General features: G+C 66.6%; 205 protein-coding genes and 4 pseudogenes (2 of these 209 cut by a window edge). 98 read left to right on the top strand and 111 right to left on the bottom strand.

Translation table 11 applies throughout. The annotated features are described in order from the left end of the window. Window positions 1–257 carry the 3' portion of a cupin domain-containing protein gene (locus PSEK12I1_RS0111500; protein WP_007160512.1) on the top strand. The gene continues 91 nt to the left of window position 1, outside the view, so the window shows 257 of its 348 coding nt (coding positions 92–348); its start codon lies off the left edge, out of view; it ends in the stop codon at window positions 255–257. Between the two features lie 38 nt (window positions 258–295). Here the strand turns inward: PSEK12I1_RS0111500 and PSEK12I1_RS0111495 are convergent, their stop codons facing one another. The 3 genes from PSEK12I1_RS0111495 to PSEK12I1_RS0111485 are packed head-to-tail and all read right to left on the bottom strand — an operon-like array spanning window position 296 to window position 3,858. Continuing rightward, complete coding sequence (locus PSEK12I1_RS0111495) at window positions 296–1,315, bottom strand: histone deacetylase family protein (protein ID WP_027601609.1); 1,020 nt, start codon at window positions 1,313–1,315, stop codon at window positions 296–298. Window position 1,316: 1 nt separating this feature from the next. Continuing rightward, on the bottom strand, window positions 1,317–2,546 hold the full coding sequence (locus tag PSEK12I1_RS0111490) for a Zn-dependent hydrolase (RefSeq protein ID WP_027601608.1): 1,230 nt from the start codon (window positions 2,544–2,546) through the stop codon (window positions 1,317–1,319). A 16-nt stretch (window positions 2,547–2,562) separates the two neighbouring features. Next, window positions 2,563–3,858, bottom strand: a complete 1,296-nt coding sequence (locus PSEK12I1_RS0111485; protein ID WP_027601607.1) for an MFS transporter — start codon at window positions 3,856–3,858, stop codon at window positions 2,563–2,565. A 239-nt stretch (window positions 3,859–4,097) separates the two neighbouring features. Here PSEK12I1_RS0111485 and PSEK12I1_RS0111480 point away from each other — a divergent pair, with 239 nt between their 5' ends. Then, window positions 4,098–5,084, top strand: coding sequence for a LysR family transcriptional regulator (locus PSEK12I1_RS0111480; RefSeq protein WP_051399096.1), 987 nt, complete (start codon window positions 4,098–4,100; stop codon window positions 5,082–5,084). Between the two features lie 3 nt (window positions 5,085–5,087). On the opposite strand, the gene PSEK12I1_RS0111475 is transcribed toward PSEK12I1_RS0111480, so the two are convergent. After that, window positions 5,088–5,711, bottom strand: coding sequence for a glutathione S-transferase family protein (locus PSEK12I1_RS0111475; protein ID WP_027601605.1), 624 nt, complete (start codon window positions 5,709–5,711; stop codon window positions 5,088–5,090). Next, window positions 5,705–6,337, bottom strand: coding sequence for a DJ-1/PfpI family protein (locus tag PSEK12I1_RS0111470; protein WP_027601604.1), 633 nt, complete (start codon window positions 6,335–6,337; stop codon window positions 5,705–5,707). The genes PSEK12I1_RS0111475 and PSEK12I1_RS0111470 overlap by 7 nt, the downstream gene beginning before the upstream one ends. A 247-nt stretch (window positions 6,338–6,584) precedes the next feature. On the opposite strand from PSEK12I1_RS0111470, the gene PSEK12I1_RS23690 reads away from it, so the two are divergent. Beyond that, on the top strand, window positions 6,585–7,601 hold the full coding sequence (locus PSEK12I1_RS23690; protein ID WP_223855456.1) for a GGDEF domain-containing protein: 1,017 nt from the start codon (window positions 6,585–6,587) through the stop codon (window positions 7,599–7,601). A gap of 6 nt (window positions 7,602–7,607) precedes the next feature. On the opposite strand, the gene PSEK12I1_RS0111460 is transcribed toward PSEK12I1_RS23690, so the two are convergent. The 3 genes from PSEK12I1_RS0111460 to PSEK12I1_RS0111450 form a co-directional block, all read right to left on the bottom strand. Continuing rightward, window positions 7,608–8,006, bottom strand: coding sequence for a septal ring lytic transglycosylase RlpA family protein (locus PSEK12I1_RS0111460; protein WP_027601602.1), 399 nt, complete (start codon window positions 8,004–8,006; stop codon window positions 7,608–7,610). Between the two features lie 144 nt (window positions 8,007–8,150). Further along, entirely contained in the window at window positions 8,151–8,777 is a 627-nt protein-coding gene (locus PSEK12I1_RS0111455) for a hemolysin III family protein (protein WP_007160523.1), read from the bottom strand. Between the two features lie 29 nt (window positions 8,778–8,806). Next, window positions 8,807–10,168: a sodium:proton antiporter gene (locus PSEK12I1_RS0111450; RefSeq protein ID WP_027601601.1), complete on the bottom strand. Its 1,362-nt coding sequence runs from the start codon at window positions 10,166–10,168 to the stop codon at window positions 8,807–8,809. Window positions 10,169–10,347: 179 nt separating this feature from the next. Here PSEK12I1_RS0111450 and PSEK12I1_RS0111445 point away from each other — a divergent pair, with 179 nt between their 5' ends. Beyond that, window positions 10,348–12,741: a DEAD/DEAH box helicase gene (locus PSEK12I1_RS0111445; protein WP_027601600.1), complete on the top strand. Its 2,394-nt coding sequence runs from the start codon at window positions 10,348–10,350 to the stop codon at window positions 12,739–12,741. Between the two features lie 175 nt (window positions 12,742–12,916). Here the strand turns inward: PSEK12I1_RS0111445 and PSEK12I1_RS0111440 are convergent, their stop codons facing one another. Together PSEK12I1_RS0111440 and PSEK12I1_RS0111435 are read right to left on the bottom strand one after the other, a co-directional pair. Then, entirely contained in the window at window positions 12,917–13,384 is a 468-nt protein-coding gene (locus PSEK12I1_RS0111440) for a DUF4442 domain-containing protein (RefSeq protein ID WP_027601599.1), read from the bottom strand. A 157-nt stretch (window positions 13,385–13,541) separates the two neighbouring features. Beyond that, window positions 13,542–14,732: a sugar transporter gene (locus PSEK12I1_RS0111435; RefSeq protein ID WP_007160527.1), complete on the bottom strand. Its 1,191-nt coding sequence runs from the start codon at window positions 14,730–14,732 to the stop codon at window positions 13,542–13,544. A gap of 416 nt (window positions 14,733–15,148) precedes the next feature. On the opposite strand from PSEK12I1_RS0111435, the gene PSEK12I1_RS0111430 reads away from it, so the two are divergent. Together PSEK12I1_RS0111430 and PSEK12I1_RS0111425 are read left to right on the top strand one after the other, a co-directional pair. Next, window positions 15,149–15,484: a DUF305 domain-containing protein gene (locus tag PSEK12I1_RS0111430; RefSeq protein WP_027598986.1), complete on the top strand. Its 336-nt coding sequence runs from the start codon at window positions 15,149–15,151 to the stop codon at window positions 15,482–15,484. Between the two features lie 61 nt (window positions 15,485–15,545). Continuing rightward, a complete protein-coding gene (locus PSEK12I1_RS0111425; RefSeq protein ID WP_027601598.1) occupies window positions 15,546–15,926 on the top strand; it encodes a VOC family protein in 381 nt (126 codons plus the stop codon). 141 nt (window positions 15,927–16,067) lie between these two features. Here PSEK12I1_RS0111425 and PSEK12I1_RS0111420 read toward each other — a convergent pair whose 3' ends face one another. Then, window positions 16,068–16,916, bottom strand: coding sequence for a CAP domain-containing protein (locus tag PSEK12I1_RS0111420; protein WP_027601597.1), 849 nt, complete (start codon window positions 16,914–16,916; stop codon window positions 16,068–16,070). Between the two features lie 153 nt (window positions 16,917–17,069). Between PSEK12I1_RS0111420 and PSEK12I1_RS0111415 the strand changes: the two genes are divergently transcribed. The 6 genes and pseudogenes from PSEK12I1_RS0111415 to PSEK12I1_RS0111395 all read left to right on the top strand — a co-directional run bounded on the left by PSEK12I1_RS0111415 (window position 17,070) and on the right by PSEK12I1_RS0111395 (window position 22,695). Further along, complete coding sequence (locus tag PSEK12I1_RS0111415) at window positions 17,070–17,351, top strand: peptidylprolyl isomerase (RefSeq protein ID WP_007160531.1); 282 nt, start codon at window positions 17,070–17,072, stop codon at window positions 17,349–17,351. 93 nt (window positions 17,352–17,444) lie between these two features. After that, window positions 17,445–17,867, top strand: coding sequence for a GFA family protein (locus PSEK12I1_RS0111410; protein WP_027601596.1), 423 nt, complete (start codon window positions 17,445–17,447; stop codon window positions 17,865–17,867). Window positions 17,868–18,112: 245 nt separating this feature from the next. Then, window positions 18,113–19,222 (top strand): annotated as a pseudogene (locus PSEK12I1_RS25325) (FIST signal transduction protein); the annotation flags it as partial. Between the two features lie 3 nt (window positions 19,223–19,225). Continuing rightward, a complete protein-coding gene (locus PSEK12I1_RS25320; RefSeq protein WP_371099732.1) occupies window positions 19,226–20,146 on the top strand; it encodes a methyl-accepting chemotaxis protein in 921 nt (306 codons plus the stop codon). Window positions 20,147–20,743: 597 nt separating this feature from the next. Next, a complete protein-coding gene (locus tag PSEK12I1_RS0111400) occupies window positions 20,744–22,339 on the top strand; it encodes an isocitrate lyase (protein WP_027601594.1) in 1,596 nt (531 codons plus the stop codon). Between the two features lie 26 nt (window positions 22,340–22,365). After that, window positions 22,366–22,695 (top strand): hypothetical protein, encoded by a 330-nt coding sequence (locus PSEK12I1_RS0111395; RefSeq protein ID WP_027601593.1) that lies wholly within the window; start codon window positions 22,366–22,368, stop codon window positions 22,693–22,695. Window positions 22,696–22,807: 112 nt separating this feature from the next. Here the strand turns inward: PSEK12I1_RS0111395 and prpD are convergent, their stop codons facing one another. The 4 genes from prpD to PSEK12I1_RS0111375 all read right to left on the bottom strand — a co-directional run bounded on the left by prpD (window position 22,808) and on the right by PSEK12I1_RS0111375 (window position 27,209). Further along, window positions 22,808–24,292: a 2-methylcitrate dehydratase gene (prpD, locus tag PSEK12I1_RS0111390; RefSeq protein ID WP_027601592.1), complete on the bottom strand. Its 1,485-nt coding sequence runs from the start codon at window positions 24,290–24,292 to the stop codon at window positions 22,808–22,810. A 140-nt stretch (window positions 24,293–24,432) separates the two neighbouring features. Next, window positions 24,433–25,560 carry a 2-methylcitrate synthase gene (gene prpC, locus PSEK12I1_RS0111385; protein WP_027601591.1) on the bottom strand — a complete coding sequence of 376 codons (1,128 nt, stop codon included), beginning with the start codon at window positions 25,558–25,560 and terminating at the stop codon, window positions 24,433–24,435. 55 nt (window positions 25,561–25,615) lie between these two features. After that, window positions 25,616–26,503 (bottom strand): methylisocitrate lyase, encoded by an 888-nt coding sequence (gene prpB, locus PSEK12I1_RS0111380; RefSeq protein ID WP_027601590.1) that lies wholly within the window; start codon window positions 26,501–26,503, stop codon window positions 25,616–25,618. A gap of 4 nt (window positions 26,504–26,507) precedes the next feature. Then, a complete protein-coding gene (locus PSEK12I1_RS0111375) occupies window positions 26,508–27,209 on the bottom strand; it encodes a GntR family transcriptional regulator (protein ID WP_027601589.1) in 702 nt (233 codons plus the stop codon). A 152-nt stretch (window positions 27,210–27,361) separates the two neighbouring features. Here PSEK12I1_RS0111375 and pabB point away from each other — a divergent pair, with 152 nt between their 5' ends. The 3 genes from pabB to PSEK12I1_RS0111360 are packed head-to-tail and all read left to right on the top strand — an operon-like array spanning window position 27,362 to window position 30,714. Beyond that, window positions 27,362–28,705: an aminodeoxychorismate synthase component I gene (pabB, locus tag PSEK12I1_RS0111370; RefSeq protein WP_027601588.1), complete on the top strand. Its 1,344-nt coding sequence runs from the start codon at window positions 27,362–27,364 to the stop codon at window positions 28,703–28,705. A gap of 48 nt (window positions 28,706–28,753) precedes the next feature. Then, window positions 28,754–29,374 (top strand): phosphoadenosine phosphosulfate reductase family protein, encoded by a 621-nt coding sequence (locus PSEK12I1_RS0111365; protein WP_027601587.1) that lies wholly within the window; start codon window positions 28,754–28,756, stop codon window positions 29,372–29,374. Between the two features lie 59 nt (window positions 29,375–29,433). Next, window positions 29,434–30,714: an MFS transporter gene (locus PSEK12I1_RS0111360; protein WP_027601586.1), complete on the top strand. Its 1,281-nt coding sequence runs from the start codon at window positions 29,434–29,436 to the stop codon at window positions 30,712–30,714. Here PSEK12I1_RS0111360 and PSEK12I1_RS0111355 read toward each other — a convergent pair. Continuing rightward, window positions 30,687–31,997, bottom strand: a complete 1,311-nt coding sequence (locus PSEK12I1_RS0111355) for an MFS transporter (RefSeq protein WP_027601585.1) — start codon at window positions 31,995–31,997, stop codon at window positions 30,687–30,689. The genes PSEK12I1_RS0111360 and PSEK12I1_RS0111355 overlap by 28 nt on opposite strands. Window positions 31,998–32,265: 268 nt before the next feature. Here PSEK12I1_RS0111355 and PSEK12I1_RS0111350 point away from each other — a divergent pair, with 268 nt between their 5' ends. The 8 genes from PSEK12I1_RS0111350 (at window position 32,266) to PSEK12I1_RS0111315 (ending at window position 41,587) form a co-directional block, all read left to right on the top strand. Next, complete coding sequence (locus PSEK12I1_RS0111350) at window positions 32,266–33,021, top strand: FadR/GntR family transcriptional regulator (protein WP_007160544.1); 756 nt, start codon at window positions 32,266–32,268, stop codon at window positions 33,019–33,021. Between the two features lie 29 nt (window positions 33,022–33,050). After that, the gene (locus PSEK12I1_RS0111345) at window positions 33,051–33,737 is read left to right on the top strand and encodes a FadR/GntR family transcriptional regulator (RefSeq protein WP_007160545.1); all 687 of its coding nucleotides are present in this window, start codon (window positions 33,051–33,053) and stop codon (window positions 33,735–33,737) included. An 80-nt stretch (window positions 33,738–33,817) separates the two neighbouring features. Next, window positions 33,818–34,687 carry an SMP-30/gluconolactonase/LRE family protein gene (locus PSEK12I1_RS0111340; protein WP_027601584.1) on the top strand — a complete coding sequence of 290 codons (870 nt, stop codon included), beginning with the start codon at window positions 33,818–33,820 and terminating at the stop codon, window positions 34,685–34,687. Between the two features lie 221 nt (window positions 34,688–34,908). Then, the gene (locus PSEK12I1_RS0111335; RefSeq protein WP_007160547.1) at window positions 34,909–35,913 is read left to right on the top strand and encodes a substrate-binding domain-containing protein; all 1,005 of its coding nucleotides are present in this window, start codon (window positions 34,909–34,911) and stop codon (window positions 35,911–35,913) included. A 59-nt stretch (window positions 35,914–35,972) separates the two neighbouring features. After that, window positions 35,973–37,499, top strand: a complete 1,527-nt coding sequence (gene araG / locus PSEK12I1_RS0111330) for an L-arabinose ABC transporter ATP-binding protein AraG (RefSeq protein WP_027601583.1) — start codon at window positions 35,973–35,975, stop codon at window positions 37,497–37,499. A 26-nt stretch (window positions 37,500–37,525) separates the two neighbouring features. Beyond that, window positions 37,526–38,494, top strand: a complete 969-nt coding sequence (gene araH, locus PSEK12I1_RS0111325; protein WP_027601582.1) for an L-arabinose ABC transporter permease AraH — start codon at window positions 37,526–37,528, stop codon at window positions 38,492–38,494. 82 nt (window positions 38,495–38,576) lie between these two features. Next, window positions 38,577–40,316 carry an IlvD/Edd family dehydratase gene (locus tag PSEK12I1_RS0111320; protein WP_027601581.1) on the top strand — a complete coding sequence of 580 codons (1,740 nt, stop codon included), beginning with the start codon at window positions 38,577–38,579 and terminating at the stop codon, window positions 40,314–40,316. Window positions 40,317–40,438: 122 nt separating this feature from the next. Continuing rightward, window positions 40,439–41,587 (top strand): aldose epimerase family protein, encoded by a 1,149-nt coding sequence (locus tag PSEK12I1_RS0111315; RefSeq protein ID WP_027599000.1) that lies wholly within the window; start codon window positions 40,439–40,441, stop codon window positions 41,585–41,587. 246 nt (window positions 41,588–41,833) lie between these two features. Here PSEK12I1_RS0111315 and PSEK12I1_RS0111310 read toward each other — a convergent pair whose 3' ends face one another. Then, a complete protein-coding gene (locus PSEK12I1_RS0111310) occupies window positions 41,834–43,411 on the bottom strand; it encodes an aldehyde dehydrogenase (NADP(+)) (protein WP_027601580.1) in 1,578 nt (525 codons plus the stop codon). Window positions 43,412–43,563: 152 nt separating this feature from the next. After that, window positions 43,564–44,559 carry an AraD1 family protein gene (gene araD1 / locus PSEK12I1_RS0111305; RefSeq protein WP_027601579.1) on the bottom strand — a complete coding sequence of 332 codons (996 nt, stop codon included), beginning with the start codon at window positions 44,557–44,559 and terminating at the stop codon, window positions 43,564–43,566. A 102-nt stretch (window positions 44,560–44,661) separates the two neighbouring features. On the opposite strand from araD1, the gene PSEK12I1_RS0111300 reads away from it, so the two are divergent. Continuing rightward, window positions 44,662–45,585, top strand: coding sequence for a LysR family transcriptional regulator (locus tag PSEK12I1_RS0111300; RefSeq protein ID WP_007160554.1), 924 nt, complete (start codon window positions 44,662–44,664; stop codon window positions 45,583–45,585). Window positions 45,586–45,827: 242 nt separating this feature from the next. On the opposite strand, the gene cysB is transcribed toward PSEK12I1_RS0111300, so the two are convergent. The 3 genes from cysB to PSEK12I1_RS0111285 all read right to left on the bottom strand — a co-directional run bounded on the left by cysB (window position 45,828) and on the right by PSEK12I1_RS0111285 (window position 47,831). Then, window positions 45,828–46,802, bottom strand: coding sequence for an HTH-type transcriptional regulator CysB (cysB, locus tag PSEK12I1_RS0111295; RefSeq protein WP_007160555.1), 975 nt, complete (start codon window positions 46,800–46,802; stop codon window positions 45,828–45,830). A 111-nt stretch (window positions 46,803–46,913) separates the two neighbouring features. Further along, entirely contained in the window at window positions 46,914–47,396 is a 483-nt protein-coding gene (locus PSEK12I1_RS0111290; RefSeq protein WP_007160556.1) for a universal stress protein, read from the bottom strand. A 108-nt stretch (window positions 47,397–47,504) separates the two neighbouring features. Next, window positions 47,505–47,831 (bottom strand): co-chaperone YbbN, encoded by a 327-nt coding sequence (locus tag PSEK12I1_RS0111285; protein ID WP_007160557.1) that lies wholly within the window; start codon window positions 47,829–47,831, stop codon window positions 47,505–47,507. 165 nt (window positions 47,832–47,996) lie between these two features. Between PSEK12I1_RS0111285 and PSEK12I1_RS0111280 the strand changes: the two genes are divergently transcribed. Then, complete coding sequence (locus PSEK12I1_RS0111280; protein ID WP_007160558.1) at window positions 47,997–49,076, top strand: 3-deoxy-7-phosphoheptulonate synthase; 1,080 nt, start codon at window positions 47,997–47,999, stop codon at window positions 49,074–49,076. A 58-nt stretch (window positions 49,077–49,134) separates the two neighbouring features. Here PSEK12I1_RS0111280 and PSEK12I1_RS0111275 read toward each other — a convergent pair whose 3' ends face one another. Next, window positions 49,135–49,416: a GNAT family N-acetyltransferase gene (locus PSEK12I1_RS0111275; protein WP_007160559.1), complete on the bottom strand. Its 282-nt coding sequence runs from the start codon at window positions 49,414–49,416 to the stop codon at window positions 49,135–49,137. Between the two features lie 446 nt (window positions 49,417–49,862). On the opposite strand from PSEK12I1_RS0111275, the gene PSEK12I1_RS0111270 reads away from it, so the two are divergent. Beyond that, complete coding sequence (locus PSEK12I1_RS0111270) at window positions 49,863–50,114, top strand: Lpp/OprI family alanine-zipper lipoprotein (RefSeq protein WP_007160560.1); 252 nt, start codon at window positions 49,863–49,865, stop codon at window positions 50,112–50,114. A 122-nt stretch (window positions 50,115–50,236) separates the two neighbouring features. On the opposite strand, the gene PSEK12I1_RS0111265 is transcribed toward PSEK12I1_RS0111270, so the two are convergent. From PSEK12I1_RS0111265 to PSEK12I1_RS0111255, 3 genes are all read right to left on the bottom strand, one after another. Further along, window positions 50,237–51,214, bottom strand: a complete 978-nt coding sequence (locus PSEK12I1_RS0111265) for a L,D-transpeptidase family protein (protein ID WP_007160561.1) — start codon at window positions 51,212–51,214, stop codon at window positions 50,237–50,239. 216 nt (window positions 51,215–51,430) lie between these two features. Then, a complete protein-coding gene (locus PSEK12I1_RS0111260) occupies window positions 51,431–51,712 on the bottom strand; it encodes a hypothetical protein (protein ID WP_027601578.1) in 282 nt (93 codons plus the stop codon). 98 nt (window positions 51,713–51,810) lie between these two features. Then, window positions 51,811–52,365, bottom strand: a complete 555-nt coding sequence (locus PSEK12I1_RS0111255; protein WP_219860090.1) for an arylesterase — start codon at window positions 52,363–52,365, stop codon at window positions 51,811–51,813. 148 nt (window positions 52,366–52,513) lie between these two features. Here PSEK12I1_RS0111255 and PSEK12I1_RS0111250 point away from each other — a divergent pair, with 148 nt between their 5' ends. Genes PSEK12I1_RS0111250 through greB form a run of 3 tightly spaced genes read left to right on the top strand, consistent with a single transcriptional unit; the run spans window position 52,514 to window position 56,202 of the window. Continuing rightward, window positions 52,514–53,188 carry an ABC transporter ATP-binding protein gene (locus tag PSEK12I1_RS0111250; RefSeq protein WP_007160564.1) on the top strand — a complete coding sequence of 225 codons (675 nt, stop codon included), beginning with the start codon at window positions 52,514–52,516 and terminating at the stop codon, window positions 53,186–53,188. After that, window positions 53,185–55,695: an ABC transporter permease gene (locus PSEK12I1_RS0111245; protein WP_027601577.1), complete on the top strand. Its 2,511-nt coding sequence runs from the start codon at window positions 53,185–53,187 to the stop codon at window positions 55,693–55,695. Before PSEK12I1_RS0111250 ends, PSEK12I1_RS0111245 begins: the two co-directional genes overlap by 4 nt. 3 nt (window positions 55,696–55,698) lie before the next feature. Beyond that, window positions 55,699–56,202: a transcription elongation factor GreB gene (gene greB / locus PSEK12I1_RS0111240; protein ID WP_027601576.1), complete on the top strand. Its 504-nt coding sequence runs from the start codon at window positions 55,699–55,701 to the stop codon at window positions 56,200–56,202. A 3-nt stretch (window positions 56,203–56,205) separates the two neighbouring features. On the opposite strand, the gene PSEK12I1_RS0111235 is transcribed toward greB, so the two are convergent. Further along, window positions 56,206–56,511 (bottom strand): hypothetical protein, encoded by a 306-nt coding sequence (locus PSEK12I1_RS0111235; RefSeq protein WP_027599007.1) that lies wholly within the window; start codon window positions 56,509–56,511, stop codon window positions 56,206–56,208. Window positions 56,512–56,664: 153 nt separating this feature from the next. Then, on the bottom strand, window positions 56,665–58,095 hold the full coding sequence (locus tag PSEK12I1_RS0111230; RefSeq protein WP_027601575.1) for a transglycosylase SLT domain-containing protein: 1,431 nt from the start codon (window positions 58,093–58,095) through the stop codon (window positions 56,665–56,667). Window positions 58,096–58,183: 88 nt separating this feature from the next. On the opposite strand from PSEK12I1_RS0111230, the gene PSEK12I1_RS0111225 reads away from it, so the two are divergent. The 4 genes and pseudogenes from PSEK12I1_RS0111225 to PSEK12I1_RS0111215 all read left to right on the top strand — a co-directional run bounded on the left by PSEK12I1_RS0111225 (window position 58,184) and on the right by PSEK12I1_RS0111215 (window position 60,703). Next, on the top strand, window positions 58,184–59,014 hold the full coding sequence (locus PSEK12I1_RS0111225; RefSeq protein ID WP_027601574.1) for a TatD family hydrolase: 831 nt from the start codon (window positions 58,184–58,186) through the stop codon (window positions 59,012–59,014). A gap of 150 nt (window positions 59,015–59,164) precedes the next feature. Continuing rightward, window positions 59,165–59,584 (top strand): annotated as a pseudogene (locus PSEK12I1_RS25315) (HAMP domain-containing protein); the annotation flags it as partial. A gap of 333 nt (window positions 59,585–59,917) precedes the next feature. Then, window positions 59,918–60,448: pseudogene (locus tag PSEK12I1_RS25310) on the top strand (methyl-accepting chemotaxis protein); the annotation flags it as partial. 75 nt (window positions 60,449–60,523) lie between these two features. After that, on the top strand, window positions 60,524–60,703 hold the full coding sequence (locus tag PSEK12I1_RS0111215) for a hypothetical protein (protein WP_007160571.1): 180 nt from the start codon (window positions 60,524–60,526) through the stop codon (window positions 60,701–60,703). Here the strand turns inward: PSEK12I1_RS0111215 and PSEK12I1_RS0111210 are convergent. The 5 genes from PSEK12I1_RS0111210 to PSEK12I1_RS0111190 form a co-directional block, all read right to left on the bottom strand. Beyond that, window positions 60,685–62,694: a DUF3488 and transglutaminase-like domain-containing protein gene (locus PSEK12I1_RS0111210; RefSeq protein WP_027599011.1), complete on the bottom strand. Its 2,010-nt coding sequence runs from the start codon at window positions 62,692–62,694 to the stop codon at window positions 60,685–60,687. The two genes, PSEK12I1_RS0111215 and PSEK12I1_RS0111210, sit on opposite strands and share 19 nt — an antisense overlap. After that, complete coding sequence (locus PSEK12I1_RS0111205) at window positions 62,691–63,674, bottom strand: DUF58 domain-containing protein (RefSeq protein ID WP_044341735.1); 984 nt, start codon at window positions 63,672–63,674, stop codon at window positions 62,691–62,693. The genes PSEK12I1_RS0111210 and PSEK12I1_RS0111205 overlap by 4 nt, the downstream gene beginning before the upstream one ends. Beyond that, window positions 63,644–64,561 (bottom strand): MoxR family ATPase, encoded by a 918-nt coding sequence (locus PSEK12I1_RS0111200; protein WP_027601572.1) that lies wholly within the window; start codon window positions 64,559–64,561, stop codon window positions 63,644–63,646. Before PSEK12I1_RS0111200 ends, PSEK12I1_RS0111205 begins: the two co-directional genes overlap by 31 nt. A gap of 103 nt (window positions 64,562–64,664) precedes the next feature. Beyond that, complete coding sequence (pyrF, locus tag PSEK12I1_RS0111195) at window positions 64,665–65,363, bottom strand: orotidine-5'-phosphate decarboxylase (protein ID WP_027599014.1); 699 nt, start codon at window positions 65,361–65,363, stop codon at window positions 64,665–64,667. A 77-nt stretch (window positions 65,364–65,440) separates the two neighbouring features. Continuing rightward, complete coding sequence (locus PSEK12I1_RS0111190) at window positions 65,441–66,316, bottom strand: LysR family transcriptional regulator (RefSeq protein ID WP_027601571.1); 876 nt, start codon at window positions 66,314–66,316, stop codon at window positions 65,441–65,443. Between the two features lie 82 nt (window positions 66,317–66,398). On the opposite strand from PSEK12I1_RS0111190, the gene PSEK12I1_RS0111185 reads away from it, so the two are divergent. Both PSEK12I1_RS0111185 and PSEK12I1_RS24350 read left to right on the top strand, forming a co-directional pair. Beyond that, window positions 66,399–66,854 (top strand): multidrug/biocide efflux PACE transporter, encoded by a 456-nt coding sequence (locus tag PSEK12I1_RS0111185; RefSeq protein ID WP_027601570.1) that lies wholly within the window; start codon window positions 66,399–66,401, stop codon window positions 66,852–66,854. Between the two features lie 48 nt (window positions 66,855–66,902). Then, window positions 66,903–67,070, top strand: coding sequence for a DUF2897 family protein (locus tag PSEK12I1_RS24350; protein ID WP_007160578.1), 168 nt, complete (start codon window positions 66,903–66,905; stop codon window positions 67,068–67,070). 62 nt (window positions 67,071–67,132) lie between these two features. On the opposite strand, the gene PSEK12I1_RS0111175 is transcribed toward PSEK12I1_RS24350, so the two are convergent. The 5 genes from PSEK12I1_RS0111175 to PSEK12I1_RS0111155 all read right to left on the bottom strand — a co-directional run bounded on the left by PSEK12I1_RS0111175 (window position 67,133) and on the right by PSEK12I1_RS0111155 (window position 72,325). Then, complete coding sequence (locus tag PSEK12I1_RS0111175) at window positions 67,133–68,242, bottom strand: Gfo/Idh/MocA family protein (protein ID WP_027601569.1); 1,110 nt, start codon at window positions 68,240–68,242, stop codon at window positions 67,133–67,135. 113 nt (window positions 68,243–68,355) lie between these two features. After that, window positions 68,356–68,886 carry a hypothetical protein gene (locus PSEK12I1_RS0111170; RefSeq protein WP_231500993.1) on the bottom strand — a complete coding sequence of 177 codons (531 nt, stop codon included), beginning with the start codon at window positions 68,884–68,886 and terminating at the stop codon, window positions 68,356–68,358. 106 nt (window positions 68,887–68,992) lie between these two features. Continuing rightward, entirely contained in the window at window positions 68,993–70,426 is a 1,434-nt protein-coding gene (locus PSEK12I1_RS0111165) for a PLP-dependent aminotransferase family protein (protein ID WP_027601567.1), read from the bottom strand. A gap of 217 nt (window positions 70,427–70,643) precedes the next feature. Continuing rightward, entirely contained in the window at window positions 70,644–71,573 is a 930-nt protein-coding gene (locus tag PSEK12I1_RS0111160) for an electron transfer flavoprotein subunit alpha/FixB family protein (protein WP_007160582.1), read from the bottom strand. After that, entirely contained in the window at window positions 71,573–72,325 is a 753-nt protein-coding gene (locus tag PSEK12I1_RS0111155) for an electron transfer flavoprotein subunit beta/FixA family protein (protein ID WP_027599021.1), read from the bottom strand. The genes PSEK12I1_RS0111160 and PSEK12I1_RS0111155 overlap by 1 nt, the downstream gene beginning before the upstream one ends. A 292-nt stretch (window positions 72,326–72,617) precedes the next feature. Between PSEK12I1_RS0111155 and PSEK12I1_RS0111150 the strand changes: the two genes are divergently transcribed. Continuing rightward, window positions 72,618–74,267: an electron transfer flavoprotein-ubiquinone oxidoreductase gene (locus PSEK12I1_RS0111150; RefSeq protein ID WP_027601566.1), complete on the top strand. Its 1,650-nt coding sequence runs from the start codon at window positions 72,618–72,620 to the stop codon at window positions 74,265–74,267. Window positions 74,268–74,298: 31 nt separating this feature from the next. On the opposite strand, the gene PSEK12I1_RS0111145 is transcribed toward PSEK12I1_RS0111150, so the two are convergent. The 4 genes from PSEK12I1_RS0111145 to PSEK12I1_RS0111130 form a co-directional block, all read right to left on the bottom strand. Then, window positions 74,299–74,859 carry a DUF1285 domain-containing protein gene (locus tag PSEK12I1_RS0111145; RefSeq protein ID WP_027601565.1) on the bottom strand — a complete coding sequence of 187 codons (561 nt, stop codon included), beginning with the start codon at window positions 74,857–74,859 and terminating at the stop codon, window positions 74,299–74,301. Window positions 74,860–74,870: 11 nt separating this feature from the next. Then, window positions 74,871–75,485 (bottom strand): DUF4823 domain-containing protein, encoded by a 615-nt coding sequence (locus tag PSEK12I1_RS0111140; RefSeq protein ID WP_115946467.1) that lies wholly within the window; start codon window positions 75,483–75,485, stop codon window positions 74,871–74,873. 87 nt (window positions 75,486–75,572) lie between these two features. Next, entirely contained in the window at window positions 75,573–76,541 is a 969-nt protein-coding gene (locus tag PSEK12I1_RS0111135) for a GTP 3',8-cyclase MoaA (RefSeq protein WP_027599025.1), read from the bottom strand. Between the two features lie 66 nt (window positions 76,542–76,607). Beyond that, window positions 76,608–77,249, bottom strand: coding sequence for a TetR/AcrR family transcriptional regulator (locus PSEK12I1_RS0111130; RefSeq protein WP_007160588.1), 642 nt, complete (start codon window positions 77,247–77,249; stop codon window positions 76,608–76,610). Window positions 77,250–77,420: 171 nt separating this feature from the next. Here PSEK12I1_RS0111130 and PSEK12I1_RS0111125 point away from each other — a divergent pair, with 171 nt between their 5' ends. Continuing rightward, a complete protein-coding gene (locus PSEK12I1_RS0111125; protein ID WP_027601564.1) occupies window positions 77,421–78,551 on the top strand; it encodes an aminotransferase class V-fold PLP-dependent enzyme in 1,131 nt (376 codons plus the stop codon). Window positions 78,552–78,767: 216 nt separating this feature from the next. Here PSEK12I1_RS0111125 and PSEK12I1_RS0111120 read toward each other — a convergent pair whose 3' ends face one another. The 13 genes from PSEK12I1_RS0111120 to PSEK12I1_RS24345 all read right to left on the bottom strand — a co-directional run bounded on the left by PSEK12I1_RS0111120 (window position 78,768) and on the right by PSEK12I1_RS24345 (window position 88,767). After that, window positions 78,768–79,550, bottom strand: coding sequence for a TatD family hydrolase (locus PSEK12I1_RS0111120; protein WP_027601563.1), 783 nt, complete (start codon window positions 79,548–79,550; stop codon window positions 78,768–78,770). 56 nt (window positions 79,551–79,606) lie between these two features. Continuing rightward, window positions 79,607–79,963 (bottom strand): PilZ domain-containing protein, encoded by a 357-nt coding sequence (locus tag PSEK12I1_RS0111115; RefSeq protein ID WP_017641886.1) that lies wholly within the window; start codon window positions 79,961–79,963, stop codon window positions 79,607–79,609. Window positions 79,964–80,002: 39 nt separating this feature from the next. Then, entirely contained in the window at window positions 80,003–80,986 is a 984-nt protein-coding gene (locus tag PSEK12I1_RS0111110) for a DNA polymerase III subunit delta' (RefSeq protein ID WP_027601562.1), read from the bottom strand. Then, window positions 80,979–81,617 (bottom strand): dTMP kinase, encoded by a 639-nt coding sequence (gene tmk / locus PSEK12I1_RS0111105; RefSeq protein WP_027599029.1) that lies wholly within the window; start codon window positions 81,615–81,617, stop codon window positions 80,979–80,981. The genes PSEK12I1_RS0111110 and tmk overlap by 8 nt, the downstream gene beginning before the upstream one ends. Continuing rightward, on the bottom strand, window positions 81,614–82,672 hold the full coding sequence (gene mltG / locus PSEK12I1_RS0111100; protein ID WP_027601561.1) for an endolytic transglycosylase MltG: 1,059 nt from the start codon (window positions 82,670–82,672) through the stop codon (window positions 81,614–81,616). Before mltG ends, tmk begins: the two co-directional genes overlap by 4 nt. A 3-nt stretch (window positions 82,673–82,675) precedes the next feature. Next, window positions 82,676–83,488: an aminodeoxychorismate lyase gene (gene pabC, locus PSEK12I1_RS0111095; protein WP_027601560.1), complete on the bottom strand. Its 813-nt coding sequence runs from the start codon at window positions 83,486–83,488 to the stop codon at window positions 82,676–82,678. Next, complete coding sequence (fabF, locus tag PSEK12I1_RS0111090; protein WP_007160596.1) at window positions 83,488–84,732, bottom strand: beta-ketoacyl-ACP synthase II; 1,245 nt, start codon at window positions 84,730–84,732, stop codon at window positions 83,488–83,490. Before fabF ends, pabC begins: the two co-directional genes overlap by 1 nt. Window positions 84,733–84,869: 137 nt before the next feature. Continuing rightward, complete coding sequence (gene acpP / locus PSEK12I1_RS0111085; RefSeq protein WP_007160597.1) at window positions 84,870–85,106, bottom strand: acyl carrier protein; 237 nt, start codon at window positions 85,104–85,106, stop codon at window positions 84,870–84,872. A 167-nt stretch (window positions 85,107–85,273) separates the two neighbouring features. Next, window positions 85,274–86,017 (bottom strand): 3-oxoacyl-ACP reductase FabG, encoded by a 744-nt coding sequence (fabG, locus tag PSEK12I1_RS0111080; protein WP_007160598.1) that lies wholly within the window; start codon window positions 86,015–86,017, stop codon window positions 85,274–85,276. 15 nt (window positions 86,018–86,032) lie between these two features. After that, a complete protein-coding gene (gene fabD / locus PSEK12I1_RS0111075; protein WP_027601559.1) occupies window positions 86,033–86,968 on the bottom strand; it encodes an ACP S-malonyltransferase in 936 nt (311 codons plus the stop codon). Between the two features lie 82 nt (window positions 86,969–87,050). Beyond that, window positions 87,051–88,040 carry a phosphate acyltransferase PlsX gene (gene plsX / locus PSEK12I1_RS23685; RefSeq protein ID WP_371099731.1) on the bottom strand — a complete coding sequence of 330 codons (990 nt, stop codon included), beginning with the start codon at window positions 88,038–88,040 and terminating at the stop codon, window positions 87,051–87,053. A gap of 6 nt (window positions 88,041–88,046) precedes the next feature. Next, entirely contained in the window at window positions 88,047–88,229 is a 183-nt protein-coding gene (gene rpmF, locus PSEK12I1_RS0111065) for a 50S ribosomal protein L32 (protein ID WP_007160601.1), read from the bottom strand. A gap of 10 nt (window positions 88,230–88,239) precedes the next feature. Then, window positions 88,240–88,767, bottom strand: coding sequence for a YceD family protein (locus PSEK12I1_RS24345; RefSeq protein WP_027599034.1), 528 nt, complete (start codon window positions 88,765–88,767; stop codon window positions 88,240–88,242). Between the two features lie 99 nt (window positions 88,768–88,866). Here PSEK12I1_RS24345 and PSEK12I1_RS0111060 point away from each other — a divergent pair, with 99 nt between their 5' ends. Then, window positions 88,867–89,445: a nucleoside triphosphate pyrophosphatase gene (locus PSEK12I1_RS0111060; protein ID WP_027601557.1), complete on the top strand. Its 579-nt coding sequence runs from the start codon at window positions 88,867–88,869 to the stop codon at window positions 89,443–89,445. An 18-nt stretch (window positions 89,446–89,463) separates the two neighbouring features. Here PSEK12I1_RS0111060 and sppA read toward each other — a convergent pair whose 3' ends face one another. Genes sppA through rluC form a run of 3 tightly spaced genes read right to left on the bottom strand, consistent with a single transcriptional unit; the run spans window position 89,464 to window position 92,081 of the window. Further along, window positions 89,464–90,456 carry a signal peptide peptidase SppA gene (gene sppA / locus PSEK12I1_RS0111055; RefSeq protein ID WP_027601556.1) on the bottom strand — a complete coding sequence of 331 codons (993 nt, stop codon included), beginning with the start codon at window positions 90,454–90,456 and terminating at the stop codon, window positions 89,464–89,466. After that, window positions 90,449–91,135, bottom strand: coding sequence for an HAD-IIIA family hydrolase (locus PSEK12I1_RS0111050; RefSeq protein ID WP_027601555.1), 687 nt, complete (start codon window positions 91,133–91,135; stop codon window positions 90,449–90,451). The genes sppA and PSEK12I1_RS0111050 overlap by 8 nt, the downstream gene beginning before the upstream one ends. After that, window positions 91,128–92,081 (bottom strand): 23S rRNA pseudouridine(955/2504/2580) synthase RluC, encoded by a 954-nt coding sequence (rluC, locus tag PSEK12I1_RS0111045; protein WP_027601554.1) that lies wholly within the window; start codon window positions 92,079–92,081, stop codon window positions 91,128–91,130. Before rluC ends, PSEK12I1_RS0111050 begins: the two co-directional genes overlap by 8 nt. A 705-nt stretch (window positions 92,082–92,786) precedes the next feature. Between rluC and rne the strand changes: the two genes are divergently transcribed. Continuing rightward, entirely contained in the window at window positions 92,787–96,059 is a 3,273-nt protein-coding gene (rne, locus tag PSEK12I1_RS0111040; protein ID WP_177323748.1) for a ribonuclease E, read from the top strand. A gap of 707 nt (window positions 96,060–96,766) precedes the next feature. On the opposite strand, the gene rpsI is transcribed toward rne, so the two are convergent. From rpsI to PSEK12I1_RS0111010, 6 genes are all read right to left on the bottom strand, one after another. After that, entirely contained in the window at window positions 96,767–97,159 is a 393-nt protein-coding gene (gene rpsI, locus PSEK12I1_RS0111035) for a 30S ribosomal protein S9 (protein ID WP_007160608.1), read from the bottom strand. Between the two features lie 15 nt (window positions 97,160–97,174). Continuing rightward, a complete protein-coding gene (gene rplM / locus PSEK12I1_RS0111030) occupies window positions 97,175–97,603 on the bottom strand; it encodes a 50S ribosomal protein L13 (RefSeq protein ID WP_007160609.1) in 429 nt (142 codons plus the stop codon). Between the two features lie 206 nt (window positions 97,604–97,809). Continuing rightward, window positions 97,810–98,511 carry a deoxyribonuclease V gene (nfi, locus tag PSEK12I1_RS0111025; protein ID WP_027601552.1) on the bottom strand — a complete coding sequence of 234 codons (702 nt, stop codon included), beginning with the start codon at window positions 98,509–98,511 and terminating at the stop codon, window positions 97,810–97,812. 54 nt (window positions 98,512–98,565) lie between these two features. Continuing rightward, entirely contained in the window at window positions 98,566–99,660 is a 1,095-nt protein-coding gene (gene zapE, locus PSEK12I1_RS0111020; RefSeq protein WP_007160611.1) for a cell division protein ZapE, read from the bottom strand. Window positions 99,661–99,746: 86 nt separating this feature from the next. Continuing rightward, the gene (locus PSEK12I1_RS0111015; protein ID WP_007160612.1) at window positions 99,747–101,096 is read right to left on the bottom strand and encodes a tryptophan--tRNA ligase; all 1,350 of its coding nucleotides are present in this window, start codon (window positions 101,094–101,096) and stop codon (window positions 99,747–99,749) included. Between the two features lie 33 nt (window positions 101,097–101,129). Further along, the gene (locus PSEK12I1_RS0111010) at window positions 101,130–101,765 is read right to left on the bottom strand and encodes an alpha/beta hydrolase (RefSeq protein WP_027598261.1); all 636 of its coding nucleotides are present in this window, start codon (window positions 101,763–101,765) and stop codon (window positions 101,130–101,132) included. A 185-nt stretch (window positions 101,766–101,950) separates the two neighbouring features. On the opposite strand from PSEK12I1_RS0111010, the gene PSEK12I1_RS0111005 reads away from it, so the two are divergent. The 5 genes from PSEK12I1_RS0111005 (at window position 101,951) to PSEK12I1_RS0110985 (ending at window position 105,647) form a co-directional block, all read left to right on the top strand. Continuing rightward, on the top strand, window positions 101,951–102,391 hold the full coding sequence (locus tag PSEK12I1_RS0111005; protein WP_007160614.1) for a YhcB family protein: 441 nt from the start codon (window positions 101,951–101,953) through the stop codon (window positions 102,389–102,391). Between the two features lie 131 nt (window positions 102,392–102,522). Further along, on the top strand, window positions 102,523–102,885 hold the full coding sequence (locus PSEK12I1_RS0111000) for an ArsC family reductase (protein WP_007160615.1): 363 nt from the start codon (window positions 102,523–102,525) through the stop codon (window positions 102,883–102,885). Between the two features lie 73 nt (window positions 102,886–102,958). Continuing rightward, a complete protein-coding gene (dapD, locus tag PSEK12I1_RS0110995; protein ID WP_007160616.1) occupies window positions 102,959–103,993 on the top strand; it encodes a 2,3,4,5-tetrahydropyridine-2,6-dicarboxylate N-succinyltransferase in 1,035 nt (344 codons plus the stop codon). 50 nt (window positions 103,994–104,043) lie between these two features. Beyond that, window positions 104,044–105,252 (top strand): aminotransferase class V-fold PLP-dependent enzyme, encoded by a 1,209-nt coding sequence (locus tag PSEK12I1_RS0110990; protein ID WP_027601551.1) that lies wholly within the window; start codon window positions 104,044–104,046, stop codon window positions 105,250–105,252. Beyond that, complete coding sequence (locus PSEK12I1_RS0110985; RefSeq protein WP_007160618.1) at window positions 105,249–105,647, top strand: SufE family protein; 399 nt, start codon at window positions 105,249–105,251, stop codon at window positions 105,645–105,647. Before PSEK12I1_RS0110990 ends, PSEK12I1_RS0110985 begins: the two co-directional genes overlap by 4 nt. On the opposite strand, the gene tadA is transcribed toward PSEK12I1_RS0110985, so the two are convergent. Further along, window positions 105,644–106,147, bottom strand: a complete 504-nt coding sequence (gene tadA / locus PSEK12I1_RS0110980) for a tRNA adenosine(34) deaminase TadA (protein ID WP_007160619.1) — start codon at window positions 106,145–106,147, stop codon at window positions 105,644–105,646. The two genes, PSEK12I1_RS0110985 and tadA, sit on opposite strands and share 4 nt — an antisense overlap. 251 nt (window positions 106,148–106,398) lie before the next feature. Between tadA and PSEK12I1_RS0110975 the strand changes: the two genes are divergently transcribed. Further along, window positions 106,399–108,621 (top strand): ATP-binding protein, encoded by a 2,223-nt coding sequence (locus PSEK12I1_RS0110975; protein ID WP_027601550.1) that lies wholly within the window; start codon window positions 106,399–106,401, stop codon window positions 108,619–108,621. 202 nt (window positions 108,622–108,823) lie between these two features. Further along, window positions 108,824–109,411 (top strand): LysE family translocator, encoded by a 588-nt coding sequence (locus tag PSEK12I1_RS0110970; protein WP_027601549.1) that lies wholly within the window; start codon window positions 108,824–108,826, stop codon window positions 109,409–109,411. On the opposite strand, the gene PSEK12I1_RS0110965 is transcribed toward PSEK12I1_RS0110970, so the two are convergent. The 5 genes from PSEK12I1_RS0110965 to PSEK12I1_RS0110945 all read right to left on the bottom strand — a co-directional run bounded on the left by PSEK12I1_RS0110965 (window position 109,397) and on the right by PSEK12I1_RS0110945 (window position 113,520). Next, complete coding sequence (locus PSEK12I1_RS0110965) at window positions 109,397–110,224, bottom strand: AraC family transcriptional regulator (protein WP_027601548.1); 828 nt, start codon at window positions 110,222–110,224, stop codon at window positions 109,397–109,399. The two genes, PSEK12I1_RS0110970 and PSEK12I1_RS0110965, sit on opposite strands and share 15 nt — an antisense overlap. Before the next feature lie 69 nt (window positions 110,225–110,293). Continuing rightward, window positions 110,294–111,175, bottom strand: a complete 882-nt coding sequence (locus PSEK12I1_RS0110960) for an NAD(P)-dependent oxidoreductase (RefSeq protein WP_007160623.1) — start codon at window positions 111,173–111,175, stop codon at window positions 110,294–110,296. Between the two features lie 310 nt (window positions 111,176–111,485). Then, entirely contained in the window at window positions 111,486–112,241 is a 756-nt protein-coding gene (locus PSEK12I1_RS0110955; protein ID WP_027601547.1) for a molybdopterin-dependent oxidoreductase, read from the bottom strand. Further along, the gene (locus tag PSEK12I1_RS0110950; RefSeq protein ID WP_027601546.1) at window positions 112,228–112,854 is read right to left on the bottom strand and encodes a cytochrome b/b6 domain-containing protein; all 627 of its coding nucleotides are present in this window, start codon (window positions 112,852–112,854) and stop codon (window positions 112,228–112,230) included. The genes PSEK12I1_RS0110955 and PSEK12I1_RS0110950 overlap by 14 nt, the downstream gene beginning before the upstream one ends. Before the next feature lie 54 nt (window positions 112,855–112,908). Then, window positions 112,909–113,520 (bottom strand): hypothetical protein, encoded by a 612-nt coding sequence (locus PSEK12I1_RS0110945; RefSeq protein WP_037006928.1) that lies wholly within the window; start codon window positions 113,518–113,520, stop codon window positions 112,909–112,911. 120 nt (window positions 113,521–113,640) lie between these two features. On the opposite strand from PSEK12I1_RS0110945, the gene PSEK12I1_RS0110940 reads away from it, so the two are divergent. The 3 genes from PSEK12I1_RS0110940 (at window position 113,641) to PSEK12I1_RS0110930 (ending at window position 120,964) form a co-directional block, all read left to right on the top strand. Continuing rightward, window positions 113,641–114,312 (top strand): heavy metal response regulator transcription factor, encoded by a 672-nt coding sequence (locus PSEK12I1_RS0110940; RefSeq protein WP_027598269.1) that lies wholly within the window; start codon window positions 113,641–113,643, stop codon window positions 114,310–114,312. After that, window positions 114,309–115,691 (top strand): heavy metal sensor histidine kinase, encoded by a 1,383-nt coding sequence (locus PSEK12I1_RS0110935; protein ID WP_027601544.1) that lies wholly within the window; start codon window positions 114,309–114,311, stop codon window positions 115,689–115,691. Before PSEK12I1_RS0110940 ends, PSEK12I1_RS0110935 begins: the two co-directional genes overlap by 4 nt. A gap of 140 nt (window positions 115,692–115,831) precedes the next feature. Next, window positions 115,832–120,964 (top strand): DUF4011 domain-containing protein, encoded by a 5,133-nt coding sequence (locus PSEK12I1_RS0110930; RefSeq protein ID WP_027601543.1) that lies wholly within the window; start codon window positions 115,832–115,834, stop codon window positions 120,962–120,964. Window positions 120,965–121,694: 730 nt separating this feature from the next. Here the strand turns inward: PSEK12I1_RS0110930 and PSEK12I1_RS0110925 are convergent. Continuing rightward, window positions 121,695–123,050, bottom strand: a complete 1,356-nt coding sequence (locus PSEK12I1_RS0110925; protein ID WP_027601542.1) for an OprD family porin — start codon at window positions 123,048–123,050, stop codon at window positions 121,695–121,697. Between the two features lie 146 nt (window positions 123,051–123,196). On the opposite strand from PSEK12I1_RS0110925, the gene PSEK12I1_RS0110920 reads away from it, so the two are divergent. Beyond that, window positions 123,197–124,135, top strand: coding sequence for a DNA/RNA non-specific endonuclease (locus PSEK12I1_RS0110920; protein ID WP_027601541.1), 939 nt, complete (start codon window positions 123,197–123,199; stop codon window positions 124,133–124,135). On the opposite strand, the gene PSEK12I1_RS0110915 is transcribed toward PSEK12I1_RS0110920, so the two are convergent. Then, window positions 124,132–125,313, bottom strand: a complete 1,182-nt coding sequence (locus PSEK12I1_RS0110915; protein WP_027601540.1) for an MFS transporter — start codon at window positions 125,311–125,313, stop codon at window positions 124,132–124,134. The two genes, PSEK12I1_RS0110920 and PSEK12I1_RS0110915, sit on opposite strands and share 4 nt — an antisense overlap. Window positions 125,314–125,408: 95 nt before the next feature. Between PSEK12I1_RS0110915 and PSEK12I1_RS0110910 the strand changes: the two genes are divergently transcribed. Next, window positions 125,409–125,966: a TetR/AcrR family transcriptional regulator gene (locus PSEK12I1_RS0110910; protein WP_027598275.1), complete on the top strand. Its 558-nt coding sequence runs from the start codon at window positions 125,409–125,411 to the stop codon at window positions 125,964–125,966. 96 nt (window positions 125,967–126,062) lie between these two features. Here PSEK12I1_RS0110910 and PSEK12I1_RS0110905 read toward each other — a convergent pair whose 3' ends face one another. After that, window positions 126,063–127,076, bottom strand: coding sequence for a YrzE family protein (locus PSEK12I1_RS0110905; protein WP_027601539.1), 1,014 nt, complete (start codon window positions 127,074–127,076; stop codon window positions 126,063–126,065). A gap of 125 nt (window positions 127,077–127,201) precedes the next feature. Beyond that, window positions 127,202–128,548, bottom strand: coding sequence for an Nramp family divalent metal transporter (locus PSEK12I1_RS0110900; RefSeq protein ID WP_027598277.1), 1,347 nt, complete (start codon window positions 128,546–128,548; stop codon window positions 127,202–127,204). A 218-nt stretch (window positions 128,549–128,766) separates the two neighbouring features. Here PSEK12I1_RS0110900 and mntR point away from each other — a divergent pair, with 218 nt between their 5' ends. Together mntR and PSEK12I1_RS0110890 are read left to right on the top strand one after the other, a co-directional pair. Continuing rightward, on the top strand, window positions 128,767–129,216 hold the full coding sequence (gene mntR / locus PSEK12I1_RS0110895; protein ID WP_027598278.1) for a manganese-binding transcriptional regulator MntR: 450 nt from the start codon (window positions 128,767–128,769) through the stop codon (window positions 129,214–129,216). Window positions 129,217–129,317: 101 nt separating this feature from the next. Next, window positions 129,318–130,631, top strand: coding sequence for a PAS domain-containing methyl-accepting chemotaxis protein (locus tag PSEK12I1_RS0110890; RefSeq protein WP_027601538.1), 1,314 nt, complete (start codon window positions 129,318–129,320; stop codon window positions 130,629–130,631). A 10-nt stretch (window positions 130,632–130,641) separates the two neighbouring features. Here the strand turns inward: PSEK12I1_RS0110890 and PSEK12I1_RS0110885 are convergent, their stop codons facing one another. Together PSEK12I1_RS0110885 and PSEK12I1_RS0110880 are read right to left on the bottom strand one after the other, a co-directional pair. Beyond that, a complete protein-coding gene (locus PSEK12I1_RS0110885) occupies window positions 130,642–131,802 on the bottom strand; it encodes an MFS transporter (protein ID WP_037006927.1) in 1,161 nt (386 codons plus the stop codon). Beyond that, window positions 131,802–132,335 (bottom strand): GNAT family N-acetyltransferase, encoded by a 534-nt coding sequence (locus PSEK12I1_RS0110880; RefSeq protein ID WP_027601536.1) that lies wholly within the window; start codon window positions 132,333–132,335, stop codon window positions 131,802–131,804. The genes PSEK12I1_RS0110885 and PSEK12I1_RS0110880 overlap by 1 nt, the downstream gene beginning before the upstream one ends. Before the next feature lie 65 nt (window positions 132,336–132,400). On the opposite strand from PSEK12I1_RS0110880, the gene PSEK12I1_RS0110875 reads away from it, so the two are divergent. From PSEK12I1_RS0110875 to PSEK12I1_RS0110840, 8 genes are all read left to right on the top strand, one after another. Next, a complete protein-coding gene (locus tag PSEK12I1_RS0110875) occupies window positions 132,401–133,324 on the top strand; it encodes a LysR family transcriptional regulator (RefSeq protein WP_081737477.1) in 924 nt (307 codons plus the stop codon). Window positions 133,325–133,393: 69 nt separating this feature from the next. Next, window positions 133,394–133,717 carry a helix-turn-helix transcriptional regulator gene (locus tag PSEK12I1_RS0110870; protein WP_027601534.1) on the top strand — a complete coding sequence of 108 codons (324 nt, stop codon included), beginning with the start codon at window positions 133,394–133,396 and terminating at the stop codon, window positions 133,715–133,717. Window positions 133,718–133,796: 79 nt separating this feature from the next. Beyond that, on the top strand, window positions 133,797–134,843 hold the full coding sequence (arsB, locus tag PSEK12I1_RS0110865) for an ACR3 family arsenite efflux transporter (RefSeq protein ID WP_037006925.1): 1,047 nt from the start codon (window positions 133,797–133,799) through the stop codon (window positions 134,841–134,843). After that, the gene (gene arsC / locus PSEK12I1_RS0110860) at window positions 134,840–135,265 is read left to right on the top strand and encodes an arsenate reductase (glutaredoxin) (RefSeq protein ID WP_027601532.1); all 426 of its coding nucleotides are present in this window, start codon (window positions 134,840–134,842) and stop codon (window positions 135,263–135,265) included. The genes arsB and arsC overlap by 4 nt, the downstream gene beginning before the upstream one ends. Window positions 135,266–135,276: 11 nt before the next feature. After that, window positions 135,277–136,452 carry a chromate efflux transporter gene (chrA, locus tag PSEK12I1_RS0110855; protein ID WP_027601531.1) on the top strand — a complete coding sequence of 392 codons (1,176 nt, stop codon included), beginning with the start codon at window positions 135,277–135,279 and terminating at the stop codon, window positions 136,450–136,452. 177 nt (window positions 136,453–136,629) lie between these two features. After that, entirely contained in the window at window positions 136,630–137,874 is a 1,245-nt protein-coding gene (locus PSEK12I1_RS0110850) for a hypothetical protein (protein WP_037006923.1), read from the top strand. A 137-nt stretch (window positions 137,875–138,011) separates the two neighbouring features. Then, window positions 138,012–138,689 carry a type 1 glutamine amidotransferase domain-containing protein gene (locus tag PSEK12I1_RS0110845; protein ID WP_027601529.1) on the top strand — a complete coding sequence of 226 codons (678 nt, stop codon included), beginning with the start codon at window positions 138,012–138,014 and terminating at the stop codon, window positions 138,687–138,689. A 249-nt stretch (window positions 138,690–138,938) separates the two neighbouring features. Beyond that, entirely contained in the window at window positions 138,939–140,885 is a 1,947-nt protein-coding gene (locus PSEK12I1_RS0110840; RefSeq protein ID WP_027601528.1) for a bifunctional diguanylate cyclase/phosphodiesterase, read from the top strand. 329 nt (window positions 140,886–141,214) lie between these two features. Here the strand turns inward: PSEK12I1_RS0110840 and PSEK12I1_RS0110835 are convergent, their stop codons facing one another. From PSEK12I1_RS0110835 to guaB, 7 genes are all read right to left on the bottom strand, one after another. Continuing rightward, window positions 141,215–142,330, bottom strand: coding sequence for an endonuclease NucS domain-containing protein (locus PSEK12I1_RS0110835; RefSeq protein ID WP_027601527.1), 1,116 nt, complete (start codon window positions 142,328–142,330; stop codon window positions 141,215–141,217). A gap of 157 nt (window positions 142,331–142,487) precedes the next feature. Next, window positions 142,488–144,161 carry a restriction endonuclease subunit S gene (locus PSEK12I1_RS24950; protein ID WP_081737476.1) on the bottom strand — a complete coding sequence of 558 codons (1,674 nt, stop codon included), beginning with the start codon at window positions 144,159–144,161 and terminating at the stop codon, window positions 142,488–142,490. Continuing rightward, on the bottom strand, window positions 144,158–145,120 hold the full coding sequence (rhuM, locus tag PSEK12I1_RS0110815; RefSeq protein ID WP_027601525.1) for a RhuM family protein: 963 nt from the start codon (window positions 145,118–145,120) through the stop codon (window positions 144,158–144,160). Before rhuM ends, PSEK12I1_RS24950 begins: the two co-directional genes overlap by 4 nt. A 17-nt stretch (window positions 145,121–145,137) precedes the next feature. Further along, window positions 145,138–146,604: a class I SAM-dependent DNA methyltransferase gene (locus tag PSEK12I1_RS0110810; protein ID WP_027601524.1), complete on the bottom strand. Its 1,467-nt coding sequence runs from the start codon at window positions 146,602–146,604 to the stop codon at window positions 145,138–145,140. 219 nt (window positions 146,605–146,823) lie between these two features. After that, on the bottom strand, window positions 146,824–149,190 hold the full coding sequence (gene hsdR, locus PSEK12I1_RS0110805) for an EcoAI/FtnUII family type I restriction enzme subunit R (RefSeq protein WP_027601523.1): 2,367 nt from the start codon (window positions 149,188–149,190) through the stop codon (window positions 146,824–146,826). Window positions 149,191–149,517: 327 nt separating this feature from the next. Then, a complete protein-coding gene (gene guaA, locus PSEK12I1_RS0110800; RefSeq protein ID WP_027601522.1) occupies window positions 149,518–151,095 on the bottom strand; it encodes a glutamine-hydrolyzing GMP synthase in 1,578 nt (525 codons plus the stop codon). Window positions 151,096–151,178: 83 nt separating this feature from the next. Next, a complete protein-coding gene (gene guaB / locus PSEK12I1_RS0110795) occupies window positions 151,179–152,648 on the bottom strand; it encodes an IMP dehydrogenase (protein WP_027601521.1) in 1,470 nt (489 codons plus the stop codon). Window positions 152,649–152,813: 165 nt separating this feature from the next. Here guaB and PSEK12I1_RS0110790 point away from each other — a divergent pair, with 165 nt between their 5' ends. The 7 genes from PSEK12I1_RS0110790 to PSEK12I1_RS0110760 all read left to right on the top strand — a co-directional run bounded on the left by PSEK12I1_RS0110790 (window position 152,814) and on the right by PSEK12I1_RS0110760 (window position 161,568). Further along, window positions 152,814–154,940 carry a TonB-dependent siderophore receptor gene (locus PSEK12I1_RS0110790; RefSeq protein ID WP_027601520.1) on the top strand — a complete coding sequence of 709 codons (2,127 nt, stop codon included), beginning with the start codon at window positions 152,814–152,816 and terminating at the stop codon, window positions 154,938–154,940. 232 nt (window positions 154,941–155,172) lie between these two features. Continuing rightward, window positions 155,173–156,423 (top strand): hypothetical protein, encoded by a 1,251-nt coding sequence (locus PSEK12I1_RS0110785; protein ID WP_027601519.1) that lies wholly within the window; start codon window positions 155,173–155,175, stop codon window positions 156,421–156,423. Between the two features lie 249 nt (window positions 156,424–156,672). Beyond that, on the top strand, window positions 156,673–157,617 hold the full coding sequence (locus PSEK12I1_RS0110780) for an iron-siderophore ABC transporter substrate-binding protein (protein WP_027601518.1): 945 nt from the start codon (window positions 156,673–156,675) through the stop codon (window positions 157,615–157,617). A gap of 59 nt (window positions 157,618–157,676) precedes the next feature. Continuing rightward, the gene (locus PSEK12I1_RS0110775) at window positions 157,677–158,654 is read left to right on the top strand and encodes an iron chelate uptake ABC transporter family permease subunit (protein WP_027601517.1); all 978 of its coding nucleotides are present in this window, start codon (window positions 157,677–157,679) and stop codon (window positions 158,652–158,654) included. Next, complete coding sequence (locus PSEK12I1_RS0110770) at window positions 158,651–159,664, top strand: iron chelate uptake ABC transporter family permease subunit (protein ID WP_027598299.1); 1,014 nt, start codon at window positions 158,651–158,653, stop codon at window positions 159,662–159,664. Before PSEK12I1_RS0110775 ends, PSEK12I1_RS0110770 begins: the two co-directional genes overlap by 4 nt. After that, window positions 159,646–160,452, top strand: a complete 807-nt coding sequence (locus PSEK12I1_RS0110765; protein WP_027601516.1) for an ABC transporter ATP-binding protein — start codon at window positions 159,646–159,648, stop codon at window positions 160,450–160,452. Before PSEK12I1_RS0110770 ends, PSEK12I1_RS0110765 begins: the two co-directional genes overlap by 19 nt. A 144-nt stretch (window positions 160,453–160,596) precedes the next feature. Further along, complete coding sequence (locus PSEK12I1_RS0110760; protein ID WP_027601515.1) at window positions 160,597–161,568, top strand: D-2-hydroxyacid dehydrogenase family protein; 972 nt, start codon at window positions 160,597–160,599, stop codon at window positions 161,566–161,568. A 368-nt stretch (window positions 161,569–161,936) separates the two neighbouring features. Here the strand turns inward: PSEK12I1_RS0110760 and PSEK12I1_RS0110755 are convergent. The 3 genes and pseudogenes from PSEK12I1_RS0110755 to PSEK12I1_RS0110745 all read right to left on the bottom strand — a co-directional run. Then, a pseudogene (locus tag PSEK12I1_RS0110755) lies at window positions 161,937–162,788 on the bottom strand (alpha/beta fold hydrolase); the annotation flags it as partial. Window positions 162,789–163,035: 247 nt separating this feature from the next. Next, on the bottom strand, window positions 163,036–163,806 hold the full coding sequence (locus PSEK12I1_RS0110750) for a sulfite exporter TauE/SafE family protein (protein WP_027601513.1): 771 nt from the start codon (window positions 163,804–163,806) through the stop codon (window positions 163,036–163,038). A 102-nt stretch (window positions 163,807–163,908) separates the two neighbouring features. Beyond that, complete coding sequence (locus tag PSEK12I1_RS0110745) at window positions 163,909–164,973, bottom strand: SDR family oxidoreductase (RefSeq protein WP_027601512.1); 1,065 nt, start codon at window positions 164,971–164,973, stop codon at window positions 163,909–163,911. Between the two features lie 166 nt (window positions 164,974–165,139). Here PSEK12I1_RS0110745 and PSEK12I1_RS0110740 point away from each other — a divergent pair, with 166 nt between their 5' ends. From PSEK12I1_RS0110740 to PSEK12I1_RS0110725, 4 genes are all read left to right on the top strand, one after another. Then, complete coding sequence (locus PSEK12I1_RS0110740; protein WP_027598304.1) at window positions 165,140–166,072, top strand: LysR family transcriptional regulator; 933 nt, start codon at window positions 165,140–165,142, stop codon at window positions 166,070–166,072. A 249-nt stretch (window positions 166,073–166,321) separates the two neighbouring features. Beyond that, window positions 166,322–167,389 (top strand): NAD(P)-dependent alcohol dehydrogenase, encoded by a 1,068-nt coding sequence (locus PSEK12I1_RS0110735; protein ID WP_027601511.1) that lies wholly within the window; start codon window positions 166,322–166,324, stop codon window positions 167,387–167,389. A 118-nt stretch (window positions 167,390–167,507) separates the two neighbouring features. Further along, entirely contained in the window at window positions 167,508–168,368 is an 861-nt protein-coding gene (locus PSEK12I1_RS0110730; protein WP_027601510.1) for a neutral zinc metallopeptidase, read from the top strand. A gap of 20 nt (window positions 168,369–168,388) precedes the next feature. Next, on the top strand, window positions 168,389–169,426 hold the full coding sequence (locus tag PSEK12I1_RS0110725) for a hypothetical protein (protein ID WP_027601509.1): 1,038 nt from the start codon (window positions 168,389–168,391) through the stop codon (window positions 169,424–169,426). Here PSEK12I1_RS0110725 and PSEK12I1_RS0110720 read toward each other — a convergent pair. Then, window positions 169,394–171,583, bottom strand: coding sequence for an ATP-binding protein (locus tag PSEK12I1_RS0110720; protein ID WP_027601508.1), 2,190 nt, complete (start codon window positions 171,581–171,583; stop codon window positions 169,394–169,396). The genes PSEK12I1_RS0110725 and PSEK12I1_RS0110720 overlap by 33 nt on opposite strands. A gap of 92 nt (window positions 171,584–171,675) precedes the next feature. After that, on the bottom strand, window positions 171,676–172,263 hold the full coding sequence (locus tag PSEK12I1_RS0110715) for an HAD family hydrolase (protein WP_007160669.1): 588 nt from the start codon (window positions 172,261–172,263) through the stop codon (window positions 171,676–171,678). A 100-nt stretch (window positions 172,264–172,363) separates the two neighbouring features. On the opposite strand from PSEK12I1_RS0110715, the gene PSEK12I1_RS0110710 reads away from it, so the two are divergent. The 6 genes from PSEK12I1_RS0110710 (at window position 172,364) to PSEK12I1_RS0110685 (ending at window position 178,923) form a co-directional block, all read left to right on the top strand. Beyond that, a complete protein-coding gene (locus PSEK12I1_RS0110710) occupies window positions 172,364–173,107 on the top strand; it encodes a haloacid dehalogenase type II (protein WP_027598310.1) in 744 nt (247 codons plus the stop codon). 54 nt (window positions 173,108–173,161) lie between these two features. Further along, window positions 173,162–173,788 (top strand): CatB-related O-acetyltransferase, encoded by a 627-nt coding sequence (locus PSEK12I1_RS0110705; RefSeq protein WP_027598311.1) that lies wholly within the window; start codon window positions 173,162–173,164, stop codon window positions 173,786–173,788. A gap of 69 nt (window positions 173,789–173,857) precedes the next feature. Further along, on the top strand, window positions 173,858–174,124 hold the full coding sequence (locus PSEK12I1_RS0110700) for a hypothetical protein (RefSeq protein ID WP_007160672.1): 267 nt from the start codon (window positions 173,858–173,860) through the stop codon (window positions 174,122–174,124). A gap of 30 nt (window positions 174,125–174,154) precedes the next feature. Continuing rightward, window positions 174,155–174,850, top strand: coding sequence for a tRNA (N6-threonylcarbamoyladenosine(37)-N6)-methyltransferase TrmO (gene tsaA / locus PSEK12I1_RS0110695; protein ID WP_027598312.1), 696 nt, complete (start codon window positions 174,155–174,157; stop codon window positions 174,848–174,850). 119 nt (window positions 174,851–174,969) lie between these two features. Beyond that, window positions 174,970–176,346: a nucleotide 5'-monophosphate nucleosidase PpnN gene (gene ppnN / locus PSEK12I1_RS0110690; RefSeq protein WP_027601507.1), complete on the top strand. Its 1,377-nt coding sequence runs from the start codon at window positions 174,970–174,972 to the stop codon at window positions 176,344–176,346. A gap of 351 nt (window positions 176,347–176,697) precedes the next feature. After that, the gene (locus tag PSEK12I1_RS0110685) at window positions 176,698–178,923 is read left to right on the top strand and encodes a bifunctional diguanylate cyclase/phosphodiesterase (RefSeq protein WP_027601506.1); all 2,226 of its coding nucleotides are present in this window, start codon (window positions 176,698–176,700) and stop codon (window positions 178,921–178,923) included. On the opposite strand, the gene PSEK12I1_RS0110680 is transcribed toward PSEK12I1_RS0110685, so the two are convergent. Beyond that, the gene (locus PSEK12I1_RS0110680) at window positions 178,920–179,606 is read right to left on the bottom strand and encodes a dihydrofolate reductase family protein (RefSeq protein WP_027601505.1); all 687 of its coding nucleotides are present in this window, start codon (window positions 179,604–179,606) and stop codon (window positions 178,920–178,922) included. The genes PSEK12I1_RS0110685 and PSEK12I1_RS0110680 overlap by 4 nt on opposite strands. A gap of 137 nt (window positions 179,607–179,743) precedes the next feature. Then, entirely contained in the window at window positions 179,744–180,523 is a 780-nt protein-coding gene (gene fpr / locus PSEK12I1_RS0110675; RefSeq protein ID WP_007160677.1) for a ferredoxin-NADP reductase, read from the bottom strand. A gap of 120 nt (window positions 180,524–180,643) precedes the next feature. On the opposite strand from fpr, the gene PSEK12I1_RS0110670 reads away from it, so the two are divergent. Continuing rightward, window positions 180,644–181,576, top strand: coding sequence for a LysR family transcriptional regulator (locus PSEK12I1_RS0110670; RefSeq protein ID WP_027601504.1), 933 nt, complete (start codon window positions 180,644–180,646; stop codon window positions 181,574–181,576). Here PSEK12I1_RS0110670 and PSEK12I1_RS0110665 read toward each other — a convergent pair whose 3' ends face one another. Then, window positions 181,577–182,014, bottom strand: coding sequence for a DUF4345 family protein (locus tag PSEK12I1_RS0110665; RefSeq protein ID WP_017638634.1), 438 nt, complete (start codon window positions 182,012–182,014; stop codon window positions 181,577–181,579). A 185-nt stretch (window positions 182,015–182,199) separates the two neighbouring features. Between PSEK12I1_RS0110665 and pdxY the strand changes: the two genes are divergently transcribed. Beyond that, window positions 182,200–183,093: a pyridoxal kinase PdxY gene (gene pdxY, locus PSEK12I1_RS0110660; RefSeq protein ID WP_027601503.1), complete on the top strand. Its 894-nt coding sequence runs from the start codon at window positions 182,200–182,202 to the stop codon at window positions 183,091–183,093. Window positions 183,094–183,492: 399 nt separating this feature from the next. Here pdxY and dksA read toward each other — a convergent pair whose 3' ends face one another. After that, window positions 183,493–183,897 carry an RNA polymerase-binding protein DksA gene (gene dksA, locus PSEK12I1_RS0110655; RefSeq protein WP_027601502.1) on the bottom strand — a complete coding sequence of 135 codons (405 nt, stop codon included), beginning with the start codon at window positions 183,895–183,897 and terminating at the stop codon, window positions 183,493–183,495. A gap of 192 nt (window positions 183,898–184,089) precedes the next feature. Between dksA and PSEK12I1_RS0110650 the strand changes: the two genes are divergently transcribed. The 7 genes from PSEK12I1_RS0110650 to PSEK12I1_RS0110620 all read left to right on the top strand — a co-directional run bounded on the left by PSEK12I1_RS0110650 (window position 184,090) and on the right by PSEK12I1_RS0110620 (window position 191,342). Next, window positions 184,090–184,794 carry a FadR/GntR family transcriptional regulator gene (locus tag PSEK12I1_RS0110650; protein WP_007163085.1) on the top strand — a complete coding sequence of 235 codons (705 nt, stop codon included), beginning with the start codon at window positions 184,090–184,092 and terminating at the stop codon, window positions 184,792–184,794. Window positions 184,795–184,815: 21 nt separating this feature from the next. Then, window positions 184,816–185,709 carry an L-threonate dehydrogenase gene (gene ltnD, locus PSEK12I1_RS0110645; RefSeq protein WP_027601501.1) on the top strand — a complete coding sequence of 298 codons (894 nt, stop codon included), beginning with the start codon at window positions 184,816–184,818 and terminating at the stop codon, window positions 185,707–185,709. A 5-nt stretch (window positions 185,710–185,714) separates the two neighbouring features. Continuing rightward, entirely contained in the window at window positions 185,715–187,007 is a 1,293-nt protein-coding gene (gene otnK / locus PSEK12I1_RS0110640; protein ID WP_027601500.1) for a 3-oxo-tetronate kinase, read from the top strand. Next, entirely contained in the window at window positions 187,004–187,642 is a 639-nt protein-coding gene (locus tag PSEK12I1_RS0110635) for an aldolase (RefSeq protein WP_027601499.1), read from the top strand. The genes otnK and PSEK12I1_RS0110635 overlap by 4 nt, the downstream gene beginning before the upstream one ends. Window positions 187,643–187,782: 140 nt before the next feature. Next, a complete protein-coding gene (locus PSEK12I1_RS0110630; RefSeq protein WP_027601498.1) occupies window positions 187,783–189,243 on the top strand; it encodes an SLC13 family permease in 1,461 nt (486 codons plus the stop codon). A gap of 15 nt (window positions 189,244–189,258) precedes the next feature. Further along, on the top strand, window positions 189,259–190,038 hold the full coding sequence (otnI, locus tag PSEK12I1_RS0110625; RefSeq protein ID WP_027601497.1) for a 2-oxo-tetronate isomerase: 780 nt from the start codon (window positions 189,259–189,261) through the stop codon (window positions 190,036–190,038). Window positions 190,039–190,391: 353 nt separating this feature from the next. Further along, window positions 190,392–191,342, top strand: a complete 951-nt coding sequence (locus PSEK12I1_RS0110620; protein WP_037065319.1) for a phosphotransferase family protein — start codon at window positions 190,392–190,394, stop codon at window positions 191,340–191,342. Window positions 191,343–191,385: 43 nt separating this feature from the next. Here the strand turns inward: PSEK12I1_RS0110620 and PSEK12I1_RS0110615 are convergent, their stop codons facing one another. After that, window positions 191,386–191,937, bottom strand: a complete 552-nt coding sequence (locus tag PSEK12I1_RS0110615; RefSeq protein WP_027601495.1) for a hypothetical protein — start codon at window positions 191,935–191,937, stop codon at window positions 191,386–191,388. A 102-nt stretch (window positions 191,938–192,039) separates the two neighbouring features. Between PSEK12I1_RS0110615 and xseA the strand changes: the two genes are divergently transcribed. Both xseA and PSEK12I1_RS0110605 read left to right on the top strand, forming a co-directional pair. Then, window positions 192,040–193,419, top strand: a complete 1,380-nt coding sequence (gene xseA / locus PSEK12I1_RS0110610; RefSeq protein ID WP_027601494.1) for an exodeoxyribonuclease VII large subunit — start codon at window positions 192,040–192,042, stop codon at window positions 193,417–193,419. A 73-nt stretch (window positions 193,420–193,492) separates the two neighbouring features. Further along, window positions 193,493–194,530, top strand: coding sequence for a purine nucleoside permease (locus PSEK12I1_RS0110605; RefSeq protein WP_027601493.1), 1,038 nt, complete (start codon window positions 193,493–193,495; stop codon window positions 194,528–194,530). Window positions 194,531–194,533: 3 nt separating this feature from the next. Here the strand turns inward: PSEK12I1_RS0110605 and PSEK12I1_RS0110600 are convergent, their stop codons facing one another. After that, window positions 194,534–194,713 (bottom strand): hypothetical protein, encoded by a 180-nt coding sequence (locus PSEK12I1_RS0110600; RefSeq protein WP_027598327.1) that lies wholly within the window; start codon window positions 194,711–194,713, stop codon window positions 194,534–194,536. 160 nt (window positions 194,714–194,873) lie between these two features. Here PSEK12I1_RS0110600 and PSEK12I1_RS0110595 point away from each other — a divergent pair, with 160 nt between their 5' ends. The 3 genes from PSEK12I1_RS0110595 to PSEK12I1_RS0110585 all read left to right on the top strand — a co-directional run bounded on the left by PSEK12I1_RS0110595 (window position 194,874) and on the right by PSEK12I1_RS0110585 (window position 197,181). Next, window positions 194,874–195,980, top strand: coding sequence for an L-dopachrome tautomerase-related protein (locus tag PSEK12I1_RS0110595; protein ID WP_027601492.1), 1,107 nt, complete (start codon window positions 194,874–194,876; stop codon window positions 195,978–195,980). Window positions 195,981–196,056: 76 nt separating this feature from the next. Continuing rightward, the gene (locus PSEK12I1_RS0110590; RefSeq protein WP_027601491.1) at window positions 196,057–196,878 is read left to right on the top strand and encodes a M23 family metallopeptidase; all 822 of its coding nucleotides are present in this window, start codon (window positions 196,057–196,059) and stop codon (window positions 196,876–196,878) included. Between the two features lie 108 nt (window positions 196,879–196,986). Beyond that, the gene (locus PSEK12I1_RS0110585; RefSeq protein WP_027601490.1) at window positions 196,987–197,181 is read left to right on the top strand and encodes a hypothetical protein; all 195 of its coding nucleotides are present in this window, start codon (window positions 196,987–196,989) and stop codon (window positions 197,179–197,181) included. Here the strand turns inward: PSEK12I1_RS0110585 and PSEK12I1_RS0110580 are convergent. Then, window positions 197,178–197,741, bottom strand: coding sequence for a DUF488 family protein (locus tag PSEK12I1_RS0110580; RefSeq protein ID WP_027601489.1), 564 nt, complete (start codon window positions 197,739–197,741; stop codon window positions 197,178–197,180). The two genes, PSEK12I1_RS0110585 and PSEK12I1_RS0110580, sit on opposite strands and share 4 nt — an antisense overlap. 6 nt (window positions 197,742–197,747) lie before the next feature. Further along, the gene (locus tag PSEK12I1_RS0110575) at window positions 197,748–198,137 is read right to left on the bottom strand and encodes a DUF6491 family protein (protein WP_027601488.1); all 390 of its coding nucleotides are present in this window, start codon (window positions 198,135–198,137) and stop codon (window positions 197,748–197,750) included. A 112-nt stretch (window positions 198,138–198,249) separates the two neighbouring features. Here PSEK12I1_RS0110575 and PSEK12I1_RS0110570 point away from each other — a divergent pair, with 112 nt between their 5' ends. Together PSEK12I1_RS0110570 and PSEK12I1_RS0110565 are read left to right on the top strand one after the other, a co-directional pair. Then, window positions 198,250–199,530 carry a mechanosensitive ion channel family protein gene (locus PSEK12I1_RS0110570; RefSeq protein ID WP_027598333.1) on the top strand — a complete coding sequence of 427 codons (1,281 nt, stop codon included), beginning with the start codon at window positions 198,250–198,252 and terminating at the stop codon, window positions 199,528–199,530. A 25-nt stretch (window positions 199,531–199,555) separates the two neighbouring features. Next, a complete protein-coding gene (locus PSEK12I1_RS0110565; protein WP_027601487.1) occupies window positions 199,556–200,224 on the top strand; it encodes a glutathione S-transferase family protein in 669 nt (222 codons plus the stop codon). Between the two features lie 590 nt (window positions 200,225–200,814). On the opposite strand, the gene PSEK12I1_RS0110555 is transcribed toward PSEK12I1_RS0110565, so the two are convergent. After that, entirely contained in the window at window positions 200,815–201,246 is a 432-nt protein-coding gene (locus PSEK12I1_RS0110555) for a DUF4174 domain-containing protein (RefSeq protein ID WP_027598335.1), read from the bottom strand. A 363-nt stretch (window positions 201,247–201,609) separates the two neighbouring features. On the opposite strand from PSEK12I1_RS0110555, the gene leuA reads away from it, so the two are divergent. The 3 genes from leuA to PSEK12I1_RS0110535 all read left to right on the top strand — a co-directional run bounded on the left by leuA (window position 201,610) and on the right by PSEK12I1_RS0110535 (window position 207,735). Continuing rightward, window positions 201,610–203,280: a 2-isopropylmalate synthase gene (leuA, locus tag PSEK12I1_RS0110545; protein ID WP_007162440.1), complete on the top strand. Its 1,671-nt coding sequence runs from the start codon at window positions 201,610–201,612 to the stop codon at window positions 203,278–203,280. A 139-nt stretch (window positions 203,281–203,419) separates the two neighbouring features. Beyond that, the gene (locus PSEK12I1_RS23675; protein WP_037006920.1) at window positions 203,420–206,731 is read left to right on the top strand and encodes an EAL domain-containing protein; all 3,312 of its coding nucleotides are present in this window, start codon (window positions 203,420–203,422) and stop codon (window positions 206,729–206,731) included. A 53-nt stretch (window positions 206,732–206,784) separates the two neighbouring features. Further along, entirely contained in the window at window positions 206,785–207,735 is a 951-nt protein-coding gene (locus PSEK12I1_RS0110535; protein ID WP_027601486.1) for an aldo/keto reductase, read from the top strand. 81 nt (window positions 207,736–207,816) lie between these two features. On the opposite strand, the gene PSEK12I1_RS0110530 is transcribed toward PSEK12I1_RS0110535, so the two are convergent. Then, window positions 207,817–208,278: an Lrp/AsnC family transcriptional regulator gene (locus PSEK12I1_RS0110530; RefSeq protein WP_007162437.1), complete on the bottom strand. Its 462-nt coding sequence runs from the start codon at window positions 208,276–208,278 to the stop codon at window positions 207,817–207,819. A 131-nt stretch (window positions 208,279–208,409) separates the two neighbouring features. Between PSEK12I1_RS0110530 and PSEK12I1_RS0110525 the strand changes: the two genes are divergently transcribed. Then, window positions 208,410–209,558, top strand: coding sequence for an aminotransferase class V-fold PLP-dependent enzyme (locus tag PSEK12I1_RS0110525; protein ID WP_027601485.1), 1,149 nt, complete (start codon window positions 208,410–208,412; stop codon window positions 209,556–209,558). Here PSEK12I1_RS0110525 and PSEK12I1_RS0110520 read toward each other — a convergent pair whose 3' ends face one another. The 14 genes from PSEK12I1_RS0110520 to hscA form a co-directional block, all read right to left on the bottom strand. Next, window positions 209,559–210,350 (bottom strand): amidohydrolase, encoded by a 792-nt coding sequence (locus PSEK12I1_RS0110520; RefSeq protein WP_027601484.1) that lies wholly within the window; start codon window positions 210,348–210,350, stop codon window positions 209,559–209,561. Continuing rightward, the gene (locus PSEK12I1_RS0110515) at window positions 210,338–211,486 is read right to left on the bottom strand and encodes a pyridoxal phosphate-dependent aminotransferase (protein ID WP_027601483.1); all 1,149 of its coding nucleotides are present in this window, start codon (window positions 211,484–211,486) and stop codon (window positions 210,338–210,340) included. The genes PSEK12I1_RS0110520 and PSEK12I1_RS0110515 overlap by 13 nt, the downstream gene beginning before the upstream one ends. Window positions 211,487–211,865: 379 nt before the next feature. Then, complete coding sequence (der, locus tag PSEK12I1_RS0110510; RefSeq protein WP_007162433.1) at window positions 211,866–213,353, bottom strand: ribosome biogenesis GTPase Der; 1,488 nt, start codon at window positions 213,351–213,353, stop codon at window positions 211,866–211,868. A 78-nt stretch (window positions 213,354–213,431) separates the two neighbouring features. Then, entirely contained in the window at window positions 213,432–214,574 is a 1,143-nt protein-coding gene (gene bamB, locus PSEK12I1_RS0110505; protein WP_027601482.1) for an outer membrane protein assembly factor BamB, read from the bottom strand. Next, window positions 214,574–215,215, bottom strand: coding sequence for a tetratricopeptide repeat protein (locus PSEK12I1_RS0110500; RefSeq protein ID WP_007162431.1), 642 nt, complete (start codon window positions 215,213–215,215; stop codon window positions 214,574–214,576). Before PSEK12I1_RS0110500 ends, bamB begins: the two co-directional genes overlap by 1 nt. Before the next feature lie 11 nt (window positions 215,216–215,226). Then, on the bottom strand, window positions 215,227–216,534 hold the full coding sequence (gene hisS / locus PSEK12I1_RS0110495) for a histidine--tRNA ligase (RefSeq protein WP_027601481.1): 1,308 nt from the start codon (window positions 216,532–216,534) through the stop codon (window positions 215,227–215,229). A 24-nt stretch (window positions 216,535–216,558) separates the two neighbouring features. After that, window positions 216,559–217,671: a flavodoxin-dependent (E)-4-hydroxy-3-methylbut-2-enyl-diphosphate synthase gene (gene ispG, locus PSEK12I1_RS0110490; protein WP_007162429.1), complete on the bottom strand. Its 1,113-nt coding sequence runs from the start codon at window positions 217,669–217,671 to the stop codon at window positions 216,559–216,561. 27 nt (window positions 217,672–217,698) lie between these two features. Further along, entirely contained in the window at window positions 217,699–218,676 is a 978-nt protein-coding gene (locus tag PSEK12I1_RS0110485; RefSeq protein WP_027601480.1) for a helix-turn-helix domain-containing protein, read from the bottom strand. Beyond that, window positions 218,673–219,443, bottom strand: a complete 771-nt coding sequence (pilW, locus tag PSEK12I1_RS0110480) for a type IV pilus biogenesis/stability protein PilW (protein ID WP_007162427.1) — start codon at window positions 219,441–219,443, stop codon at window positions 218,673–218,675. The genes PSEK12I1_RS0110485 and pilW overlap by 4 nt, the downstream gene beginning before the upstream one ends. A gap of 10 nt (window positions 219,444–219,453) precedes the next feature. Then, window positions 219,454–220,593: a 23S rRNA (adenine(2503)-C(2))-methyltransferase RlmN gene (gene rlmN / locus PSEK12I1_RS0110475; RefSeq protein WP_007162426.1), complete on the bottom strand. Its 1,140-nt coding sequence runs from the start codon at window positions 220,591–220,593 to the stop codon at window positions 219,454–219,456. Window positions 220,594–220,686: 93 nt separating this feature from the next. Continuing rightward, on the bottom strand, window positions 220,687–221,118 hold the full coding sequence (ndk, locus tag PSEK12I1_RS0110470; protein ID WP_007162425.1) for a nucleoside-diphosphate kinase: 432 nt from the start codon (window positions 221,116–221,118) through the stop codon (window positions 220,687–220,689). A 91-nt stretch (window positions 221,119–221,209) separates the two neighbouring features. Beyond that, a complete protein-coding gene (iscX, locus tag PSEK12I1_RS0110465; RefSeq protein ID WP_007162424.1) occupies window positions 221,210–221,410 on the bottom strand; it encodes a Fe-S cluster assembly protein IscX in 201 nt (66 codons plus the stop codon). A gap of 11 nt (window positions 221,411–221,421) precedes the next feature. Further along, window positions 221,422–221,760, bottom strand: coding sequence for an ISC system 2Fe-2S type ferredoxin (fdx, locus tag PSEK12I1_RS0110460; protein WP_007162423.1), 339 nt, complete (start codon window positions 221,758–221,760; stop codon window positions 221,422–221,424). Window positions 221,761–221,767: 7 nt separating this feature from the next. Beyond that, window positions 221,768–222,771: the 3' portion of a Fe-S protein assembly chaperone HscA gene (gene hscA, locus PSEK12I1_RS0110455; RefSeq protein ID WP_027601479.1), read on the bottom strand. It continues 856 nt past the right edge of the window; only the last 1,004 of its 1,860 coding nucleotides appear in the window; its start codon lies beyond the right edge, outside the window; its stop codon occupies window positions 221,768–221,770.

Genomic DNA, 222,771 nt, shown 5'->3' with positions numbered 1-222,771 from the left:
ATACCGTCAACCTCAATGCCTACACCTCCGATGACGGCAGCAAGATCATGGGCACTTGGATCTGCACCCCCGGCAAGTGGCGCGTCGACTACGTGAAGTGGGAGTACTGCCACTTCCAGGAGGGCTACTGCATCATCACCCCCGATGGCCAGGAGCCCATCCACCTGAAAGCCGGCGACATCTTCGTCGTCGAACCCGGCATGAAGGGCACCTGGGAAGTGGTCGAGACGGTGCGCAAGTATTTCGTGTTTGCCTGATCAGGTGAGCCCCCGGCACTGGCGTCGGGGGCCGGCTGTCATCGACCGTCGAAACCGCGGAAGAAGCGCTCGGCGTTGTCGCTCAGGGTTTCCAGGTCGTATCCCCCTTCCTGCACGATCACCGTGGGCAGCCCCAGAGCCTTGATCCTTTCGCCCAGCAGACCGAACCCCGCCTGACTCACCGCCACCTTGGACTGCGGATCGTTTTCGTAGATGTCGAAGCCGAGGGACAGCACCAGCACGTCCGGCGCCCATTCACGCAGTGCCGTCTCGGCCTCATCCAGCCGGGCGAAGAAGTCCGCCTCGGAGGCGCCGTGGGGCATTGGCAGATTGAGGTTGCAGCCCTCGCCCCGCCCGCTGCCGCGTTCATCGGCGAAACCGGCCACCACCGGATAGAAGTTGGTCGGATCGCCATGGATCGACAGGTAGCAGACGTCATCCCGGTCGTAGAAGATTTCCTGGATGCCCTGGCCGTGGTGCATGTCGGTATCGAGGATGGCGACCCGGGCGAAGCGCGCGCGCAACTCCTGGGCCGCGATGGCGGCGCCATTCAGGTAGCAGAAGCCACCGGCCGCCTCGGCACGGGCATGGTGCCCCGGTGGACGACAGAGGGCATAGGCGGCTGGCGCGCCATCTCGTACGCAGCGCGCCGCGGCGACCGCGCTCTGGGCGGAGCCATAGACGGCGGCCCAGGTCTGGGCGCCGATCGGACAACTGCCGTCTGCCAGGTAGCGGGCGGTCTGGCCGAGGATGCCACGCAGCGGGTTGTTCTCGCGGATATAGATGTTCGACATCACCTCGTCACCCCAGTCCTCGGGTACCAGGTGCCAGTCGCGATAGGCATTCTCCAGATAGGTCACATAGGCCTCGCCGTGCACGGCATGCAGCGGCGCGCGACCGTGATCCGCCGGCTGTTCGAGGGGATAGCCCAACCGCTCCACCGCGGCCAGCAAGGCGTCGAGGCGGGCCGGCACCTCCTGGGGGGTGCGCATCTGGCCACGGGACAGGTAGCTGCGCGGATGGTGCAGGCGCTGATCGGGATGGAAAAAGGTCTTCATGTCATCTCTCCTGATGGCCCGCGCGGGCCAGCACGGCATTGAACAGGACGTCGGCGCCGCGACGGACGTCATCGAAGCTGGCCGACTCGGCCTCGTTGTGGCTCAGGCCGCCGGCACAGGGGATGAAGATCATCGCCGTGGGGCAGTGCTTGGCCAGGTGGATGGCGTCGTGACCGGCGCCGCTGATGATGTCGCGGTGGGGATAGCCCAGCGCCTGGACCGCATCGCGCACGGCGGCGACGCAGTCGGCGGCGAAGGGGGTAGCAGGACTCAGCCAGTGCCGCCGGACGTCCAGCGACAAGCCGCGCTTGGCGGCCACGGCGGCCAGGCATTCCCGCGCGGCGGCTTCCAGCGCCGCCAGGGTCTGGTCCTGGGGATGACGGAGGTCTAGGGTGAAGTGCACCTCGCCGGCGATGGTGTTGCGCGAGGAGCGCGCCACGTCCAGTTGACCCACGGTGACCAGTCCATCGCCGAAGCGAGTTGCGAGATCCTCCAGCGCGGCCAGCATCCGGCCGACGCCGAACAGGGCATCCCGGCGCCGGGCCATGGGGGTGGTCCCGGCGTGGGCCGCGGTGCCCCGGACGCACACGTCGAGCCAGCAGATCGCCTGGCCCCCGGTCACCACGCCCACGGCCAGGCCCTCGTCTTCGAGGACCGGACCCTGTTCGATATGAGCCTCGAAATAGGCATCGAAGGTCCGCCCCAGCGGCTGGTCGCCGGCATAGCCGGTGCGCTCCAGGCTAGTGGCCACGGAGATGCCATCCCGGTCGCAGGTCGCCAGGGCCTCGGCCAGCGGCAGTTGCCCGGTGAAAACCGCGGAGCCCAGCATGGCCGGGGTGAAGCGGGCGCCCTCCTCGTTGGTCCAGACGGCGACTTCCACGGGGCGGTCGGTCTGGATGTCCGCATTGTTCAGACTGCGCATCACTTCGAGACCGGCCAGCACGCCATAGACGCCGTCGAAGCGCCCACCCTTGGGTTGGGTGTCCAGATGACTGCCCATGACCACCGGCGCGGCCTGGTCATCACGGCCCGGACGACGGGCGAACAGGTTACCGATGCGGTCCACCGTCAGACTGAGACCGGCGGCCGCGCACCACTGGCTGAACAGTGCCCGTCCCTGGCGATCCTCTTCGCTCAGGGCCAGCCGGCTGCTGCCGCCGGCTTCGCCAGGGCCAATCTCGGCCATGGCGGCCAGGCTCTGCCAGAGACGCTCGCCATCGATTCGATACATGGTGGATTCCTTGTGTTCAGGCGGGAGAGACATGGGCGGTCGCTTCCCGACGGCGCGCCAGAGCGGCCACGCACAGCAGCGACAGACCGGCCAGCAGGGAGTAGAAGACCGCCAGTGGCCACCACTCGCCGGTGAAGCGGTGAGCCAGCAAGGTGCCGATCATGGGTGTGAGGCCACCGGCGATGGCGCCACAGATCTGGTAGGCCATGGAAATGGCGGTGTAGCGCACCCGGGTAGCGAAGACGCCACTGACGAAGCCGGCGATCACCGCATAGAAGGACGCCATGCAGGCCGCCGCCAGGGCGATTCCCAGCACGACCAGCGGCGCCGAGCCGGTCTTGACCAGCACGAACATTGGATAGGGCGAGGCCATGGCAAGGGCCGCGATCAACAGCAGGAAACGGGCGCTGCCCAGGCGCTCGGCGAACAGTGCGGCCAGCGGCTGGACCAGAAACTGGATGAGGGCGACGAACAGCAGGCAATCGAGGATCAGCGAGCGCGACAACTCCAGCACCTGGGTGGTGTAGCTGAGCATGAAGGTGTTGGTGAAATAGACGCCGGCGATGCCCAGGGTATTGGCACCGATGCACAGCAGCAACGGACGCCAGGCGCTGCGCAGCACCTCGGCCGCCGGCGCCTTGACCGTTTCCTGGCGCTCCTTCATCTCGGCGAATTCGGGGGATTCATCCACGCCCAGGCGGATGGCCAGCCCGACCACCAGCAGCAGCGCGCTGGCCAGAAACGGCAGGCGCCAGCCCCAGCTGAGCAGGTCCTCTTCCGGCAGGCTGGTGACGCTACGAAAGGCAATGATCGACAGGATCAGGCCGGCCGGGCTCCCCCACTGGGCGAAGGAAGCGAAAAAGGTACGACGGCCCGCAGGTGCATGCTCGCCGGCCATCAGCACGGCGCCGCCCCATTCACCCCCCACGGCAATGCCCTGCACCACCCGCAACAGGATCAGCAGGATCGGCGCCCAGACGCCAGCCTGGCTATAGGTGGGCAGAATGCCGATGAGCACGGTGACCACGCCCATCATCAGCAAGGTGACGATCAGAGATTTCTTGCGGCCGATGCGGTCGCCGATATGGCCGAAGACCAGGCCACCCAGAGGTCGGGCGAAGAAGCCTACGGCGAAGGTCCCGAAGGCAGCCAGGGTGCTCAGCAAGCGGTCTTCGGAAGGAAAGAACAACTGGCCGAAGACCAGCGCGGCGGCCGTGGCGAAGATGTAGTAGTCGTACCACTCGATGGTGGTGCCCACGAAGGCAGCGGCGGCGGCGCGTCTGGGTTGGCGACGAGGAGAGGTGGACGGCATGCAGGGTGCTCCTATCGACTGCCGGAAAGAGAGGCGGCGCGGCGGATTGGAAGGCCGGACGCACGGAGAGCGATGGGCAGGGGAGATCAGGGCGACATGGACGCAGCACTCCTGGGGGTATCGTTCTTGTTGGGCAGGAGAGGAAGAAGGATCGAGGACGCTCTAGGGCGCCTTGACGTCGTTATCCCTTGGCGGACTAAGATTAGTCAATTTTCTAATTCTTATACTTATCTATAAACATGGCTAATAATCAGGATGAACCGCTCTCCCCCGTGCCCTTGCCCGAGGGCCGGCGTTTTCTCAACGATCGGCTGGACTGGAATCTCCTGCGTACCTATCTGGTGATTGTCCAGGAAGGCAGCGTGAGCCGTGCGGCCGCACGGCTGCACCTGACTCAGCCAGCCGTGAGCCAGGCCCTCAAGCGGCTGGAGGAACAACTCGATCGCGCGCTGATCATTCGCCGTGGGCCGCGCTTCGCCCTCACCGAGGCCGGCGAAGAGGTAGCCCGGATCGCCAGCGACCTCTATGGCAACGTCTCCCGCCTTGGCGCTGCCTTGGAGCGCTCGACGGAAACCGTGGTGGGCAAGGTGCGGATGCTCACCATCAGCCGCATCCAGTCGCGCTGCTACGACGACTTCCTCGCCGACTTCCACCGTCGCTTTCCACGGGTGGAACTGGAGATCGACGTGATGCGCAGCTCGGACATCATCAGCTCCCTGCTGCAGAAGACCGCGACCCTGGGCCTCGCCCTCTGCCGTATTCCTCAGCCCAAGCTGGAGCAGCGCGTGCTGTTGCAGCAGCGCTACGCCTTCTTCTGCGGACGCCGCCACCCCTTGTTCGGGCGCAGTGGCCTGTCGCTGGCCGATCTGCAGGGCGAAAACTTCGTCAGCTTCACCAGCGACCAGATTGGCGGCAGCCTCTCGCCGCTCACCATCTTTCGCGATCAGCAGGGCTTCACCGGACGTATCGTGGCCTCCTCGCCCAGCCTCGAAGAAATCCGCCGCCTGGTCGGCGCCGGTTACGGCATCGGCTGTCTGCCCCAGCATGTGGTGGCCGACGAGGTGGCCGCCGGCGAACTCTGGCGCCTGCCGCCCAGCGAGGGCGTGGCCGATGTCGACGTGCACCTGCTCTGGCACCGCGAACAGCGCATGACCCAGGCGGAAACCGCACTGCTGGAAGGCTTCCAGCATCTGCTGGCGACCACCGAGGTCGCCGCGCGGCTCTAGGCCTCAGGGCGTGGCATCGCTCGCATAGCAGGCCCAGGCCGGGCGGGTGGCCAGGCGTTCGAGATAGGCTTCGATGGCCGGCGCGGCGATGCGCTCCATCGGGGTGCTGCGCCAGCGGTGCAGCGACAGGCCCAGGGCGATGTCGGCCAGGCTGAAGGACTCGCCGGCCACATAGGGACCGTGCTGCGCCAGGTGCGCCTCCAGAATGGCGATGCGCTCGTTCCAGGCGGCGATGCCTTGCGCCAGACGCTGTGGATCGGGCGCAGGTGGCTGCTGCTTCACCAGCGCCAGATAGGCATAGCTCCAGGCCGGATTGAGTTCGCAGGCCTGCCAGTCGAGCCACTGATCGACCCGCGCCCGGGCGCGCGGTGTGGTGGGATACAGCGCCTCGCCGCCATGGGCGTTGGCCAGGTAGCGCAGGATGCTGTTGGACTCCCAGAGCACGAAGTCGCCGTCCAGCAGGACCGGGATCTGGCCATTGGGATTCCACTGCAAATACTCGGCGGATTGCGCCGAGCGAAAGCCGGCGCCCCAGTCCTCGCGCTCATAGCCCAGGCCCAGTTCATCGAGGCACCAGAGCGCCTTGCGTACGTTGATCGAAGAGACGCGACCAAGAATCTTCAGCATGCCGAGGCGATCTCCCGGGATGGATGGCTGAGATAGGGCTCGATATTGCCGAGCGCGCGCTGCACATAGTCCTCCTTCTCGCCCACCGGTGCCACGTAATGCAGCACCTCGGCCGCCGCGTCGCGGCCCAGCAGCCTCGCGATGGCCCAGGCCGCCAGGTAGCTGGAAGCCAGGCAGCCGCCAGCGGTGGCCAGGTTGCCGCGGGCGAAGAAGGGCTGATTCAGCACCTCGATGCCGGCTTCCTGCACCCAGGGCTTGGTGGTGAGATCGGTGCAGCCGGGTACGCCGTCGAGCAGGCCGAGGCGCGCCAGCAGCAGCGTCCCGGAGCACTGGGCACCGATCAGCTGGCGCCCGGGATCGAGCACCGCCAGCTGTTCCAGCAGCGCGGCGTCTCGCGCCAGTTCCCGGGTACGGCTGCCACTGCCCACCAGCACGGCGGTGCAGTCCGTCAGTTCGTCGAAGCCGGCCTGACGTTCCAGGCGAACACCGTTCATGGAGGTCACGAAAGGCGTGGGCGCCATCAGCGAGACCCGCCAGTCCGGTCGCTTGATGCGATTGAGCAGGCCCAGGGCGATGAGGGAGTCCAGTTCGTTGAAGCCTTCGAAGGTGAGGATGGCGAGGTGCATGGGAGCTACCAAGGGCTTGCTGTCGATCCAAGGATTCTTGGCCGCGACCCTGCCGTTCGACCAGATACAGTGCCGCACCGGGCTGGCCATACAGTCATGCCAATCATCGGCAAACCGCTCTAAGCCGGGCAACGACGACGCTGGAGCACTGGAAGACATGGCACTTAGCCATTACAGTGACACACCCTGGCCGAGCCACCGGCCGATTTGTCATCGCCCATCGGCCTTACCCCCTTTCGAGATGTCGATGGACAACGAGATTCGTTATGAACAGCACGTCCGGCGGGTGCTGCGCACGCCCCTGCTGGTGCTGCAGCCGCTGATGCTGGCGATGTGGCCGCTGACCCTGTGGTGCAATCCGCTGATCGGCAGTCCTTATAAGGGACGCTATTTCGCGCTGATGCTGCTGTTGCTGGCGATCAGCGCCCTGCTCAGCGTGGCGCGCAGCGCACGCATGATGAGTCTGACCTTTACCGGCAACATCTGGGCATTCGCCCTCGCCTTCCGCATCCAGATCCAGGATGGCGGCGCCGTGGGTCACTACTGGAACCTGCCCGTCGCCCTCATCATCATCCTGGGCACCTGCGGCCTGACCTACCGCCTCTCCCACTACCTCATCACCCTGGCCGGCGCCGGCTTCATCCTCTTCATCGGTCAGGACCGGTTGATACCCAGCGCGATGCCGGAGCAGTTGGTCGGGCTGCTGGTCAGTGTCGCCCTGGCCATCGGCATCGCCTACAACCACGCCAACAGCCAGTGGATGCGACGGACCTTCAGGCTCAAGGAGCGCTATCGGATTCTCGCGGAAACCGATGAACTCACCCGGATCGCCAACCGCCGCAAGCTCCTGCAACAGCTGGACGCGGCGCGGGGCGAGAGCGGACGGGAAGCCAGGCATTTCGTCATGCTCGACATCGACAACTTCAAGGAGATCAACGACCGGCACGGCCATCAGGTGGGCGATGAGGTGCTGGTCGCCACGGCGCGGGAACTCGATCGACTAGATCCGCGACTGGAGGGCGGCCGCCTGGGCGGCGAGGAATTCGGCCTGCTGATCCGCGGCCTCGATGAGGCAAGGATCAGCCACCTGCTGGAAACCCTGCGCGAGCGCCTGGCCGAGGCCGCCCCCCTGGGCATCCGCTTCAGCGCCGGAGCGCTGCGCCTCGCGCCGGAGCTGTCGCTCAACGAGCTGCTGCGCCAGGCGGACGAAGGTCTCTACCAGGCCAAGCGCCAGGGCAAGGACCAGGTGGTCTGGATCCGCTGAGGACCGCTACTCCAGCTTTTCCACCTTTACCGCGGTGGTGCCTTCGTCGACCATGTCCACCCGCCGGGCAGCGGCGCGGGAAAGATCGATGATGCGGCCGCGGATATAGGGCCCGCGGTCGTTGATCCGCACCACCACGGCGCGATCGTTTTCCAGGTTGGTCACCTTGACCCGGGTGCCGAGCGGCAGGGTCTTGTGGGCGGCGACCAGTTCGTTGTTGTTGAAGGTCTCGCCACTGGCGGTTTCCTTGCCGTGGAACTTGCGCGAGTAGAAGGAGGCCTTGCCGCGCTGTTCGAAGCCGGCTTCCTTCTTGACCGGTGCCGCGACGGTCTTGGCGTCCTTTTCCTGGCAGGCGGTGCAGGCAAGTATCAGAAGCAACAAGAGGGATCTGGGACGGATGAACACGTTTCACCTTCCTCTTTTTCTTGGTTTTCGGGAAAGCAACGCTCGGGGAGTGGATTCAGCTAGCTCTGAACCCGGGCGCCCCCGGGAGGTTCGCCAGGGATGGCCAGCGGCCATCCCATCTGTGACGAGCCCCTCAAGACCGCCCTAGGGCGCCGGCAGCACGTACCTGAGGATGGCCACGAAATGCAGGGCGCTGCCGGCCATGACGAAGCCGTGCCAGATGCCATGCCAGTGGCGAAAGCGATCGTCGAAGACGAAGAAGAGGATGCCGACGGTATAGAGCACCCCGCCGGCCGCCAGCCAGGCGAAGCCCTCGCCGCCCAGGCGATCCAGCAGTGGTCCCACCGCCACCAGCACGATCCAGCCCATGGTGGCGTAGATCACCAGCGACAGGATGCGCGCCTCCGAACGCGGCTTGAGCTCCTGCGCCATGCCGATCAGCGCCAGGCCCCAGACGATGCCGAACAGCGTCCAGCCCCAGGGACCGCGCAGGGTCACCAGGCAGAACGGCGTGTAGCTGCCGGCGATGAGCAGATAGATCGACAGGTGATCGAGCTTTTGCAGCAGGCGTTTCGCCCGCCCCTTCACGCTGTGGTAGAGGGTCGAGACACTGTAGAGGATTACCAGCGCGACCCCATAGATGGCCACGCTGACGATGCGCCAGGGATCGCCCTGCAGGCTGGCCAGTACTACCAGGGCAATGGCGCCGGCCAGGGCCAGCAGGGCACCGACCAGATGGGTCCAGGCATTGAGACGTTCGCCGTAGTACATGCGTCCTCCGGTGTAGGTCGCAAACGGGCTCAGGGTCTCGCTGAGCCCTCGCGACGGGCAGTGAGACGCTCGTAGCGGTCGAGCAGCGGCTGGATGGAAATCCCGTGGACCGCGATGCTCAAGGCCACCACCGACAGGGTCAGGTCGACGATGGTCCCGGCCCAGTCGGCCGTGACCTGATGAGTGAGCGCGTAGCACAGATAATACAGGCTACCGATGCCACGGATGCCGAACCAGCCGATCAGCGCACCCTGGTGGCGATCGATGCGGGTGAAGGGCAGCATGCTGGCCACGCCCAGCGGGCGGATCACCACGAACAGCAAGGCGCCCAGCAGCAGCGCGCGGCTGTCCCAGTGGGTGATCAGCACCACCCCGAGCAGGGTCACCAGCAGCACCTCGAAGGAGCGCTCCACCAGGCTGCCGAAGGCGAGCATGTCGCCCATCATCACCCCGGCGGCCATGCGCGGCTCCTCGATGTCCTCGGCGTTGGCCACCGTGGCACGCTCCGGCGCTCCGGTGAGATGCCCGATCACCGGTTGCGCCAGTTGCTCGGAAGGCGTTTCCGCATTACCGGAGGTCTGTACCTCGGCCTGGCGCAGGCCCAGGCCGGCGGCGAACACCGCGAGAAAGCCGAAGGCGCCGATCTCGTCGGCCAGCACATAGGACAGAGCGATCAGCGCCAGGGCGAGGAAATCGTTGGGCGAGATGGTGCTGTCGCCATGCCGCGTGCGCAGGAAGATCATCAGCCGCCCGACCCCCTTGCCCATGACATAGCCCAGCAGCAGGCCCGCCGGTACGCCCCAGACCACATTCTTGAAAAACCACTCCAGGGTCCAGCCCCACTGGAGTTCGCCATGCTGCAGGAGCAGCAGACCGAGCAGCACGAAGGGAAAGGCGGTGCCGTCGTTGAGGCCCGCCTCGCCGGAGAGACCGAAGCGCACCCGGTCGAAATCCTGAGCGTGGTTGACCTGCACCAGCCCGGCCAGCACCGGGTCGGTGGGCGCGAGGATGGCGCCGATCAGCAGGGCCACGCCCCAGGGCAGACCGAGCAGGTAGTGGGCGACCAGGCAGACCCCGGCGATGCTGAGGATCATCACCGGCCCGGCCAGCAGATAGGCGCCGTGCCAGGAAGAGCGATGAAAGGACAGGCGCAGCTTGAGGCCACTGACAAACAGCGAAAAGAGCACCGCCACCTCGGTGAGGTGGCCGATCCAGGTCGCCGATTGCTGGAAGTCGACCTCGGCCAGGCTCAGGCCGATGGGGCTGATGAGCATGCCGAAGGCCAGGCAGACCACCGAGGTGGTGACCGGTAGCCAGCGCAGATAGGCGGAGGTCAGGGCGAGGATCATCAACAGCGATCCCAATACCCCGACCCAGACGAGAAAAGTCATGTGGGTAGCGTGATCCAGAACAGAGAAGGAAGAGCGGGTAGCAGACGTCACCCTTCTGATGGAGACTGCGCCGACGTAGCCGCGTGCCCCCTATCTGCCGAATGGCGCGCCTCCGGGTGACCCCGTGGCCCTGGCCGGGGTCCCATGCCCTATAGTCCCCAAGGAAAGCCCCTACCCGCATGAGCGATCACCGCCTCCGCAAGCAACGCCGCCTCGAACGCCTGCAGCGCTTCCTCGACTGGGCCGGCCGCACCCATTCCGACTTCGTCGCCAAGCAGCAACACCAGGAACTCTGGTTCAAACCCTACTCGGGCTATCCCCTGCCGCACCTGGGTCGCATCGCCAAGGCCTTCTGGCTGGGGCTGGACGAAGGCGCTGCGGTCGCCGCCGGCAGCGCGCCCGATCCCGACAGCCTGCTGGGCCAGGCGCTGCTCAATGCCGGCAAGACCTTTGGCTATTCGGTGGATGTCTTCGGCAGCGAAAAGCTCTTTACCGGCGGCGCGGCGAGCGAATTGCTCGAACCCCACTGGACGCTGAATCTGGCCGACAGCGATTCGGCCGAGGCCTTTGCCGCCGCGGTCAGCGAGCGTCTGGGCGATGCGGTGCGCGAGCGCCTCGGCATTCTGGCGGCGCCCTTCGCCGAGATGGCCGACGAGGATCGCCAGCGGGTGCTGGAGCGGGTGCCCCAGGCGTTGATCCGCCTGGACGACTTTTTGCCGCGGGCGGTGGAGGTGCTCAACGAAACGCGCCACGAATTGAGATTCAACGTGGTGCTGACCCACGAGGACATTCGCCTGGAGATCCCCCGGCGGCTGGCGGCCAACCAGGGCCGACTGCTGAGTGACGCCGATGTCGCCGCGCTTAGGGCCGAAGCCGAGGCGGACCTGCGCGAGCGTTTCGCCGTGCTGGTGGGCGAAGCCGATGCCCTGGACTTCGATCTGCACCAGTTGGGCACGCCGCGCCTGCAGGAGCTGATGCGCCTGGAAGCCGACAAGCTGCGCCGCGCGCTGCGCCACGCCGTGACCCAGCAGCGCGAGAAGATGGCCTTCGCCGTGCTGCTGGAAAACAATCCGCGCTTCGGCCAGTACCACCAGAATTATCCGGCCCGCCGCCTGACCCGCACCTGGACCGCCCTGCTCGGCCCCACCAACAGCGGCAAGACCCACAGGTCCATCGAGGCCATGGCGGCGGTGACCCATGCCATCTACCTCTCGCCGCTGCGGTTGATGGCCCTGGAAAACCAGGAGCGCCTGGAGTCCCTCGGCGTGCCCTGCTCGCTGGTCACCGGCGAGGAAGAGATCATCCGCCCGGGTGCCACGCATTTCTGCTGCACCGTGGAGGAATTCGCCCGCTTCCGCCGCCAGCAGTGGGAGGTGGTGGTGGTCGACGAGGTGCAGATGCTGGCCGATCCGCAGCGCGGCTGGGCCTGGGTCGATGCCCTGGTCAGCGCCCAGACCAAGCGCCTGCTGATGACCGGCCCGGCGCTGATCGAACCCTCGCTGCGCACCCTCTGCGAGCTGTGCGAGGACCGCCTGGAGATCAAGCCTACCAAGCGCCTGTCGCCAGTCACGGTGGCGCGCCACGCCACCACCCTGGAGCGCCTGGAACCGGGTTCGCTGCTGGTGGCCTTCAGCCGTCGGGTGGTGCTGGAACTCAAGGGCCTGCTGGAGATGGCCGGCCGCCGGGTGTCGGTGGTCTATGGCGCCCTCTCGCCGGAAGTGCGGCGGGAACAGGCGCGGCGCTTCCGCGAAGGCGAGACCGAGATCATGGTCGCCACCGATGCCGTGGGCATGGGCCTCAACCTGCCGGCCCATACCCTGTGCTTCTACACCGACGAGAAATTCGACGGGGTGGAGAACCGGCCGTTGCGGGTGCAGGAGGTCAAGCAGATCGGTGGGCGTGCCGGGCGTTTCGGTCATCATGCCGAAGGGGAAATCACCGCGCTGGAGCCCCATGTACTGCGCAACATCAAGCGGCTGTTCCACAGCCCGGACGATCCGGTGGATTTGCACCAGTTCCAGGTGCGACCGAGCCTGGAACACCTGCGCGCGCTGTCCGAGTTCATGGAGGAGCCCAGCCTGCTGCGCACCTGGCTGACCTTCAATCGCAACATCAACTATGGCGACGCCTTCGTCTCGGTACTGCCCGACGAGCTGGCCGAGTGGATCAAGCTGATCGACCTGCCCGGCATCGACTTCCAGCTGCGCTGGATCTTCGCCTGCACGCCGATCCGTGGCGGCCTGGAAGGCCCGGCCAGCAGCCAGGCCCAGCGCTGGCTGCGCAGCGTCGCCCGCGGCGAGCCGGTGGATCTGCCGCGCATTCCCATGGGCACCGATCTCGCCGGACTGGAAAGCGCCCTGCACGTGGTGGAGACCTATCTGCACCTGTCGCGCAGCCTGCCCGAGCTGTTTCCGGCCCTGGAACGCGGCCAGGATCATCGCGACCTGCTCAACGACGCCATCACCCGGGAGTTGTCCCGCCGACGCCGGCCGCGTGGCCAGGAAAAGGGCCAGGGCAAGGCCGGCCGCCGCCAGGGTCGCGGCGAACGCCGAGGTGGACGGTTCGGGCGCTAGGCGGCGCGGAAAGTCGCCAGCGGTCACGCTACCGATCGCGGCCATGGGCCGCTCCTACAGGGAAATCATGCTCCTGTAGGAGCGGCCCATGGCCGCGATAGTCCAAGCCAGAACGGCTGCATCGGCGGACCGCCATGGCCGTGATCATGGCCGCGATAAAGAAAGACAGTCGCTCCTACCGGGACGTCCCCAGCGGCGCCCGCGCCTTGAAGCTCCAGGTGAAGAAGAATTCCGCCACCTGCTCACCGCTTTCGTCGGTGCCGACGCTGCGCAGCTCGACCTGCTGCGGCTCGCCGGTCTCCCGGGCGCGCACCAGCGCCGCGGCGATGGCCGCGCCCTGGTCGCAGCGAAAGACGATGGTGCCCACGGCCTTCTTGCTGAAGGTTGCGCTCATGGCCACGACCAGCATGGCGTAGCGGCTGCCGGAACGGCGGATGTGCCGGTCGGCGAGGATGCCGGTGGAAAATTCCGCCGCCATGCCCTCCACCGCCCAGAATATGCTCTTGAAGGGATTCTGGTTCAGCCAGCCATGGGTGACCTGCATCTGGCAGCCGGCATCGTCCAGGTGGCGCAGGCGCAGGCCGGCGATCTTGGCGATGGGCACCTTGGTCCAGACGAAGAGATTGAACAGCAGTCGATTCATGGCGAGCGCATCCGGCAGCCTGGCCGGAGCGCCAGGTGCCCGCAGCTTAGCGCTTCGCCCCGGGCCGCTCCATGGCTGGCGGACGCGGCCCGGTAGACAGTTCGCGACCCCCGGGTCGCGCGGCCGGGGCGCCTCGCCGAAGAGGCGCCCGCGGGCCTTATAGCGGATTGGCGTTGAGTTGCTCGGCGTAGCGCCGGGTCATGAACACCGCGAACAGCAGACCGGCCACCGCCAGGCTGCCGCCCACCAGGCCGACGTAGGGCATGCCGACATGGGTCCCCACCACGCTGCCGAGCAGGGCGCCGCCGCCGATGCCGACGTTGTAGATCCCGGAGAACAGCGCCATGGCGACGTCGGTGGCGTCCTTGGCCAGGGCCAGCACCTTGGATTGCAGCGCCAGGCCGAAACTCATGATGGCGATGCCCCAGATGACGCTCAGGCCCTCCAGCATGAAGCTCTTCCAGGCGAACGGCAGCAGCAACAGCAGCGACAGGGCGATGCCAGCGATGGCCGCGATCAGGAAGCCATTGGGGAATCTCAGGCTGTAGCGGCTGAACAGCAGCGAGCCGATGACGCCGGAGCCGCCGAACAGCAGCAGCAAGGCGGTGATCTGCATGCCACCCATGCCGGCCACCTCCACGGCAAAGGGCTCGATGTAGCTGTAGCCGGTGAAGTGGGCGGTCACCACCAGGGTGGTGAGCAGGTAGATGCACAGCAGCGCCGGGCGCTTGAACAGCACCGGCAGGCTGGCCAGGGAACCGGAGTTCTCGCTGGGCAGCAGCGGCAGGTTGCGCGCCAGCCAGAGCACCGTGCCCACCGCCAGCGCCGCGATGGCGACGAAGGTGTAGCGCCAGCCCAGCAATTCACCCAGCACCCGGCCCAGCGGGATGCCCAGCACCATGGCCAGGCAGGTGCCGGTGGCCAGCAGGCCGAGGGCCTGGGTCTGCTTGCCGGCCGGGGCGATACGCACCGCCAGCGAGGCGGTGATCGACCAGAACACCGCATGGGCGAAGGCGATGCCGATGCGGCTGGCCACCAGCACCTCGAAGCTCCAGGCCACCCCGGAGAGGCCGTGGCAGGCGATGAACACGATGAAGACGAACACCAGCAGCCGGCGCCGCTCGATGGAGCGGGTGGCGAGCATCATCGGCAGCGACATCAGGGCCACCACCCAGGCATAGATGGTCAGCATCAAGCCGACCTGCGAGGGGCGCATGTCGAAGCTGCGCCCGATGTCGCTGAGCAGCGCCACCGGAACAAATTCCGTGGTGTTGAAGATGAAGGCGGCCAGGGCCAGGGCGATGACACCGGACCAGCTGGGCTTCCGGGCTTCGGCGGTAGCATCCATGGGGGGTCTTCTACTCCAGAGCGAAAGGGTGGATGGCGACTCTCGGTCAGAAAGCCGACGACAAAAACCCACGAGCAAAGGCCTGGCCCGCCTGCGACGCCGGGTCGCGAGCGAGAAGTCTGCCGTAGGTAGGGATTGGAATTGAATGTAGTAAAAATTCTACGCTGTCGATTCGGACCATCACAACCTCCCGCAGTTGCGCCTGACAGCGGCAATCGCCTGGCCGAAGCGGCCAACCGCCTGATCGGTCGCGCTTTTTTACCCGGGAGCAGCGCACCCATCGCCTGGCGCTGCGACAAAACATCGCGAAACCTTTTGCCTGGACGAAGCTCCGAGCGAAACGCGCCGGACGATTGACCTTACCCTAGGGGCAAGCTCTAGCCTCGGCGTCACCAGCCCAGTCAGGAGCCTCCCCCATGCGTATCGTCCTCTCCTCCACCCTGCTCGCCCTCAGTCTGCTCGCCGGCGGCGTCGCCCAGGCCGCCGAGACCCAGCACCCGGCCCACCAGGACATGCAGAAGAGCATGGAGACCATGCACCAGGGCATGGAAGAAGGCCTCAAGGCCAAGGACCCGGACCTGGCCTTCGCCAAGGGCATGCTGGCCCATCACGAGGGCGCCGTCGACATGGCCCGCTATCAGCTGCAGCACGGCAAGGACCCGGAGATGCGCAAGCTGGCCGAGGACATCATCCAGGCCCAGCAGAAGGAAATCGACCAGCTCAATCGCTGGATCAAGGCCCACGGCAAGTAATGGCGCACCGCATCCGGGACTGGCACAGTGGGACGCCAGGCCCGAAGCGGAGTCCACCATGCTGATCGACCATCTGGATCATCTGGTCCTGACCACCATCGACCTCGCCGCCTGCGAGGATTTCTACACCCGGGTGCTGGGTATGCGCCTGGAGACGTTTGGCGCGGGGCGCAAGGCGCTGCGCTATGGCAACCAGAAGATCAATCTGCACGAGCGGGGGTACGAATTCGAACCCAAGGCGCACCTGCCGGTGCCGGGCGCCCTCGACCTCTGCTTCATCGCCCGGGAGCCGCTGGACCAGGTGATCGCCCATCTGCAGCGCGAGGGCTGGCCGATCATCGAAGGCCCGGTGGCTCGCACCGGCGCCACCGGACCGATTCGCTCGGTCTATGTCCGCGATCCCGACCTCAACCTGATCGAGATCGCCGAGTACCCGGCCTAGGCTCTGCGCGAAAGGTCGCCGAGCGAAGGTCAGGCGAGGCGAAAAGAAGCCTGAGGAAGCGGAGTTTACGAGTGGTAAATGAGCATTCCGAAGGCGTTTTCAACGACGCATCACCGAGTGCAGGCACTTTTCGTACAGAGCCTAGCGCGGCCGACCGAACACCTGGGTCCAGTAGAGGCTGTGGGTGCTCCGCGGATTCAGGGCATAGGCCGCGCCCATTTCGGTGAATTCCGGATTCATCAGATTGGCGCAGTGGCCCGGACTCGCCAGCCAGCCCTGCATGGCCTGGCTGACCGAACCGGCGCCCGCGGCGATGTTTTCACCGATGCGGGTCCAGCCGTAGCCCTGTTTGCCCACCCGCTCGGCCACGGTGCCGCCGCCGGGGGCGGTATGGGAGAAGTAGTCGCGACCGGCCATGTCCTGGCTGTGGGCCAGGGCGGCATTGGCCAGCGCCGGATTCCAGCGCAGCGGGGTGGTCGCGGCAAAACGCCGGGTGCCGCAGGTGCGCGCCTGGGCCCGGGCGCGATTGACCTCGGCGAGGACCGCCTTGCCGGCGCTCTGCCAGTCGCCCAGGCCGGCGCTCACCACCGGACGCGCCAGCACCAGCTGCCAGCGCGGCCCCTGCTGACTCACCCCGATCTGCGCATAGTCGCTGCTGGCCAGCGGCCGGCAATACTGCTGGCGCAGTCCGGCCATGGCCGCCTGGGCGGTGGGGGCGCCCGCCAGCATGATCACCTGCACGGCCGATGCCTGATAACCCGCGGCGCGCAGATCGCCCTGCAGTCGATCGCGACCGGTCAGGCGCACCGCCGCCAGGCGATTGTCGGCGGCGAGCGGCGCCGCGGCGCGGGTGCCCGGGCACCCCTGGGGGGCGGCGCGATAGGCGTTGATCAGACTGACCAGACGCGCCTCCTCGGGCGTCGCGGCGAGGGCAGCCTGGGTCAGCAGGGTCGTGGTCAGCAGCAGGGACAAGGCGGGGAAACGGGACATGCGCGAGCGGATCCGGAAAAGACGGAAGCGCTATGTACCCGGCCTGAATCCAGGGCGCAAGCCAGACCGGTGGCCAGCCGAGGAACGGATGGCAGTTTGCTTGCAAGGGTGATTGGAGTAGGCTCGCCGGCTCATTCAACAGGAGTCTCTCCCATGGCCAAAGCCTCTGCCCGCCACATCCTGGTTTCCAGCGAAGCCAAGTGCAACGAACTCAAAGCCGCCATCGAAGGGGGCGCCGATTTCGCCCAGGTGGCCAAGGACAACTCCAGCTGCCCCTCCAGCCGCCAGGGCGGTGACCTGGGCACCTTCCGCCCGGGCCAGATGGTCAAGGAGTTCGACACCGTGGTGTTCAGCGCGCCGCTGCATCAGGTCCAGGGTCCGGTAAAGACCCAGTTCGGCTATCACCTGGTGGAAGTCACCAGCCGCGAAGATTGATCGCGCCAGTGCTCCCGCTCGCAGCGGGGGCACCTCCCTTCCCTGCGCCCAACCGGCTATCCTGCAGACCTCCTGTCTCACGAGGATAGTGCCATGTCCCTTCCCCTCGAAGGTCACGGTCAGTGCCTGTGCGGCGCCGTCCAGCTGGATTGTCGCCTCGACAGCCTTGCCGTCTCGGCCTGTCATTGCCGGACCTGTCGCCGCTGGAGCGGTGGCCCGCTGCTGGCAGTGGACTGTGCTCAACCACCGGTGATCGGTGGTGGCGATGCCCTGGCCGTCCATGCCTCGTCCGACTGGGCCGAGCGCGGCTTCTGTCGCCACTGCGGCACCCACCTGTTCTACCGCCTCAAGTCCGAGCCGCATTACGCCATTCCGGTGGGCCTGCTCGAAGGCAGCGACTGGTTGCTGGACAGCGAGATCTTCATCGAGGAAAAGCCGGCCTGGTACTGCTTCGCCAACCAGACCCGCCAGCTGACCGGCGCCGAGGCCTTCGCCGAGCACGGCGAACAGGACTAGTCGCCCGCAGTCGCCTTCCGGCGCCAGCCATGACCACCGGTCGCCTCGCTGCGGGCGACCTCGGGGTCCTGCGCACGCTCGTTATCACGCCAAGGCTCATGCCAGAGCCCCGGCCTCTGCCGCACCCCTGATCCGTTGCGCCCGGTCGCCTGCGGCCTGGGCGCACACCCCTATCAAGCCGCCGGCAAACGCGCCGATGCCTGAGTGAGCTCCCTTTCCCAGCCTGCCAGACAAGAGGAACAATCATGGGGTTTCTGCAACGCTTCGGCGCGCGTGCCCGCCAGGGCGGTAGCGGCGTGTTCAGCCTGACCTGCTCCGCTCGCGAATTGAGCGACCGCCTCGGCGGCGTCGCCCTCAAGCCCACCTATATCGCCGGCTTCGTTTCGCCACACCTGGACCTGGACGCCATCGCCCGGCAGCTGGCGGGGCGCTTTCCCGGCGCATCCATCAGCCTGTGCACCACCTCCGGCGAACTCTGCGGCAGCGAGCAGCGCCTGTATTGCGCCGCCGATGGCGCCTGGGACCGGCTGGTGCTGCAATTCTTCGACGCCTCGGTCATCGCCTCGGCCGAGGTGGTGCACGTTCCGCTGGACAGCGAGGACATCCGCCGTGGCGGACCGCGGCGCAGCATGAAGGAGCGCCTCGCCCGCCTGACCGAGTCGCTCAAGCGCCTGCAGGTGCGCACGCCCATCGATCACCGCGATACCCTGGCCTTCGTGCTGTTCGACGGCCTGTCCGCCTCGGAATCCTTCTTCATGGAGGCGCTGTACGAGTCCGGCCGCTTTCCCTGCCTGTTCGTCGGCGGCTCCGCCGGCGGCAAGGGCGACTTCCGCCAGACGCTGCTGCACGATGGCCGCAAGGCCTATGAAAACCATGCCCAGCTGGTCTTCCTGAAGATGGCCCGGAACACCCGCTTTGGGGTCTTCAAGAGCCAGAATTTCAGCGCCACGCCGCTCAGCCTCAGTGTCCTCACCGCCTCCCTGGAAGAGCGCTACATCAGCCAGGTGGTCGACAGCCGCGGCCAGATCAAGAGCATGGTGGCGGCCCTCTGCGAGGCCCTGAGCTGCCGCGCCGAGCAGCTGGAGCAGCGCCTGGCGGACTATTCCTTCGCCATCCGCGTGGGCGAGGAGCTGTTCGTCCGCTCCATCGCCCGCATCGACTACGAGCGCGAGCGCATCCACCTGTTCTGCGACGTGGCGCCCGGCGAAGAGCTGGTGATGGTCAAGCGCACCTCCCTGGTGGACGCCACCCGCGAGGACTTCGTCCGCTTCCTGCAGGGCAAGAGCGGCACCCCGCTGGTAGGCGTGCTCAACGACTGCATCCTGCGCCGCGCCAACAACGGCGCCGAGTTGCCGCGCATGGGCGAGGTATTCGGCCAGACGCCGGTGGTGGGCTTTTCCACCTTTGGCGAGATCCTCGGCCTGAACCTCAACCAGACGCTCACCGCGGTGTTCTTTTTCCGTACCCCGGAGGGTGCGCCCTTCCGCGACGACTACGTCGACAACTTCGCCGCCCACTACGGCGAGTTCAAGGCCTTCTTCCTGCGCCGGCAGATCAAGAAGCTGGCCGGTCTGAGCCAGGTGGTGGTCAACCAGATCAACGAATTCAAGCGGCAGAACTTCACAGGTGTGGTGGATGCCCAAGGCCTCGACGACTCCATCCAGGCGGTGTTCGGCGGCCTCGCCGACCTTGGCCAGGTGCTGCGCCAGGCGCACCAGAGTCGCCAGGAGATCGGCGAGCAGTTGCGGCACTACTCCGGCGAATTGCACAGCAGCATGGACGATCTGGCAGGCAATATCCTGCAGCAGGGCGAGGTCACCCGCCAGGCCGACAGCACCGTGCAGCACCTCACCGAACAGGCCGAGGACGTGGTGCGCAGCGCCAACGAGCTGAGCCAGTCGAGTCTGCGCATCCAGTCCATCGTCCAGGTGATCCAGCAGATCGCCGGCCAGACCAACCTGCTGGCGCTCAACGCGGCCATCGAGGCGGCGCGCGCCGGCGAAAGCGGTCGCGGCTTCGCGGTGGTGGCCGACGAGGTGCGCAACCTGGCGGCCATCACCCACAAGAACGCCGCCGAGATCGGCGCCGACATCGACCAGTTGTCGCGCGCCATCAGCGAGGTCGGTGCCCATATCGCCGGCCAGGCCCAGGACGTAGGTTCGCTGCAGGAGCTGCTCGCCGTCCTGCGCGAGTCCGGTCGCCTCACCGCCCAGACCTCCCACCGCACCAAGGACATCGCCGATACCCTGACCGGTCTCACCGCCGCTACCTCGTCCTAAGGCAGGAGGGAACTTACCGTTCGTCGGCACTGACCGGCAAGTCCCGCCCTCTTCCCGCGCCGCCGCCCCTCACCAGGAGGGGCGACCGGAGGCCGCCGGCTCACCCTTTGAGTGACCGCAGGGTCACGGCCAGCGCCGTGGCTTGCGGCCCTGTTTTGCCCTCATCGGCGACCCATGGGTCAGCAATAGACGCCCCAAACCCGCTCCCAGCCGCGTCTACGACTTTTGTAGTGACTATACGAAAGCACTACAAAACTGAGTTGACGACGCCCTTATCTCCTGCAAATCTCTAGCTGCACCGGACGCGAACCCCCTATCCATGCGGGTCGCGCCTGGGCTCCGGGTGACCCTCGGGCCGTCTTGCGTAGTGATGCTCAAGAGGCACTACAAGAGAAGACGACTGAAATGCCGCGCTGCTCGAGGCAGCGTCGCCAGAGGTGACGTCCGGATCCATGCAGGAACGTACGGCGACATGACTCGACAGCTGGGCTGACCTTTCGCCTTCGCGACCGGCATCCGGGTGGCAACCGCCATCCCGCTGCCGGACGTTGGGAAAAGACTGGTACCCAAGCCAACCTCATCGAGAAGGATCGACTCATGTCCGCTTACGAGAACGACGTTCAGGCCATCGCCGCCCTCAAGAACAGCACCGGCAATCACTGGAGCGCCATCAATCCGGAGTACGCAGCGAGGATGCGCCTGCAGAATCGCTTCAAGACCGGTCTCGACATCGCCCGCCACTGCGCGGCCATCATGCGCCGGGACATGGCCGCCTACGACGCCGACAGCAGCGCCTACACCCAGTCGCTGGGCTGCTGGCACGGCTTCATCGGGCAGCAGAAGCTGATCGCCATCAAGAAGCACCTGGGCAGCACGAAAGGCCGCTACCTCTATCTGTCCGGCTGGATGATCGCCGCGCTGCGTTCGGAATTCGGCCCGCTGCCGGATCAGTCCATGCACGAGAAGACCAGCGTGCCGGCACTGATCGAAGAGCTCTATACCTTCCTGCGCCAGGCCGATGCCCGCGAGCTGGGCATGCTGTTCCGCGAGCTGGACGCCGCCCGCGCCGCCGACGAGAACGCCAAGGCCGCCGCCATCCAGGCCAAGATCGACAACCATGAAACCCATGTGGTGCCGATCATCGCCGACATCGACGCCGGGTTCGGCAACGCCGAGGCCACCTACCTCCTGGCCAAGAAGATGATCGAGGCCGGCGCCTGCTGCATCCAGCTGGAAAACCAGGTCTCCGACGAGAAGCAGTGCGGCCACCAGGACGGCAAGGTCACGGTGCCCCACGAGGACTTCCTGGCCAAGATCAACGCCGTGCGCTACGCCTTCCTCGAACTGGGCGTGGACGAGGGCGTCATCGTCGCCCGCACCGACTCCCTGGGCGCCGGCCTGACCAAGCAGATCGCCGTGAGCAAGCAGCCGGGCGACCTGGGTGACCAGTACAACGGCTTCCTCGACTGCGACGAGGTGGACGCCAGCCAGCTGGGCAACGGCGATGTGCTGATCAGCCGTGGCGGCAAGCTGCTCCGGCCCAAGCGCCTGGCCAGCGGCCTGTTCCAGTTCCGTGCCGGCAGCGGTGTGGATCGCGTGGTGCTGGACTGCATCACCTCGCTGCAGAACGGCGCCGACCTGCTGTGGATCGAGACCGAGAAGCCCCACGTCGGCCAGATCAAGGCCATGGTCGACCGCATCCGCGAGGTCGTGCCCAACGCCAAGCTGGTCTACAACAACAGCCCTTCCTTCAACTGGACCCTGAGCTTCCGCCAGCAGGTGTTCGACGCCCTGCAGGCCGAGGGCAAGGACGTCTCCGCCTACGACCGCGCCAAGCTCATGAGCGTGGACTACGACGACACCGAACTGGGGCGCCTGGCCGATGCGCGGATCCAGAGCTTCCAGCGCGATGCGGCGCGAGAGGCGGGCATCTTCCACCACCTGATCACCCTGCCCACCTACCACACCGCGGCCCTGTCCACCGACAACCTGGCCAAGGGCTACTTCGCCGAGGAAGGCATGCTGGCCTACGTCAAGGGCGTGCAGCGCCAGGAGATCCGCCAGGGCATCGCCTGCGTCAAGCACCAGAACATGGCCGGCTCGGACATGGGCGACGACCACAAGGAATACTTTGCCGGGGAAGCCGCGCTCAAGGCGGCGGGCAAGGACAACACCATGAACCAGTTCCATTGATCACGGCCACTGCGGAGGACACGCTCATGAACCTGAACGACAACCCCAGCCTGGACGATCTCAAGCAACTCTTCGGCCGGCTCAAGGACAAGAACCACAACCACATCCTCTGGGTCTGCGAGAGCGGCGCGGTGCACGTCGACCGCCTGCCCGGCGGCGAGACGCCCGAGCAGTTCGAGGAGCGCCATCCCAGCCTGCGCATCCGCTTCAAGACCTACAACAAGGGCGGCGGCTACGTCGGCAAGTCGGCGGCGGCGGACGACAACTTCATCAGGAGCGTCCACACCGCCCTGCAGGAGCACTGGCGCCTGGCCGGTCGGCAGCAGCAGCCGGCCTATGTGGATCGCTACTACTGAAAGAAAAAGGGCGCGGCGGGTAGCTGATCACCCGGCGCGCCCTGCCCCACCTCTGAGGCGACTCGCCTGATCCTGGATGGCCCTCCGGGATCGAGCGAGTCGCCTCTTCCGTTTACAGCACGAACAGGTCCACGAAGCGATGCACCGGGGTGGCTTCCAGGCCTGCCTGGTCCTTGCACAGCGCGAAGATCTGGGCGCAGCGACCGGCCGGGAAGCGCGTGGCCAGGTTGCTCTGGAATTTGCGCTCCAGCAGCGGAATGCCCTCTTCGCGGCGCCGGCGATGGCCGATGGGATATTCCACGGCGATCTTCTCGGTGCTGCTGCCATCGGTGAAGAACACCTGCAGGGCATTGGCGATGGATCTCTTGTCGGCTTCCAGGTATTCGCGGCTGTAGCGCTCGTCCTCGACGATCTCCATCTTCTCGCGCAACTGGTCGATGCGCGGATGCGCCTGGTGGAAGGCGTCCTCGTAGTGCTCGGCGACCAGATCACCGAACAGCAGCGGCACGGCGATCATGTACTGCAGGCAGTGGTCGCGGTCGGCGGCGTTGGCCATGGGGCCCTGCTTGGAGATGATGCGGATGGCCGATTCGTGGGTGGTCACCACGATCTTCTCGATCTGATCGACACGGTCGCGCACCTGGGGGTGCAGGATCACCGCGGCTTCGGCGGCGGTCTGGGCATGGAATTCCGCCGGGAAGCTGATCTTGAACAGCACGTTTTCCATCACGTAGCTGCCGAAGCCCTGGGGAAAGCTGAACTGACGCTGGTCCGCCGGCTTGGTGGCCAGATCCTTGTTGGTGTGGCTGAACAGCACGTCGTAGAAGCCCCACTGGGGCGCGCTGAGCACGCCCGGGATACCCATCTCGCCACGCAGAGCGATGTCGGCCAGGCGCACGCCGCGGCTCGAGGCATCACCGGCGGCCCAGGACTTGCGGCTGCCGGCATTGGGTGCATGGCGATAGGTGCGCAGCGCCTGGCCATCGACGAAGGCGTGGGACAGCGCCGCCAGCAGTTGCTCGCGGTTGGCGCCCATCAGTTTGGCGCTGACCGCGGTGGAGGCCAGCTTGACCAGGAAGACGTGGTCCAGGCCGACGCGGTTGAAGGAGTTCTCCAGGGCGAAGACGCCCTGGATCTCGTGGGCCATGACCATGGCCTCCAGCACCTCGCGCATGGTCAGGGGCGCTTCGCCCTGGGCCACGCGGCGCTGGGAGAGGTGGTCGGCCACCGCCAGGATGGCACCCAGGTTGTCGGAGGGGTGGCCCCACTCGGCGGCCAGCCAGGTGTCGTTGTAGTCCAGCCAGCGAATGATGCAGCCGATGTCCCAGGCCGCCTTGACCGGGTCCAGGCGATAGCTGGTGCCCGGCACCCGCGCGCCCTGGGGCACCACGGTGCCCTCCACGTGGGGGCCGAGCAGCTTGGTGCACTCGGGGAAACGCAGGGACAGCAGGCCGCAGCCGAGGGTGTCCATCAGACAGTTGCGGGCGGTGTCCAGAGCTTCGCGGGAGGTGACCTGGTAGGTCAGCACGTAATCGGCCAGGTCCTGGATGACCTGGTCGTAATCGGGTCGGTTGTTGAGATCGACGTTGGCGCTCATGGGTTTTGGTTCCTAAATATCGTGGTCATGGCGGTCCGCCGATGCGGCCGCTGTACGGGGTTAGGTTCATCGCGGCCATGGGCCGCTCCTACAGGACGCTCCCGCCCTTGTAGGAGCGGCCCATGGCCGCGATCAAACAATCAACGATTGGCGATGGGCGTGAAGGCCCGCTGCTCGACGCCGATGTAGTCCGCACTGGGGCGGATGATGCGGTTGTCGGCGCGCTGCTCGAAGACGTGGGCGCACCAGCCCGCCGTCCGCGAGCAGACGAAGATCGGGGTGAACAGCGGCGTCGGAATGCCGAGGAAGTGGTAGGCCGAGGCGTGGTAGAAGTCGGCGTTGGGAAACAGCCCCTTCTCTTCCTTCATGGTGCGGTCGATGGCCTCCGAGACCGGGAACAGCACCCGGTCGCCCATTTCCGCCGCCAGTTGCCGGGCGTAGTCCTTGATCACCTCGTTGCGCGGATCGCTGTCGCGGTAGATGGCGTGGCCGAAGCCCATCACCTTTTCCTTGCGTTCGAGCATCTGCTTGAGGCCGCTGACCGCCGCCTCGGGCGAGGCGAAGCGCTCGATCAGCGCCATGGCCGCCTCGTTGGCGCCGCCATGCAGCGGGCCGCGCAGGGAGCCGATGGCGCCGGTGACGCAGGAATAGAGATCCGACAGCGTCGAGGCGCAGACCCGGGCGGTAAAGGTGGAGGCGTTGAATTCGTGCTCGGCATAGAGGATCAGCGAGACGTTCATCACCCGGGCATGCAACTCGCTGGGCGCCTTGCCGTGCAACAGGGTGAGGAAGTGGCTGGCGATGTCCGGGGCGTCGCTCGTGCAGTCGATGCGGGTGCCGCTCTGGCTGAAGTGGTGCCAGTAGAGCAGGATCGCCGGAAAGGCGCCGAGCAGGCGATCGGCCACCTGCTGCTGGTCGGCGAAGCTGTGCTCCGGCTCCAGGGTGCCCAGCAGGGAGGCGCCGCTGCGCATCACGTCCATGGGGTGGGCGCTGGCGGGGATGCGCTCCAGGCCTTCCTTGAGCGGCTGCGGCAGGTCGCGCAGGGCCGCCAGGCGCTGGCGATAGGCGTCCAGTTGCGCTTGCGTCGGCAGCTCGCCATAGAGCAACAGGTGGGCGACTTCCTCGAAGTCGGCCCCGGCGGCCAACTCACGGATGTCGTAGCCCCGGTAGGTGAGGCCGGCGCCGGTCTTGCCGACGGTGCAAAGCGCGGTCCGGCCGGCGACCTGGCCACGCAGGCCGGCGCCGCCGAGGGTTTTACTGTCTGCCATCGTCTCGCTCCTCTTGGAGTTGTTGTGCGAAAAAGCGGGCGTTCAGGGTGGAGCGTCAGTGTTTCTGTTGTTGGAACAGGCGATCCAGCTGGTCCTCGTAGCGGTGATAGTCGATGCGGTCATAGAGTTCGGCGCGGGTCTGCATGGTGTCGACCACCGCCTGCTGGCTGCCGTCGCGGCGGATCGCCGTATAGACGTTTTCGGCGGCGCGATTGGCCGCGCGGAAGGCCGACAATGGATAGAGCACCAGGCCGACATCGGCCCCGGCCAGTTCTTCGGTGGTGAACAGCGGCGTGGCGCCGAATTCGGTGATGTTGGCCAGGATCGGCACCTTCACCGCCTGGGCGAACTGGCGGTACATGGGCAGCTCGGTAATGGCCTCGGGAAAGATCATGTCGGCGCCGGCCTCGACGCAGGCGCAGGCGCGGTCGATGGCGGCCTGCAGGCCTTCCACCGCCAGGGCGTCGGTGCGCGCCATGATGACGAAGTCCGCATCGGTGCGGGCATCCACCGCGGCCTTGATGCGGTCGACCATCTCCTGCTGGCTGACGATCTCCTTGCCCGGCCGATGACCACAGCGCTTGGCGCCCACCTGATCCTCGATATGCATGGCCGCCGCGCCGGCCTTGATCAGCGACCGGACGGTGCGGGCCACGTTGAAGGCCGAGGCGCCGAAGCCGGTGTCGACATCAACCAGTAGCGGTAGGTCGCAGACATCGGTGATCCGGCGCACGTCGATCAGCACATCTTCCAGGCCGCTGATGCCCAGGTCCGGCAGGCCCAGGGAACCAGCCGCGACCCCGCCGCCGGACAGGTAGATGGCCTGGAAGCCGGCGCGCTTGGCCAGCAGCGCGTGGTTGGCATTGAGGGTACCGACCACCTGCAGCGGGCGTTCGGCGGCGACGGCGGCGCGGAATTTCTGGCCGGGACTGACGGCAGGCATGGCGTTACCTCGACTGAGCTTGGACTAGGGGATGGTGCTGCAGATTGCGCTTGGAAGCGGCGATGTGGCGGCGCATCAGCAGCTCGGCCAGTTCGCCATCGCCCTCGGCCAGGGCATCGAGGATGCGATGGTGCTCGGCGAAGGCCTGGCGCGGACGATTGGGGGTGGCGGAGACCTTGAGTCGGTACATGCGCACCAGGTGATAGAGCTCGCCACACAGCAGCCGCACCAGCATGCCGTTGCCGCTGGCCTGGATGATGCGGTAGTGGAAGTCGTGGTCGCCTTCCTGCAGGTAGTAGCCGGTGCCGGCCTGGAACGCCGGATCGCGTTCGTGGGTATCCAGCAGCTGGCGCAATTCCTCGATGCCCTGGGGCGTGAGCCGCTCGGCCGCCAGGCGGCAGGCCATGCCTTCGAGGGATTCGCGGATTTCGTAGAGTTCGACCAGTTCGGCCAGGCTCAGGGCGGCGACCCGGGCGCCGGCATGGGGCACCCGCACCACCAGGCGCTGGCCTTCCAGACGATGGATGGCTTCGCGCAGCGGCCCGCGGCTGATGCCATAGGTGCGCGCCAGCTCGGGCTCGGAAATCTTGCTGCCCGGCGCCACGTCACCGCGGACGATGGCCTCGCGGATCCGGCGGAACACCTGCTCGGAGAGGGTCCCACTGTCGGTCTCGGGCGCTTCGGCCTGGAGGGGGCTATCGATCATTGTCGACACCTTTTGTGTTTATGGGTTGAATAACTACGCCTGAACGCCTTTCCAGTCAATCTTTGTCGACAATCCAGCTGTGACAGCCTGTATCTCGCTCGGCCAGAGGCGGTTCGCTACACTAGCGCGCCGCCCTCCCAGCCGACCTCGCCATGCCCCTCTGCCACCTGCATCCCCTGCCCTACCACGCCGATCCCACGGCGCGTTTCGCCCTGCTGCACGGCGAGCCCGGCGCGGTGCTGCTGGATTCGGGGCGGCCAGTGGCCGAGCGGGGTCGCTACGACCTCATGGCGGCCTGGCCGCTGGCGGTGCTGCAACCGGCAGCCGACGAAGATGGCCGCGCTTTCTTCGCCCGGGCGCGTACCGCCTTGGTCAAACTGGGCCGGGCGGAATTGCCGGACGAGGTGGAGCTGCCTTTCGCCGGTGGCCTGCTGGGCTATCTCGGCTACGACTTCGGCCGGCGCTTGGAACGGCTGCCAGACGGCGCCCACGCCGATCTGCAACTGCCCGATAGCCGCCTGGGCCTCTATGCCTGGGCGCTGATCAGCGATCACCAGGCGCGGACCAGCCAGCTGGTCTGCCATCCGGCGCTGGACGCAGGGGAACGCCAGCGACTGATCGCCCTGTTCGACGCCGGGGCGGCGCCCGAGGCCGAAGGCTTCCGGCTGACCGCCCCCTTCGTCGCCGATATCGACGAGTCCACCTATCGCCAGCGCATCGAGGCCATCCAGGCCTATATCGCCGCCGGCGATTGCTACCAAGTCAACTTCGCCCAGCGCTTTCGCGCGCCCTTCCAGGGTTCGCCCTGGACCGCCTACCAGGCGCTACGCGCGGCCTGCCCGACGCCCTTCTCCGGCTATCTGGCGCTGGACAGGGGCGCCCTGCTCAGCCATTCACCGGAGCGCTTTCTGCGGGTCAGCCGCGGTCAGGTAGAAACGCGACCGATCAAGGGTACCCGTCCGCGCCGCGCCGATCCGGCCGCCGATGCCGCCGAGGCCAACACCCTGCTGGCCAGCCCCAAGGATCGCGCCGAGAATCTGATGATCGTCGACCTGCTGCGCAACGACCTGGGGCGCAGCTGCCGGATCGGCTCGGTACGGGTGCCCGAGTTGTTCGCCCTGGAGAGCTATCCCAACGTCCACCACCTGGTCAGCGCCGTCACCGGCGAACTGGCTACGGGCCTCGACGCCCTGGATCTCCTGGCCGGCAGCTTTCCCGGTGGCTCCATCACCGGGGCGCCGAAGATCCGCGCCATGCAGATCATCGACGAGCTGGAAGAGACCCGCCGCGGTCCCTACTGCGGCTCGCTGCTCTATCTGGACGTGCGCGGCGAGAGCGACAGCTCCATCCTGATCCGCAGCCTGCTCGCCGAAGACGGCGTGCTCAGTTGCTGGGGCGGCGGCGGCATCGTCATGGATTCCCACTGGGCCGACGAATACGCCGAGTCCCTGGCCAAAGTGCGAGTGCTGCTGGAGACGCTGGCAGCCCACAGCTGATCCGGCTTTGCTACCATGGCCTCATCCCTTACCCGGCTGGAGTCCGCCATGTCTCTCGATCTCGCCCGCATCAACACCGATCTCGGCCGCGACCCCGAAAAGCTCGTCGCCTGGGCCCTGGGGCTGGGCAAGAGCGCCATCGTCACCACCAACTTCCGCCCCTTCGAGGCGGTGATCCTGCACCTGGTCAGCCAGGTCAAGCCGGACATCCCGGTGGTCTGGATGGACAGTGGCTACAACACCCCCGCCACCTACCGCTGCGCCGACGAGATCGTGCGCAAGCTGAATCTCAACCTGGTGACCTACCTGCCCAAGCGCTCGCGCGCCCACCGCGAGGCCATCGACGGCCCGGTACCGGGGCTGGACGATCCGCGCCACGCCGCCTTCACCGAAGAGGTCAAGCTGGAACCCTTCGCCCGCGCCCTGCGCGAGACGGCGCCCGAGGTCTGGTTCACCGCCCTGCGCGCCACCGATACCGCGGTGCGCGCCCAGATGGACCCGGTCAGCGTCAACCCGGACGGCCTGATCAAGGTCGCGCCGCTGCTGCACTGGACCTCCAAGGATCTCTACCAGTACCTCACCGCCCACGACCTGCCCAACGAGTTCGACTACTTCGATCCCACCAAGGGTGACGAGAACCGCGAGTGCGGCCTGCACCTCGCCCACTGAGTCCGTGCCTTTCGCGCGCCCGCTCCCGGGCGCGCCCTGCTCCTGCTGATAGCTCGCCCATGACCGCTTCCCGCCCTATCCACTCCCGCAAGGGCGTCTTTGCCGTGGTGCTCGGCAACGCCGTGGAGTTCTTCGACTTCGGCGTCTACGCCACCTTCGCCGTGCTGATCGGCCAGGTGTTCTTTCCCTCGCAGAACGCCTTCGCCAGCCTCATGGCCAGCGTCATCACCTTTGGCGTCGGCTTCGTCGTCCGCCCGCTGGGCGCCATCCTCATCGGCGCCTGGGCCGATCGGGTCGGGCGCAAGCCGGCGATGCTGTTGACCATGGTGCTGATGGCCCTGGGCACCGGCGGCATCGCCGTGCTGCCGGGCTACGAGCAGATCGGCATCGCCGCCCCCATCCTGCTGGTGCTGACCCGGCTGTTGCAGGGCCTGGCCTGGGGTGGCGAAGCCGGCCCGGCCACCACCTACATCCTGGAAGCGGCGCCGCTGCACAAAAGGGGCACCTACGCCTGCTGGCAGGTGGTGGCCCAGGGCCTGGCCGCGGTGGCGGCCGGCCTGATCGGCTATGGCCTGACCCTCTGGCTGACGCCGGAGCAGCTGCTGGCCTGGGGCTGGCGTCTACCCTTCCTGCTCGGCCTGGCGATCCTGCCCATCGGTCTCTACATCCGTCGCGGCCTGGTGGATACCCACGTCGGTGAAACCCGGGGCACCGGCGCGGTGCTGGGCGAGGTGCTGGCCACCCAGCGGCGGCCACTGCTGCTGGGGCTGCTGATCCTCTCCGGCAGCACCATCACCCAGTATTTCCTCAACTACATGACCACCTTCGCCCTGGTGGAGCTCAAGCTGCCGGCCGGGATCGCCATGCTCGCCACCTTGGTGATGGGCGGGGCCATGGCGGTCTGCTCGATCCTGGGCGGGGTGCTCAGCGATCGCTATGGTCGGCGCATCGTGCTAATCCTGCCGCGACTGCTGTTGCTGGTGCTGCTCTATCCGGCGCTGGAGCTCATCACCCAGGCACCCGGCCCGGGCACCTTCCTGCTGACCCTGGCCGTGCTCTCCGGCCTGCACGGCATGAGCGGCGCCGCCCTGATCGTCCTCCTGGTGGAAAGCTTTCCGCAGCGGGTGCGGGCCACCGGCTTCTCGCTGGTCTATGCGCTGGGGGTGGCGGCCTTCGGCGGCACCGCCCAGATCGTGGTGACCTGGCTGATCGGCGCCACCGGGGATCGCATGGCGCCGGCCGGCTATCTGCTAGTGGCCAATCTGGTCTGCCTCGGCGCCGCCTGGTTCGCCGCCGAGACCTGCCCAGGGCGTCAGCCGGTGGAACGCTCCGCGGCGTAATCCTCGTCCCGACGGTTCTTGCGCTCCAGGCGGGAGTAGACGATGCCGGTCAGCAGCAGACCGAACACCAGCACCGCGGCCAGCAGATAGAGACCCGAGGCCAGGGTCCCGGTCGCCGCCTTGAGCGCGCCGATGCCATAGGGGCCGAGATAGCCGCCGAGGTTGCCCACCGAATTGATCAGGGCGATGCCGGCGGCGGCACTGGCCCCGGCGAAGAAGCGTCCGGGCAGGGTCCAGAACAGCGCGGTAAGGGAAAACAGGCAGAAGGCCACGACCGACAGCGCCGCCAGTTGCAGCACGGCGGTGCCGAACCAGGCGCTGCCGGCCATGGCCAGGGCGCCCACGGCATAGAGCACCGCCAGGTGACCGTAGCGATCGCCCAGGCGATCCGAACTGCGCGGCACGATAAGCAGGCCGAGAATGCCGAAGGCATAGGGGATCGCCGAGATGAAGCCGGTGGTGAGATCGCTGCCGCCGAACTGGTGGATCAGCGTCGGCAGCCACAGCCCCAGGCCATAGATGCTCAGGGTCACCGGCAGATAGTAGAGCGCCAGCAGCAGCACCCGGCGGTCCTTGAGCGCCTGCAGGGGGTTGCCATGGCGGGTCTGGTCGAACAAGTGCAGGTCCTTTTCCAGCTCCGTGGCCAGCCAGCGCTTTTCCTCGGCATTCAGCCAGGCGACCTGTTGCGGACCATCCGGCAGCCGGGTCAGGGTCGGCCAGGCCAGCAGCACCGCCGGCGCGCCGATGCAAAGGAACAGCCACTGCCAGCCGTGCAGGCCGAGCGCGCCATCCAGTTGCAGCAGCATGCCCGACAGCGGCCCGGTCACCAGCATGGCGATGGGTTGGGAGAGGATGAACAGCCCCATGATCTTGCCGCGGTGGCGCACCGGGAACCACTGGGTGAGGTAGTAGAGCACCCCGGGAAAGAAGCCGGCCTCGGCCACCCCCAGCAGGAAGCGCATGACATAGAAGCTGGTGGGACCCTGGACGAAGGCCATGCCCATGGTGATGGCGCCCCAGGTGATCAGGATGCGGGCGAACCAGCGCCGGGCACCGAAGCGCTCCAGCAGCAGGTTGCTGGGTACCTCGAAGAGGAAGTAACCGATAAAGAACAGGCCGGCACCGAGGCCGTAGGCGGCGTCGCCGATGCCGACGTCGGCGCCCATGTGCAGCTTGGCGAAGCCCACGGCAGAGCGGTCGATGTAGGCAACCAGATATAGCAGGACGAGAAAGGGAATCAGCTTGTGCGTGATCCGGCGAATGAGGACGGATTCGGGGTGCATGGCGTTCTCCGACTTGTTGTTTTTGTGCGGTTGAAGCGCAGATCGCCCTAAAGTCTAACGTAATATCATTGAGACGTTAAATAGCCATAAGCCGCCATTAATCGGCACTTAAGGTAAATTTGGTACTATTAAAACAATGTTACGAAGTAGGAAATCTTACCTCTTGCTTTCCGCTGATCCCCATTACAGAGCCGCCTGGCCCACGATAAGATCGGTTATCGCGCTGATGGTGTTATAGTGATGGCACGACGACTTCGGATGCCTTTCGATGAATTACAAGACACCGCTGCCGCGCAAAAGCAGACACGCTCGCATCGTTCATGAGCTCGGTACCCAGATCGTGTCTGGACACTTTCTGCCAGACCAGCGCCTGCCCCCCGAGGCGCAGCTGTGCGAAGAGTACCAAGTGAGCCGCCCTGTCCTGCGTGAGGCTACCCGGGTGCTCGTGGCCAAGGGCCTGGTCAGGTCCAAGCCCAAGGTCGGAACCGTGGTCAAACCACGCAACGAGTGGCATCTGCTCGATCCCGACGTCCTGCATTGGCTGCTGGAGAGCGATTCGCGGCACAGCTTCTACGAGACCCTGGTCAAGGTGCGCAACATCATCGAGCCGGAGGTCGCCGCCATGGCGGCTGCCAATGCCCAGCCCGAAGACGTGAAGGCCATCGAAGACGCCTACGAGCGGATGGAGCAGGCCGTGGACATCGCCAACATGGCCGAACCGGACATGGCCTTTCACCTGTCCATCGCCACGGCCACCCACAACGAATTGCTGACTCACCTCTACAGCATCATGTTGCTGCCGGTGCGGGACTACCTGGAACGCTCCTCGGCGCTGTTCGCCGCCGGCGACAGCCTCAACCTGCTGGTCTCCCGGCACAAGGCTATCCTCACCGCCATCCAGCACCGCGACCCGCTGACCGCTCGCCACGCCGCCATCGCCCAGCTGGCCGGTGTCAATGACATGGTCGCCGAGGCCTTCCGGCCGCAGCCCTTGTCTGAAGGTGAAATTTCGTATGATCATTGAGGGCAAGAACCCACTCGCGGTATGCCCTCATGTCCAGCAGCTACCATGCCTCTACCGTAGAACAACTCGGCCAGCGCCTCGCGGCCGGGCAATTTCCACCCGGTAGCGCCCTCAAGGTAGAGGCGGATCTCTGCCAGGAGCTGGGCGTCAGCCGCACCATCCTGCGCGAAGCGATCAAGACCCTGGCGGCCAAGGGCATGCTGGAAGTCGGCCCCAAGGTCGGTACCCGGGTCCTGCCGCTGAGTCGCTGGAATCTGTTCGATACCCAGGTGGTGGGCTGGCTGGCCACGGGCGGTCTGCCTGCCCATTTCGTAAAGGACTTGCTGGATCTGCGCCACGCCATCGAGCCCGCGGCGGTCCGCTGGGCCTGCGAAAGAGCCACCCCTGAGCAGGTGCAGGCGATCCAGGTCGCCTACCAGCATCTGGAAGCCTCCCTCGAGGGCGGCGACTACAACACCGCCGACCAGCGTTTCCACGAGTGCGTCCTGGCGGCCAGCCACAATCAGTTCATCGAGCAGATGGTGCCCGCCCTGGGCGCCCTGCTGGCGGCCTCCTTTACCCTGTCGTCGGCCGATCCCGCCGAATTGCGACGTACCCTCCCCCTGCACAAGACCCTCGCCGACGGCATCGCCTCGCGCGATGCGGCGCGCGCCGTCTGGGCCTGCATGATGCTGATCGACAGCGCGGCGGTGACCCTGGCGCGCTATACGGACTGACGTTTCGGTCGGCAACCTTGGCGTCGCCGCAGGTTCCCATGCCTGGACTTCCCGTACTGCCACAACAAGAGAGGTGAACGATGGATTGGCAGCTGCTGCTTCCCCAGCGCTTCAAACTGGCCGAGGGCCCCTTCTGGGACCAGGAGACCCAGGCGCTCTACTGGGTGGACATCGCCGGCTTCAAGGCCTGCCGCCTAAGCGGCGAGCACTATCAGGAATGGCAACTGGATCGGCCCTGTTCCGCCTTCGTGCCCACGGTGCGCGGCGACGCCCTGGTGACCCTGCCAGACGGCGTCTTCCGTCTTGACCTAGATTCGCCACCGGACCGTCCCGCCCTGGAACTCTTCTGCGTCGCCGATCCCGATCCGGGCAATCGCGGCAACGAAGCCCGCTGCGATGCCCAGGGGCGACTCTGGCTGGGCACCATGCAGAACAATCTCGATGCCCAGGGTGGCGACGTGGCCATCGACCGCCACTCGGGCGGGCTGTTCCGCATCGATCCGGACGGCAGTGTCAGTCGTCACGCCAGCGATCTCGGCATCGCCAACACCCTGGTGTGGAGCGCGGCGGACAACCACGTCATCAGCGCCGATACCCTCAAGGACACCCTCTATCGCTACCCGCTGGATGCCAATGGCAACCTGGGGACCCCCACCGTCTGGGCCGGCCCCCACGAGCGCGGCTCGCCGGACGGCTCGGCTATCGACAGCGAGGGCTGCGTATGGAATGCGCGCTGGGATGGCAACTGCCTGCTGCGCTTCTCGCCGGAGGGCGAGCTGCTGGAGATCGTCGAACTGCCCGTCCAGCGTCCCACCAGCTGCGTCTTCGGCGGACCGGATCTGCGCACCCTGTACGTCACCAGCGCCGCCGCCGATGGCGCCCTCGACGGCGCCCTGCTCAAGGCCACCGCACCGGTAGCCGGCATGCCCTGCCACAGGTTCGCTGGCTGATTCATCCTACCGACCCAGGCGCCCCTCTGCGGCGCCTTTCCGTTCCAGCCCCTATGTAACAGCTTGGTGACAGAGGTGACGAAAAATCTCGTCACCTTTTCCTTGCACCCGCACCCATCCAATCATAATATCAATGAAGAGCGGTGTCGTCTGACCTCCACGACGGCAACCCGCCGCCTCGCATTGCCTGGCCACACCAATAAAAACAAGGAGTTCCAGCTATGTTCCGTGTTCCGGGAGTTCGTTCTCTGCTGCGTGCCGCCCTCGCCGCCGGTGCCGTCAGCCTGTCTCTCTCCGCTTTCGCTGCCGATCCGGTCAAGATCGGTTTCCTGGTCAAGCAACCCGAGGAACCCTGGTTCCAGACCGAATGGGCCTTCGCCGAGAAAGCCGCCAAGGACAAGGGCTTCACCCTGCTCAAGATTGCCGTGCCGGATGGCGAGAAGACCCTCGCCGCCATCGACAGCCTGGCCGCCAACGGCGCCAAGGGCTTCGTGATCTGCCCGCCCGACGTCTCCCTCGGCCCGGCCATCGTGGCCAAGGCCAAGCTCAACGACCTCAAGGTCATGGCCGTGGACGACCGCTTCGTCGACGCCAAGGGCAAGTTCATGGAAGACGTGCCCTACCTGGGCATGGCCGCCTTCGAGGTCGGCCAGCAGCAGGGCGCCGCCATGGCCGCCGAAGCCGAGAAGCGTGGCTGGAAGTGGGATGACACCTATGCGGTGATCAACACCTACAACGAGCTGGACACCGGCAAGAAGCGCACCGACGGTTCGGTGGAAGCCCTGAAGAAGGCCGGTCTGCCCGCCGATCACATCATCTTCGCGCCGCAGAAGACCCTGGACGTGCCCGGCAGCATGGACTCCACCACCTCTGCGCTGGTCAAGCTGCCCTCGGGCGCCAAGCACCTGATCATCGGCGGCATGAACGACAACACCGTGCTGGGCGGCGTCCGCGCCACCGAAAGCGCCGGCTTCAAGGCCGAGCAGGTGATCGGCATCGGCATCAACGGCACCGACGCCATCGGCGAACTGAAGAAACCCAACAGCGGCTTCTTCGGCTCCATGCTGCCCAGCCCCCACGAAGAGGGCTACCAGACCGCCAGCATGATGTACGAATGGGTGACCACCGGTAAGGAACCGCCCAAGTACACCGCGATGGACAAGGTCACCCTCATCACTCGCGCCAATTTCCAGCAAGAGCTGGAAAAGATCGGCCTCTGGAAGTGATGACCCCGGCGGCGCCTCGGCTGGCGCCGCCCTCCTCTTTCGTCTGACAGGAGTGCCCCATGGCAGCCCTGGAACAAACCACCGCCCAGAGCGCCGACAGCCTCGGTTTCGTCGGCATCGGCAAGACCTTTCCCGGCGTCAAGGCGCTCGCCGACATCTCCTTCAACGTGCGTCCCGGCTCGGTGCACGCCCTCATGGGCGAGAACGGTGCCGGCAAGTCGACCCTGCTGAAGATCCTCAGCGGCTACCACGCCCCCACCACCGGCCACCTCAACATCGACGGCCAGGAGCTGGTGTTCAAGAGCACCGCCGAAGCCATCCGCGCCGGCGTCGCCGTGATCCAGCAGGAGCTGCAGCTGGTGCCGGAGATGACCGTCGCCGAAAATCTCTTTCTCGGGCACCTGCCGGCGCGCTATGGCATCGTCAATCGCGGCCACCTGCGCCGCCAGGCCCTGGACCTGCTCAAGGGCCTGGCCGAAGAGATCGACCCCAACACCAAGGTCGGGCGCCTGTCGCTCGGTCAGCGCCAGCTGGTGGAGATCGCCAAGGCGCTCTCCCGGGGCGCCCGCGTCATCGCCTTCGACGAGCCGACCAGCTCCCTGTCCGCCCGCGAGACCGATCGGCTGATGACCATCATCGCCCGGCTGCGCGACGAAGGCCGGGTGGTGCTCTATGTCTCCCACCGCATGGAAGAAGTCTTCCGCATCTGCGACGCGGTCACGGTGTTCAAGGACGGCCGCCACGTGCGCACCATCGAGCGCCTGGCCGACATCACCCCCGACCAGCTGATCACCCTGATGGTCGGCCGCGATCTCGCCGACATCTACGACTACCGCCCGCGCGAGATCGGCGGTGGCTGCCTCAAGGTCGAGGGTCTGCTCGGCCAGGGCCTGCAGCAACCGGTGGGCTTCGAGGTCTGCCAGGGCGAGATCCTCGGCCTGTTCGGCCTGGTCGGTGCCGGTCGCACCGAGCTGTTGCGTCTGCTGGCGGGGCTGGAAAAGCACAAGGCCGGCAGCTTGAGTCTCAAGGGCGCCCCGGTCAGCCTAAGGTCGCCGCGTGACGCCATCGCCGCCGGCATCCTGCTGTGCCCGGAAGATCGCAAGAAGGAAGGCATCGTGCCCCTGGCCAGCGTGGCCGAGAACATCAACATCAGCGCCCGCGCCCATCACGCCAGCCTCGGCTGCCTGATCCAGGGTCGCTGGGAAAAGGCCAACGCCGAAAAGCAGATTCGCGCACTGAACGTGAAGACGCCCCACGCCGGGCAGAAGATCAAGAATCTCTCCGGCGGCAACCAGCAGAAGGCCATCCTCGGGCGCTGGCTGTCGATGCCCATGCAGGTGCTCTTGCTCGACGAACCCACCCGCGGCATCGACGTGGGCGCCAAGTCGGAGATCTACGCCATCATCCATGACCTCGCCGCCCGCGGCATCGCCGTGGTGGTGGTGTCCAGCGACCTGATGGAAGTCATGGGCGTGGCCGATCGCATCCTGGTGATGAGCGAAGGCGCCATCACCGGCGAGGTGGCCCGCGCCGAGTTCAACGACGAGCGCCTGCTGCAGCTCGCCCTGCCCCGTACCCGGGCCTGATGAAAACAAGAAAAGAGGTCACGTCCATGTCCGCCCAACCCCACAGCCTGACCCCGCCGCGCCGCGGTTTCGACACCCGCCGCTTCCTCGACGACTGGGCCATGATGCTGGCCGCCGTCGTCATCTTCACCCTCTGCGCGCTGTTCGTGCAGAACTTCCTCTCGCCGCTGAACATGCGCGGTCTGGGTCTGGCGATCTCCACGGTGGGCATCGCCGCCTGCACCATGCTGTTCTGCCTGGCCTCCGGCCACTTCGACCTCTCGGTGGGGTCGGTCATCGCCTGTGCCGGGGTGGTCGCCGCGGTGGTGATGCGCGAATTCGACAGCGTCTTTCTCGGCGTCGCCGCCGCCCTGGCCATGGGCCTGCTGGTGGGTCTGATCAACGGCCTGGTGATCGCCAAGCTCAAGATCAACGCCCTGATCACCACGCTGGCGACCATGCAGATCGTGCGCGGCCTGGGCTACATCTTCTCCGACGGCAAGGCCGTGGGCGTCTCCCAGGAGCAGTTCTTCGTGTTCGGCAACGGCCAGCTGTTCGGCCTGCCGGTGCCCATCGTCATCACCCTGCTGTGCATCCTGTTCTTTGGCTGGCTGCTCAACTACACCACCTTCGGCCGCAACACCATGGCCATCGGCGGCAACGAGGAAGCCGCGCTGCTGGCCGGCGTCCACGTCGACCGCACCAAGATCATCATCTTCGCCATGCACGGGGTGATCGGCGCCCTGGCCGGCGTTGTGCTGGCCTCGCGCATGACCTCCGGCCAGCCGATGATCGGCCAGGGCTTCGAACTCACGGTGATCTCCGCCTGCGTGCTGGGCGGGGTTTCCCTGGCCGGCGGCATCGGCATGATCCGCCACGTGATCGCCGGCGTGCTGATCCTGGCGATCATCGAGAACGCCATGAACCTGAAGAACATCGACACCTTCTACCAGTACGTCATCCGCGGAACCATCCTGCTGCTGGCCGTGGTCATCGACCGCTTCAAGCAGCGCTAAACCCAGACTCTGCCCTCCCCCGCGGCGCCAGGCGCGCCGTGCCGGGGACCGCTTTGCCCGTGAAATGCCCGAGGACCAAACAATGACCACGCCCAAACGCCCGCTCCGCTCCGCCCAGTGGTTTGGCAGCAACGACAAGAACGGCTTCATGTACCGCAGCTGGATGAAGAACCAGGGCATCCCGGACCATGAATTTCAGGGCAAGCCCGTCATCGGCATCTGCAACACCTGGTCCGAGCTGACCCCCTGCAACGCCCACTTCCGCAAGATCGCCGAACACGTCAAGCGCGGCATCTACGAAGCCGGCGGCTTCCCGGTGGAATTCCCGGTGTTCTCCAACGGCGAATCCAACCTCAGACCCACCGCCATGCTGACCCGCAACCTGGCCAGCATGGACGTGGAAGAGGCCATCCGCGGCAACCCGGTGGACGCCGTGGTGCTGCTCACCGGCTGCGACAAGACCACGCCGGCGCTGCTGATGGGCGCCGCCAGCTGCGACGTGCCGGCCATCGTCGTCACCGGTGGCCCCATGCTCAACGGCAAGCACCACGGCCGCGACATCGGCGCCGGCACCATCGTCTGGCAGATGCACGAGGCCTACAAGGCGGGTGCCATCGACCTCAACGAATTCCTCTCCGCCGAAGCCGGGATGTCGCGTTCGGCCGGGACCTGCAACACCATGGGCACCGCCTCCACCATGGCCTGCATGGCCGAGGCCCTGGGCACCTCGCTGCCGCACAACGCCGCCATTCCGGCGGTGGATTCGCGGCGCTACGTGCTGGCCCACCTGTCCGGCATGCGCATCGTCGAAATGGTGGAAGAAGACCTGCGGCTGTCGAAGATCCTCACCAAGGAAGCCTTCGAGAACGCCATCCGCCTCAACGCCGCCATCGGCGGTTCCACCAACGCGGTGATCCACCTCAAGGCCATCGCCGGCCGCATCGGCGTGGACCTGGAGCTGGACGACTGGACCCGGGTCGGTCGCGGCACCCCCACCATCGTCGACCTGCAACCGTCCGGACGCTTCCTGATGGAGGAGTTCTATTATTCCGGCGGCCTGCCGGCGGTGATCCGCCGCATGGGTGAAGCCAATCTGCTGCCCCATCCCGAGGCCCTGACCGCCAACGGCAAGACGATCTGGGCGAACTGCGCCGAGGCCCCCATCTACGGCGACGACGAGGTCATCCGCGCCCTGGACAACCCGCTGCGCGCCGATGGCGGCATCTGCGTGCTGCGCGGCAACCTGGCGCCCAAGGGCGCGGTGCTCAAGCCCTCGGCCGCGACCCCGGCGCTCATGCAGCATCGCGGTCGCGCCGTGGTGTTCGAGAACCTCGAAGACTACAAGGCGCGCATCGTCGACCCGGATCTGGACATCGACGAGACCTGCGTGATGGTGCTGAAGAACTGCGGGCCCAAGGGTTACCCGGGCATGGCCGAGGTAGGCAACATGGGCCTGCCGCCCAAGCTGCTGGCCAAGGGCATCACCGACATGGTGCGCATCTCCGACGCCCGCATGAGCGGCACCGCCTACGGCACCGTGGTGCTGCACGTGGCGCCCGAGGCCTCGGCCGGCGGCCCGCTGGCGGTGGTGCGCGAAGGCGACATGATCGAACTGGACTGCGCCTCCGGGCGCCTGCACCTGGATATCCCCGACGAAGAACTGGCCGCGCGTCTGGCCGACTGGCAACCGCCGGCCGATCAGCTGCTGGCCGGCGGTTATCGCCGCCTCTACGTCAACCATGTGCTGCAGGCCGACGAAGGCTGCGACTTCGACTTCCTGGTCGGCTGCCGCGGCGCCGAGGTGCCCCGCCACTCCCATTGATCCGCTTCTACCCCCTCTCCCTTCGGGAGAGGGTTGGGGTGAGGAGGCTTTACCGCCCCTCCTCCGGCTTCCGGGTCGCCTGACCCACCCTTGCACAACAACAAACCGAAAAGGTGGTCGAGATGAAACGCACGTTAGCCCTCACCGGACTTGGACTGTCACTCATGATCAGCACCCTTACCGCCCAGGCGGCCGGCCTCAGCAGCCAGCAGTCGAGCTTTGGCAAGCTGCCCGATGGCACCCCCATCGAGAAGTTCGTCCTGACCAACAGCCACGGCATGCAGGCCACCGTCATCACCTACGGCGGCGTGCTGCAGGCGCTCAAGGTGCCCGACCGCAAGGGCCACAGCGAAGATGTGGTGCTGGGCTTCGATGACGTCCAGGGTTATCTCGACAACCCCACGGTATTCTTTGGCGCCACCATCGGCCGCTTCGGCAACCGCATCGCCGACGGTCGTTTCAGCCTCGACGGCAAGAGCTACCAGATCCCGCAGAACGACAAGACCAACGCCCTGCACGGCGGTCCCCAGGGCTTCAACACCAAGGTGTGGAAGGCCGAGCCGGCCAAGGGCGACGGCTGGGTCGGCGTGACCCTGAGCTATGTGTCTCCCGATGGCGAGATGGGCTTTCCCGGCACCCTGACCACCCAGGTGACCTACCAGCTGGACGAACACAACCAGCTGACCCTCAAGTACCGCGCCACCACCGACAAGCCGACGGTGCTCAACCTGACCAACCACAGCTACTTCAACCTGGCGGGCGCCGGCAGTGGCACCGTGCTCAAGCAGGTGGCGATGCTCAATGCCGACACATACACGCCGGTGACCGCCAAGCTGATTCCCACCGGCGAATTGCCGCCCGTGGCCGGCACGCCCCTGGACTTCCGCAAGCCGACCGCCATCGGCAAGCACATCGCCGACGACAACCAGCAGCTGAAGTACGCCGAACCCAAGCAGGGTGGCTATGACTTCAACTGGGTGCTCAACACCGCGGGCGATCTGCAGAAGGCCGCCGCCGTGGTGACCGATCCGGGCTCCGGCCGCACCCTGACCCTCTACACCACCGAACCGGGCGTGCAGTTCTATACCGGCAACTTCCTGGAGGGGAACATCAAGGGCAAGGCCGGCAAGACCTACGGCCACTGGGGTGCCTTCACCCTGGAAACCCAGCATTACCCGGACGCCCCCAACCAGCCGAACTTCCCCACCACCCGCCTGGATCCCGGCCAGACCTACACCCAGACGACCATCTTCAAGTTCGCCGCCAAGTAAGGCGATTGCCGCTGCACGCAAGGCCGCTCCCAGGAGCGGCCTTCTTCTTTGGGGATTGTGCATGCGGCTTCCCTCACCCCAACCCTCTCCCGGAGGGAGAGGGGGTTGTTCCGGCACGCGCTTGGCTCTTCAGTAGCGTGGAAAACGGCGCAGCCTTTTCCACTGTCCTGCCACCCCCCTTCCACCACCCAATAAAAAACCCGGCGTCTCGCGACGCCGGGTTCTCAACCACTCAGGACCGCGCGATCAGATCGCGGCCTTGGTGTTCTCGCCGTTCACCAGGCGCTGGATGCCCAGCGGGTTGGCGTTCTGCAGGGCTTCCGGGAGGAAGGCGTCCGGATAGTTCTGGTAGCACACCGGGCGCAGGAAGCGGTCGATGGCCAGGGTGCCGACCGAGGTGCCGCGAGCATCGGAGGTCGCCGGATAGGGACCGCCGTGGACCATGGCGTCACAGACTTCCACACCGGTGGGATAGCCGTTGAGCAACAGGCGCCCGGCTTTCTGCTCCAGCAGGCCGATGATGGCATCGAAGCGTTGCAGATCGGCCGGCTCGGCCAGCAGGGTGGCGGTCAGCTGGCCATGCAGGCCTTGCAGCGCCTGCTGCAGCTGGGCCTCGTCGGCCACCTCGACCACCACGGTGGTGGGGCCGAAGACTTCTTCCTGCAGCAGTTCGTCGTTTTCCAGCAGCAGGCTTACGTCAGCCTTGAACAGCTGCGGACGCGCCTGGTTGCCTTCCTGGCTGGCACCGGCCAGGTGTTGCACGCCGGAATGAGCCAGCAGCGCCGCGACGCCCTTCTCGTAGCTCTTCAGGGTGCCCGGATTGAGCATGGTCTGGGGCGCCTGCTCGTTCATGGCACCGGCCAGGCGCTCGAGGAAGGCGCTGAATTCGGGCGAACGCAGGCCGATGACCAGACCCGGATTGGTGCAGAACTGGCCGCAACCCAGAACCACGGAGGCCGCGAGTTCGCCGGTGATGGCGTCGCCACGGGCCTTGAGCGCCTCGGGCAGGACCACCACCGGGTTGATGCTGGACATCTCGGCGAACACCGGGATCGGCTGCGGACGGGCCGCGGCCATGTCGCACAGGGCGCGACCGCCGCGCAGGGAGCCGGTGAAGCCCACCGCCTGGATGGCCGGGTGCTTGACCAGCTGCTCGCCCACGCCACCGCCATAGATCATGTTGAACACGCCCTTGGGCATGCCGGTCTTCTCGGCAGCGCGAATGATGGCGTCGGCCACGTATTCGGCGGTGACCATGTGGCCGCTGTGGGCCTTGAACACCACCGGGCAACCGGCGGCCAGGGCCGCGGCGGTGTCGCCACCGGCGGTGGAGAAGGCCAGCGGGAAATTGCTGGCGCCGAACACGGCCACCGGCCCCAGGCCGATACGGTACTGGCGCAGGTCGGGACGCGGCAGCGGCTTGCGCTCGGGCAGCGCGGTGTCGATGCGCGCACCGTGGAAGTCACCGCGGCGCAGCACCTTGGCGAACAGACGCATCTGGCCGCTGGTACGGCCGCGCTCACCCTGGATGCGGCCAGCCGGCAGCGCGGTTTCCTGGCAGACCAGCTGGACGAAGTCGTCACCCAGGGCATCCAGTTCGTCGGCGATGGCGTCGAGGAAGGTGGCGCGCTTTTCGGCGCTCAGCTTGCGGTACAGGGGCGCGGCCTGCTCGGCGGCGCGGGCGGCGGCATCGACCTCGGCCGTGGACGCCTGGAAGAATTCGTAGGGCAGCTTCTCGCCGGTCGTGGCGTCGATGCTGTAGACCCGCACCTCGCCCTCGCCGCTACGAGCGCCACCGATGTAGTTCTTGCCTTGGATCTGCATTGTTCTCGACTCCTTATACCTAGGGGTTCAGGGAAGACCACCCGCTACGGGGAGGTCTTCGAAAGGGTGGCACGCTCGGTGTCCGAGCGGCCGGGCCAGCCTGTGCGATACCCACTCTAGCATTCGCATAGTCAGCAGTCATCATACAACCATCAGAGCTGACGGACCTGCCCGGGCTGGAAAGCTGCCGCGCCGGCCTTGACGCCATTGCTCAGCGGCTCGCCGAATTCCGGCACCGCGATCTCGAATCTGTCGCCCGGCTCGACCCGCACCCCATCGGCGAAGGACAGGGTCGCCGTGCCGAAGAAATGTACATGGACATCGCCCGGCCGGAGGAACTGCGCGTACTTGAAGTGGTGATACTCGAGGTTCTCCAGGCTGTGGCACATGTTTTCCTCGCCCGAGAGGAATTCCTTCTCCCAGATCACCTGCTCGCCGCGACGGATCCGGCTGGTGCCCGCCAGATGGCGCGGCAGCTCACCGGTGCGCAAGGCCGGACCGAAGCTGCAGTAGCGTAGTTTGGAATGGGCTAGGTAGAGATAGTTCTTGCGTTCCATCACGTGGTCGGAGAATTCGTTGCCCACCGCATAACCCAGGCGGTAGGGCTTGCCGTCGTCACCGATCACATAGAGACCGGTCAGCTCCGGCTCTTCCCCGGCGTCCTCGGCGAATTCCGGCAGCGGGATGTCGCCGCCCGGACGCACCAGGATGCCGCCGTCGCCCTTGTAGAACCATTCCGGCTGTGCACCGGCGCTCCCCGCCGCAGGCCGACCGCCCTCCACGCCCCATTTGAACATGCGCATGGAGTCGGTCAGCTTGGCCTCTTCCTGGCTGTTCTGCTGGTGCATCTTGTCGCGGGTGTCGGCGCTGCCCAGGTGGGTCAGACCGGTCCCGGTGACCAGGCAGTGCGCGGGATCCTCATGGTCCAGCGGCGGCAGCAGGCGACCGGCCTCGAGCAGCTCGGCGTAGGCCGGGCCGGGCTCCAGGCCTAGGGTCTGCACCTGAGATTCCAGGGAACCGCCGGCACGGATGGCCTGCAGCGCCAGGGTCCGGGTGCTGGTCGCGCCGCGGACCTGCTGGACTTCACCGCGCTCGACCACGCCGACGCGGCGCTGGCCCTGCTGGTCTTCGAACTGAATCAGGTGCATGGCATTCTCCTTGTTGGTTATCGCCTGCAGGAGACTTTACTCGGCGCCATGGGGCCTGCCTAATGAGAGCTCCCTATCCCGCGATAACCAACGGTTATTCCCATGCTGCCATCCCTGGGCTCCATCGCCTCCCGTCTGCGCCTGCGGCAACTGCGCCTGCTGATCGCCCTCGACGAGGAAGGCTCGCTGCACAAGGCCGCCGAGCGCATCGCCATTTCCCAGCCCGGCGCCACCAAGGCCCTGCACGAGATCGAGAGCACCCTGGGCGCCACCCTCTTCCTGCGCACCCACCAGGGCCTGCAGCCCAATGACCTGGGCCGCTGCGTGATCCGCTATGCGCGGCTGATCGAAAGCGACCTGGCCCATCTGCGCGAAGAGATGCTCGGTATCCTGCAGGGCGAAGGCGGTCGGCTGGCGGTGGGAGTGATCATGGGCGCCGTGCCTCGGCTGATCGCCGCGGTGTCGCGCCTGGGGGCGGCGCAGCCCCAGCTGGGGATCGAGATCATCGAAGACACCAGCGTGCGCCTGCTCGACCTGCTCGACGCCGGTCGCATCGAACTGGCCATCTGCCGCAGCAGCGTCAGCCGCCGGCCGGATGCCTACGACTGCCTGGAGGTGCGCGAAGAGCGGCTGGAGATCGTCTGCCATCCCCGCCATCCGCTGGCGGAGTCCGAGACGCTGAGCCTGGCCGAACTGGTCGACAGCCGCTGGATCGTCTATCCGGCCAACCTGCCCATGCGCCTGACCCTGGAGCGGGAATTTCGCGCGGCGGAGCTGGAGTTTCCCCGCTATCCGGTGGAAACCTCCTCGACCTTCACCCTGCTCGGCCTGCTGCAGGAAGACGCCAACCAGGTGGCCATGCTGCCCAGCGACATCGCCCAGTTCGGCGAAAGACACGGCCTGCTGCGACGCCTGCCCGTGGTCCAGCGCACCCGCAACGAACCCTATTCGATCCTGGTCCGCCAGGGCGCGGGATTGTCGGCGGCCGCGCAGCTGCTGCTGGAGCAGTGGCGGTTGGCGGGGTAAAACCTCTATCGCCGCCATGGCGGTCCGCCGATGCGGCCGCTCCTACAGATGGAAGCACGACGGCTTGTTGCGATTTCGCCGAGGCTGACGTGACTGAACGCCTGCTCGGATAGCCCCCTCTCCCCTCGGGAGAGGGTTGGGGTGAGGGTGTCCCCTTCAGCGCAGTCTCCAGTGGAAAAGGCTACGCCGTTTTCCACGCTACGTGCTGCTGCGGCCGCGATGATTTCAGCGAGAGGAAAACCTCAATACGTCGGCAGCGTCACCCCGTGGAACAGGGTCTCCAGCTCCTGCCGCGAGGGCGTCTGCATCGCCTCGGTGAGGACATCGCGGGTCAGGTGCGGCGCGAAGCGGCCGATGAAGTCGCACATGAAGCCGCGCAGGAAGGTGCCGCGGCGCAGGCCGATCTTGGTCACGCTGGCTTCGAAGAGGTGGCTGGCGTCCAGGCAGACCAGGTCGGCATCGGCTTTGTGATCCACCGCCATGTCGGCGACGATGCCCACGCCCAGGCCGAGGCGGACATAGGTCTTGATGACGTCGGCGTCCGCCGCGGTCAGCACCACGTTGGGCTCAAGACCCTGGCGGGCAAAGGCCTCGTCGAGCTTGGAGCGGCCGGTGAAGCCGAAGACGTAGGTCACCAGCGGCTGTTCCGCCAGGTGTTCCAGGGTCAGGTGTTCCACCTTGGCCAGGGGGTGACCCTGGGGCACGATGACACAGCGGTTCCAGCGATAGCAGGGCATCATCACCAGATCGTTGAAGCGTTCCAGACCCTCGGTGGCGATGGCGAAGTCGACGGTGCCGTCGGCGGCCATCTCGGCGATCTGGGTCGGCGAGCCCTGGTGCATGTGCAGGGCCACGTCCGGATACTGCTTGATGAATTCGCTGATCACGTCCGGCAGCGCATAGCGCGCCTGGGTGTGGGTGGTGGCGATGGACAGGGTGCCCTTGCGCTCGTTGGAGAATTCCTGGGCGATCTGCTTGATGCTCTCGCACTTGCGCAGGATCTCGCCGGCGGTCTGGATGATGCGTTCGCCGGCCGGGGTCACCCGGGTCAGGTGCTTGCCGCTGCGGGCAAAGACCTCGACACCCAATTCGTCCTCGAGCAGGCGGATCTGCTTGCTGATGCCAGGCTGCGAGGTATAGAGGCTCTGGGCGGTGGCGGAAACGTTCAGATCGTGGTGGGCGACTTCCCAGATATATCGCAACTGTTGCAGCTTCATGCCGGCTCCTCGCTGACCCATGCGCAAGCATATAACAGTAAAGCAGGCCTTAAGGTTTTTCTAGACCAAAATCGAATTAAGTCGCGGAGGAATAAGACTGACGCTTACGGATCAGCCCTGTCGCAGTGGCACCAGATATACCGGAATGCGTGCGGTCTGCAGCAGGCGGCTGGCGGTACGTCCCAGCGGGGCGACCTGGGCGTCGCCCTGGCTGCGACTGCCGATCACCAGCAGATCCGCGGCGAAGTCCTGGGCCTGCTTGAGAATGGCGGCCGGCGGATCGCCCTGCACCACCCGCACGGCCCGGATCAGACCCACGGTGGCCGGGGTCTCCAGCAGGTCCTCGCGCAGCGACTCGAACACCTGCTGCTCGATGGTCTCCAGCACCAGCTCCAGACCGCCATTGCGCAGGCGATCCAGGGATTCACCATTCGGATGCTGTTGCAGCAGCGTGGAGGCCAGCAGGCCGAGCGGCTCCACCACATGGACGACATACAGCCGGGCCTGATGGATGCGGGCGAGATTCAAGGCATGCTGAAAGACATAGGACGAACACAGGCCCAGGTCCGTGGCATAGAGCAGCGAGCGGATCACGATTCCTCCTGGCCAGATCAGGCGACCTGACCGGTGCAATGCGGGATAGCCCTTTCCAGCGTAGCAGGGGAAAGACATTTGCGCTGCGAAGCGCGCGTTAGAGGCCTTTCAGGGTATTTCCTCGGGCTCCCGCGCCGCCGCGGCCTGGATCGCCGCCACCAGGGCCGGCTCGCGCAGGGGCGCCTGCACCGGGCCGAAGAAGTCGCCATCCCCGATCAGGAACAGTGCCGGCAGATGAAAGACCCCATAGCGCTGCACCAGACCGCCACTGCGCTCGGCATCCACCCAGTACAGCCGCTCGACCGGCAGCGCCGCCGTCGGCAGCACCTGGCGCGCCAGGCGGCAGGAGGCGCAACCGGCGCTGGTAAAGATCAGCAGGGAGCGCCCCGGCGCCGCCAGCAGGACGGCATCGGCCGTCCCATCGTCCAATTCCATGCTTTCCTCGTCGCGATCATCGCCAAAGCACGCCTTCGGGCGCGTCGATAGCGTCGTAGCCATTGTGAGCGGGCGGGACAAGCGTTAAGGTGCCCCACCCTCTCCATCGTATTTTGCCTGCACGGGCCCTGACCTGTCGCAGCGCCGTGACCGACGAGTAGCACCATGGCCGCACAGCCCCGCCTTAACGACCTCAACATCGAAGCCAACGAGCCGCTCATCACCCCCGAGCAGCTCAAGCAGGAAATCCCGCTGAGCGATCTCGCCGCCGACACCGTCGCCCAGGGCCGCCAGGTCATCCGCGACATCCTCGACGGCAAGGACCACCGCCTGTTCGTGGTGATCGGCCCCTGCTCCATCCATGACATCAAGGCCGCCCACGAATACGCCGAGCGCCTCAAGGCGCTGGCCGCCCAGGTCAGCGACAGCCTCTATCTGGTCATGCGCGTCTACTTCGAGAAGCCCCGCACCACCGTGGGCTGGAAGGGCCTGATCAACGATCCCTACCTGGACGACTCCTTCAAGATCCAGGACGGCCTGCACATCGGTCGCCAGCTGCTGCTGGACCTGGCGGAAAAGGGCCTGCCCACCGCCACCGAGGCGCTGGACCCCATCTCCCCCCAATACCTGCAGGACCTGATCAGCTGGTCGGCGATCGGCGCCCGTACCACCGAATCCCAGACCCACCGGGAAATGGCCTCGGGCCTCTCCTCCGCGGTCGGCTTCAAGAACGGCACCGACGGCAGCCTGACCGTGGCCATCAACGCCCTGCAGTCGGTGTCTAGCCCGCACCGCTTCCTGGGTATCGACCAGCGCGGCCAGGTATCCGTGGTCATGACCAAGGGCAACGCCTATGGCCATGTGGTGCTGCGCGGCGGCAACGGCAAGCCCAACTACGATTCGGTCAGCGTCACCCTGTGCGAGCAGGCGCTGGTCAAGGCCAAGGTCAAGCCGAACATCATGGTCGACTGCAGCCATGCCAACTCCAACAAGGACGCCGCCCTGCAGCCGCTGGTGATGGACAACGTCGCCAACCAGATCGTCGAAGGCAACAACTCCATCGTCGGCCTGATGGTGGAAAGCCACCTGGGCTTTGGCAGCCAGCCGATTCCGGCGGATCTGTCGCAGCTGCAGTATGGCGTCTCGGTGACCGACGCCTGCATCGACTGGGCCATGACCGAGAAGAGCATTCTCGACATGCACCGCAAGCTCAAGGATGTGCTGCCGCGCCGCGCGCGCAGCTGATCCTGCAGCAGATACGAAAACGCCGGGCTCAGCCCGGCGTTTTTCTTGGCGTGGCCATTCAGGCCAGCGGCGTCACCTGGCCACGACGTTCCAGGTAGTGCTCCACATAGGAGCAGGAGGGAATGACGCTGTAGCCGCGGCTCTCGGCGTAGTTCAGCGCGTACTCGGTCAGCCGCGCTGCCAGGCCGCGCCCACGCAGGGCATCGGGGACGAAGGTGCGATAGAAATCCATGGTCTGCTTGCCCAGATCCATGTAGGCGAGATAGGCGCGCTGGCCGTCGACAGAAAGGTGGAATTGATGATTGGCCTCATCGTGTTCCACGTGCAGGGACTCGTTCATGACTACTCCTTGGCGGTTTGGCTCCGCCTTATCCATTGTTATCGATGATACCCGAAGACGAGAACGCACCCTTCCTGTGCGGGACTGAGCCACAGCGCGTCAGACCCCTCCGGAAGAAGCAGGTTCTGACCAGCCGTCGCACCGAGAAGACACACTATATCAGGGCCGCCTGCGCGGGAGCAGGCGCGGCTCGGCGCTTGACAACTTCCGCTCATCCTCTAACGTTTTGAAACGTTCGCGACTTTCAGCCATCCAAGCAGTTGCTGATACCGGGTGCGCAGGGATTCCGGGACGAACACGGGGAGCCGAGAAGGATTTTCCGCAAAAAATCCTTCTTCAACGGGTTCGCTCAGTTTACTTACGACCGGTAATGAGTAGTATGTAGCCGCAATTTTCCACCTGGGAAATTGATCTTAAAACAGGATGTCTACCTCAAGGGGTTTACGATGAACAACGCTCTGAAATTCGCCGCCCTGGCTCTGGCCGCTGCTCTGGCCACTGGTTGCAGCACCGCTAACAAGGAAAGCGAAGCTCGCCTGACTGCTACCGAAGACGCCGCTGCCCGTGCTCAGGCTCGTGCTGACGAAGCCTACCGTCACGCTGACGAGGCCCTGGCCGCCGCTCAGAAAGCTCAGCAGACCGCTGACGAAGCCAACGAGCGCGCCCTGCGTATGCTGGAAAAAGCCAGCCGCAAGTAAGCGCCTCGGCTGGAAAGGCGAGTGGCAACAGTCGCCTTTCCCGGAGCAAACAAAAAGCCCGCCATCTCAGATGGCGGGCTTTTTGTTTGTCTGGCCGGCCGAGCGCGCTCGGCCGGTCGTGATCACAGGGTCTTGGCAGGCGCCTTGGCCACCGTACCCGGCGTCATCCCGGCCGGCAGGTCGGCGATTTCCACTGGCAGGCCGTCCTGGCCCTGGACCACGTCACGCACCGTGTTCCAGTTCACCGCGCTGTTGGCCTGCAGCAGGTCGTCACGCTTGATCAGCGCATTGACCACCGCGGCCTGACGGTCGATCTCGGTCGGATCGCCCTTCACGGTCACCGGCTGGTGGGCTTCCAGGTAGAGCTTGCCCTGGCTCACGCCGAACTTGTAGGGCTCGTCGATGATGCGCACCGGCGTGCCCACGGGCAGCATGCCGACCAGTTCGGTCACGTTGAAGTTGTACATGCGGAAGCAGCCATGGCTGACCTGCATGCCGATGCCGAATTTCTTGTCCGAGCCGTGGATGAGATAGCCCGGCAGGGTCAGGCGGATCTTGTAGGGCCCCAGGGGATTGTCCGGACCGGGCGGCACCACCTTGGGCAGCGGATCGCCTTCGGCGGCGTGCTCGGCGCGTACCGACTCCGGCGGATACCAGGACGGATCCTTGATCTTGTCCACCACCTTGGTCACGCCGATGGGCGAACCCCAGCCTTCGCGGCCGATGCCCAGCGGGTAGGTGAACACCGTGTGACCACCCTTGGGGTAGTAGTACATGCGGTATTCGGCGATGTTGATGACGATGCCTTCGCGCGGGCCGGGCGGCAGGATGAAGCGCGTGGGCAGCACGATCTCGGTGCCGGCGCCCGGCAGCCAGGCATCGACGCCCGGGTTGGCGGCCACCATCTCGGTGTAGCCCAGATCGTACTTCTGGCCGAGATCGGCAAAGGTGTCTTCGTAGGCGGCCTTGATGACCTGAACCTCGCCGACCACGTCTTCACCGGGTGGCGGCAGCGGCAACTCCAGTGCCTGCGCCGTACCCGCGCTCAACAGACCAAACAGCGAGAGGGAACCGACCAGGGTCGAAACGCGCGCGGGCATGGGATGAATCCTTGCAAGGAGCAAAAAGGTGACGGCGCGAATTGTACACGCCTCGATCGGCGTCCGGCAGGGCCTAGGGCCTGCTCAAAGGCTCGCGAGCTAGCGCCAAACTAGGCGAAAAGACCTGAGGAAGCGGAGTTTACGAGGGGTAAATGAGCATTCCGAAGGGATTTTCAACACCGTTTGGCCGACGCGCAGCAGACTTTGGGCAGGCTCTCAAAAGACCTGTAACGGATTCGGCAATCCCTGTTTGGCGCCCTGCAGCCGCTGCATGCAGGCCGGACAGAGGGTCTTGAGGCCGAGCGCCCGGCGATTCAGCGGATGCAGGCGGGGACGCGCCGGCAGCAGGGTACCGCACAGCGTCCGGTCGGTCGGCGAGCCCAGCTCCAGCTGCCGGGCGACGATATGGACTCGACCCTCGCGGCAGGCGAACAGGTCGAGCTGGGCATCGGGCTGGATCAGCTGATAGCCGTGCATGGACCGGGAAAGGCGGGACATCGGGATACTCCAGGGGCGGTTCCGCCGGGCGGTCGATTGGCCGGACCGGCGGGGCGCGCAACCTTAGCGGAAAGCCCCGTCGGGGAAAAGTCCGGCGTTCAGTCGCGCAGCAGCGGCTGCAACTGGGGCCAGGCGTTGTCCAGCAGGCGCTGCTGGGCATTGGCCTGGGGGTGGATGCCATCCGGCTGCATATAGGCCGGATCGCCGCCTACCCCTTCCAGCAGGAAGGGCACCAGGGCCACCTGCTGGGCCTTGGCCACGTCCGTGTAGACCTGGGCGAAGCCATCGGTATAGCGCGGTCCGTAGTTGGGCGGCAGGCGCATGCCCAGCAGCAGGACGCGCGCGCCCCGGGCCTTGGCCTGTTCCACCAGGGCGGTGAGGTTGCGCTCGAACTGGGCCAGCGGCTGGCCGCGCAGGCCGTCGTTGCCGCCCAGCTCGATGGCCACCACGTCGGGTCGATGCTCGGCCAACAACCGTGGCAGGCGCGCCAGGCCGCCGGCGGTGGTGTCGCCGCTGATGGAGGCATTCACCACCTGGTAGTCGAGCCGCTGCGCCTGCAGGCGCTGCTCCAGCAGGCGTACCCAGCCCTGCCCGTCGGCGAGGCCGTAGCCGGCGCTGATGCTGTCGCCCACCACCAGCAAGGTGCGCGCCATGGCCAGGGGCGTGAGGGTCAGGCAGAGCAGCGCCAGCAGCCAGGCAATGCCTTGCCGCAAAGGCGCGCTGGACTTCGCCCGCTTTTTTGACTCTAACTCGCCACAGCCGCCCGCGTGCGGGCCCTTCGAATACGGCATCGGATACCTCATGAGCGAAGTCATACTGCTGGCACGCGACCTTAGCAAGGTCGTCACGGGCGCGGAAGGCGCGCTGCCGATCCTCCAGGCGCTGGATCTGCAACTGCAGGCCGGCGACAGTTTGGCCATCGTCGGCAGCTCGGGTTCCGGCAAGTCCACCCTGCTCGGCCTCTTGGCCGGTCTCGACCTGCCCAGCGGCGGCGAGGTCCATCTTGCCGGTCAGCGCCTGGATACCCTCGACGAAGACGCCCGTGCCCGCCTGCGCGCCGAACGGGTGGGCTTCGTGTTCCAGTCCTTCCAGCTGCTGGACAGCCTCACGGCGCTGGAGAACGTCATGCTGCCGCTGGAGCTGGAGGGCGTGCGCCAGGCCCGCGAGCAGGCGGTGGCCCTGCTGGAACGGGTCGGCCTGGGCGAACGACTGCGCCACTATCCCCGGCAGCTCTCCGGCGGCGAGCAGCAGCGGGTCGCCCTGGCGCGCGCCTTCGCGCCGCGCCCGAGCATCCTCTTCGCCGACGAACCCACCGGCAACCTCGACAGCCGTACCGGTGCCCATATCAGCGATCTGCTGTTCGAACTCAATCGTGAGCGCGGCACGACGCTGGTACTGGTGACCCATGACGAGCGCCTGGCCGCGCGCTGCGCCCGCCAACTGCGCCTGGAAGGCGGCCGGCAGGTCGCGGCATGAGGCGTACCGGTCTGCCCTTCACCCGGCTGTTCGGCCTGGCCTGGCGCCAGAGTCTGAGAGAGCTCCGTGCCGGCGAGATCCGCATGCTCTGCCTGGCGCTGGTGGTGGCCGTGGCCGCCAGCGTCGCCATCGGCTACTTCACCGCCCGCCTGGGCGCGGGCATGGAAAATCGCGCCAGCGAATTCCTCGCCGCCGACCTGGTGCTGCTGGGCAGCGAACCGCCACGTCCGGAACAGGTAGACGCCGGCCTGCAGCGGGGCCTCGAACACAGCCGCTCGCTCAATTTCAGCACCATGGCCGCAGGTGCCGAGGCCCTGCAGCTGGCCAGCGTCAAGGCGGTCCAGGCCAACTTTCCCCTGCGCGGCGAGGTGCGCAGCGCGGCGGCGCCGGACGCGCCCGACCAGCCGGGCGGCGCTCCGGCGCCCGGGGAGGCCTGGGTCGAGCCGCGCCTGCTGCTGGCCCTGGACGCCAAGGTCGGTGATCGCCTGGACATCGGGCGCAAGGCCCTCATCATCACCCGGGTGCTCACCTACGAACCGGATCGAGCGGGTGACTTCTACAGCCTGACGCCGCGGGTGCTGATCAATCTCGACGACGTGGCCGCCACCGGGGTCATCCAACCCGGCAGTCGGGTGCGCTATCGCGAACTCTGGCGCGGCGAGCCCCAGGCCCTGGCCGCCTATCGCCAGGCGCTCACCCCGGCCCTGGCCGCCAACCAGCGCTTCGAAGGCCCGGGCGATGGCAATCGCCAGCTGGGCAATGCCCTGGAACGTGCCCAGCGCTATCTGGGGCTGGCCAGCCTGGTGGCGGTGGTGCTGGCCGGCGTGGCCGTGGCGCTGTCGGCCAATCGCTTCGCCGCGCGGCGCTTCGACGCCAGCGCCCTGCTGCGCTGCCTGGGTCTGACCCGCCGCGACGCCCTGGTGCTCTATGGCCTGCAACTGGGGTTGCTGGGGCTGGCGGCGAGTCTGCTCGGCGCCCTGCTCGGCTGGCTGGCGCAGCTGGTGCTGTTCGAGCTGCTGCATGGCCTCCTGCCAGCGCGCCTTCCAGCGGTCGGGATTGGCCCGGCGCTGGCCGGCATGGGCACCGGCCTGGTCGCCCTGGTCGGCTTCGCCCTGCCGCCGCTGGCCGCCCTGGGGCGGGTCCCGCCGCTGCGGGTGTTGCGCAGCGATCTGCAGCCCGTCCCCCTGCGCACCTGGCTGGTCTATGGCTGCGCCCTGCTCGCCCTGGGGCTGATCATGTGGCGCCTGTCGCTGGATCTGCGCCTGACCCTGGCGCTGCTGGTGGGTGGCCTGGTCGCGGGACTGCTGTTCGGCAGTCTGCTCTACCTGGCCCTGCGTGGCCTGCGCCGGGCCATGCAGGGTGCGCCCCTGGCCTGGCGGCTGGGTCTGGGTCAGCTGCTCCGGCATCCCCTGGCGGCGGTGGGCCAGACCCTGGCCTTCGGCCTGATCCTGCTGGCCATGAGTCTGGTGGTGCTGTTGCGGGGCGAGCTGCTGGAACGCTGGCAGGCGCAACTGCCGGCCGAGGCGCCCAATCACTTCGCCCTCAATGTGCTGCCGGACGAGCGCCAGGCCTTCGCCGCGGCGGTGGCCGGTCTCTCGCCCCACGCCAGTCCGCTCTATCCCATCGTGCAGGGCCGCCTGGTCAGCGTGAAGGGGCATCCGGCCCAGGAAGGCCTGGAAGACGACTCCCGCGGTGGCCGCGCCACCCGGCGCGATCTCAACCTGACCTGGTCGGCTGGGTTGCCGGACGGCAACCGCCTGGAAGCCGGTCAGTGGTGGGACGCGCTGCCCGCCGGCGACCTGCCCGGGGTGTCCCTGGAAAGCGAGCTGGCGCGCAGCCTCGGCGTCGGCCTGGGCGACACCCTGGGCTTCGTTATCGGCGATCGCCAGATCGAGGCGCGAGTCACCAGCCTGCGGCAGGTCAGCTGGGACAACTTCCAGCCGAACTTCTTCGTGATCTTCGCCCCGGGCGCCCTGCAGGACGTGCCCTTCACCTACCTGGGCAGCTTCTACCTGCCGCCCGGGCAACATCGCGAATTGCTGGCCCTGGCCCGGCAATTCCCGGCGGTGACCCTGTTGCCCATCGACGCCCTGCTCGATCAGCTGCGCAGCATCCTGCGCCAGGTCAGCGTGGCGGTGGAGTTCGTGCTGCTGTTCGTGCTGGCCGCCGGCATCGCCGTGCTGCTGGCCGGCCTGCAGGCGACCCTCGACGAACGCATCCGCCAGGGCGCCCTGCTGCGTGCCCTGGGTGCCCGGCGCGAGTTGCTGCAACGGGCGCGGCGCACCGAATTCATCCTGCTCGGCGGCGCCAGTGGCTTGCTCGCGGCGCTCGGTTGCGAGATCGTCAGCGCCCTGCTCTACCGGCTGGCCTTCGACCTGGACTGGCAACCCCATCCCTGGCTGCTGCTGTTGCCGGTGCTGGGCGCCCTGCTGGTCGGGGCGGCGGGCCTGCTGGGCACGCGGCGGGCCCTCACCGCCAGTCCGTTACTGATCCTGAGAGAAAGCTGATCCATGAGTCGTTACCGTCCGCCGCGCACCGCCGGCACGCCCCTGATCACCGCCGCCGGCGAAGCCCGGTTGCGCGCCGAACTCCACGACCTGTGGAACGTGCGCCGGCCCCAGGTCACCCAGGCGGTGAGCGAGGCGGCCGCGCTGGGCGATCGTTCGGAAAACGCCGAGTACATCTACGGCAAGAAGATGCTGCGGGAGATCGACAGCCGGGTGCGCTTCCTGCGCAAGCGGCTGGAGAATCTCAAGGTGATCCGCGAGCGCCCGGCCGATCCGACCAAGGTCTATTTCGGCGCCTGGGTCACCCTGGAAGACGACGAGGGCGCCGAGAAGCGCTATCGCATCGTCGGCCCGGACGAACTCGACCTCCGGCAGAACCTCATCAGCATCGACTCGCCCCTGGCGCGGGCGCTGGTCGGCAAGGCGCTGGACGCCGAGGTCCGCCTGCAGACGCCGGCCGGCGAACAGCGCTGGTACATCGTCGAGATCGCCTATCCCGAGGAATGACGGCTAGCGGCGACGGGTGATCACGCCCTGCCGCGCCACGCGGGTCAGTTCCCGCACTAGGGGTTCGAGACCGGCCTGGCCCGGCGACTGCACCACGGCGAAATCGAAGCTGTCGTCGCCGAAGGCGCGCAGCTGTTCGGCCCGGTCGGCGAAGCGGATCTGCAGGGTGCGGCTGTGCGGCCAGCGCTTGGGCCAGCCTTCGAGATAACGCAACAGGGTGGGCTGGTCGGGACCGCCGAGGAGGATGGCGGGATGACTGGCGAGTTTGCCCTGGGTCAGGGGAGTCAGGCGTAGCGGGAGCGGTAGCATGGACGAAATTCCGCCTCGTAGATCCAGCTGGGCGGTAGTACGAGGCCTGTTCCGTCCAGCGCTTTAGCGGTATTTGGGAGCGCCCCGCAAGTTGCTGTTTAAATCGGCGCGGGATCATCCTAGGGAGGGCTCGACCGCCCTGTCAAGCGGGCTTCAACCGTCCCCGCGACCGTTCTCCCTGGCCCCAGTCGCCGCCACGGCCGGCGCTTCCAGCCGGGCCCGTTCGCGACTGAAGGCCACCCGGTACTTGTTGACGCTGGCCACGTAGTTGACCACCCCGATACCCACCTCCTCGGCAGCGATGCGCTCGACCTGGAAGAACCAGCGATCGCCGTCCAGCCCCTGCTTGCGCGCCTTGGCCCGGAGCGCCTGGACGCGCTCCGGGCCAAGGTTGTAGGCCGCCAGGGTAAAGGCGCGGCGCTCGCGCTCGGCGAGCCGCGGACTGGAGAAGAATTCGCGGCGCAGGCGCGCCAGATACCGGGTGGCGGCCCTGACGTTGTCCTCGGCGGAATGCTGGTTGCGCACCCCGACGCTGCGCGCCGCCCGCGGGGTGATCTGCAGCAGCCCCGCGGCGCGGCCGGCACCGCGGGCATGGGGATCGAGGCCGGATTCCTTGTAGGCCATGGCGGCCAGGGTCAGCCAGTCGAAGTCGTAGGCCTTGGCGTAGCGCTGCAGCAGCGGCCGCACCTGGGCCAGGCGCTTGCGGTCATGGGCCTGCAGTGGATCGCGCACCTGGTAGCGGCGCGCATAGGCCTGGCGAAAGGCCTGGTCGTCGTCGCGCGCCTGGGGTTGCCGGCCGAAGGTCCGGATCCGCTCGGCGAGCTGGTGCGCCGGGGCGCGCAGATACCAGAGCTGCGCCTGGTCATGGGCCACCACCAGCCGATCGGCCACCCGCAGGCGCGGCAGCACCCGCGCCCAGCGATGGGCCAACCCGGACTCGACGACGCTGAGCGGATAGATGCCGGCCTGGGTCAGCTCCAGGACGTCTTCCACCGCCAGGGTCGGATCGGCCCACTCGACCTGCACCGGCCGCAGCCTGCGCTTCTCCAGCTGGGCGTTGAGCCGGGCCAGGGCCGGACCGGCCGCGCTGCCCTGGGGCAGCACCACCCGGCGTCCGGCCAGTTGCTCCAGATGGCGGGGCAGGCGCTGACCGCGCCCACCCACCACCACCAGACTGGTGGGCGCCGCCACCGACACGGCGATCAGCGCTGAATGCGGCGGCTGCAGCAGGGTTTCGCCCGGCGCCACCAGATCGCCCTCGCCGCGCTGCAGCGCCGCCAGGAGGTCGTCCTTGGCCTTGGGCACGAAGACCAGGCGCAGCGGCCGGCCCCCGGGCTGGTGCTGCAGGTAACGGGCGAAGGCCTGCAGGCGCCGATACTCGATGCCGAGCGCCTGGCCGTTCCATTCGCCGGAGCTGTGCCGACTCTGGTTGACCAGGACGCGCAACTCGCCGGCCCGCTCGATGGCGGTCAGGTCGCGCGCCGCGACATGGCGTGGTGCTTCGGGTGGCAGGGCACCGAGCCGTGCCTGGGCGGAGCAGGCAAGCAGGCAGCCAACAAGGACCAGGGTGAATCGAAACGGCATCCAGGACTCCTGACCTGGCCGGGACAGCGCCGATAGCACCCGGACTACGGATAGAATGAAGGGACAAAATCTGTGGAAGGTCCGCACCATGCAATTGATCGACATCGGCGTCAACCTCACCCACCCCAGTCTGCTCAAGCAGGTGGACGCGGTGATCGAGCGGGCCCAGGCCGCCGGTGTGATGCAACTGGTGCTGACCGGCACCACCCTCGAAGACAGCGAGAACGCCCTCAATCTCTGCCTGCGCCTGGATGCGGGCGAGGCGCTGTTCAGCACCGCGGGCGTCCATCCCCACGAAGCCTCGACCTGGAACGCGGCCGCCGCCAGGACCCTGCGCGACCTGGCCAGCCAGCCCAAGGTACGAGCCCTGGGCGAATGCGGCCTGGACTTCAATCGCGACTTCACCCCGCGGCCGCAGCAGGAGCGCTGCTTCGAGGAACAGCTGGCCCTGGCCGCCGAATTGCGCCGCCCGGTGTTTCTCCACGAGCGCGACGCCAGCGAGCGCATGCTGGCGATCCTGCGCGACTATCGGGACCACCTGCCGGCCGCCGTGGTGCACTGCTTCACCGGCGAGCGCAAGGCGCTCTATGGCTACCTGGATCTCGACCTGCACCTGGGCATCACCGGCTGGATCTGCGACGAGCGCCGCGGCCTACACCTGCACGAGCTGGTCGGGCAGATCCCGGTCGGTCGGCTGATGCTGGAAACCGATGCCCCCTACCTGCTGCCGCGCACCCTCAGACCCAAGCCGCGCCATGGCCACAACGAGCCGGCCTTCCTGCCGGAGATCCTGCGCACCGTGGCGCGCCTGCGCAACGAAACGCCCGAGCAGACCGCCCTGCACACCAGTGCCACCGCCCGCGCCTTCTTCGGGCTACCGGAGATCGCCGTGCCAGAGCGAATCGAGGAATTCGACTAGGCAGGGTTGCCGTTTCGCTAAAGTCAGACCCGCGCAAGCCGTTAACCTTTGGGCTTACTCCACGGCGTCAGACGTCTTCTCGCAGGGCGTTGACGCCAGTCAAGATCCGGGTCGCGCCGGCCTGCCAGGCTGTGCGGCCCCGCCGACTGGATGCCCCCTATGTTTGCCTGGCTGCGCGATATTTCCCTCAAGTACAAATTCTGGGCGGTCAACGCCGTTGCCTTCGTCACCAGCCTCCTGCTGGTGCTGTTCGCCATGCAATTGGAGGTCTCCGGCCGCGCCGAGCAGCTCAAGGCGGTCAAGGCCGTCGTGGGTGAGGCGGCTGCCAGCCTGAGCGCCCCGACCTTTACCGACATCTTCCTGGCCCGGGCACCGGAATACGCCCTGGCCGTGGGCGTGCTGATGCTGGTGCTGCTGGTGGCCTCGCAGCTGCTGATCCGCTTCATCCTCGGCAATCTGCAACGCCTCAAGGACACCATGCTGCGGGTGGAGCGCGACGGTGACCTCACCGCCCGGGTCGAGGTGCGCGGGCGCGACGAGGTCGGGCAGATGACCCAGGCCTTCAACGCCATGCAGGACAGCTACACCCGCGTCGTCGGTACCGTGGCCGCCAGCGCCGCGCGCCTGGACGAAGGCGCCGGACGCCTGGCCAGCGGCATGCAGGGCGTGCGGGGCGGCATGCAGGATCAGCAGCACGAGACCGACCAGGCGGCCACCGCCATCAACGAGATGAGCGCCACCGTGCAGCAGATCGCCGAGCACGCCGCCGGCACCCGTGACCAGTCCCAGGAAGCCGACCGCCTGGCCGGCGCCGGCCAGCAGGCCGTGGAGCGCGTCAGCCATTCCATCGCCGACCTCTCCCAGGGCGTGCAGCAGACCGCGGTGATGATCCAGGAGCTGGCCGAAAACAGCGAGCGCATCACCAGCGTGGTCAACGTCATCCACGGTATCGCCGAGCAGACCAACCTGCTGGCGCTCAACGCCGCCATCGAGGCGGCCCGCGCCGGTGAGGCCGGCCGCGGCTTCGCCGTGGTCGCCGACGAGGTGCGCAACCTGGCCAAGCGGGTGCAGGGTTCCACCGACGAGATCACCCGCATGGTCGACGGCCTCCAGGCCGGCACCCGCGATGCCGTGGAATTCATGCGCGAGAGTTCGCTCAAGGCCGATGACTGCGTGGTCCAGGCCGGCGCTGCCGGGCAGGCCCTGGCCGACATCACCGCCGCCGTGACCCTGATGCGCGACAGCAACACCCAGATCGCCGTGGCCGCCGAACAGCAGGCCCAGGTGGCGGAAGAGATGAGCAGGTCGGTGGTAGGCATCCGCGATGTCACGGAAAGGACCATGCTGCTGACGCAGGAGTCGGCCAGCACCAGCACTGAACTGGCCGCCCTCGCAGGAACCCTGAATCAGGCGATTCGCCAGTTGCGCCTATAGCCTCCATAGCGAGAGCGCATTCGCGCGGTTGCCCGACAGGCGGCAAGATGCCCGCACGTTTTTCGGAGAACCGTCATGCGCTCGGTCACCACCCTCACTTCCGCCGTGCTGTTGTTGCTGGGCCTGGGCTGCATCGCCCAGGCGCTCGGCAACCCCCATCCACAACCGCTGATCCTGGCGGCCGTCGTCTGCCTGGTGGCCTTCGCCCTGCAAGAGCCTGACGCCCTCCCCGTGCCTCAGTCGCTGCGCGCCTGACGGCCACGCAGCTGACGTTTCAATAGCTTCAGCGTCCTGGTCAGAGCCGCAGGATCCTGCGGCCGACCGGCATAGCGCTGCGCCTGGAATTCCTGGGAAAAGGCCGAGATCGCTGCGCGCGCCGCCGGCAGCTCGGCCATGGCGCGTCCGGCGAAGCTGCCCGCCGCCTCGCCGCTTCGACGCCTGACGCCTTGCCGCGCCAGCAGCCGCTCGAACTGGTCGAAACGCGTCAACAGGGGATCCCGCGTCCGCTGCCAGGGCTTGAGCACCAGCAGCGCCATCACCCCGAGCACGCCCAACACCACCAGCGCCAGCAGCAGCCCCAGGCGTTGCAGCGAACCCTCGCCGAGCAGCCGCTTGAAGAGTTCGCCCTGGGTATCCTCCTGGTAGTTGAGCACCCAGCGCTGCCAGCCGTAGTTGAGGCGGTCCCAGCCCAGACGCAGGTCATTGAGCCAGGCCAGGTTGCGATAGCGATTGGCGGCGAAGGGATTGTCGGCGAGGAATTCGTTGGCCGCGCCCTGGGCCGCCAGGGCCTCCTGCAGACCCCGCTCGATACGCTCGGGCGCCACCTGGGCGGTAGGGTCGACGCTGACCCAGCCGCGCCCCGGCAGCCAGTATTCCACCCAGGCATGGGCATCGAATTGCTGCACCAGCAGATAGCCGCCCGCGGCATTGAATTCACCGCCCTGGTAGCCCGCCACCACCCGCGCCGGAATGCCCGCCACCCGCAGGGCAAAGGTCATGGCGCCGGCATAGTGGGCGCAGAAGCCGCGATGGTTGTCGAAGAGAAAGGCGTCGATGGCATCGACGCCTGCCGTGGGCGGTTGCAGGGTGTAGACGAAGGGTTGCTGGCGGAAATAGGCCAGGATCGCCTGGGCCAGGGCCTCGGGCGTTGGCGCGCGAGTCTTGAGCCCGGCTACCCAGGCACGGGTGCGCGGCTCGCCGCCACTGGGCAGCTGCAGCGCGCGCCTCTGGCTGGAGGCGGACAGCCGCTCCGGCTCGCGAGTGGCCTGCGGCCAGCTGGATACCCGATAGAGCAGCGCCTGATCCACCGGGCGGCGGCGCTGCAGATGGAAGTCGCTGGCCAGGCGCACGTCGCGCTGATCGCTGCGCGCCACGTCCAGGCCGTAGAGCCAGGGCCGACCGCTCGGCTCCATGACCACCTGGTAGTCCAGTCGGGGGCCGCTCGGCGTCCAGGCCGGTTCCGGACTCCAGGCGGTGTCGGGATCCACCGACCAGCGCGCGCCGTCGAAGCGCTCGTAGGTGGTGGCCCGCCAGTAGAGATCACGCTGCGCCGGCCGGTCGCCGGCGAAACTGACGCGAAACACCCGCTCGGCGGATTGCGAGAGCTGGGCGATCTCCCCCGGCGCCATGCTGTCGCCCAGTCCGGTGCGCGCCTGGTCGCCCGGTTGTGGCAACGACCACAGCGGGCCGATACGGGGAAACACCAGGAACAGCAGCAGCATCAGCGGCACCGCCTGCAGCAGCAGGGTGCCGGCGACTTTCAGCGTCGCCAGCGGCCGACTGGCCAGGGCACTCTGCTGCAGGCCGATCAGCGCCGCCACCAGGGCGGTCACCGGCAGCAGGCTGTAGAGCGCAGCGAGCAGGCCATCCTCGAACAGGTAGGCGATCACCACCGCGAAGAACCCCAGGTAGATCACCACCAGGGCATCGCGGCGGCTGTGCATCTCGATCAGCTTGAGGGCAAAGGTCACCAGCAGCAGCACGGCGCCGGCATCCAGGCCGATGAAGGAGCCACGCGACAGCCAGATGCCGCCCATGGTCAGCAGCAGCAGCCCGCCCTTCTCGATCCGCGTCGGCGCCCGCACCCGCATGCGAAACAGCAGCACCCGCCAGCCGGCGCAAAAGGCCCAGAGCAGGCCGACCCAGGGTGGCAGATGGGTGAGGTGCGGCAGGATCACCAGCGCCTGGGCCACCAGCAGCCAGATCAGGGCGATGCGCGGAATGGCTTGCGGCACGGCGGTGCTCATGATGGCCGCCCGAACAGGGCCAGGGCCTGCAGCGCCGCGTCACGCTGGCTCTCGCCGCTGGCCGGCGCCAGCTCCACCCCGGGCACCCTGAGGCCGAAGCGCAGCTGGCGAGCACTGCAATCCAGCACCGCCTGGCACAGCCAGGACAGCCGCGTCTCGGTGTCGCCATCGAGCACGCTGAAATCCAGCCAGAGTTCGCTGCCGGCCAGAGCGGTGAAGTCCTTGACCAGCAGGCCCTGCCCGCGGGAAAAGGCCTTCCAGTCCAGCCGCCGGCGCGAATCGCCGGGCTGATAGGACCGCAACCCCTGGAAGTCGTCGGCGCCCTGCCCCGTCTGGCGCTGGCCTTCCTCGTTGCCGGCATCCTGGCCGCTGCGCAGCGGCGTCGTGGTCGCCAGTGGCTGCGGATAGACCAGGGCGCGCACGTCCAGGTCCAGCCAGCTCCAGGCGACGAACAGGCCGAGGGGAAAACGGCTCTCCACCCGCAGCCGCCCGGGTCTGAGCCAGCCGCGATCTGGCGCCGGGTGGAAGATCTGCAGGGCGACGCTCTCCCCCGCCGGCACGTCGCTGAGCACCAGCGGCTCGTTGCGCCAGCCCAGGGCGATGCCCTGGTGCGCGCGGCGCTCGCTCTCCAGGCGCAGGCGAAAGCCGGCGGCCTCGCCGGCGAACACCGGACTGGCGCCGCCGCCGACCAGTTGCAGACCGGCCAGGTTGCGATAGGTATGCAGCATGGCCACCAGCGCCAGGGAAAACAGCAGGAAGGTCAGGCCATAGGCCAGGCTGTTCTGGTAGTTGATGCCGGCCAGCAGCATCAGCAGCAGGGCGATGGCGAAGGCGCCCCCCTGGCGGGTGGGCAGGATGAAGATGCGCCGCTGATCGAGGGTGATGCGATTGGCCGGGGGAATCCGCCGCGCCAGCCAGCCTTCTCGATAGCGCTGCCAGGCGCCGCCGGTCACAGCGCCGGGACTTCGCGCAGCAGCCATTGCACCAGGGCGCCGCCGCCATGCCCGGCGGGATCGGCGATGTCGCGCAGGCGATGCCCGGCCACCGCTGGCAGCACCGTCTGGACATCCTCGGGCAGCACATGGTCGCGCCCCGCCAGCAACGCCCAGGCGCGCGCCGCGGCCAGCAGCGCCAGACTGCCGCGCGGCGACAGGCCGAGGGCGAAGGACGTCTGGGTGCGGGTGGCCTCCACCAGGCGCAGCACGTAGTCCACCACCGCCTCGCTGGCATGGATGCGCGGCACCTCGGCCTGGATCAGCCGCAACTGGGCATGATCCAGCAGGGGCTCCAGGCGCGGCAGCTGCTCGCGCCCGGAACCGCCAAGCAGCAGCGCGCGCTCGGCGGCGCGTCCGGGATAACCGAGCGACAGGCGCATCAGGAAGCGGTCGAGCTGGGATTCCGGCAGGGCGAAGGTGCCGCCCTGGGAGATGGGATTCTGGGTGGCGATGACAAAGAAGGGATCGGGCAAGGGCCGGGTGGCACCCTCGATGGTTACCTGCCCCTCCTCCATGGCCTCGAGCAGCGCGCTCTGGCTCTTGGGCGTGGCGCGATTGATCTCGTCGGCCAGCAGCAACTCGGCGAACACCGGCCCGGGATGGAAGACGAACTGGCCGCTGTCGCGATCGAACACCGAGGTGCCGAGGATATCGCCGGGCAGGAGGTCGGAGGTGAACTGGATGCGCTGGAAGGACAGTCCCAGCACCCTGGCCAGGGCATGGCTGAGGGTGGTCTTGCCCATGCCGGGCAGGTCCTCGATCAGCAGGTGCCCCCGCGCCAGCAGGCAGGCCAGCGCCAGCCTGACCTGGGTTTCCTTGCCCAACAAAACGCCGTCTACCGCCTTGAGACAGGCGTTCAACCTATCGTGCATGCCCTGAGGTCTCTCGCCTTGCGCCGACATGAGAAGGCGTCGGCCTGCAAGACGAGAATAGCAGCACCTTTTGCCGGCGACCGCCGCCCCGGAGCTTTACCGTTTATTTCAGGGTGGCGAGGATCTCTTCCACGGCGCGGGCCGGATCGGCGGCGCGGGCGATGGGCCGGCCGATCACCAGGTAGTCGGAACCGGCGTCCAGGGCCTCGCGCGGGGTGAGGATGCGGCGCTGGTCATCCAGGGCGCTGCCGGCCGGCCGGATGCCGGGGGTGACCAGTTGCAGCGCCGGTTGCGCAGCCTTGAGCGCGGAGGCCTCCTGAGCCGAGCAGACCAGGCCGTCCAGCCCGGCGCGAGCGGCCAGACCGGCCAGGCGCAGTACCTGCTCCTGGGGATCCACGTCCAGGCCGATGTCCGCCAGGTCCTCGCGCTCCATGCTGGTCAGCACGGTGACACCGATCAGCAGCGGCTTGGGACCCTGGAAGGCCTCCAGAGTCTCGCGACAGGCGGTCATCATGCGCAGGCCGCCTGAGCAGTGGACATTGACCATCCAGACGCCCATCTCCGCCGCGGCCTTGACCGCCATGGCGGTGGTGTTGGGGATGTCGTGGAATTTCAGGTCGAGGAAGACTTCGAAGCCGCGCGTGCGCAGAGCCTCCACCACCCCGGCGGCGCTGGCGGTGAACAGCTCCTTGCCGACCTTGACCCGGCAGGTGGCGGGGTCGAGGCGGTCGGCCAGCGCCAGGGCGGCGGACGATGAAGGGAAATCCAGGGCGACGATGATGGGAGACTGGCAGGCGGACATGGGAGCTCTCGGCAAAACGGCAAAGGCCGGCATTTTCGCAGAAAAGCGCCGCGCCGGCACTTGGCCGTTCTCGTCCGTCAGCTCGGCCTGAGCAGGCGTTCGCGCAGCCAGTTGCCAGCCGGACCCAGCGGCCGTCGCCGTGACCAGACCACGTCCACCGCCACCCGTTGCGGCCAGCCCGGTACGGCCAGCTCCACCAGCCGCCCCTGGCCAAAGGTCGTCACCAGCCACAGCGGCAGTTCGGCCCAGCCGAAGCCCTGCACCGCCATGTCCAGCAGCAGCAGGTAGTCGGGCGCCGACCAGCAGCGGCCGCGGGTGTCCGGCAGGCGGCTGACCTGGGGAGAGGCTTCGGTCACGGTGCTCAGGCGCAGCAGCCGATAGGGCGCCAGGTCGGCCGGTGTGACCCGCTCCAGCGCTGCCAGCGGATGATCGACGGCGACATAGAGACCGAAGGTGACCAGACCATCCAGGGTGGCCGCCTCGATGTCCGCCGGATAGGGCGGCTGACCGGCCAGCAGGCCCAGATCCGCGCGTCCCTGCACCAGGCTGAGAACATCGGCGTCCTCGGCGATCAGGCATTCGAATTCGAGATCCGGATAGCGCTGGTCCAGCTCCGTCAGCAGCGCCTCGTAACGGGTGGGCTGATAGGTATCGGAGATCACCAGGGTCAGGCGCGGCTCCACCCCGGCCGCCAGCTGGGTGGCGCGATTGGCCAGGCGGTCGTGGGCCGAGAGCACGGCGCGGGCCTGGTCGAGCAGTTGCTCGCCGGCCGCCGTCAGCAGCGGGTAGCGGCCCTGGCGATCGAACAGCGACACCCCCAGGTCGTCCTCCAGCCGGGCGATGCTCTCGCTGATACTGGACTGCCGCTTGCCCAGCACCCGTGCCGCGGCGCTGAAGGAGCCGGCCGCGGCCGCCTCGACGAAGGCCTCGAGGGCTTCGGCATTGGGATACATATCGGCTTACCCTATGGAATCCACTTTGATCTCCCCAGCTTAGCCGATGAGACTAAGGGCCTGTCCATCGTGGAGTCACCTCATGTCCAGCCCCCTCACCCAGCGTCCCGCCAGTGCCCGCATCCTGCATGCCCTGCTGTTCGAGGGGATCGCCGTGCTGCTCGCCACCCCGACCCTGGCCTGGCTGCTGGATCGCTCCCTGGGGCACATGGGTCTGCTCACCGCCGCCTTTTCGGCCATCGCCATGCTCTGGAATCTGGTGTTCAACCTGGGCTTCGATCGGCTGCAACAGCGCCTGGGCTTCACCCGTGGCCTGGGTGTCCGCCTGCTGCACGCCCTCGGCTTCGAAGGCGGACTGATCCTGGTGCTGGTGCCGTTGGCCGCCTGGTGGCTGTCCATCAGCCTGTGGCAGGCGCTGCTGCTGGACCTGGGACTGATCCTGTTCTTCCTGCCCTACACCCTGGCCTTCAACTGGCTCTACGACCTGGGTTACGCCGCCTGGCTCAGGCGCACGAATGCGACCTGTCGGGTGCACTGATAGCCTTGTCCGTGGTCGAAGCGATATAGCCACTCAAGGAGAAGACAGATGCCCTGGTATGCCTGGTTGATCCTGCTGGTTGCCATCGGCTCGGTGGTCGGCAGCCTGCTCATGCTCAAGGACACGGCGCGCAAGGTGCCCTTGACCGACGAACAGAAAACCAAGATCCGGCAGCGCAATGCCGAGATGGACGCCAAGGAGGCCCAGGACCGCTGATCGCGCGCCCCGGGCGTCCAGGCAGAGCCCTGTCACCCTCTGGGTGGCAGGGCTCTGTAGCATCAGGACTCCAGCGGTGCCTTGGTATTGACGTACTCCAACACCTCCGCCAGTGGCAGGCTGCGCACCTGCTCACGGGTCGGTCCCTGACGCTTGGGCAGCGGTTCCAGGGATTGCGGCTGACCGCTTTCCAAGGCGCGCTCGATGGCCGCCAGCACACGCACGTCGCGCCAGCCCTCCTCCCCGTCCATTTCCGGTTGCCGATCCTGCAGGATGCAATCGGAGAAATAGGCCGTCTCGCCGCCGAAGTGATCCACCACCGGCGCCTTGAATTCCTCGGTCTCCCCGTCCACGGTCAGGCGATAGCCGATGGCGACGCCTTCACCGAAGCCAAAGCACGGCGAGGCTTCGATCTCGCCTTTGCGGCCGATCAGCTGGAAACGCTCGGTATTGGGGCCGCTGAAACTGACGGTAAAGCTCGCCAGCCGCTCTTCGGGAAAGCGCAGGGTCACGGTCACGGCATCCCAGGTCGTGACGTCACGCCCAGGCGTCTGGACCCCCACGGCACTGACTTCGATGGGCTCGTCAGCAAAGAGCGCCCGCACGGCATTGAGCGGATAGGGCCCCATGTCGGTGACGGGACCGGCCCAGAAGCCGCTCTGGGCGCGGTGGTTGGCCGTGTCGACCGGCTGGGTAAAGGTCGAGGTGAACAGGCGCGGATCGCCGATCTCGCCATTGCGCACCCGCTCGATCATCTCCACCGTGCCCGGCTCGCAGTGCAGTCGATAGGCGATCATCAACTTGGCGCCGGAGCGCGCGGCCGCGGCGTTGATCGCCTGGCATTCTTCCTCGCTGATGGCCATGGGCTTTTCCAGCAGGACATGGATACCGGCCTCCAGCGCCGGCACCGCGAATTCCAGATGGCGGAAGTTCGGCGTGGCCAGGTAGATGGCATCGATCTCGCCCGACGTGAGCAAACTGGGAAATTCTTCGTAGCTGTAGCTCTTGAGGCCGTACTTGGCGGCCAGATCCCGCGCCTTGACGGGATCGCCGGTGACCAGGGCGGTCATCTCGGAATTGCTGGTCTGGCCGACCCCGGGCATGAAGGCGCCCTGGGAAATCCAGCCACCTGCTACCACTGCATAACGAATCTTGCCTGTTGCGCTGGGCATGGAACGCTCCCGAATCCAGGCAGACGACGTGTCCGCCACCTGAACTGTCGGCAAGCGTTGCGGCCAGGAAGTTCCGGACAGCCGTTCGACGACGGCACTGCGCCCGCGTCAGGCTAGCGGCGAAAGCGCAACTCGACTTCCGCGCCTTCGAAATCGTCGCTGCGATCCCGGCTGATCACCCGCCCGCCCAATTCGAAACGCCCGGGATCGTCCGCCTTGCGAAACAGCTGCGGCAGCAGACCCGCCTCGGCGACGCTGCTGTCGGCCTTGCCTGCGCCCAGGTGACGCGTGCCCACCGCCTGGGGCGTGGCCGCCTCTCCGGGTACGCTGAGATCGAGGGGATGGGCTGCAGCCGGTGCCGGCTTGGGCACGGCGGGCTTCTTGACCTGGCTGTTCTTGGCCAGGTCCTGCTTTTTCGGGGGCGGTGCCGGCAACACGAAGGCCTTGCCGGGCAGTGGATCCAGGCGGAAGGCGCGCAGATCGGCGGCGCTGCCCTGGGGCTCGGCGGCCACCGGCGGCTTCGGTGCCTCTGGCACTGGCGCTGGTGCGGGAGGCGTCTTGGCCGTGGCGGGCGGTGACTCGTTATCGCAGCCCGCCAACAGCAGGGTCACGGCCAGCGCCGTCGTTGCCAGGTATCCACGCATGGGCTCACCACACTCAGGGCATCGCGCCCGGAGTGGAGCACCAGGTGCGACAGGGTCAGTCTCTACAACCGACTCCGGCGCCCCACGGCGGGTTCCAGGCCTGCCGCTAGGCGGCCAGGGTTTCCTGGCAGAGCTGACGGGCGAGCAGGCCCAGGGTCATCAGCGCCCGCTGGGCATCGCGCCCCCAGGGCAGACCGCAATTGAGGCGGATGCAGTGATTGAACTGGTCGGTGTTGCTGAAGATCATGCCGGGCGCGATGCTCACCCCCTGATCCAGGGCACGCTGGTGCAGCAACCGGGTATCCACCCGCACGGGCAGACTGACCCAGAGGATGAAGCCGCCATTGGGCCGGCTCATCTGGGTACCCTCGGGGAAATGCTCCTGGATCGCCAGCTGGAAGGCGGTCATGTTGCGCCGGTATTCCTGGCGGATGGCGCGCAGGTGGCGGTCGTAACCGCCGTTCTCCAGATAGGCCGAGACGCCCATCTGGGTCACGCTGCAGGCGGAATGGGTGGTGAAGGTCTGCAGGCGGCAGATGTCTTCCTGGTAGGGCCCGGCCACTACCCAGCCGATGCGGACGCCCGGCGAGATGGTCTTGGAAAAGCTCGAGCAGTAGATCACCCGCCCCTGCTTGTCGAGGGCCTTGAGCGCCTTGGAACCACTGTCGTAGGTCAGCTCGCCATAGATGTCGTCCTCGACGATGGCGATGTTGCGCTCGGCGGCCAGCCTGAGCAGCTGCTTCTGCCGCGCCTCCGGCATGCTGCCGCCCAGGGGATTGCTCAGGCGGGCGGCCACTACCAGGGCCTTGACCGGCCACTGGCTCGCGGCCAGCTGCAGTGCTTCCACGCTGAGCCCGGTATCCGGATCGCAGGGGATCTCGATCACCTTGAGGCCCAGCACCTCGGCCAGTTGCAGCAGCCCGTAGTAGGACGGCGATTCGGTGGCGATCAGGTCGCCCGGCTTGGTCAGCACCCGCAGCGACATCTGCAGCGCATCCACGCAGCCATGGGTGATCACCACCTCTTCCGGCCCCACCACCACCCCCGCATCGCGCAGGCGAATGGCGACCTGGCGGCGCAGGGGCTCGTAGCCCGGACTGTGCAGGTAGGAAAAGGCCGCGCGGGCCTGGAAACGGGTGACCTTGGACAGCTGCTGGTGCAGGGCCCGCAGCGGCAGATAGTCGGGCTGGGGTACCGCCATGCCCAGGGGGACCACACCTTCCCGCCGTGATTCCGCCAGCACCTGGTTGATGATGCCGGCACGGGTCACCAGACTGGGCCGCTCCACCGTGGCGATGTCCGGCGTCGGCGCGGTCAGCGCCGGGGTCTGGTGCACATAGAAGCCCGACTGCGGCCGGGCGCGGATCAGCCCCTGGTCTTCCAGGGTGGCATAGGCCTGCAGGACGCTGGCATGACTGACGCCCAGCTGCTGACTCAGCTTGCGCACCGAAGGCACCCGTTCGCCGGGCTTGTAGACCCCCGTGCGGATATCGTTCGCCAGTTGCTGGGCGATGCGCTGATAGAGCAACAGATTGGTCATGGCGTCTTCCTGGACGAAAGCGGAACAGTAGCAGGCTACCCTGAAGGTATACCGGTACAGCTAGGCCTGACCTTAACCCTTCCCTTCCCGGGGCGGCAATGTCCAAAAACGACAAGGAACCGGCGCACCCCGCCTTGACGCCAGCGGCTCTGCCAGAGGGCTTGCCGCGCCCATGAAAAAGCCCGCCAAGGGGCGGGCTCTTGCACGAGGGTGGGCCTTAGATGGCCTTTTCCAGCTCGGGGATCAATTCGAACAGGTCACCCACCAGGCCGTAGTCGGCCACCTGGAAGATCGGCGCCTCCTCGTCCTTGTTGATGGCGACGATCACCTTGGAGTCCTTCATGCCCGCTAGGTGCTGGATGGCACCGGAGATGCCCACCGCGATGTACAGCTGCGGCGCGACGATCTTGCCGGTCTGGCCGACCTGCATGTCGTTGGGCACGAAGCCGGCGTCCACCGCGGCGCGCGAGGCACCCACGGCAGCGCCCAGCTTGTCCGCCAGGGCGTAGAGGATCTTGAAGTTGTCGCCGTTCTGCAGACCGCGACCACCGGAGACCACCACCTTGGCGGCGCCCAGCTCCGGACGGTCGGACTTGGCCAGCTCTTCGCCGACGAAGCTGGAGATGCCGGCGTCCTTTACCAGGCTGACAGCCTCGACGGCGGCGGAACCGCCCTCGGCGGCGACCGGATCGAAACCGGTGGCGCGCACGGTGATCACCTTGATCGGCGCCGTGGAGCGCACGGTGGCGATGGCGTTGCCGGCGTAGATCGGCCGCTTGAAGGTGTCGGCGGATTCGACGGCGATGATCTCGGAGATCTGGTCGACGTCGAGCAGTGCGGCGACGCGCGGCAGGAAGTTCTTGCCATTGGTGCTGGCAGCGGCCAGGACGTGGCTGTAGTTGGCGGCCAGCTCGACCACCAGCGGCGCGACGTTTTCCGGCAGCTGGTGAGCGTAGGCGGCGTTGTCGGCCAGGAGCACCTTGCTGACACCGGCGACCTTGGCGGCGGCGTCGGCGACCGGCTGGGCATTCTGGCCGGCGACCAGCACATGGATATCGCCACCGATGGCCTGGGCGGCGGCGACGGTGTTCAGGGTAGCGCCGAAGAGATTGGCGTTGTCGTGGTCGGCAATGACGAGAATGGCCATCAGATCACCTTCGCTTCGTTCTTGAGTTTTTCGACCAGTTCGGCCACGGACTTGACCTTGATGCCCGCCTGACGACCGGCCGGGGCTTCCACCTTGACCACCTCGTAGGAGGCCTTCACCGCCACGCCGAGGGCGTCCGGGGTCAGGGTTTCCAGCGGCTTCTTCTTGGCCTTCATGATGTTGGGCAGCGAGGCGTAGCGCGGCTCGTTGAGGCGCAGGTCGGTGGTCACCACCGCCGGCAGCTTGAGCGCCACGGTCTGCAGACCGCCATCGATCTCGCGGGTCACGTTGAGGCCGTCACCGGCCTGCTCCACCTTGGAGGCGAAGGTGCCCTGGGCGAAGCCGGTCAGGGCCGCCAGCATCTGGCCGGTCTGGTTGTTGTCGCTGTCGATGGCCTGCTTGCCCAGGATCACCAGCTGGGGCTGTTCCTTGTCCACCACGGCCTTGAGCAGCTTGGCAGTGGTCAGCGACGACAGCTCGGCAGTGCCGGTGTCGATCAGCACGGCGCGATCGGCGCCCAGTGCCAGGGCGGTACGCAGTTGCTCCTGCGCCTGGGCGGGACCCGCGGTCACGACCACGATCTCGCTGGCGATACCCTTTTCCTTCAGGCGCACCGCTTCTTCCACGGCGATCTCGCAGAAGGGGTTCATGGACATCTTGACGTTGGCCAGGTCGACACCGGTCTGGTCGGCCTTGACGCGGACCTTGACGTTGTAGTCCACCACGCGTTTGACAGCTACGAGAACCTTCATGAATCCCTCGATTTATTCTGGTGAATAAACAGGACGCCAAGGCGGCCTTGCGTTGGACACGACCCCTGCCGCTCCAACCTTGTTGCAAATTCTTCTTATGTTGACCTCCACGGCAGCAGGGGTCAACGCGACAGTCCGTCAGGGGCCAGTAACTCCCGAGTCTAACAGGCTTGCAGAAAATTTAAACAAACGTTTGAATGGGTGCCAGGGAGCACGCGGGATATAATGAAGTCTTTTGTTGCACCCCTACATAAATAACCAGATCGTGAGCTTTGCCTGAGGAGAGTGAGCCGTGGAACGCGAATACATGGAATTCGACGTGGTGATCGTCGGGGCCGGCCCCGCGGGCCTGTCCGCGGCCTGTCGTCTCAAGCAGCAGGCGGCCGAGAAAGGCCAGGAGATCAGCGTCTGCGTGGTCGAGAAAGGCTCCGAGGTCGGCGCCCACATTCTCTCCGGTGCGGTCTTCGAACCGCGCGCCCTGGACGAGCTCTTTCCCAACTGGAAGGAACTGGGCGCGCCGCTGAACACCCCGGTCAAGCGCGACGACATCTACCTGCTCAAGGACGAGCGTCAGGCGACCAAGGTACCGAATTTCTTCGTGCCCAAGCCCATGCACAACGAGGGCAACTACATCATCTCCCTGGGCAACCTCTGCCGCTGGCTGGGCCAGCAGGCCGAAGCCCTGGGCGTGGAGATCTATCCGGGCTTTGCCGCCCAGGAGCCGCTGATCGATGAGCAGGGCGTGGTGCGCGGCATCATCACCGGCGACCTGGGCGTGGATCGCGAAGGCCAGCCCAAGGAGGGGGTCTACACCCCCGGCATGGAACTGCGCGGCAAGTACACCCTGCTCGCCGAGGGCTGCCGTGGCCATCTGGGCAAGCAGCTGGGCCAGAGATTCAAGCTCGGCGAAGGCGCCGATCCGCAGCACTACGGCATCGGCATCAAGGAGCTGTGGGAGATCGACCCGGCCAAGCACGAGCAGGGCCTGGTGATCCACACCTCCGGCTGGCCGCTGGACAAGGAGAACCCGGGGGGTTCCTTCCTCTATCACCTGGAAGACAATCAGGTGGTGGTCGGGCTGATCGTCGATCTGGCCTACAGCAATCCGCACCTCTCGCCCTATGACGAGTTCCAGCGCTACAAGCACCACCCGGTGGTGGCCCAGTACCTGGAAGGCGGCAAGCGCGTCTCCTACGGCGCCCGCGCCCTGGTCAAGGGCGGCCTTAATTCCCTGCCGAAGATGGTCTTTCCCGGTGGCGCCCTGATCGGCTGCGACCTGGGCACCTTGAACCCGGCCAAGATCAAGGGCAGCCATACCGCCATGAAGTCCGGCATGCTCGCCGCCGACGCCATCGTCGCCGCGCTGGCGGCCGGTCGCGAAGGTGATGAACTTCAGGGCTACGTCGATGGCTTCAAGGGCAGCTGGCTGCAGGAGGAACTCCATGCCAGCCGCAACTTCGGTCCGGCCATGCACAAGTTCGGTCCGCTGCTCGGCCCGGCCTTCGCCTTCGTCGAGCACAACCTGCTGGGGGGCGCCCTGCCCTTCACCCTGCACGATCGGCGCATGGACCACACCTGCCTGAAGAAGGCCGACGAGGCGCCACGCATCAGCTATCCCAAGCCGGATGGCAAGCTGAGCTTCGACAAGCTGTCCTCGGTGTTCCTCTCCAACACCAACCACGAGGAAGACCAGCCGGTTCACCTGAAGCTTAGGGATCCCTCGATTCCCATCGCGCAGAACCTGCCGCTGTATGACGAACCCGCCCAGCGCTACTGCCCGGCCGGCGTCTACGAGGTGGTCCGCGATGGCGGCGAGCCGCGCTTCCAGATCAATGCCCAGAACTGCGTCCACTGCAAGACCTGCGACATCAAGGACCCGGCGCAGAACATCACCTGGGTGGCGCCGGAAGGCAGCGGGGGCCCCAACTACCCCAACATGTAAGCGTAAAAAAGGGCCCCGAGGGGCCCTTTCTTCATTCAGCGGGCGCTACGGGAAAGAAGCTGCCACGGCTCCAGAGACCGAGCCAGGAACGGCCCTCGTGATCACTCTCCTCGACCCTCTCCATCAGCCGGTAGAACACCGCCCGATTGAGCCGCGCCTCCAGACCGCCACGCACGCGCACATAGGGTGCCGGCTGGTCATCCTGCTCCTCGAAGCGCAATGGATGTTCGGCATCGACGGCGACCCTGTCGCCCACGTTCGTAACCAGATCCAGGGTCTGCTCCTGGCCACTGCCACGCCATTCGACGTCCACGGCCAGAAAGGGTGCGTCTTCCACCTGGATGCCCACGCATTCCACTGGCGTCACCAGTACGAAGCGCTCGGGATCGCGGCGCAGGATGGTGGAAAACAGCCGCACCATGGCCGGTCGGGTGATGGGGGTGCCCTGGTGATACCAGGTGCCGTCCCGGGCGATGCGCATGTCGATGTCGCCGCAGAAGGGCGGATGCCAGAGCTCCACGGGCGGCAGCCGGCCCTCTTCTGCAGCTGGCAACTGCGCCTGCAGGTTGCGCGTTACATCGACCTGGCTCACTTCCTTCTCCTCTAGCGGCTGCCCAACCCCAGCAGGCGTTGAGCGTATTGGTTGAGCGCCGGTCCGAGCAGGTCTTCCGGACGCTCGTCATAGAACGTCAGGAAGCCGCCACGACTGCGGATCCGCGCCGTGTCCACCAGGCGGAAGGTGGCGACCTCCACCAGCATCATCTGCACGACGCTGCGATCGCGCCCTACCCGGCCGATGTCGTCCTGGTCTTCCCACTCTTCCCAAGTCCCGATGCGATCGTCCGCACCGGCGAAGCGGGTGTAGAGCACATAATGGGCCCCAAGCTGGCGGGCCTTGGCCATGGCCTCGTCGAAGCCCTCCGGCTTGTCCGCCCGACGCACCCGGGGGAAATACTCCACGAAGCCCTTGAAGGCCTCTTCCGCCACCACGTTCGGGCGGGCATAGGGATGGCCGAGGGGCACGAAGGCGCCCTGGGCTATGTAGATGTAGGAGTCGGCCTGCAGCCGAAAGTTGTTCAGCCGCTGGGTCTTGCTGTAGTCGAGCAGACCCGCGTCGCGCAGGTGGTACTCGACCCCGGACGCCATGTCGCTGACGTTCATGCAGCCACCCAGAGCGGCCAGCAGCACGGAAATGAACAGAAAACGCAGTGTGACCATAGAAAGCAGACCCCTGTCCGGCGCCAAATTGCCGTCGATACAGGGGCCTTAGCAGCTTTCGCGCCAGCTTGAGGCGCCGCGGGTAGATCAGCCGCCGATGATCTTCATGACCGTCACGCCCCCCGAGAAGGCCACGTCCTGCTTGTCGCCCAGCGCCTTGACCAGCAGCCGCTGCAACGCCGGCAGCGCCAGGTGCCGCGGCTTGTCCAAGAGATCGCCGACATAGTGGCGGTTGCTCGACGACAGGCAGCCGTGCAGCCAGCCCGTGGACGACAGCCGCAGTCGCGAGCAGGTCCGGCAGAAGGGCACGCTTTCATTGGCGATGACGCCGAAATGCCCACCCGACTCGACGCGGTAGCGCAGCGCCGTGGAGTCCACCGGCGCATCGGCCTGCACATAGGCATGGCGCGAGCCGATGATCTCCAGCAACTCGGCCAGGGAGACCAACTGGTTGTTGAACGCGACCGGATCCTTCGCCAGGTGGCCCATGCGCATCAGCTCAATGAATCTGAGTTCGAAACCGCGCTCCAGGCAGTAGTCCAGCAACGGCAGCACCTGATCGAGATTCTGGCCACGCAGGGGCACCATATTGAGCTTGATCTTGAGACCGGCCGCACGGGCCGCTTCGAGTCCGGCCAGCACCGTGGCCAGATCGCCCCCCCGCGCCAGACGCGGAAAGGCCTCGGCATCGAGGGTATCCAGGGAGACGTTGAGCCGGCGGATGCCGTGGTCGATGAGGAAATCCAGCTTGCGCGGCAGCAGCTGACCATTGGTGGTCAGGCTGATGTCCTTGAGACCGAGCTGGGAAACGCGGGCGAGAAAGGGTTCCAGCCGCGGCGTGACCAGGGGTTCGCCCCCGGTGATGCGCAGCCGTTCGATACCGGCGGCATCGATGAGGTATTCCACGCCCCGTGCCATGGTTTCGGCACTGAGTTCGTCCTGCGCAGCCACGAGCCGCTTGCCGTTAGGCACGCAGTACGTACAGGCATAGTTGCAGGCCGCCGTGAGGCTGATCCGCAAGTTGCGAAACGCCCTACCCTGGCGGTCAACGATCATCTTGGGGGTTACTCCAGTGGGACAAGAGAAAAGGGATGGCGCGGCATCCCTCGCCTCTATCGGACCCTAGGATCGGACAGGCGTTTCGACGTCTCGCTTGCGTCGGTTGCCCATGCGAACGCCGATCTCCATGAGGAACTGGAAGAAGCCTTCCTGATCCTCCAGCACGTCGCGCCAGAACGGCGAATGGTAAAGGGCCACGGCCCCGTGCACCAGCGCCCAGGCGGCGCAGTAGTGGAAATAGGGCGGCACGTCCTCGAGCTTGCCTTCGTCGATGCGGCCTTCGATCAGACTGGTCAGCCGCTGGAAGTTGGAGGTGCGGATGCTGTGCAGCTGCTCGACCAGTTCGGGCACCTGCCGCGTCTTGACCACCTTCTCCTCGAGGCGATCGAACAGGCGGTAGCGCTGCGGATCGCTCATGCGGAATTCGAAATAGGCGCGGGAGAGCGCTTCGCGGTCGCGGGCAACGTTGTCCGACTGGAACAGCTCGGCCAGGTCCCGTTCGTAATCCAGCATCAGCCGCAGATAGATCTCGGCCTTGGAATTGAAGTGCTTGTAGATGGTGCCTTTGCCGATACCGACCGCCTCGGCGATCATCTCGACGGTGACGCTGTCTTCTCCTTCGGAGAGAAACAGCTGCAGGGCGGTATCGAGGATTTCCTGTTCGCGGCGACGGAACTCGCGGACTTTGCGGGATTCTTTCTGCATGGCAGCCCACTTGTTGTTTTGAAAAGGGATAGGGCCTTCGAATCGCCAGTCACCCCTCGGCATACCGGCACTTCGTCACACCTTGGGCGAGCTGCACCGAAAGCATCGGTGAACCGCGCGGGCGCGCCCCTTATTATGCCCCATCACACCCAGATTGTACGGATCGAGTCAATGTCTTCCTGGAAGCACGAATTCCCTCAGGCCTACGCCATGAGATACCTCAACCACGCGGCCGTGGCCCCGTGGCCCAAGCGCGCCGCGCAGGCCGTCACCGAATTCGCCGCCGAAAACTGCCAGTACGGTGCGCGCAACTATCCGACCTGGCTGATCATGGAGCAGCGCCTGCGCGAGCGCCTGACCCGCCTGCTCAATGCGCCGTCCAGCAGCGACATCGCCCTGGTGAAGAACACCTCCGAGGCTCTCTCCTTCGTCGCCTTCGGCCTCGACTGGCAGAGCGGCGACCAGGTGGTGATCAGCGATGAGGAGTTCCCCTCCAACCGGGTGGTCTGGGAAGCCCTGGCGCGCTTTGGCGTCGAGGTGGTGGAAGTCAGCCTGGGTGACACCCCCGAGGCCAATCTGTTGGCCGCCTGCGGTCCGCGCACCCGCCTGATGGCCATCAGCGCCGTGCAGTACGCCAGCGGCCTGCGCCTGGACCTGCCCCAGCTGGGCCAGGGCTGCGACGCCAAGGGCGTGCTGCTGTGCGTCGATGCCATCCAGCAGCTGGGCGCCCTGCCCTTCGATGCCCAGGCCTGCAACTGCGCCTTCGCCATGGCCGACGGCCACAAGTGGATGCTCGGCCCGGAAGGCCTGGGGGTGTTCTATTGCCGCGCCGATCTGCGCGAGCAGCTGAAGCTGCACGAATACGGCTGGCACATGCTGGACAACGCCGGCGACTACAGCCAGCGTGAATGGCAACCGGCCAAAACGGCGATGCGCTTCGAGTGCGGCAGCCCGAACATGCTTGGCGCGGTGGCCCTGGAGGCGAGTCTGTCGCTGCTGGAAGATGCCGGCATGGAACAGGTGGGCAAAGACCTGCTGGCACGGATCGAGCTGCTCGACAGCCATATCCGCGGTCTCCCCGGTGCTGTCCTGCATTCACCGGTCGCTGCCGAGCGCCGCTCGGGCATCCTCACCTTCTCGCTCGAGGGCTGGGACAATCGCCAGCTGTTCGAGCGACTCAAGACCGCCGACGTGGTCTGCGCCCAACGCGGTCCGGGCATCCGCCTGTCGCCGCATTTCTATACCAGCGAGCACGTGCTGGAGCAGACACTGGATCTGATCGGGGCGCTGGCACGCTTCTAGTGGCCTGAAAGGCCCGAGATAGCCAGTGTCGGGACGGCGCTATTCCAAAACTGTTTAAAAAACGTCCAATCCCGACTGGACCTTTCCCCGAGCTGGCCAATACTCAAGTGACTGGCCGCGTCGACCCCCGCGGCGCGGGCCAGGGAGGCGGCTCTCCGTCTGGGCGAACCGCTGGTCCGGCCCGGGTATCCCAGGATACCCGGGCCATTTTTTTGCCTACAGGGTGGCGCGGGGAAACAGCCGGCGAAAGTTGGCGGTGGTCTGCTCGGCGAGAGTTTCCAGGGTCACCCCGCGCACCTCGGCCAGGCACTGGGCGACCTCGACCACGAATTGCGGCAGGTTGGCCTTGCCGCGGTGGGGCACCGGCGCCAGATAGGGCGAATCGGTTTCCACCAGCAGGCGATCGGCCGGTACCTGGCGCGCGACGTCGCGCAGATCGGCGGCATTGCGGAAGGTCAGGATGCCGGAAAAGGAGATGTAGAAGCCCAGATCCAGCGCCGCCTTGGCCGTTGCCCAGTCCTCGGTGAAGCAGTGCAGCACCCCGGCGCCCGGCAGGTCGGCGGCCCCCAGCATGGCCAGGGTATCGGCGCGCGCCTCGCGGGTGTGGATCACCAGCGGCAGCCCCGTGCGCCGAGCCGCCTCGAGGTGCAGGGCGAAGGAGCGCTGCTGGATCTCGGCGGTGTCGGGCTGGTAGTGATAGTCGAGGCCGGTCTCGCCGATGGCGGCGACGCGCGGATGGGCCAGCCGCGCCAGCAGCCAGTCGAGATCGATGGCGCTGCCCTGGGCGGCATCCAGCGGATGGATGCCCACGGCGCAGTGGACGTCGGCATAGCGTTCGGCCAGGGCCTGCACCGTGGGGGCATTGCCGGCATCGACGCCGATGCAGAGGAACTGGCTGACACCCCGGGCGCGCGCGGCATCGAGCGCTGCATCCAGGGAGCCGTCATGAAGGGAAAGATCGAGTCGATCCAGGTGACAGTGGGAGTCGACGAAGTGCACGGGAAATAGCCTTGAATCAGCAGCGACGCCCCGCCCCGAGCGGGACGGCGCAGGCGTCACATGGTATGGGTGGGACGGTCCGACTTCAGAGAGCCGGCCAGATAGGTTTCGATCTTGTTGCGCGCGGTGTTGTCGCCTTCGTTGAACTGCACGCCGACCCCGGCGGCTCTGTTGCCCTGGGCGCCCTTGGGCGTGATCCAGACCACCTTGCCAGCGACCGGGATCTTGTCCGGCTCGTCCATCAGGTTGAGCAGCATGAAGACCTCGTCGCCGAGCTTGTAGGTCTTGCCGGTCGGGATGAACAGGCCACCGTTGCGGATGAAGGGCATGTAGGCGGCGTAGAGCACCGACTTGTCCTTGATGGTGAGGGACAGGATGCCATTACGGGGGCCCAGGTTCTGCGGCAAACTCATGAGATTCTCTCGACACAGGCAAGACGGACGCGCGGATCGCTAGCGTCCGGGCACCAGACCGGCCCAGCGGATCAACAGCGATTCCAGCAACAATACGCGGTTGAGGTTGGCTTTGCCCAGCACCTTCTGCCGCTCGGCATGCAGCCATTCCTGTAGGGCCAGCACCTCGTGCGGCGCGCTCTTCTCCGCCAGATAACCCAGCACCTTGGCCATGTCCGGCGCAGCCTCGGCATCGGCGCCACCCCACTGCTGGCGCAGGACACCATGGGTCCATTCGCAGAACCAGTCGAGCAGCAGCGGCAGGGGCACGGCATTCCAGCTCTCGGCCAGCTGACTGGGCGCCGCCTGGCGCTTGAGCAGGCGCTTGACCCCCTCCACCACTAGGGCCCGGCGGGCCAGCACGTCCTCGCCATGCAGACGCAGGGCCGCCAGCGGCGAGCCGCCGGCCAGCACCAGCAACTGGGTACGGACCTCCGCCTCGAGGTCCGGCAGACGCTCGCCCAGCCAGGCGAGACTTTCGGCCCGCGAGGGCACCGGACAGGCCTGTTGCACGCAGCGACTGCGCACGGTGGGCAGCAGGCGACTCGGCTGGTGGCTCACCAGCAGCAGCACGGTAGCGCCCGAGGGCTCTTCCAGGCTCTTGAGCAGGGCGTTGGCGGCATTGAGGTTCATCGCCTCGACCGGCTCCAGCAGGATCAGCTTGCGCCCGCCCAGCTGGGCGGTCTGGGAGACGAAGTCCACCAGGCCGCGGATCTGATCGACGCGAATGGGCTTTTCGGCCTCTTCCGGCTGGATCACGCAGTAATCGGGATGGGTCCCCGCCCTGAGCAGGGCGCAGGCCTTGCACTGGCCGCAGGCGGCAGCGCCCTGGGGCGCCTGGCACAGCAGCAGCGCGGCCAGGCGCTCGGCCAGGTCGCGCTTGCCGATGCCGCGCGGGCCATGCAGCAGATAGGCATGGGGATGCTGTCGCCGGGGCCAGATCCGCGCCCAGAGTTCCTCCTGCCAGGGATAGACGTCAGCCACCTGGCGTCGGCTCCAGGGTGGCGACCAGGGCGCGCAGCTCCGCCTGCACCTCGGCCAGACTGCGCGAGGCATCGATCAGGCGATAGCGCGCCGGCACGGCCTGGGCACGGTCCAGGTAGGTCTGGCGCACCGCCTCGAAGAAGGCGCGCTGCTCCTGTTCGAAACGATCCAGGGCGCCGCGCCGGGCTGCCCGCGCCAGGCCGATCTCCACCGGCAGGTCGAAGACCAGGGTCAGGTCGGGTTGCAGGTCGCCCAGCACGAAGGCTTCCAGGGTGGCGATGCGTTCCACGGGCACACCGCGGCCGCCGCCCTGATAGGCATAGGTCGCATCGACGAAACGATCGCAGAGCACCAGGGCCCCGCGCGCCAGGGCGGGCCGGACGACCTGGGCCAGGTGCTGGGCGCGGGCGGCGAACATCAGCAGCAATTCGGTATCCACCGCCATGGGCTCGGCGGCCGGCGCCAGCAGGATCTCGCGGATGCGCTCGGCCAGTGGCGTGCCGCCCGGCTCACGGGTCAGCACCACCTCGCGCCCACCGCTGCCGAGGAGTTCGGCGAGATAGTCGCGGTTGGTGCTCTTGCCCGCGCCCTCGGGGCCTTCGAGGGTGATGAACAGGCCGTTTGCCGTCATGGGGTTTCCTTGCTGTCGGGCGTCTGCGGAGCGGGACTGGAGCGGTAGTCGGAGCGCCGCTTGAGCTGGAAGTCGCGAACCGCCTGATTGTGCGCCTCCAGGTCCTTGGAAAAGACATGGCTGCCGTCGCCACGGGCGACGAAGTACAGGCTGTCGCCGTCCTTGGGATGCAGCGCCGCATGGATGGCCTCGCGACCGGGCATGGCGATCGGCGTCGGCGGTAGTCCCGCGTTGAGATAGGTGTTGTAGGGCGAGGGCTCGCGCAGATCGGCGCGGGTGATGCGGCCGTTGTAACGCTCGCCCATGCCGTAGATCACCGTGGGATCGGTCTGCAGCAGCATGCCGGCCGCCAGGCGACGCACGAAGACCCCGGCGATCTCGTCGCGCTCCTCGGGCACGCCGGTCTCCTTCTCCACCAGCGAAGCCATGATCAGCGCCTGGTAGGCGTCCTTGTAGGGCACCGCGGGATCGCGTGCCTCCCACTCCTGATCGAGCACGGCCTGCAGGCGCTGGTTGGCCTGGCGCAACAGATCGGATTCGCGCTGGCCCTTCACATAGCGATAGGTATCGGGAAAAAAACGCCCCTCGGGGTGCTGGCCGTCCAGGCCCAGGCGCTTCATCAGAGCGGCATCGTCCAGCTCGGCGGTGTCATGCTCGAGCTTGGGCTGCCGCGCCAGGGCGGCGCGTACCTGACGGACATTCCAGCCTTCCACCAGGGTGAGGCCGTACTGCACCACGTCGCCCTTGCGCCAGAGGCTGAACAACTGCTCCACCGTCATGCCGGGGGTCAGGCGGTATTCACCGCTGTGCAGCGTCTGCCCGGCCAGATTGAAGCGCCAGTAAAGGCGCAGCCAGAAGGCGCCGTCGAGCACGCCCTGCTCTTCCAGGCGCAGCAGGCTGCCGCCCGGGGTCGCGCCCTTGGGGATCTCGATCAGTTGCTCGCCGTCGACCTTCAGCGGCTGAGTCAGCGCCTGGTGCTGGCGCCAACCGGCCAGGACCAGCAGCAGGCCGCCAGCGGCCAGCAGCGCCGTAAGCAGAGCTCTCGCCTTGCGCATCGGCTATTCCAGAATCTCGTTTATCGAACCTTGCAGTTTACGGGTCACCGGCCCCACGGACCAGTTCGCGGCTGCGTACCGGCGCACGGGCCAGATACCGTACTGGCTGTTGCAGAGGAAAACTTCGTCGGCCGCCAGCAGATCGTCCAGCGCCAGCGGCAGGACCTCGGCCTGGATGCCTTCCCGGGCAGCGACATCGAGCAGCAGACCGCGCAGCACGCCGGCCACGCCACAGCCGTCCAGCGCGGGGGTCAGCAGCCGCCCGGCGCGGACCAGGAACAGATTGCTGAATACGCCCTCGATCGGCCTGCCGTCCTGATCCAGCATCAGGCCTTCGGCATAGCGGCTGTCATTCCACTCCCCCCGCGCCAGGACCTGCTCGAGTCGATTCAGGTGCTTGAGCCCGGCCAGCAACGGCTGACGGGCCAGGCGGGTGGTGCAGGGATAGAGGTCGATGCCCTCGGTGGCATGGGCCGCCGGATAGGCCGGGACGGGAGAGCCCAGCAACAGGCGCCGCACCTCAGGCTCGGCGGGCGGGGCATACCCGCGCAGGCCGTCACCGCGGGTGAGCAGCAGCTTGGCGACGCCCTCTCCCAGCAGCGCCGCATAGGCGCGGATCTCGGTGTCCAGCTGAGCGACATCGCAGGGAAGGCGCAGTCGCTGGCAACCAGTGGCCAGCCGCTGCAGATGACGGTCCAGCAGACGTGGCTGGCCCCGGCGAACCGCGATGGTCTCGAACAGCCCATCGCCATAGGCCAGACCCCGGTCGCGTTGCAGACCGGGATCCAGCGGTTGGCCATTGAGCCAGTCCTGGATCAAGCGTCGAAGCGCCGGAACACCAGACTGCCGTTGGTGCCACCAAAGCCGAACGAGTTGGACAGGGCCACTTCGATGGGCCGCTGCCGCGCCTCGTGGGGCACGAAGTCCAGATCGCAGCCGTCGCTGGGATTGTCCAGATTGATGGTGGGCGGCGCCACCTGATCGCGCAGGGCGAGCACCGTGAAGATGGCCTCCACCGCGCCGGCGGCACCCAGCAGGTGACCAGTCATGGACTTGGTCGAACTCACGCTCAGGCGCTTGGCCTGCTCGCCGAACACCTGCTTCAGGGCCGCCACTTCGGCCAGGTCGCCGGCCGGCGTGGAGGTGCCATGGGCATTGACGTAATCGACCGCTTCCGGCGCGATACCGGCGTCCTTAAGGGTCGCCTTCATGCAGCGCGCGGCACCCGCGCCGTCTTCCGGCGGGGCGGTCATGTGGAAGGCGTCAGCGCTCATCCCGAAACCGATCAGCTCGGCATAAATGCGGGCGCCCCGCGCCTTGGCGTGCTCGTACTCTTCCAGCACCAGGGCGCCGGCCCCATCGGACAGCACGAAGCCGTCACGGTCGCGATCCCAGGGACGGCTGGCACGGGTCGGATCGTCATTGCGGGTCGACAGGGCACGCGCCGCGCCGAAGCCGCCCAGACCCAGACCCGAGGTCGCCATCTCCGAACCGCCGGCGACCATGGCGTCGGCCTCACCGTAGGCGATGTTGCGCGCCGCCATGCCGATGCAGTGCGTCGCCGTGGTACAGGCGGTGGCGATGGCATAGTTGGGACCCTGCAGACCCAGATGGATCGACAGGAAGCCGGACACCATGTTGATGATGGAGCCCGGTACGAAAAAGGGGGAAATACGGCGTGGACCCTGGGCGAGCAGCGACTGGCAATTCGCCTCGATATTGGTCAGTCCACCGATGCCGGAACCCATGGCGACACCCACGCGCTCGCGATTGCCATCGTTGATCTCGAGACCGCTGTCACGCATGGCCTGGAAGCTGGCAGCGAGACCGTATTGGATGAACAGATCCAGCTTGCGGGCTTCCTTCGCGGACAGGTACTGCTCCACGTCGAATCCCTTGACCGATCCGCCGATCCGCGTGCTGAAGGCAGAGACGTCCATATGCTCGATCGGCGCGATACCGCTGCGACCGGCCAGGATGCCTTCCCAGCTGCTCGCCACATCGGCGCCAAGCGGCGATACCATGCCCATACCCGTGATCACGACACGTCTACGCGACACACCCAACTCCTCTTGTCCTTCCGGGGCGGCCACCCCTCTTAAAAAAAGCCGATTCCATCGATCTTGACCTTGGACCTAAAGAAAAGCCGCACGCCCTACAGGACGTGCGGCTTCTTGTGTCCGAAACTGGCGACTACTTATTGCTGGTGAGCAACGATGTAGTCGATAGCTTCCTGGACGGTGGTGATCTTCTCAGCCTGCTCGTCCGGGATTTCGGTCTCGAATTCCTCTTCCAGAGCCATCACCAGTTCGACGGTGTCAAGGGAGTCGGCGCCCAGATCCTCGACGAAGGAAGCGCTGTTGGTAACTTCCTCTTCCTTCACGCCGAGCTGCTCAGCGACGATCTTCTTAACGCGTTCTTCGATGGTGCTCATACCGTGTTCTCACTCCTAAAGGAAAAATCCGCACAACGGATTGCGCGTAAGTGTATAGAAAGGGATTTCCGTATTTCAAGCTGACGCGACATCAAGACGTATGCGCGGCCATTGCTGGTCCGACAGTTTACCAGCTTAGCGCAATAGCCGCGCGGGGGTAACGCCGGTCAGCTCATGTACATTCCGCCGTTGACGGGGATCGTGGCGCCGGTCACATAGGCCGCGCCCTCGCCCGCCAGGAAGCCAACCACCTTGGCGATCTCGTCGGCCTGGCCGAGGCGACCGGCCGGGATCTGGGTCAGCAGCGCGGTACGCTGGGCTTCCGGCAGTTCACGGGTCATGTCGGTGTCGATGAAACCCGGAGCCACGGCGTTGACGGTGATGTTGCGCGAACCCACCTCGCGGGCCAGTGCCCGGGTGAAGCCCTCGAGGCCGGCCTTGGCGGCGGCATAGTTGGCCTGGCCGGCGTTGCCCATGGCACCCACCACCGAGCCGATGCTGACGATGCGACCCCAGCGGCCCTTGGTCATGCCCTTGAGCACGGCCTTGGACAGGCGGAACAGGCTGTTGAGGTTGGTATCGATCACGTCGAACCACTCATCGTCCTTCATCCGCAGCATCAGGTTGTCGCGGGTGATGCCGGCGTTGTTGACCAGGATCGACGGGGCGCCGAACTGGGTCTGGACCTGCTCGAGGGCGGCCGCGACGGAGGCGTTGTCGGACACATTGAGCACCAGGCCGGTGCCTTCGATGCCGTTGGCCTTGAGCGACTCGGCGATGCGCTGGGCGCCCGCCTCGCTGGTCGCGGTGCCGATCACGGTGGCGCCCAGCCGGCCCAGTTCCAGGGCGATGGCTTGACCGATACCACGGGTAGCGCCCGTGACCAGGGCGACCTTACCTTGCAGACTCATCTCGTTTTCCTCGATTCAAAAAGCCGCGCGAGCGGCGGCGAAGGCGTCGGGGGTGTCCAGGGCCAGCGTTTCCACGCCCTTGACGCATCTCTTGTTCAGACCGGCCAGCACCTTGCCGGGGCCGCACTCCACCAGGTGGGTGACGCCCTGGGCTGCCAGGTACTGCACGGATTCGACCCAGCGCACCGGGCTGTACAGCTGGGCCAGCAGATCCTGCTGGAGACTGTCCAGGTCGGTGTTGACGCCGGCATTGACGTTCTGCACCACCGGAATCTGCGGCTGGCTCCAGGTGCAGCCACGCACGTCCTCGGCGAAGCGCTCGGCCGCCGGGCGCATCAGTTCGCAGTGGGAAGGCACGCTGACCGGCAGGGCCACGGCGCGCTTGGCGCCCAGGGCCTTGCAGGCCTCGATGGCGCGCTCCACCGCCGCGGCGGCACCGGCGATCACCACCTGACCGAGAGCATTGAAGTTGACTGCGCTGACGACCTCGCCCTGGGCGGCTTCGGCACAGGCGGCCAGCACCTGTGCGTCTTCCAGACCGAGGATGGCGGCCATGCCGCCCTGCCCGGCCGGCACCGCCTGCTGCATCAGCTCACCCCGGCGCGCCACCAGGCGTACCGCCTCGGCGAACGGCAGGCTGCCCGCGGCGACCAGTGCCGAGTATTCGCCCAGGCTGTGCCCGGCGACATAGGCCGGCTTGGCGCCGCCCTCGGCCAGCCACAGACGCCACAGCGCGATGGAGGCGGTCAGGATGGCGGGCTGGGTACGGTCGGTCTGGTTGAGCGACTCCTGCGGGCCCTGCTGGGTCAGCGCCCAGAGGTCGTAGCCGAGGACGGCGGAGGCCTCGGCGAAGGTTTCGCCGATCAGTGCGTGGTGCGTGGCCAGCTCACCCAGCATGCCCAGGGCCTGGGAGCCCTGACCGGGAAAGACGAAAGCGAGAGAGGCAGACATAGGCAGGTCTCTTGTAGGTCCATTGCTGGCGAAACCGCGGTTCCGCCACTGACAGACTGAGATGTCGGTGTCGACCAGTCGGTCACACCGCTTTCAGAGCCGCCAAGTTTAACCGGATCCGCCCGGGGAGATCAGTCTCCACGTCGCGCAGGGCGCGCTCGATGGCCTGAACGAGACCGACTTCGCCTGCCGCGCCATGGCTTTTCACCACCACCGCATTCAGGCCGAGAAAGCTCGCGCCGTTGCGCAGCTCCGGATCCCAGTGGCGGAAACGCCGGGCCAGCCAGGGCTGCAGCAACTGACGCTCGAGCCAGGAGGCCGTGCCGCTGCGCTCGACCAGCAGGCGCAGCAGCGCCTCGCCGGACTTGAGCACCGCATTGCCGGTGAAGCCATCGCAGACCACCACGTCCGCGACGGCGGCATAGAGATCGCTGCCCTCGACGAAGCCGATGAAATCGAAGGCCTGACTCTGGGCGAAGCGCCGTGCCGCCTCCTGGATCACGGGCGTGCCCTTGCCCGGTTCGCGCCCGACATTGAGTAGCGCGACCCTTGGCCGCACCAGGCCACGCGCCTGGGCCGCACCCGCCCCCAGATAGGCGAATTGCACCAGCTGTTCGGCAGAGCTGTCGAGATTGGCGCCGAGATCGAGCAGCAGCGTCTGGTGCTCTCCCCTTCCAGGCAACGCCGACATCATCGCGGGTCGATCGATGTCCGGCAGCGTTCCCAGCAGCTGTCGCGCGAGCGCCATCCAGGCCCCGGTATTGCCGGCGCTCAGACACCCCTGGGCACGCCCCTGTCGGACCGCGTCGAGCGCAGCATGCATGGACGTCCGGGTACGACTGCGCACCACGGCAGCGGGGCGTTCATCGGGCCCGACAAGGGCATCGACGTAGTCGAACTGCAGGCGATTGGCGAGGGAGGCAGGCGGTGACCAGGCCGACAGGGCGTCGCGCTGACCACAGAGGAGAAGATGTAAGGCGGGGAAACGCTCGAGAGCGTCGAATGAAGCAGGAACAATGCAGCGGGGACCGAAGTCCCCGCCCATTGCATCGATCGCGATGACGATTTCGATCGAGGATTACTCGTCGGAACCCTTGTCGATCACTTTGCGACCGCGGTAGAAACCGTCGGGCGACACGTGGTGGCGCAGGTGAACTTCACCGGTGCTCTTTTCCACGGACAGAGCGTTCGCTTCGAGGGCGTCGTGCGAACGACGCATGTCGCGAGCGGAACGGGATTTTTTGTTCTGCTGAACAGCCATGATTTAACTCCTAAACGTTTGGGTCACGCTTCAACTGCGCAAGTACACTGAACGGGTTGGGTCGCTTTTCCTCGTCCGCCGGCTCTTCGGGCGCCTCGAAACCTTCCGGATGCTGGCAATCCCCTTCCGGATGCACAGGGATGATCGGCAGAGCGAGCAACAGCTCTTCTTCGATCAGGCTATGCAGATCCAGCGGATCTTCGCCAACCTCCAGGGCATCGTAACCCTGTGGCAAGGCATCGGCCGACTGCCCCTCCCAGAGCACGGCGAAATCGAATTCGCTGTGGATGGGAAGCACTGCCGGCTCCAGACAACGCTGGCAGATCATCTCGACCGCGGTATCGAGGACACCGTGGATGACGAACTGCCGCTGTTGATCACGCCCGAAGTCGAGGACGACGGCTACCGCGCCTTCGGACTTCACGAGCTGCTCGCCGACACGCCGCATGTTCGCGAGAGGCAGCTCACCCTTGAGGGTTACGCCGCGATCCGCCAATTTGCGAGGATCGACCTGAGGTGGAATTGGCCCATTCAACATAAGCGCGCCATTATAGGGACGGCCTTACGGCTGTCAAAGGAAATTAACCCCGAAGCGACTCCGACCGACCTCTGGTCGATCTCGCCCGAGAACAAACTGATGCCTCTCATTCTACTCGCTTCCAGCTCGCCTTACCGCCGCCAATTGCTGGAAAGACTCCAGCTGCCCTTCGCTCATCAATCGCCGGACATCGACGAAACGCCGTGGCCCGGCGAGAGCCCGAGGGCGCTGGTGGAGCGCCTGGCCCGGGCCAAAGCCGCTGCCCTGGCCGACCAGCCGGAGCCGACCCTGATCATCGGCTCGGATCAGGCGACCGCCATCGACGGCGAGATTCTCGGCAAGCCCCTGACCCATGAGCGAGCCCGGCAGCAACTGGCCCGGGCCAGCGGTCGCACCCTGGTGTTCCATACCGGACTGGCCGTGCTGGACAGCCGCACCGGGGAGTGCCGCAGCGAGGTGGTGGATTTCCAGGTGCGCTTTCGCCCGCTCGAGGCTGCGACCATCGACCGCTACCTGCTGGCGGAACAGCCCTACGATTGCGCCGGCAGCTTCAAGGCCGAGGGCCTGGGCATCGCCTTGTTCGAGGCCATGCAGGGGGACGACCCGACCAGCCTGATCGGCCTCCCCCTCATCCGCCTCGCCGCACTGTTGCGGGAGGCTGGCCTGCAGGTCCCTTGAGATCTGCAGGCTGTCGCCCTAGCGCAGCGCCGGACCCTGCCAGCCCATGTAGAGCGCCAGGCGCTCGGCGACACTGGCGCCCAGGCGCTTGGCGAAACGGTCGAAGGGCGAGTCTTCCTGGGTGTAGTCGACCAAGCGCTCTTCCTTGACCACATCGCGCGCCACATAGCTGGCGCTGCCGAGGCCATCGATCAGCCCCAGGGACAGCGCCTGCTCGCCGGACCAGACCAGCCCGGAGAACAGCTCCGGATGACCCTCGACCTTGAGCCGGTCGCCACGCCCCTTCTTGACGCTGTCGATGAACTGCTGATGGGTGGTATCCAGCACCTGCTGCCAGAATCGGGTCTCTTCCGGCTTTTGCGGCTGGAAGGGATCGAGGAAGGCCTTGTGTTCGCCCGAGGTGTAGACCCGGCGCTCCACACCCAGCTTTTCCATGGTGCCGACGAAACCGAAGGAAGCCGCCGTCACGCCGATGGAGCCGACCAGACTGGCCTTGTCTGCATAGATGGCGTCGGCCGCGCTGGCCACATAGTAGGCGCCGGAGGCCCCCAGGTCGGTGATCACCGCATACAGCTTGATATCCGGATGCAGACCGCGCAGGCGCTTGATCTCGTCATAGATGTAGCCGGATTGCACCGGACTGCCGCCCGGACTGTTGATGCGCAGCACCACGCCACGGGTGTTGCTGTCGTCGAAGGCCTTGCGCAGGGCCGTGACCACATTGTCGGCACTGGCCTTCTCGTCGTCGGCGATCACGCCCTTGAGTTCGATGAGCGCGGTATGGGCGCCGGACTCGGTCACCCCACCTTTCTTGCCCAGCGACAGCAGGGGCGTGAACAGCACCAGCATGACGATCAGGTAGGCGAAGGTCAGCAGCTTGAAAAAGATGCCCCAGCGCCGCGCCCGCCGCTGCTCGCGCACACTGGCGAGCATGGTCTTCTCGATCAGGGCCCAGGTCTTGTCGTCCGCCGGACGCGTACGTCCGTTGTCTTCCTTCCACTCGTCAGCCATGCCCAACCTCACTCCTGACCACAACGTTGTCACCCAGCCATAGCGCCAGGTCCGCGAAAGCTTCGATCACCAGGCGCGGCCCGAAATCCCTCAGCACCTCGGCCGGCTGGGCACCATAGGCCACCCCGACCGCAGCGACCCCGGCGCGGCGGGCCATTTCCAGGTCGAACACCGCATCCCCGATCAGCAGGGCGCGCTCCGGCGCCACACGGCAATGGGCGAGAATCTCCTCGACCATTTGCGGATCGGGCTTGCCGGCGGCCTCGTCGGCGCAACGGGTGATGTCGAAGAACTCGCTCAGGCCATGCTGCTGCAGCGAACGGGCCAGGCCGCGCCGGCTCTTACCCGTCGCCACGGCCAGCTGGTAACCCTGGGCGCGAAAGCGCTGCAGCCCGCTCAGCACCTCGGGAAACAGAGGCGACGCCTGCTGTTCGCGACGGACGAATTCGGCGCTGTAGGCATCGCGAAAGCCCTCGATCTGCGCCGGAGTGACCAGATGCGGATAGAGCGTCTGGATGGCCGCGACCAGCTCCAGGCCGATGATGCCCTTGACGGCCACATCGCTGCGCGGTGGCAAGCCCAGCTGCTCGGCCGCCACGTGCATCACCTCGACGATCCGGCCGATGGAATCCGCCAGGGTGCCGTCCCAGTCGAAGATCAGCAGCTGGTATTCAGGCATCCAGACGCTCCAGCGTCTGACTCCAGATGCTGTCGACCGGCGCTTCCAGGCGCAACTCGCCGCCTTCGGGCAGCGGAATAACCAGGCTCGCCGAGTGCAGGAACAGCCGCTTGCCGCCCAGCTCGCGAATCTCCTGGGAGAAGTCTTCGTCGCCGTACTTGGGATCGCCGGCGATGGCGTGTCCGGCGTGGCGGGCATGGACGCGGATCTGGTGGGTACGCCCGGTCACCGGCCGCGCCTCGACCAGGGTGGCGAATTCGCCGTAGCGCCGCAACACGCGGAATTCGGTGAGCGCTTCCTTGCCTTCGTCACTGACCTCGACCATGCGCTCGCCGGATCTGAGGGTGTTCTTGAGCAGGGGCGCGCTGATCTTCTTCTTGGCCGCCGGCCAGTGGCCGCGCACCAGGGCGTGATAGCGCTTGTCGACGCCGTCGCCACGCAGGGCCTCGTGCAGGAAACGCAGCATGCTGCGCTTCTTGGCAATCATCAGCAGGCCCGAGGTATCCCGATCGAGACGATGGACCAGCTCGATGTCGCGGGCGTCGGGACGCAGCTGGCGAAAGACCTCGATGACCCCACCGGACAGGCCACTGCCGCCGTGCACCGCGATCCCGGCCGGCTTGTTGATGACGATGAGGGCCTTGTCCTCGTGGACGATGGAATCTTCCAGGCGCTCGAGCAGGCCCCTGGCCAGGGGTGCCGGCTCGTCGGGCTCGGACAGACGCAGCGGCGGTACGCGGATCTGGTCGCCGGCTTGCAGGCGGTAGTCGGGCTTGATGCGGCCCTTGTTCACCCGTACTTCGCCCTTGCGCAGGATGCGATAGATGAGGGTCTTGGGCGCACCCTTGAGGTGGGTACGCAGGAAGTTATCGATGCGCTGGCCGGCATAGTCGGCGGGCACGTCGAGCAGTTGAACGCCGGTGCTGGGAGAAGGAGGCTTAGTCATCGGCAGATGATAGCAATTTTCCCTTATTTGAAGCACTTAAAGCTTGCTGCTATAGTCCGGAGGCGGTTATCAGTCCTGTCTGGATGGCACCGCTCGCGAGGCCGTAGATTCCGCCCGCGAATATAGGCTGCAAATGCAATAGTCACTGGACGTCTGGCCGTCCAGCAGAACGCCGACTCTGCCCAAGGGGGTGAGTGGCGATCTGCGATCCGCCTGGTAACCAAGGCAGCGGCACCCAGGGTGCCAGCTGTAAAACGACAACCGCTCCGGACCTTGCGGGCGGCACCTGATTCCTGAAGATTGTGTGCAGGATGGAGATGCACAACCAGCGTATCGCGTAGCCTGACAGTACGCCTGCAGCCCGCTTCGCGCCCAGCTTCGGCCAAGGTGACGATCGCAGGTGGAAGCCTCAAGGCCAACGGCCGATGCTCCAACCGAGCGACACCTGACACGAATCCCGCGACGACCCGGCTGCCCGAGCCTTTCGGCTGTCACGCCCGCACCATGCCTGGTTGATTCCTCCTCCTGTGGAGCTGCAACGGCAGTCGCTCAAGCGCCTGCAGGAGACGTAGTCGCGGCACGCCCCAGGGCCTGCTGCTGGACACGAAGGCCGGCTTTGCCCGGCTTCGATACGACCCCGTGCACCCTTCTCTTGAATCCTGTTGCCACCCTGCGGGCCGAGAGCCCGGAACGTAGTGGTATTACATGAAGAGAATGCTCATCAACGCGACCCAGCCCGAGGAATTGCGGGTTGCCCTGGTCGACGGTCAACGGCTGTTCGACCTGGACATCGAGTCCGGAGCCCGCGAACAGAAAAAGGCCAACATCTACAAAGGCCGCATCACCCGCATCGAACCCAGCCTGGAAGCCGCCTTCGTCGACTTCGGCGCCGATCGCCACGGCTTCCTCCCGCTGAAGGAAATCTCCCGGGAATACTTCAAGAAGAACCCGGAAGGCCGCGTCAACATCAAGGAAGTGCTCTCCGAAGGCCAGGAAGTAGTCGTCCAGGTCGAAAAGGAAGAGCGCGGCAACAAGGGCGCCGCCCTGACCACCTTCATCAGCCTCGCCGGTCGCTACCTGGTGCTGATGCCCAACAATCCCCGTGCCGGCGGCATCTCCCGTCGCATCGAGGGTGAAGAGCGCAACGAACTGCGCGAAGCCCTGAACGGCCTGAACGCCCCGGGCGACATGGGCCTGATCGTGCGCACCGCCGGCCTGGGCCGCAGCACCGAAGAACTGCAGTGGGACCTCGATTACCTGCTGCAACTCTGGTCCGCCATCACCGAAGCCTCGGGTGAGCGCAAGGGCCCCTTCCTGATCTATCAGGAAAGCAACGTCATCATCCGCGCCATCCGCGACTACCTGCGTCAGGACATCGGCGAGGTCCTGGTCGACAGCGTCGAAGCCCAGGAAGAAGCCCTGAGCTTCATCCGTCAGGTGATGCCGCAGTACGCCAGCAAGATCAAGCTCTATCAGGACAGTGTCCCGCTGTTCAATCGCTTCCAGATCGAAAGCCAGATCGAGACCGCCTTCCAGCGTGAAGTGAAGCTGCCGTCCGGCGGCTCCATCGTTATCGATCCCACCGAGGCCCTGGTGTCCATCGACATCAACTCGGCGCGCGCCACCAAGGGTGGCGACATCGAAGAAACCGCCCTGCAGACCAACCTGGAAGCGGCCGAGGAAATCGCCCGTCAGCTGCGTCTGCGCGACATCGGCGGCCTGATCGTCATCGACTTCATCGACATGACCCCGGTCAAGAACCAGCGCGCCGTGGAAGATCGCGTCCGCGAAGCCCTGGAAGCCGACCGCGCCCGCGTGCAGATCGGTCGCATCTCCCGCTTCGGCCTGCTGGAAATGTCCCGCCAGCGCCTGCGCCCTTCCCTGCGCGAAACCAGCGGCATCGTCTGCCCCCGTTGCAACGGCCAGGGCATCATCCGCGACGTGGAATCCCTGTCGCTGGCCATCCTGCGCCTGATCGAGGAAGAAGCCCTCAAGGATCGCACCGCCGAGGTGCGCGCCCACGTACCCATCCAGGTGGCGTCCTTCCTGCTCAACGAGAAGCGCAACAGCATCACCAAGATCGAGCTGCGCACCCGCGTGCGCATCATCATCCTGCCGGACGATCACATCGAGACCCCGCACTTCGAAGTGCAGCGTCTGCGTGACGACAATCCCGAGCTGCTGAACAGCCAGTCCAGCTACGAGATGGCCAACACCGAAGCCGAAGAGGTGCAGCCGGTCAGCTCCACCCGCACCCTGGTGCGCCAGGAAGCGGCCGTGAAGGTGGCGCCCGAGCGCGCACCGGCTCCCACCCCGGTCGCCGCCGAAGTGGTCGCTCCTGCTGCCCCTGCCGCCAAGACCACCGCCGAGCCGAACCTGTTCAAGGGTCTGGTGAAGTCCCTGGTCAGCCTGTTCGCCGGCAAGACCGAAGAGCAGCCCATGGTCGACAAGACCGCTGCCACTCCGGAAGCGCCCAAGAGCAGCGACGAGCAGCGTCGCCAGGACGAGCGCCGCAACGGTCGTCAGCAGAATCGCCGCCGTGAAGGCCGCCGTGACGACGAGCGCAAGCCGCGCGAAGAACGCCAGCCGCGCGCCGATCGTGGCGAGCGCAACGAGCGCCCGGCCCGCGAAGAGCGCAAGCCGCGCGAAGAGCGTCAGGCTCGTGAAGACCGCCCGGCTCGCGAGGAGCGTCATCCCCGCGAAGAGCGCGCCAATCGCGAAGAGCGCCAACCGCGCGAAGAACGCCAGCCCCGCGAGGAGCGTCAACCGCGCGAAGAGCGTCAGCCCCGCGAGGAGCGTGCCACTCGCGAAGAGCGCCAGCCGCGTGAAGAGCGTCCGCCCCGCGAAGAGCGTCAACCTCGTGAGGAGCGTCAACCCCGCGAAGAGCGCGTGAGCGCTGAAGAGCGTCCGGCTCGCGAAGAGCGTCAGCCGCGTGAAGAGCGCAAGCCGCGTGAAGAGCGTCAGCCGCGCGAAGAACGCAAGGCCCGCGAAGAGCGCCAGGAAGCGGCCAGCGCCGAAGAGCCGAACGAAGAAGAGGTGCTGGAAGGAAACGAAGAGCTGGAAGAAGGCGAAGAGCGTCCGCGTCGCCGTTCCCGCGGCCAGCGTCGTCGCAGCAACCGTCGCGAGCGTCAGCGTGATGCCAACGGCAACTTCATCGAAGACGAAGAGCAAGGTACTGCAGCCACCGACACCCCTGTCGCACCGGCCGCGGTCGCCCTGGGTACCGCCGTCGTGGTCAGCGAAAGCGTGACCGCCATTGCCACCCAGGAAGAGGTTCGTGACGTTCGCCAGCAGGAGTCGGCAGCCACCGCCGAAACCCCGGCCTCCACCGAAGCCACCCAGGAGGCTGCAATGGAGCAGCCCGCAGCGGACGCCCCTGCCCAGCCGGAGATCCTCACCCCCCAGGTGAGCCAGCTGCAGGACGAGCGTGCGCCGCACCAGGAAGTCGAGATCACCACTCCGGTGGTCGAGCAGACCGCTCCGGTAACGGCCACCGCGCCCATTCCCGCGGCACCGGTCGAGACCGAAGCTGCGGAATCGGCTGCCGGTCGCGCCTCCAACGATCCGCGTGAGCGCCGTCGTCGCGAGCGCCTGGCACGTGAAGCCGAAGCGGCACGCGCCAAGCAGGCCGAGCAGGACGCTCAGGCCCCTGCCCTGGGTGCCATTGCAGAAACCGAGGAAACCTTCGCCACCGCGGCGGTAGGTACCGTCGAGCCGCAACAGACGCCCGAAGCCCAGCCGGCCCCGATCGCTGAAGAGCTGCCTGCAGCCGAAGCCGAATCGGCGCCGATCGTGGTGGAAGAGCCCGTGGAAATCGTGCCCAGCCCTGCGCAGGAAGAAGCGGCTACCGTCGCCCTGACCGGCGAAGCCGACACCCCTGCAGAGGCTCCCAAGGCCGATGCGGTGAAAGAGGATGAAGCCACCCAGGCCGAACTCGATCGCAAGCTCAAGGAGTCGCGGGAAAATCATCCCGGCTGATCTCCGCCAGCCATGAAAAGGGGCGCCTAGGCGCCCCTTTTTTATGCCTCGAATTCGAGTGGGCATGGCGCACCGAGGGTGACGAGCCGGTCCCGATAGATCGATACAGGCTAGCCCTCTACGCACTGGAGCCCTGCCCGCGATAAAGGCCTGCCTGGTTGGGCTTCGGCGGTGGAGCTGCCGCAACCCAATCTACGGGCCCAGGGAATCGACGTAGGTTGGCGCCGAGCGTAGCGAAGCCCAACACGGGGAGATGGGCTGATTGTTGGGCTTCGCCGGTGGAGTTACCTCAACCCAACCTACGGTGCCCGAGGGAATCGACGTAGGTTGGCGCTGAGCGTGGCGAAGCTCAACAAAGGACAGGATGGCCTGACTGTTGGGCTTCGGCGGTGAAGCTGCCTCAACCCAACCTACGGACCCAAGGGAATCGACGCAGGTTAGCGCTGAGAGTAGTGAAGCCCAACACGGGGAGATGGGCTGATTGCCGGGCTTCGGCGGTGGAACTGCCTCAACCCAGCCTACGGTACCCATGGGAATCGAGGCAGGTTGGCGCTGAGCGTAGCGAAGCCCAACGTTCGGCCGATACCGGACTGCCGACCTTTGGCGGCGAACCCACACCATTGGCCCTGCGCACCCTTCGCCGAAAAATCCCAGGCATAAAAAAAACCCAGCCGCTTGGCTGGGTTTTTCGAGCGTATCCCGAAGGATTAACGCTTGGAGTACTGCGGACGCTTACGCGCTTTGCGCAGACCGACTTTCTTACGCTCGACTTCACGGGCGTCACGAGTGACGTAACCGGCTTTGCGCAGGGAGCTGCGGTAGCCTTCGTCGTACTCGATCAGCGCACGGGTGATGCCGTGACGGATAGCACCGGCCTGACCGCTCACACCACCGCCAGCGACGGTAACGTAGACGTCGAACTTCTCCAGGGTCTCGGTCAGCTCGAGGGGCTGACGCACGACCATGCGCGCGGTCTCGCGACCGAAGAAGGTGTCCAGAGCGCGATCGTTGATGGAGATCTTGCCAGTGCCCGGACGGAGGAAGACACGAGCGGTGGCAGTCTTACGACGGCCGGTACCGTAATTTTGAGTTGCCGACATGTTGTACTATCCCGATTAAAACTTGAGTTCTTGGGGCTGCTGAGCGGTGTGCGGATGGTTCGCACCCTTGTACACCTTGAGCTTGCGATACATGTCGCGGCCCAGCGGGTTCTTCGGCAGCATACCCTTGACGGCGGTCTCGATGACGCGCTCGGGAGCACGGGCGATCAGCTTTTCGAAGTTGATCGACTTGATGCCACCCGGGAAACCGGAGTGATGGTAGTACATCTTGTCGGTAGTCTTGGCACCGGTCACACGAACCTGCTCGGCGTTGATGACGACGATGTAGTCGCCGGTGTCAACGTGAGGGGTGTATTCGGGCTTGTGCTTGCCACGCAGGCGAGTGGCGATTTCAGTAGCCAGACGACCCAGAGTCTGGCCAGCAGCGTCGACGACGTACCAGTCGCGCTTAACGGTTTCCGGTTTTGCGGTGAAAGTTTTCATTCTCTATGGCCTCAGAGGCCGCCCTGGTAAAAAGACGGCAAATTCTACACAACAGTGCAACCCCAGACAAGTCGGGGGCAGCCGGAAACAGACGCTCTTCGGGGGCTCGGGTCGGCGTCCGCTACGGCGATCTCGGCAGGCTTAGGCATCCCCCGCCAAGAAAGCTGCGGCATGATACCCGTTCACGCCAGAAAAGCAACCGCAAGCTAGAAAGAAAATAGCGCCTGGGTCGCCGCCGAACCCTGGCGACGGGAGGCCAGGTGATCGGCCAGCCGCGTCGGTTCCGGCAACCGATGGCGTCTGACGCAGGCCATGACCAGCGCGGGTGCGCTGGCCAGGCTGACCCGGTGCCCGGGCGAGACGATCAGCGGCTTGACTCGGTCCTTGCTGCGCAGCACCGTGCCGATCACCCCACCCTCGCGATCCCGCAAGTCGACCCGGCTGCCGCGCGTCTCGGCGAGTTCGCCGTGGTGACCGGTGAGAATCTTCTTGGCCACGCCGATCGTCGGCAGACCGGTGACCACCCCGAGATGGGCGGCGATGCCCAGCCGGCGCGGATGGGCGATGCCATGGCCGTCGCAGAACACCAGCTCGGGCGTCTCCGGCAATTCCGCCAAGGCCTGGAGCAGCGCCGGCAATTCGCGAAAGGACAGCAGGCCCGGCACATAGGGCATCACGGTGGGGATGCGGGCGACGGCATGGGCCAGTGGCTGCAGGGTCTCGGCATCCAGCAGGACGGCGACCGCGCGGGTGACCTCGCCACCCTCCTCGAAGCCCACGTCGACCCCGGCGTAACGCCGCGGCGCGCCGAAGTCATCGTGCAAGAGGACCTGCGTGGCCAGTTGCTTCTGCAGGATGCGCGCCTGGGCGGGCGAGCCATCCCACTCGGCGAAGGGATCGGAATTCACACGTACCTCCCGAAAACCTGGGTCAAAGGATTGATCCTTCAACCCGGGCAGGGTTCACGGCTTGTGCGGACGGGCCAGGTATTCGTGGGATTGCATTTCCAGCAGGCGGCTGAGGGTGCGCTGGAATTCGAACTCCAGGCGGCCACCGGAATAGAGGTCCTTGAGCTCCACTTCGGCCGACAGGATCAGCTTGACCTGGCGATCGTAGAATTCGTCGACCAGGTTGATGAAGCGCCGCGCCATGTCGTCCTTGAGCGCGTCCATCTGCTCGACGTTGCTGACCAGCACCGTCTGGAAGATCTTGCCCAGCTCGATGTAGTCGTTCTGGCTGCGCGGACCGTCGCAGAGGGCGCGGAAATCGAACCAGGCGACGTCTTCGCAGGTGCGGCGAGCGCGGATCTCGCGATTCTCGATCATCAGCGGCACGTCTTCGCAGAGGTCGTTGCACTCGACGGTGAGCGAACGGAAGCTCTTAGCCATCGCCGCCTCGACTTCGTCGCTCAGCGGATAGTGAAACAGCTGCGCCTGCTCCAGAGCGCGCAGGCGATAGTCCACGCCGCTGTCGACGTTGACGATCTCGGTGTGTTCCTTGAGCAGCGCGATGGCCGGCAGGAAGCGCGCGCGCTGCAGACCGTCCTTGTAGAGGCCGTCAGGCACGATGTTCGAGGTGGCGACCAGACTGACGCCATTCTTGAACAGCTCTTCCAGCAGGGTCGCCAGGATCATGGCGTCGGTGATGTCGGAGACGAAGAATTCGTCGAAGCAGATCACCCGCGCCTCGTCGGCGAAACGTCGGGCGATGATGGTCAGCGGATTCTTCTCGCCCTTTAGGGTGCGCAGCTCTTCGTGGACCCGCTTCATGAAGCGGTGGAAGTGGGTGCGCATCTTCTGCTTGAACGGCAGGGCGTCATAGAAGGTATCGACCAGATAGGTCTTGCCGCGCCCTACCCCACCCCAGAAATACAGCCCCTTGACCGGCGTGACCGTCTTGCGCCCGAGCAGCTTGCCGAACAGGCCACCCTTGGACGCGGGCTCGGCGAGCAATTCGTCATAGAGGCGTTGCAGATGGCGGACGGCCTCTTCCTGGGCAGCATCGTAGAAAAACTCCGGGCGCTTGAGGTCGGCCTGGTAACGCTCGAGGGGGGTCATGGCGGCTTCTGGTCGGGTGGGAAAAAAGGGTGGTCACTGTAATGGCGGTCCCTGGCGTTGACAACGCCGGGGACCGCGGGTGCCCTTTAGGCCTCGGCCAATTGCGCGAGTGCGGTGCGCGTCCGCTCGATCAGCGCATCGCGCGCGGCGGGGGAATCGCTGGCGACGCCCTCGGCCACCACCTGATCTGCCAGCAGCAGCTGGAAGCCGTTGCCCTCTCCCGCCACGACACTGGCCGGCGTGGTGACCAGCTGCTTGCTGGTGATGCCGGCGGTCTTGGCCTCGGCGAAGGGGATCGACAGGGCCAGTTCGGTGCCGTCGGCATCGAGCAGGCGGAAGCGGAAGCTGCCGTCGCTCTCGCGGAAGCTGACGAAGCGGGCGGTCTTGCTGGCCTTCTTCTTGGCGCCGCCGGTGGCGACCTGGGTCTTGAGCGAGCGCAGGCCCACGGCTTCGCGCAGCTCGCCGAGGAAGGGCGTGGCATAGCGGCGGGCCTTGGCGGCACCGGCCAGCAGGATGTCTTCCAGATCATCGGGACGGGCGATCAGCGCCGCATAGCGCTCGCGTGCTTCGCCCAGCTCGGCGTCGAGCAGCTCGAACAGCTGGCCCTTGGCCTCGCCCCAGGCCAGGCCGTCCAGCAGGGCCGCGCGGAAGGCCGCGCTCTGCTCGGGGGTGGCGAAGGCCTGGTAGAGGGTGAAGAGGTGGGCGCTGTCGGGATCCTTGGGCTCGCCGGGCAGGCGCGAGTCGGTGACGATGCGGGCGATGGCGTCCTTGAGCTGCTTGGCGCTGCCGAACAGCGGGATGGTGTTGTCGTAGCTCTTCGACATCTTGCGGCCGTCGAGGCCGGGCAAGGTGGAGACGCTTTCCTCGATGACCGCCTCGGGCAGGGCGAAGTAGTCGCGCCCGTTGCCGAACAGATGGTTGAAGCGCTGACCGATGTCGCGGGCCATCTCAACGTGCTGGATCTGGTCGCGCCCGACCGGCACACGCAGGGCGTTGAACATCAGGATGTCCGCGGCCATCAGCACCGGATAGCTGTAGAGCCCCATGGTGACCCCGGCATCGGGATCCTCGCCCTGCTCCAGGTTGCGGTCGACCGCGGCCTTGTAGGCATGGGCGCGATTGAGCAGGCCCTTGCCGGCGACGCAGGTGAGCAGCCAGGTCAGCTCGGGGATCTCGGGGATGTCGGACTGGCGATAGAAGGTCACCCGCTCCGGATCCAGGCCGCTGGCCAGCCAGGTGGCGGCGATCTCCAGGCGCGAACGCTGGATGCGCGCCGGGTCGTCGCACTTGATCAGGGCATGGTAGTCGGCGAGGAAATAGAAGGAGTCGGCATCGTCGGCCAGGCTGGCGCGGATGGCGGGACGGATGGCCCCGGCATAGTTGCCCAGGTGCGGGGTACCGGTGGTGGTGATGCCAGTGAGGATGCGAGTGGTCATGGAGGCGCTGGAAATCCGAGAGACTAACGAGGGTCAGGCCTGCAGGCGGGGCAGGACCAGATCTTTGAGTTCGACGAGTTTGCCATGGAAGAAATGGCTGCAGTCGGCGACGCGGAGCAATTCGTGCGGCTGTTCGAGCGCCGCGGACCAGGCATAGACCCGCTCGGGGGTCACCACCTCGTCGGCCTCGGGCTGGATCACGGTGAGGCGCGCCCGCTGGGGCAGGCGACCGTCGACCGCGAAACGCTCCACCGGCGGCGCCAGCATGAACAGCCGTTCCACCGCCACGCCCTCGCCTTCCAGGCGCCCGCCGAGGCAGGCGGCGACGCAGGAGCCGAAGGAGAAGCCGCAGAGGGTCAGGGGCAGGTCGGGATGGCGTTCACGCAACCAGGCCACGGCGGCCGCGGCATCGTCGATCTCGCCTTCGCCACCGGCATGCACGCCGGTGCTGGCACCAACGCCGCGAAAATTGAATCTGAGGGTGGCCTGGCCGGCATCCCGGGCGATGCGCTGCAGGGTGGCGACCACCTTGTTCTGCATGGCGCCGCCATGGAGCGGATGGGGATGACAGAGCAGGACCGCGCCGGTGGGGGCATCCGGGCTCTGGTACAGCGCCTCCAGAGTGCCCGCGGGGCCCTCCAGCAGCAGGGGTTGTTCACGGGCTGACACGCTTGACTCCGTGATCCCGGACGAACAGTGCTCATCCAAGGAGTTGATTTTGATAGGGTCGATCCTGCGCGATGCCTGAGTGCGGGGTATGATGACGCCCAGCGAATGGCAGAAGACGCAACCCAGTGTACAGGCTCGCCGGTCTGCCGTTACCGTAAAGCAAAGCCGCTCATAGAGGAAGTTTCGTGGAACAGTCGCTCACTACCTGGTTGTTGCCCCTGGTCGCGCTGCTGATCGGGGTCGGGATAGGTTTTCTGCTGGCACGCCTGGTGCCGGGCGCCGCGCCGAGCCGGGTGCAGCGCCAGCTGGATGATCTGCAGAAGAAGTTCGACGACTACCAGCACGAGGTCACCAGCCACTTCAGCACCACCGCCGGCCTGGTGCGCAAGCTCACCCAGACCTACCAGGACATGCAGTCGCACCTGTCCGAAGGCGCCGAGCGCCTGGCCCAGGACGAACTGACCCGTCAGCACCTGCTGGCCTCGCTGCACAGCGCCGAGCAGCGTTACCCCTCCAGTCGCGAGCGCATCGACGGCCCGACCGAAGCGCCGCGGGACTACGCGCCCAAGGGTGACGGCACCCCCGGCACCCTCGACGAAACCTACGGCGTGAAAAGCCGCGGTTGATCGCCAAGGCCGGGGACTCCCCGGCCTTCTGCTTTCCGGCCTCCGCCCTCTTCACTCAGGGCGCGACGCCCGGCCCTTTTCCGGCCCGTCATGGCATAATCCGCGGTTGCAGTCTTTCGCAGGAGAACGCCATGCCCGCAGCGGCCAGTGGCCTGAGCCTCTACGGCATCAAGGCCTGTGACACCATGAAGAAGGCCCGCCTGTGGCTCGACGAGCACGGCCAGGCCTACCACTTCCATGACTACAAGCAGAGCGGCATCGACCGCGAGCGGCTGGCGGCCTGGTGCGCGGAGCATGGCTGGGACAAGGTGCTCAATCGCGCCGGCACCACCTTCCGCAAGCTCGACGACGCCCAGAAGGCCGACCTCGACACCGCCAAGGCCATCGACCTGATGCTGGCGCAGCCTTCCATGATCAAGCGACCCGTGCTCGATCTCGGCGACCGTACCCTGCTGGGCTTCAAGCCCGAGCTCTATGCCGCGGCCCTGAACTGATCCCGCGGCCACCGCCCCTACTACCGAACATCTCGCACCGACCGGATCGGTGCCTCTGCAAAGGAACAGTCTCATGTCGAATGCCCTCTTCAGTATCGCCTTCGGTGTCGGCACCCAGAATCGCCAGGACGCCTGGCTGGAAGTCTTCTATGCACAGCCCTTGCTGAATCCCCCGGCGGCGCTGGTCGAGGCGGTCGCGCCGCTGCTGGACTACCAGGGCGGCAACCAGGCCATCGCCTTCGCCCCGGCCCAGGCCCGCGGCCTGGCCGAAGCCCTCAAGGGCATCGATGCCGTGCAATCGGCGCTGCTGACCCGCCTGGCGGAAAGCACCAAGCCGCTGGTGGCCACCCTGCTGGCCGAAGACGCCGCGCCCGCCTCCACCCCCGAGGCCTACCTGAAGCTGCACCTGCTGTCCCATCGCCTGGTCAAACCCCACGGCCTGAACCTCAGCGGCATCTTCGCCCTGCTGCCCAACGTGGCCTGGACCAACCAGGGCGCCATCGACCTGGCCGAGCTGCCGGCCGAGCAGCTGGAAGCCCGTCTGCGCGGCAAGCTGCTGGAAGTCTTCTCGGTGGACAAATTCCCCAAGATGACCGACTACGTGGTGCCGGCCGGCGTGCGCATCGCCGATACCGCCCGCGTGCGCCTGGGTGCCTATGTGGGTGAAGGCACCACCGTGATGCACGAAGGCTTCGTCAACTTCAACGCCGGTACCGCCGGCCCCGGCATGATCGAAGGCCGCGTTTCCGCGGGCGTCTTCGTCGGCAAGGGCTCGGACCTGGGCGGCGGCTGCTCCACCATGGGCACCCTGTCTGGCGGCGGCAACATCATCATCAGCGTCGGCGAAGGCTGCCTGATCGGCGCCAACGCCGGCATTGGCATCCCGCTGGGCGATCGCTGCACCGTGGAATCCGGTCTCTATGTGACCGCGGGCACCAAGGTCGCCGTGCTGGATGACCAGAACCAGCTGGTACGGGTAGTCAAGGCGCGCGAGCTGGCCGGTCAGAGCGACCTGCTGCTGCGCCGCAATTCGGAAACCGGCGCGGTCGAGTGCAAGACCAACAAGACCGCCATCGAACTCAACGAAGCGCTGCACGCGCACAACTGAGTCCACAACCGGGCAGCCCGCCTCGCGCGGGCTACCCCGGAGCTGTCGCCATGTCGCTACCCTCCCCCTGGAGAGCCGAATTCCCGGCTTTCACCGCCTTCGCCGCCGACGGCATCACCTACCTCGACAGCGCCGCCACGGCGCAGAAGCCCCAGGTAGTGCTGGATGCCCTGCTGGCCAGCTACAGCCTGGGCGCGGCCAATGTGCACCGGGCCCAGCACTGGGCTGCCGAGCGCGCCACCGCCGCCTACGAAGGCGCCCGGGGGCGGATCGCCGCCTGGCTGGGCGCTGCCGCGCCGCACGAGGTGGTGCTGACCCGCGGCGCGACCGAGGCGCTCAATCTGCTGGCCTATGGCCTGGAAGACGCCTTCGCAGCCGGGGACGAGATTCTCATCAGTGCCCTGGAGCACCACGCCAACCTGCTGCCCTGGCAGCAGCTGGCCCGGCGTCGCGGCCTCGAGCTCAGGGTCATCCCGCTGACCGCGAGCGGTCATCTGGATCTGGCAGCCGCCGAGCGGTTGCTGGGGCCGCGCACCCGCGTGGTCGCGGTCAGCCAGCTGTCCAACGTGCTCGGCACCTGGCAGCCGCTGGCGGAACTCGCGGCCCTGATCCGGGCACGCTCGCCGGCCTGGCTGGTGGTGGATGGCGCTCAGGGCGCGGTCCATGGGCGGCATCGCCCGGCCGACTTCGACGCCGATTTCTATGTGTTCTCCGGCCACAAGCTCTATGCCCCGGAGGCCATCGGCGTACTCTGGGGCAAGGCCGAGTGCCTGGCGCACCTCAAGCCCTGGCAATTCGGCGGCGAGATGGTGCAGCACACCACCTTCACCGACGCCCGCTTCCACGCCGCGCCCATGGGCTTCGAGGCGGGGACGCCGCCCATAGGCGCGGCCATCGCCCTGGGCGCGGCGGTCGACTGGCTGCAGGGCCAGGACGAGACGCTGATCCGCGGTCACGAGCAGGCCCTGAGCCTGAAGCTGCTGGCCGGGCTGGCTGCCCGCGACGGCGTGCGGGTGCTGGGTGAACCCCAGATCGCCCTGGCCAGCTTCCAGGTCGCGGGCGTGGACGTCGGCGATCTCTCCCATCTGCTGGGCGAACAGGGCATCGCGGTGCGCGCCGGTCAGCACTGTGCCATGCCGCTGTTCCAGACCCTGCAGACCCCCGGTGCGCTGCGGGTTTCCCTGGGCCTGTACAACGATGCCGAGGACCTGCAGCGCTTTTTCACCGCCCTGGACAACGCCCTGGAGCTCTTGCAATGAATCTGCTTCCCGATGCGGCGGAAGCCCGCCGCGCCTTTGTCATCGCCAAGGGCTGGGAGGCGCGCTCGCGACTGCTGCTGCAGTGGGCCGAGCGCCTGCCGGCGGTGCTCGAGGAGCGTGACGAAGACCTGGTACAGGGCTGCGAGAGCCGGGTACGCCTGACCCATGAAGCCCAGGGCGATCGTCACTTCTTTCGTGCCAGCAGCGAATCCCGGGTGCTCAAGGGCTTGCTCGCCGTGGTGCTGGTGCGCGCCAATGGCCTGACCCGCGAAGAGCTGGGCCGCCTCGACATTCACGGCTGGCTGGGCGAACTCGGCCTGGAACGGCAGTTGTCGCAATCGCGCAGCAACGGCCTGAATGCCGTGCTCACGCGGATGCGCGAACTGGCGGCCTAGCCTTCGCTAGCCGCGGGATTGCGCCGCGCGCGGAAGAAGTCGGTCAGCACCTGACCACAGGCCTCGGCCAGCACCCCACCCTCCACCAGCACCCGGTGATTGAGGAAGTCCTGCTCGAAGAAGCGCCCGCGGCTCTGGGCCATGCCGGCGCGCGGCTCGCTGGCGCCATAGACCAGGCGCTGGATGCGACTGTGGACGATGAGGCCGGCGCACATGCTGCAGGGTTCGAGCGTCACATAGAGCGTCGCGCCCGGCAGGCGGTAGTTGGCCAGGCGCGCGGCGGCGTCGCGAATCGCCTGCATCTCGGCATGGGCGCTGGGATCGTGGGCACCGATGGGGCGATTGAAGCCGCGGCCGATGACCTCGCCGTCGAGCACCACCACGGCGCCGACCGGCACCTCGCCCTGGGCTGCGCCCTGTTCCGCCAGGGCCAGGGCTTCGCGCATGAACAGGTCATCCCGGCTGCGGTCGATGATGGGCAAGGGGCGGAAGCGGGCCATGACTGAACTCTGGACAAAGCGCCATGATACCGCCGTCAGCCCGCGAGACCAGTCGCAGGATCCGCGGCCAAAGATGAACCCTTCGGCAAAAAATGATCGCGATAATGGTTATCAGGTACTGCGAATGCGAAAATGGTGCGGTGACTGCTGGCAGCGCGTGAACGGCATCACATTCACAGCCATTCGGTGCTAAAGCTTTAACAGGACCGCCTCGTTGCGGTCCTATTCAAGAGTTCATCTGAGACAGTCGCATGATTGCTGCACCCTCCGGTCAGTCCCTGCAAAGCTGCGAAAGCGAGCCGATCCGCATTCCAGGCGCCATCCAGGCACACGGCTACCTTATCGCGTTCGATGAGGCGGAAGGGCTGATCAAGCATGCCAGCCGCAACCTCCCCGAGCTGTTCGGCAAGCCCCAGGTCGAGTTGCTGGATCGACCACTGCAGCAGGTCCTGCCCCTCGAGCTGTACGAACAGGTGCGGCAGGCGCTGACCCTGGAGCATCTGGAAGAAGCCAATCCGCTGAGCTGGACGCGCCCGGCCCGCGACATGGACGTGATCCTGCATCGCAATCATGGCCTGGTGTTCCTGGAATTCGAGCCGGACGACCATGGCGGTGTCGAACCCGCCGGGCTGGCCCGTGCCCTGGCCCGCCTGCAACAGGCGCGTACCCTGCCCGAGCTGTGCGAAGGCGCTGTGCGCGAGGTGCGCGCCCTGACCGGCTTCGATCGGGTGGTGGTCTATCGCTTCGATGATGGCGGCGATGGCCAGGTGGTGGCCGAGGATCGGGTCGACGACATCGACAGCTACCTGGGCATGCACTTTCCGGCGAGCGATATCCCCGCCCAGGCCCGGGCGCTCTATCACGAGAACTGGATCCGCAATATTCCCGACGCCCAGTACGAGGCGATCCCGCTGGTACCGGCCTTTCTCCATGGCACCGAGCGCGACCCCATCGATCTGACCCATGCGGTGCTGCGGAGCGTATCGCCCATCCACTGCCAGTACGTGCGCAACCAGGGTCTGCGCGCCTCCATGAGCGTGTCGCTGATCAGCGATGACAAGCTCTGGGGACTGATCAGCTGTGGCCACCGCGAACCCCTGTATCTGCCCTATCGCACGCGGATGGCCTGCCGCTCGGTCGGGGTGCTGGTATCGCTGATGATCCGCGCTCTGGAGAATCGCCAGGTGCAGCGTGAGATCGACGCCCGCGAGGCGCAGTTGGCAGCCCTGATCCAGGGCATGTGCGACAGCCGTGGCGAGGTACTCAGCGGACTCTGCGAAAGACCCACCGACCTCTTGGAGCTGGTGGATGCCGCCGGGGTCGCGGTGTTGGTGGAAGACGAGCTCTGCACCCTGGGAGAGTGCCCCGGCGCGGAGGACATTCGCGTCCTCGCCGCCTGGGTCACGGCCGAGATGGACACTTCGGGCATCTATGCGACTCGCTGCCTGGCCGACGAATTGCCCGACGCCCGCCGTTACAGCGCCAGCGCCAGTGGCGTGCTGGCCCTGACGTTGCCCAAGCCGGTGCGCAACCTGGTGCTCTGGTTCCGCCCCGAGATCGTTACCACGGTGGTCTGGAGCGGTAACCCGGCCAAGCTGGAAGCCACGGTGCCCATGCCGGGTCCAGGGCTCAACTATCCGCATCCGCGGCGTTCCTTCGATGCCTGGAAGGAGCTGGTACGGCTGCGTTCCGAACGCTGGCGCCAGGCCGATCTGTTCGCCGCCAAGGACCTGCGCCGCTCGGCCATCGAGTTGGATCTGGCACGCCAGGTCGAACGCGAGCGGCAGGCGGTGCGCTTGCGCGACGAGATCGTCGCGGCGGTCTCCCATGACCTGCGCAGCCCCATCACGATCATCCTGATGAAGGTCGGGATGCTGCAGCGCCAGCTGGAAAAGCTGGCCCCGGGCGATGATCGCCTGCCCGGTTCGCTAGAGGTGATAGAGACCGCGGCCAATCGCATGAACGCCCTGATCAGCGACCTGCTGGACCTGTCCAAGATCGAATCGGATCGCCTGGCGCTGGATCTGAAGCCCGCGCGCCTGGCCGACGTCTGCGCGCAGCCCATCCTGCTGTCGCGCCCGCTGGCGGAGATCAAGAACATCAGTCTGGAATACGCGGCCGATCCGGAGCTCCAGGTCCTGGTGGAAGCCGAACGCATCTTCCAGGTACTGATGAATCTGCTGGGCAATGCCATCAAGTTCACCGCGCCGGGCGGTCTGGTACAGCTCAGCATGCGGCAGGTCGGCAACCTGGCGGAGATCAGCGTGACGGACAACGGTCGCGGCATGAACCAGGCGCAGCAGGCGCGGGTGTTCGAGCGGTTCTGGCATGTCCAGGAAGACAACCCTACCGGTCATGGGCTGGGGTTGTATATCGCCAAGGGCATCGTCGAAGCCCATGGCGGCGAGCTGAGCGTCACCAGCGCCCTGGGCGAAGGCAGTACCTTCCGCTTCACCCTGCCCATCGCGCCCTAGCGTACCCGGACGAGAGAAAAGAAAGCCCCGGTGGCCGACAGCGACGTTGAAACCACCGGGGGAGCGCTGGGCTCGCTGTAATGGACGTCAGCGAAACGCCGCGAATTCCCGCCTTTCGTCGGGCTGCAAGGGTCATTTTCTTCAATACCGCCAGGGGGCATCCCCGCTAGGTTCAGGTCTCTACAACTGTCGAGACCTCGCGATGACCCTGATCCTGTCCATGGCCGCCTTTGCCCTGGTGGCGTCCCTCTCTCCCGGCCCGGTCAATCTGGTGGGCTTCAACACCGGCCTCATCCACGGCTGGCGACCGGCCCTGTGGCATGTCGCCGGGGCCACCCTGGGCTTCGTCGTCCTGCTGGTCGCCGTCGGCCTCGGCCTGCACGAGGTGCTGGCCGCCTGGCCGGCGCTGCTCTGGATCCTGCGGGTGGCGGGCGCCCTCTTCCTGCTGTACCTGGCCTGGAAACTGGCACGGGCCTCGGGGGACCTGGGCAGCGGCGCAGTGGCGGCCTGCCCGGGCTTTCGCGACGGCGCCCTGCTGCAATGGCTCAATCCCAAGGCCTGGCTCGCCGCCGCGGCCGGGGTGGCACTGTTCGTGGGCGAGGATCGCGGCCGCCTGGCGCTGTTCGCCGGCCTCTACCTGGTGATCTGTTTCGCCTCCCTGGCCTGCTGGGCGGTGGCCGGTCAATGGCTGCGTGGCCGCGCCCTGACGCCAGGTCGCCTGCGCCTGCTCAATCGCGCCCTCGCCACGTTGCTGGTGCTCTGCGCCGCTTCGCTGCTATGGGAGGGCTGACGCGGCGCGATACTGACCGGGGGTGGCCGCCACCAGGCGCTTGAAGGTGCGCTGCAGGTGGGCCTGGTCGGCGAAACCGGTGGCCAGGGCGACCTCGGCCAGCCCCTCGCCCTGACGCAGGCGTTGCCGCGCCAGGCGGATGCGCCGGTCGATCAGATAGGCATGGGGCGTCAGGCCAAAGCGCCGGCGAAAGCTGCGAATCAGCTGGGTGGGCGAGAGATCCGCCACCTGGCTGAGTTGGTCCAGGCTGACTCCTTCGCCGCAATGGGCATCGAGAAATTCGGCGGCGCGCCTCAGCCGGCGATCCTCGCGCACCGGCACCGCCGCGGCCGGGGTGCGACCCAGGCGGGCCAGCACGGCCTCGAAATACAGCAGCGCCTGGCTCTGGCGCTGCAGGGTGAGAGTGTCGGGATCCACCAGGCAGGCATGCAGGGCTTCCAGGCCGGCATAGAGCTGGCCGTCCCGCGACAGCTGCGCCGCCAGGGGCTGGAAGTCGTCGCGCCCCGGACGCTGCAGCTCGGCCAGCCAGCCGGCATCCACGTGCAGCATGCGATAGCGCCAGGCAGCCTCGCCCTGGGGATTGCAGGCATGGACGTCACCGGGATTCATCAGCACCAGGGTCCCCGCCCCCACCAATTCGCGGGTCCGACCGTTGTGATAGCGACTGCGCCCACCCAGCACGGTGCCGATGGAAAAGGTCTCGTGGGAATGCGGGGCATAGCAGAGCGCGCGGCCGTCCTGGATGGAACGGGCTTCGAGAAAGGGCAGCGCGGGATCGCGCCAGAACTGAGGGACGGCGCCGGTAGCGGTCATGCGGCAGGGATTCCGGGACGACGGACCGGAGCAGTCTAGACGTCGTCCCGGAAGGGGGAAAGTCAGGTGTCAGCGGGTGGCGGCGTCTTCGGCTTCCTCCAGCAGGACGTCGGCGGTGATCAGGTAGTCGGCGTCCGGATGGAGTTCGGCGCCCAGCGCCAGTTGCTGCGCCGCAGCGGCCAGGGTCGGGGCGCCCTGGTAGGTGGCGTTGAGTTCGGCCAGCAGGAGGCCCATGTCCTTGTGCATCAGCGCCGCCGGGAATTGCGGGGCGAAGTCGCCGTCGCGCAGCGCCGCCAGCTTGCGCTGGTGATGGGGCGAGAGCACCGCCAGGTCGCCGAACACCTCGAACAGCACCTCGGCATCCAGGCCGGCGCGGGTGGCATAGGCCAGCGCCTCGGCCAGGGCGGCGAGTCCGGCGCCCATCAGGCCGTTGATGGCCAGCTTGATGGCGGCGCCCTGTCCGGTCGGACCGACGTGGTGCACGGTCTTGCCCAGGGTCTCGAGGATGGGACGGGCGCGCTCCACCGCTTCGGGTTCGCCACCGGCCAGGACCACCAGTTGCGCCTTTTCCGCCTCGGGCGTGCTGCCGGACACCGGGGCCTCGACCACGGCGATACCCCGGGCGCGACCGGCCGCCTCCAGGCGCAGCGCCAGCGCCGGCGAGTTGGTGCTCGTGTTGATCAGCAGACGACCGCTCTCCAGCCGGGCGAGGACGCCGTCGGGGCCGAGCAGCACCTGTTCGAGGATGGCGTCGTTGGGCAGGGAGACGATCACCACCTCCGCCTGGGGCAAGAGGGTCGCCAGGGGCTCCATGGGCGTGCCGTGGCGCTCGCCGTCCTGCTGGTGCTCGGCATAGGCGCTGACCGCATAGCCGGCCTCGCGCAGGTTGGCGCCCATGCGCTGGGCCATGGCACCGAAGCCGATGAAACCGATCGAGGGATGGGCGGACATGGCGAGACTCCTGGGTAAAGGATGGGTGGTATCTCGACTGCCCCCGACGACGGGGGTTCCGCCGGCTAGATCCCGCTCAACGTCTCGCGAGCTAGAGACAGACAAGGCGCAACGACCTGCGGGAGTAACAGGCGCAGCCTGGCCCGAAGGGTGAGCGCTAGCGAATCAAAGACCTGAGGAAGCGGATCGGACCCGCGCTCGGGTTTACGAGTGGTAAATGAGCATTGCGACGGGGCCGCCTAGGCCGGGCTGGCGACCCAGGGTCTTTTCAACGCAGTTTGGCCGACGCGCAGCAGACGTTGAGTGGGATCTAGATCCCGCTGAACCAGTTATAGCCCTGGTCCTCCCAATAGCCGCCGGGACAGTCGTTGGTCACGAACAGCGCCTGGATGTGCTTGGGATTCTTGAAGCCGAGCTTGGTGGGTACCCGCAGGCGCAGCGGGTAGCCGTAGTCCGGCGGCAGGGCCACCTGGCCGAAGTCCAGCGCCAGCAGGGTCTGGGGATGCAGCGCCGAGGCCATGTCGATGCTGGAGTAGTAGCGATCGGCGCACTTGAAGCCGACGTACTTGGCCGTGGTGTCGGCACCGATGCGTTCGAGGAAGGTGCGCAGCGGCACCCCGCCCCACTGGCCGATGGCGCTCCAGCCTTCGATGCAGATGAAGCGGGTGATGTCGGCGCGCTGCGGCAGGCGGCGCAGGTCTTCCAGGGTCCAGGCCTGCTTGTTGGCGACCAGGCCGGAGACCTCCAGGCGATAGTCGCTCAGGTCCACTTCCGGAACGTTGTATTCGGGGTAGAAGGCGTTGAAGGGAAAGGGGTCGGTGATCTGGCTGGCGGCATAGGTCGGCGCCAGGCGCTCGCGGCCGAACAGCCAGGCCTGCACCCGGTCGTTGAAGCGCGACATGGACCAGAGCACCTTGTCGACGCTGTCGCCGTCCTGCAGGTTGCAGCCGCTGAGCATGGCCAGGGCGCCCACGGTCAGGCCCTGCTTGAGCAGCAGGCGTCGTTGCAGATTTTCCACCTGCCGCTGTTGCGCCGGTTCCAGGCGCAGCCGTTCACGCCGACTCATCGTCAACCTCCTCGTGCGCCCGGCCGGTGATCATCGGCGGCAGGGTGCGGGGGACCAGGATGACCAGGGCCAGGTGCACGACGACGAAGGCGCCGATGCCGGCCATGGCGAAGAAATGCACGTAGCGGGCGGTGTCGAAGCCGCCCAGCAGCGCGACCAACCCTTGCAGCTGCACGGGTTTCCAGATGGCCAGTCCGGAGAGCACCACCAGCACCCCGAGGGCGAGCACACCCCAGTAGAGCAGCCGCTGCACGGCGTTGTAGGTGCCCAGCTGGTGGCCAAGCCGTAGACGTGCGGCGGCGACGAAATCGCGGCCGATGGCGCGTGGCGACAGGGGCAGGAAATCGCGCCGGAAGTGGCCGCTGAACAGGCCATAGAGCAGATACACCAGGCCGTTCACCGCCAGCAGCCAGAACACCGCCAGGTGCCAGGCGATGGCGCCACCCAGCCAGCCGCCGAGGGTCGACCAGGCGGGAAAGGTGAAGGAGAACAGCGGCGAGGCGTTGTAGATCGCCCAGCCGCTCATGAACATGCAGGGCATCGCCAGGGCGTTGAGCCAGTGGGTGAGGCGCACCGGCCAGCGGTGCACCAGGCGCCGTCGCGAGATGGTCATGGGGTTCCCCTCCACGGAAAGTTGGACGCGGTCGCCAGGCGACCGCGCTGGGGTTTACATGGGCGGGGTGAAACCGTCCTTGCCTACGGCCACGCCCTTGGCGTGCTTGCCGTCTTCGGCGGGGAACAGCACTACCTTGGCACCGGGCTTGAGCAGGCTGCGGTCGCCCTTCTCGACATAGGCGATGGGCACGTCTTCCGGCACCACCAGCTGCTTCTCGCCGCCCTTGTACTGCACGGTCAGGGTGCGGCCGTTGGCCTTCTTGAGTTCGCCCACGGTGCCGTTGGTCATGGTGCCGGTGCTGCCATCGGCATTTTCCCAGCCGTAGTGGCCTTCGCCGGAGCCGCGCAGGCTGGCCTCGAACACCGTCACTTCCAGCGCCTTGAGGGTGCCGTCGGGCTGCGGTGTGGCGGCGGAGCCGATGAAGCTGTTGGCCTCGATGCGATCCAGGTTGGCCTTGGACACGGCGCGGTAGCTGGTCTTGTCATCCAGCATCAGGGTCTGGTGGGCACCGCTTCTGGTGGTGAAGGCCAGGGTGTCGCCCTGGACGCTGTCCACCGTGCCGCGCATGGGCTTGACGGTGGGCATGGGCGCGGCCTGGGCCAGCAGGGCACTGCCGGCGAGCAGCAGAGCAAGGGAACCGCGGAGCAGAGTCTGGGTACGCATGAAGCCTCCTGGGATAGGGAATCGCCCCGCCACAGTGCGACGCGTGGGGGGTCAGCAAGATGACCGGCGAATGACAAAAATGTCACCCAGCGCAGCGACCGGAGGCCCTACCATTACGTCATGCACATTCTCCTCATCGAAGACGACCAGAAGACCGGCGAGTACCTGAAGAAGGGTCTCGGCGAATCCGGCTACGCGGTCGACTGGACCCAGCACGGCGCCGACGGTCTGCACCTGGCCCTGGACGGCCGTTACGACCTGATCATCCTCGACGTCATGCTGCCCGGCATCGACGGCTGGCAGATCATGGAGGTCTTGCGCAAGAAGCTCGACGTGCCGGTGCTCTTTCTCACCGCCCGCGACGGCCTGCAGGATCGCATCCGCGGCCTGGAGCTGGGCGCCGACGACTACCTGGTCAAGCCCTTCTCCTTCGTCGAGCTGCTCCTGCGTATCCGCACCCTGCTGCGCCGTGGCGTGGTGCGCGAGCCCGAGCACTTCCACCTGGCCGATCTGCAGCTGGACCTCCTGCGGCGACGGGTGACCCGCGGCGACGACCTCATCGTGCTGACCAACAAGGAATTCGCCCTGCTGCACCTGCTGCTGCGCCGCGAAGGCGAGGTGCTGTCGCGCACCCTGATCGCCGCCGAGGTCTGGGACATGAATTTCGACAGCGACACCAACGTGGTGGACGTGGCCATCAAGCGGCTGCGCGCCAAGGTTGACAACCCATACCCGGTCAAGCTGATCCATACCGTGCGCGGCATCGGCTACGTCTGCGAGGTGAGGCCTTGAGCGCCCGCTCACCTTCGCTGATCCTGCGCGCCACTCTGGGGTTCGCCCTGGTCGCGCTGCTGGCCGTGGGCGGCGCCGGCGCCTTTCTCTACCACAGCCTGGAACGGACGGTGCTGGAGCGCGCCGACTACGCCCTGCTCGGTCGCCTGGCGCATTTCCGCAGCCTGCTCAGCGCCGATCTGTCGCTGGAGACCCTGGGCCGCAGTCCGCAGCTGTTCGCCAACATGCTGGGCAACGAGCAGGACGTCTTTCTCATCGGCGCGCCGGGCGCCAAGCCGGTGATCGCCTCCAACCCACTGAATATCGCCCTCCCGGATCTTGCCGTGGTACCCCAGACGCGGCGACCGACGCCGGCCGATATACGGGAGGGCACCCTGGCCGACGGCACCCGCTGGCGCGCGGCGCGGGTCGCGGTGAACACCCCCGAAGGCCCGGTGGAACTGACCGCCGCCCATGTGCTGCGCAACGAGGACACCACCCTGGCCGATTTCCGGCTGGGCCTGATCGGCGCGGTGACCCTGGCCTTCCTGTGTACCGCCGGTCTCGGCTATCTGCTGCTGCGGCGCGGCCTGGCACCACTGCGACGCATCGCCCGCCATGCCGGCGGCATCACCCCGACTCGTCTGGCCGCGCCCCTGAAGCTGGCCGATGCCCCGCGCGAGTTGCAGCCGCTGGTGGAAAATTACAACGCCATGCTGGCGCGCCTGGCCGACGGCTATGGCCGACTGGTGCAGTTTTCCGCCGACCTCGCCCACGAGATCCGCACCCCGATCAATGCCCTCATGGGCCATACCGAGGTCGCCCTGCGCCAGGTGCGCAGTGCCGAGGACTACCAGGCGCTGCTGGCGTCCAACCTGGAGGAGCTGGAGCGCATCTCGCGGCTGGTGGAAAGCATCCTCTTCCTCGCCCGCGCCGACGACGCCCAGGCGGTGCTGACCCCGCAGCCGTTGCAGCTGGACGAAGAGCTGGCGCGCATCGCCGACTATTTCGAAGGGCCGGCCGACGAGCGCGGCCTGCGCCTGGTGGTAGCGGGCGGCGGCGAGGTGGTCGCCGATCCACTGATGCTGCGCCGCGCCCTGAGCAACCTGGTAGCCAATGCCATCCGCTACGCCGAGCCGGACGGCGAGATCCTCCTGCAGGCGGACGGCGGGCGCATCCGCGTCAGCAATGCCGGGCCGGCGCTGGCGCCGGAGCACCTGCGTCGGCTATTCGACCGCTTCTACCGCGCCGATCCCTCGCGCCACCAGCCCCATGATTCCAACGGCCTGGGCCTGGCCATCGTCGCCGCCATCATGCGCCTGCACGGCGGCCGCGCCGAGGTCGAGCAGGATGAGCGGGGCATCCATTTCAGCCTGGTCTTCCCGACCCCGGCGGCCTGAAGCGCGACCTATCCCTCAAACCACGCAACCGCCCGTCACCAAAGGACTTTTTCCGCTTGCCCAGGCCGGCTATGGGCTGCATCGACCCGTCCACTACTGTACATTCATCTACCTTAGGCAATAAGCAAGGGTGGTAGGCGATGAGCGTGGATGTCGAACTGGTGCTGGCCGGCAAGATCGGTTTTGCGGCGCACCAGAACGCGGTGCCCGTGCTGCGCGAATTGCGCCTCACCCACAGCGGCCAGGACCCCTTGGTCGACGTCAGCCTGACGGTGACCGCCGAGCCGGCCTTCGTGGTCCCGCGCACCTGGCACCTGGAGCGCCTGGACCCCAAGGGCACCCTTCATCTCGATGATCGCGACCTCGAATTCGACGCCGCCCTGCTCGGCAGCCTGCAGGAAAGCCTGGTCGCCCAGCTGACCTTCACGGTACGCCAGGGCGAAGAGATCCTGCAGACGCGGCGCTATCCGGTCGAGCTGCTGGCCCGCAACCAGTGGGGCGGCGTGGACAGCATGCCCGAGCTGGCCGCGGCCTTCGTCATGCCCAACGACCCGGCAGTGGATCGCCTGCTGGGCGCGGCCGCCGAGGTCTTGCGCCGCGCCGGCAAGTCCACGGCGCTGGACGGGTACGAGAGCGGCTCGCGGCGACGCGTCTGGGAGCTGGGTTCGGCGCTCTGGTCGGCGCTGTGCGGTCTGCAGCTGACCTATGCGGTGCCGCCGGCCAGTTTCGAGCGCCAAGGCCAGAAGATCCGCACGCCGGGCGCCATCCTCGACGGCGGCCTGGCCACCTGCCTGGATCTCGCCCTGCTCGCCTGCGCGGCGCTGGAACAGGCCGGTCTCAATCCGCTGCTGGTCATTACCCGCGGCCATGCCTTCGCCGGGGTCTGGCTGCAGCCCCAGGAATTCGCTCAGCTGCTCACCGACGACGCCGAGCCGGTGCGCAAGCGGGTGGCGCTCAAGGACCTGCTGGTCTTCGAGACCACCCAGGCCACCGCCTCGCCGCCGCCCTCCTTCAGCCAGGCCATGCAACTGGCCGAGCGGCAGCTGGACGACGAGTCCTTCGTACTGGCGCTGGACATCCGCCGCGCCCGCCTGCAACGCATTCGCCCGCTGGCGGTGCCCGGCCAGCCGGCCATCCATGCGGACGGCCTGCTGCTGCCCGGCGAAGCCCTGGAAGAAGCCCCGCCGCTGCCGGCCTTCGACGTGGACGTCGAGGCGGCGCCGACCACCCCGGTCGGGCGCCTGGCGCTGTGGCAGCGCAAACTGCTCGACCTCACCACCCGCAATCGCCTGCTGCATGTGCCGGACAACGCCCGCAGCGTGCCCCTGCTCTGCCCCGAGCCGGCGGCGCTGGAAGATCGCCTGGCCGAGGGCCGGGCACTGCGTCTGGTGCCGCTGCCGGATCTGGCGGTGAGCGGGCGCGACGCCGTGCTGCACGAAGCCCGCGAGCACGAGAATCTCGACGACGAATACGCCCGCGGCGCCCTGGCCCGCGGCGAGGTGGTCGCGCCCCTGGATGCGACCAAACTGGACGCGGCCCTGGTGGAGCTCTATCGCCGCGCCCGCAGCGATCTCGACGAGGGCGGCGCCAACACCCTCTACCTGGCGCTGGGCTTCCTGCGCTGGAAGAAGGCGGCCGACGATCCCAAGCACTACCGTGCGCCGCTGATCCTGCTGCCGGTACGCCTGGAACGGCAGAGCGCCGCCAGCGGCATCACCCTGCACCTGTTCGAGGACGAGCCGCGCTTCAACCTGACCCTGCTGGAGCTCTTGCGCCACGACTTCGACCTGGACATTCCCGGGCTCGACGGCCCGCTGCCCGGCGATGGCAACGGCATCGACGTGGATGGCATCTGGACCAGGGTCCGCCGCGCGGTGCGCGACCTGCCCGGCTTCGAGGTCAGCAACGAATTGCTGCTCGGCCAGTTCTCCTTCGCCAAGTACCTGATGTGGAAGGACCTCACCGAGCGCAGCGACCAGCTGATGGAAAGCCCGCTGGTGCGGCACCTGCTGGAGCGCACCACGGAATCCGGCGCCTACCTGAGCGGGGGCAGCTTTCCCCGCGAGCGCGAGCTGGATCGCCAGGTCACCCCGGCCGAACTCTTCACCCCGCTGCCGGCGGATTCTTCGCAACTGGCGGCGGTATTGGCCTCGGCCGGTGGCCAGGACTTCGTGCTGGACGGCCCGCCCGGCACCGGCAAGTCCCAGACCATCGCCAACATGATCGCCCACAACCTGGCGCTCGGTCGGCGGGTGCTGTTCGTCGCCGAGAAGCGCGCGGCCCTGGACGTGGTCTATCGCCGCCTGGAGGCCCAGGGGCTGGGCGAATTCTGCCTGGAGCTGCATTCGAGCAAGGCGTCCAAGGCCGAGGTACTCAAGCAGCTGGAGCGCGCCTGGGATACCCGCGACGGCCTCGACGAAGAAGAATGGCTGGCCGAGGCCGCCGAGGTGGAACGCCTGCGCGATCGCCTCAATGCAGTGGTCGAGCGCCTGCACCGGCGCTGGCCCAATGGCCTGACCCTGCAGCAGAGCATTGGCCGCGTCCTGCGCGACGCCGCCCCCGATACCCCGCGCCTGGCCTGGCCCAATGCCGACGCCCACGACGCCGAGGCCCTGGCCGAGTTGCGCAACGCCGTGCGCCGCCTGGCCCTGCACGCCGAGACCGGCCGCAGCCTGGCGGCGGATTTCGCCCTCTTGCCGGCCCATCCCTGGTCCAACGCCTGGCAGGACGCCCTGGTCGGCGCCGCCGAACGGCTGCGCGACACCCAGCAGGCCCTGCAGCAGGCGCGGCAACGCCTGCGCGACGTCCTTGGCCTGCCGCTGGCGGATCAGGTGGCGCCCCGGCGCCTGCTGGAATTCGCCGAGCTGCTGCAGAACGCCGCCGGCCAGGACCTGGCCTTCGCCTTCGGGCCTGGCGCCGCCGAGCGTCAGCGCCAGCTGGGGCGCGCCCTGGAGTTGCTGCGGGACTACCAGACGCTGGAGCGCGAGCTGTCGGTGCCCTATGCCGCCGAAGCCTGTCGCCGCGTCGCCCTGACCCAGCTGGAAACCGCCTGGGACGCCGCCGGGCAGCGCTTCTGGATCTTCGCCAGCCGCGCCCAGCGCCAGGTCACCCAGGATCTCGCCCGCCAGGGCGAAACCCAGGGCCAGCCCGACGTGGCCGCCGACCTGCCACGCCTGCGGCGCCAGCGCACCCTGCTTACCGAACTGGACGAGTTGACGCCCAGCCTGGCCGCCATCAGCGGCTGGCAAGGCGTCACCAGCGATCTGGAGGCCCTGCTCGCGCGCCGCGCCCTCGCGGAAAGGCTGAGCACGGCGCTGCCGACCCTGGCGGAAACGCCCGAGCAGTTGCTGGCCCTGCGCCAGGCGGCGGCGCGCCGGTTGCAGCATCCCGAGGACCAGCCGGTGGACACTACCCTGGCACCGGCCAGCAGCGCCTTCTCCGCCGCCCTGGAGGCCGCCGAAGCCGCGCGCCAGAGCTTTGCCGAGCAGGCAGGACTGCCGGCAGACACCCCGGCCGCCGAGTTGGTACGCACCGCCGCCGCCCTGTTGCGCCAGCCCGGTCGCCTCAAGGCCTGGTGCGACTGGCAGCGGGTCCGCGAGGAAGCCGACGCCCTCGGCCTGGCGCCGCTGATCGCGCGCGTCACGGTCGGCTCCGGCGAGGATCTCGCAGCCGTCTTCGAAACCGCCTATGCCCGCTGGTTCGCCGCCACCGCCCTGGACGCCGAGCCCTTGCTGCGCGATTTCGTCCCGGCCGAGCACGAGAGCGACATCCAGGCCTATCGCCGGTTGGACGATCGCCTGCAGACCCTCGCCGTGCGCCATATCCGCGCCCTGCTCTGCCACGGCCTGCCGCCCAAGAACGACGCGGCGCGCCAGGGTGGCGGCTTCGCCGTGCTCAAGCACGAATTGCAGAAGCAGCGCCGGCACAAGCCGCTGCGCCAGCTGGCGCTGGAAATGGGCGACGCCCTGGCGCGGCTGGCGCCTTGCATGCTGATGAGTCCGCTGTCCATCGCCCAGTACCTGCCGCCCGATGGCGGCCTGTTCGACCTGGTGATCTTCGACGAAGCCTCGCAGATCGCGCCCTGGGACGCGGTGGGCGCCATCGCCCGCGGTGTGCAGGTGGTGATCGCGGGCGACCCCCGGCAGATGCCGCCGACCCGCTTCTTCGACCGCGCCGCCGGCGAGGACGACACCGCCGAGGACCTGGAGAGCATCCTCGACGAATGCCTGGGCGCCGGCATCTACAGCCACAGCCTCAACTGGCACTACCGCAGTCGCCACGAGAGCCTGATCGCCTTTTCCAACCATCACTACTACGACGGCAAGCTCATCACCTTCCCCGCCCCGGAGATCCGTCCGAGCGCGGTGGAATGGCGGCGGGTGGACGGCGTCTACGCCAAGGGCAAGGGACGGCACAACGCCCTGGAAGCCCAGGCCATGGTCGCCGAGGCGGTCAAGCGCCTGCTCGATCCGGCCTTCGCCGGACTCAGCCTGGGCATCATCACCCTCAACAGCGAGCAACAGCGGCTGGTCACCGACCTGCTCGACCGCGCGCGCCAGCAGCACCCGGAGATCGAGGCGCACTTCGCCGAAGACCTGGCCGAGCCGGTGGTGGTGAAGAACCTGGAAACGGTGCAGGGCGACGAGCGCGACCTGATCATGCTCGGCATCGGCTTCGGCCCTACCGAGCCAGGCGCCAATACGATGTCGATGAACTTCGGCCCCTTGAACAAGGACGGTGGCTGGCGCCGCCTCAACGTCGCCGTGACCCGGGCGCGCCGGGAGATGCTGGTGTTCTCCTCCTTCGATCCGGGGCTGATCGACCTCAATCGCACCAATGCCCGCGCGGTACGGGATCTCAAGCTGTTCCTGGAATTCGCCCAGCGCGGCCCCCAGGCCCTGGCGGCGGCGGTCAAGGGCTCGCTGGGCGGGCACGACTCGCCCTTCGAGGAAGCCGTGGCCCAGGCGCTACAGGCCAAGGGCTGGCAGGTGGTGCCGCAGATCGGTGTGTCGCGTTTCCGCATCGACCTGGGCATCGTCCATCCGGACCGCCCGGGCGATTACCTGGTAGGCATCGAATGCGACGGCGCCACCTACCACAGCGCCGCCACCGCCCGCGACCGTGACAAGACCCGCAGCGCCATCCTCCAGGGCCTCGGCTGGACGCTGCTGCGCGTCTGGTCCACCGAATGGTGGATCGACCGGGTTGGCGCCACCGAGCGGCTGCATGGGGAGATCGAGCGGCTGCTGGAGGAATCGCGAGCGAAAGTCTGAAATGGGCTTCGCTGCGCTCAACCCAACCTACACGGCACTCGATCACACCGAACTGCCCCCTCTCCCCTTGGGAGAGGGTTGGGGTGAGGGTATTCCCGGACATGCCGATGGCCAAAGGTGGCAAGTAGCCAAGGTTGGCCTTAGCTAGGTTGAGGCTACTCCATCGCCGTAGCTCAACAAGCCGCGCTCGATCCTGGCACCGTTGGCGGGGGGCAACCCTCACCCCAGCCCTCTCCTAGAGGGAGAGGGGGCGGTTGGGTCCGGCGCGGGTGGTAGCTTGTCCCCTGGTGTCGCGCTGCCAGGGTATCCGTAGCGTGGAAAACCGCGCCGCGTTTTCCACTGCCCTTTGCACCTGGGCGTGGATAAGGCTGCGCCGTTATCCACTCTACGCGGCTACCCCCTCTCCTCATGGGAGAGGGCTGGGGTAAGGGTATTCCCGGACATGCCGATGGCCAACGGACTGTTGGGCATCGCTGCGCTCAACCCAACCTACACGGTGCCCGATCACACCGAACTGCCCCCTCTCCCCTTGGGAGAGGGCTGGGGTGAGGGCACTCCCGGACATGCCAATCGCCAGTGGACCGTTGGGCTTCGCGGCGCTCAACCCAACCTACCAGGCCCAGCCCTGTAGGTTGGGTTGAGGCGGCCTTATCGCCGAAGCCCAACAAGCCGCGCAGGACCCCGGCACCGGGCTTCGCTGCGCTCAACCCAACCTGCGGAGCGCGACCAATTACAGGATATTCAGCGGATACTCGGTGATCAGCCGGGTTTCGGCCACGGTGCCGCCGGTGCTCTGGCTGCCGGAATGCCAGGCCTGGCGCAGGCGGAAGCTGAGGTCCTTGGCCGGGCCGTTCTGCAGGACGTACTTGGCCTCCAGATCGGTCTCGTGTTCCTTGTCGCCGTCGCCATAGAGACCGGCGTAGGCCGAGTCGGCGGCCAGGTGGGTGCCGTCGATGCCGCTACCGCGGGTATGGCGCACCATCAGACTCAGGCCCGGCACGCCATAGCTTTCCATGTTCAGGTCGTAACGGGCCTGCCAGCTGCGCTCGCCCGGGCCGTTGAAGTCGGAGAACTGCATCGAGTTGCCGAGCAGGATGGAGTCACCGAAGGACCCCGGCACCGGCGCGCCAAAGACCGCGTAGTCGAAGGGCTGGTCGCCATGGATACGCTGGTGGATCAGGGTGAAGGTGTGGGCGCCGGTCTGGAAGGCGGCGGCCAGCGAGCCGGCGGTGTTGGCGATACTGCCGGCCTTGGCGCTGCCGGCGTCCAGGGTGCGATAGAGGTTGGCGTCGAAGGTCAGACTCTGCTCGGCGGCCAGCGGCACTACATAGTTGAGGTTGCCGTAGTACTGGTCCCAGACATCCTCGAAGTGCCCGGCATAGAGCGAGGCACTGAGGTGATCGCTGAACTTGTAGACGCCCCCGGCATAGCTGGCCGAGGCCGCTTCGACGCCGGCGTAACCGGCGAAGATGCCGCCGTCCGAACCGGTGGTGCGCGGCGCCGTGGCGGCGGTGAAGTGACCGCCTTCGAGCATCAGGTGATCGACCTCCTGGCTCACCAGGCTCCAGCCCCGGGCGGTCTGGGGAAACAGCCAGTTGCCACCCGCCGCCAGCACCGGCGCCGTGGGCTGCTGGTCGCCGTACTTGAGCACGGTGTTGGAGACGCGCAGCTTGACCGCCGCCCCGCCCTTGCTGAATTCGCTGCGCTGGCTGCCGTCGCCGTCCACCGGCATGTTCGGGGTGTTGGCGTGGCCATCGCCGCCATCCAGCTTGAGACCCAGATAGCCATAGGCATCCACACCCACGCCCACGGTGCCCTGGGTGAAGCCCGAGGTGTAGTTGAGCAGGAAGGCCTGGGTCCAGCTGCGCGGATCGCGACTGTTGCGCGCTTCAGCGCCATGGCCGTCGCCTTCGTTCTGGCGCAGGTAGTAGTAGTTGCGCAGCAGCAGGGTCAGGTCACCGTCTTCGACGAAGCCCTTGGCATCGGACTGCTGGCTGGCCAGGGCGGCGCCGGTGAGGAGCAGGCCGGGCACGCCGAGCAGCCAGGCGCGCTGGCGGGCAAAGGGGGAAAACAGCGATAGCTTCATGGGCGGTTCACTCAGGGTTGGAATCGTTAGGTCGCGAACGAGTTTGCCAGCTAGCGCCGGTGCATACCACTTCGCTGACCGTCGTCATCGTCCGGTAACCTCCCTGTGCTGCGCTGGCGGTTCGCCCCTTTCGCCAGAGCGCCGCCATGTCCAGCCAGCCCTTTGCCGTCGATCTCGCCTATCGTCCGCGCCTCGCCGACCTGCGCCCCCTGCTGCCGGCGCAACCCGCCGGTCTGAGAAGCGCCGAGCCGCGCATCACCCCCGCCGCCAGCCTGGCCGACCGCCAGGGTTACCAGGCCGACTTCCTGGGCGCCTTCCAGATCCCCTGGCCCCGTCCGAGCGCGGCCCTGGCCGGCGACATCTATCCCCTGCCCGCCTCGGGCGATCGCCTGGACTACACCCACTTCTCGGTCAGCCTCTCGCGCAGCCGGCGGATGGCGCTCTGGGTCGGGGTCAATATCGCTGGCGACCAGCACGTCGAGGTGCCCCGCAGTCGCGACGCCTGGGCCTACGACGGTCGGGTGCCGCTGGAGGCGCAGCTGGGCGAGGCGCTCTATGCCGACAACCTGCTCGACCGTGGCCACCTGGTGCGCCGCCAGGATCCCAACTGGGGCGCCGCCGCGGCCCAGGCCAATACGGACACCTTCCACTTCACCAACTGCGCGCCGCAGATGGCCGCCTTCAACCAGAAGACCTGGCTGGAGCTGGAGGACTACATTCTCGACAACACCCAGCGCTGGCAGGCAAGGGTCAGCGTCTTCAGCGGCCCGGTCCTGCGTGCGGATGACCGCGCCTATCGCGACGCCCGGATCCCCGAAGCCTTCTGGAAGGTGGTGGCCTTTCTCGGTGACGACGGCAAGCCCTCCGCCAGCGCCTACCTCATCGACCAGCGCCGCGAACTGGACGAGCTCTCCATCGCCTTCGGTCGCCTGCGCACCTACCAGTGCAGCGTCCTGCGCATCGAGCAGCTGACCGGCATCGACTTCGGCCCGCTGCGCGACCACGACGGCTTCTCCAATGAAGAGCGGGTCACCGGCAGCCCCGTCGAGCGGGCCATTTTCGGTCCCGCCGACATCCTGCTCTAACCCGGCTGCACGCAGGCACGGGGCAGGCTATTGCGCACCCCCAGCAGCGCCAGCAGGATCACCCCGACCAGATAGAGCTCGGCGGCGCCAGTCAGGCCCAGCCGTGGCACCAGGGCGCTGACCGCCAGGGCCGGCAGGCAGAACGCCAGGTAGCTGAGCACATAGAAGGCGGCCAGCAACCCGGCGCGCTGGGTCGCTTCCGCCAGCGGCAGCAGACTGCGGGTGGCGCCGAGAAAGCCGCTGCCGAAGCCGACGCCGGTCACCAGGGTGCCCAGAGCGAAGAGTCCCAGCTGACCGCTGGCCACCGCCAGCCAGAGCAGCGCCGGACCGGCCACCAGGGTGCTCGCCCCCAGCCGCAGCAGGCGCGCCGCCGGCCAGAGGCGCAAGCCATGCAGACAGGCCGCACCGGTGAGCGTGAGGCCGGCCACCACGCCCCCGCCGACCAGGATCGACGTCGTACCGGTCGCCGCCTTGACCAACGCCGGCATCAGCGACAGATAGAAGCCGCCCACGGCCCAGACCGCCAGCTCCAGCGGCAGGACCCGCCAGAGCATGGCGCGGGCCTGGGGCGGCACCGCCAGCTGGGGGCGCAAGGCGGCGAGCAGACCCGGTCGGCGCGGACCGCTATCGGGCAGGCGCAGCAGCGCCAGGCCCTGCAGCAGAAAGAGCGCCAGGAACAGCCGATAGACCAGTTGTAGCGGCGCCGGCGCGAATTCCACCAGCAGGCCGCAGCCCAGGGCGCCGATCGCCATGCCGAGCAGTGGCGTCAGGCTGTTCAACCAGGGACCGCGCTCGGCATCCACGTCGAGCAGCGCCGCACCCAGGGCACTGGTGGCGATCCCGGTCGCCAGGCCCTGCAGGGCGCGGGCGAGCACCAGATCCGCCAGGTCATGCGCCTGGTGGAACAGCAGCATGGCACCCGCCTCCAGCAGCAGCGCCGCCAGGATCACCGGCCGCCGCCCCAGGTGATCGGACAGCCGCCCGCCTACCAGCAGGGCGGCCAGCAGGGCGAAGGCATAGACGGCGAACACCCAGGTCAGCCAGAAGGTGGAAAAGCCCCAGGCCTGCTGGTAGCTGGCATAGAGGGGGGTCGGCGCGCTGGACGCGGCCAGGAAGGTCAGCAGCACTGAACCCAGCAGCGTCAGGCGTGCAGAGGAGGAGCCGTTCAGCGAAGACATGTCCGCACCTTAAAGCTAAATAATTGCTTTAAAGCCTGAACCCTTCCTGCAGCAAAAGCAATGCGTTTGCGTTAAGAGCCGGGTATCCTGTCACCATGACCAGCAAGCAAGCCCGTCCCGGCGGCCGCAGTGCCCGCGTTCAGCAAGCCATCCACGAGGCCGTCCTGGCGCTCCTGCAGGAGCAGCCCCGGGAAGCCCTCACCGTCCCCCTGATCGCCGCGCGCGCCGGGGTCACGCCCTCGACCCTCTATCGTCGCTGGGGCAATCTGCCCAGTCTCCTGGCCGACGTCGACCTGCAGCGGCTGCGCCCGGACCAGCCGCCCGAGGACACCGGCAGCCTGAGAGGCGATCTCGAACGCTGGCTGGAACACTATGTCGACGACCTCGCCTCCACCCCCGGCCAGGCCATGCTCAGGGACGCCCTGGCGGCCACTGATCCGGGCTGCGCGGTGCGCTGTACCGAGCCGACCCGGGAACGCCTGGAGCTGCTGCTCGAACGCGCCCGCAGCCGTGGCGAACCGGCACCGACCCTGGACGTCCTGCTCGATGGCCTGGTCGCCCCGCTGATCTATCGCACCCTGTTCGGCGCCGAGCGCCCGGACCTGGCGCTGTGCCGGCAGCTGCTCGCCCGGGTGCTGCGGCCAGACCGTTAGGCGAGGCGTCATCCATGAACGACGAGGCCCGGACTGTCACCCGTCCGGGCCTCGTGCTTGGTCAGCGGATCCCGCGGGATACGCTGGATGCTGCGCTTAGGCGGCAACCACCTTGTTGGCCGGCTGGGTACGACGACCCAGAGCACCACCGATGGCACCGACGATGCCGCCGATCACCAGGCTGATCAGCAGGACCCAGCTGGCCTGGGAGACCTTGCGGGCAGCCACGTCAGCGGCCTCGCGAGCCTTCTGCTCGGCCTGGGCCTTGAGTTCCTGATACTTGGCATAGGCCTGCTGGTAGGTCTGCTGGGCCTTGTCGACGATGGCATTGGCCTCGGCGTCGCTCTTGCCGGTGCGGGCCTTGATCAGGTTGACCAGCGCCTGACGGTCGGCGGCGTTCCAGGCCTGGTCGCCACGCTGCTTCAGACGATCCAGCAGGGCACTCAGCTGGTCATCGGTCTGCTGCGGATTGTTGGCGCTGTTCTGGGCGGTGTTCTTGGCATCCTGTTCGGCGCCCTGAGCCTGCTGCTTCAGATTCTCCGGCTGCAGTTCGGTCTTGCCGGTCTGGCGCAGCGCGGTTTCCAGTTCGTTCTGCAGATCACCCAGGTCGAGCTGGATGCCCTGCTGACGCAGTTGGTCCTGAACCTGGTTGGTCAGGGCCGGTGCCGCCTGGGACAGGCCGCTGCCGATCATCGACAGACCGCTGCCCGCCACGTTCAGACCGGTACGCACCACGCCGCTCACGGCGCTGGACACCAGATAGACGCTGACCAGGGTCACGCTGGCCCAGACCAGGATGCCGTGCAGGGCGCCTTCGCGCTGGGCCAGGCGACCGGCGATCCAGGCACCGACGAAGACCGACACCACGGCGCTGACGCCGACCCAGATACCGGTGCCCTTGCCCAGGCCGGACAACGGATTGGCTTCCTGCTGCGGATCGATGGAAGCCGAGCCGATGGCGGTGCCGAGCAGGCTCAGCAGAAGCGACACGGTCAGGGCGATGACCACGCCGGCGATGATCGAACTCCAGGAAATACGCTTCAGCAACGGTGCGGCAGCGGTGGCCGTGGTGGCCGCATAGGCTGGGGTGTGGCGGGCGTCGTAGGACATGGCAAGTGCTCCAGGGTGGTTATGGGAAGAACTTATTGTGGTAACGGATTGATACCGTCACGCTTTTAGAAGTTCCCAGACCAGCATTCCAGAGCCACCAAAGGTCGTCAGACCTCAGTTATCCGCTATCCAAGAAGGATATCGGCCAGCAGCTTCACATTGAGCACCACGATCAGCCCGGCGATCGCCCAGGCCAGCACCTGTGTGAGCCGACCGATCACGAAGCTACCCATCAGCTGGCGATCCGAGACGAAGCGCACCAGTGGGATCACCGCGAAGGGCAGCTGCATGGACAGCACCACCTGACTCAGCACCAGCAGCTTGGCCGTGCCGCTTTCCCCATAGAGACCGGTCACCACCACCACCGGGATCACGGCGATGCCGCGGGTGATCAGCCGCCGCGCCCAGTCGGGAATGCGCAGCGACAGGAAACCTTCCATGACGATCTGGCCGGCCAGGGTCGCGGTGACCGTGGAGTTGATGCCCGAGGCCAGCAGCGCCACCGCGAACAGCAGCGAGGCAATACCCACGCCCAGCATCGGCGACAGCAGATGGTAGGCGTCCTGGATCTCGGCCACGTCGGTGCGCCCGGCGCTGTGGAACACCGCCGCGGCGGTGATCAGGATGGCCGCGTTGACGAACAGCGCCAGCATCAGCGCCAGGGTGCTGTCGGCCACCGCCCAGCGCAGGCCCATCCGGCGCCCCTCCTCGGTCCGCGGATAGGCGCGGGTCTGCACGATGGACGAATGCAGATAGAGGTTATGGGGCATCACGGTGGCGCCGATGATGCCGATGGCCAGGTAGAGCGCGGCCGGATTGGTGACGATTTCCGCCTTGGGCAGAAAGCCGTCGGCGATCGCGGCGATGGACGGCTGGGCCAGCACCATCTGCACACCGAAGCAGACGAAGATCAGCGTCAGCAGGGCGATGACGAAGGCCTCCAGCCAGCGAAAGCCGCGATTCATCAGTAGCAGGATGAGAAAGACGTCCAGCGCCGTGAGGATGGCGCCCCACATCAGCGGGATACCGAACAGCAGATTCAGCGCGATGGCGGTGCCGATCACCTCGGCCAGGTCGCAGGCGATGATGGCGATCTCGCAGGCGATCCACAGCAGCAGGCTAACGGGCCGCGAATAGCGCGCGCGGCAGGCCTGGGCCAGATCCAGCCCGGTGGCGATGCCCAGCCGTGCGGCCAGGGCCTGCAGCAGGATGGCCATGAGGTTGGAGAGCAGGATCACCGACAGCAGCAGGTAGCCGAATTGCGAGCCGCCGGCCAGGTCCGTGGCCCAGTTGCCCGGATCCATGTAGCCCACCGAGACCATGTAGCCGGGGCCGAGAAAGGCCAGCAGTCGGCGTAGCCAGCTGCCGCCCTCGGGCACCGGCACGCTGGCATTCATCCGCCCCAGGCTGGGCCGGGCGGACGGCGCAGGCTCCTGCCAGGCAGGCTCGACGTAGCTGGCGGATTCTTTCATGGCGAACTCGTGCGGCAAGGTAGGACTACCCTTTGGAGAATTTAGCCTAGGCTAAAATTCACACATCCAGCAATAAAAAATCTCTATCTCATCCGTCGATAACGCCCATTGGCGAAGGAATCTTTGGTATTCGCCCGCAACTCGGTCAAAATGGCGCCCGATCGCGTCCTCTCGACGCGCCTCAGGTCTTTGCGGAGAAGGTCATTCAGGTGGGCAACATGACAAAGGACGACGAACTGCTGAATCGGTTGGTCGATCCATCCATTCATATGGAAGGTTTTCAACAGGTCCGCGAAGCCCATCGTCAGGAGCTGATCGAAGACTACGTCGAGCTCATTTCCGACCTCATCCGGGACGGCGGTGAAGCCCGTCAGGTGGACATCGCCGCGCGCATCGGTGTGGCCCAGCCGACCGTGGCCAAGATGCTCAAGCGCCTGGCCGCCGCCGGCCTGATCGTGCAGCGCCCCTATCGCGGCGTCTTCCTCACCCCCGAGGGCGAAGCCCTGGCCGAAGCCAGTCGCGCCCGCCACCATGTGGTCGAGACCTTCCTGCTGACCCTGGGCGTGGACGCCGATACCGCGCGGCGCGATGCCGAAGGCATGGAGCACCATGTCAGCGAGGCCACCCTGGAAGTCTTCCGGCGCTTTATCGCCAGTCGTCAGGCCTGACGGCTGCGGCTTTAGTCGAAAGTCGCTGCGCTTCCCTTAAGAAAATCCTGGCACCGTCGAAGTAGTGGAAGTCATACTTTCACTCTTCCTGGTGTCCTGCCATGTTCAATCGCCCTCTCAAGACCGAACTCGCCCAACTGCGCGCCGAGGTCGCCGAATTGCGTCAGCTGCACGCCGGCTTCGAAAGCCAGGCGCTAAGTCTTACCGTGGATGACCGCGGCAACATCGAGCGGGTGAACGAGCGCTTCTGCCGCGAAATGGGCTATCGCGCTGAGAACGTGGTGGGACGTCCGCTGGATGCCTTCATTCCGGAATACGTCAAACAACTGCCCTGCTATCGCGACCTCAAGAATGCGCTCAGCCAGGGCAACCAGACCAGCGGCATGTACCGCCTGCTGCGGGCCAACGGCCAGGAAGCCTGGCTCTATGCCACCTGGCAGCCGCTGCGCGACGCCGACGGCCGCATCCACAAGACCATCTGCTACGGCAACGACCGTACCGAACAGGTCGAGACCTCCACCGAGCATTCCGGGCTGATCAACGCCCTGCTGCGATCCACCGCGGTCATCGAATTCAACCTGGCCGGCGAGGTGCTCACCGCCAACGACCGCTTCCTGCAGGGCATGGGCTATTCGCTGCAGCAGATCCAGGGCAAGCACCACCGGCAGTTCTGCACCAGCGAAGAAGCCAATTCCGCCGAATACCAGGCGTTCTGGGCGCGGCTGAATCGCGGCGAATTCATCGCCAGTCGCTTCAAGCGCCTTGACAGCCATGGCCGTACCGTGTGGCTGGAGGCCTCCTACAACCCGGTGCTCAACACCCGTGGCGAGCTGTACAAGGTGGTCAAATTCGCCACCGTGATCACCGAGCAGGTGGAACAGGAACAGGCGGTGGCCGAGGCGGCCAAGGTCGCCTTCGACATCTCCCAGCAGACCGACGAAAGCGCCCGCCAGGGTGCCGAGGTGGTGCAGAACACCGTCTCGGTGATGCGCAAGATCGCCGAGGAGCTACAGGTCGCCTCCAACGGCATCGAGGCCTTGGGCGAGCAGTCGCTGGTCATCAGCACCATCGTCAAGACCATCAGCGGCATCGCCGAACAGACCAACCTGCTGGCGCTCAACGCCGCCATCGAAGCGGCGCGGGCCGGTGAACAGGGTCGCGGCTTCGCCGTGGTGGCCGACGAGGTCCGCCAACTGGCCGGCCGTACCAGCAAGGCCACCGAGGAGATCGTCGGCGTGGTGCAGCAGAACCAGCAGCTGGCGCAGACCGCGGTCGCCAACATGGCAGCGAGCAAGCACCAGGCGGAACAGGGCCTGCAACTGGCCAATGCCGCCGGCACCCGCATCACCGAAATCCAGGACGGCGCCCAGCGCGTGGTGGGTGCGGTGGGTCAGTTCGCCCGCCGCCTGAACTAGCGCGCCCGCCTCAGGCCGGCGCCGGACGCCGCCGGCCGAGCAGCCCCAGCGCGGCCAGGGTCACGCCCAGGCTGACCAGCAGGCACAACCCGAGCAGACCGCGATCCCCCCAACTCTCTCGCGCCAGGGCATAGCACCAGGGCGCGGCCGCCGAGAGCAGAAAGCTCGGCGCCAGCAGCTTGCCGGTCAGCCGCGCATAGAGCGCCCGGTCGAACAGCTCCAGCGGCAGGCTGGCTCGCAGCACCGCCACCAGGCCGTTGAGGGCGCCATAGAGAAAGACGAAGCCGGCGGTGAGGCCCAGGTGACCTTCGCTCGCCAGCGCCAGGGCGAAACTCAGCGGCAGGCCCAGGCCCAGCAACAGATTGAGCTGGCGCGCCGAAAGCCGCTGCCCGGAGGCCAGTTCCGCCAGCCGCGCGCAGACCTGACCGATCCCCCACAGCGCCGCCACCCCCACCGGCACCCCACGCTCGGCCAGCAGCGCCGGCAGATGGGCCGACAGTCCCGCCGAAAGAAAGCCGATCAGTGCCATCCCGGTGGCGAACAGCACCCCGGCCAGGCGTGGCGAACCAGCCGCCGCCGCGACGGGCACCTCGGCACTGGGCAGGCGCCCCCGCACATTGGGCAGTGGTAGAAGCAACAGCAGCCCGGCCAGGGCGATGCCGGCATAGACCACCAGCCCCAGGCGCCAGCCCAACAACTCCAGCAGCCAATGCCCCAGTGGCCAGAACACCGCCGAGGCCAGCCCGCCCAGCAGGGTGATGCGCACCATCACCGCCCGCGACCGCTCACCGGCCAACCGCGCCAGGGTGGCGAAGGCGGCGTCGTACAGCGACAGGCGCATGCCCACGCCCAGGGTCACCCAGGCCAGGTAGAACAGCGGCGCCGACTGGGCCGCGGCCAGGCCCAGGCAGCCCAGGGCATCGAGCACCAGGCCGAGTTGCAGGGTGCGACAGCCACCAAGGCGTTCGATCACCGCGCCGCTGAAGGGCGAGACCAGGCCCATGGTCAGCATCGCCAGGGAAAAGCCGCCATAGACCCAGCGCGCGTCCCAGCCCAGCCCCGCGGCCATCGCCGGGCCATAGACCCCGGGTAGATAGAAGGCCAGGCCCCAGGCCAGCAACTGCATCAGCCCCAGCTGCCAGATGGCGCGATCGCTCGGCATCGGCGTCATCAGCGCGTACCCGGGGTCCGCTCGCCCTCACCCAGGCTGCGCTGCATCAGCACCGTGTCCACCCAGCGCCCGTGCTTGAAGCCCACCGCCTCGAAGGTGCCGACGGTGCGAAAGCCCAGCCGCTGATGCAGGGCGATGGAGCCCTGGTTGGCGCTGTCGCCGATCACCGCCACCAGCTGGCGAAAGCCCGCTGCCGTGCAGGCCGCGACGATCTCTTCCAGCAGGCGGCGGCCAATGCCCTGGCCGCCAAGGCCGTCACGCACGTACACCGAGTCTTCCGCGGTATGGCGATAGGCCGGTCGCGGGCGATAGAGCACCGCATAGGCATAGCCCACCACCTCGCCCTCCAGCTCGGCCACCCGGTAAGGCAGCCCGGCCTGGCGCACCGCGGCCAGGCGACGACCCAGCTCGGCGAGGTCCGGCGGTTCCAGCTCGAAGCTGGCGCAGCCATGCAGGACATGCGGGGCGTAGATGGCCTGGATGGCCGGCAGATCGGCAGGGGTGGCATCGCGCAACAGCAGAGCGGTGTTCACGGGAAAGGTCCATTTATGGGATCGATAAGGCGATCATGCCGGGACGGCCAGCCAAAGATAAAGCTATGCTCGGTTATCACTGGTATAAGCGAAACCTTGGAATGGCCGACCTCAACCTCACTCAGCTGGAGACCTTCGTCCAGGTCGTCGCCACCGGCAGCTTTTCCGCCGCAGCCGATCGCCTGGGGCTGAGCCAGCCGGCGGTCAGCCTGCAGATCCGCCAGCTGGAACGGCGCCTGGGTCTCAAGCTGCTGGAGCGCCTGGGGCGCGGCCTCAAGCCCACCGCCGCGGGCCGTCTGCTGCTGGATCACGCCGAACGGATCCAGACCGCGGTGGACCAGGCCCTGCAGGCCCTGGCCAGCCATGGCGAGACGGTCGCCGGCCGGGTCGCCATCGGTACCGGCGCCACCGCCTGCATCCATCTCCTGCCGCCACTGCTGGGCCAGTTGCGCCAGCGCTTTCCGCAGCTGGATGTGCGGGTCAGCACCGGCAACACCCTGGACGTCCTGCGGGCGGTGGAAGACAACCGCCTCGACCTGGGCCTGGTCACCCTGCCCGCCAGCGGTCGCAACCTGCAGGTGGAACCCCTGCTGGAGGATGCCTTCGTCGCCCTACTGCCCCCCGCCAGTCCCCTGCCAGCGCGCGCGCTGGCGCCAGCCGACCTGGCCGAGACGCCGCTGCTGGCCTTCGAGACCGGCAGCAGCACCCGGCTGCTGATCGACGACTGGTTTCGCCGCGCCGGCCAGGCCAGTCGACCGGTGATGGAGCTGGGCAGCATCGAAGCGCTCAAGGAACTGGTGGCCGCCGGCCTCGGCTACAGCCTGGTGCCCGGCATCGCCGTGGCCACCGAGCACCATCGCCACGGACTACAGGTCCAGTCACTGACGCCGCCCCTGACCCGCACCCTGGCCCTGGTGCTGCGCCGCGACAAACCGCTGAGTCGCCCGCTGCAGCAGGTACTGGAAGCGTTGCGACAGCTGCGCCGCTGATAAGGGCTCGACCAGACGCCCACCACGCCCTATCATTCAATGATTCAACGATCCTTGTACTATTGAACCATGAATGAAGAGCTTGCCGTTTCCGCCCTCGCCGCCCTCGCCCACGCCCAGCGCCTGAAGGTCTTCCGCGCCCTGGTGGTCGCGGGCACGACCGGCCTTACCCCCAGCCAGTTGGCCGATCAGCTCGAGGTAGCCCGCAGCAACCTCTCCTTCCACCTCAAGGAACTGGCCAATGCCGGTCTGGTTTCGGTGGAACAGCAGGGCCGCAATCTCATCTATCGCGCGGCCTATGACCAGATGAATGCCCTGCTCGGCTACCTGACCGAGCACTGTTGCGCTGGCGATGATTGCGCGGTCAGCGAATCGCCGCGCTGCTCCTGCTGACCTCCGTCCCTCCACCGCCAACCACAAGACCAGGCCCGCCATGCACAGTCCCCCCGCCTGCCCCCCGGCAGCACCCGCCATGAACACCTTCGAGCGTTATCTCAGCCTCTGGGTCGCGCTCTGCATCCTCGCCGGCATCGCCCTTGGCCAGCTGGCTCCGGGCCTGTTCCGCGCTATCGGCCGGATCGAGGTGGCCCAGGTCAATCTGCCGGTCGGCCTGCTGATCTGGATCATGATCGTGCCGATGCTGCTCAAGGTGGATTTCAGCGCCCTCGGCCAGGTGCGCCAGCACTGGCGCGGGATCGGCGTCACCCTGTTCGTCAACTGGGCGGTCAAGCCCTTCTCCATGGCGCTGCTCGCCTGGCTGTTCATTCGCGAGCTCTTCGCGCCCTGGCTGCCGACGGAGCAGCTGGACAGCTACATCGCCGGGCTCATCCTGCTGGCAGCGGCGCCCTGCACCGCCATGGTCTTCGTCTGGAGTCGACTCACCCAGGGCGATCCGCTGTTCACCCTGTCCCAGGTCGCGCTGAACGACACCCTCATGGTCTTCGCCTTCGCCCCCATCGTCGGCCTGTTGCTGGGCCTGTCGTCGATCACGGTGCCCTGGGCCACGCTGCTGCTTTCGGTGGTTCTCTACCTGGTGCTGCCGGTGATCCTCGCCCAGCTCTGGCGGCGGGCGCTGCTGCGCCAGGGTCAGGCCGCCTTCGACCGCACCCTGGCCCGTCTGGGCCCTCTCTCGATGGCCGCCCTGCTGGCAACCCTGGTGCTGCTGTTCGCCTTCCAGGGCGAGGCCATCCTGGCGCAGCCGCTGGTGATCGCCCTGCTGGCCGTGCCCATCCTGATCCAGGTGCTGTTCAATTCGGCCCTGGCCTACTGGCTGAATCGCCTGGTGGGCGAGAGCCACAGCGTGGCCTGTCCCTCGGCGCTGATCGGCGCCAGCAACTTCTTCGAACTGGCGGTGGCCGCCGCCATCAGCCTGTTCGGCTTCCAGTCGGGCGCCGCCCTGGCTACCGTGGTGGGCGTTCTTATCGAGGTACCGCTGATGCTGCTGGTCGTGCGCCTGGTGAACGGCTCGCGTGGCTGGTACGAACGGGGTGCCGCTTCCCACCGTCGAGACCCTCCATGACCAGCACCATCACGATCTACCACAACCCCGCCTGCGGCACCTCGCGCAACGTGCTGGGCCTGATTCGCAACAGCGGCGTCGAGCCGACGGTCATCCACTACCTGGAGACACCGCCCGACCGGGCGCAGCTGGAGCGGCTGATCGCCGACCTGGGCATGCCGGTGCGCGAGCTGCTGCGTCAGAAGGGTACGCCCTACGCCGAGCTGGGCCTGGACGATCCGCAGCTGGATGACGCGGCCCTGATCGCCGCCATGCTGCAGCATCCCCTGCTGATCAATCGACCGATCGTGGTGACCCCCCTGGGTACCCGGCTCTGCCGGCCCTCGGAACGGGTACTGGAGATCCTGCCCGAGCCGCAGCGTGGACCTTTCGTCAAGGAAGATGGCGAGGTGGTAGTTCCCTCTGCGGCGCCGCGTGGCTGATCGGGGCCGCCATGCGCGACATCGCCCGCGATAAGGACAGCGCCTGGCAGGTCTTCCTGATCTTCCTGCGCCTGGGCTGCACCAGCTTTGGCGGCCCCATCGCCCACCTCGGCTACTTCCGCCAGGCCTTCGTCACGCGGCGCCAGTGGCTGGACGAAGCCGCCTATGCCGAGCTGGTCGCGCTCTGCCAGCTGCTGCCCGGCCCGACTAGCAGCCAGGTCGGCATGGCCCTGGGCCTGGGGCGCGCCGGTAGCTGGGGTCTGCTGGCGGCCTGGCTGGGTTTCACCCTGCCCTCCGCCCTGCTGCTGATCCTGTTCGCCCTGGGCCTCGCCCACTTTCCGGGATTGGCCGACTCGGGCGCAGTGCATGGGCTCAAGGTCTTTGCCGTGGCGGTGGTGGCCCAGGCGGTCTGGAGCATGGGCCGCAGCCTCTGCCCGGATACCTCGCGCCGCATCCTGGCGCTGGTCGCCGCCGGCCTGGCGCTCTGGCTGCCCGGTTCGGTGGGCCAGCTGCTGGGCCTGGGTCTGGCCGCCCTGGTCGGACGCCTGGCCCTGGCGCCCGCCGCCACACCGCCGGCCCCGAGCCTGCAAACGGGACTCTCCCGGCGCCTGGGTGTCGTCGCACTGCTGCTGTTCCTGCTGCCGCTGCTGCTCTTACCCGTCTGGGACAACCTGGCCGCGGGTGTCTATCGCGCCGGCGCCCTGGTGTTCGGCGGTGGCCACGTGGTGCTGCCGCTGCTGCAGGCGGTGGTGGTGCCCAGCGGCCTGGTCAGCGACAGCCAGGTCATGGCCGGCTACGGCCTGGCCCAGGCGGTGCCCGGACCGCTGTTCACCTTTGTCGCCTACCTGGGGACCCTGGTACCCGCGGCCCTGCCCGCCTGGCTCAATGGCCTGTTCTGGACCCTGCTGATCTTTCTGCCCGGCGCCCTGCTGCTGCTCGCGGCCCTGCCCTTCTGGCAGTCGCTGCGCCAGCACCCCGGCTGGCAACGCCTGCTGACCGGACTCAACGCCGGGGTGGTCGGTCTGCTGCTCGCGGCGCTCTACGATCCGGTGTGGACGGGGGCGATCCGCAGCCTGACGGATGTCGTCCTGGCGGCCCTGGCCCTGGCGCTGCTCTTGCGCACCCGCTGGTCACCGGTGCTGATCGCGCTGCTGGTCGCCTTAATCGTCTGCCTATTGAACTTTTAGCGCACTACCGTTTAGCGGCATCCCACTAGTGGCCCGATGAAATTGCGGCGTGGTTCGCTGTAGCTCCGTGGAAAGCTAGGCACTGTCGGCGTGACGTTCAGCTGTGTGAAACGTCTTGCCCTGCGCGAGAACGTGTCCAGCGAGCGCAAGGCCTGACCTGCATTAAGGATGACCGCAATGACCTACAAGAACCCCCTGGACACCCCCGCTCCCCTGTTCACCGCTGCCGCCACCACCAAGGCGCCGCTGACCGCCGCCCCCGCCAAGCCGGCCGGCATCTCTGACGGCGTCACCTACTACGCCTTCCAGAGCCAGCCGCGGCTGACCCTCGACATCAATACCGCGCCCGAATACGTTGGCTTCGCCAAGACCTTCGATGCCAAGGGCCCCCACTATGCGGCCGGCTCGACCCTGAACGAGCTGACCCTGACCGGGCATTGGGAAGGCCAGCTGACGCGTCTCGACGGCCATACCCGCGGCGCTACCGCCAGCGACAGCACCCTGGATTCGAGCATCACCAAGCTCACCGTCAGCCTCACCGACACCGCTGACAACCAGTTCCACGAAGGCGACATCATCACCCTCAACAACTTCGACGGCCTGCAGACCTTCGACGGCTCCAAGTCCACCGCCGGCCTGTCGATCGACTTCCTCAATGGCTACGAGCACGGCCTGGATCACCTCTATTCCAGCCAGAGCGCCTTCCTCAAGAGCGTGACCACCGGCAGCGGCAACGACCTGATTCAGGTCAGCACCATCGCCGCGCCGGAACTCGACAGCGTGGCCGCCCTGAGCAACTGCCGGGTCAAGACCCTTACCGTCGACAGCGGCGCCGGCAATGACCAGATCGGCGCCCATATTCAGCAGGCCGACATCGTCATCAAGGCCGGTGCCGGCAACGATTTCGTCGACCTGCTGTTCACCGAAGGGGTGGCTGCCCACAACGCCACGGTACGCGGCAACTATGGCCATGGCGCCACCGTCACCCTGGGTGAAGGCCGAGACACCCTCAGCCTGCTCACCTCCAGCCTGGTCAACTTCGACGGCTCCAGTAGCGCCGCTGCCAACCGCTCCCTGGCAGCCAACCACGTGACCGTGACCGACTACAACGCCAAGGATGACCAGATCGTCTTCGGCTCCTCGCTGTTCGTGGATTCGGCGGTCACCACCGTGGCGGATGCCACACTCAAGGGCGCGACCAGCCTCTATGCCGCCCTGCAGCAGGTGGTCCAGAACACCACCGGCGACGCGCACGCTGCGGTCTTCCACTATGGCAAGGACACCTACGTCTTCCATGACGGCAGCGACCGCGGCCAGATCGACGCCTCGGACTCGCTGATCCAGCTGGTGGGTACGCACGACCTCACCGACGTGGCCTCCACCGTCGCCGCTGGCGAGCGCGGCATCGGCAACTGGGGCTGATCCCCTACGCTGCCCTGCTCCTTCCTCCGGGCAGGGCAGCGAGCGCTGGTTCCCAGCGCTGGCCTCTCAGGGGCACTAGCCGGACGCATCCGGGGTCTGTCTAACCACACCCACCCCGCGTGCAAGAGGAAACCGAGATGAAGATCCTGATGGTCCTGACCTCCCATGACCAGCTCGGCGACACCGGCAAGAAAACCGGCTTCTGGCTGGAAGAATTCGCTGCTCCCTACTACGTCTTCAAGGATGCCGGTGCCGAGATCACCCTGGCCTCCCCCGCCGGCGGCCAACCGCCGCTGGACCCCAAGAGCGACGCCGCCGACGCCCAGACCGAGTCCACCGAACGCTTCAAGAACGATCCCGAAGCGCAGAAGGCGCTGGCCAGCACCGTCAAACTTGCCGAGGTGCAGGCCGAGGACTACGACAGCGTCTTCTATCCCGGCGGCCACGGCCCGCTCTGGGATCTCGCCGAATCCCGCGACTCCATCGCCCTGCTCGAAGCCTTCGCCCAGGCCAACAAGCCCTTCGGCCTGGTCTGCCACGCGCCCGGCGTGCTGCGCCACGTCAAGGCCGCCGACGGCACACCGCTGGTCAAGGGCCGCACCGTCACCGGCTTCACCAACAGCGAAGAAGCCGGCGTGCAACTCACCGACGTGGTGCCCTTCCTGGTGGAAGATGAACTCAAGAAGCTCGGCGCCCGCTACGAGAAGGGCCCGGACTGGGGCGAGTTCGTGGTCGAGGACGGCAACCTGGTCACCGGCCAGAATCCGGCCAGCTCGGAAGCCGCGGCGGACGCCTTGCTGACCAAGCTGGGTTAAGAACTGCGCACCTGAAAAAGCCCGCCAACTGGCGGGCTTTTTACTGCTCCCCCGCCAACGCCTGCGCACCGCAGTTTTCCGCGCGGCGCCCCCGCTCTGCTGCCCAGGTGCCACTAGTCGTAAAGATTGCAGAATTCCTGGCGCCAGCCGACAGCCTCTCATGAGCGCAGCCTTAGCCCTGCGCCGCCCAGGCTGGAAAGGATATTCCGTGCAAGCTATTACCTGGTCGTATTTTCAGAGCCCTGCCCGATGAAGAGACTCCTGCTCGGCCTGCGCGCCCTGATGTCCGTGCCCAAGGACAATCCTGGCCTGGTCAAGGCGCAATACCTTGCGCTGTCGCGCCAGCTGCCGATGATGTACTTCATCCTGCTGACCAACACCCTGATGCTGGCCGGCACCCACTATGCCGTCGCGCCACGCTGGCTGGTGCTCTACTGCCCGCTGGTGATGACACTGTTCGGCGTGATCCGCGCGGCCGAGTGGTTCCGCACGCGCAATCAGCCGCGCAGTCCGACGCAGATGCTCACGGCCCTGAAGCGCACCAACCGGCTGGCGCCCTTCGTGGCCTCGGCCTTCACCGCCTGGGCGCTGGCGCTGTTTCCCTATGGCGACAGCTATACCCAGGCGCATGTGGGCTTCTACATGGCGATCACCGTGATCGGCTGCATCTTCTGCATGATGCACCTGCTGCCCGCGGCCCTCGCCACCACCGCCGTGGTCAACACCGCCTTCGTGGTGTTCTTCGCCTCCACCACCATCAGCACCTTCGTGGCCACGGCGATCGACGTCCTGTTGGTGTCCATCGCCATGCTGGTCATCCTCAAGGCGCAGTACGGCGACTTCACCCGCCTGGTGAACATGCAGGCGCAGACGGCGAAACTCAGCGAGGAAAATCTCAAGCTGGCCAACCAGGACAGCCTGACCGGCCTAGCCAATCGGCGGCAATTCTTCTCCCGCCTCGATACGCTGCTGGCCGACGCGCGCGCCCAGGGGACCCGCCTGGCCGTGGGCCTGATCGACCTGGACGGCTTCAAGCCGGTCAACGACCTCTATGGCCACAGCGTGGGTGACCGGCTGCTCCATCAGGTCGGCCAACGCCTGAGCAGGCTGCTGGGCGAAGACGTCCACCTGGCCCGCCTGGGCGGCGATGAATTCAGCCTGATCATCACCGGGGTCTTGAACGATGAGCAGCTGCGCGCGTTTGGCGAAAGGGTCTGCGCCAGCCTGCGCGAGCCCTTCCTGCTGGTGGACCTGCCCATCCAGATCAGTGGCTCGCTGGGCCTCGCGACCTTTCCCGACCAGGCCTTTTCCGCCACGGACGTCTATGAATACGCCGACTACGCCCTGTACCAGAGCAAGCGCCACCGCCCCGGCACGGCCTGCCTGTTCAGTACCGCCCATCGCCAGCAACTCAACCGCGAAGGCCTGACCGAACAGGCCCTGCGCCGGGCTGACCTGGAGCGCGAGTTCTACATGGTCTTCCAGCCCATCGTGGACATCCACAGCAAGCAGACCGTGGCCTTCGAGGCCCTCGCCCGCTGGGACAGCCCGGAACTGGGCAACGTACCGCCGGGTGATTTCATCTCCACCGCCGAGCGTGTCGGCATGGTCAATCGCCTCACCCTGCCGCTGCTGAACAAGGCCTTGAACGCGGCCGCGCGCTGGCCTGCAGGCATCCGCCTGGCCTTCAACCTCTCCGCCCACGACTGTGCCTCCGAGGAAGCCGCTCAACAGATCGTCGAACTGATCAAGCGCAGCCCGTTCGACCCGGCCTGTCTCGACCTGGAAATCACCGAAACCGCCGCCATCCAGGACCTGCCCCAGACCCAGCGCGCCATCAGCCGCTTTCGCGAACTGGGCTGCGGCATCTCCCTCGACGACTTCGGCACCGGCTATTCCAGCCTGAGCCAGATCCACGCACTGCCGCTGACCAAACTCAAGGTGGACCGCACCTTCGTCACAGACCTCCACCTCGACCCGGCCAGCTTCAAGATCGTCAAATCCCTGATCGCCCTGTGCCAGGACATGCAGCTGGAATGCATCGTGGAGGGGGTGGAGACCACCGCCGAACTCGACGCCCTGAAAAACCTCGGCGGCGCCAGGGCCCAGGGCTATCTGTTCGCCAAGCCTATGCGGGCGAGTGACATTAGGGGTTGGTTGGAGGGGGAGCATTTGGAGAAGGTGTTGGAGGTTTGATCTGTCGAGAGGTCGAGTGCAATTTGCACTTATGTCTCGTCGACAACCCCTGATTCAACCCTGTCTCCTCTCGACTGCAATCCTGCAACATCTTGCCCCACTCAGGCCTGAACAGGTCGTCCCGGTACTCCATCGAAAAACCTCAGAGGAATTCAGGTTAACCTGATGAATACAGGGCTTATGGCGTGTTTTAAAAGTCGCCAAGCCAAAGGGAGGCAAGACAAAAATCAGTGAGGAAGCGAAGTTTCCGAGTGGCAAACGAGCATTCCAAGATGATTTTTAACGCAGCATCACCGAGGCGCAGACTCTTTTCAGACAAAGCCTAGGACTTATGCTAAAGGCTCCACGCTATGGCCTTGTTCAGCATCGCCCCACTTAAAACGCTCCTTTAGCCGCTCGACGGTCCAGCGCCATTTGGGCGTCGTGGGACGGCAAATGGTGTTCTGATTGCCGAAGAGGCCAATCTCCTTCACCGCCTCATTAAGCGGCAGGCTATAGAGCCATTCAACCGAGACGAAGTATTCGCAGCGCTCGGGATCATCCACCAACTCGCGATGATAATCAGCCTGCAATACCTCCAGGGCTGGGCGCTCTTCGCCATTGTGCAGCACGCGGAAATCAGCCGCAGGCGTGGCATGACCTACCACTCTGGCAACCCCAACGTAGCCGGCACCCGGCACGTTGACCCACAACCGGTCTCCAGGCGCGACCATCTTGAGGCTGTTGCTGTACCAGCTACCGCCACCACCACAGACGAAACCGTAGTGCCGCGCCTCGGACCAGGACCGGCTCTGGCCATGCCCGAAGGAACAGTAGAACTCACCATTCCATGGCTCGGCGGGCGTACCTGGCTTGGTGGCACTACTCGCCTGGGGGGCATCGACGGGATCGAACAGCCAGGCGCGGCTGATCAGTTGCTGCTCACCCAATTGGAACACCTGGAAGCACAGTACGTTGATGGCAATATCGCGCTCGCTCAGGTAGCCGACGATACGCTCGCTACTGGCATCCAGCTCGGCGGCGACGATGACGATCTGATGATTCTGGTTCAAGGCTTCGGCATCCAGAGGAGCACCGAAGTGCGCTTGGAAGTCCGCAGCCAGATTGGCGCCGGGCTTGAAGCGTTGGTAAATGGCCTCGATCTCATTGGCCTGCAGCCGCTCCACCCACACGGCGTAATCCAACGCCTGTGCCACCACCTCCCGCGGGGTACGGTCGCGTTTGAGTTCGATCAGCACCAGTGAAGCATCCGGCGCCAAGGCCAGGAGGTCGATACGCCCACCCTGCCCGGTGCTTTCCTGGCGGCCGATCAGCAGCCAGTCCTCGGATAGTAACGCCGGAGCGCTCACGATCATGTTTTCGAGAAACTGCTCGCTGGGCAGTATCGCGTTCTTGAGCGGCGCGGGTTGAGCGCCGACGGTCCAGATTTGGGTACGGATAGGCATCCTTGCATTCCTTTTTAGGCTTTGTACGAAAAGTCGCCGAGCGAAGGTCAAGCGAGGCGAAAAAGGCTGAGGAAGCGGAGTTTACGAGTGGTAAATGAGCATTCCGAAGCCTTTTTCAACGAAGCATCACCGAGCGCAGGCATTTTTCGTACAGAGCCTAGGCTACGGCTTGCTCGACCAAGGTATCAGCCAAATGTTCTTGTACCTGGCGGGCTTCGTTGAGGCGGGCTTTGAGTTGGTCGCAGAGTGCCATTAGTTGATCGACTTTGGCGACAATGCGGTGTTGTTCGGCGAGCGGTGGCAAGGGAAATGAACATGCTCGAAGCTGCGTCATGTTGATGGAAGCAAGATTTGTAGTCTGCTTTGACGAGCCTGCGAAATACTCTCTTGCTGAGGCCGAATTTAGATACATTTCAGCCCATCGAGGCTCCCAATCTGAAAGCACTGCGCGCGCTCGGAACACATGATTTTGATGAAGACACTCAGGTAATTCATCACGCCAGATAGCTGTTCGCCCAACCTTGTCCCAATCGCCACCTTCGGTAATCAGCAGATCGCCACTCTGAAGCAGATATTTTTCCACTTCGTCTTCTGGAATCTCGACTTTCTTAACCTGGTCTAAATCCAACCGCCCACGTTGGACATTCGCAACTCGAAGATATGGCTTGGACAACAGCTTGCGGCCTCCGAGTTTTCGCCCAAGGGTAACGCCACCTGTCACATGCAGCACATCATCAATGGCTTGCCACATCCAACCCTCAGGAAGTTCAAATGGGGGTTCTGTGCGGAGATCGGTAGAGAGATCCTTTTGTCTGCGAGAGTTTGATTCGGCCAAATAGCGCTGCTTCTCGGCCTGAATACGCTTTATAAAACTGCTAGCTGGCTCATCATTGGAATCTTGCGGCACCAGTTTGCCCATCACCGCCAGTTGCAGCAGGCTTTGCTTGAGGACATCGATGCTGGATTCAGTGGTGAACAGAGTGTGGAAGTGTTCGGCCAGACGCTGCCAGCTCTGCGCAAAGTCCTCGGCATCGCGGGTCTGGGTCAGGCTGCTCAGCAGCACCTGCACCAGTTGCGCGCGAGCGCTTTCGGCATCGGCCTGCCGGGTTTCCAGGCGGTCGCACAGGGCCATCAGTTCATCGACTTTGGCGACGATGCGGCGCTGTTCGGCGAGAGGTGGAAGCGCTACCGGAATACCATTCATCTTTGACTGGTTCATCTTCGGCTGAGCAGTTCCGGTCACATATGGTTTTAGGTCAATAGCGTTGAAGTAAAGCTCTATGTAAAGAAGTAACTCTTCGGTTATGCCATCGAGAACATGAGCGTGGTTATTCACCCAATAGTGACCGCGCGCCATAAATGCGATAGGCGTGTTGCGATTCACGAGATTTGCCCCATCCTCACTAACTAGCAGCAGCGGCTTGTCGAATAGATATCCGTCAACCTTATCGATAACGCCTGACGCACCGTAGTAGTCAAATATTTTTTCCCTGCTTTCACGTTCGGCTAGGGAGACGGGCACTCGTTCTCCATCACGACAAATTGTTGCTTCACCAATTGAGGTGGCTACCCATCCTCTCGGTAATGGGAATGAAACTATCGGCTTAGGTGTATCCGCCAGCTCTTTTTGCCTCCTAATCTTCCCCTCAGCTACCAACCGCGCCTTTTCCTCGGCAATCCGCTTGAGCAACTCACTCGCCGGCTCATCGTTCGGATCTTGCGGCACCAGCTTGCCCCGCACCGCCAATTCCAAAATCAATTCACGCAATTTCTTGATGCCTTTGGGGCTACCGGCCAGCAGAGGCAGATGTTCGGTCAGTAGAGCGGTCATGGGGTTACCAGCATGTTCATGATCAGGCGGATCAGGGTGTCTTTCTGTTCGGGGGCGGACTCGGCGACCAGCAAGGTCAAGGCGGCCAGGCCGGTGTCGTTGATCACCGGGTTACCTTGAGCATCCAACAGGCGGCCGTTGCGGTGCAGGAAGTCGACGAAGAGGTAGGCGCCGCTGCGCTTGTTGCCATCGGCGAAGGGATGATTCTTGACGAGGAAATAGAGCAAGTGGGCAGCCTTGCTCTCCAGACTCGGATAGGCCGGCTCACCGAAGACGCTTTGCTCAAGATTGCCGAGCAAGGCCGCCAGGCCGTCGCCACGCTCACGGGCGAACAGGTCGCTGGCCTCCCCACGGGCCATCAATTGGACCTTGAGTTCGGCCAGTTGCCGACGCGCCTGGGCTGCGTCCGGCAGCTCACCGCCAGGGCTGCCAGTGGGCTCGGTAAGCAGGCCTTCGTCGTAGCGCTGCAGCCAGAGAAAGGTCTGGGTGTAGCGGCTGACGATCTCCACCAGACCACGCCCGCCGTCAATATCCAGCTCAGGCGCGCGGGCAGTCTTGCGCACCAATTCCAGTGCCGCCTCCAGCTCCTGAGCATTGGCCTCGAAGCGTTCGCGGTTGAGGCTGTAGCCACGTGTCAGGTGTTGCTTGAGGACCTGATTGGCCCATTGGCGAAAGCGCGTGCCTTCACGGGACTTCACCCGATAGCCAAGCGAGATGATCACGTCGAGGTTATAAAAGGCCACTGGCTTATCGGAGCCAGCAATGTGCAGATTTTGCACATTGCTTTCTTGTTCCAGTTCGCCCTCGGCGAAGACGTTACGGATATGCCGGCCGATCACGGTGCGGTCACGGCCGAACAATTCGGCCAACTGCTCCTGCCGTAGCCAGACGCTGTCGTGCTCGACGGTAACGGCGATCTGACCACTCGCGCTTTCGTAGATGGCAATCTCGCTGGTCATGCTCCCTCCTTGGGCTATCAAGGACGCTCCAAAGCTTCAGCCAATACGCTCTTGAGCTGGTCTCGCAATTCGTCGATCTCACCTTGCAACTGGGCATAGGCACGCAACAGCTGCTCTGGGTCGTGGCTGATCTGCTCACCGATATGGGGATTCTTGCAGTCCAGGTTCCAATTGCGGGCCTTTAGGTCATCGAAGCCGACCTTCCAGGCGAACTCATTCTCCACCCGCGCGGCAAAGCTATCGGCTTCACTGCCCCACCAGGCCTCCTCGATGGCGAACTCCTCGATGCGCATAGGCTTGGTCTTGGAGTAGCTTTTATAGCCAGCCGGGTATTGGTGCTCGTAGAACCAGACGTCCTTGGTAGGGGTGCCCTTGGTGAAGAACAGCAGATTGGTCTTGATGCCGGTGTAGGGGTTGAACACCCCATTGGGCAAGCGAACGATGGTGTGCAGGTTGCACTCGGTGAGCAGCTTTTCCTTGATGCGGCTCTTGATGCCTTCGCCGAAGAGGAAGCCATCCGGCAATACCACGGCGGCACGGCCGCCGTCCTTGAGCAAGTGCATGATCAGCACCAGAAAGAGGTCGGCCGTCTCACGGGTGCGGAAGGCCTGGGGGAAGTTGGTTTCTATGCCGTCCTCTTCCATACCGCCGAAGGGTGGGTTGGCGACGATGCAATCGACTCTCTCACTGGGGCCCCAACTGATCAGCGGACGTGCCAGGGTATTGTCATGCTTGATCTGGCTGGGCACCTCTATGCCATGCAGGATCATGTTGGTGGTGGCGAGCAGATGTGGCAGCGGCTTCTTTTCCACGCCAAAGATGCTGGCTTGCAGTACCCGCTCATCCTCGGCGGTCTGCACGTAACGCTTGCGCTTGTGGTCGATGGTGCAGGTAAGAAAACCACCCGTACCACAGGCCGGGTCCATGACCTTTTCCACGAGCTTGGGATCGACCATGCGCACCATGAACTCGGTGACCGGGCGCGGCGTGTAGAACTCGCCGGCGTTACCCGCATTCTGCAGATCCCGCAGTAGCTGCTCGTACATGTCGCCAAAGGCATGCCGTTCCTGCGCCTTGTTGAAATCCACACCTTCCTGGATCTTGTTAATCACCTGGCGGATGAGGTGGCCCGACTTCATGTAGTTGTAGGCGTCCTCGAAGACGCCACGCACCACGAAAGCGGCCGGGCTGGTGCTGTACTCATGAAGATTCTGCAGCTGCGGGAACAGGTTATTGTCGATGAAGCCTTTTAGATCTTCACCCGTCATGCCCTCAGGATCGGCCGCCCAGGTCCGCCAACGGCAGCTGGCCGGCAGTGGCGAGCGATAGCTGTCATCAAGCAGTTCCCACTCCTGTTCGCGGTCGTCGAAAATCTTTAGAAAGAGCATCCAGACGAGCTGACCGATGCGCTGGGCGTCGCCGTCGACACCCACATCCTTGCGCATGATGTCCTGGATGGATTTGATGGTGCTGCTGATGGACATGCGTATTTCCTGAACGGATATCAATGCCTCGCCAGACCGCTGCGGCGACCGCTCGGCCAGGATTAGGCGTAATGCTGGATCTAGGGGCACCCGAGCGATGAGATCAGGGTCTAGCGACAGACTTGGGCACCACCCGCTGGCCAATCGACTCCCGTGCAAACGGAAGCCTGCCGCCAGACCAGGTAAATGCCTTACAGGATACCAGCCCCTTGGGCGGATTTAGCCGTAAAGCTCCTGCTCCAACTCCTTGATCGCCTGCTGATAGCCCGGCTTGCCACCGAAGGCCTTGACCAGCTCCACAGGTGCGCCGATCCGATTGAAAGGATCGAGCTGCAGGATCTTGATGTCTTCGATGTGCTCGATACCGGTGTCTGCATACTTGTCGAGCAGAGCCTCCAGGACCTGCCGTGCAGCACCCGAATACTTGGCGAAGTAGTTGCGCTTCTTCACCTGTTCGGCGCGCTCCTTGCGGGTCAAGGGTGGCTGATCGAAGGCGATATGGCAGACCAGGTCGAAAGGATCGAGCGTCTGCCCGCGCTTGGCTTCGATCTCTTCCGCCAACGCCTCCCACATCACGCCTTGGGCAGCCATCTCGTCGATGATGGCTTTCTTCTGCTGCGTAGCGCTCCAGCGCTTGAGAAAGTCGTCCAGCGACGCGAACTGCTTCTGCACGCAGGTACGGGTGTAGTCACGCAGGGATTCGGTGATCAGTTTGCCATCCGGCCCGTAGTACTGCACCCGCTCGGCGATGACGGAGATGGGTAGGTTGTCGATGACATACCTGATACGCCTTCTACTACCCTGCTGGCCCTCGCCCTCTTCCTCCTCATCGGGTAGCCAGCCGTCACCATCGATGATGCCGTCTTCCTCCGCTGATGGATTGTCCGGTGGTACGGGAGATTCGCCACCTTCCGGCGCATAGATCACCACAGGCTCACCGTCGAATGCGGGATCAGCGAAGAGCTCGGTAGCTTTCTTGAAGTCCAGGATGGTGAACCAGTACTTACCATACTCTTCGTTGATGCGCGTGCCCCGACCGATGATCTGCTTGAACTCGGTCATGGACTTGATGTGCTGATCGAGCACCACGAGTTTGCAGGTCTGGGCATCGACGCCGGTAGTCATCAATTTGCTGGTGGTGGCAATAACCGGATAACGTTGTTCTGGATTGATGAAATTATCCAGTTCGGCCTTACCCTCCTTGTCATCTCCGGTGATTCGCATGACGTACTTACGGCTTTGCGATACGTGGTCCTTGTTGAGATTGACCAGCGCCTGCCGCATGCGCTCGGCATGATTGATGTCGTCGCAGAAGACGATGGTCTTCTGGTACGGATCGGTTGCCCGGAGAAACTCGGTCACCCTCTGGGCAACCAATTGCGTACGCGCCTCGATCACCAACTGGCGATCCATATCCTTGAGGTTGTAGATCCGGTCTTCGATTAGCTCGCCATTCTTGTCGCGCATCCCCTTAGGTGGGCGCCAACCCTGCAGGTCCTTGTCGAAGTCGATGCGCACCACCTTGTAGGGCGCAAGGAAGCCGTCTTCGATACCCTGTTTCAGGGTATAGCTGTACACCGGATCACCAAAGTAGGTGATGCTCGATATCTCTCGGGTTTCCTTTGGCGTCGCCGTTAGGCCGATATGGGTAGCCCCCGAAAAATACTCGAGAATTTCACGCCAGGCGGAGTCTTCGGCTGCGCTGCCACGGTGGCACTCGTCGATCACGATCAGATCGAAAAAGTCGCGGGAAAACTGCTTATAGACGTTCCGCTCTTCTTCGGAGCCCGTCACCGCCTGGTAGAGCGAAAGATAGATCTCGTAGGACGTATCGATCTGACGCTTGGCGATCTTGGTCATCGCCTGGCTAAAGGGTTTGAAGTCGTTGTTCTTGGTCTGATCGACCAGGATATTGCGGTCAGCCAGGAACAGAATTCGTTTCTTCTGCTTCGACTTCCAGAGTCGCCAGATTATTTGGAAGGCCGTATAGGTCTTGCCCGTTCCCGTCGCCATCACCAACAAGACGCGATCCTGGCCTCTGGCTACCGCCTCTACCGTCCGATTGATAGCGTTGGTTTGGTAATAACGCGGCATCCGCCCAGAGCCATCGTCGTAATAGGGCGCTGCAATCTTCTGTTGAGCCTCGCCGCTCAATCCCTTCCAGTGGCAATAGCGCTGCCAAAGCTCTTCAGGGCTAGGAAACTGGTCTAGGCTCAACTCGGTTTCCACTTGAGTTCCGGTCCCGCTGCGGTCGTGGAAAAGAAAACCATCGCCATTACTGGAGAACACGAAGGGAACATCCAGCGCCTCGGCGTAACCGAGTGCCTGCTGCATGCCAGAGCCGAGGGAGTGTTTGTTGTCCTTGGCTTCGATGACCGCGATGGGCAGGTTCGGCTGGTGGTAGAGGATGTAGTCGGCCCGTCGCGACTCACCCCGACTGTGCAGCTTACCGCGAACGATTATCCGCCCCTTGGTGAAGGTGACTTCCTCTCGCACCTGTCTGTGCAGATCCCAGCCGGCCTTGCCAATCGCGGGGGAAATGAACTTGCTGCAGATATCCCTTTCGGAAAGCGCTTTCTTATCCATGCTTCAGCCTTACGCGAAATCGAACGGCCGTCCTTTGCCAGAGCGGACAGCGAAAGTAACAGGTGCGGCGATCCTTTCTGCGGACAACTCAACACCACACCTAATGCGATGCTGGTCACAATATCTATCCAATCGCCGTCTGGTAAAGGATTGAAAGACTATCAGTCTCGCGGGAAGAACCTCGAGCTCTAGACCAACTTTCCTGGACCTAGCCAGCCGCGAGCGTGCTAAAAAGCGCTGACAACCTCAAAACAATAAGGCCCGGATACGATCCGGGCCTTATTGTTTGCCGCACAAGCTAGAACCAGGGCTTACTGGCTCTAGCCATCACTCCCACTCAATCGTCGCCGGCGGCTTGCTCGAGACGTCGTAGGTGACGCGGGAGATACCGTCGATTTCGTTGATGATGCGGTTGGAGACCTTTTCCAGCAGCTCGTAGGGCAGATGGGCCCAGCGGGCGGTCATGAAGTCGATGGTTTCCACTGCGCGCAGGGCGACGACCCAGGCGTAGCGACGACCGTCGCCGACCACGCCGACGGATTTTACCGGCTGGAAGACGACGAAGGCCTGGCTGACCTTGTGGTACCAGTCGGCCTTGCGCAGTTCGGTGATGAAGATGTCGTCGGCCCGACGCAGCAGGTCGGCGTATTCCTTCTTCACTTCGCCGAGGATGCGCACGCCCAGGCCCGGACCCGGGAAGGGATGGCGGTAGACCATGTCGTAGGGCAGGCCCAGCTCCAGGCCGATCTTGCGCACCTCGTCCTTGAACAGTTCGCGCAGCGGCTCGACCAGTTTGAGGTTCATCTCCTCGGGCAGGCCGCCGACGTTGTGGTGGGACTTGATGATATGGGCCTTGCCGGTCTTGGCGCCGGCCGACTCGATGACGTCGGGGTAGATGGTGCCCTGGGCCAGGAACTTGATGTTGTCGAGCTTGCTGGCTTCGGCGTCGAAGACGTCGATGAAGGTGCGGCCAATGATCTTGCGCTTCTTCTCCGGGTCGGCTTCGCCTTCCAGGTTGGTCAGGAAGCGCTGCTCGGAATTGGAGCGAATCACCTTGACGCCCATGTTCTCGGCGAACATGGCCATCACCTGGTCACCCTCGTGCAGGCGCAGCAGGCCGTTGTCGACGAAGACGCAGGTCAGCTGGTCGCCGATGGCCTTGTGCAGCAGGGCCGCGACCACCGAGGAGTCGACGCCGCCGGAGAGGCCCAACAGCACGTTGGCGCTGCCGACCTGGGCGCGCACCTGGGCGATGGCGTCCTCGACGATGTTGGCCGGGGTCCAGAGGGCTTCGCAGCCGCAGATGTCCTTCAGGAAGCGCGAGAGGATGCGACCGCCCTGCTTGGTGTGGGTCACCTCGGGGTGGAACTGCACGCCGTACCAGCCGCGCTCGTCGTCACCCATGGCGGCGATGGCGCAGCTGGGGGTGCTGGCGACGATGTGGAAGCCGTCCGGCAGCTTGCCGACCTTGTCGCCATGGCTCATCCAGACGTCCAGGCCGAGCACGCCGTCGTCGTCGATGTGGTCTTCGATGCCTTCGAGCAGGCGGCTCTTGCCGACCACGTCGACCTTGGCATAGCCGAATTCACGGATGTTGGAGCCTTCGACCTTGCCGCCGAGCTGCTCGGCCATGGTCTGCATGCCGTAGCAGATGCCGAACAGGGGCACGCCCAGGTCGAACACCGCCTTGGGTGCGCGCGGGCTGCCAGCCTCATGGACCGACTCGGGGCCACCGGCGAGGATGATGCCGCGCGGAGCGAAGGCACGAATGTCGGCGTCGTCCATGTCGAAGGGGTGCAGCTCGCAATAGACTCCCAGTTCGCGCACGCGGCGGGCGATGAGCTGGGTGTACTGGGAGCCGAAGTCGAGGATGAGGATGCGGTGGGCGTGGATGTCTTGGGACATGGCCAGGTCTCGATAGCGCTAGGTTCAGACGATTCGGGGCTGTCTAGACAGCCCCGAATCGCAACGTAGAAACAGGTTGGAAATCAGCCCACGCGGTAGTTGGGCGCTTCCTTGGTGATCTGCACGTCGTGGACGTGGGATTCGGCCATGCCGGCGCCGGTGATGCGCACGAACTGCGGCTTGGTGCGCATCTGCTCGACGGTGGCGCAACCGGTGTAGCCCATGGAGGCACGCAGGCCACCCATCAGCTGGTGGATGATCGCCGCCAGCGGGCCCTTGTAGGGGACGCGGCCTTCGATGCCTTCGGGGACCAGCTTCTCGGCGCCGGAGGCGGAATCCTGGAAGTAGCGGTCGCTGGAGCCCTGGGTCTGGGACATGGCGCCCAGGGAGCCCATGCCGCGATAGGACTTGTAGGAGCGGCCCTGGAACAGCTCGACCTCGCCCGGGGCCTCTTCGGTACCGGCGAACATGGAGCCCATCATCACGCAGTAGCCACCGGCGACGATGGCCTTGGACAGGTCACCGGAGAAGCGGATGCCGCCGTCGGCGATCAGCGGGACGCCGGTGCCTTCGAGGGCGGCGGCGACGTTGGCGATGGCGGAGATCTGCGGCACGCCGACACCGGCGACGATGCGGGTGGTGCAGATGGAGCCCGGGCCGATACCGACCTTGACCGCGTCGGCGCCGGCGTCAGCCAGGGCCTTGGCGGCTTCGGCGGTGGCGATGTTGCCGCCGATGACCTGGACCTGCGGATAGGTCTCCTTGACCCAGCGCACGCGCTCGATCACGCCCTTGGAGTGACCGTGGGCGGTGTCGACCACGATGACGTCGACGCCGGCGGCGACCAGGGCGGCCACGCGCTCGGGGGTCTCGGCACCGGTACCGACGGCTGCGCCGACGCGCAGGCTACCGGCGTCGTCCTTGCTGGCGTTGGGGTAGGCCTTGGCCTTTTCGATGTCCTTGACGGTCATCATGCCCTTGAGGGCGAAGGCTTCGTCGACGATCAACACCTTCTCGATGCGGTGCTTGTGCAGCAGCTCGCGGACTTCCTGCTTGTCGGCGCCTTCGCGCACGGTGACCAGGCGATCCTTGGGGGTCATGACTTCGCGCACCGGCACGTCGAGACGGGTCTCGAAGCGCACGTCGCGGGAGGTGACGATACCGACCAGGTCACGACCGGACAGCACAGGAACACCGGAGATGTTGTGCAGGCGGGTCAGGTCGAACAGGTCGCGCACGCTGGCGTCGGCGTCGATGGTGATGGGGTCCTTCACCACGCCGGCCTCGAAGCGCTTGACCTTGCGGACTTCCGCGGCCTGCTGCTCGACGGTCATGTTCTTGTGGATGATGCCGATGCCGCCTTCCTGGGCCATGGCGATGGCCAGACGGGACTCGGTCACGGTGTCCATGGCGGCGGACACCAGGGGAATGTTCAGCTCGATGCCACGGGTCAGGCGGGTCTTGAGACTGACGTCTTTCGGCAGGACATCCGAATAGCCGGGGATGAGGAGAACGTCGTCGAACGTCAGGGCTTCTTGGCTGATGCGCAGCATGGCGGGCGCTCCCGGGCGGGAAAATTTAGGAGCGCGACATTATACCTGCGCTTGGGGATGGGCGGCAACGGACCTGGACACCAACGGTAAGAGGATTCGATTTACGTGAGAATGACTATCAACATAGAATCGCCGCCACTTTCCCCGCCCCTCTTGAGAACGCCCTTGAACACGCCGCCCAGAGCCCTTCGCCGTTTCGCGCCTTTCGCCTTCAGCACCCTGGCCCTGGCGACCAGTTCGGGCCTGCTGGCCGCGGAAAACGCCAGCCTCGCCCCCATGGACATTTCCGCCCCGGCTACCGAGGCCGACCAGGGCTATCGCGCGACCCGGGCCTCGACCGCGAGCAAGAGCGATGTGCCGATCAAGGAAGAGGCGCAGTCGGTGCAGGTGGTGACGCCCGAGACCATTGGCGATTTCGAGGTGCGCAGCCTGGATGACGCCATGAAGTTCATCAGCGGCGTGACCCAGAGCAATACCCTCGCAGGTACCAAGGACAGCTTCGTCAAGCGCGGCTTCGGCACCAACGCCGATGGCTCCATCCTGCGCGATGGCGTCCGCTCAAGCCTGTCGCACAACTTCGATGCCACCGCCGAGCGCGTGGAAGTCCTGAAGGGCCCCGCCTCTCTTCTCTATGGCGCCTTGGAGCCCGGCGGCCTGATCAATGTGGTCAGCAAGCAGCCGCAATATCAACAACGCACCCGGCTGAGTGGTTCGGCCTACAGCGAAGGCGGCGGTAATCTGGGGCTGGACACCACCGGCCCGATTGGCGATACCGGCCTGGCCTACCGGCTGATCACCGAACGCCAGAGCGAGGACTATTGGCGCAACTATGGCGTCAGCCAGCACACCCTGGTGGCGCCGTCGCTGTCCTGGACCGGCGAGCGCGCCAGCCTTACGCTGGCCTATTCCTACAACGACTACAGCGGCCCGGTGGATCGCGGCACCGTGTTCGTCAACGGCCACCCAGCCAGTGTCGACTACAACAAGCGACTGGACGAGAAGTGGGCCAAGGGCGACGGCATCACCGAAACCGCCAGTGCCCGTTTCGAATATCAGCTCAGCGACGACTGGAAGACCCGGCTGATCTATGCCTGGAACAACGATCGCTACAGCCTGGACTTCGCCCAGCCGATCTCCCTGGCCGCCAACGGTAACCTGCTGCGGACTGCCAATGGCGCCGACTACGACTATGAAACCCAGTACACCAGCTGGGATTTCATCGGCAGTCAGGAGCTGTTTGGCCAGCGTCATGAGCTGCTGATGGGCATCGACCACGAAGAGAACAGTCAGTACCGCGGCAAGACCTACCGCAACAACACGGCCTCGCGCCGCAACATCAATATCTTCGCGCCGGTATACGGCAACCTGGCGGCGCCCAGCCTGCTCAGCGCTGCCCAGAGCGATCAGGATAGCGACCTGGATTCGACGTCCCTCTACTTCAAGGACAACTGGCACCTGAACGATCGCTGGATCCTGGTGCTCGGCGGGCGCTATCAGCAATTCGACCAGTACGCCGCTCAGGGCCTGGGCAACACCCATGTGGTCAACCTGGACAAGCGCGATCATGCCGTGGTGCCACTGGCCGGACTGGTGTTCAAGGCGACCGAGGACCTGTCGCTGTACGGTAACTACAGCCGCTCCTTCGTCCCCAACACCACGGTGGACGACCGTGGTACTACCTTCGAGCCCGAAGAAGGCCGCAGCTTCGAGGTCGGCGCCAAGTACGACCTGACGCCGGGGCTGAATCTGAACGTCGCGCTCTACGACATCGAGAAGAAGAATGTCGTCACCACCAGTAGCGTGAATGGCGTAAGCATCGGCGAAGCCGCCGGCAAGGTCGGCTCGCGTGGCGTGGAAGTGGATCTCACCGGTCGCCTGGCCGAGCGCTGGGACATGATCGCCACCTATGCCTACAACAAGACCAAGGTGCTGGATGATCCCATCAATGAGGGTAATCGCCTGACCCAGGCACCTGAGCACATGGGAAGCCTGTACCTGACCCATCACCTGCAAGTGCCTTCGAACCTGGGCAACTGGCGTCTGGGCGGTGGCGCGCGCTACGTCGGCGAGCGGGCCGGCGATGCGGCCAACAGCTTCTACATGAGCAGCTACACCGTGGCCGACGCCTTCCTGCGCTGGGACCTTCCGGTGACCGGCTACCAGACCCGCCTGCAGCTCAACGTCGACAACCTGTTCGACAAGCAGTACTACCCATCGAGCGCCAACAGCCCGCTGCAGGTGGCAGTAGGTGAGCCGCGGACGGCGCGGTTGAGTGCCAGCGTGAGCTTTTGATCTAAAGGATACGCGTACCTCTTAGCCCTCAGCGTGCGAAAACCGGCCGAGGGCTGAAAGGTGCGATCCCCTCTTCCGGCACCGTCCTTCAGCGCCAACGAATGAGGCATGGTTCACTGACGGAGCGTGGAAAGGCAGGCACTGTCCAGCCCACGTTCGTTTGTTCAAGTCGTTTGCTCTTCTGAGCAAGTTCAGCGAGCGCTCAACCTGACTTTCACCAAGGATGAACGCCATGACTGCCAAGCAACATCCGCTAGACGCTGACCAGACCCTCTCCAATCCATCCGCCGCCTTTGCCAGGGCAGCCCAGGCCGCCGTACCCGCCACGCCGGCCGGTATCTTCGACGGCGTCAGCTACTACGCTTTCCAGAACCAGCCGCGCCTTACCCTCGACATCAATGCTGCCGCGGCCAAGGTCGGTTTCGCCAAGACCTTCGACGCCAACGGCCCGCACTACACGGCAGGCTCGACGTTGAATGAAGTGAGCCTCATCGGTCACTACGAAGAGCAACGAACGCTCCTGGATGGCCATACCCGCGGCACCACACCGGGAGACACCTCGCTGGATTCCAGCATTGCCAAGCTGACCGTCAGCCTCACCGATGTGCCCACCAATGACCTCAACCTGTGGTCTCACGTCGACCTGAGCAACTTCGACGGGCTGCAGACGTTCGACGGCTCCCAGTCCACCGTCGGCCTGTTCATCGACCTGACCAATGCCTACAGAACCGATGGCCCCGACGTGCGTAGCGAGAGCGCCTTTCTCAAGACGGTAACGACCGGTAGCGCGGGCGATTTTCTCTATGTCAGCACCATCGCCGCAGCGGAGTTGGACAGCGTCGCCGCGCTCGGCAATTCCAGGGTGAAGCCGTTGACGATAGACACGAGTGCAGGTGGGGACGATATCTCGGCCTACATCCAGCAGGCCGATATGGTCATCAACGCCGGTGCGGGTGGAGACTCCATCGACCTGTCCATCGAAAAGGGCGTCGCGGCGCACAATGCCACCGTAAGGGGCAACTACGGTCACGGCGCTACCATCACCCTGGGTGAAGGCCGGGACTACCTCATCGTCGACACCCTGGGCAACGGCACGTTGGCCAACTTCGATGGCAGCAGCAGCGCCGCCGCCAATCGCTCTCTGGCGGCCAACCACGTAACGATTACCGACTACCAGGCCAGTGAAGACCAGCTCATCTTCGGTTTTTCGATCCAGAAACCCGAGGCGGTCACCACGGTGGAGGATGCGGCTCTGAAGGGCGCCACCAGCCTGTACGGCGCACTGCAACAGGTGGCGCAATCCATGGCCTACAACGAGCGTGCCGCGGTCTTTCACTATGGCTCGGACACCTACGTTCTGCATAACGTGGGCGATACCGGTCAGATCGACGCCGCCGATTCGCTGATCCAACTGGTGGGCATCCAGGATCTGCAGGACGTGGCCGGTACGGTGTCCGCCGGTCCGCGCGGCATAGGCAGCTAGGGCCCGGCACCCGGCCGCGGGATCCCTGCCTGCCCAGGCGTTGGGGTCCCGTGGCTTTCGCGCGATCTGGCGGCTCGGAACAATGGAGGCGACAGCACCGCCGAGAGCGGGCGAAGAAAATCGCCCTGAGCCGGAAAGAGGCAATGGACAGCGGATGTCAGCCAGGTGCTGATGCTCTATCCTAGCCGCCCCGCCACGGGGCCTCGGCCCGCCTGGCGGGCCTCTTTCCGTCTTCGGCCAGTCCCCCTCATGCTCGATCGCCGCACCCTTCTGCACTTCGCCACCGGTACCGTCCTGCTCGCCGGCCTGTCCGGTCGGGTGTTCGCGCGTGCAGCGGTCGTCGATGGCGAGTTCCCGCGGCAGGTGGAGCATGTGGTGGGCAGCACCCTGATCCCGCGCCAGCCCCAGCGGGTGGCCGTGATCTCCACCGGCCAGCTGGACGCCGCCCTGAGTCTGGGCGTGATCCCGGCGGGCACCACCCGGGTGGACAATCGCGAACTGGCGCCCGGCTATTTGCGCACTGCCCTCGCCAATCGCGCGTCTGAGCTGGAGGCCATGGTCGATCTGGGCAGTCGTCAGGCACCGGATCTGGAAGCCCTGGCGCGCCTCGCGCCGGATCTGATCGTGCTCAATCGCACCGTGCTCAAGGCCGGCGGGCTGGAGCTGTTCTCGCGCATCGCCCCCACGGTGGTGGCGCGCGGCACCGGCGGCAACTGGCGACCGGATTTCCTGCTGCTGGCCGATGCCCTGGGCCGCCGCCAGCAGGCCGAGCGACTGCTGGCGGACCTGAATCTTGAGCTGGCCGGCCTGGCGCAGCGCTTCGGCGCCCAGCCGCCCTCCGCCTCCCTGCTGTTTTCCAGCGGCGCGCGACTGCGCCTGATGGGCGCGGATTCCTTTGCCGGCGGCCTGCTGCAAGCCATGGGCGTGACCCGTCCGGCGGCGCAGCGCTTCAAGGGCACCTCGCGGGATGTCAGCGCCGAGTTGCTGGACCTGGCCGACGCCGACTGGCTGTTCTATGCCGAGCAGGGCACCGCCCTGGCCAGCCTGGCGCGACAGCCGCTGTGGCCTCGACTCACTGCGGTGAGCCAGTCCAGAGCCATCCGCGTGGACACCGACGCCTTCTATCTCAACGCCGGCCCCCTCGCCGCGCGCCAGGTGCTCAGCACGGTCGCCGGCGCCCTGGGGGTGACATGACCGCGCCGGTCCGCCCCGCGCCTCTGGCGCAACGAGCATCCGCGGCCCGCGGTGGCCTGGTGCTGGTCCTGCTGCTGATCGTCCTGGCGCTGGCGGTGGTGGCGAGTCTGGGCATAGGGGCGCGGTCGCTGTCGGCGGCGCAGATCCTGCACCTGCTCGTCGCGCCCGATGACTCGACCGACGCCGTGGTGCTCTGGCAGCTGCGCCTGCCGCGCACCCTGCTCGGGCTGCTGGTGGGCGCGGCCCTGGGCCTGGCCGGTGCACTGATGCAGGCGCTGACGCGCAATCCGCTGGCCGATCCCGGATTGCTGGGGATCAATGCCGGGGCGGCCTTCGCCGTGGTGGCCGGGTTGTCGCTGGTGGGGCTGGACGACGCCCCGACGCGCCTGGCCTGTGCCCTGCTGGGGGCGGCCCTGGCCGCCGGCCTGGTCTATCTGCTCGGTGGCAGTGCCCCGGCCCGCGGTCAGCCGATACGGTTGATCCTGGCCGGCATCGCCCTCAGCGCCAGCCTCAACGCCTGCACCGGCATCATCACCCTGTTCGACAGCGCGGTATTCGACAGCTACCGCTTCTGGGCGGTGGGCGCCCTGAGCGGCCAGACCCCGGGCGGCGCCCTCGGCATCCTGCCGTTGCTGCTGATCGGCCTGGCGCTGGGTCTGCCCCTGGGCAGCCGTCTCAATGCCCTGGCGCTGGGCGACGACCTGGGTCGCGCCCTGGGCGCCCGCCCCGGGCAACTGCGGCTGCTGGCCTTCGTCGCCATCGTGCTGCTGTGCGGCGCTGCCACCGCGGTGGCCGGCCCCATCGGCTTTCTCGGCCTGGTGGTGCCCCATGCCCTGCGCCTGCTGGTGGGCGCCGACTGGCGCTGGATTCTGGCCCTGGCGCCACTGGCCGGTGCCAATCTGCTGTTGCTGGCCGATACCCTGGGCCGCCGCGTGGCCCTGCCGGGCGAGCTGGAAGCCGGGATCGTCTGCGCCCTGCTCGGTACCCCGGTGCTGCTCGCGCTGATCATCCGTTCCGCCCGGCGGGTGCGCCCTTGAGTCGTCATCGCTTCGCCCCCCGCCGCTCGGCGCGCTTCAAGGCCTGCCTGTTGCTGCTCCTGCTGGCGGCCATCGGCATCTGCGCCCTGACCCTCACCGGTGGCGCCTTCGCCCCGGCGCCGCACCGGGTGGCGGTCACCCTGCTCGGCCGGGGCGATGCCCTGGCCAGTCTGATCCTGCTGGATCTGCGCCTGCCGCGGCTGCTGGCGGCCTTTGGCGTCGGCGCCGCCCTGGGCGCCAGCGGCGCCATCTTCCAGCGCCTGGCGCGCAACCCCCTGGCCAGTCCGGACCTGGTGGGCTTCACCGTCGGCTCGGCCAGTGGCGCCCTGATCACCCTGCTCTGGCTGCAACTGGGCGGCGCGGCGCTGATGCTGGGCGCCCTCGGCGGCGGCCTGCTGGCCGCGGTACTGGTAGCGGGCCTCGCGGCCCTGGCGGGGATCCGCGGCGAGCGGATGATCCTGCTGGGCATCGCCGTCAGCGCCCTGCTCGCCTCGCTCAACGAATACCTGCTGACCCGCGCCGAGCTGGACGAAGCCCAGGAGGCCCGGCTCTGGCTGTTCGGCAGCCTGGACATGCTGACTTGGAGTCGCACCCTGACCCTGCTCGCCGGCTGCCTGCTGCTCCTGCCGCTGGCCGCCTGGCTGGCGCGGCGGTTGCGCCTGCTGGAGCTGGGCGACGACCTGGCCCGGGCCCTGGGCCTGGCCGTGCTGCCCAGCCAGAATCTGCTGCTGGCGGTCGCCGTGGCCCTGGCCGCCCTGGCCATCGCCACCGCCGGTCCCATCGGCTTCGTTGCCCTGGCCGCGCCCCAGCTGGCCCGGCGCCTGACCCGCAGCGCCGATCTCGGCATCCTCGCCCCCGCCCTGCTCGGCGCCTGCCTCACTGCCCTGGCCGACCTGCTGGCCCAGCGGCTGCTGGCGCCCTTCCAGATTCCGGTCGGCTTGCTGACCGGCGCCCTGGGTGGCCTCTATCTGATCTTTTTGCTGAGCCGCGAATGGCGGCGGACCTCATGAGCCAAGACGCCCCTTCCAGTCGCCTCGCCGCCCACGGTCTCACCGTCGGCTACGGCGGCCAGCCGATCTGCGCCGACCTCGAGGTGCGGCTGCCCGATGGCCGCTTCACCGTGATCATCGGCCCCAATGGCTGTGGCAAGTCGACCCTGCTGCGCAGCCTGGCGCGGCTGATCCGTCCCAGTGCCGGCGAGGTGCGCCTGGACGGCCGGCTGATCCAGGACCTGCCGACCCGCGAGGTGGCCCGTCGCATCGGCCTCCTACCGCAGAGCGCGGTGGCGCCGGACGACATCCTGGTCAGCGACCTGGTGGCGCGCGGGCGCCATCCCCATCGCCAGGCCTTCGCCGGCTGGACCGATGCCGACGAGCGCGCGGTGCAGCACGCCCTGGAAGCCACCAATACCCTGGAGCTGGCCGAGCGGGCGGTGGACAGCCTGTCCGGCGGCCAGCGCCAGCGCGTCTGGATCGCCCTGGCACTGGCCCAGGAGACCCCGCTGCTGCTGCTCGACGAGCCCACCACCTTTCTCGACATCGCCCACCAGGTGGAGCTGATGGAGTTGCTCTGCCGCCTCAACCGCGAAGGCGGCCGCACCCTGGTGGCGGTGCTGCACGATCTCAACCAGGCCTGTCGCTACGCCGACCACATCATCGCCCTGCGCGCCGGCCGCATCCTCGCCGAGGGCCCGCCGGCGGAGATCGTCACCCCCGAGCTGATCGAGGCGCTGTACGGCCTCAAGTGCGCGGTGATCGAGAATCCCCTGGCGGGTACGCCGCTGGTGATTCCCTACTAGGGCTCGTCCCGGAAAACGCTGCGCGGTTTTCCAGGCTACCGCCAGGGTGGACGACGGCGCCGCCTCGTCCACCGTTGCGCCCCATCTTGTCGGACGACCCCGCAGGTGCTCCACTGGCGATCCAGAACAACAACGGAGCTCGCCATGCATATCGTCATCCCGGACGACTACCAGCACGTCGTCGAAACCCTGGATTGCTATCCCCTGCTCCAGCGCGCCGGGCATCAGGTGACGCTCTATCACGATGCCGAACGCGATCCCAGGGTGCTGGTGGAACGCTTCCGTGACGCCGATGCCCTGGTGCTGACCCGCGAGCGCACCCGCATCGACGCCGAGCTGCTGGCGCACCTGCCGCGACTCAAGCTGATCAGCCAGACCGGCAAGGCCACCGCCCACCTCGACGTGGCCGCCTGCACCCGCCAGGGCGTGGCGGTGTGCGAAGGCAGTGGCTCGCCGGTCTCCACCGCCGAGTTGACCTGGACGCTGATCCTCATGGCCCGCCGCAAGCTCAAGCCGGCCATCGACGCCCTCTATGCCGGGCGCTGGCAGGTCAATCTGGGCGAACGACTGGACGGGCAGATCCTCGGCATCTGGGGCTATGGCAAGATCGGCCAGCGCCTGGCGCGCTACGGCCAGGCCTTCGGCATGCCGGTGCTGGTCTGGGGCAGCGAGGCCTCGCGCGCCCGCGCCGAAGCCGACGGCCATCGCGCGGCGCCCAGCCAGGAGGCCTTTTTTGCCGAGGCCGATGTCATCAGCCTGCATCTGAGATACAGCGAGCGCAGCCGCGGCTGCGTGCGCGCCGAGGACCTGGCGCGGATGAAGAAGAGCGCCCTGCTGGTCAACACCGCCCGCGCCGGCCTGATCGAGCCCGGCGCCCTGCTCACGGCGCTGGAGCTGGGCCATCCCGGCCAGGCGGCGCTGGACGTCTTCGAGCAGGAACCGGTGGCGCCGGACGATCCCCTGCTCGCCCACCCCCAGGTGCTCTGCACCCCGCACCTGGGCTACGTGGAAAAGCACAGCTACGAGCTCTATTTCGGCGAGGCCTTCGCCAACCTGGTGGGCTTCTTCAGCGGCGAACCGACCGGCCTGGCCAATCCGGAGGTGCTGGGGCGGTAGGCTTGGGGGCGCGTGGATCGCGTGGATCGCGTGGATAAGGCTGCGCCGTTATCCACCCTACGCAGCGCTCTGTTGGGCGCAGCGAAATCCGACAACTGCACCCTCACCCCAGCCCTCTCCCAGAGGGAGAGGGGGAAAAGCGGCGCACGCCTCGTAGGTTGGGTTGAGCGCAGCGAAGCCCGACATCCTGCACCCTCACCCCAGCCCTCTCCCAGAGGGAGAGGGGGAAAAGCGGCGCACTCCTCGTAGGTTGGGTTGAGCGCGGCGAAGCCCGACATTGTCCAGGCTTGAACGCTGTTGGACTTCGACGATGAAGCTGTCTCAACCCAACCTACGGCAAGCGCTCCCTTACCGCGGCGGCGAAGGCGGCGGGGGGCTTCCTGGGGGATGTTGTGGCCGCAGCCGGGCAGCACCTCGTAGCGGAAGGATCCGCTGAAGTGCTGCGCTACCCCGGCTTCATCCTGCACCGCAGTGACCCCATCGTCGGCACCGGCCAATACCGTGGTGGGCACGCGGATGGGTGGCTGAGCGGCGAGCCGGCGCTCGATCTCGGCATAGGCCGGATCGTCCGGGGCCAGACCGTAGCGGTGGCGATAGGAGTGGATCACGGTATCGACGAAATCGGGGTTGTCGAAGGCCGCGGCGGTAAGCGCGTAGGTGGCGTCGCTGAAGCGCCAGCTGGGTGACCACAGCGACCAGAGCAGTCGACAGAATTCGCGGCGATGTTTCGCCAGTCCGGCGCGACCTCGCTCGCCATGGAAGTAGTACTGGTACCAATAGCGCAGCTCCGCCGCCGGTTCGGCCGGTTGGGTGGCGGCGGCGGCGATGTCCTGGATCGGATAGCCGTCGCCCAGCACCAGCCCCGCCACCCGCTCCGGCCAGAGGGCGGCGACGATACCGGCGGCGCGACCACCCCAGTCGTAACCGGCCAGGGTCGCCCGCTCCAGGCCCAGGGCGTCGAGCAGCGCCAGGACGTCATGGGCCAGGGCGGCCTGCTGGCCGGAGCGCGGGGTGTCGGCGCTCAGGTAGCGGGTCGCGCCATAGCCGCGCAGAAAGGGCACATGGACGCGGCAGCCAGCGGCGGCCAGTTCATCGGCCACCTCGGCGTAGGCGTGGATGTCATAGGGAAAGCCATGCAGCAGCAGGACCGGATGGCCGGCGTCCGGGCCCTGGACCTGGTAGGCGACGTCTAGGACGCCGGCCTGGATGGAGGTGAGCATGGGGGATCTCCGCCACGGGTGTTGTAGAGCGGAGAGGTGGATCGGCTTGGGAGTTCCCGAGGTGGCAGCGTCGCGTGGAAAACGCTACGCGGTTTTCCACCCCAGGCTACGGCGTCTGAGAGCATCGCGGCCATGGGCCGCTCCTACGGAGTCACCGGTCACTGTAGGAGCGGTCGCTACGGCGTACCGGCATGGCCGCGATCATCACAACGCCAAACTCGATAGCGGACCACCGTAGGCTCGTTGGTTACCCCGCCAAATACCGCCCGATCAGCGTCACGCCCGACACCAGCACCAACCAGGTCACCAGGCGGGTGAAGCGTTCGCGTGACAGGCGGCGTTGCAGGTGGCGGCCGATCCAGCCGCCGAGCAGCATGGCGGGCAGCAGGCAGACTGCCAGGAGCAGCAGGCTGCCATCGCTGTAGGCGCCGGCGATCAGCAGCAGGACGATGCGGATGGAGGCGCTGCAGCCGATGAGAAAACTCTGGGTGCCGCGGATGGCGTTCTTGTCTTCCAGGCGGCCGTTGAGATAGAGCGCATAGAGGAAGCCGCCACTGCCGAACAGGGCGCCGCACAGGCCCCCTACCCCACCCGCCGGGATCGACCAGGCCGGCGCCAATTGGCGAAAGCCCTTGGGACTGAGCAGGCTGTAGGTGGAATAGGCCACCACGAAGAGCCCCAGCCAGAGCATCAGCAACCGGGCATCGGTGCGCATCAGCAAGTAGGTGCCCAGGGCCGCGCCCAGTAGCAGCATGGGCAGCAGGCGCCTGAGTTCACGTCCGGCGATGGCGCGGCGATCCGGCAGCCAATTGTGGAAGGAGGCGAGGAAATCCAGCATCACCAGCAGGGGCACGATGCGTGACAGCGGCATCCAGCTGGTGAGCAAGGGACCGGCGATCAGGGCGCTGCCGAAGCCGGCGACGCCAAAGATCAGATAGGCCAGGACCACGATGGCTTCGATGAAAAGCCAGTCCAGCGGGCTGAAGGCGGGAACGAGGGCAAAGAGAGAGTCGAGCATGGGGGCGCATCCTGCGAGAAGAGTTCGCATTCTGCGCCCCGCGTGCAACCTCTGAAAACCGCCAGCCGCCCCCGTTCACGGGGACCGGCGGTCCAGAGCGGCTCAGGGAATCAGGCGCTGGGCCCGCAGCCGGGTGAAGAGGTCGAGAAAGCTCGCCCGGGTGTCGCGATAGCCGAAGAAGCCCAGGTCGCGGCTCTTGGTCATGTCGTTGAGGCACTCGATCTCGCGGCCCAGGTCGGCGTCGCTGTGCCACCAGGAGGCCAGCTTGTCGACGTCGGCTTCCACCAGGTCGTGCTTCTCGGCGAGCTTGCGCCACTGCGCCGGGGCCACGTCCTTCATCCGCGCTTCCAGCGGCATGGGCTGCTCGGGATAGGGCGCCGGCTCCAGGTCGAAGAAGGCGGCGATCTCGCCCCACAGCCAGCGCCAGCGGAAGACGTCGCCGTTGACCGTGTTGAACGCCTGGTTGCGCGCGGCCGGCGCCAGGGCGGCCCATTCCAGTTGCTCGGCGAGCAGGCCGGCGTCGGTGACGTCGGTGATGCCATCCCACTGGGTACGGGAACCGGGGAAGACGAAGGGCTGGCCGGTGGCCTTGCACAGGGAGGCGTAGACCGCCAGGGTCAGGCCCATGTTCATGGCGTTGGTACCCTTGGCCTGGCCGATCATACTGTGGGAGCGGTGCACGCTCCAGCCGAAGCCATGCCGCTCGGCGGCAGCGAAGAGGATGTCTTCCAGGGTGTAGTAGAAGTTGGCGCCGGCCTGGCGCGGCTCGCTTTCGCGGAAGGGCGTCTCGGCCTTGCCGCTGCCGTATTCCTCGAAGGAACCCAGGTAGTGCTTGGTGCCGGTCACCAGTGCCAGGTGCTCGAGCGGTGCACCGTCCAGAGCCTGGCAGAGGTTGTCCATCATGGCGCCATTGGCCTCGACGTTTTCCTTCTCGGTGGCGCGACGGGTCCAGGTGCAGAAGAACACATGGCTGATCGGCAGACCGGCCAGCGCCTGGCGGGTGGACTCGGCGTCGAGCAGGTCGGCGGCGACCGGGATGACGCCTTCCTGCGCCACCGGCTTGCGCGCCAGACCGTAGACGGTCCAGCCCGAGGCGACCAGGGTGTTGGCCAGGTTGTAGCCGGAAATGCCGGTCACGCCGACGATGAGAGCGGTGCCCTTGCGCATGAAACCTCCAGATAGGGATGGGAGACGGCCTGCAGTGGACGCAGGCGCTGTAGATAAGGGAGTGCCTTGTCTCAGGGTTGATTCCAGCCTATTGGAGAATTAACGGCGTATCCTGGGTATAAATTCCTTTTTAATCGGAATCAGATTCCGCAATCGGGAGCCTGCCTTGTATTCCTCCGAACGCCTCAAGGGCCTCGACGTCTTCGTCACCGTGGCCGATCTCGGCAGCTTCACCGCGGCAGGCGAGCGCCTCAATCTCACCGGTTCGGCCGTCGGCAAGAGCGTGGCCCGGCTGGAAAGCCGGCTGGGCGTGCGGCTGTTCCAGCGCACCACCCGCCGGCTGAGCCTGACCGAAGCCGGCACCCGCTTCTATCGCACCTGCACCGGGGTGCTGGCCGAGCTGGAACAGGCCGAAGTGGGCCTGGCTGCCCAGGACGGCGAGCCCCACGGTCGGGTACGCATCGACCTGCCCGCCTCCTATGGCCGGCTGCATGTGCTGCCGCTGATCCTGGAGCTGCTGCACCGCTATCCGCTGTTGCAACCGGACCTGTCGCTGTCGGATCGCTTCGTCGATCCGGTCCACGAGGGCATCGACATCCTGGTGCGCATCGGCGGCTCCGACGCCTGGCCGGCCAGCCTGGGGCATCGCTTCCTCGGCACCCAGCGCCAGGTCTTTTGCGCCGCCCCGGCCTATCTCGCCCAGCATGGCCGCCCCCGGACCCCGGCCGAGCTGGTCGATCACCAGTGCATCGGCTTTCGCCAGGCCGATGGCCTGATCAGCCCCTGGCAGCTGCGCGGCGAACAGCCGGGCGACAGCGAACGCTGGATCTTCCAGCCGCGCCTGGTGGTGGGTGATGGCGAAGGCGAGGTGCTGGCCGCCCTGGCCGGGCATGGCATCGCCCAGTTGCCGACCTGGCTGATCGCCACGCACCTGGCCAGCGGTGCCCTGGTGGACGTGCTGCCCGAGCACGGCGTCGAGGGCTCGCCGATCAACCTGGTGTGGCCGCGCAGTCGCGAGAGTCTGCCGCGGGTCCGGCTGCTGCTGGAGCACCTGGCCAGTCGCCTGCTGCCCACGGTGGCGCCGAAGCTTTCGCGCTAGCCACGACCGCTCGACCAGTGGCCCCGACTGCCGCGCCACGGACGGGAACATCCGCTCAGGCCCCCCGGTCGTAAACCCTCGTACACCCGCTCGCCCCTGAGTTCCATCGATGGGCGGCATGACGATTATCGAGACGATCGATTGGTGCCGTCGGCTCTGGCTCAGCAGGATCGACGGTTTGTCACCGGGCCAGGCCAACCTGGCCGCCCTGCTCCACCACTCAGTTCCACCACCTAGATGAGGTATCTCATGAGCCAAGCCCAAGGCTACGCTGCCCAGTCCGCCGACCAGCCCCTGGCGCCCTTCTCCTTCGAGCGGCGCGAACCCGGCGCCCACGACGTGCAGATCGACATCCTCTTCTGCGGCGTCTGCCATTCCGACCTGCACACTGCCCGCAACGAGTGGAACAACACCCTGTACCCGTCCGTGCCCGGTCACGAGATCGTCGGCAAGGTGACCGCGGTCGGTGCCCACGTGAAGAACTTCAAGGTCGGCGACACCGTCGGCGTCGGCTGCATGGTCGACAGCTGCCAGCACTGCGCCCCCTGTGACGCCGGTGAAGAGTCCTACTGCGAGAACGGCTTCACCGGCACCTACAACGGCAACCTCTACGGTGGCAGCGAGAACACCCAGGGCGGCTACTCCGACCACATCGTGGTCAACGAGAAGTTCGTGCTCAAGGTGAGCCACACCGAGAACCTGGCCGCCGTGGCGCCGCTGCTGTGCGCCGGCATCACCACCTACTCGCCGCTGGCCCACTGGAAGGTCGGCCCGGGCAAGAAGGTCGGCATCGTCGGCCTGGGTGGCCTCGGCCACATGGGCGTCAAGATCGCCCATGCCATGGGTGCCCACGTGGTGCTCTTCACCACCAGCGCAGGCAAGAAGGACGATGCCCTGCGCCTGGGCGCCGACGAGGTGGTGGTGTCGAAGAACGAAGACGAGATGGCCGCGCACGCGAACAGCTTCGACTTCATCCTCAACACCGTGGCCGCGCCGCACAACCTGGACGCCTTCCTCACCCTGCTGAAGTGGGACGGCACCATGACCCTGGTCGGCGTACCCGCCGAGCCGCACCCGGCGCCCAGCGTGTTCAACCTGGTGATGAAGCGCCGCCAGCTGGCCGGTTCGCTCATCGGTGGCATCCGCGAGACGCAGGAGATGCTGGACTTCTGCGCCAAGCACAACATCGTCTCGGACATCGAGCAGATCGCCATCCAGGACATCAACGACGCCTATGAGCGCATGCTCAAGAGCGATGTGAAGTACCGCTTCGTGATCGACATGCAGAGCCTCAAGCAGGGCCAGACCGCGGCCTGATCCCGCGCTCCGCTCCGCCAACAACGCCCGCGCCCGTCGCGGGCGTTGTCATTTCCGGTAACGCATTTTTGGCGCGCCCCGCGGTCCTAGCGATGACGACAATGACGAGGCGGCCGCCATGCAGTGGGACAAGGGACAACGTAGCGACAACGTGCAACAGGCCAGCGGTGGACGCGGCATGAAGATCGGCGGCGGCCTCGGCCTGGGTGGCGTGGCCCTGGTGGTGGTGTTCGGCCTGCTCAGCGGCCAGAGTCCGACGCAGATCCTCGGCAACCTGATCAGCCTCAGCGGCCAGAGCGCGCCGAGCCAGCAGGAGACCACCGCCCCGGCCGACAATCGCCAGGTGGACTTCGTCCGCGTGGTGCTGGGCGAGACCGAAAACACCTGGACGCGCATCTTCCAGGCCCATGGCGAGCAGTATCAGCCGCCCAAGCTGGTGCTGTTCAACGGCCAGGTGCAATCCGGTTGCGGCGGCGCCACCGCGGCCAGCGGTCCCTTCTATTGCCCGGTGGACAGCAAGGTCTACCTGGACCTGACCTTCTTCCAGGAACTGCAGCAGCGTTTCGGCGCCGACGGCGACTTCGCCCGTGCCTATGTGATCGCCCACGAGGTCGGCCACCATGTGCAGAACCTCAGCGGCACCACCAGCAAGATGGAAGCGGCGCGCCGCCGTGGCATTCCCACCGAGGGTGCCACCGGGTTGTCGGTACGCCTGGAACTGCAGGCCGACTGCTATGCCGGGGTCTGGGCCAACGACGCCCAGAAGCGGCTGAACTGGCTGGAGCCGGGGGACCTGGAGAAGGCGCTGAACGCCGCCAACGCCATTGGCGATGATCGCCTGCAACGCCAGTCCCAGGGCCGCGTGGTACCGGATTCCTTTACCCACGGCAGCTCCGCGCAGCGGGTCAAGTGGTTCCGCACCGGCTTCGACAGTGGCAAGGTGGAGAGCTGCGACACCTTTGCCGCTAAGGCGCTTTGACCTCTAGCGGGAGATCCCCGATGCGTCGCCTGCTTGTGCTGTGCCTGGCCCTGGCCTGGGGCTCCGCCCTGGCGGCGCCCCATGAGGGGGTCGCCCGTATCGTCAGCGACCGCATGCCAATCGGCCAGGCGCAGGCCGCGCTGCAGCTGTCCACCGACTGGGACCGGCCCCATCCGGAGATCCGCCGCGCCCTGGTCATCGTGCATGGCCGCCTGCGCAATGCCGCGACCTATTTTCGCTCCGGCCAGACGGCCACGGCAGCGGCCGGCGCCACGGCGGACACCCTGGTGATCGCCCCGCAATTCCTCAATGAAACGGACATCCAGCGTCATCGGCTGCCGGACACCCTGCTGCGCTGGCAGGGCAATGCCTGGATGGGCGGCGAGCCCGCCCTGGGTCCGCAGCCGCTGAGCAGCTTCGCGGTGTTCGATGCCCTGCTCGCCCGCCTGGCGGAGCGTCGGCTGCTGCCCAATCTGCAGGAGGTGGTGATCGCCGGACATTCCGGCGGTGGCCAGGTGGTGCAGCGCTACGCCGTGCTCGGCCAGGGCGAGCAGGCCCTCGCCGCCCAGGGCATTCGCCTGAGATACGTGGTGGCCAATCCCTCGTCCTACGCCTATTTCGATGCCCGTCGACCGGATGCCCAGGGCCAGCCCGTGCCCTTCGCCGCGGCGCCCAGCTGCCCGGACTTCGATACCTGGAAATACGGCATGCAGGGCCTGCCGGCCTATGCCGCGGGTCGCACGGCCGCCAGCCTGGAGCAGCACTATGCGGGACTCGACCTGACCTATCTGCTGGGCGCCGAGGACACCAATCCCAACCATCCGGCGCTGGACAAGGGCTGCGCCGCCGAGGCCCAGGGCCCCTATCGCCTGGCCCGCGGGCTGAATTACTACCGCTATCTCCAGGGCCGCCATCCGGGGCTGCGCCAGGCGCTGGTCGAGGTGCCCGGCGTGGGCCACAACGGCGACGCCATCTTTACCTCGCCTGCAGGCTGCCAGGCACTGTTCGGCGCCGGCGACCAGGCTTCAGCGCGCCAGGGCGGCGGGCGCGTCCAGTAGCTCCTGCACCCGGGCGACGAAGGCTTCCAAGGTGAACGGCTTGCCCAGCACCGCCATGCGCTCTCCTACCAGCGGGACGGGCGGCTCGTTGCCCGCCGCATAACCGGTGATGAAGAGGATCGGCAGGTGCGGCCTGAGGGTACGGGCCGCGCCGGCCAGCAAGCGGCCGTTCAGCCCCGGCAGGCCGACATCGGTGATCAGCAGGTCGAAGCCCTCGCCTTCGCGCAGGGCCGCCAGCGCCGACTCGGCATCCGCGGCGTCGCGATACTCCCAGCCCAGGTCGACGAACACCTGCACTAGCAATTCGCGGATGACCGCATCGTCTTCCACCAGCAGCACCCGGACGCCGGGCAGGACGCGAGCGGTCGGGGCACTGGCGACCGGCTGGGGTGCCTGGGCGGCCAGGGCCGGATGACGCGGCAGCAGCAGACTCACCCGACAGCCCTGCCCCGGCGCGCTGGTCACGCTCACCTGGCCGCGCGACTGGCGGATGAAGCCATAGATCATGGACAGTCCCAACCCCGAGCCCTGGCCCACCGGCTTGGTGGTGAAGAAGGGTTCGAAGACCCGCTCCAGCACCTCCGGCGCCATGCCCACGCCATCGTCGCCGACCTCGATCAAGAGGTAGTCGCCCGCCGGCAGCCCCGGATCGGCGTCGGACTGCACCCAGTTGCGCGCGCGGATGGTCAGGGTGCCACCCGCCGGCATGGCATCGCGGCTGTTGATGGCCAGATTCAGCAGGGCATTTTCCAGCTGGTGCGGATCGACGTCGACCGGCCAGAGTCCGGCCTCCAGTTCGAGCTGGCAGCGGATCTGCGGTCCCAGGCTGTGCAGCAGCAATTCCTGGAAGTCGCCGATCAGCCGGGCGACGTCGACCGCCTGGGGATTGAGCGTCTGGCGGCGGGAAAAGGCCAGCAGTCGATGGGTGAGACTGGCGCCCCGTCCGACCGACTGGGTGGCGGTGTCGAGCAGACTGCCGACCCCGGCCAGGACCTCCGGCGCCAGGCGGCGGCGCAGGAGATCCAGGCTGGCCTGGATACCGGCCAGCAGGTTGTTGAAATCGTGGGCGATGCCGCCGGTGAGCTGGCCCACGGCTTCCATCTTCTGCGCCTGGCGCAGCAGCTCCTCGGCCTGGGCGCGACTGTGCATCTCCTCGCGCAGCTGGCGATTGCTCTCCTCCAGTTCGGCGGTCCGCGCCTGCACCTGGATCTCCAGGGTGGCGCGCTCGCGGCGCAGGGCTTCTTCGGCCTCGCGGCGGTCATCGATGTCTTCGCTGGTGCCGTACCAGCGGATCACGGCGCCCGCTTCATCGCGCCGCGGATAGGCGCGGGTGCGCAGCCAGCAGTGGCTGCCATCCGCCACCCGTACCCGGTGCTCCTGGTCGTAGGCCCGACCGGCGCGGCGCGCCGCGTCCCAGGCCTGCCGGGTCGCCTGGCGGTCGTCCGGATGCAGCAGCGTCCAGAAGGTATCGGCGTGCAGCGCCGGCTGGCCGGTCAGTTGCTGCCAGCGCGGCGAAAAGACCATCCGCCCGCCGTCGGGATCGCAGGTCCAGGTGTACTGGGGATTGAGCTCCACCAGATGCCGATAGTGGTCTTCGCTTTCGCGCAGCTGCAGATCCGCCTGGTGGCGCTCGATGGCCAGGGCGGCGGTCTCGGTGACCAGACGGAAGGCGTCGCGCTCGGCGGCCAGGGGGCGCCGTGGCTCCAGATAGTAATTGGCGAAGGTGCCCAGCAGCCGGCCATCCAGGGCCAGCAGCGGCATCGACCAGCAGGCCCGCAGGCCGTAGCGCAGCGCCAGGTCACGGGCGCCCGCCCACAGCGGATCGCAGGCGATGTCCTCGACATAGACGGCTTCGCGCCGGTAGGCGGCGGTGCCACAGGAGCCCGCCAGCGGGCCGATCTCCAGCCGACCGAGATCGCGGCTGTAGGCTTCCGGCAGACTGGGCGCGATGCCGTCCTGCAGATAGCGGCCATCCTCGCTGAGCAACAGGATGCAGGCATGCAGGCGAACCTGGGCCAGGGCCTCCACCCGCTGCAGCAGCGCATGCAGCACGCTGGTCAGAGGCAGCCCGGTGGCAAGGCTTTCCAGCGTCTGACGCTCGTACTGACGCAGATCGCTGGAGGACGGCTGGTCGCTGGAAGGGGCGTGGAGGCTCATAGGGCTGGCCTGAAATGGATCCGAAGCCGGCATCTTAGCCAGTGGCCCGGCAAACAACAGACTATTTGCGCCTGACGGGCAATTTCCTGGCGTCAGAGCGCCGCCAGGATCTCGGTGCAGGTCTCGAAGCGCTGGTCCCGCGCCGCCGGCCAGGGATCGCCCGGCTGATTGACCTGCAGCGTCCGGCAGCCCACGGCCCGCCCGCACTCCAGGTCGTAGCGGTGATCGCCGATCATCACCAGGCTGTCAGGCGCCACCTGCCAGAGTTCGGCCAGCCGCAGCAGGCCACCCGGGTCGGGCTTGGGCGGCGCCTCGTCGCGCCCCAGCACCGCGGCGGGCGCGAAGCAGTCTTCCAAGCCGATGGCCGCCAGGGTCAGCAGCGCCAGGTCGCGGGCATTGCGGGTGAGGATGCCCAGCTGGCGACCGTCCTCGTGCAGGCGCCGGATGAGGGCGACCGCGCCCGGTGCGGGGCGGGCAGCGACGGCCAGTTCGCGCTCGTGCTCGAACAGCCAGGCGTGCTTGGCCTCGCGCTCGGTGGCCGGCAGCTCGGCCAGGTGATGGAGGATGTCGGCCTGTTCGGGGATGCCCAGATGCCGGCGAATGGCGGCGAAGTCGTGTACCGCCAGGGTCAGGGTACCGTCCAGGTCGAACACCCAGTGGCTGAGGTGACGCAGTGTCATGCAGGGATCCTTTGGCGAGAGGTGACCTTCGGGCACTCCGGGGGAACCCCCGTCACCCGTGCTCCGTCTGGTGGAGACAACCTTCTGCAGGAGTCTACCCATGACGACGACCGTCCGGGCGCTACTTTTCGATGTCTTCGGCACCGTGGTGGACTGGCGTGGCAGCCTGGTCGAGGGCTTGCAGGGGCTGTCGGCCAAGCATGGCGTCCAGGGTGACTGGGAGCGGCTGGCCGATGCCTGGCGCGCCGAAGCCTACGAGGCCATCCTGCCGCAGATCGAGGCCCGCACCCTGCCCTGGCTGCCCCTCGACGAGGTGCATCGGCTGGCGCTGGACGAATTGCTGCCCCGTTACGGCCTGGTCGGCCTGACCACCGCCGAGGTGGCCTGGATCAATAGACTCTGGCATCAGCTGACGCCCTGGCCCGACGCCGTGCCGGGTCTCACGCGGCTGCGCCAGGGCTATCCGGTCTGTGCCCTGTCCAATGGCAACGTCAGTCTGCTGCTGGACATGGCCCGCCATGCCGGGCTGCCCTGGGACATGCTCTTTGGCGCCGATCTCTTCCAGCGCTACAAGCCGGCCGCGGAGGTCTACCTGGGTGCCTGCACCCTGCTCGACCTGGAACCGGAACAGGTGATGCTCTGCGCCGCCCACAATGGCGACCTGCAGGCGGCCAAGGAGTTGGGCCTGGCCACCGCCTTCATCCAGCGCCCACGGGAAAAGGGCCCGGCCGGTGGCGAAGTCTCCGCAGGCGGCTGGGATCTGGAAGCGAGCGACCTGCAAGATCTTGCCGACCAGCTCGGCCTGCCAGCGATGGAGGGCGAGCGGGCCGAGCCCGGCGATTGAGCGCGGCCCGGGCGCTTCTGTATCCTGCCGGATACTTTTCGCCAGGGCACCGCCATGGGTTTTCTCGACAAGCTGCGCAAGAAACGTGAACGCCAGGCCCTGGCCGCCCTGCCCCGCCTGCACCAGCGCACGGCGCGCCTGCGCCGCGAACTGCCCGACTACGAGATCGGCGCCGGCACCTATGGCGCGCCCAGGGTGTTCGATCTCAAGGAAGGCGCCACCCTGCGCCTGGGGCGCTACACCTCCATCGCCGAAGGGGTGCGCATTCTGCTTGGCGGCCTGCACCGGCTGGACTGGGTGACCACCTATCCCTTTCCCGCCTTCGTCGACGACCTGGCCCACATCAAGGACTACGGCGGCACCCGTGGCGACGTGGTGATCGGCAGCGACTGCTGGATCTGCACCGATGCGCTGATCCTCTCCGGCGTCACCATCGGCCATGGCGCCGTGGTGGCCGCCGGCGCCGTGGTTACCCGCGACGTGCCGCCCTATGCGGTGGTGGGCGGCAATCCGGCACGCTTCATCAAGTGGCGGTTTCCCGAAGCCACCTGCCAGGCGCTGCTCGACATCGCCTGGTGGGACTGGCCCGAGGCGGAGATCCTCGCCGCCGGCGAATACCTGTGCAGCGCCGATATCGACGGCTTCATCGCCTACGCCCGGGCGCGCCATCCGGCGTCCTGAATCAAGCGTCTGGAACTCGAGGCGCCTCCCAAGGCTCACCTTCATTAGTCAATCTTTTGAAGGTTTTCCATGGAAGCGCTCGATCTGCTGCAATGGCCGGCCATGGCCATCACCCTGCTCGCCGCCTGGCTGGTGGCCTCCCAGCGCCAGGGCCGGCGCAGCCTGGGTTTCTGGGTGTTCCTGCTCAGCAATGCCCTGTGGATCGCCTGGGGCCTGCAGGCCGAAGCCTATGCCCTGATCGTACTGCAGCTGGGCCTGGCGGCGATGAATCTGCGCGGCGTGCGCCGCAACGCCGACGAGGCGCCCGCCGCCGCCGAGGTCTCGGGCAGGGCATAATGACCAGCCCTGCGTCAGACGGCCCCGCCCATGCAGCACAGCGTCACCCCCATCGGCCACGTCCGCTCCTGCTTCAAGGAGAAATTCGCCATTCCCCGGCAGCCCGCCCTGGCGCCGGCCGCCCGTGGCGTGCTGGAACTGTTGCCGCCCTTCGACCGTCCCGAGGCGGTCGAAGGGCTGGAAGGCGTCAGCCATGTCTGGCTGCTGTTTCTCTTCCACCAGGCGCTGGAGAGCCAGCCGCGCCTGCGGGTACGGCCGCCGCGCCTGGGCGGCAATCGCTATCTGGGGGTGTTCGCCACCCGCGCCACCCACAGACCCAACGGCATCGGCCAGTCGGTGGTGCGGCTGGACGGCCTCGAACCGGGACGGCTGCTGCTCTCGGGCATCGACCTGCTCGACGGCACCCCGGTGCTGGACATCAAGCCCTATGTGCCTTACGCCGACAGCCCGCCGGGCGCCCACAACGCCATCGCCGAGGCGCCGCCGCCGGCCCTGGCGGTAGGCTGGGCGGACGCAGCGCGCGTCCAGGCCGAGGCCCATGGCCAGCGCCTGGGTGAGCCCCTGGCCGAGCTGATCGAGCAGTGCCTGGCCCAGGATCCGCGTCCGGCCTACCAGGCGCCCACGCCCGAGCGCCGCTATGGCGTGCGCCTCTGGGACGTCGAGGTGCACTGGCACTATCCGACCGCGGAACAGATCCGGGTACTGGACGTGACCGCGGCGTCCTGACGCCGCCCGGTTTGCATTCCGGCGGCCAAGGCCCCAACAATGACATTGCCGGATCGCATGAGGCGGTCCGCACCCGGCTACGGCCGCCGTTCGGCCGTATCACCGATAGGGAAGCATCTATGGCTCCAAGCAGACAGGTCATCAACGCTCAGGTCAGCCCCAAGGGCAGCCTGGAGACCCTTTCCCAGCGCGAGGTCCAGCAGCTCAGCGCGGCCGGCTCGGGCAACCTCTACCAGCTCTTTCGCCAGTGCGCCCTGGCCATCCTCAACACGGGCGCCCACAGCGACAACGCCAAGACCATCCTCGAGGCCTACCAGGACTTCGAGATACTCATCCACCAGCAGGACCGCGGCGTGCGCCTGGAACTGATCAATGCCCCGGCCGACGCCTTCGTCGACGGCGAGATGATCGCCAGCACCCGCGAGATGCTGTTCAGCGCCCTGCGCGACATCGTCTACACCGAGAGCGAACAGAGCAGCCTGCGCATCGATCTGGACAGCTCCGAGGGCATCACCGACTACGTCTTCCACCTGCTGCGCAACGCCCGCACCCTGCGCGCCGGCATGGAGCCGAAGATGGTGGTCTGCTGGGGCGGTCACTCCATCAGCACCGAGGAATACAAGTACACCAAGAAGGTCGGTCACGAACTCGGCCTGCGCAGCCTGGACATCTGCACCGGCTGCGGCCCGGGCGTGATGAAGGGCCCGATGAAGGGCGCCACCATCGCCCACGCCAAGCAGCGCATTCAGGGCGGCCGCTACCTGGGCCTCACCGAGCCGGGCATCATCGCCGCCGAGGCGCCCAATCCCATCGTCAACGAACTGGTGATCCTGCCCGATATCGAGAAGCGCCTGGAGGCCTTCGTCCGCGTTGGCCACGGCATCATCATCTTCCCGGGCGGCGCCGGCACGGCGGAGGAATTCCTCTATCTGCTGGGCATCCTCATGCACCCGGACAACCGGGACATCCCCTTCCCGGTGGTGCTCACCGGGCCGCAGAGCGCCGCGCCCTACCTCGAGCAGCTGCATGCCTTCATCGGCGCCACCCTGGGCGAAGCCGCCCAGCGCCACTACCAGATCGTGGTCAACGATCCGGTCGAGGTGGCCCGGCAGATGGCCCAGGGCCTCAAGGCGGTCAAGCAGTTCCGCCGCGAGCGCCACGACGCCTTCCACTTCAACTGGCTGCTGCGCATCGAGGAAGGCTTCCAGCGACCCTTCGATCCCACCCACGAGAACATGGCCGCCCTGCAGCTGACCCATGCCGTACCGCCGCACGAGCTGGCCGCCAACCTGCGCCGCGCCTTTTCCGGCATCGTCGCCGGCAACGTCAAGGCCAAGGGCATCCAGCTGATCGAGGAACGGGGGCCCTACGAGATCCATGGCGATCCCGACATCATGCGGCCGCTGGATCGGCTGCTGCAGGCCTTCGTCGAACAGCACCGGATGAAGCTGCCCGGCGGCGCGGCCTACGAGCCCTGCTATCGCGTGGTCAGCTGAATCCTTTCACGTTGGCCTTTTTGGCCGATTTCCTCCCGTCATGACCGTTCGTCCACATCCTGTTCGACGAACGGTCATGATGCTAGCCAGGTGACATCACAAAGTCGCTAGCCAGCTATCCAGAGCGCTTCGCTGACCGGCGCTCGCCGGGTGGCGAAGTCACTTTGCCGCTACAGAAAAAACCTTGCGCGCTAACTGCATGGCTCCGCGTTAAAGCCCCTCTTCACCACGCCGATAGGGCAAGGCAAGCTAATCTCAGAGCGCAGGTTGCCGTAGTGAAATCTACCCGGGCGGAGATCCCGCCGGGCCGTCTTCCTCCAGCCGCGCCAGACTTCCTGCCGAGGCCACGGAATGAACAACTGGCTGGGACTCGACTTCCTCGTCGCCCCTCTCGCCCAAGAGCAGGTGCACCTGCACGGCCAGCATGATGGCTGGCTGGTCGCCCTTGCCTATCTGGTGGCGGTCAGCGCCTGCTATGTCACCCTGGTGTTCGCCGAGCGCATCGGCCAGACCCGCACCCTGGCCCGGCGGCGCGCCTGGAGCCTGATGGGCGCCCTGAGCTTCGGCTTCGGCGTCTGGGGCATGCACTTCATCGCCATGCTGGCCTTTACCGTGCCCACCCGGGTGCACTACGACCTCTTCATCACCCTGGCCTCGCTGCTGATCGTGGTGCTGGCCGGACTCATGGCCATGCCCGCCCTCAGCCAGCCCGACCTCACCCTGGGCCAGCGGCTCAAGGCCGGCACGGTGCTGAGCGTGGGCATCGTGCTCATGCACTACACCGGCATGGCCGCGGTGCACACCGAGGCCATGGTGCTCTATCGCCCGCTGCCCTTCCTGCTGTCGATCGGCATCGCCGTGGGGGCGAGCTTCGCCGCCCTGCAGCTGATCCAGATCTTCCGTCGCCACTACACCGGCATCTATCGCTGGCTGCGCATCGCCACCGCCCTGGTGATGGGCCTGGCGATCGCCGCCATGCACTTCACCGGCATGTGGTCCATGGTGCTGGTCGCCCCGGCCGAGACCGCAGACGCCCTGCAGGGCGCCAGCAATTCCTGGCAGCTGGGGGTGGGCATCGCCATCATCGCCCTGCTGCTGGTGGTAGGTGGCCTGGGCGCGGCCTGGGCCGATCGCCAGCTGCAGCGCAAGGAAAACGACCTGGAGCGGGTCAATTCCCTGGTCGGCCAGCTCGACGAGGCGCGCGCTTCGCTGCAACAGGCCGCGCACTACGATCCCCTCACCGACCTGCACAATCGCCGCGCCTTCAACCAGGCCTTCGCCGAGATCCTCGAGCGCCATGCACAGCAGGGGCGCAGCCTGGGGGTGATGTTTCTCGACATCGATCACTTCAAGCGCATCAACGACAGCCTCGGCCACGACGCCGGCGACCAGTTGCTGGTGGCCATGGCCAAGATCATTCGCGAGGCGGTGCGTGACGGCGACCTGGTGGCTCGCTTCGGTGGCGACGAATTCTGCATTCTGGCCAGCCTCGCCGGACCCGACGAGGCCCGGCACCTGGCCCAGCGCATCCTGGAGCGCCTGCGCAATCCGGTCACCATCGGCAACCGCACCCTGGTGATGACCACCAGCATCGGCATCAGCCTCTATCCCCGCGACGGCGGCTGCTGCGAGGAGCTGCTCAAGAGCGCGGATCTCGCGCTCTACCTGTCCAAGGGCAATGGCCGCAACACCTTCAGCTTCTTCGACGAGACCCTGCGCGAGAAGATCTCGCTGCAACTGGAGCTGGAGGCCGAACTACGCGAAGCCCTGGTCGAGGAGCGCGGCCTGCAGCTCTACTACCAGCCGATCCTCGACGTCGCCAGCGGTCAGCTGGACAAGGCCGAGGCCCTGATCCGCTGGGACCATCCCCGCCTCGGCATGCTGGCGCCCAACCACTTTCTCGGCGTGGCCGAGGCCAACGGCTTCGTCGAAGAACTGGACGCCTGGGTGCTCCGGCGGGCCTGCAAGGACCTGGCCGAGCTGACCGCCGCTGGCCTCACGGAGCTGCGCATCGCGGTCAACTGCTCGGCGCTGAGCCTGAGCAACGACGCCCTCCCCGGGCAGATCGCCTGGCGGCTGGACGACCACCAACTGTCGCCGCGGCGCCTGGAACTGGAGGTGACCGAAAATGCCCTGGTCAAGAACGTGCAGCCCACCGCCGAGCTGTTGCAGCGCATTCGCGACCTGGGCGTGACGGTGTCCATCGACGACTTCGGCACCGGTTACTCCTCGCTCGCCTATCTCAAGCGCCTGCCGATCGACACCGTGAAGATCGACCGCTCCTTCGTCACCGGGCTGGCCGAGGGCAATGCCGATCACCAGATCGTCCAGGCTATCATCGGCATGGCCCGGCCGCTCAAGCTCAAGGTCACCGCCGAGGGCGTCGAGCATCTGGAGCAGCTGCGGCTGCTGTGCGCCCTGGGCTGCGACTTCATCCAGGGCTATCACATCAGCCGACCGGTCCCCCTGGCCCAGGTGCCCGAGGTGATCGCCCGCTATGCCAGCGGGGTCTGCCCACTGCAGGCCCAGGCGGAGGTGGATGCCGACGCCCTGGCGCTGGCCAGGGCGCTCGGCTAGCCGCGCCGATAGCGCAGCCAGACGCTGCCGTCGTCCTGGGCTTCGGCCGTATCCAGCTTGAGGTACAGCGGCTGCTGCCAGGCCTGCTCGGCAATCTCGAAGGAGGCCGGATGGGCGCCGCGGCCGTCCACCAGCGGGATGATCAGCACGCTGATCTCGTCCACCAGGCCGGCGGCGACAAAGGAGCCGCTGACATGGGGACCACCCTCCACCACCAGCCGCTCGATGCCCAGTTCTGCGTTGAGCAATTCCAGCACCGCTGCCAGATCCAGTTCGTCCTTGCCACCGAAGACGTAGGAGGCACCGATGTTCTGCAGGTGCGTCAGGTAGTCGTCGCTGACGCCTTCGGTCAGCACCGCCACCACGTGGGAATCCAGGGCCTCGTTCTTTTTCCAGGCCACCTTGCCCTGGGGATCGATGGCGATGGCGTACTTGGCGGCATCGCGCTTGGCGAAATGGTGAGTGCGCGGGATGGGCGCCTGGGCGACGCCGGTGGGATAGCCCTCGCCGTGGGCGATCTCTTCCATGGTCACCCGGCCACAGGCCCAGGCATCGAAGGCGAAGCGCTCGGCCAGGCGCTCGTAGGTGGTATCGGCCTGTTTCTTGACGGCGCGATCCCAGCCATCGGTGAGGGCGTGACCGTCGACCGACGACATCATATGGCAGATCACATAGGGCTTCATGGGGGCTCCCGGCAATGGCGTGTCGCCATGACACGCCCTGCAGCAACCGACCGGTCCGCCGCCGGGGGAGTTCAGCCCGCCGGGCCGCGGAAACGAAAAACCCGCCGGAGGGCGGGTTTTCGGGGAGCCGGGTCGCGTTACTTCTCGACGAAGGCGCGCTCGATCAGGTAGTCGCCCGGATCGCCCATGCGCGGCGAGATGGTCAGGCCGAATTCGTTCAGCACGGCACTGGTCTCGTCCAGCATGCTCGGGCTGCCGCAGATCATGGCGCGGTCGTCCTGCGGATTGATCGGCGGCAGGCCGATGTCCGCGAACAGCTTGCCGCTGCGCATCAGGTCGGTCTGACGCCCCTGGTTGCGGAATTCCTCACGGGTGACCAGGGGGTAGTAGATGAGCTTCTCACGCACCAGGTCGCCGATGAACTCGTGCTCCGGCAGGGTCTTGGTGATGAAGTCGGCGTAGGCTAGTTCGTTTACGTAGCGCACGCCGTGGACCAGGATCACCTTCTCGAAGCGCTCGTAGGTTTCCGGATCCTGGATGGTGCTCAGGAAGGGCGCCATGCCGGTGCCGGTGCTCAGCAGATAGAGGTGCTTGGCGGGCTTGAGATCGCTGAGGATCAGGGTGCCGGTGGGCTTGCGGCTGACCATCAGGTTGTCGCCTTCCTTGAGGTGCTGCAGGCGCGAGGTCAGGGGGCCGTCCGGCACCTTGATGCTGAAGAACTCCAGGTGCTCTTCGTAGTTGGGGCTGGCGATGCTGTAGGCGCGCATCAGCGGACGACCGCCTTCGGTTTCCAGGCCGATCATCACGAACTGACCGTTCTCGAACCGCAGGCCCGCGTTGCGGGTGGTCTTGAAGCTGAACAGGGTGTCGTTCCAGTGATGAACGCTCAGGACGCGCTCGGTGTACAGGTTGCTCATCGATGACTCCAGGAAAAATCGGTACAGCCCGGGGCTGGATAGAAATTGCGCGACAGTTTATAGAGGGGGAAAATATCCGTGAAATGAATAATTCGAATATAGGTTATCCAAAAGGCAGATATGAGATTCACGTTGCGTCAACTCGAGGTCTTCGTCGCCGTGGCGCGCCAGGAAAGCGTTTCCCGGGCGGCCGAGGCGCTCAGTCTGTCGCAGTCGGCCACCAGCACCGCCCTGGGCGAACTGGAGCGGCAATTCGACTGCCGGGTATTCGACCGCGCGGGCAAGCGTTTGACGCTCAACGCCCTGGGCCGGCAGTTGCTGCCCAAGGCGGTGGCCCTGCTCGACCGCAGCGCCGAGGTGGAAAATCTGCTGCGCGGCAAGACCGGCTTCGGCTCCCTGGAGGTCGGCGCCACCCTCACCATCGGCAACTACCTGGCCACCCTGCTGCTGGGCGACTTCATGCAGCGCCATCCCGACTGCCGGGTGCGACTGCACGTGCACAACACCGCCAGCGTGGTGCAACGCATCGCCAACCATGACATCGACCTCGGTCTGATCGAAGGCGACTGCCAGCATCCGGATCTGGAGGTGCAGCCCTGGATCGAGGACGAACTGGTGGTGTTCTGCGCGCCCGGACACGTCCTGGCAGGCAGGGAGGCCACCCAGGCCGAACTGGAAGCCCAGGCCTGGATTCTGCGCGAACAGGGTTCCGGCACCCGCCTGACCTTCGACCAGGCCATGCGCCATCACGCCCAGCCGCTGGACGTGCGGCTGGAGCTGGAACACACCGAGGCCATCCTGCGCGCGGTGGAATCGGGACTGGGCATCGGCTGCCTGTCGCGGCTGGCGCTGAGAGACGCCTTCGCCCGCGGCACCCTGGTGCCCATCGCGACCCCGACCCTGGATCTGCGCCGCCAGTTCTGCTTCATCTGGCACAAGCAGAAGTACCAGACCGGGGCCATGGTCGAATTTCTCGACCTCTGTCGCCAGCTGACCCTGGGCCTCGCCCGCAGCGATCAGATCGACACCGCGCGGCCCCGGCCAGGGCGCTAGTCATTGGCCCTGGTAGATCCGGCGATTCTCCAGCTCCCGCTGCTCGTGGCGGCGGTGGGCGCGCAACGCCAGCAGCGCCAGGACGCCGATCACCAGGCGATAACCCTGGGAATAGAGATCCAGCTCGGCGGTGGCCGATTCGCCCAGTACGCCGCTGATCAGGCGCACCACGAACAGCGTCAGCTGCACGAAGGCCACCAGCAGCAGGCCGGCCGACAGCCATTCCGCCCGCCGGAAGGCCAGCACGGCAAACAGCGCCAGGGCGAATTGCATGCCGCCGTACCAGACCCGCGCCTCGGCCACCGAGGCCGAATCCATCAGCACCATGCCGCGGGCATTGGCCATCTCATAGGGATAGAACCAATGCGCCAGGGCGAGTCCAAACCAGACCAGGGCCTGCAGACCCAACACCAGACGTGCGAAGCGAAGCTCGGACATTCCCCGTTTCTCCTTGGGGCCAGAGGTGAATGACAGCCGCTCCAGTGTAGCCAGCGCCGGGAGCGATCTGCACTGCCGATGCAGACCGCCACAGGCGGGTTAGGGTTCGCCGGAAGCGCTGGGGTAAGCTGCAGGCCTCCACCCTTCCGGCTCCTGACCCGGAGCCCGCCGCCCGAGAGATCGCCATGCCCGCCGCCCTGCCCGCCCAGCCGCCGCTGGTGCTGTCCATCCAGTCCCATGTCGCCTACGGCCACGTCGGCAACGCTGCCGCTACCCTGCCGCTGCAACTGCTCGGCCTGCAGCCGGTGGTGGTCAACACGGTGCAATTCTCCAATCACACCGGCTACGGCGAATTCAAGGGCCAGGTCTTTCCGCCCGAACACATCCACGACGTGCTCGACGGCCTGCGCGCCCGCGGGGTGCTGGAGCGCTGCGTGGCGGTGCTCTCCGGCTACCTGGGCGACGCCGCCATCGGCGAGGTGATCCTCGGCGTGGTGCAGGAGATCCGTCGTCAGCGCGGTGACCTGCAGTATCTCTGCGATCCGGTGATGGGCGACGTCGGCCGCGGCATCTTCGTGCGCCCCGGCATTCCCGACTTCCTGCGCCGCCGCGCCATCGAGCAGGCCAGCCTGATCACCCCCAATCAGTACGAATTCGAGTTGCTGCACGGCCAGCCACTGGCCGACACCGCCGACGCCGTGGCCGCTGCCCGCTTGCTGCTCGGCCGCCCCGGTCAACCGGGGCCCAAGACCATCGTCATCACCAGCCTGCGCACCCCGGATCTGCCGACCGACGTCCTCAGCACGCTGGTGGTGGAGGCCGCGGACGCCTGGCTGGTACAGACGCCCTACCTGGATCTGCAGCCGCTGCCCAACGGCATGGGCGATGTCTTCTCCGCGGTGCTGCTGGGCCAGTTGCTCAACGGCCAGTCCACGCCCGCCGCCGCGTCCCATGCGGTCAGCGCCCTCTACGCCCTGGTCGCCCGCACCGCCCCCGGCAGCCGCGACCTGCCGCTGATCGCCGCCCGCGAGCAGATCGTGCGACCGGGCGAGTTGTTCGAGGCGCAGCGGCTGCCGTAGGTGGGGTTGAGCGTAGCGAAGCCCATGGGTGCCGGGCGCTGTTGGGCTTCGACGGTGCAGCCGTCACAACCCAACCTACCAATCCGCTTTGCCCCCTCTCCCCCGGGAGAGGGTTGGGGTGAGGGCAACCCTTCACGCCTGAGCCTTTGAACGCGCGGAAAACGCTGCGCGGTTTTCCACCCTACCCCCCATGCAGGGTCCGCCGCCGCTCCATACCGCCCCCTCTCCCCCGGGAGAGGGTTGGGGTGAGGGCAACGCTTCACGCCTGAGCCCTTGAACGCGTGGAAAACGCTGCGCGGTTTTCCACCCTACGCCCCTTGCGGGATCCTCCGCCGCTCCATACCGCCCCCTCTCCCCCAGGGAGAGGGTTGGGGTGAGGGAAGCCCAACCGCGAATCCCTCACGACGACTGCAGATGCCGCTCCCGCTGTTCCTGGCGCTCCTTGGCTTCCACGCTGAGGGTCGCGGTGGGTCTCAGCAGCAGCCGCGCGAGGCCGATGGGCTCGCCGGTCTCCTGGCACCAGCCGTAGTCGTCGCGGACCAGGCGCTCCAGGGCAGCGTCGATCTTGTCCAACAGCTTCTTTTCCCGTTCCAGCTGGCGCAGTTGCCACTGGCGTTCCTGCTCGGCATTGCCGACGTCGGCTGGATCGCCATGGGTGTCGAGGCCGCGCAGGTCTTCCACCTGCTCGTCGATCAGGCGCTGCAGATCGCCACGCTGGGTCAGCAGCAACTGGCGAAAGAATGCGCGCTGGACCTCGTTCATGTAGTCCGCGGCAGGTAGCGCCAGCAGTTCTTCAGCGGTCATCGACCAGCCCTCCATCCGCAAATGTTATATTATAACACTTAATAGCCGCTCTAGCCCGCCCCTGCCAGCCGTAGAATCCATCACAAAAATTCCGTAGTGCCTCAGCCCAAACCACTACACAAAGGCAAAAGCCTGTGCGAAAGTAGCGCCACAACCTGTATGACAACCTTACAACCACATAAGCAGGTCTCCATGTTCGCCAAGGTTCCCGCCAATGTCCTGAGCGACAATGTCGCTCAGCAGCTGCTGGACAAGATCGAAGCCGGTGTCTTCGCCCCCGGCAGCAAGATCCCCAGCGAAGCCCTGCTCTCCGAAGCCTTCGGCGTCAGCCGTACCGTGGTGCGCGAGGCCATCTCCCGCCTGAAGAACGAAGGCGTGCTGCAGCCCCAGCAGGGTCGCGGCATCTTCGTCACCGCTCACGCCAGCATCCGTCCGCTGCGTATCGACGCCGACGAAGCCAGCCTGCCCGGCAGCGTCTTCCACCTGCTGGACCTGCGGCGCGCCATCGAGGCCGAAATCGCCTCCGAAGCCGCCATCAACCGCAGCGAGACCGATCTGGTCGCCATCGACGAGGCCCTGGCCGCCATCGACGAAGAGGTCGCCGACGGCCATGACGGCGTACGCGCCGACGTGGCCTTCCATCGCACCATCGCCCAGGCCACCGGCAATCCCTACTTCATCAGGACCCTGGAATTCGTCAGCCAGTACCTCGAGACGGCCACCCGCATCACCCGCACCAACGAGGCGCGGCGCGAGGACTTCTCCCGTCAGGTGCACGAAGAACACCAGGCCATCGTCGCCGCCATTCGCCTCGGCGATCCCCTGGCCGCCGCCAACGCCGCCCGCCAGCACATCTACAACGCCGCCCGCCGCCTGCGGCAGGCCGGCTTCGCCTGACCTTTTACGGAGAACAACAAGATGCAAGACAACGTCGGTGTCATCGGCCTCGGGGCCATGGGTCTGGGCGTCGCCCGTTCGCTGCTGCGGGCCGGCTTCGCCGTGCATGCCTGCGACGTGCGCGCCAGCGTGCTGGAAGCCTTCGCCAGCGAAGGCGGCGTGGCCTGTACCTCGCCGGCGGCCCTGGCCGACAGCTGCGACATCCTCATCACCGTGGTGGTCAACGCCGAGCAGACCGAAGCCGTGCTGTTCGGTGAGCAGGGCGCGGTTGCCGCCCTGCGTCCGGGCAGCCTGGTGATCGCCTGCGCCACCGTGGCTCCGGCCTACGCCGTGGAGCTGGGCGAGCGCCTGGCCGAGCGCGGCATCCTGCTCCTGGACGCCCCGCTGTCCGGGGGCGCCGCCAAGGCCGCCAGTGGCGAGATGACCATGATGACCTCCGGCACCGCGGAAGCCTATGCCAAGGGCGAAGCGGTCCTGGCCGCCATGGCCGGCAAGGTCTATCGCCTGGGCGACGCGCCCGGCCAGGGTTCCAAGGTCAAGATCATCAACCAGCTCCTGGCCGGGGTGCACATCGCCGCCTCCGCCGAGGCCATGGCCCTGGGCCTGCGCGAAGGCGTCGATCCGGAGGCCCTCTACGAAGTCATCACCCACAGCGCCGGCAACTCCTGGATGTTCGAGAATCGCGTGCCGCATATCCTCAAGGCCGACTATACCCCGCTGTCCGCGGTGGACATCTTCGTCAAGGACCTGGGCCTGGTGCTGGATACCGCGCGCACCTCGAAATTCCCGCTGCCGCTGTCGGCCACCGCCCACCAGATGTTCATGCAGGCCTCCACTGCCGGCTACGGTCGTGAAGACGACTCGGCGGTGATCAAGATCTTCCCGGGCATCGAGCTGCCCAAGGCCGCGGAGTGATCCCGATGAGCGCGACCGAGACCCGCCCGCTGCTGGGCTGCATCGCCGACGACTTCACCGGCGCCACCGATCTCGCCAACATGCTGGTGCGCGGCGGCATGCGCACCGTGCAGGTGATCGGCGTGCCCGCTGCCGACGCCGAACTGGAAGCCGCCGACGCCGTGGTAGTGGCGCTGAAATCCCGCACCACACCAGCGGCCGAGGCGGTGAGCGAATCCCTGGCCGCCCTCGCCTGGCTGCGCCAGCGTGGCTGCCGGCAGTTCTTCTTCAAGTACTGCTCGACCTTCGACTCCACCGCGGAAGGCAACATCGGCCCGGTGGCCGAGGCCCTGCAGGAGGCGCTGGACTGCGACTTCACCCTCGCCTGCCCGGCCTTCCCGGAGACCGGCCGCACCCTGTTTCGCGGCCACCTGTTCGTACAGGACCAGCTGCTCAGCGAATCCGGCATGCAGCACCACCCGCTGACGCCCATGAGCGATGCCAACCTGGTGCGGGTGCTGCAGGCCCAGAGTCGCGGCAAGGTAGGGCTGCTGCGCTACGACCAGGTCGCCAAGGGCCCCGAGGCCGTGCGCGCGGCCATCGCCGAGCTCCGGACTTCGGGTCATCGTCTGGCCATCGCCGATGCCCTGTCCGACGCCGATCTGCACACCCTGGGCGCGGCCTGTGCCGAGCTGCCCCTGGTGACTGGCGGTTCGGGCATCGCCCAGGGCCTGCCGGAGAATTTCCGCCGCGCCGGTCTACTGCAGGCGCACGACGCCGCCGCCCTGGAGTTGCCCACCGGTGGCGAAGCCGTGCTGGCCGGCAGTGCGTCCCAGGCCACCAATGGCCAGGTCGCTGCCTGGCTGGAAGCCGGTCGCCCGGCCCTGCGCCTGGATCCACTGGCGCTGGCCCAGGGTGACGACACCATCGACGCCGCCCTCGCCTGGGCGCGCGAGCAGGACCAGGCCGTGCTGATCTATGCCACCAGCCCCGCCGACGAGGTCAAGGCCATCCAGCGCGAGCTGGGCGTGGCGCGCGCCGGTGAACTGGTGGAGCGCGCGCTCGGCCAGATCGCCCGCGGACTGTTCGACCGCGGCGTGCGCCGTCTGGTGGTGGCCGGTGGCGAGACCTCCGGCGCCGTGGTCCAGGCCCTGGGCGTACAGGCCCTGCGCATCGGCGCCCAGATCGATCCAGGCGTGCCGGCCACCCTCGGCCAGGTGCAGGGCGAACCCCTGGCCTTGGCGCTCAAGTCCGGCAATTTCGGCAGTCGCGACTTCTTCGCCAAGGCCCTGCGCCAGCTGGCGGGAGAACAGCCATGAGCGCCGAAGCCCGGCTACGCGAAGAGATCTGCACCGTCGGCGCCAGCCTCTATGCCCGCGGCTACACCGTGGGCAGCGCCGGCAACATCAGCGCCCGCCTGGAAGACGGCTGGCTGATCACCCCCACCGATGCCTGCCTGGGTCGCCTGGATCCGGCGGCCATCGCCAAGGTCGGCCTGAACGGCGACTGGGTCTCCGGCGACAAGCCGTCCAAGACCCTGGCCCTGCATCGCCAGGTCTATGACCGCAATCCCGGCGTGGGCGGCGTGGTGCATACCCACTCCACCCACCTGGTGGCCCTGACCCTGGCCAGCGTGTGGCGCCCGGACGACATCCTGCCGCCCATCACCCCCTACCAGGTGATGAAGGTCGGTCATATCCCGCTGATTCCCTACGCCCGCCCCGGCGCCGCCAGCGTCGCCGAGCAGGTGGCGCAGCTGGCCAACCGGGTCCGCGGTGTGATGCTCGAACGCCTCGGTCCGGTGGTCTGGGAAAGCAGCGTGAGCAAGGCCAGCTTCGCCCTGGAGGAGCTGGAAGAAACCGCGCGGCTGTGGCTGCTGACCGAGCCGCGCCCGGCGCCGCTGGATGCCGCCGCGCTGGCCGAACTGGCGGAGACCTTCGGCGCCGTCTGGTGACCTGAAGCCCGCGTTACCGCAATACCCCCACGATGGCCCTCGTTGGCCGTCGCGGGATCGGCTTGCCCTGGAAAAAACAACAATAGCGAGGAAAGTGCCATGTCCCACGTCGTCAGCCCCATCCGCCCGGAGTCCCGTTCATGAGTCCGTTGCTGCTGGTCCTCATCGCCGCGGCGGGCATCGCCCTGCTGCTGTTCCTGGTTCTCAAGTACAAATTCCAGCCCTTCGTGGCGCTGATGCTGGTGAGTATCCTGGTGGCCCTGGCCGCTGGGGTCGAGCCGTCCAAGCTGGTGGCGACCATCGAAGGCGGCATGGGCAAGATCCTCGGCCACATCGCCATCATCATCGCCCTGGGCGCCATGATCGGTCGCATCATCGAACTCTCCGGTGGCGCCGAGGCCCTGGCCAAGACGCTGATCGAGCGCTTCGGCAACCGACGCACGCCGCTGGCGCTGACCCTGGCCGGCTTCCTGGTCGGCATCCCGGTGTTCTTCGAGGTCGGTGTGATCGTGCTGATGCCGCTGGCCTATGGCATCGCCCGTACCGCGCGCAAGCCGCTGATCGTCTTTGCCCTGCCGATGTGCGCCACCATGCTCACCGTGCACGCCATGCTGCCGCCCCACCCGGGCGCCGTGGCCGCCGCCGGCCAGCTGGGCGCCGACCTGGGTCGGGTGCTGCTGTTCGGCCTGCCGATCACCGCCGTGCTGGCCCTGATCGGCTGGTGGGTGGCCGGGCGCATGACCCGTCGTCACTACCCCATGACCGACGACATCCGCAGTGACGTCTATGGTCCGCAGATCACCGACACCCACCTGCAGCAGTGGGGCCGCGGCCAGGACATGGCCCCCGGCCTGCCCAGCCTCGGCGCCGCCGCGGTCAAGGTCGACGAGACCCCGGCCGGCCTCGCCGCCGGTCTGCCGCCCGCCCCGGCGCCCGGCTTCGGCCTGGTGGTGACCCTGATCCTGCTGCCCATCGTGCTGATCCTGCTGGGTACCCTGGCCACCAGCTGGCTGCCCGCCGGCAACCTGCTGCGCGACATCCTCACCGTGGTCGGCGCGCCCCTGGTGGCCCTGCTGATCGACACCCTGCTGTGCGCCTATGTGCTGGGCTTCCGCCGCGGCTGGTCGCGCGAGCAGGTCTCGGACGTCATCGGCTCGGCGCTGCCCGGCGTAGCCATGGTCATCCTCATCGCCGGTGCCGGCGGCGTCTTCGGCAAGGTGCTGGTGGACACCGGCATCGGCGCGGTGGTCTCGGAGCTGCTGCGCGCCACCGGCCTGCCGGTGCTGGCGCTGGGCTTCGTGCTGACCCTGCTGCTGCGCGCGGTCCAGGGCTCCACCACCGTGGCCCTGGTCACCACCGCCGGCATCCTCGGCCCGCTGATCGCCACCCTGGACCTCTCGGCCAACCACATGGCCCTGCTGTGCCTGGCCATGGGCGCCGGCGGCCTGGCCGTGTCGCACATCAACGACGCCGGCTACTGGATCTTCACCAAGCTGGTCGGCCTGAGCGTCGCCGACGGCTTGCGTACCTGGACCGTCCTGACCACCCTGCTGGGGTGCCTGGGCTTCGCCATCACCCTGCTGCTCTGGCCCTTCGTCTGATCTGGGAGACAAGCCATGCCCCGCTTCGCCGCCAACCTCAGCATGCTCTACCCCGAGCATGCCTTCCTCGACCGCTTCGCCGCTGCCGCGGCGGATGGCTTTCAGGCCGTGGAATACCTCTTTCCCTATGAGCACAGTGCCGCCGAGATCAAGGCCCGGCTGGACGCCGCCAGCCTGACCCAGGTGCTGTTCAACGCCCCACCCGGTGACTGGGCCGCCGGCGAGCGCGGCCTGGCCGCCCTGCCCGGTCGCGAGGCCGAGTGCCGCGCCGGCATCGACCGCGCCCTGGACTACGCCGCCGTGCTGGGCAATCGCCTGGTGCACGTGATGGCTGGGCTGCTGCCCACCGGGGTCGACCGGGCCCGCGCCCGCGACACCTACCTGGGCAACCTGGCCCATGCCGCCGAGCAGGCGGCCAAGGCCGGGGTGACGATCCTCATCGAGCCGATCAACCCGCGCGACATGCCCGGCTATTTCCTCAATCGCCAGGACGACGCCCAGGCCATCCGCCAGGCCATAGGCGCTGACAATCTGAAGGTGCAGTTCGACTGCTACCACTGCCAGATCGTCGAGGGCGACGTCAGCAAGACCTTCGAGCGCGACTTCGCCGGTATCGGCCACGTGCAGATCGCCGGGGTGCCCGACCGCCACGAACCGGACCTGGGGGAGCTCCATTACCCCTACCTGTTCGAGCGCTTCGACGCCCTCGGCTACGACGGCTGGATCGGCTGCGAGTACCGCCCCCGCGGCGATACCTCGGTCGGGCTGGAGTGGTTGCGTAAGCTCAGGGCGTAAACCCGACATCCCGCGTTGCCTGCGCCCCCCGTTGGGCTTCGACGAAAGAGCCGTCTCAACCCAACCTACGACCAGACTGGTAGGGTGGACAACGGCGCAGCCTTGTCCACCGCCAGGCACCATGCCCAGTGGAAAACGCTGCGCGGTTTTCCACGCTACGGGGCTGTCGCGGCCCCACCTGAACACTCACGGCGGCTTCTCCATGTTCGCCAGCCGCCAAATTCATCGGCAACCCGCACAGCCATGAGCTATTTCCGGTAACACCAAGCCTATAGCGTCGTTGTGCATGACGTACGTCCTAGACGTGCTCACTCACCGCCAACTCCTCGCAGAAGGTTACGTCCTTGGCCCCGATGATCGATCCTGAAATGGAGGCTGTGGCACGCCAGCTATGGCCCTCGCCACAACGGCTGCAGTTGGCCACCGGCGGACTGTTCAATCGCGTGGTGCAGGTGCAGTCCGCTGCCGGTACGACCTATCTGAAGCGCTTTACCGATACGGCAAGCTCCGGCGACTTTCCGCCGCTTCCCACCCGCGCCGCTGAGCGCTGCCTGGTCGCCTCCCGCTGGCATGACCTCGCGCTGGATGCGAGTGCCCGCGAACCACGCGTAGCGGTGCCCCTTCTGGTTGCGGTAGAGCCGGCGCTCGACATCGTGGCAATGGAGCAGGCGCAGGGCGAGCCGCTCTATGACGTAATCGTGGGCAATGGCCCAGACGCAGACACGGCGCTGCACGCCGTGACAGCCTGGCTGGGTGCGCTGCACGGCCTGCCGCTAGAGCCACGCCCGCAGCTGCTGGACGCCAGCGGACCGTTCAAGGCCTTCAAGATCGAGTTGCAGTACACCCAGGTGTTATCCGAGCTGCCGCCAGGGTTACGCAAGGCTGGCGAGCACTTTGCGGCCGACTACCTGCAACGCACCGAGGAGCCGGTGCACGGTGATCTCAACTCGCGCAACATCCTCAGCGCCAACGGCAAGGTTTCCGTGATCGACTTTGAACAGGGACACTTTGGCGAAGGCCTGTACGACCTTGCCTATCTGCTGAGCGAGTACCTGATCCGCGACCTGCGCTTGGGCGTCGATCCCGAAGCGACCATCGCGGCCGCCTGGGTAGGCTATTGCTCCGCACGCAACCAGGCTATCGATACAGAAGCCTGGCGGCGCCTGCGTCTGCACCTGGGATTCCAGACGCTGTATCGCCTGGTCGGGCCCAGCCGCAGGGTATGGACCGGCTACTTGGATGAGCCCGTGAAAGACGAGCTGCGACGCTGGAGTACCGCTGAATTGTCAGCTTGGCTGCCATGAAGGGTACGGGGCGATTTAGTACACCAGGACTTCGCCCCGGAGGCTACACCTCAACCACCGCCAACGGCTGCCCCAGCCTTCTCCGGAATTCCTCCAGGAAGGCCGGAGCGAAGGCCCGTGCCGGCCAGTGGTTGAAGATGAAGCCCAGGTCGGAAAAGGCGCAGGGCTGGGGGAAGTCGAAGCCGTTGATGTCGTCTTCGTGATCGCATTCCGGGCAGGCGAAGTTGTCGCTTTCCGCCGGCATCCACACCTCCAGGTGCTCGAACAGCGCCTCGCCGATCTCACGGCGGCAGGCAGGGCAACGCGCCCGCCCCTCGAAGCCGTCCAGCGGGGTGAAGATGCAGCGCTCGGTGACGATCTCCAGACCGCCATCGGCATAGTCGCGCGGATCGTCCATGCCCGGCGCCAGGCGCAGCACCTCGGTCAGTCGCGGACCCGGCGCATGGCCCCGCCGGCCGCGGCTGGGCAGGCAGGGCGAGGCCTCGGCCCGGACCACGCCGCTGGCGGCGAGCCAGCCAAGGATCTCCACGGCGGTGCGCTCCACCCGTGGATGGCTGGAAATGCGGGGAGCGAGGATGGTCTGGCGCAGGGTCATGGAACGCGGGTCTCGAAGAATGGGGCGCGCAGCTTAATCCGCTGCTCGCCGCGCGCCCATAGCTGCTAAGGTGAGGCCGACGAAAGCCATAGAAAGCGCCCCATGTTCAAGGACCCCTTCGCCCGCCTCGGTCTCGACCGCGAGGTGCTCAGCGTCAGCCAGCTCAACAGCCGCGCCCGGGTGCTGCTGGAGGACGTCTTCGCCCAGGTCTGGGTCGAGGGCGAGATCTCCAACCTGGCCAAGCCGGCGTCCGGCCATCTCTATTTCACTCTCAAGGACGGCCAGGCCCAGGTGCGTTGCGCGCTGTTCCGCCAGCACGCCAGCCGGGTGCGCCAGGCGCTGCGCGACGGCCTGGCGGTCAAGGTGCGCGGCAAGGTCTCGCTGTTCGAGGGCCGCGGCGACTACCAGCTGATCCTCGACAGCGTCGAACCGGCCGGCGACGGCGCCCTGCGCCTGGCCTTCGAGGCACTCAAGGAGCGGCTGGCCGCCGAGGGCCTGTTCGCCGCCGAACGCAAGCGCCCGCTGCCCGCCCATCCGCAGCGCATCGGCATCGTTTCCTCGCCGACCGGCGCGGTGATCCGCGATATCGTCAGCGTCTTCAAGAGACGCGCGCCCCAGGTGGAGCTGACCCTGATCCCCACCGCGGTGCAGGGTCGCGAGGCCACCGCCCAGATCGTCCGCGCCCTGCAACTGGCCGACCGCCAGGGCTTCGATGCGCTGATCCTGGCCCGGGGCGGTGGCTCTCTGGAAGACCTCTGGTGTTTCAACGAAGAACCCGTGGCCCGCGCCCTGGCCGCCTGCCAGACCCCGGTGGTGAGCGCCGTCGGCCACGAGACCGATGTCTCCATCGCCGACTTCGTCGCCGATGTCCGCGCCCCTACCCCGTCGGCGGCCGCGGAGTTGCTGGCGCCCCACAGCGCCGACCTGCGCCAGCGCCTGGACGGTCTGCATCGCCAGTTGCTGCTGCGCATGGGCGAGCGCCTGGCCCGGGAACGCCTGCGCCTGGAGGCCTGCAGCCGCCGCCTGCGCCATCCCGGCGAACGACTGCGTCAGCAGGCCCAGCGGCTGGACGACCTGGATCTGCGCCTGCGCCGTGCCTATGTCATCGCCCAGAATCGTCGCCGTGATCGCCTGGCGCACCTGGACACCCGCCTGGCCGGCCAGCATCCCGGGCGCCAGCTGGCGCTGTTGCGCCAGCGCCTGGAGCAACTGGCCGAGCGGCTGCCCCGGGTCATGCAGCGCCAGCTGAAGGAGCGCCAGCAACGCCTGGCCGGCGCCGTGCAGACGCTGCAGATCGTCAGCCCCCTGGCGACCCTGGGTCGCGGCTACAGCATCCTGCTCGACGAGCGGGGCCATGCCGTGCGGTCCGCCGCCGAGGTCGCCAATGGGCAAAAGCTCATTGCCCGCCTCGCCGAGGGCGAACTGGCGGTGCGGGTACTGGACAATCACCAAGAACCCACCACTCTGTCTCTGTTGGACTAATCGGTCCAACCCGGACCGATGGTGGCATGTATCTTGAACCCTCGGTCAGGATTTCCCCCTACCGAGGCCCTCCATGCATTCCCTTCTGCGCGCTTCCCTGTTTCCCCTCACCACCGCCCTGCTGGCCGGCGCGGCCCAGGCCGCGACCCCGCCCGCCGCGCCGCTGCAACCCAAGGTCATGCTCGTGGCGATGTTCGCCCCCGAGGCCCAGACCTGGATCGATCGCCTCAAGCTCACCCATAAGGTCGCCGTCGACGGCCTGTCCGCCGACTATCCAAATGTGCTCTGCAATGAGGCACGGGTGTGCCTGATGACCACTGGAATGGGGCACGCCAACGCCGCCGCCTCGACCCTGGCGCTGACTCTATCGCCCAAGTTCGACCTCAAACACACCTACTTCCTGATCGCCGGCATCGCCGGGATCAGTCCCAAGGAAGGCACCCTGGGCACCACCGCCTGGGCGCGCTACCTGGTGGACTTCGGCATCCAGTGGGAGCTCGACCCCCGCGACGTGCCCAAGGACTGGCCCACCGGCTACCTGGGCATCAACACCCGGGGGCCGGGCGAGAAACCGCCGCTGGACTACAAGACCGAGGTGTTCGAACTCAATGTGCGCCTGAGAGACAAGGCCTACGCCCTGTCCCGCCAGGCCGAGCTGACCGAGAGCGCGGAATCCAAGGCCTGGCGCCAACGCTACGATTACGCCCCGGCTAACCAGCCGCCGGTGGTGACCCGCTGCGACACCCTTGCCGGCGACACCTGGTATTCCGGCACCCGCCTCTCCGAACGGGCCGAGGAGTGGACCCGCCTGCTCACCAACGGCCAGGGCCGCTACTGCACCACCCAGCAGGAGGACAACGCCACCTACGAGGCCCTGCTGCGCGCCAGCCGTCTGGGTAAGGTGGACCTGCAACGCCTGGCGGTGGTCCGTGCCGGCTCGGACTTCGACCGTCCGGCCAAGGGCGCCTCCGAGGTCGACAACCTGCTCGACTACGCCAAGCAGGGCGGCTTCGCCCCGGCGCTGGAAAATCTCTATCGCACCGGCAATCCGCTGGTGCAGGAGATCGTCGAACACTGGGACGTCTGGCAGCAGGGCGTGCCGGCGAGCTGAGCCCTACTGGCGGGGCTGCTCCACGGTTCGCTCGGGTGACTGGGTAGCCGGATCGCTGCCCGGCGCGCTCTTTTGCACCACCTCGCTGCGCTGGGGTGGTGGCGTTTCCGGCGACTTGTCGCAACCGGCGAGCAGAGCGCCGAGGGTCAGCAGGGCCAGGCTGCTGGTGATGAGACGAGGCATGGTCTTCTCCCTGGGGGTTTGAAGGAGGACCCCGGGATTTCCACGGACGTTCCCGCCTGGGGCCAGGGCCGGCCGGCCGTCGGCCCCGGCGATCTTCCGGGCGCCTGGCGCAGTCGTACCTGCAGGACCGGCCCTTCCGGTCACCCATCAGGAATCCGCCATGCCCAGACCCGCCCTCTCCCGCCTCGCCCTGGCCACCCTGCTGACCGCCCTGCCCCTGGCACCGGCCGCCCTGGCCGCCGAGTCCAGCGCCAAACTGGAAAAGGTCGCCAGCTTCGATCACCAGGTCACCGGCGTCACCGTCAGCGAGAGCGGACGGATCTTCGTCAACTTCCCCCGCTGGACCGAAGACAGCGAGGTCTCGGTCGCTGAACTCAAGCCCGATGGCAGCCTGGTGCCTTATCCGGACCCGGCCTGGAACGGCTGGCGCAATGCCAAGCGCGACGAGCTGACTCCGGGCAACCACTGGGTCTGCGTGCAATCCGTGGTGGCCGACGGTCGCGGCAGTCTCTGGGTGATCGATCCGGGCGCTCCGGCCCAGGCGCTGGTGGTGCCCGGCGCACCCAAGCTGGTCAGGATCGACCTGGCCAGCAACCAGGTGAGCAAGGTCTATGCGCTGGACGAAAGCGTGGCGCCCCAGGGCAGCTACCTCAACGACGTGAGATTCAGCCCGGACGGTCGCCACGCCTATATCACCGATTCCGGTGCCCGCGGCGCCCTGGTGGTCCTGGATCTGGAGAGCGGCAAGGCGCGGCGCGCCCTGGATGGCGATCCGAGCACCCAGGCCGAGAAGGGCGTCAAGGTCAAGGCCGATGGCGAGCCGCTGATGCGTCCGGATGGCCGCGGCGTGGAATTCTCCGCCGACGGCATCGCCCTCTCCCCGGCAGGCGACTACCTCTACTGGCAGGCGGTCAAGGGCAATACCCTCTACCGCATCGCCACCGCGGCGCTGCAGGGCGACGACCTCGCCAGCCTGCCGGCCAAGGTGGAAAAGGTCGGCGAGAACGGTCCGGCCGATGGCCTGCTGATGGACCCGCAAGGGCGCCTCTATGTCAGCGCGGTGGAAGACCATGCGGTGAAGATCCGCGAGAACGGCCAGCTCACCACCCTGGTGCAGGACAAGAAACTGATCTGGCCGGACACCTTTGGTCGCGGACCGGATGGCACCGTCTATGTCACGGATTCGCGCATCCCCGAAATGAGCTTCTTCGATCCCAAGCAGAAGCCGGCCCTGGAAACCGTGCTCTACAAGATCGTGCCCAACTGACGAAGCGGGCTGCGGGCGCCTTGCCCTGCGGCCCTCGCCTGCTCCAGCATGGGCGTTTTCGCCGTTGGAAAACCCCATGTCCCGCCTGCTGCCCCTGCTCTGCTGCCTGTTCCTCGCCCTGCCCGCCCACGCCGGTACCTACCTGCAACGCCTGCTGGACAAGCCCGTGGCGGGTGGCGTCGCCGTGGTGCCGATCCCCGGCGACGCGGCGCCACGGGTGCGCTACCAGGGCAAGCCGGTGCTGGTGGTCAAGGACGGCAACGGCTGGGTGGCCATCGTCGGCATCCCCCTGGGCACCGCCGCGGGTCGCCAGCCGCTGGAGGTCGCCGGCGCCGCACCCCAGGCCTTCACGGTCGGCAACCGCCACTATGCCGAGCAGCGCATCACCCTGAAGAACCAGCGCCAGGTCACGCCCAATCCCGAGGACCTCAAGCGCTTCGAGCGCGAACTGGCCGAACAGCAGGCCGCCTACCGGCTGTTCTCGCCGAACCAGCCCAGCAATCTGCTCCTCGACAAGCCGGTGGACGGCCCGCTCTCCAGTCCCTTCGGCCTGCGCCGCTTCTTCAATGGCCAGGAGCGCAATCCGCATTCCGGCCTGGACTTCGCGGTGCCCGCCGGCACGCCGGTCAAGGCGCCCGCGGCCGGCAAGGTGGTGCTGGTGGGCGACTACTTCTTCAACGGCAAGACGGTGTTCGTCGACCACGGCCAGGGGCTGATCAGCATGTTCTGCCATCTCTCCCGCGTCGACGTCCAGGTCGGCCAGGAGGTGCCCCGTGGCGGCGTGGTCGGTCGCGTCGGCAGCACCGGGCGCGCGACCGGCCCGCACCTGCACTGGAACGTCAGCCTCAATGACGTGCGCGTCGATCCGAGCATCTTCATCGGCGCCTTCAAGCCCTGACCGAGCGCAAACAATTGGTTGCAGTCGCGGGCATTGCCAGACAGCCGGCTTCGGCTTAAAAGGAACGCCCTTTCTTTCCTGCGGCCGCCCGGGCCTGGAGCCGACGCCATGACTGAGAAACCCCGCCTCGGCAGCATCCTGCTGGTCGCAGCGGCCTGCTACCTGCTGGTCGGCTTCTCCCAGGGGTTCGTGCTGTCGGCCTGGTCCTGGCGCACCTGGGTGGTATACGCCGTGCTGGTCAGTGTCTATCCCATCGGCCTCTATGCCGGCTGGTGGAAGAAGCGCGAGCCGGTCGAGCGCTAGACACCTGGCCCCCAGCCGTGGCGGGCATAGGCCCGCTCCAGCCGTTCCTCGCGCGAACTGAAGAGATCGCCGTCCGCCAGACCGCTCGCGGCCAATAGCCGGTCTTCCAGCACGGCCTGGGATTCCAGCCGACCGTCCGCATGGATATGGGTCACTGCCAGGCCCCGCCGCACCAGGCAGGGCGCCACCAGCAGGCCACGATGACAGGTTAGGGGATCGCGCTCGGCGCAGAGCAGGGCGATGCGCCAGCGGGCCTGGCCCTGCTCCAGCCGCAGCAATCCCTGCTGAAACGGCGCGCTGGAGGCCAGGCGGTCATAGCGCAGCTGTCCATTCTCATAATGCGCCGGATCCGGACTGCGCGCCCCCAGCTCCCGGCCCAGGAACACATAGGCGATCCCCGCCGCGGCCAGACCGTCGCGCAGGGCCTCGCGGCGATACTGGGGCACATGGCGGCTATAGGGCTGGGAGCGCACATCGGCCACTGCCGTCACCCCCTGCGCCTGCAGCAGCTCGACATAGCGCGCCAGCGGATGATTGGAGTGGCCGAGGGTCAGGATCATGGGATTTCAGCGCCAGGGATCGAGGCGATACAGCCCGCCGATGGGGCACTCCATACGGTTGCCCCGGGCATCGGTGGAGACGAGGACGTCACCCGGGCGCAGGCCGGCAGCCCGCGAGCGATAGCCGAGGCGATTGCCAGCGGCCAGATTGCGGCAGGGCACGGCGAAGTCCACCAGGTAGGCGCGGCCCAACCCGGTGCCCAGCGCCAGGTGCCGGGTGTCCAGGTAGTGCCAGCCGGACAGATCGAAGCCCAGGATGGTGTCCATGGCCGCGCCCTGCCGATAGCCGAGTTCGGCCAGGCGATCGTCCAGGGTCGGCGGTCCGAAGGGACGTCCGGCGCAACCGGCGAGCAGCAGCACGGCGACGAGGGTGAGAAGGGTCGGGGTGAAGCGCATGGAATTTTTCCTGGAAGGGCTGAACCTTGGACCGAGCACAGACGCCGAATACGGCATGCTGGGCGCAGCTTTGCTAACGTGGCGCCCGTAGTATCCCGTCAAGAGACCCCCTATGCCCACGGCCCTGACCAACCTGATCGACGACCTCGAAAAACACCCGCAACTGCTCACCCTGGTCGCCTGCCTCGGCCTGCTGCTGGCGGCCTGGGTGCTCAACTGGATCGTCAAGCGCATCTTGGTGCGCGGCTTCTATCGCCTGCTGCGCAGCACCTCCTTTGGTCAGGACCAGGAGCTCAATCACCACCGCGTCATCGGCCGGCTGGCCAACATCGTCCCGGCCCTGGTGCTGTCGATCGGCATCGAACTGGTACCCGGGCGTCCCGAGGCCCTGGTCACCGTGGTGCAGAACGTCTGCAGCGCCTTCATCGTGCTGACCATCGCCCTGGCCCTGGGCAGCGCCCTGAACGTGGTCAACGTGCTCTATTCGCGGCGGCCCTCGGCACGGCTCAAGCCGATCAAGGGCTATGTCCAGGTCAGCAAGATCGTCATCTACGCCATCGCGGTCATCCTGATGATCGCCACCCTGATCGACCGCTCGCCGCTGATCCTGCTCTCCGGCCTCGGCGCCATGGCCGCGGTGCTGCTGCTGATCTTCCAGGACACCCTGCTCTCCCTGGTGGCCAGCGTGCAGATCTCCAGCAACGACATCATCCGCGTCGGCGACTGGATCGAGATGCCCCAGCTCAACGCCGACGGCGACGTCATCGACATCGCCCTGCACACGGTCAAGGTGCAGAACTTCGACAAGACCATCACCACCATCCCCACCAAGAGATTCATCACCGACTCCTTCCGCAACTACCGCGGCATGCAGGAAGCCGGTGGCCGACGGATCAAGCGCGCGCTCAACATCGACCAGAACAGCGTGCACTTCCTCAGCGACGCCGAGCGTGAGCACCTGCACCGCTTCAACCTGCTGGACGACTACCTCACCGCCAAGGAGCAGGAACTGGCGGACTGGAATCGCAAGCTGGAAAAACGCGGCCAGGAGCCGGTCAACACCCGCCGGGTCACCAACCTGGGCACCTTTCGCGCCTATGTGGAACGCTATCTGCGCGCCCATCCCGGGGTGCACCAGGGCATGACCCTGCTGGTGCGCCAGATGCCACTCTCCAGCGAGGGTCTGCCGGTGGAGATCTACTGCTTCACCAACACCACGGTGTGGGCGCAATATGAGGGCATCCAGGGGGACATCTTCGACCACCTGCTCTCCATCCTCCCGGAATTCGGCCTCCATGTGTTCCAGCACCCGAGCGGACGCGATTTCCGCATGCGGCTGGAGCCGACCGAGGCCATGACCTCCCTCGGCGAACCGGGCACCCCGGCGCCCTGACCCGCCTCCGGCCTAAGGAAAGACCATGATCGTCGTCCACCACCTGAACAACTCCCGCTCCCAGCGGGTGCTCTGGCTGCTCGAAGAGCTCGGTATCGAATATCGGGTGCAACGCTACGAGCGAGCAGCGGGCGGCCTGTTCGCCCCGCCGGAGTTGCGCAAGGTGCATCCGCTGGGCAAATCGCCGGTGATCGTCGACGGCGACCTGACCCTGGCCGAATCCGGCGCCATCGTCGACTACCTGGCGCGGCGCTACGGCCCGCAACTGCTGCCCGCCCAGGACAGCCCGGAGTTTGTGCGCTACACCTACTGGCTGCACTATGCCGAAGGCTCGGCCATGACCCCGCTGCTGCTCAAGCTGGTGTTCGACCGCATCGCCACCTCGCCCATGCCCTTCTTTGCCAAACCCATCGCCAAGGGCATCGCCGCCAAGGCCACGGCCAGCTTCATCCAGCCCCAGCTCGACCTGCACCTGGACTACCTGGAAAGCCAGCTGGGCGAAAGCGGCTGGTTCGTCGGCGATAGCTTCACCGCGGCCGACATCCAGCTCAGCTTCCCCCTGGAAGCCGCCGCCAGCCGCGCCGGCCTGGACAACGGCAAGCGCCCCAAGCTGGTGGACTTCCTCAAGCGCATCCATGCCCGCCCGGCTTATCAGCGGGCATTGGAGCAGGGTGGGCCGTACGTCTACGCCTGAAGGCTGGGACGCCTATTATCCTCACGCAATAGGTTGGGTTGAAGTAGCCACATCGCTGAAGCCCAATCCAACCTACGCTGCATCCGGCTGCCTCGACAGGCCCCCTCTCCCTCCGGGAGAGGGCTGGGGTGAGGGAAAACTGCAACCCAGTAGCGTGGAAAACCGCGCCAGCGTTTTCCACTAACGGCACAGCACCTTACCCGCGTGGACAAGGCTGCGCCGTTGTCCACCCTACACGGCGTCCGGATGGCCTAAAAAACCCCCTCTCCCTTTGGGATAGGGCTGGGGTGAGGGAAAACCCCAGCCCCGTAGCGTGGAAAACCGCGCCAGCGTTTTCCACTGACGGCACGCCACCTTACTTATCGCGGCCATGGCGGTCCGCCGATGCGGCCGCTCCTATGGTCACATCGGAGCCTGTAGGAGCGGCCCATGGCCGCGATCAGCTCAGGCACTCAGCCCGCAATGTTTCCGCTGGCTCGGCGCTCCCACGTGGACAAGGCTGCGCCGTTGTCCACCCTACCCGCCGTCCGGATGGCCTCGGAGACCCCCCTCTCCCCCCTTGGGAGAGGGCCGGGGTGAGGGAGCCACGACTACCGCCGCATCGGCATCCGGTCGATGGTGCCGAACAGCGCCTTGAGCGACCAATCCTGCTGCTCCCGCACCTTGACCCCGCCGTCCTTGCCCACCAGATAGAGCGTTGCCGGCTGGCCAGCGCGGGCGTCCAGGGCCTTGAGCAGCGCCCGGGTCTGCTCCGGCCGCAGCGGCTCGCCGTTGCGGCTGCCGGCCTCGCCCACCACCGTATAGAGCACCATTTCCCGCTCGACGAAGGCTTCGCGATTGGCCGGCTGCGCCAGTTCTTCGCGAAGCTTCGCGACCTGGGGATCCTTCGCCGTCGGCGCCACCAGGATCAGCGGCCGCGTCTTCCAGCGTTCCGCCTCCAGGGGGTTGTCGGCGGCCTGGGCCGCCGACGCCAAGCCGGCGATCAGGGTGGTCGCCAGCCCTGCCAGCACCAGAGTCTTCATGGACGCCTTCCTTCCGTTCGGTTGCCGGGAATCGTCCAGCATTGACCCCAACCCGACGCCAGGGATCGCCCCGGCGATTTCGGGTTACACAAAAAACACCACCCCGTTCTTTTAGAAATCACCAATAACCAGCCCCGTCAAGCAATAAATCATCAGTAAATCGCGCTGATCGAACATTCCTGCCAATTTCAAAAAGAACATTGCGAGACCTGCCCTGCGCGGACTAACGTAAGCGCCATGCACAACGCCCATACCCTCATCCTCCTCCGGCAGCACCGCTGCCTGCGACTGGTCAGTCCACGACTGCGAAGCTCGACCGCGCTCGCTTCGTAAGTCCCGACCACGCCCAAGGAAAGAATCGCCATGACCATGCTCAAAGACCCCTCGCAGAAGTACCGTCCCTTCACGCCCGTCGCCCTGCCCGACCGCACCTGGCCGGACAAGGTCATCGACAAGGCGCCGATCTGGCTGTCCACCGACCTGCGCGACGGCAACCAATCGCTGATCGAGCCGATGGACGCCGAGAAGAAGATGGCCTTCTTCAAGTGCCTGGTCGCCGTGGGTCTGAAGGAGATCGAGGTGGGCTTCCCCTCCGCCTCCCAGACCGACTTCGACTTCGTCCGCGAGCTGATCGAGGGCGGTCACATCCCCGACGACGTCACCATCCAGGTGCTGACCCAGGCCCGTGACGACCTCATCGAGCGCACCTTCGAATCGCTCAAGGGCGCCAAGCGCGCCATCGTCCACTACTACAACGCCTGCGCGCCGAGTTTCCGCCGCATCGTCTTCGGCCAGGACAAGGCCGGCGTCAAGGCCATCGCCGTGGCCGCCGGCCAGACCATCGTGCGTCTGGCCGCCGAGCGGCCGGAGACCCAGTGGGGCTTCGAGTACTCCCCCGAGGTGTTCAGCTCCACCGAGACCGACTTCGCCGTCGAGGTGTGCAACGCGGTGATCGCGGTGTTCGCGCCGACCCCGGCCAACAAGCTGATCCTCAACCTGCCGGCCACCATCGAGTGCGCCACGCCCAACAACTACGCCGACCAGATCGAATGGTTCGGTCGCCACATCGACCGCCGCGACAGCGTGCTGATCAGCGTCCACACCCATAACGACCGCGGCACCGGCGTCGCTGCCTCGGAACTGGCGGTGATGGCCGGCGCCGATCGCGTCGAAGGCTGCCTGTTCGGCAATGGCGAGCGCACCGGCAACGTCTGCCTGGTGACCCTGGCGCTCAACCTCTACACCCAGGGCGTCGACCCCGAGCTGGACTTCTCCGACATCGACGCCGTGCGCAAGACCGTCGAGGAGTGCAACCAGCTGCCGGTGCACCCGCGCCATCCCTATGTCGGCGATCTGGTCCACACCGCCTTCTCCGGCTCCCACCAGGACGCCATCCGCAAGGGCTTCGCCCAGCAGAAGCCGGACGCCCTCTGGGAAGTGCCCTACCTGCCCATCGACCCGGCCGACATCGGCCGCGACTACGAGGCGGTCATCCGCGTCAACAGCCAGTCGGGCAAGGGCGGTATCGCCTTCCTGCTGGAACAGGAATACGGCATCAGCCTGCCGCGCCGCATGCAGATCGAGTTCAGCCAGGTGGTGCAGCGCGAGACCGATCGCCTGGGCCTGGAGATGACCGCGGCGCAGATCCACGCCCTGCTGGAACAGGAATACCTGCAGGCCAAGAGCCCCTATGCCCTGGTCAGCCACAAGCTGCGCGAGGAAGACGGCACCTCCACCGTCGACATCAAGGTCGCCGTCGAAGGTCGTACCGAGCACTGGCACGGCACCGCCAAGGGTCCGCTGGAAGCCCTGGTCGCCAGCCTGCCGCAGGCGGTGGAAATCATGGACTACCACGAGCACTCCATCGGCGCCGGCGCCAACGCCAAGGCCGCATCCTACATCGAGGTCCGCCTGGAAGGTCAGCGTCCGCTGCATGGCATCGGCATCGACGAGAACATCACCACCGCCAGCTTCCGCGCCCTGCTCAGCGCCCTGAATCGCGCGGTGACCCAGGCCCAGGCCAAGGCCGCCTGAAACTGACATTCGTCAAACCAAAGGGAATACCTGTCGGTGTTCCCTTTTTTTATGGCGAATCAGCGGAGATACTCCCCGCTTCCTAGGGATCGTCTCGCCTGCCCGCTTCGGCCAGCCGGGCAGCTTGTCTGGATAGGCAATGACCTTCACTCTGTCGCGAAACACCTCTCTGCTGCGTGACGCCACCGCGCTGGCGCTGCTGTTCCTGATCAGTTCGGTCCTGTGCATCCTCTTCACCCGCCAGGCGTCCTCCACCGTGGCCACCCTCTGGTTGCCCAATGGCCTGGCGATCGCCTGGCTGCTGCGCTCGGCGCCCCGGCGCTGGCCGCTGCAACTGCTGGCGGTCTGGCTGGCCGGCGCCCTGGCCGAATTGCCCTTCAGTGGGGACCCGGCCATCGGCGCGCTCTATTCCCTACCCAATCTGGCCGAGATCCTGTTCGGCGCCTGGCTGCTGCATGGCCGCATCCTCCATCCCGAACGCAATGTCGCGGCCATGGGACGACTGCTGTTCTACGGGGTGCTGGTGACGCCCCTGGCCGGTACCGCCCTGGGCACCCTGATCGCCGCTCAGCAGGGCAATCCCGAGCTGCTGCGGGTGGCCCTGCACTGGTACCTCGGCGACGCCCTCGGCCTGCTGGTGATGATGCCCCTCGCCTTTCTCGGCCGCCCGCTGCAGTGGCGGCAATTCAGTCGTCAGGGTGCCCGTGAGTTCATCGTCCTGCTGCTGATCAGCCCCGTGCTGGTGCTCGGCCTCCTGGCCTATGTGCCCTACCCCTTCGTCTACGTCTCCACCCTGCTGCTGCTGATGACCCTGAGGCTCACCGCCCTGGGTACCGCGGTGGTCGGCGGCCTGAACATCCTGATCTTCACCTACCTGGTGGCCCACGGTTATCTGCTCGGCGTCCGCGGCGCCACCCTGGTGCAGGAAGCCCTGACCTACATTCCCGTGGCCCTGATGCAGATTCCCCCGCTGCTGCTGGCCGCCGCCGTGCAGCAGAGCCGTCACCACAACCAGCGCCTGGCGCGCAACGAGGCACGCTTTCGCCATGCCCTGAGCGCCGCGCCCTATGGCATGGCACTGCTGTCGGTGGAGGGCCGCCTGAGCCAGGTGAATGCCGCCCTGGAGGCCATGCTCGGCTATCCGCGCCACAGCCTCGACGGCCGGTCGCTCAAGGAGTTGATCGCCGATGGCGAAGAACCCCTGACGATCGAGGAAGGCGAGCAGACCCGCCGGCTGCTGCACCGCGACGGCCAGGGACTGTGGATGCAACTGGCGCTGTCGCCCGACCATGATGATGGCGACCTGCTCACCGGCTATCTGCTGCAGGCCCGCGACATCGACGCCCAGCGCCGCGCCGAGGCGACCAACGCCCGGCTCCGCGAGCGACTGCAACTGGCCATTCGCGCCAGCAACGTGGGGATCTGGGAGTGGGATACCCGCAGTCCGGGTTTCAATGCCGATGCACGGCTGCGCGATCTCTATGGCATCGCCCCGGACAATCTCAGTCGGGACATGGACTTCTGGCTCACCTTCATCCACCCGGACGACAAGGCGCGTTCGCTGGAGGTGTTCGACAAGGTCGCCAGCGAGTCGATGTTCTACACCTTCAACTTCCGCATCAACCGCGGCGGCCCCGGCGGCGAGGTGCGCCATATCCGCTCCGAGCTGATCTCGGTGGTCGAGGCCGACGGCCATGTACGCCTGGTCGGCAGCAACAGCGACGTCACCGAGCACCACCAGCTGACCACGGCGCTCTACGAGGAAAAGGAACGACTGCAGGTCACCCTGGCCTCCATCGCCGACGCCGTGCTGACCACCGACATGGATGGGCGCATCCTCTTTCTCAATCCGGTCGCCGAGCAGCTCACCGGCTGGTCGCTGGCGGATGCCCGGGGCCGGCCCCACGAAGAGGTGTTCCTCATCCACGACAGCCAGAGCGACGAGGTCCTGCCCAGTCCGGTGACCCGCTGCCTGCGCGAGCAGACCATCACCTCCCTGGACGAGGGCGCGGTGCTGCTCAGCCGCCAGGGTGACAGGCACGAGGTGCAGGATTCGGCCGCGCCGGTGCGTACGGTGGATGGCCGCATCATCGGCGCGGTGCTGGTGTTCCAGAATGTCACCCATGCCCGCAATCTGCAGCGCGAGCTGAGCTACAACGCCTCCCACGACGCCCTGACTGGCCTCTACAATCGCCTGAAGTTCGAGCAGGAGCTGGACGCCGCCTGGCAGCAGGCCCAGGCCGGGACCGTCCAGCACGCGCTGTGCTTCATCGACCTCGATCGCTTCAAGGTAGTCAACGATTCCGCCGGCCATGCCGCCGGCGATCTGCTACTGCGCGAACTGGGCACCCTGCTGCGCGACTCCCTGCGCGGCTCGGATGCCGTGGCCCGGATCGGCGGCGACGAATTCGCCCTGCTGCTGCGCGACTGCGATCTGGTGCAGGCCGAGGCCGTGGCCGAAAAGCTCATCGCCAGCATCGGCGCCGTGCGCTTCAACTGGCAGAGCCGGATCTACGACGTCGGCGCCAGTGCCGGCATCGTCGCCATCACCGCCGAAACCCCGAGCCCGGCCGAATTGATGAGCCAGGCCGACGTGGCCTGCTATACCGCCAAGCACGCCGGGCGCAATCGCGCGGCGCTCTATCGCGCCGGCAGCGAGGACGTCGAGCGCCAGCACCGCGAGATCCTCATGGCCAGCGGCCTGCGCGAGGCCCTGGAGCAGCATCGCTTCGAACTGCACGCCCAGACCATCGTCCCCACCCGGAGCCGTGGCGGCGCGGCGCAGCATGTCGAGCTGCTGCTGCGCCTGCGCGATGTGCAGGGCCAGCTGATCTCGCCGGCCACCTTCATCCCGGCCGCCGAGCGCTTCGGCCTGATGAGCAGCATCGACCGCTGGGTGGTGCGTCAGGTGCTGGTCGAACTGGTGCCCTGGCTGCAGGAACGACCCGGGTTGCACGTGGGCATCAATCTCTCGGGCAACAGCCTGAGCGATCTCGACTTCCTGCCCGAATTGCTGGAGCTGATCGCGGCCTCGCCGCTGGATCCGCAGCGCCTGCTCTTCGAGCTGACCGAGACCGCGGTGATCAACAAGCTCTCGGTGGCCTCGGCGCTCATCAGCCAGGTCCGCGAACGCGGCTGCCGCATCGCCCTGGATGATTTCGGCGCCGGCCTCAGCTCCTTCGCCTACCTCAAGCACTTCCGCGTCGACTACGTGAAGATCGACGGCAGCTTCATCCGCAGCCTCGACCAGGATCCGCTGGATCGCGCCATCGTCGAATCCATCAACCAGGTCGCCCACCACCTCGGCGCCGAGACCATCGCCGAATTCGTCGAGTCCCAGGCCACCTTCGAATTGCTCGGCACCATCGGCGTGGACTACGCCCAGGGCTATGCCCTGGGCAAACCCCTCCCCCTGCGGGAGTGGCCCGGGCCTCCGCGCCTCGAACCTTGAGCCGCGGCCATCGGTCGTAACCTGCATGACTCCCCCAACCGGATGAGGATTCCATGCACACTCGTACCCTTGGCCACTCAGATCTCCAGGTGCCCCCGCTCTGCTTTGGTGGCAATGTCTTTGGCTGGACCCTGGACGAAGCCCAGTCCTTTCGCATGCTGGATGCCCTGCTCGAGGCGGGCCTGACCTTCATCGACACCGCCGACGTCTATTCGCGCTGGGCGCCGGGCAACAGCGGCGGCGAATCCGAGACCCTGCTGGGCAAGTGGTTCGCCCGCAGCGGCAAGCGCGACCAAGTGATCCTGGCCACCAAGCTGGGCATGGACATGGGCGAAGGTCGTAAGGGTCTCAAAGCCAGCTATGTGCAGCAGGCAGTGGAAGCCTCGCTCAAGCGCCTGCAGACCGATCGCATCGACCTCTATCAGGCGCACTGCGACGACGAGGACACCCCGCTGGAGGAAACCCTGGGCGCCTTCGCGCGGCTGGTGGAACAGGGCAAGGTGCGGGTGATCGGCGCCTCCAACTACAGCGGCCAGCGCCTACGTGAAGCGGCCCAGGTCGCCGAACGCCTGGGCGTGCCGGCCTACCAGAGCCTGCAGCCCCACTACAACCTGCATGCCCGCCAGGACTACGAGACCGAGCTGGAACCCGTGGTCAAGGAACTCGGCCTGGGCGTGATCAGCTATTTCTCCCTGGCCAGCGGCTTCCTGACGGGCAAGTACCGCACCAAGGACGATCTGCAGGGGTCGCGCGCGGAGATGGTCAAGCGCTACCTGGACGAACGCGGCATGGCCATCCTGGCCGGCCTCGACGAGATCGCCGAGAAGCACGACGCCACCCCGGCCCAGGTCGCCCTGGCCTGGCTGATCGCCCGCCCCAGCATCACCGCGCCGATCGCCAGCGCCACCTCCCAGACCCAGCTCGACGACCTGGTGGCCGCCACCCGGCTGCAACTACCGGCCGACGACATCACCCTGCTGGATCAGGTCAGCGCCTATCGCTGAGGTGTCGCGGCCAGGGGCCGCTCCTACAGGCCTGATCCATACCCCGTAGGAGCGGCCCATGGCCGCGATAGCCCAATCCTCCTACCGCACATAATCCAGCGGCAAGGCGGTGCTGTACTTGATCTGCTCCATGGCGAAGCTGGAGCTGACGTCCAGCAATCCCGGTACCTGGATCAGCCGCTTGTAGACGCCGTCGTAGGCGGCGATGTCCGGCACCACGATGCGCATCAGGTAGTCGGTATCGCCGGCCATGCGATAGAGCTCGACCACCTCCGGAATGGCCGCCACCGCCTCATGGAAACGCTGCAGCCAGTCCATGGCGTGCTGATTGGTGCGCACGGAAACGAAGACCGTCACCCCCACGTTGAGCTCACGGGGATCGAGCAGCGCCACCCGGGCGCGGATCACGCCCTGCTCCTCCAGCTTCTGGATACGTCGCCAACAGGCCGTGGTACCCAGGCCGATGCGCTCGGCGATATCGGCCACCGGTCGGGTGCTGTCCTGCTGCAAGATCTCGAGAATGGCACGATCGAAGCGATCCATGAATTCATTTTCTCTACAACGGCTATTAGAAAGAATTCTATTCCGCTCGAAAGCTCAATGAGCGATAAAAAAGCAAATTTCTTCACGCGCGCCAGCGTTAGCCTAGGTCCATTCAAATGCCCGAGGCCGCCATGGACGCTTATCCCCTGTATTTCGATTACGCCGCTACCACCCCTGTCGACGATGTCGTCATCGAAGCCATGCTGGGCTGTATGGGGCGCCAGGGCGTCTTCGGCAATCCCGCCTCTCGCGGCCATGCCTTCGGCAACGACGCCCAGCGCGCCGTGGACACCGCCCGCCAGCAGGTGGCCGACCTGGTTGGCGCCCGGCCCGAACAGCTGATCTGGACCTCCGGCGCGACCGAATCCAACAATCTCGCGCTGCTCGGCGTGGCCCGGCGTCGCGGGCATGGCCATCTGATCACCAGTTGCCTGGAGCACCGGGCGGTACTGGATACCGCCGCCCAGCTGGAAGCCGAGGGCTTCACCGTCACCTACCTGGCGCCAGACGCGGCAGGCCTCATCACCCCTGAGGCCGTCGCCCAGGCCTGGCGAGCGGACACTTGCCTGGTCTCGCTGATGATGGTGAACAACGAGCTGGGTACCCTGACCGATATCGACGCCATCGGCCGGCTGGTGCGCGTCCGGGGCGCCCTCTTCCACGTGGACGCCGCCCAGGCCACCGGCAAGGTCGCCATCGACCTGGCCGGCCTGGAAGTCGATCTGATGTCCTTTTCCGCGCACAAGACCTATGGGCCCAAGGGCATCGGCGCCCTCTATGTCGGTCCGCGCGCCGAGGGTGCCCTGCAGGCGCAGATCCACGGTGGCGGCCATGAGCGCGGGCTGCGTTCCGGCACCCTGGCCACCCACCAGATCGTCGGCATGGGGACCGCTTTCGCCCTCGCCGGCCAGGCCATGGCGCGAGAGAACGAGTGTCTCGGCCAGTTACGCGAGCGATTCCTGGCCGGGGTACAAACCCTGAACGGCATGCGGCTCAATGGCTGCGCCCGGCAGCGCATTCCCCACACCCTGAATCTGACCTTTGCGACGCCGCTGGACACCGCGGCGCTGCAGCAGCAGCTGGCCTTCTCGACCACCTCGGCCTGCAGTTCGGCCAAGGCGGCGCCCTCCCATGTGCTCCTGGGCCTCGGCCTGACCGCCGAACAGGCGGCGCGCAGCTACAGATTCAGCCTGGGTCGCTACACCACCGCGGCGGACGTGGACCAGGCCATCGCCCTGATCCACCAGCATGCTGCCCAGCCAGCGCCCTTCTGGGCCTGATCAGTCCAGGCGGAAGGCATCGGCATCGCGCTGCGCCGGAAAGCGCTCGCGATAGGCCGTGAGGGCTGCAGCGGACAGCGTGGCGTGGAAGATACCGGATTCCGCGCCGGCGTCGATCAGGGGCTCCCCCTGGAAGTCCAGCACCTGGCTGTCACCGGCATAGGGATGACCGTTGCCGTCACTGCCGATGCGATTCACCGCGGCGACATAGCAGAGATTCTCGATGGCCCGTGCCGGCAGCAGGCGATTCCAGTGACCGCGCCGCGGCGCCGGCCAGTTGGCCACATAAAGCAGCAGGTCGGTGTCGTCCTGGGCGCGACTCCAGACCGGGAATCTCAGGTCGTAGCAGATCAGCGGGCGGATCCGCCAACCCTTGAGTGTCACCCGCAGCCGCTGCTCGCCCGGGGCATAGTGCTCGTGCTCGCCAGCCATGCGAAACAGATGGCGTTTGTCGTAGTGCTGCAACCTGCCATCCGGCGTCGCCCACAGCAGGCGATTGCGGTGCTGCCCGGCCGCGTCCCGCACGATCAGGCTGCCGGTGACCACCGCGCCGAGCCGCTGCGCCTGTTCGCTCATCCAGGCCGCTGTCGGACCCTCCACGGGCTCGGCGAGCGCGGCCGATTCCATGGAAAAGCCGGTGGTGAACATCTCGGGCAGGATGATCAGGTCGGTCTCGCCGACTTCCGTCAGCAGCGCCTTGAAATGGGCGCGGTTGGCGGCCGGATCGTGCCAGGCCAGTTCGCTCTGCACCAGCGCCAAGTGCAGGTCCTGGGTGGGGGTCAGATCGCGCATAGCCGCTCCGCTGCCTGGCGCAGGGTGTCTTCGCGCTTGGCAAAGCAGAAGCGCACCAGGCGCAGGTCCGCGGGCGGCGTCTGGTAGAACACCGACAGCGGAATGGCGGCGACGCCATGCTCGCGGGTCAGCCATTCGGCCATGGCCACGTCGTCCAGCTCCGGGCGAATGGCGGAGTAGTCGACCACCTGGAAATAGGTGCCGGCGGCGCGCTGGAAGGTGAAGCGCGAGCTGCCCAGCAGATCGCAGAAGAGATCGCGCTTGGCCTGGTAGAAGGCCGGCAGCTCGCTGAGATGCTCGGGATGGGCGGCCATGAAGTCGGCCAGGGCGGCCTGGATCGGCGTCACCCCGCAGAAGCTCACGTACTGGTGCACCTTGCGCAATTCCGCCGACAGCGCCGGTGGCGCTACCACATAGCCGGTCTTCCAGCCGGTGACGTGATAGGTCTTGCCAAAGGAGCTGACCACGAAGGCGCGGGCATAGAGTTCGTCGTGGGCGATGACGCTGGCATGGCGCTCGCCGTCGTAGACCAGGTGCTCATAGACCTCGTCGCTGACCAGATAGAGATCGCGCCCGCGGATCAGCGCGGCCAGACGATCCAGCTCGGCGGCGCTGACCAGGGCGCCACTGGGGTTGTGCGGGGTATTGAGCACGATGGCACGGGTGCGCGGACTCAGGGCCGTCTCCAGCGCCGGCCAGTCGATACCAAAGCCCGGCAGCGCCAGGGGCACGTGCACGCAGCGCCCGCCGGCCAGTTGCACCGAGGGTTCATAGCTGTCGTAGCAGGGATCGAAGACGATCACCTCGTCACCTGGCCGCACCAGCGTCTGCAGGGCGCAGAACAGGCCCTGGGTGGCGCCGGGGACGATGGTGACCTCGGTCTCAGCATCCACCTCTCGGCCATAGAAGGCGGCGACCTTGGCTGCCACCTGCTGGCGCAGCGCCGGCAGCCCGGTCATGGGCGCGTACTGGTTGTGGCCGGCCGCGACATGGCGACCGACCGCCGCGAGCAACTCGGCCGGGCCATCGAAATCGGGAAAGCCCTGGGACAGATTCAGCGCACCGGTCTGGGCGGCGAGCTGGGACATGCGGGTAAAGATGGTGACGGCGAGGCCGGGAAGCTTGCTCTGGATCATCGCGCGGGCACAGGTCTGGCTGGAAGGAGATCGGCAGACTGCGATTTTTTGTGCGAGAGGGCAAGTAGTGCTAAGCCGATCAGCCAGCCAGCGGTCTAGGCATAGCCTGGGTACAAGGCCTGATCCGAACATCCCCTCTCCCTCCGGGAGAGGGCCAGGGTGAGGGCAACCGCTGGCAGTCAGGTCACCCCTTGGCGACGCGAAGGGGACAAGGCTACGATCTTTTTCACTGCTAGGCCGTCGCAGGGATCACCCTCACCCCAACCCTCTCCCAAAGGGAGAGGGGGAAGTTCGGTGTGCGAGGAGCCTCCTCGCCAGAATCCGCTAACAAAGAGAAAGGGGGCTATTAGCCCCCTTTCCTTCACAACGCCCGACCGGCTTACCGCCGCTTGTCCTTGCGCTTCTTCTCGGCCTTCTTGTGGTGGCTCATCAACCGGCGCTTCTTGTTGACCTGGCGCTCGGTGAGGGTGTTCTTCTTGCCCTCGAAGGGGTTCTCGCCACCGCGGTATTCGATGCGAATCGGCGTCCCCACCAGCTTGAGCACCCGGCGATAGGTCTTTTCCAGGTAGCGGGTATAGGACTTGGGCACCGCTTCCGTCTGGTTGCCGTGGATGACGATCAGCGGCGGGTTGGCGCCGCCCAGGTGGGCATAGCGCAGCTTGATGCGGCGTCCGCTGACCATCGGCGGCTGGTGCTCCTGCACCGCGTCCTCGAGGATCTGGGTCAGGCGGCTGGTGGGCCAGCGGGTGGTGGCCGAGGCGAAGGACTGCTGCACCGACTTGTACAGATGGCCCACGCCGGTGCCATGCAGCGCCGAGATGAAGTGGATGTCGGCGAAGTCGACGAACAGCAGCCGGCGTTCCAGCTCGGTCTTGACGTAGTCGCGCTCGCCGGACTCCATGCCGTCCCACTTGTTGAGGGCGATCACCAGGGCACGACCGGTCTCCAGCACGAAGCCGAGCAGGTTGAGGTCGTGCTCGACCACGCCTTCGCGGGCGTCCATGACGAAGATCACCACGTTGGCGTCCTGGATCGCCTGCAGCGTCTTGACCACCGAGAACTTCTCGACCGCCTCGAAGACCTTGCCACGCCGGCGCACGCCGGCGGTGTCGATCAGGGTGTAGCGTTCTTCGTTGCGCTCGAAGGGGATGTAGATGCTGTCGCGCGTGGTGCCGGCCTGGTCATAGACGATGACCCGCTCTTCGCCGAGCATGCGGTTGACCAGCGTCGACTTGCCGACGTTGGGTCGACCGATCACGGCGATCTTGATGCCGGTGGTCTCGTCGATGCCCTGCACGCGGCGGAAGACGTCACCGCCCTCTTCCGCGGCCGCCCGCACCTGCTCCTCGGAGAGCTCCTCGACCTCGACCTCGTCCTTGGGGAAGACGCCCAGGGCGGCTTCCAGCAGGTTGTTCACGCCACGGCCGTGGGCCGCCGCGATGGGAAAGGCATCGCCGATGGCCAGCGGGCTGAATTCCGCCCGGGCGATCTCGGGATCGACGGTGTCGACCTTGTTGGCCACCAGGAAGGTGCGCTTGTTTCTCTTGCGCAGGTGCTCGGCGATCATCTGGTCGGCGACGGTCATGCCGTCGCGGGAGTCCACCAGGAACAGCACCGCATCGGATTCTTCGATGGCCTGCAGCGACTGCTCGGCCATCTTCAGGTCGATGCCTTCCTCGTCACCGGAGATACCGCCGGTGTCGACCACGATGTAGGTGCGTCCCTGCCACTTGGCTTCGCCGTACTTGCGATCGCGGGTCAGGCCGGCGAAGTCGGCGACGATGGCGTCCCGGGTCTTGGTCAGGCGATTGAAAAGCGTGGATTTGCCGACGTTCGGCCGCCCCACCAGGGCAATTACGGGAACCATGCGGCTCTCCCAGAGCAGAAAACACGATGGCCGCTACCGAACTTCACGGTAGCGGCCATCGGTTGAGGATAATAGTTTCTAGCGCAGACGATAGGCGACGAGTTTACCGCCATTGCCGTAAACGTAGAGCATATCGCCGACGACCAGTGGCCGTACCCGGACGCCGTCACCGTCGACCTTGGTGCGACCGACGAAACGCCCATCGACCTGGCTCAGCAGGTGGATGTAGCCGGCGTAGTCGCCCACCACCACGTTGCTCGACCAGACCACCGGCCCGGTGAGCTGGCGACGGGCCAGATCGGCATTGGTCCAGAGCGCGGAGGTCGAGGATTCCTCGACGGCTTCCACGGTGCCGTTGTCCAGGCTCAGGTAGACGTTGCCGAAGCCTTCGGCCACGCCGTCGTAGCTGGAGGCGTCACGCTGCCAGAGGATCTGGCCGTTGGCCGGATTGAGCGCGACCACGCGGCCGTTGTAGCTGACCACATAGAGGGTGTCGCCCGACAGCGACAGGCCGCCGTCCACGTCGACGATGCGCTCCAGTTCGGAACGGCCCTTGGGCACGGCGATCTGCTGTTCCCACAGCGGCAGGCCACGCTGCACGTCCAGGGCGACCACCTTGCCGCTGGCGAAGCCGGCCATCACCACCTGGTTGGTCACCAGGGGGGCACCGGTGCCCCTCAGACTCAGCACCGGCTGGGTGTCTTCGTAGATCCAGCGACGGGTACCGCTGCCCAGTTCGAAGGCCTGCAGCTTGTCGTCCTGGGACTGCACCACCACCACGTCGTTGTTGACGACCGGAGCGGACAGCACCTCGCTGGAGGCCTGGGCGCGCCACTTCTCGTCGCCGCTGCCGGCGTCGAGGGCGATGACCTGGCCACGCAGGGTACCGACCAGCACCAGACCGGAGCCGACTCCGACGCCGCCGGAGACCGGCAGGTCCAGGTCCTTCTTCCACAGCACCGCACCGGTCTCGCGATTCATCGCCATGACCCGGCCATCGGCATCGGCGGCAAAGATCGTCTGGCCGTCCACGGCCGGGACCAGGCGGTTGTATTCCTTGCCCTGGCCATCGCCCACCGAGCGACTCCAGACTTCATCCAGCCGGACCTCGGCCTTGATGTCCTTCAGCTCGGCCGGCGGCAATTCCTTCTTGCCGGTGCTGCTGCACCCGACGACCGCAAGGGCGAGACCCAGTACCGCGATAGGCTTCCAGCGCAACATCAGGCGTCTCCTTTGGCGAGATCATCGAGTTTCATCTGCAGCACGCCTTCGGCTGCATCGTTGGGCAGCGCGGCGCGGGCTTTTTCGTAGGCGGCGCGGGCCTCGGTCGGCTTCTTCAGCGCCACCAGCAGATCGCCCCGCAATTCTTCGCGGTTGGCGACATAGGCCTTGGGCGCCTCGCCATCCAGCAGCTTGAGGCCCTCTTCGGCCTTGCCCTCGGCCGCCAGCACCCGGGCCAGACGCTGCCGCGCCAGCTCGCCGAGTTCGGCATCGTGGGGCTTGTCCACCACGGCCTTGAGTTCGGCGGCGGCGTCGTCCAGGCGATTGTTCTCCACCGCCACCTTGGCGACGAAGAGACTGCCGTACTGCGCGTAGGCGGTGCCGGAATAATCCTGCTTGAGCTTGCCGTAGGTATCGGTCACCCGCGCGGTGTCGACCTTGCCACCGGGCGCCAGCGCGGCTTCCACCAGCTGCTGATAGAGCACCGAGGCGCCTTGCGCCTGGTTGTTCTGATAGCGCTGCCAGCCCTGCCAGCCGAGTACCGCCACCAGGGCGATGACGCCACCAGCCACCAGCGGCTTGCCGTTACGCTGCCACCAGGCCTTGGCGACCACCAGATTGTCGTCGTCGATGGAACTCAAATCCGTTCTCCTCAATTCCCGCGACCGGAACCGGCCGGGGGCAAAATCTCGTCCAGACGAGCGGCCAGGGCCGCGAAATCGACCTTTTCCTGGGGCGCCTCGCCACGCAGGGGCTTGAGCGCCACCTGTTGCGCGGCCAGTTCGTCCTCACCCAGGATCATCGCCCAGAGCGCGCCGCTCTTGTCGGCCTTCTTGAACTGGCTCTTGAAGCTGCCGGCGCCGGCGTTGACCAGCAGACGCACGTCGGGACGAGCATCGCGCAGCTGCTCGGCCAGCTTGAGGCCGGCCAGTTCGGCCGCCTCGCCAAAGGCGCAGAGATAGAGATCGGCGGGGCGCTGCAGATCACCGGGCAGGCACTCCAGGGTTTCCAGCAGCAGCACCAGGCGCTCGACGCCCATGGCGAAGCCGACACCCGGGGTGGGCTTGCCGCCGAACTGGGTGATCAGGCCGTCGTAGCGGCCACCGGCGCAGACGGTGCCCTGAGCACCCAGCTTGTCGGTGACCCACTCGAAGACGGTCCGGCCGTAGTAGTCCAGGCCACGCACCAGCTTGGGATTGATCTGGTAGCGGATGCCGGCGGCGTCCAGGCGGGCCTTGAGGCCATCGAAGTGGGCGCGGGATTCGTCGTCCAGGTAGTCCGCCAGGGTCGGGGCGTCCTGCAGCAGCGCCTGGGTCTGGGCGTTCTTGCTGTCGAGGATGCGCAGCGGATTGGTGGTCAGGCGGCGCTGGCTGTCTTCGTCGAGTTGCTCGAAGCGTTCCTGCAGATAGGCCACCAGGGCTTCGCGATAGCGCGCGCGATCGGCGCTGGAACCCAGGCTGTTGAGCTGCAGGGTGACGGCGTCGGTCAGCCCCAGACGCTGCCAGAGGCGCGCGGTAAGCACGATCAGTTCGGCGTCAATGTCCGGACCGGGCAGGTTGAACACCTCCACGCCGATCTGGTGGAACTGGCGATAGCGACCCTTCTGCGGCTTCTCGTAGCGGAACATCGGGCCGGCGTACCAGAGCTTCTGTACCTGGCCACCCCCGGTCATGCCGTGCTCGAGCACGGCCCGCACGCAACCCGCGGTGCCTTCCGGCCTCAGGGTCAGGGACTCTTCGTTGCGGTCGAGGAAGGTGTACATCTCCTTGTCCACCACGTCGGTGCCCTCGCCGATGCCGCGGGCGAAGAGTTCGGTGAACTCCATGATGGGCAGACGGATCTCGTGGTAGCCATAGCCGTCGAGCAGCGTCGCGAAGGTACGTTCCAGGTAGCGCCAGGCCGGGGTCTGCTCCGGCAGGATATCGTTCATGCCACGGATGGCTTGCAGGGACTTGCTCACGAAAGGGCCTTATTCCTTGATCTTTCAGCTGCGCGCGATGAGCGCGGCATCCGCTTCGGCCTTTTCGGCCGCCTTGCGGCGGATGAGCCCTTCCAGCTCGTCCACCAGATTGTCGTTGTTCAGCTTGGAGGCCGGCTTGCCGTCGATGTACACCAGGTTGTTGGGCGTACCCCCGGTCAGGCCGACATGGGCCTCCTTGGCTTCGCCGGGGCCGTTGACCACGCAACCGATCACCGCGACGTCCAGGGGCACCAGCAGGTCCTCCAGGCGCCCTTCCAGCTCGTTCATGGTCTTGACCACATCGAAGTTCTGCCGCGAGCAGCTCGGGCAGGCGATGAAGTTGATGCCGCGCGAACGCAGGCGCAGGGATTTCAGGATGTCGAAACCGACCTTGATCTCCTCGACCGGATCGGCCGCGAGCGAGATGCGGATGGTGTCGCCGATGCCTTCGGCCAGCAACATGCCCAGGCCCACGGCGGACTTCACCGTACCCGAACGCAGGCCACCGGCTTCGGTGATGCCCAGGTGCAGCGGCTGCTCGATGCGGGTGGCCAACTGGCGGTAGGCGGCCACGGCCATGAAGACGTCGCTGGCCTTCACGCTGACCTTGAAGTCCGGATAGTCCAGCTTCTCCAGGTGGTCGACGTGGCGCATGGCCGATTCCACCAGGGCTTCCGGGGTGGGCTCGCCGTATTTCTTCTGCAGGTCCTTTTCCAGCGAACCGGCGTTGACGCCGATGCGGATCGGAATGCCGCGCTCGCGGGCCGCGTCGACCACCGCCCGGACCCGGTCTTCGCGACCGATGTTGCCGGGGTTGATGCGCAGGCAGTCCACGCCCAGTTCGGCCACGCGCAGGGCGATCTTGTAGTCGAAGTGGATGTCGGCCACCAGCGGCAGGCTGACTCGCTGCTTGATGCGACCGAAGGCTTCGGCGGCGTCCATGTCGGGCACCGAGACGCGCACGATGTCGGCACCGGCGTCCTGCAGGCGCTGGATCTGCGCCACGGTGGCGTCGACGTCGCAGGTTTCGGTGTTGGTCATGCTCTGCACGGCGATGGGGGCATCGCCGCCGACCGGCACCGAGCCGACCCAGATCTTGCGGGACAACCGACGTTTGATGGGCGATTCGCTATGCATGCTGGTTTCCCATGGGGTCGCCGGACGTCATTGTCCGGCCTGACTGAGTTTGATGCGGGCGGTCTCGCCCTTGGTGTAAGGCGCGAGGTCGACGACCTGGCCGTTGTAGGAGATCTGGGCACCGCGGGCAAAGCCGAGACGGATGTTCACCGGCGCCTTGATCGAGGCGTATTCGAGGCTCTCGCCGCCTTTCTTCACGCCGCTGAAGAGGATCTTGCCGTTACCGTCGCTGACCTGCGTCCAGCAATTGGCGGTGAAGCGGATGTTCAGGTTGTCGCTGCCGGCGACGGGCGCCGCGGCAGGGGCGCTGGCCGGCGCGGCCGGGGTCGCGGCGGCGGGTGCCGTGGGCGCTGGCGAGGTCGAACCCGTGACCGGGGCCGGGGTGGGCGCAGCGGTCGGGGCGGTCATGGCGGCGACGGCATTGGCATCCGGCGTCGGCGTGCCCACCGGGGACGGCAGGGTGGCGGCCGGCTGCTGGGCGGTGACCGGGGGCTGTTCTTCCGGCTCGTCGATGGGATGGATCTCGGTCTTGCCGTCGGCGCCCTCGACCTCGACATGCTCCATGCTCACGGCACTGGCGCTGGAGGCCTGGCGACTGCGCTCCTGCCACCAGAACAGGCCCATGGCGATGATCAGCACCACCAGGATGAAACTGACGAATCTCAGGACATTGCGCGACAACCGCACCGGCTCGTCGAGACGCCCCAGGCTGTGCACGGTGCTGCCCTTGGCATCGGTGCCGGTGTAGCCGTCGAAGGTCCGCACCAGTTCGACCTGGTCCAGGCCGAGCAGCTTGCCGTAGGCCTTGGTATAGCCGCGGGCAAAGGTGTGCCCCGGCATCTGCTGATAGTTGCCGGACTCGAGCTGCTCGATGATGCGCTCGCTGAGATTGAGATTCTGGGCGACCTGGGCCTGGCTCCAGCCAAGCGACAGGCGCTTCTGACGCAAGATCTCACCGGGATTGCCCCGTCCGGCGTGTACCGCTTCGGATTGCACTGCGGTCATTTCTGCTCCGACTGAAGTTGACGATATTCAGGTGAGTTCGGGTAGAGGCGCTTCAGCTGCAGGGCATAGCTCGCGGCGGTGTTGCGATCATTGAACACCTCGGCGAGGCGGATCCCGAGCAACAGGCTGCGGGCATCCTGGGGACTGAGCTGGCTGAAGGCCTGGTAATAGCTCCGGGACGGCACATAGTCGCGCGTCTGGTAGGCCAGTTGAGCCAATTCGAACAGGGCCCTGGGCTGATTGCGATCCAGCCGCAGGGATTTTTCCAGATTTTCCTTGCCCAAGTCGACCTGATTGAGTCGCAGGGCGGTCAGGCCGAGATTCTCGAACACCCGGGCGCGCTCGGGGTAGAGACTGTCTTCGGCGGCCTGGGTGAAACGTTCGTAGGCATCCTTGTAGCGCCCCTGCTCATAGAGGAAGCTGCCATAGTTGTTGAGGATGCGGGCATCGCGGGGCCGCTCGCGCAGGGCCAGGCGATACTCCTGATCGGCCAGGTCGGTCTCGCCCTGGGCCTGGAACACCAGCCCGAGGGCGGCATGGGCGTCGGCGCTGGACGAATCCAGTTCCAGCGCCTTCTTCAGCGGCACCTTGGCCTGTTCGGTGTTGCCCTGCTGAACATAGCCGAGGCCGAGCTGGATGTAGGCATCACGGGCCTGCATCCGCCCCTGGCGGGTATCCATGGGATTGCGGTCGCCCTCGGTCACGCAGCCGGCGAGGCCGCCGACCACCAGGGCGAGCGCGACAGCCGCAAAGCGCGTGATCGCCATGGTCGCGCCCTCAGCCCTGGAGCGGCGTTACGGTTTCGGCACCGTCGAGCTGGCGAACGGCGATATAGCGCTGGCTGCGGCGGGTGCGGTCCATGACCTGGCCCACCAGCTGGCCGCAGGCGGCATCGATGTCGTCACCGCGGGTGGTGCGCACCGTGACGTTGAAACCGGCCTGCTGCAGCAGCTCCTGGAAGCGGCGGGTGGCGTTCTTGCTCGGCCGCTCGTACCCGGAGTGCGGGAAGGGATTGAAGGGAATCAGGTTGATCTTGCAGGGCACGTTGCGCAGCAGCTCGATCATCTGCAGGGCGTGCTCGGGCAGATCGTTGACGTCCTTGAGCAGGGTGTACTCGATGGTCAGGACGCGTTTTTCGCCCAGTTGGCCGATGTATCTCTGGCAGGCGTCGAGCAGCATGGCCAGGGGATACTTGCGGTTGATCGGCACCAGCTCGTTGCGCAGCTCGTCGTTGGGCGCGTGCAGCGACAGCGCCAGGGAGACGTCGATCTGCTTGGCCAGCTCTTCGATCATCGGCACCACGCCCGAGGTGGACAGGGTCACCTTGCGCTTGGAGATGCCGTAGCCGAGGTCGTCCATCATGATGCGCATGGCGGCGACAACGTTGTCGAAGTTCAGCAGGGGCTCGCCCATGCCCATCATCACCACGTTGGTGATGGCACGGTCGATCTTGGCGGGCACGCTGCCAAAGGACTTGTTGGCGATCCACACCTGGCCGATCACCTCGGCGGCGGTGAGGTTGCTGTTGAAGCCCTGCTTGCCGGTGGAGCAGAAGCTGCAGTCCAGGGCGCAACCGGCCTGGGACGACACGCACAGGGTACCGCGGCCGTTCTGCGGGATATAGACGGTCTCGACGCAGCTGCCGGAGGCGACGCGGATCACCCATTTGCGGGTGCCGTCGCGGGAGATGTCTTCGCTGACGATCTCGGGGCCACGAATCTCCGCGGCGGCCTTGAGCTTTTCCTTGAGCGCCTTGCCCAGGTTGCTCATGGCGTCGAAATCATCGATGCCGAAGTGATGGATCCACTTCATGACCTGGCCGGCGCGAAAGCGCTTCTCCCCGATGGACTCGAAGAACGACTCGAGTTGCGGCTGGGTCAGGCCCAGCAGATTGACCTTATCGGTGGCTGTGGTCATGGGATCACCTCGACGAAATCTGTTTGAAGCCCGCGCAGGGCGCGGGCGGTGCCAGGAAGGCGGGCTGGCCGCTTCCCTGGCCAGCGCTCATCCTTAGCGGATGCGCTCGCAGACTTCGGTGGCTGCGAAGAAGTAGGAGATCTCGCGAGCGGCGGACGCTTCGGAGTCCGAACCGTGGACGGCGTTCTCGTCGATGGAGACGGCGAAGTCGGCACGGATGGTACCGGCGTCGGCCTTCTTGGGATCGGTGGCGCCCATCAGCTCACGGTTCTTGGCGATGGCGTTGTCGCCTTCCAGCACCTGGACCACGACCGGACCGGAGGTCATGAAGGAGACCAGGTCCTTGAAGAAGGGACGCTCTTTGTGTTCGGCGTAGAAGCCACCGGCTTCGCGCTCGGACAGCTGGACCATCTTGGCAGCGACGACGCGCAGGCCAGCCTTCTCGAAGCGGGTGACGATCTCACCGACGACATTCTTGGATACGGCATCGGGCTTGATGATCGACAGGGTACGTTGAACAGACATGTGAACTCCGAATGTGGGAATAGAGCAAAAACGAAACCCGCGGATTATACGCGGGTCCCGGTGAAAAGCGTAGCGCGGTACGGGCGATGCGTCAGGCGGACTCTTCGATCCAGGCGGCCTGGATGGCCTCCAGCACCTTCTCGCCACCCCGCTGGGGATCGTCGTCGAATTCCGGCAGCTCCACGACCCAGTTGCGCAGCTTGAGGAAATTCACGTAGCGCGGATCCACGTCGGGATGGGCGTCATTGAGTTCGATGGCGATATCCAGCACATCGGTCCATTTCAGTGCCATGACAGCTGTCCTCAGTGACCTTCGGAAACCTGGTTGATGGTGTAGCGCGGAATCTCCACCACCAGGTCTTCGCTGCCAACTACCGCCTGGCAGGACAGGCGCGAACGCATCTCCAGGCCCCAGGCCTTGTCCAGCATGTCGTCCTCGAGTTCATCGGAAGGCTCGAGGGAGTCGAAGCCCTCCTGGATGACCACGTGGCAGGTGGTGCAGGCACAGGACATCTCGCAGGCGTGCTCGATGTCGATGCCGTTGCGCAGGGCCGCGGCGATGATGGTTTCGCCTTCGCTGGCTTCGAAGACCGCGCCCTCGGGGCAGTGCTCGGCGTGGGGCAGCAGGGTGATCTGCGGCATGATGGAACTACTCCTCGATATCGTTGAGACGACGACCCGCCAGGGCCGCCTTGACCGAGGCGTTCATCCGCCGGGCGGCGAAGGCATCGGTTACGTGAGAAAGACGCTTGGTCTGGTCTTCGAGCGCCTGGAGGTCGGTGGCATCCAGCAGCTCGGCCAGCCGGCCGATTTCCAGCTCGATCACCTGACGCTCCTCGGCGTCCAGCAGGCGCTCGCCATCGGCGGCCAGCGCGGCGGTGACTGCCTCGATCAGCCGCCGGGCCTCGACCTGCTGCTCGCGCAGCGCGCGGGCCTGCATGTCGTCTCCGGCATGGCGGAAGGAGTCCTGCAGCATGTTGGCGATCTCGCCATCGGTCAGGCCATAGGACGGCTTGACCTGGACGCTGGCTTCCACGCCGCTGGACAGCTCGCGGGCGCTGACGCCGAGCAGGCCGTCGGCATCGACCTGGAAGGTGACGCGGATCTTGGCGGCCCCGGCGACCATGGGCGGAAAGCCACGCAGCTCGAAGCGCGCCAGGGAACGGGCGTCCTTGACCAGCTCGCGCTCGCCCTGCAGCACATGCACCAGCATGGCGGTCTGGCCGTCGCGATAGGTGGTGAAGTCCTGACCCCGCGCCACCGGGATGGTGGTGTTGCGCGGAATGATCTTTTCCATCAGGCCGCCCATGGTCTCGAGTCCCAGGGACAGCGGGATGACGTCCAGCAGCAGCAATTCTTCGCCGGCACGATTGCCGGCCAGGGAATCGGCCTGCAGGGCGGCGCCGATGGCGACCACGCGATCCGGATCGATGTCGGTGAGCGGGGTGCAGTCGAACAGCTCGCCCACGGCCTCACGGACATAGGGCACGCGGGTGGAACCGCCGACCATGACCACGGCGCGGATATCCGCCGGCTCCACGTCCGCATCGCGCAGGGCACGGCGACAGGCCTTGAGGCTGCGCGCGACCAGGGGTGCGATGAGTGCCTGGAAGGTGCTGCGGTCCAGCACGCCCGACCAGTCACCGTGACTCA

This window comes from Pseudomonas sp. MOIL14HWK12:I1, from assembly GCF_000510705.1.
Taxonomy (GTDB): domain Bacteria; phylum Pseudomonadota; class Gammaproteobacteria; order Pseudomonadales; family Pseudomonadaceae; genus Chryseomonas; species Chryseomonas oryzihabitans.
Note: the sequence above shows the minus strand (reverse complement) of the source record. Positions and strands in the feature narration are given on the sequence as shown.

Coding starts and splice junctions, on each gene's coding strand:
- PSEK12I1_RS0110960 (WP_007160623.1), bottom strand. CDS start 111,175: ATGTCCGCCCATCCCTCGATCGGTTTCATCGGCTTCGGTGCCATGGCC.
- PSEK12I1_RS0111165 (WP_027601567.1), bottom strand. CDS start 70,426: ATGACCAATCTGTTGCTCTATCAGCGCATCGCCCAGCAACTGGCGAAC.
- PSEK12I1_RS0111265 (WP_007160561.1), bottom strand. CDS start 51,214: ATGCCCGCGCGCGTTTCGACCCTGGTCGGTTCCCTCTCGCTGTTTGGT.
- PSEK12I1_RS0111205 (WP_044341735.1), bottom strand. CDS start 63,674: ATGGCTGCTGCGCGAAGTCCCGGCGCTGTGACCGGCGGCGCCTGGCAG.
- PSEK12I1_RS0111375 (WP_027601589.1), bottom strand. CDS start 27,209: ATGATCGATAGCCCCCTCCAGGCCGAAGCGCCCGAGACCGACAGTGGG.
- PSEK12I1_RS0111250 (WP_007160564.1), top strand. CDS start 52,514: ATGAGCGAAGTCATACTGCTGGCACGCGACCTTAGCAAGGTCGTCACG.
- PSEK12I1_RS0111335 (WP_007160547.1), top strand. CDS start 34,909: ATGTTCCGTGTTCCGGGAGTTCGTTCTCTGCTGCGTGCCGCCCTCGCC.
- bamB (WP_027601482.1), bottom strand. CDS start 214,574: ATGTTGCGCTGGAAGCCTATCGCGGTACTGGGTCTCGCCCTTGCGGTC.
- PSEK12I1_RS0111130 (WP_007160588.1), bottom strand. CDS start 77,249: ATGCAGAAAGAATCCCGCAAAGTCCGCGAGTTCCGTCGCCGCGAACAG.
- ltnD (WP_027601501.1), top strand. CDS start 184,816: ATGCAAGACAACGTCGGTGTCATCGGCCTCGGGGCCATGGGTCTGGGC.
- PSEK12I1_RS0110970 (WP_027601549.1), top strand. CDS start 108,824: ATGACCCTGATCCTGTCCATGGCCGCCTTTGCCCTGGTGGCGTCCCTC.
- PSEK12I1_RS0110990 (WP_027601551.1), top strand. CDS start 104,044: ATGTCGCTACCCTCCCCCTGGAGAGCCGAATTCCCGGCTTTCACCGCC.
- PSEK12I1_RS0111170 (WP_231500993.1), bottom strand. CDS start 68,886: ATGCGTGGATACCTGGCAACGACGGCGCTGGCCGTGACCCTGCTGTTG.
- PSEK12I1_RS0110870 (WP_027601534.1), top strand. CDS start 133,394: ATGAATGAAGAGCTTGCCGTTTCCGCCCTCGCCGCCCTCGCCCACGCC.
- PSEK12I1_RS0110680 (WP_027601505.1), bottom strand. CDS start 179,606: ATGAAGCCCTATGTGATCTGCCATATGATGTCGTCGGTCGACGGTCAC.
- PSEK12I1_RS0111160 (WP_007160582.1), bottom strand. CDS start 71,573: ATGGCCATTCTCGTCATTGCCGACCACGACAACGCCAATCTCTTCGGC.
- pabB (WP_027601588.1), top strand. CDS start 27,362: ATGCCCCTCTGCCACCTGCATCCCCTGCCCTACCACGCCGATCCCACG.
- greB (WP_027601576.1), top strand. CDS start 55,699: ATGAGTCGTTACCGTCCGCCGCGCACCGCCGGCACGCCCCTGATCACC.
- fdx (WP_007162423.1), bottom strand. CDS start 221,760: ATGCCGCAGATCACCCTGCTGCCCCACGCCGAGCACTGCCCCGAGGGC.
- PSEK12I1_RS0110780 (WP_027601518.1), top strand. CDS start 156,673: ATGCTCGATCGCCGCACCCTTCTGCACTTCGCCACCGGTACCGTCCTG.
- PSEK12I1_RS0111245 (WP_027601577.1), top strand. CDS start 53,185: ATGAGGCGTACCGGTCTGCCCTTCACCCGGCTGTTCGGCCTGGCCTGG.
- PSEK12I1_RS0111450 (WP_027601601.1), bottom strand. CDS start 10,168: ATGACTTTTCTCGTCTGGGTCGGGGTATTGGGATCGCTGTTGATGATC.
- PSEK12I1_RS0110520 (WP_027601484.1), bottom strand. CDS start 210,350: ATGCGCGATCTGACCCCCACCCAGGACCTGCACTTGGCGCTGGTGCAG.
- leuA (WP_007162440.1), top strand. CDS start 201,610: ATGACCATGCTCAAAGACCCCTCGCAGAAGTACCGTCCCTTCACGCCC.
- PSEK12I1_RS0110905 (WP_027601539.1), bottom strand. CDS start 127,076: ATGTCCTACGACGCCCGCCACACCCCAGCCTATGCGGCCACCACGGCC.
- tadA (WP_007160619.1), bottom strand. CDS start 106,147: ATGGCCCGCTTCCGCCCCTTGCCCATCATCGACCGCAGCCGGGATGAC.
- PSEK12I1_RS0111365 (WP_027601587.1), top strand. CDS start 28,754: ATGTCTCTCGATCTCGCCCGCATCAACACCGATCTCGGCCGCGACCCC.
- PSEK12I1_RS0111435 (WP_007160527.1), bottom strand. CDS start 14,732: ATGGATGCTACCGCCGAAGCCCGGAAGCCCAGCTGGTCCGGTGTCATC.
- PSEK12I1_RS24950 (WP_081737476.1), bottom strand. CDS start 144,161: ATGACCGCTCTACTGACCGAACATCTGCCTCTGCTGGCCGGTAGCCCC.
- PSEK12I1_RS23675 (WP_037006920.1), top strand. CDS start 203,420: ATGACCTTCACTCTGTCGCGAAACACCTCTCTGCTGCGTGACGCCACC.
- PSEK12I1_RS0111210 (WP_027599011.1), bottom strand. CDS start 62,694: ATGAGCACCGCCGTGCCGCAAGCCATTCCGCGCATCGCCCTGATCTGG.
- PSEK12I1_RS0111345 (WP_007160545.1), top strand. CDS start 33,051: ATGTCCAGCAGCTACCATGCCTCTACCGTAGAACAACTCGGCCAGCGC.
- PSEK12I1_RS0110615 (WP_027601495.1), bottom strand. CDS start 191,937: ATGACCCTGCGCCAGACCATCCTCGCTCCCCGCATTTCCAGCCATCCA.
- chrA (WP_027601531.1), top strand. CDS start 135,277: ATGCGCGACATCGCCCGCGATAAGGACAGCGCCTGGCAGGTCTTCCTG.
- PSEK12I1_RS0110565 (WP_027601487.1), top strand. CDS start 199,556: ATGATCGTCGTCCACCACCTGAACAACTCCCGCTCCCAGCGGGTGCTC.
- der (WP_007162433.1), bottom strand. CDS start 213,353: ATGGTTCCCGTAATTGCCCTGGTGGGGCGGCCGAACGTCGGCAAATCC.
- PSEK12I1_RS0110920 (WP_027601541.1), top strand. CDS start 123,197: ATGTCCAGCCAGCCCTTTGCCGTCGATCTCGCCTATCGTCCGCGCCTC.
- PSEK12I1_RS0111015 (WP_007160612.1), bottom strand. CDS start 101,096: ATGACCACTCGCATCCTCACTGGCATCACCACCACCGGTACCCCGCAC.
- PSEK12I1_RS0111300 (WP_007160554.1), top strand. CDS start 44,662: ATGCTGCCATCCCTGGGCTCCATCGCCTCCCGTCTGCGCCTGCGGCAA.
- fabD (WP_027601559.1), bottom strand. CDS start 86,968: ATGTCTGCCTCTCTCGCTTTCGTCTTTCCCGGTCAGGGCTCCCAGGCC.
- PSEK12I1_RS0111355 (WP_027601585.1), bottom strand. CDS start 31,997: ATGCACCCCGAATCCGTCCTCATTCGCCGGATCACGCACAAGCTGATT.
- PSEK12I1_RS0111200 (WP_027601572.1), bottom strand. CDS start 64,561: ATGCACGATAGGTTGAACGCCTGTCTCAAGGCGGTAGACGGCGTTTTG.
- prpC (WP_027601591.1), bottom strand. CDS start 25,560: ATGGCAGACAGTAAAACCCTCGGCGGCGCCGGCCTGCGTGGCCAGGTC.
- PSEK12I1_RS0110735 (WP_027601511.1), top strand. CDS start 166,322: ATGAGCCAAGCCCAAGGCTACGCTGCCCAGTCCGCCGACCAGCCCCTG.
- rpsI (WP_007160608.1), bottom strand. CDS start 97,159: ATGTCGGCAACTCAAAATTACGGTACCGGCCGTCGTAAGACTGCCACC.
- PSEK12I1_RS0111400 (WP_027601594.1), top strand. CDS start 20,744: ATGTCCGCTTACGAGAACGACGTTCAGGCCATCGCCGCCCTCAAGAAC.
- PSEK12I1_RS0110720 (WP_027601508.1), bottom strand. CDS start 171,583: ATGAGCCTCCACGCCCCTTCCAGCGACCAGCCGTCCTCCAGCGATCTG.
- PSEK12I1_RS0110725 (WP_027601509.1), top strand. CDS start 168,389: ATGCGTCGCCTGCTTGTGCTGTGCCTGGCCCTGGCCTGGGGCTCCGCC.
- PSEK12I1_RS0110785 (WP_027601519.1), top strand. CDS start 155,173: ATGACTGCCAAGCAACATCCGCTAGACGCTGACCAGACCCTCTCCAAT.
- zapE (WP_007160611.1), bottom strand. CDS start 99,660: ATGACCCCCCTCGAGCGTTACCAGGCCGACCTCAAGCGCCCGGAGTTT.
- PSEK12I1_RS0111440 (WP_027601599.1), bottom strand. CDS start 13,384: ATGAATCGACTGCTGTTCAATCTCTTCGTCTGGACCAAGGTGCCCATC.
- otnI (WP_027601497.1), top strand. CDS start 189,259: ATGCCCCGCTTCGCCGCCAACCTCAGCATGCTCTACCCCGAGCATGCC.
- PSEK12I1_RS0110985 (WP_007160618.1), top strand. CDS start 105,249: ATGAATCTGCTTCCCGATGCGGCGGAAGCCCGCCGCGCCTTTGTCATC.
- PSEK12I1_RS0110485 (WP_027601480.1), bottom strand. CDS start 218,676: ATGACCGCAGTGCAATCCGAAGCGGTACACGCCGGACGGGGCAATCCC.
- PSEK12I1_RS0111340 (WP_027601584.1), top strand. CDS start 33,818: ATGGATTGGCAGCTGCTGCTTCCCCAGCGCTTCAAACTGGCCGAGGGC.
- PSEK12I1_RS0111275 (WP_007160559.1), bottom strand. CDS start 49,416: ATGAACGAGTCCCTGCACGTGGAACACGATGAGGCCAATCATCAATTC.
- fabG (WP_007160598.1), bottom strand. CDS start 86,017: ATGAGTCTGCAAGGTAAGGTCGCCCTGGTCACGGGCGCTACCCGTGGT.
- PSEK12I1_RS0111190 (WP_027601571.1), bottom strand. CDS start 66,316: ATGTATCCCAATGCCGAAGCCCTCGAGGCCTTCGTCGAGGCGGCCGCG.
- rplM (WP_007160609.1), bottom strand. CDS start 97,603: ATGAAAACTTTCACCGCAAAACCGGAAACCGTTAAGCGCGACTGGTAC.
- PSEK12I1_RS0111320 (WP_027601581.1), top strand. CDS start 38,577: ATGACCACGCCCAAACGCCCGCTCCGCTCCGCCCAGTGGTTTGGCAGC.
- PSEK12I1_RS0111430 (WP_027598986.1), top strand. CDS start 15,149: ATGCGTATCGTCCTCTCCTCCACCCTGCTCGCCCTCAGTCTGCTCGCC.
- fpr (WP_007160677.1), bottom strand. CDS start 180,523: ATGAGCAACCTGTACACCGAGCGCGTCCTGAGCGTTCATCACTGGAAC.
- PSEK12I1_RS0110765 (WP_027601516.1), top strand. CDS start 159,646: ATGGCGGCGGACCTCATGAGCCAAGACGCCCCTTCCAGTCGCCTCGCC.
- PSEK12I1_RS0110605 (WP_027601493.1), top strand. CDS start 193,493: ATGCATTCCCTTCTGCGCGCTTCCCTGTTTCCCCTCACCACCGCCCTG.
- sppA (WP_027601556.1), bottom strand. CDS start 90,456: ATGGCTGACGAGTGGAAGGAAGACAACGGACGTACGCGTCCGGCGGAC.
- PSEK12I1_RS0110975 (WP_027601550.1), top strand. CDS start 106,399: ATGATTGCTGCACCCTCCGGTCAGTCCCTGCAAAGCTGCGAAAGCGAG.
- PSEK12I1_RS0110580 (WP_027601489.1), bottom strand. CDS start 197,741: ATGATCCTGACCCTCGGCCACTCCAATCATCCGCTGGCGCGCTATGTC.
- PSEK12I1_RS0111490 (WP_027601608.1), bottom strand. CDS start 2,546: ATGTATCGAATCGATGGCGAGCGTCTCTGGCAGAGCCTGGCCGCCATG.
- PSEK12I1_RS0111270 (WP_007160560.1), top strand. CDS start 49,863: ATGAACAACGCTCTGAAATTCGCCGCCCTGGCTCTGGCCGCTGCTCTG.
- PSEK12I1_RS0110850 (WP_037006923.1), top strand. CDS start 136,630: ATGACCTACAAGAACCCCCTGGACACCCCCGCTCCCCTGTTCACCGCT.
- rlmN (WP_007162426.1), bottom strand. CDS start 220,593: ATGACCACAGCCACCGATAAGGTCAATCTGCTGGGCCTGACCCAGCCG.
- PSEK12I1_RS0111310 (WP_027601580.1), bottom strand. CDS start 43,411: ATGCAGATCCAAGGCAAGAACTACATCGGTGGCGCTCGTAGCGGCGAG.
- PSEK12I1_RS25320 (WP_371099732.1), top strand. CDS start 19,226: ATGGGCGAGGTATTCGGCCAGACGCCGGTGGTGGGCTTTTCCACCTTT.
- PSEK12I1_RS0110670 (WP_027601504.1), top strand. CDS start 180,644: ATGAGATTCACGTTGCGTCAACTCGAGGTCTTCGTCGCCGTGGCGCGC.
- rhuM (WP_027601525.1), bottom strand. CDS start 145,120: ATGACCAGCGAGATTGCCATCTACGAAAGCGCGAGTGGTCAGATCGCC.
- PSEK12I1_RS0110600 (WP_027598327.1), bottom strand. CDS start 194,713: ATGCCTCGTCTCATCACCAGCAGCCTGGCCCTGCTGACCCTCGGCGCT.
- PSEK12I1_RS0110650 (WP_007163085.1), top strand. CDS start 184,090: ATGTTCGCCAAGGTTCCCGCCAATGTCCTGAGCGACAATGTCGCTCAG.
- PSEK12I1_RS0110930 (WP_027601543.1), top strand. CDS start 115,832: ATGAGCGTGGATGTCGAACTGGTGCTGGCCGGCAAGATCGGTTTTGCG.
- PSEK12I1_RS0110630 (WP_027601498.1), top strand. CDS start 187,783: ATGAGTCCGTTGCTGCTGGTCCTCATCGCCGCGGCGGGCATCGCCCTG.
- PSEK12I1_RS0111415 (WP_007160531.1), top strand. CDS start 17,070: ATGGCCAAAGCCTCTGCCCGCCACATCCTGGTTTCCAGCGAAGCCAAG.
- xseA (WP_027601494.1), top strand. CDS start 192,040: ATGTTCAAGGACCCCTTCGCCCGCCTCGGTCTCGACCGCGAGGTGCTC.
- otnK (WP_027601500.1), top strand. CDS start 185,715: ATGAGCGCGACCGAGACCCGCCCGCTGCTGGGCTGCATCGCCGACGAC.
- pyrF (WP_027599014.1), bottom strand. CDS start 65,363: ATGTCCGCCTGCCAGTCTCCCATCATCGTCGCCCTGGATTTCCCTTCA.
- PSEK12I1_RS0111395 (WP_027601593.1), top strand. CDS start 22,366: ATGAACCTGAACGACAACCCCAGCCTGGACGATCTCAAGCAACTCTTC.
- mltG (WP_027601561.1), bottom strand. CDS start 82,672: ATGCGCAAGGCGAGAGCTCTGCTTACGGCGCTGCTGGCCGCTGGCGGC.
- PSEK12I1_RS0111495 (WP_027601609.1), bottom strand. CDS start 1,315: ATGAAGACCTTTTTCCATCCCGATCAGCGCCTGCACCATCCGCGCAGC.
- prpD (WP_027601592.1), bottom strand. CDS start 24,292: ATGAGCGCCAACGTCGATCTCAACAACCGACCCGATTACGACCAGGTC.
- PSEK12I1_RS0110555 (WP_027598335.1), bottom strand. CDS start 201,246: ATGAAGACTCTGGTGCTGGCAGGGCTGGCGACCACCCTGATCGCCGGC.
- PSEK12I1_RS0110845 (WP_027601529.1), top strand. CDS start 138,012: ATGAAGATCCTGATGGTCCTGACCTCCCATGACCAGCTCGGCGACACC.
- PSEK12I1_RS0111255 (WP_219860090.1), bottom strand. CDS start 52,365: ATGGCGCGCACCTTGCTGGTGGTGGGCGACAGCATCAGCGCCGGCTAC.
- PSEK12I1_RS0111185 (WP_027601570.1), top strand. CDS start 66,399: ATGTCCAGCCCCCTCACCCAGCGTCCCGCCAGTGCCCGCATCCTGCAT.
- PSEK12I1_RS0110715 (WP_007160669.1), bottom strand. CDS start 172,263: ATGACACTGCGTCACCTCAGCCACTGGGTGTTCGACCTGGACGGTACC.
- PSEK12I1_RS0110620 (WP_037065319.1), top strand. CDS start 190,392: ATGATCGATCCTGAAATGGAGGCTGTGGCACGCCAGCTATGGCCCTCG.
- rpmF (WP_007160601.1), bottom strand. CDS start 88,229: ATGGCTGTTCAGCAGAACAAAAAATCCCGTTCCGCTCGCGACATGCGT.
- arsB (WP_037006925.1), top strand. CDS start 133,797: ATGAACACCTTCGAGCGTTATCTCAGCCTCTGGGTCGCGCTCTGCATC.
- tsaA (WP_027598312.1), top strand. CDS start 174,155: ATGCAGCACAGCGTCACCCCCATCGGCCACGTCCGCTCCTGCTTCAAG.
- PSEK12I1_RS0110885 (WP_037006927.1), bottom strand. CDS start 131,802: ATGACGCCGATGCCGAGCGATCGCGCCATCTGGCAGCTGGGGCTGATG.
- PSEK12I1_RS0110835 (WP_027601527.1), bottom strand. CDS start 142,330: ATGCCTATCCGTACCCAAATCTGGACCGTCGGCGCTCAACCCGCGCCG.
- ppnN (WP_027601507.1), top strand. CDS start 174,970: ATGGCTCCAAGCAGACAGGTCATCAACGCTCAGGTCAGCCCCAAGGGC.
- hsdR (WP_027601523.1), bottom strand. CDS start 149,190: ATGGATAAGAAAGCGCTTTCCGAAAGGGATATCTGCAGCAAGTTCATT.
- PSEK12I1_RS0110705 (WP_027598311.1), top strand. CDS start 173,162: ATGGGTTTTCTCGACAAGCTGCGCAAGAAACGTGAACGCCAGGCCCTG.
- ispG (WP_007162429.1), bottom strand. CDS start 217,671: ATGCATAGCGAATCGCCCATCAAACGTCGGTTGTCCCGCAAGATCTGG.
- PSEK12I1_RS0110635 (WP_027601499.1), top strand. CDS start 187,004: ATGAGCGCCGAAGCCCGGCTACGCGAAGAGATCTGCACCGTCGGCGCC.
- pilW (WP_007162427.1), bottom strand. CDS start 219,443: ATGGCGATCACGCGCTTTGCGGCTGTCGCGCTCGCCCTGGTGGTCGGC.
- PSEK12I1_RS0111410 (WP_027601596.1), top strand. CDS start 17,445: ATGTCCCTTCCCCTCGAAGGTCACGGTCAGTGCCTGTGCGGCGCCGTC.
- PSEK12I1_RS0110700 (WP_007160672.1), top strand. CDS start 173,858: ATGGAAGCGCTCGATCTGCTGCAATGGCCGGCCATGGCCATCACCCTG.
- PSEK12I1_RS0110710 (WP_027598310.1), top strand. CDS start 172,364: ATGACGACGACCGTCCGGGCGCTACTTTTCGATGTCTTCGGCACCGTG.
- guaB (WP_027601521.1), bottom strand. CDS start 152,648: ATGCTGCGCATCAGCCAAGAAGCCCTGACGTTCGACGACGTTCTCCTC.
- acpP (WP_007160597.1), bottom strand. CDS start 85,106: ATGAGCACCATCGAAGAACGCGTTAAGAAGATCGTCGCTGAGCAGCTC.
- PSEK12I1_RS0110965 (WP_027601548.1), bottom strand. CDS start 110,224: ATGACCGCTACCGGCGCCGTCCCTCAGTTCTGGCGCGATCCCGCGCTG.
- PSEK12I1_RS0111485 (WP_027601607.1), bottom strand. CDS start 3,858: ATGCCGTCCACCTCTCCTCGTCGCCAACCCAGACGCGCCGCCGCCGCT.
- PSEK12I1_RS0111445 (WP_027601600.1), top strand. CDS start 10,348: ATGAGCGATCACCGCCTCCGCAAGCAACGCCGCCTCGAACGCCTGCAG.
- guaA (WP_027601522.1), bottom strand. CDS start 151,095: ATGTCCCAAGACATCCACGCCCACCGCATCCTCATCCTCGACTTCGGC.
- PSEK12I1_RS0110875 (WP_081737477.1), top strand. CDS start 132,401: ATGCTCGGTTATCACTGGTATAAGCGAAACCTTGGAATGGCCGACCTC.
- PSEK12I1_RS0111175 (WP_027601569.1), bottom strand. CDS start 68,242: ATGCCCAGCGCAACAGGCAAGATTCGTTATGCAGTGGTAGCAGGTGGC.
- araH (WP_027601582.1), top strand. CDS start 37,526: ATGTCCGCCCAACCCCACAGCCTGACCCCGCCGCGCCGCGGTTTCGAC.
- PSEK12I1_RS0110900 (WP_027598277.1), bottom strand. CDS start 128,548: ATGAAAGAATCCGCCAGCTACGTCGAGCCTGCCTGGCAGGAGCCTGCG.
- PSEK12I1_RS0110945 (WP_037006928.1), bottom strand. CDS start 113,520: ATGCGTACCCAGACTCTGCTCCGCGGTTCCCTTGCTCTGCTGCTCGCC.
- PSEK12I1_RS0111470 (WP_027601604.1), bottom strand. CDS start 6,337: ATGCACCTCGCCATCCTCACCTTCGAAGGCTTCAACGAACTGGACTCC.
- PSEK12I1_RS0111360 (WP_027601586.1), top strand. CDS start 29,434: ATGACCGCTTCCCGCCCTATCCACTCCCGCAAGGGCGTCTTTGCCGTG.
- PSEK12I1_RS0111135 (WP_027599025.1), bottom strand. CDS start 76,541: ATGATCGTTGACCGCCAGGGTAGGGCGTTTCGCAACTTGCGGATCAGC.
- PSEK12I1_RS0111455 (WP_007160523.1), bottom strand. CDS start 8,777: ATGTACTACGGCGAACGTCTCAATGCCTGGACCCATCTGGTCGGTGCC.
- PSEK12I1_RS0111285 (WP_007160557.1), bottom strand. CDS start 47,831: ATGGAATTGGACGATGGGACGGCCGATGCCGTCCTGCTGGCGGCGCCG.
- PSEK12I1_RS0110915 (WP_027601540.1), bottom strand. CDS start 125,313: ATGTCTTCGCTGAACGGCTCCTCCTCTGCACGCCTGACGCTGCTGGGT.
- PSEK12I1_RS0111280 (WP_007160558.1), top strand. CDS start 47,997: ATGGCCGCACAGCCCCGCCTTAACGACCTCAACATCGAAGCCAACGAG.
- PSEK12I1_RS0111235 (WP_027599007.1), bottom strand. CDS start 56,511: ATGCTACCGCTCCCGCTACGCCTGACTCCCCTGACCCAGGGCAAACTC.
- rluC (WP_027601554.1), bottom strand. CDS start 92,081: ATGACTAAGCCTCCTTCTCCCAGCACCGGCGTTCAACTGCTCGACGTG.
- PSEK12I1_RS0110955 (WP_027601547.1), bottom strand. CDS start 112,241: ATGAGTCGGCGTGAACGGCTGCGCCTGGAACCGGCGCAACAGCGGCAG.
- PSEK12I1_RS0111140 (WP_115946467.1), bottom strand. CDS start 75,485: ATGGTCACACTGCGTTTTCTGTTCATTTCCGTGCTGCTGGCCGCTCTG.
- PSEK12I1_RS0110890 (WP_027601538.1), top strand. CDS start 129,318: ATGTTCAATCGCCCTCTCAAGACCGAACTCGCCCAACTGCGCGCCGAG.
- PSEK12I1_RS0110515 (WP_027601483.1), bottom strand. CDS start 211,486: ATGATCCAGAGCAAGCTTCCCGGCCTCGCCGTCACCATCTTTACCCGC.
- PSEK12I1_RS0110730 (WP_027601510.1), top strand. CDS start 167,508: ATGCAGTGGGACAAGGGACAACGTAGCGACAACGTGCAACAGGCCAGC.
- PSEK12I1_RS0110585 (WP_027601490.1), top strand. CDS start 196,987: ATGACTGAGAAACCCCGCCTCGGCAGCATCCTGCTGGTCGCAGCGGCC.
- PSEK12I1_RS0110745 (WP_027601512.1), bottom strand. CDS start 164,973: ATGCGCAAGGGCACCGCTCTCATCGTCGGCGTGACCGGCATTTCCGGC.
- PSEK12I1_RS0110595 (WP_027601492.1), top strand. CDS start 194,874: ATGCCCAGACCCGCCCTCTCCCGCCTCGCCCTGGCCACCCTGCTGACC.
- PSEK12I1_RS0111155 (WP_027599021.1), bottom strand. CDS start 72,325: ATGAAGGTTCTCGTAGCTGTCAAACGCGTGGTGGACTACAACGTCAAG.
- PSEK12I1_RS0111215 (WP_007160571.1), top strand. CDS start 60,524: ATGCGCTCGGTCACCACCCTCACTTCCGCCGTGCTGTTGTTGCTGGGC.
- PSEK12I1_RS0111115 (WP_017641886.1), bottom strand. CDS start 79,963: ATGAGTTTGCCGCAGAACCTGGGCCCCCGTAATGGCATCCTGTCCCTC.
- PSEK12I1_RS23690 (WP_223855456.1), top strand. CDS start 6,585: ATGGACAACGAGATTCGTTATGAACAGCACGTCCGGCGGGTGCTGCGC.
- tmk (WP_027599029.1), bottom strand. CDS start 81,617: ATGACGGCAAACGGCCTGTTCATCACCCTCGAAGGCCCCGAGGGCGCG.
- araG (WP_027601583.1), top strand. CDS start 35,973: ATGGCAGCCCTGGAACAAACCACCGCCCAGAGCGCCGACAGCCTCGGT.
- arsC (WP_027601532.1), top strand. CDS start 134,840: ATGACCAGCACCATCACGATCTACCACAACCCCGCCTGCGGCACCTCG.
- pdxY (WP_027601503.1), top strand. CDS start 182,200: ATGCCCGCCGCCCTGCCCGCCCAGCCGCCGCTGGTGCTGTCCATCCAG.
- PSEK12I1_RS0111260 (WP_027601578.1), bottom strand. CDS start 51,712: ATGTCCCGCCTTTCCCGGTCCATGCACGGCTATCAGCTGATCCAGCCC.
- PSEK12I1_RS0111000 (WP_007160615.1), top strand. CDS start 102,523: ATGCCCGCAGCGGCCAGTGGCCTGAGCCTCTACGGCATCAAGGCCTGT.
- prpB (WP_027601590.1), bottom strand. CDS start 26,503: ATGCCTGCCGTCAGTCCCGGCCAGAAATTCCGCGCCGCCGTCGCCGCC.
- PSEK12I1_RS0110910 (WP_027598275.1), top strand. CDS start 125,409: ATGACCAGCAAGCAAGCCCGTCCCGGCGGCCGCAGTGCCCGCGTTCAG.
- iscX (WP_007162424.1), bottom strand. CDS start 221,410: ATGGCACTGAAATGGACCGATGTGCTGGATATCGCCATCGAACTCAAT.
- PSEK12I1_RS0111475 (WP_027601605.1), bottom strand. CDS start 5,711: ATGCTGAAGATTCTTGGTCGCGTCTCTTCGATCAACGTACGCAAGGCG.
- PSEK12I1_RS0110760 (WP_027601515.1), top strand. CDS start 160,597: ATGCATATCGTCATCCCGGACGACTACCAGCACGTCGTCGAAACCCTG.
- PSEK12I1_RS0110840 (WP_027601528.1), top strand. CDS start 138,939: ATGAAGAGACTCCTGCTCGGCCTGCGCGCCCTGATGTCCGTGCCCAAG.
- PSEK12I1_RS0110535 (WP_027601486.1), top strand. CDS start 206,785: ATGCACACTCGTACCCTTGGCCACTCAGATCTCCAGGTGCCCCCGCTC.
- PSEK12I1_RS0110925 (WP_027601542.1), bottom strand. CDS start 123,050: ATGAAGCTATCGCTGTTTTCCCCCTTTGCCCGCCAGCGCGCCTGGCTG.
- PSEK12I1_RS0111225 (WP_027601574.1), top strand. CDS start 58,184: ATGCAATTGATCGACATCGGCGTCAACCTCACCCACCCCAGTCTGCTC.
- PSEK12I1_RS0110810 (WP_027601524.1), bottom strand. CDS start 146,604: ATGTCCATCAGCAGCACCATCAAATCCATCCAGGACATCATGCGCAAG.
- dksA (WP_027601502.1), bottom strand. CDS start 183,897: ATGACCGCTGAAGAACTGCTGGCGCTACCTGCCGCGGACTACATGAAC.
- PSEK12I1_RS0110665 (WP_017638634.1), bottom strand. CDS start 182,014: ATGTCCGAGCTTCGCTTCGCACGTCTGGTGTTGGGTCTGCAGGCCCTG.
- PSEK12I1_RS24350 (WP_007160578.1), top strand. CDS start 66,903: ATGCCCTGGTATGCCTGGTTGATCCTGCTGGTTGCCATCGGCTCGGTG.
- PSEK12I1_RS0111125 (WP_027601564.1), top strand. CDS start 77,421: ATGTCTTCCTGGAAGCACGAATTCCCTCAGGCCTACGCCATGAGATAC.
- PSEK12I1_RS0110685 (WP_027601506.1), top strand. CDS start 176,698: ATGAACAACTGGCTGGGACTCGACTTCCTCGTCGCCCCTCTCGCCCAA.
- PSEK12I1_RS0111315 (WP_027599000.1), top strand. CDS start 40,439: ATGAAACGCACGTTAGCCCTCACCGGACTTGGACTGTCACTCATGATC.
- araD1 (WP_027601579.1), bottom strand. CDS start 44,559: ATGCACCTGATTCAGTTCGAAGACCAGCAGGGCCAGCGCCGCGTCGGC.
- PSEK12I1_RS0110750 (WP_027601513.1), bottom strand. CDS start 163,806: ATGCTCGACTCTCTCTTTGCCCTCGTTCCCGCCTTCAGCCCGCTGGAC.
- PSEK12I1_RS24345 (WP_027599034.1), bottom strand. CDS start 88,767: ATGTTGAATGGGCCAATTCCACCTCAGGTCGATCCTCGCAAATTGGCG.
- dapD (WP_007160616.1), top strand. CDS start 102,959: ATGTCGAATGCCCTCTTCAGTATCGCCTTCGGTGTCGGCACCCAGAAT.
- PSEK12I1_RS0111230 (WP_027601575.1), bottom strand. CDS start 58,095: ATGCCGTTTCGATTCACCCTGGTCCTTGTTGGCTGCCTGCTTGCCTGC.
- PSEK12I1_RS0110570 (WP_027598333.1), top strand. CDS start 198,250: ATGCCCACGGCCCTGACCAACCTGATCGACGACCTCGAAAAACACCCG.
- mntR (WP_027598278.1), top strand. CDS start 128,767: ATGACAAAGGACGACGAACTGCTGAATCGGTTGGTCGATCCATCCATT.
- PSEK12I1_RS0110525 (WP_027601485.1), top strand. CDS start 208,410: ATGGACGCTTATCCCCTGTATTTCGATTACGCCGCTACCACCCCTGTC.
- PSEK12I1_RS0110575 (WP_027601488.1), bottom strand. CDS start 198,137: ATGCGCTTCACCCCGACCCTTCTCACCCTCGTCGCCGTGCTGCTGCTC.
- cysB (WP_007160555.1), bottom strand. CDS start 46,802: ATGAAGCTGCAACAGTTGCGATATATCTGGGAAGTCGCCCACCACGAT.
- PSEK12I1_RS0111420 (WP_027601597.1), bottom strand. CDS start 16,916: ATGTCCCGTTTCCCCGCCTTGTCCCTGCTGCTGACCACGACCCTGCTG.
- PSEK12I1_RS0110950 (WP_027601546.1), bottom strand. CDS start 112,854: ATGACCATCTCGCGACGGCGCCTGGTGCACCGCTGGCCGGTGCGCCTC.
- PSEK12I1_RS0111050 (WP_027601555.1), bottom strand. CDS start 91,135: ATGCCTGAATACCAGCTGCTGATCTTCGACTGGGACGGCACCCTGGCG.
- PSEK12I1_RS0111060 (WP_027601557.1), top strand. CDS start 88,867: ATGCCTCTCATTCTACTCGCTTCCAGCTCGCCTTACCGCCGCCAATTG.
- PSEK12I1_RS0110590 (WP_027601491.1), top strand. CDS start 196,057: ATGTCCCGCCTGCTGCCCCTGCTCTGCTGCCTGTTCCTCGCCCTGCCC.
- ndk (WP_007162425.1), bottom strand. CDS start 221,118: ATGTCTGTTCAACGTACCCTGTCGATCATCAAGCCCGATGCCGTATCC.
- PSEK12I1_RS0111350 (WP_007160544.1), top strand. CDS start 32,266: ATGAATTACAAGACACCGCTGCCGCGCAAAAGCAGACACGCTCGCATC.
- PSEK12I1_RS0111480 (WP_051399096.1), top strand. CDS start 4,098: ATGGCTAATAATCAGGATGAACCGCTCTCCCCCGTGCCCTTGCCCGAG.
- rne (WP_177323748.1), top strand. CDS start 92,787: ATGAAGAGAATGCTCATCAACGCGACCCAGCCCGAGGAATTGCGGGTT.
- PSEK12I1_RS0110940 (WP_027598269.1), top strand. CDS start 113,641: ATGCACATTCTCCTCATCGAAGACGACCAGAAGACCGGCGAGTACCTG.
- PSEK12I1_RS0110530 (WP_007162437.1), bottom strand. CDS start 208,278: ATGGATCGCTTCGATCGTGCCATTCTCGAGATCTTGCAGCAGGACAGC.